The sequence below is a fragment of the Shewanella spartinae genome (genome assembly GCF_019457555.1).
Classification (GTDB): Bacteria; Pseudomonadota; Gammaproteobacteria; order Enterobacterales; family Shewanellaceae; genus Shewanella; species Shewanella loihica.
On sequence record NZ_CP080418.1, the window covers coordinates 4,146,947 to 4,377,632 of the forward strand.

The 230,686-nt window shown below is 55.2% G+C and carries 214 protein-coding genes and 2 pseudogenes (2 of these 216 cut by a window edge); 105 read left to right on the top strand and 111 right to left on the bottom strand.

Annotated elements, in window-relative coordinates; genetic code table 11:
- The 11 genes in view from murC to mraZ are tightly spaced (at most 37 nt apart) and all read right to left on the bottom strand, a layout consistent with a single transcriptional unit that may run on beyond the window.
- Positions 1–181, bottom strand: the 5' end (the start) of a protein-coding gene (gene murC / locus K0I31_RS17895; RefSeq protein WP_220079240.1) for a UDP-N-acetylmuramate--L-alanine ligase. Its footprint begins 1,274 nt before the window's first position; the window shows 181 of its 1,455 coding nt (coding positions 1–181); the start codon lies at positions 179–181; its stop codon lies off the left edge, out of view.
- Positions 174–1,268 carry an undecaprenyldiphospho-muramoylpentapeptide beta-N-acetylglucosaminyltransferase gene (gene murG / locus K0I31_RS17900; protein WP_220079241.1) on the bottom strand — a complete coding sequence of 365 codons (1,095 nt, stop codon included), beginning with the start codon at positions 1,266–1,268 and terminating at the stop codon, positions 174–176. Before murG ends, murC begins: the two co-directional genes overlap by 8 nt.
- Positions 1,269–2,483 carry a cell division protein FtsW gene (gene ftsW, locus K0I31_RS17905; RefSeq protein ID WP_011867250.1) on the bottom strand — a complete coding sequence of 405 codons (1,215 nt, stop codon included), beginning with the start codon at positions 2,481–2,483 and terminating at the stop codon, positions 1,269–1,271.
- Entirely contained in the window at positions 2,476–3,807 is a 1,332-nt protein-coding gene (gene murD / locus K0I31_RS17910; protein WP_220079242.1) for a UDP-N-acetylmuramoyl-L-alanine--D-glutamate ligase, read from the bottom strand. Before murD ends, ftsW begins: the two co-directional genes overlap by 8 nt.
- Before the next feature lie 6 nt (positions 3,808–3,813).
- On the bottom strand, positions 3,814–4,896 hold the full coding sequence (gene mraY / locus K0I31_RS17915; RefSeq protein ID WP_011867252.1) for a phospho-N-acetylmuramoyl-pentapeptide-transferase: 1,083 nt from the start codon (positions 4,894–4,896) through the stop codon (positions 3,814–3,816).
- Positions 4,896–6,266 carry a UDP-N-acetylmuramoyl-tripeptide--D-alanyl-D-alanine ligase gene (locus K0I31_RS17920; protein ID WP_220079243.1) on the bottom strand — a complete coding sequence of 457 codons (1,371 nt, stop codon included), beginning with the start codon at positions 6,264–6,266 and terminating at the stop codon, positions 4,896–4,898. Before K0I31_RS17920 ends, mraY begins: the two co-directional genes overlap by 1 nt.
- Positions 6,263–7,732: a UDP-N-acetylmuramoyl-L-alanyl-D-glutamate--2,6-diaminopimelate ligase gene (murE, locus tag K0I31_RS17925; protein WP_220080898.1), complete on the bottom strand. Its 1,470-nt coding sequence runs from the start codon at positions 7,730–7,732 to the stop codon at positions 6,263–6,265. Before murE ends, K0I31_RS17920 begins: the two co-directional genes overlap by 4 nt.
- Positions 7,729–9,465: a peptidoglycan D,D-transpeptidase FtsI family protein gene (locus K0I31_RS17930; RefSeq protein ID WP_144201733.1), complete on the bottom strand. Its 1,737-nt coding sequence runs from the start codon at positions 9,463–9,465 to the stop codon at positions 7,729–7,731. Before K0I31_RS17930 ends, murE begins: the two co-directional genes overlap by 4 nt.
- Complete coding sequence (gene ftsL / locus K0I31_RS17935; RefSeq protein WP_011867256.1) at positions 9,462–9,776, bottom strand: cell division protein FtsL; 315 nt, start codon at positions 9,774–9,776, stop codon at positions 9,462–9,464. Before ftsL ends, K0I31_RS17930 begins: the two co-directional genes overlap by 4 nt.
- Positions 9,777–9,813: 37 nt before the next feature.
- Positions 9,814–10,755, bottom strand: coding sequence for a 16S rRNA (cytosine(1402)-N(4))-methyltransferase RsmH (gene rsmH, locus K0I31_RS17940; protein WP_011867257.1), 942 nt, complete (start codon positions 10,753–10,755; stop codon positions 9,814–9,816).
- A gap of 33 nt (positions 10,756–10,788) precedes the next feature.
- The gene (gene mraZ, locus K0I31_RS17945) at positions 10,789–11,247 is read right to left on the bottom strand and encodes a division/cell wall cluster transcriptional repressor MraZ (RefSeq protein WP_011867258.1); all 459 of its coding nucleotides are present in this window, start codon (positions 11,245–11,247) and stop codon (positions 10,789–10,791) included.
- A 414-nt stretch (positions 11,248–11,661) separates the two neighbouring features.
- Here mraZ and K0I31_RS17950 point away from each other — a divergent pair, with 414 nt between their 5' ends.
- The 3 genes from K0I31_RS17950 to K0I31_RS17960 all read left to right on the top strand — a co-directional run bounded on the left by K0I31_RS17950 (position 11,662) and on the right by K0I31_RS17960 (position 13,937).
- On the top strand, positions 11,662–12,372 hold the full coding sequence (locus K0I31_RS17950; RefSeq protein ID WP_220079244.1) for a peptidase: 711 nt from the start codon (positions 11,662–11,664) through the stop codon (positions 12,370–12,372).
- Positions 12,369–13,481, top strand: coding sequence for a PepSY domain-containing protein (locus K0I31_RS17955; protein ID WP_220079245.1), 1,113 nt, complete (start codon positions 12,369–12,371; stop codon positions 13,479–13,481). Before K0I31_RS17950 ends, K0I31_RS17955 begins: the two co-directional genes overlap by 4 nt.
- Before the next feature lie 147 nt (positions 13,482–13,628).
- Complete coding sequence (locus K0I31_RS17960) at positions 13,629–13,937, top strand: hypothetical protein (protein ID WP_220079246.1); 309 nt, start codon at positions 13,629–13,631, stop codon at positions 13,935–13,937.
- Positions 13,938–13,979: 42 nt separating this feature from the next.
- Here the strand turns inward: K0I31_RS17960 and glpK are convergent, their stop codons facing one another.
- The 7 genes from glpK to leuA all read right to left on the bottom strand — a co-directional run bounded on the left by glpK (position 13,980) and on the right by leuA (position 22,892).
- A complete protein-coding gene (glpK, locus tag K0I31_RS17965) occupies positions 13,980–15,476 on the bottom strand; it encodes a glycerol kinase GlpK (protein WP_220079247.1) in 1,497 nt (498 codons plus the stop codon).
- An 11-nt stretch (positions 15,477–15,487) separates the two neighbouring features.
- Positions 15,488–15,979: a nuclear transport factor 2 family protein gene (locus tag K0I31_RS17970; RefSeq protein WP_220079248.1), complete on the bottom strand. Its 492-nt coding sequence runs from the start codon at positions 15,977–15,979 to the stop codon at positions 15,488–15,490.
- A 257-nt stretch (positions 15,980–16,236) separates the two neighbouring features.
- Positions 16,237–17,589 carry an outer membrane protein transport protein gene (locus tag K0I31_RS17975; RefSeq protein ID WP_041406760.1) on the bottom strand — a complete coding sequence of 451 codons (1,353 nt, stop codon included), beginning with the start codon at positions 17,587–17,589 and terminating at the stop codon, positions 16,237–16,239.
- Between the two features lie 566 nt (positions 17,590–18,155).
- Positions 18,156–18,761 carry a 3-isopropylmalate dehydratase small subunit gene (gene leuD, locus K0I31_RS17980; protein WP_220079249.1) on the bottom strand — a complete coding sequence of 202 codons (606 nt, stop codon included), beginning with the start codon at positions 18,759–18,761 and terminating at the stop codon, positions 18,156–18,158.
- A gap of 9 nt (positions 18,762–18,770) precedes the next feature.
- On the bottom strand, positions 18,771–20,171 hold the full coding sequence (leuC, locus tag K0I31_RS17985) for a 3-isopropylmalate dehydratase large subunit (RefSeq protein ID WP_220079250.1): 1,401 nt from the start codon (positions 20,169–20,171) through the stop codon (positions 18,771–18,773).
- A complete protein-coding gene (gene leuB / locus K0I31_RS17990; RefSeq protein ID WP_220079251.1) occupies positions 20,171–21,265 on the bottom strand; it encodes a 3-isopropylmalate dehydrogenase in 1,095 nt (364 codons plus the stop codon). Before leuB ends, leuC begins: the two co-directional genes overlap by 1 nt.
- Before the next feature lie 55 nt (positions 21,266–21,320).
- Complete coding sequence (gene leuA / locus K0I31_RS17995) at positions 21,321–22,892, bottom strand: 2-isopropylmalate synthase (protein ID WP_220079252.1); 1,572 nt, start codon at positions 22,890–22,892, stop codon at positions 21,321–21,323.
- 581 nt (positions 22,893–23,473) lie between these two features.
- On the opposite strand from leuA, the gene K0I31_RS18000 reads away from it, so the two are divergent.
- Positions 23,474–25,159 carry a tetratricopeptide repeat protein gene (locus K0I31_RS18000; protein ID WP_220079253.1) on the top strand — a complete coding sequence of 562 codons (1,686 nt, stop codon included), beginning with the start codon at positions 23,474–23,476 and terminating at the stop codon, positions 25,157–25,159.
- Between the two features lie 90 nt (positions 25,160–25,249).
- Here K0I31_RS18000 and recQ read toward each other — a convergent pair whose 3' ends face one another.
- Positions 25,250–27,082, bottom strand: a complete 1,833-nt coding sequence (gene recQ / locus K0I31_RS18005; protein ID WP_220079254.1) for a DNA helicase RecQ — start codon at positions 27,080–27,082, stop codon at positions 25,250–25,252.
- 238 nt (positions 27,083–27,320) lie between these two features.
- Between recQ and K0I31_RS18010 the strand changes: the two genes are divergently transcribed.
- Positions 27,321–27,785: a thioesterase family protein gene (locus K0I31_RS18010; protein ID WP_011867271.1), complete on the top strand. Its 465-nt coding sequence runs from the start codon at positions 27,321–27,323 to the stop codon at positions 27,783–27,785.
- Between the two features lie 156 nt (positions 27,786–27,941).
- Positions 27,942–28,829, top strand: coding sequence for an EamA family transporter RarD (gene rarD, locus K0I31_RS18015; protein ID WP_220079255.1), 888 nt, complete (start codon positions 27,942–27,944; stop codon positions 28,827–28,829).
- On the opposite strand, the gene K0I31_RS18020 is transcribed toward rarD, so the two are convergent.
- From K0I31_RS18020 to radC, 5 genes are all read right to left on the bottom strand, one after another.
- Positions 28,800–29,339 (bottom strand): hypothetical protein, encoded by a 540-nt coding sequence (locus tag K0I31_RS18020; protein WP_220079256.1) that lies wholly within the window; start codon positions 29,337–29,339, stop codon positions 28,800–28,802. The genes rarD and K0I31_RS18020 overlap by 30 nt on opposite strands.
- Positions 29,340–29,525: 186 nt before the next feature.
- The gene (gene argA, locus K0I31_RS18025; RefSeq protein ID WP_144201702.1) at positions 29,526–30,848 is read right to left on the bottom strand and encodes an amino-acid N-acetyltransferase; all 1,323 of its coding nucleotides are present in this window, start codon (positions 30,846–30,848) and stop codon (positions 29,526–29,528) included.
- 324 nt (positions 30,849–31,172) lie between these two features.
- Positions 31,173–31,346 (bottom strand): 50S ribosomal protein L33, encoded by a 174-nt coding sequence (gene rpmG, locus K0I31_RS18030; protein WP_007651290.1) that lies wholly within the window; start codon positions 31,344–31,346, stop codon positions 31,173–31,175.
- Positions 31,347–31,352: 6 nt separating this feature from the next.
- Positions 31,353–31,589 carry a 50S ribosomal protein L28 gene (rpmB, locus tag K0I31_RS18035; RefSeq protein WP_011867275.1) on the bottom strand — a complete coding sequence of 79 codons (237 nt, stop codon included), beginning with the start codon at positions 31,587–31,589 and terminating at the stop codon, positions 31,353–31,355.
- Between the two features lie 123 nt (positions 31,590–31,712).
- Entirely contained in the window at positions 31,713–32,390 is a 678-nt protein-coding gene (gene radC / locus K0I31_RS18040; protein WP_220043519.1) for a RadC family protein, read from the bottom strand.
- Positions 32,391–32,525: 135 nt separating this feature from the next.
- Here radC and coaBC point away from each other — a divergent pair, with 135 nt between their 5' ends.
- The 5 genes from coaBC to folE all read left to right on the top strand — a co-directional run bounded on the left by coaBC (position 32,526) and on the right by folE (position 37,884).
- Complete coding sequence (gene coaBC / locus K0I31_RS18045; RefSeq protein ID WP_220079257.1) at positions 32,526–33,722, top strand: bifunctional phosphopantothenoylcysteine decarboxylase/phosphopantothenate--cysteine ligase CoaBC; 1,197 nt, start codon at positions 32,526–32,528, stop codon at positions 33,720–33,722.
- Entirely contained in the window at positions 33,719–34,177 is a 459-nt protein-coding gene (dut, locus tag K0I31_RS18050) for a dUTP diphosphatase (protein ID WP_144201696.1), read from the top strand. Before coaBC ends, dut begins: the two co-directional genes overlap by 4 nt.
- Positions 34,178–34,306: 129 nt before the next feature.
- Entirely contained in the window at positions 34,307–34,900 is a 594-nt protein-coding gene (gene slmA, locus K0I31_RS18055; RefSeq protein ID WP_011867279.1) for a nucleoid occlusion factor SlmA, read from the top strand.
- 149 nt (positions 34,901–35,049) lie between these two features.
- Positions 35,050–37,014, top strand: a complete 1,965-nt coding sequence (locus K0I31_RS18060; protein WP_220079258.1) for an alpha/beta hydrolase family protein — start codon at positions 35,050–35,052, stop codon at positions 37,012–37,014.
- Positions 37,015–37,239: 225 nt separating this feature from the next.
- Positions 37,240–37,884, top strand: coding sequence for a GTP cyclohydrolase I FolE (gene folE / locus K0I31_RS18065; protein WP_041508989.1), 645 nt, complete (start codon positions 37,240–37,242; stop codon positions 37,882–37,884).
- 82 nt (positions 37,885–37,966) lie between these two features.
- Here folE and pyrE read toward each other — a convergent pair whose 3' ends face one another.
- Together pyrE and rph are read right to left on the bottom strand one after the other, a co-directional pair.
- Positions 37,967–38,608: an orotate phosphoribosyltransferase gene (pyrE, locus tag K0I31_RS18070; RefSeq protein WP_220079259.1), complete on the bottom strand. Its 642-nt coding sequence runs from the start codon at positions 38,606–38,608 to the stop codon at positions 37,967–37,969.
- Between the two features lie 84 nt (positions 38,609–38,692).
- Positions 38,693–39,406, bottom strand: a complete 714-nt coding sequence (gene rph / locus K0I31_RS18075) for a ribonuclease PH (RefSeq protein WP_011867283.1) — start codon at positions 39,404–39,406, stop codon at positions 38,693–38,695.
- A gap of 181 nt (positions 39,407–39,587) precedes the next feature.
- On the opposite strand from rph, the gene K0I31_RS18080 reads away from it, so the two are divergent.
- Both K0I31_RS18080 and K0I31_RS18085 read left to right on the top strand, forming a co-directional pair.
- Complete coding sequence (locus K0I31_RS18080; protein ID WP_220079260.1) at positions 39,588–40,451, top strand: YicC/YloC family endoribonuclease; 864 nt, start codon at positions 39,588–39,590, stop codon at positions 40,449–40,451.
- A gap of 313 nt (positions 40,452–40,764) precedes the next feature.
- Entirely contained in the window at positions 40,765–41,376 is a 612-nt protein-coding gene (locus tag K0I31_RS18085) for a paraquat-inducible protein A (RefSeq protein ID WP_220079261.1), read from the top strand.
- Between the two features lie 121 nt (positions 41,377–41,497).
- On the opposite strand, the gene K0I31_RS18090 is transcribed toward K0I31_RS18085, so the two are convergent.
- From K0I31_RS18090 to K0I31_RS18105, 4 genes are all read right to left on the bottom strand, one after another.
- On the bottom strand, positions 41,498–42,784 hold the full coding sequence (locus tag K0I31_RS18090) for an acetyl-CoA hydrolase/transferase family protein (protein WP_220079262.1): 1,287 nt from the start codon (positions 42,782–42,784) through the stop codon (positions 41,498–41,500).
- Positions 42,785–42,971: 187 nt separating this feature from the next.
- Positions 42,972–44,036, bottom strand: a complete 1,065-nt coding sequence (locus K0I31_RS18095; protein ID WP_220079263.1) for a phosphotransferase enzyme family protein — start codon at positions 44,034–44,036, stop codon at positions 42,972–42,974.
- Complete coding sequence (locus tag K0I31_RS18100; RefSeq protein ID WP_220079264.1) at positions 44,029–44,973, bottom strand: NTP transferase domain-containing protein; 945 nt, start codon at positions 44,971–44,973, stop codon at positions 44,029–44,031. Before K0I31_RS18100 ends, K0I31_RS18095 begins: the two co-directional genes overlap by 8 nt.
- A gap of 88 nt (positions 44,974–45,061) precedes the next feature.
- Complete coding sequence (locus K0I31_RS18105) at positions 45,062–46,255, bottom strand: hypothetical protein (RefSeq protein ID WP_220079265.1); 1,194 nt, start codon at positions 46,253–46,255, stop codon at positions 45,062–45,064.
- 239 nt (positions 46,256–46,494) lie between these two features.
- On the opposite strand from K0I31_RS18105, the gene gmk reads away from it, so the two are divergent.
- From gmk to K0I31_RS18270, 33 genes are all read left to right on the top strand, one after another.
- Positions 46,495–47,118, top strand: a complete 624-nt coding sequence (gmk, locus tag K0I31_RS18110) for a guanylate kinase (RefSeq protein WP_220079266.1) — start codon at positions 46,495–46,497, stop codon at positions 47,116–47,118.
- 59 nt (positions 47,119–47,177) lie between these two features.
- Complete coding sequence (gene rpoZ, locus K0I31_RS18115) at positions 47,178–47,459, top strand: DNA-directed RNA polymerase subunit omega (protein ID WP_011867293.1); 282 nt, start codon at positions 47,178–47,180, stop codon at positions 47,457–47,459.
- 13 nt (positions 47,460–47,472) lie between these two features.
- Positions 47,473–49,578, top strand: coding sequence for a bifunctional GTP diphosphokinase/guanosine-3',5'-bis pyrophosphate 3'-pyrophosphohydrolase (gene spoT / locus K0I31_RS18120; RefSeq protein WP_220079267.1), 2,106 nt, complete (start codon positions 47,473–47,475; stop codon positions 49,576–49,578).
- A gap of 34 nt (positions 49,579–49,612) precedes the next feature.
- Positions 49,613–49,996: a RidA family protein gene (locus K0I31_RS18125; RefSeq protein WP_011867295.1), complete on the top strand. Its 384-nt coding sequence runs from the start codon at positions 49,613–49,615 to the stop codon at positions 49,994–49,996.
- 68 nt (positions 49,997–50,064) lie between these two features.
- On the top strand, positions 50,065–50,769 hold the full coding sequence (trmH, locus tag K0I31_RS18130) for a tRNA (guanosine(18)-2'-O)-methyltransferase TrmH (RefSeq protein ID WP_220079268.1): 705 nt from the start codon (positions 50,065–50,067) through the stop codon (positions 50,767–50,769).
- Between the two features lie 343 nt (positions 50,770–51,112).
- Positions 51,113–52,768, top strand: coding sequence for an AMP-binding protein (locus tag K0I31_RS18135; protein ID WP_220079269.1), 1,656 nt, complete (start codon positions 51,113–51,115; stop codon positions 52,766–52,768).
- 176 nt (positions 52,769–52,944) lie between these two features.
- The gene (locus tag K0I31_RS18140) at positions 52,945–53,877 is read left to right on the top strand and encodes a calcium/sodium antiporter (RefSeq protein ID WP_220079270.1); all 933 of its coding nucleotides are present in this window, start codon (positions 52,945–52,947) and stop codon (positions 53,875–53,877) included.
- Between the two features lie 198 nt (positions 53,878–54,075).
- Entirely contained in the window at positions 54,076–54,741 is a 666-nt protein-coding gene (locus K0I31_RS18145; protein ID WP_220043536.1) for a tetratricopeptide repeat protein, read from the top strand.
- A 100-nt stretch (positions 54,742–54,841) separates the two neighbouring features.
- A complete protein-coding gene (locus K0I31_RS18150) occupies positions 54,842–55,933 on the top strand; it encodes a sensor histidine kinase (protein ID WP_220079271.1) in 1,092 nt (363 codons plus the stop codon).
- A 7-nt stretch (positions 55,934–55,940) separates the two neighbouring features.
- Positions 55,941–56,537: a response regulator transcription factor gene (locus K0I31_RS18155; RefSeq protein ID WP_220079272.1), complete on the top strand. Its 597-nt coding sequence runs from the start codon at positions 55,941–55,943 to the stop codon at positions 56,535–56,537.
- 158 nt (positions 56,538–56,695) lie between these two features.
- On the top strand, positions 56,696–58,771 hold the full coding sequence (recG, locus tag K0I31_RS18160; RefSeq protein WP_220079273.1) for an ATP-dependent DNA helicase RecG: 2,076 nt from the start codon (positions 56,696–56,698) through the stop codon (positions 58,769–58,771).
- A 126-nt stretch (positions 58,772–58,897) separates the two neighbouring features.
- Complete coding sequence (locus tag K0I31_RS18165) at positions 58,898–59,770, top strand: DUF3014 domain-containing protein (protein WP_220079274.1); 873 nt, start codon at positions 58,898–58,900, stop codon at positions 59,768–59,770.
- 192 nt (positions 59,771–59,962) lie between these two features.
- Entirely contained in the window at positions 59,963–60,697 is a 735-nt protein-coding gene (locus K0I31_RS18170; protein WP_220079275.1) for a beta-ketoacyl synthase chain length factor, read from the top strand.
- The gene (locus K0I31_RS18175) at positions 60,690–61,511 is read left to right on the top strand and encodes a lysophospholipid acyltransferase family protein (RefSeq protein ID WP_220079276.1); all 822 of its coding nucleotides are present in this window, start codon (positions 60,690–60,692) and stop codon (positions 61,509–61,511) included. Before K0I31_RS18170 ends, K0I31_RS18175 begins: the two co-directional genes overlap by 8 nt.
- Positions 61,489–61,743: a phosphopantetheine-binding protein gene (locus tag K0I31_RS18180; protein ID WP_011867306.1), complete on the top strand. Its 255-nt coding sequence runs from the start codon at positions 61,489–61,491 to the stop codon at positions 61,741–61,743. The genes K0I31_RS18175 and K0I31_RS18180 overlap by 23 nt, the downstream gene beginning before the upstream one ends.
- 8 nt (positions 61,744–61,751) lie before the next feature.
- Positions 61,752–62,000: an acyl carrier protein gene (locus tag K0I31_RS18185; RefSeq protein WP_011867307.1), complete on the top strand. Its 249-nt coding sequence runs from the start codon at positions 61,752–61,754 to the stop codon at positions 61,998–62,000.
- Complete coding sequence (locus tag K0I31_RS18190) at positions 62,000–62,548, top strand: COG4648 family protein (RefSeq protein ID WP_220079277.1); 549 nt, start codon at positions 62,000–62,002, stop codon at positions 62,546–62,548. Before K0I31_RS18185 ends, K0I31_RS18190 begins: the two co-directional genes overlap by 1 nt.
- On the top strand, positions 62,545–63,906 hold the full coding sequence (locus K0I31_RS18195; RefSeq protein ID WP_220079278.1) for an AMP-binding protein: 1,362 nt from the start codon (positions 62,545–62,547) through the stop codon (positions 63,904–63,906). Before K0I31_RS18190 ends, K0I31_RS18195 begins: the two co-directional genes overlap by 4 nt.
- Positions 63,899–64,270 (top strand): ApeI family dehydratase, encoded by a 372-nt coding sequence (locus K0I31_RS18200; RefSeq protein ID WP_220079279.1) that lies wholly within the window; start codon positions 63,899–63,901, stop codon positions 64,268–64,270. The genes K0I31_RS18195 and K0I31_RS18200 overlap by 8 nt, the downstream gene beginning before the upstream one ends.
- Positions 64,270–65,988, top strand: a complete 1,719-nt coding sequence (locus K0I31_RS18205; RefSeq protein ID WP_220079280.1) for a glycosyltransferase family 2 protein — start codon at positions 64,270–64,272, stop codon at positions 65,986–65,988. Before K0I31_RS18200 ends, K0I31_RS18205 begins: the two co-directional genes overlap by 1 nt.
- Entirely contained in the window at positions 65,989–67,551 is a 1,563-nt protein-coding gene (locus K0I31_RS18210; protein WP_220079281.1) for an HAL/PAL/TAL family ammonia-lyase, read from the top strand.
- Positions 67,552–67,561: 10 nt separating this feature from the next.
- Positions 67,562–67,996 (top strand): acyl-CoA thioesterase, encoded by a 435-nt coding sequence (locus tag K0I31_RS18215; RefSeq protein WP_220079282.1) that lies wholly within the window; start codon positions 67,562–67,564, stop codon positions 67,994–67,996.
- Positions 67,993–68,748, top strand: a complete 756-nt coding sequence (locus K0I31_RS18220; RefSeq protein WP_220079283.1) for an outer membrane lipoprotein carrier protein LolA — start codon at positions 67,993–67,995, stop codon at positions 68,746–68,748. The genes K0I31_RS18215 and K0I31_RS18220 overlap by 4 nt, the downstream gene beginning before the upstream one ends.
- Entirely contained in the window at positions 68,745–71,249 is a 2,505-nt protein-coding gene (locus K0I31_RS18225; RefSeq protein ID WP_220079284.1) for an MMPL family transporter, read from the top strand. Before K0I31_RS18220 ends, K0I31_RS18225 begins: the two co-directional genes overlap by 4 nt.
- Positions 71,246–72,505 (top strand): NAD(P)/FAD-dependent oxidoreductase, encoded by a 1,260-nt coding sequence (locus tag K0I31_RS18230; RefSeq protein WP_220079285.1) that lies wholly within the window; start codon positions 71,246–71,248, stop codon positions 72,503–72,505. Before K0I31_RS18225 ends, K0I31_RS18230 begins: the two co-directional genes overlap by 4 nt.
- Positions 72,496–73,068 carry a DUF3261 domain-containing protein gene (locus K0I31_RS18235; protein ID WP_220079286.1) on the top strand — a complete coding sequence of 191 codons (573 nt, stop codon included), beginning with the start codon at positions 72,496–72,498 and terminating at the stop codon, positions 73,066–73,068. Before K0I31_RS18230 ends, K0I31_RS18235 begins: the two co-directional genes overlap by 10 nt.
- A gap of 32 nt (positions 73,069–73,100) precedes the next feature.
- A complete protein-coding gene (locus tag K0I31_RS18240; RefSeq protein ID WP_220079287.1) occupies positions 73,101–74,306 on the top strand; it encodes a beta-ketoacyl-[acyl-carrier-protein] synthase family protein in 1,206 nt (401 codons plus the stop codon).
- A 71-nt stretch (positions 74,307–74,377) separates the two neighbouring features.
- Positions 74,378–74,881, top strand: a complete 504-nt coding sequence (locus K0I31_RS18245; protein WP_258406664.1) for a hotdog family protein — start codon at positions 74,378–74,380, stop codon at positions 74,879–74,881.
- Positions 74,878–75,603, top strand: coding sequence for a 3-ketoacyl-ACP reductase FabG2 (locus tag K0I31_RS18250; protein ID WP_220079288.1), 726 nt, complete (start codon positions 74,878–74,880; stop codon positions 75,601–75,603). The genes K0I31_RS18245 and K0I31_RS18250 overlap by 4 nt, the downstream gene beginning before the upstream one ends.
- Complete coding sequence (locus K0I31_RS18255; protein WP_220079289.1) at positions 75,603–76,844, top strand: beta-ketoacyl-ACP synthase; 1,242 nt, start codon at positions 75,603–75,605, stop codon at positions 76,842–76,844. Before K0I31_RS18250 ends, K0I31_RS18255 begins: the two co-directional genes overlap by 1 nt.
- Positions 76,845–76,961: 117 nt before the next feature.
- The gene (locus K0I31_RS18260; protein ID WP_011867322.1) at positions 76,962–77,417 is read left to right on the top strand and encodes a GNAT family N-acetyltransferase; all 456 of its coding nucleotides are present in this window, start codon (positions 76,962–76,964) and stop codon (positions 77,415–77,417) included.
- A gap of 187 nt (positions 77,418–77,604) precedes the next feature.
- Entirely contained in the window at positions 77,605–77,943 is a 339-nt protein-coding gene (locus K0I31_RS18265) for a rhodanese-like domain-containing protein (RefSeq protein WP_220072489.1), read from the top strand.
- Complete coding sequence (locus tag K0I31_RS18270) at positions 77,936–78,121, top strand: hypothetical protein (RefSeq protein ID WP_220079290.1); 186 nt, start codon at positions 77,936–77,938, stop codon at positions 78,119–78,121. The genes K0I31_RS18265 and K0I31_RS18270 overlap by 8 nt, the downstream gene beginning before the upstream one ends.
- Before the next feature lie 152 nt (positions 78,122–78,273).
- Here K0I31_RS18270 and K0I31_RS18275 read toward each other — a convergent pair whose 3' ends face one another.
- Positions 78,274–78,867, bottom strand: a complete 594-nt coding sequence (locus K0I31_RS18275; RefSeq protein WP_011867324.1) for an FMN-dependent NADH-azoreductase — start codon at positions 78,865–78,867, stop codon at positions 78,274–78,276.
- A gap of 323 nt (positions 78,868–79,190) precedes the next feature.
- Between K0I31_RS18275 and plsB the strand changes: the two genes are divergently transcribed.
- Positions 79,191–81,614 carry a glycerol-3-phosphate 1-O-acyltransferase PlsB gene (plsB, locus tag K0I31_RS18280; RefSeq protein WP_220079291.1) on the top strand — a complete coding sequence of 808 codons (2,424 nt, stop codon included), beginning with the start codon at positions 79,191–79,193 and terminating at the stop codon, positions 81,612–81,614.
- Positions 81,614–82,870 (top strand): tryptophan permease, encoded by a 1,257-nt coding sequence (gene mtr / locus K0I31_RS18285; protein ID WP_220079292.1) that lies wholly within the window; start codon positions 81,614–81,616, stop codon positions 82,868–82,870. Before plsB ends, mtr begins: the two co-directional genes overlap by 1 nt.
- Before the next feature lie 72 nt (positions 82,871–82,942).
- On the opposite strand, the gene K0I31_RS18290 is transcribed toward mtr, so the two are convergent.
- Entirely contained in the window at positions 82,943–83,356 is a 414-nt protein-coding gene (locus K0I31_RS18290; protein WP_220079293.1) for a globin family protein, read from the bottom strand.
- A gap of 122 nt (positions 83,357–83,478) precedes the next feature.
- Between K0I31_RS18290 and K0I31_RS18295 the strand changes: the two genes are divergently transcribed.
- Positions 83,479–84,258: a VOC family protein gene (locus K0I31_RS18295; RefSeq protein ID WP_220079294.1), complete on the top strand. Its 780-nt coding sequence runs from the start codon at positions 83,479–83,481 to the stop codon at positions 84,256–84,258.
- 159 nt (positions 84,259–84,417) lie between these two features.
- Positions 84,418–84,570, top strand: coding sequence for a hypothetical protein (locus tag K0I31_RS18300; RefSeq protein WP_186300602.1), 153 nt, complete (start codon positions 84,418–84,420; stop codon positions 84,568–84,570).
- Positions 84,571–84,640: 70 nt separating this feature from the next.
- Here K0I31_RS18300 and K0I31_RS18305 read toward each other — a convergent pair whose 3' ends face one another.
- From K0I31_RS18305 to K0I31_RS18330, 6 genes are all read right to left on the bottom strand, one after another.
- The gene (locus K0I31_RS18305; RefSeq protein WP_011867329.1) at positions 84,641–87,784 is read right to left on the bottom strand and encodes an efflux RND transporter permease subunit; all 3,144 of its coding nucleotides are present in this window, start codon (positions 87,782–87,784) and stop codon (positions 84,641–84,643) included.
- 8 nt (positions 87,785–87,792) lie between these two features.
- Positions 87,793–89,382 (bottom strand): efflux RND transporter periplasmic adaptor subunit, encoded by a 1,590-nt coding sequence (locus K0I31_RS18310; RefSeq protein WP_220079295.1) that lies wholly within the window; start codon positions 89,380–89,382, stop codon positions 87,793–87,795.
- Between the two features lie 23 nt (positions 89,383–89,405).
- Entirely contained in the window at positions 89,406–89,939 is a 534-nt protein-coding gene (locus K0I31_RS18315) for a heavy metal-binding domain-containing protein (RefSeq protein WP_220079296.1), read from the bottom strand.
- Positions 89,940–90,208: 269 nt separating this feature from the next.
- Positions 90,209–90,616 carry a hypothetical protein gene (locus K0I31_RS18320; RefSeq protein WP_220072497.1) on the bottom strand — a complete coding sequence of 136 codons (408 nt, stop codon included), beginning with the start codon at positions 90,614–90,616 and terminating at the stop codon, positions 90,209–90,211.
- Between the two features lie 106 nt (positions 90,617–90,722).
- Positions 90,723–91,160: a DUF2057 family protein gene (locus tag K0I31_RS18325; RefSeq protein ID WP_220079297.1), complete on the bottom strand. Its 438-nt coding sequence runs from the start codon at positions 91,158–91,160 to the stop codon at positions 90,723–90,725.
- A 118-nt stretch (positions 91,161–91,278) separates the two neighbouring features.
- Entirely contained in the window at positions 91,279–91,737 is a 459-nt protein-coding gene (locus K0I31_RS18330; RefSeq protein ID WP_220079298.1) for a hypothetical protein, read from the bottom strand.
- A 394-nt stretch (positions 91,738–92,131) separates the two neighbouring features.
- Here K0I31_RS18330 and K0I31_RS18335 point away from each other — a divergent pair, with 394 nt between their 5' ends.
- Positions 92,132–92,695, top strand: coding sequence for a NapC/NirT family cytochrome c (locus K0I31_RS18335; RefSeq protein WP_220043567.1), 564 nt, complete (start codon positions 92,132–92,134; stop codon positions 92,693–92,695).
- A gap of 134 nt (positions 92,696–92,829) precedes the next feature.
- Here K0I31_RS18335 and K0I31_RS18340 read toward each other — a convergent pair whose 3' ends face one another.
- The 5 genes from K0I31_RS18340 to K0I31_RS18360 all read right to left on the bottom strand — a co-directional run bounded on the left by K0I31_RS18340 (position 92,830) and on the right by K0I31_RS18360 (position 96,329).
- Entirely contained in the window at positions 92,830–93,315 is a 486-nt protein-coding gene (locus K0I31_RS18340) for a thioesterase domain-containing protein (RefSeq protein ID WP_220079299.1), read from the bottom strand.
- A 5-nt stretch (positions 93,316–93,320) separates the two neighbouring features.
- Positions 93,321–93,758 carry a D-aminoacyl-tRNA deacylase gene (dtd, locus tag K0I31_RS18345; RefSeq protein WP_220079300.1) on the bottom strand — a complete coding sequence of 146 codons (438 nt, stop codon included), beginning with the start codon at positions 93,756–93,758 and terminating at the stop codon, positions 93,321–93,323.
- Between the two features lie 33 nt (positions 93,759–93,791).
- A complete protein-coding gene (locus K0I31_RS18350; protein WP_220079301.1) occupies positions 93,792–94,355 on the bottom strand; it encodes a hypothetical protein in 564 nt (187 codons plus the stop codon).
- Between the two features lie 148 nt (positions 94,356–94,503).
- Positions 94,504–95,454 (bottom strand): alpha/beta fold hydrolase, encoded by a 951-nt coding sequence (locus K0I31_RS18355; protein WP_220079302.1) that lies wholly within the window; start codon positions 95,452–95,454, stop codon positions 94,504–94,506.
- On the bottom strand, positions 95,451–96,329 hold the full coding sequence (locus K0I31_RS18360) for a virulence factor BrkB family protein (protein WP_083764388.1): 879 nt from the start codon (positions 96,327–96,329) through the stop codon (positions 95,451–95,453). Before K0I31_RS18360 ends, K0I31_RS18355 begins: the two co-directional genes overlap by 4 nt.
- A 134-nt stretch (positions 96,330–96,463) precedes the next feature.
- Between K0I31_RS18360 and K0I31_RS18365 the strand changes: the two genes are divergently transcribed.
- The 4 genes from K0I31_RS18365 to K0I31_RS18380 all read left to right on the top strand — a co-directional run bounded on the left by K0I31_RS18365 (position 96,464) and on the right by K0I31_RS18380 (position 99,729).
- Positions 96,464–96,685, top strand: coding sequence for a hypothetical protein (locus K0I31_RS18365; protein WP_011867341.1), 222 nt, complete (start codon positions 96,464–96,466; stop codon positions 96,683–96,685).
- A gap of 24 nt (positions 96,686–96,709) precedes the next feature.
- Complete coding sequence (locus K0I31_RS18370) at positions 96,710–97,360, top strand: DUF2959 domain-containing protein (RefSeq protein ID WP_144201590.1); 651 nt, start codon at positions 96,710–96,712, stop codon at positions 97,358–97,360.
- Between the two features lie 314 nt (positions 97,361–97,674).
- Complete coding sequence (locus K0I31_RS18375) at positions 97,675–98,292, top strand: hypothetical protein (protein ID WP_220079303.1); 618 nt, start codon at positions 97,675–97,677, stop codon at positions 98,290–98,292.
- Between the two features lie 222 nt (positions 98,293–98,514).
- On the top strand, positions 98,515–99,729 hold the full coding sequence (locus tag K0I31_RS18380; protein ID WP_220079304.1) for a 4Fe-4S binding protein: 1,215 nt from the start codon (positions 98,515–98,517) through the stop codon (positions 99,727–99,729).
- 355 nt (positions 99,730–100,084) lie between these two features.
- On the opposite strand, the gene K0I31_RS18385 is transcribed toward K0I31_RS18380, so the two are convergent.
- Both K0I31_RS18385 and K0I31_RS18390 read right to left on the bottom strand, forming a co-directional pair.
- Positions 100,085–101,068: a DUF4238 domain-containing protein gene (locus K0I31_RS18385; protein ID WP_220079305.1), complete on the bottom strand. Its 984-nt coding sequence runs from the start codon at positions 101,066–101,068 to the stop codon at positions 100,085–100,087.
- Positions 101,069–101,772: 704 nt separating this feature from the next.
- Positions 101,773–102,549 (bottom strand): AraC family transcriptional regulator, encoded by a 777-nt coding sequence (locus tag K0I31_RS18390; protein ID WP_220079306.1) that lies wholly within the window; start codon positions 102,547–102,549, stop codon positions 101,773–101,775.
- Positions 102,550–102,648: 99 nt separating this feature from the next.
- On the opposite strand from K0I31_RS18390, the gene K0I31_RS18395 reads away from it, so the two are divergent.
- Positions 102,649–103,788 (top strand): multidrug effflux MFS transporter, encoded by a 1,140-nt coding sequence (locus K0I31_RS18395; RefSeq protein ID WP_220079307.1) that lies wholly within the window; start codon positions 102,649–102,651, stop codon positions 103,786–103,788.
- Between the two features lie 231 nt (positions 103,789–104,019).
- On the opposite strand, the gene map is transcribed toward K0I31_RS18395, so the two are convergent.
- The 3 genes from map to typA form a co-directional block, all read right to left on the bottom strand.
- Positions 104,020–104,808, bottom strand: coding sequence for a type I methionyl aminopeptidase (gene map / locus K0I31_RS18400; protein WP_220079308.1), 789 nt, complete (start codon positions 104,806–104,808; stop codon positions 104,020–104,022).
- Complete coding sequence (locus K0I31_RS18405; protein ID WP_220079309.1) at positions 104,798–105,025, bottom strand: ParD-like family protein; 228 nt, start codon at positions 105,023–105,025, stop codon at positions 104,798–104,800. Before K0I31_RS18405 ends, map begins: the two co-directional genes overlap by 11 nt.
- Positions 105,026–105,213: 188 nt before the next feature.
- A complete protein-coding gene (typA, locus tag K0I31_RS18410; RefSeq protein ID WP_220079310.1) occupies positions 105,214–107,037 on the bottom strand; it encodes a translational GTPase TypA in 1,824 nt (607 codons plus the stop codon).
- A gap of 368 nt (positions 107,038–107,405) precedes the next feature.
- On the opposite strand from typA, the gene glnA reads away from it, so the two are divergent.
- Positions 107,406–108,815: a glutamate--ammonia ligase gene (gene glnA / locus K0I31_RS18415; protein ID WP_011867348.1), complete on the top strand. Its 1,410-nt coding sequence runs from the start codon at positions 107,406–107,408 to the stop codon at positions 108,813–108,815.
- A gap of 180 nt (positions 108,816–108,995) precedes the next feature.
- On the top strand, positions 108,996–109,820 hold the full coding sequence (locus tag K0I31_RS18420; protein WP_144201556.1) for an N-acetyl-ornithine deacetylase: 825 nt from the start codon (positions 108,996–108,998) through the stop codon (positions 109,818–109,820).
- Positions 109,821–109,976: 156 nt separating this feature from the next.
- Here K0I31_RS18420 and K0I31_RS18425 read toward each other — a convergent pair whose 3' ends face one another.
- The gene (locus tag K0I31_RS18425) at positions 109,977–111,089 is read right to left on the bottom strand and encodes an aminotransferase class V-fold PLP-dependent enzyme (RefSeq protein WP_220079311.1); all 1,113 of its coding nucleotides are present in this window, start codon (positions 111,087–111,089) and stop codon (positions 109,977–109,979) included.
- Positions 111,090–111,092: 3 nt separating this feature from the next.
- Entirely contained in the window at positions 111,093–112,265 is a 1,173-nt protein-coding gene (locus K0I31_RS18430) for a PrnB family protein (protein WP_220079312.1), read from the bottom strand.
- A gap of 187 nt (positions 112,266–112,452) precedes the next feature.
- Here K0I31_RS18430 and K0I31_RS18435 point away from each other — a divergent pair, with 187 nt between their 5' ends.
- The 7 genes from K0I31_RS18435 (at position 112,453) to K0I31_RS18465 (ending at position 120,263) form a co-directional block, all read left to right on the top strand.
- Positions 112,453–112,914 (top strand): Lrp/AsnC family transcriptional regulator, encoded by a 462-nt coding sequence (locus tag K0I31_RS18435; protein ID WP_011867352.1) that lies wholly within the window; start codon positions 112,453–112,455, stop codon positions 112,912–112,914.
- A gap of 390 nt (positions 112,915–113,304) precedes the next feature.
- On the top strand, positions 113,305–113,847 hold the full coding sequence (locus tag K0I31_RS18440; RefSeq protein WP_258406132.1) for a DUF4124 domain-containing protein: 543 nt from the start codon (positions 113,305–113,307) through the stop codon (positions 113,845–113,847).
- A 126-nt stretch (positions 113,848–113,973) separates the two neighbouring features.
- Positions 113,974–115,029, top strand: coding sequence for a nitrogen regulation protein NR(II) (gene glnL, locus K0I31_RS18445; protein ID WP_220079313.1), 1,056 nt, complete (start codon positions 113,974–113,976; stop codon positions 115,027–115,029).
- A 41-nt stretch (positions 115,030–115,070) separates the two neighbouring features.
- The gene (glnG, locus tag K0I31_RS18450) at positions 115,071–116,480 is read left to right on the top strand and encodes a nitrogen regulation protein NR(I) (RefSeq protein WP_220059304.1); all 1,410 of its coding nucleotides are present in this window, start codon (positions 115,071–115,073) and stop codon (positions 116,478–116,480) included.
- Between the two features lie 256 nt (positions 116,481–116,736).
- Complete coding sequence (locus K0I31_RS18455) at positions 116,737–117,627, top strand: LysR family transcriptional regulator (protein ID WP_011867356.1); 891 nt, start codon at positions 116,737–116,739, stop codon at positions 117,625–117,627.
- A gap of 481 nt (positions 117,628–118,108) precedes the next feature.
- Positions 118,109–118,966: a hypothetical protein gene (locus tag K0I31_RS18460; RefSeq protein ID WP_220079314.1), complete on the top strand. Its 858-nt coding sequence runs from the start codon at positions 118,109–118,111 to the stop codon at positions 118,964–118,966.
- A gap of 10 nt (positions 118,967–118,976) precedes the next feature.
- A complete protein-coding gene (locus K0I31_RS18465) occupies positions 118,977–120,263 on the top strand; it encodes a DUF4785 family protein (protein WP_220079315.1) in 1,287 nt (428 codons plus the stop codon).
- A gap of 70 nt (positions 120,264–120,333) precedes the next feature.
- On the opposite strand, the gene K0I31_RS18470 is transcribed toward K0I31_RS18465, so the two are convergent.
- The 5 genes from K0I31_RS18470 to K0I31_RS18490 all read right to left on the bottom strand — a co-directional run bounded on the left by K0I31_RS18470 (position 120,334) and on the right by K0I31_RS18490 (position 126,945).
- Complete coding sequence (locus K0I31_RS18470) at positions 120,334–123,444, bottom strand: efflux RND transporter permease subunit (protein ID WP_220079316.1); 3,111 nt, start codon at positions 123,442–123,444, stop codon at positions 120,334–120,336.
- Entirely contained in the window at positions 123,441–124,748 is a 1,308-nt protein-coding gene (locus K0I31_RS18475; RefSeq protein ID WP_220079317.1) for an efflux RND transporter periplasmic adaptor subunit, read from the bottom strand. Before K0I31_RS18475 ends, K0I31_RS18470 begins: the two co-directional genes overlap by 4 nt.
- Entirely contained in the window at positions 124,741–125,394 is a 654-nt protein-coding gene (locus K0I31_RS18480) for a TetR/AcrR family transcriptional regulator (RefSeq protein WP_220079318.1), read from the bottom strand. The genes K0I31_RS18475 and K0I31_RS18480 overlap by 8 nt, the downstream gene beginning before the upstream one ends.
- A gap of 133 nt (positions 125,395–125,527) precedes the next feature.
- A complete protein-coding gene (gene fieF / locus K0I31_RS18485) occupies positions 125,528–126,397 on the bottom strand; it encodes a cation efflux pump FieF (protein ID WP_220043590.1) in 870 nt (289 codons plus the stop codon).
- 65 nt (positions 126,398–126,462) lie between these two features.
- Positions 126,463–126,945, bottom strand: a complete 483-nt coding sequence (locus K0I31_RS18490) for a Spy/CpxP family protein refolding chaperone (protein WP_258406530.1) — start codon at positions 126,943–126,945, stop codon at positions 126,463–126,465.
- A gap of 235 nt (positions 126,946–127,180) precedes the next feature.
- Between K0I31_RS18490 and K0I31_RS18495 the strand changes: the two genes are divergently transcribed.
- Together K0I31_RS18495 and K0I31_RS18500 are read left to right on the top strand one after the other, a co-directional pair.
- Positions 127,181–127,864, top strand: a complete 684-nt coding sequence (locus tag K0I31_RS18495; RefSeq protein WP_220043591.1) for a response regulator — start codon at positions 127,181–127,183, stop codon at positions 127,862–127,864.
- Positions 127,864–129,231, top strand: a complete 1,368-nt coding sequence (locus tag K0I31_RS18500; RefSeq protein WP_220079319.1) for an ATP-binding protein — start codon at positions 127,864–127,866, stop codon at positions 129,229–129,231. Before K0I31_RS18495 ends, K0I31_RS18500 begins: the two co-directional genes overlap by 1 nt.
- Here K0I31_RS18500 and K0I31_RS18505 read toward each other — a convergent pair.
- The gene (locus K0I31_RS18505) at positions 129,215–129,868 is read right to left on the bottom strand and encodes a TetR/AcrR family transcriptional regulator (RefSeq protein WP_220079320.1); all 654 of its coding nucleotides are present in this window, start codon (positions 129,866–129,868) and stop codon (positions 129,215–129,217) included. The genes K0I31_RS18500 and K0I31_RS18505 overlap by 17 nt on opposite strands.
- A 121-nt stretch (positions 129,869–129,989) precedes the next feature.
- Here K0I31_RS18505 and K0I31_RS18510 point away from each other — a divergent pair, with 121 nt between their 5' ends.
- Complete coding sequence (locus K0I31_RS18510) at positions 129,990–130,859, top strand: LysR family transcriptional regulator (RefSeq protein WP_220079321.1); 870 nt, start codon at positions 129,990–129,992, stop codon at positions 130,857–130,859.
- Between the two features lie 73 nt (positions 130,860–130,932).
- Here the strand turns inward: K0I31_RS18510 and K0I31_RS18515 are convergent, their stop codons facing one another.
- From K0I31_RS18515 to ardA, 4 genes are all read right to left on the bottom strand, one after another.
- Positions 130,933–132,060 (bottom strand): hypothetical protein, encoded by a 1,128-nt coding sequence (locus K0I31_RS18515; RefSeq protein WP_220079322.1) that lies wholly within the window; start codon positions 132,058–132,060, stop codon positions 130,933–130,935.
- Between the two features lie 86 nt (positions 132,061–132,146).
- Positions 132,147–133,391: a dimethylsulfoniopropionate lyase DddY gene (dddY, locus tag K0I31_RS18520; RefSeq protein ID WP_220079323.1), complete on the bottom strand. Its 1,245-nt coding sequence runs from the start codon at positions 133,389–133,391 to the stop codon at positions 132,147–132,149.
- Between the two features lie 396 nt (positions 133,392–133,787).
- Positions 133,788–134,141, bottom strand: coding sequence for an acrylate reductase cytochrome subunit ArdB (gene ardB, locus K0I31_RS18525; protein WP_220059318.1), 354 nt, complete (start codon positions 134,139–134,141; stop codon positions 133,788–133,790).
- A 26-nt stretch (positions 134,142–134,167) separates the two neighbouring features.
- A complete protein-coding gene (ardA, locus tag K0I31_RS18530) occupies positions 134,168–135,688 on the bottom strand; it encodes an acrylate reductase flavoprotein subunit ArdA (protein WP_220079324.1) in 1,521 nt (506 codons plus the stop codon).
- A 303-nt stretch (positions 135,689–135,991) separates the two neighbouring features.
- Here ardA and K0I31_RS18535 point away from each other — a divergent pair, with 303 nt between their 5' ends.
- Positions 135,992–136,921 carry a LysR family transcriptional regulator gene (locus K0I31_RS18535; RefSeq protein WP_220079325.1) on the top strand — a complete coding sequence of 310 codons (930 nt, stop codon included), beginning with the start codon at positions 135,992–135,994 and terminating at the stop codon, positions 136,919–136,921.
- Positions 136,922–137,017: 96 nt separating this feature from the next.
- Here K0I31_RS18535 and acuI read toward each other — a convergent pair whose 3' ends face one another.
- Together acuI and K0I31_RS18545 are read right to left on the bottom strand one after the other, a co-directional pair.
- Entirely contained in the window at positions 137,018–137,998 is a 981-nt protein-coding gene (gene acuI, locus K0I31_RS18540; protein WP_220079326.1) for an acrylyl-CoA reductase (NADPH), read from the bottom strand.
- Positions 137,999–138,101: 103 nt separating this feature from the next.
- Positions 138,102–139,877, bottom strand: coding sequence for a sigma-54-dependent Fis family transcriptional regulator (locus tag K0I31_RS18545; RefSeq protein ID WP_220079327.1), 1,776 nt, complete (start codon positions 139,875–139,877; stop codon positions 138,102–138,104).
- Positions 139,878–140,203: 326 nt separating this feature from the next.
- Between K0I31_RS18545 and exaC the strand changes: the two genes are divergently transcribed.
- A complete protein-coding gene (exaC, locus tag K0I31_RS18550) occupies positions 140,204–141,724 on the top strand; it encodes an acetaldehyde dehydrogenase ExaC (protein ID WP_011867368.1) in 1,521 nt (506 codons plus the stop codon).
- A gap of 720 nt (positions 141,725–142,444) precedes the next feature.
- Here the strand turns inward: exaC and K0I31_RS18555 are convergent.
- From K0I31_RS18555 to K0I31_RS18575, 5 genes are all read right to left on the bottom strand, one after another.
- Positions 142,445–142,834 (bottom strand): hypothetical protein, encoded by a 390-nt coding sequence (locus K0I31_RS18555; RefSeq protein ID WP_220079328.1) that lies wholly within the window; start codon positions 142,832–142,834, stop codon positions 142,445–142,447.
- 79 nt (positions 142,835–142,913) lie between these two features.
- The gene (locus tag K0I31_RS18560; protein ID WP_220079329.1) at positions 142,914–143,327 is read right to left on the bottom strand and encodes a hypothetical protein; all 414 of its coding nucleotides are present in this window, start codon (positions 143,325–143,327) and stop codon (positions 142,914–142,916) included.
- A 113-nt stretch (positions 143,328–143,440) separates the two neighbouring features.
- Positions 143,441–143,815: a hypothetical protein gene (locus K0I31_RS18565; protein WP_220079330.1), complete on the bottom strand. Its 375-nt coding sequence runs from the start codon at positions 143,813–143,815 to the stop codon at positions 143,441–143,443.
- Positions 143,816–143,948: 133 nt separating this feature from the next.
- Positions 143,949–144,368 carry a hypothetical protein gene (locus tag K0I31_RS18570; protein WP_220079331.1) on the bottom strand — a complete coding sequence of 140 codons (420 nt, stop codon included), beginning with the start codon at positions 144,366–144,368 and terminating at the stop codon, positions 143,949–143,951.
- 1,137 nt (positions 144,369–145,505) lie between these two features.
- Positions 145,506–146,096 (bottom strand): cysteine dioxygenase family protein, encoded by a 591-nt coding sequence (locus K0I31_RS18575; protein WP_220079332.1) that lies wholly within the window; start codon positions 146,094–146,096, stop codon positions 145,506–145,508.
- Between the two features lie 207 nt (positions 146,097–146,303).
- Here K0I31_RS18575 and trmL point away from each other — a divergent pair, with 207 nt between their 5' ends.
- Positions 146,304–146,768, top strand: a complete 465-nt coding sequence (gene trmL / locus K0I31_RS18580; protein ID WP_144201498.1) for a tRNA (uridine(34)/cytosine(34)/5-carboxymethylaminomethyluridine(34)-2'-O)-methyltransferase TrmL — start codon at positions 146,304–146,306, stop codon at positions 146,766–146,768.
- 15 nt (positions 146,769–146,783) lie between these two features.
- On the opposite strand, the gene K0I31_RS18585 is transcribed toward trmL, so the two are convergent.
- The 4 genes from K0I31_RS18585 to K0I31_RS18600 all read right to left on the bottom strand — a co-directional run bounded on the left by K0I31_RS18585 (position 146,784) and on the right by K0I31_RS18600 (position 150,817).
- The gene (locus K0I31_RS18585; protein WP_220079333.1) at positions 146,784–147,293 is read right to left on the bottom strand and encodes a hypothetical protein; all 510 of its coding nucleotides are present in this window, start codon (positions 147,291–147,293) and stop codon (positions 146,784–146,786) included.
- On the bottom strand, positions 147,277–147,828 hold the full coding sequence (locus K0I31_RS18590) for a hypothetical protein (protein ID WP_220079334.1): 552 nt from the start codon (positions 147,826–147,828) through the stop codon (positions 147,277–147,279). The genes K0I31_RS18585 and K0I31_RS18590 overlap by 17 nt, the downstream gene beginning before the upstream one ends.
- A 212-nt stretch (positions 147,829–148,040) precedes the next feature.
- Complete coding sequence (locus K0I31_RS18595) at positions 148,041–149,432, bottom strand: M16 family metallopeptidase (RefSeq protein WP_434086932.1); 1,392 nt, start codon at positions 149,430–149,432, stop codon at positions 148,041–148,043.
- 53 nt (positions 149,433–149,485) lie between these two features.
- Positions 149,486–150,817, bottom strand: a complete 1,332-nt coding sequence (locus K0I31_RS18600; protein WP_041406786.1) for a M16 family metallopeptidase — start codon at positions 150,815–150,817, stop codon at positions 149,486–149,488.
- A 213-nt stretch (positions 150,818–151,030) separates the two neighbouring features.
- Here K0I31_RS18600 and K0I31_RS18605 point away from each other — a divergent pair, with 213 nt between their 5' ends.
- A complete protein-coding gene (locus tag K0I31_RS18605; RefSeq protein ID WP_220079336.1) occupies positions 151,031–151,741 on the top strand; it encodes a flagellar brake domain-containing protein in 711 nt (236 codons plus the stop codon).
- A gap of 48 nt (positions 151,742–151,789) precedes the next feature.
- Here the strand turns inward: K0I31_RS18605 and K0I31_RS18610 are convergent, their stop codons facing one another.
- Genes K0I31_RS18610 through K0I31_RS18620 form a run of 3 tightly spaced genes read right to left on the bottom strand, consistent with a single transcriptional unit; the run spans position 151,790 to position 153,037 of the window.
- A complete protein-coding gene (locus K0I31_RS18610; protein WP_220079337.1) occupies positions 151,790–152,425 on the bottom strand; it encodes a class I SAM-dependent methyltransferase in 636 nt (211 codons plus the stop codon).
- Between the two features lie 11 nt (positions 152,426–152,436).
- Positions 152,437–152,784, bottom strand: coding sequence for a hypothetical protein (locus K0I31_RS18615; RefSeq protein WP_220079338.1), 348 nt, complete (start codon positions 152,782–152,784; stop codon positions 152,437–152,439).
- On the bottom strand, positions 152,738–153,037 hold the full coding sequence (locus K0I31_RS18620; RefSeq protein WP_220079339.1) for a hypothetical protein: 300 nt from the start codon (positions 153,035–153,037) through the stop codon (positions 152,738–152,740). The genes K0I31_RS18615 and K0I31_RS18620 overlap by 47 nt, the downstream gene beginning before the upstream one ends.
- A gap of 15 nt (positions 153,038–153,052) precedes the next feature.
- On the opposite strand from K0I31_RS18620, the gene K0I31_RS18625 reads away from it, so the two are divergent.
- Positions 153,053–155,158 carry a putative bifunctional diguanylate cyclase/phosphodiesterase gene (locus K0I31_RS18625; RefSeq protein WP_220079340.1) on the top strand — a complete coding sequence of 702 codons (2,106 nt, stop codon included), beginning with the start codon at positions 153,053–153,055 and terminating at the stop codon, positions 155,156–155,158.
- Between the two features lie 188 nt (positions 155,159–155,346).
- Here K0I31_RS18625 and K0I31_RS18630 read toward each other — a convergent pair whose 3' ends face one another.
- Positions 155,347–155,949: a tRNA-uridine aminocarboxypropyltransferase gene (locus K0I31_RS18630; RefSeq protein WP_220079341.1), complete on the bottom strand. Its 603-nt coding sequence runs from the start codon at positions 155,947–155,949 to the stop codon at positions 155,347–155,349.
- A 224-nt stretch (positions 155,950–156,173) separates the two neighbouring features.
- On the opposite strand from K0I31_RS18630, the gene K0I31_RS18635 reads away from it, so the two are divergent.
- Complete coding sequence (locus K0I31_RS18635; RefSeq protein ID WP_220079342.1) at positions 156,174–157,127, top strand: porin family protein; 954 nt, start codon at positions 156,174–156,176, stop codon at positions 157,125–157,127.
- Positions 157,128–157,206: 79 nt separating this feature from the next.
- Here K0I31_RS18635 and K0I31_RS18640 read toward each other — a convergent pair whose 3' ends face one another.
- Positions 157,207–158,409, bottom strand: coding sequence for a multidrug effflux MFS transporter (locus tag K0I31_RS18640; RefSeq protein WP_220079343.1), 1,203 nt, complete (start codon positions 158,407–158,409; stop codon positions 157,207–157,209).
- A gap of 111 nt (positions 158,410–158,520) precedes the next feature.
- On the opposite strand from K0I31_RS18640, the gene K0I31_RS18645 reads away from it, so the two are divergent.
- Both K0I31_RS18645 and K0I31_RS18650 read left to right on the top strand, forming a co-directional pair.
- Entirely contained in the window at positions 158,521–159,513 is a 993-nt protein-coding gene (locus tag K0I31_RS18645) for a LysR substrate-binding domain-containing protein (RefSeq protein ID WP_011867383.1), read from the top strand.
- A 141-nt stretch (positions 159,514–159,654) separates the two neighbouring features.
- The gene (locus K0I31_RS18650; RefSeq protein WP_220043608.1) at positions 159,655–160,005 is read left to right on the top strand and encodes a hypothetical protein; all 351 of its coding nucleotides are present in this window, start codon (positions 159,655–159,657) and stop codon (positions 160,003–160,005) included.
- Here K0I31_RS18650 and K0I31_RS18655 read toward each other — a convergent pair.
- The 3 genes from K0I31_RS18655 to K0I31_RS18665 form a co-directional block, all read right to left on the bottom strand.
- Positions 159,995–161,278: a hypothetical protein gene (locus K0I31_RS18655; protein WP_258406531.1), complete on the bottom strand. Its 1,284-nt coding sequence runs from the start codon at positions 161,276–161,278 to the stop codon at positions 159,995–159,997. The two genes, K0I31_RS18650 and K0I31_RS18655, sit on opposite strands and share 11 nt — an antisense overlap.
- Positions 161,279–161,354: 76 nt before the next feature.
- Positions 161,355–162,773, bottom strand: coding sequence for a tetratricopeptide repeat protein (locus tag K0I31_RS18660; protein WP_011867386.1), 1,419 nt, complete (start codon positions 162,771–162,773; stop codon positions 161,355–161,357).
- A 48-nt stretch (positions 162,774–162,821) separates the two neighbouring features.
- Positions 162,822–163,535, bottom strand: a complete 714-nt coding sequence (locus tag K0I31_RS18665; RefSeq protein WP_041406790.1) for a hypothetical protein — start codon at positions 163,533–163,535, stop codon at positions 162,822–162,824.
- 165 nt (positions 163,536–163,700) lie between these two features.
- On the opposite strand from K0I31_RS18665, the gene K0I31_RS18670 reads away from it, so the two are divergent.
- Both K0I31_RS18670 and K0I31_RS18675 read left to right on the top strand, forming a co-directional pair.
- Complete coding sequence (locus K0I31_RS18670) at positions 163,701–164,219, top strand: DUF2780 domain-containing protein (protein WP_011867388.1); 519 nt, start codon at positions 163,701–163,703, stop codon at positions 164,217–164,219.
- Between the two features lie 91 nt (positions 164,220–164,310).
- Entirely contained in the window at positions 164,311–164,763 is a 453-nt protein-coding gene (locus K0I31_RS18675) for a tellurite resistance TerB family protein (RefSeq protein ID WP_011867389.1), read from the top strand.
- An 85-nt stretch (positions 164,764–164,848) separates the two neighbouring features.
- Here K0I31_RS18675 and K0I31_RS18680 read toward each other — a convergent pair whose 3' ends face one another.
- Entirely contained in the window at positions 164,849–165,568 is a 720-nt protein-coding gene (locus K0I31_RS18680) for a class I SAM-dependent methyltransferase (RefSeq protein WP_258406532.1), read from the bottom strand.
- A gap of 264 nt (positions 165,569–165,832) precedes the next feature.
- On the opposite strand from K0I31_RS18680, the gene K0I31_RS18685 reads away from it, so the two are divergent.
- Complete coding sequence (locus K0I31_RS18685; RefSeq protein WP_220079345.1) at positions 165,833–166,453, top strand: energy transducer TonB; 621 nt, start codon at positions 165,833–165,835, stop codon at positions 166,451–166,453.
- Positions 166,454–166,519: 66 nt separating this feature from the next.
- Here K0I31_RS18685 and yjeH read toward each other — a convergent pair whose 3' ends face one another.
- On the bottom strand, positions 166,520–167,779 hold the full coding sequence (gene yjeH / locus K0I31_RS18690) for an L-methionine/branched-chain amino acid transporter (RefSeq protein ID WP_220079346.1): 1,260 nt from the start codon (positions 167,777–167,779) through the stop codon (positions 166,520–166,522).
- A 169-nt stretch (positions 167,780–167,948) separates the two neighbouring features.
- Between yjeH and K0I31_RS18695 the strand changes: the two genes are divergently transcribed.
- The 5 genes from K0I31_RS18695 to menE all read left to right on the top strand — a co-directional run bounded on the left by K0I31_RS18695 (position 167,949) and on the right by menE (position 173,546).
- Positions 167,949–168,377 (top strand): Lrp/AsnC family transcriptional regulator, encoded by a 429-nt coding sequence (locus tag K0I31_RS18695; protein ID WP_011867392.1) that lies wholly within the window; start codon positions 167,949–167,951, stop codon positions 168,375–168,377.
- Positions 168,378–168,476: 99 nt separating this feature from the next.
- Positions 168,477–170,180, top strand: a complete 1,704-nt coding sequence (gene menD / locus K0I31_RS18700; RefSeq protein WP_220079347.1) for a 2-succinyl-5-enolpyruvyl-6-hydroxy-3-cyclohexene-1-carboxylic-acid synthase — start codon at positions 168,477–168,479, stop codon at positions 170,178–170,180.
- On the top strand, positions 170,180–170,977 hold the full coding sequence (menH, locus tag K0I31_RS18705) for a 2-succinyl-6-hydroxy-2,4-cyclohexadiene-1-carboxylate synthase (RefSeq protein ID WP_220079348.1): 798 nt from the start codon (positions 170,180–170,182) through the stop codon (positions 170,975–170,977). The genes menD and menH overlap by 1 nt, the downstream gene beginning before the upstream one ends.
- Positions 170,974–172,032: an o-succinylbenzoate synthase gene (gene menC / locus K0I31_RS18710; protein ID WP_220079349.1), complete on the top strand. Its 1,059-nt coding sequence runs from the start codon at positions 170,974–170,976 to the stop codon at positions 172,030–172,032. Before menH ends, menC begins: the two co-directional genes overlap by 4 nt.
- A gap of 77 nt (positions 172,033–172,109) precedes the next feature.
- Positions 172,110–173,546 (top strand): o-succinylbenzoate--CoA ligase, encoded by a 1,437-nt coding sequence (menE, locus tag K0I31_RS18715; RefSeq protein WP_220080902.1) that lies wholly within the window; start codon positions 172,110–172,112, stop codon positions 173,544–173,546.
- Positions 173,547–173,585: 39 nt separating this feature from the next.
- On the opposite strand, the gene rpoH is transcribed toward menE, so the two are convergent.
- The 4 genes from rpoH to ftsY all read right to left on the bottom strand — a co-directional run bounded on the left by rpoH (position 173,586) and on the right by ftsY (position 178,122).
- The gene (gene rpoH / locus K0I31_RS18720) at positions 173,586–174,443 is read right to left on the bottom strand and encodes an RNA polymerase sigma factor RpoH (RefSeq protein WP_011867397.1); all 858 of its coding nucleotides are present in this window, start codon (positions 174,441–174,443) and stop codon (positions 173,586–173,588) included.
- A 294-nt stretch (positions 174,444–174,737) separates the two neighbouring features.
- Complete coding sequence (gene ftsX, locus K0I31_RS18725; RefSeq protein ID WP_220043619.1) at positions 174,738–175,703, bottom strand: permease-like cell division protein FtsX; 966 nt, start codon at positions 175,701–175,703, stop codon at positions 174,738–174,740.
- 14 nt (positions 175,704–175,717) lie between these two features.
- Complete coding sequence (ftsE, locus tag K0I31_RS18730; protein WP_220079350.1) at positions 175,718–176,419, bottom strand: cell division ATP-binding protein FtsE; 702 nt, start codon at positions 176,417–176,419, stop codon at positions 175,718–175,720.
- An 83-nt stretch (positions 176,420–176,502) separates the two neighbouring features.
- Positions 176,503–178,122 carry a signal recognition particle-docking protein FtsY gene (ftsY, locus tag K0I31_RS18735; RefSeq protein WP_220079351.1) on the bottom strand — a complete coding sequence of 540 codons (1,620 nt, stop codon included), beginning with the start codon at positions 178,120–178,122 and terminating at the stop codon, positions 176,503–176,505.
- A gap of 248 nt (positions 178,123–178,370) precedes the next feature.
- On the opposite strand from ftsY, the gene rsmD reads away from it, so the two are divergent.
- Positions 178,371–178,958 carry a 16S rRNA (guanine(966)-N(2))-methyltransferase RsmD gene (gene rsmD, locus K0I31_RS18740; RefSeq protein ID WP_220079352.1) on the top strand — a complete coding sequence of 196 codons (588 nt, stop codon included), beginning with the start codon at positions 178,371–178,373 and terminating at the stop codon, positions 178,956–178,958.
- On the top strand, positions 178,958–179,248 hold the full coding sequence (locus tag K0I31_RS18745) for a DUF1145 domain-containing protein (protein ID WP_220079353.1): 291 nt from the start codon (positions 178,958–178,960) through the stop codon (positions 179,246–179,248). The genes rsmD and K0I31_RS18745 overlap by 1 nt, the downstream gene beginning before the upstream one ends.
- Before the next feature lie 78 nt (positions 179,249–179,326).
- Here the strand turns inward: K0I31_RS18745 and K0I31_RS18750 are convergent, their stop codons facing one another.
- From K0I31_RS18750 to gspC, 12 genes are all read right to left on the bottom strand, one after another.
- On the bottom strand, positions 179,327–180,088 hold the full coding sequence (locus tag K0I31_RS18750) for a type II secretion system protein N (RefSeq protein WP_220079354.1): 762 nt from the start codon (positions 180,086–180,088) through the stop codon (positions 179,327–179,329).
- 20 nt (positions 180,089–180,108) lie between these two features.
- Positions 180,109–180,585 (bottom strand): type II secretion system protein M, encoded by a 477-nt coding sequence (locus tag K0I31_RS18755; protein WP_011867404.1) that lies wholly within the window; start codon positions 180,583–180,585, stop codon positions 180,109–180,111.
- A gap of 1 nt (position 180,586) precedes the next feature.
- Positions 180,587–181,777, bottom strand: a complete 1,191-nt coding sequence (gene gspL / locus K0I31_RS18760) for a type II secretion system protein GspL (RefSeq protein ID WP_011867405.1) — start codon at positions 181,775–181,777, stop codon at positions 180,587–180,589.
- A gap of 84 nt (positions 181,778–181,861) precedes the next feature.
- Positions 181,862–182,860, bottom strand: coding sequence for a type II secretion system minor pseudopilin GspK (gene gspK / locus K0I31_RS18765; protein WP_220079355.1), 999 nt, complete (start codon positions 182,858–182,860; stop codon positions 181,862–181,864).
- Positions 182,853–183,632 carry a type II secretion system minor pseudopilin GspJ gene (gspJ, locus tag K0I31_RS18770; RefSeq protein WP_011867407.1) on the bottom strand — a complete coding sequence of 260 codons (780 nt, stop codon included), beginning with the start codon at positions 183,630–183,632 and terminating at the stop codon, positions 182,853–182,855. The genes gspK and gspJ overlap by 8 nt, the downstream gene beginning before the upstream one ends.
- Complete coding sequence (gene gspI, locus K0I31_RS18775) at positions 183,613–184,017, bottom strand: type II secretion system minor pseudopilin GspI (RefSeq protein ID WP_220079356.1); 405 nt, start codon at positions 184,015–184,017, stop codon at positions 183,613–183,615. Before gspI ends, gspJ begins: the two co-directional genes overlap by 20 nt.
- The gene (gene gspH / locus K0I31_RS18780) at positions 184,010–184,591 is read right to left on the bottom strand and encodes a type II secretion system minor pseudopilin GspH (protein WP_220079357.1); all 582 of its coding nucleotides are present in this window, start codon (positions 184,589–184,591) and stop codon (positions 184,010–184,012) included. Before gspH ends, gspI begins: the two co-directional genes overlap by 8 nt.
- Positions 184,592–184,611: 20 nt before the next feature.
- Positions 184,612–185,046: a type II secretion system major pseudopilin GspG gene (gene gspG, locus K0I31_RS18785; protein ID WP_011867410.1), complete on the bottom strand. Its 435-nt coding sequence runs from the start codon at positions 185,044–185,046 to the stop codon at positions 184,612–184,614.
- 71 nt (positions 185,047–185,117) lie between these two features.
- Positions 185,118–186,338, bottom strand: a complete 1,221-nt coding sequence (gene gspF, locus K0I31_RS18790; protein WP_220079358.1) for a type II secretion system inner membrane protein GspF — start codon at positions 186,336–186,338, stop codon at positions 185,118–185,120.
- Between the two features lie 2 nt (positions 186,339–186,340).
- Positions 186,341–187,912 carry a type II secretion system ATPase GspE gene (gene gspE, locus K0I31_RS18795; RefSeq protein WP_258406533.1) on the bottom strand — a complete coding sequence of 524 codons (1,572 nt, stop codon included), beginning with the start codon at positions 187,910–187,912 and terminating at the stop codon, positions 186,341–186,343.
- Positions 187,905–190,028, bottom strand: a complete 2,124-nt coding sequence (gene gspD, locus K0I31_RS18800; RefSeq protein WP_220043630.1) for a type II secretion system secretin GspD — start codon at positions 190,026–190,028, stop codon at positions 187,905–187,907. Before gspD ends, gspE begins: the two co-directional genes overlap by 8 nt.
- Positions 190,029–190,050: 22 nt before the next feature.
- The gene (gene gspC / locus K0I31_RS18805; RefSeq protein ID WP_220043631.1) at positions 190,051–190,968 is read right to left on the bottom strand and encodes a type II secretion system protein GspC; all 918 of its coding nucleotides are present in this window, start codon (positions 190,966–190,968) and stop codon (positions 190,051–190,053) included.
- A gap of 262 nt (positions 190,969–191,230) precedes the next feature.
- Here gspC and hslR point away from each other — a divergent pair, with 262 nt between their 5' ends.
- The 8 genes from hslR to K0I31_RS18845 all read left to right on the top strand — a co-directional run bounded on the left by hslR (position 191,231) and on the right by K0I31_RS18845 (position 199,319).
- A complete protein-coding gene (gene hslR, locus K0I31_RS18810; RefSeq protein ID WP_011867415.1) occupies positions 191,231–191,623 on the top strand; it encodes a ribosome-associated heat shock protein Hsp15 in 393 nt (130 codons plus the stop codon).
- Positions 191,624–191,636: 13 nt separating this feature from the next.
- Positions 191,637–192,497 (top strand): Hsp33 family molecular chaperone HslO, encoded by an 861-nt coding sequence (gene hslO, locus K0I31_RS18815; RefSeq protein ID WP_144201420.1) that lies wholly within the window; start codon positions 191,637–191,639, stop codon positions 192,495–192,497.
- Positions 192,498–192,687: 190 nt separating this feature from the next.
- On the top strand, positions 192,688–194,229 hold the full coding sequence (locus tag K0I31_RS18820; RefSeq protein ID WP_220079359.1) for a phosphoenolpyruvate carboxykinase: 1,542 nt from the start codon (positions 192,688–192,690) through the stop codon (positions 194,227–194,229).
- Positions 194,230–194,437: 208 nt separating this feature from the next.
- Positions 194,438–196,243, top strand: a complete 1,806-nt coding sequence (locus K0I31_RS18825; RefSeq protein WP_220079360.1) for a hypothetical protein — start codon at positions 194,438–194,440, stop codon at positions 196,241–196,243.
- 343 nt (positions 196,244–196,586) lie between these two features.
- Positions 196,587–197,813 (top strand): dicarboxylate/amino acid:cation symporter, encoded by a 1,227-nt coding sequence (locus K0I31_RS18830; protein ID WP_220043635.1) that lies wholly within the window; start codon positions 196,587–196,589, stop codon positions 197,811–197,813.
- A gap of 254 nt (positions 197,814–198,067) precedes the next feature.
- On the top strand, positions 198,068–198,493 hold the full coding sequence (locus K0I31_RS18835) for a hypothetical protein (RefSeq protein ID WP_011867420.1): 426 nt from the start codon (positions 198,068–198,070) through the stop codon (positions 198,491–198,493).
- Positions 198,490–198,687: a helix-turn-helix transcriptional regulator gene (locus K0I31_RS18840; RefSeq protein WP_011867421.1), complete on the top strand. Its 198-nt coding sequence runs from the start codon at positions 198,490–198,492 to the stop codon at positions 198,685–198,687. Before K0I31_RS18835 ends, K0I31_RS18840 begins: the two co-directional genes overlap by 4 nt.
- A 149-nt stretch (positions 198,688–198,836) precedes the next feature.
- On the top strand, positions 198,837–199,319 hold the full coding sequence (locus K0I31_RS18845; protein ID WP_011867422.1) for an MgtC/SapB family protein: 483 nt from the start codon (positions 198,837–198,839) through the stop codon (positions 199,317–199,319).
- Here K0I31_RS18845 and K0I31_RS18850 read toward each other — a convergent pair.
- A complete protein-coding gene (locus K0I31_RS18850; protein ID WP_220079361.1) occupies positions 199,313–200,071 on the bottom strand; it encodes a ComFC family protein in 759 nt (252 codons plus the stop codon). The genes K0I31_RS18845 and K0I31_RS18850 overlap by 7 nt on opposite strands.
- 31 nt (positions 200,072–200,102) lie before the next feature.
- Between K0I31_RS18850 and bioH the strand changes: the two genes are divergently transcribed.
- Both bioH and K0I31_RS18860 read left to right on the top strand, forming a co-directional pair.
- Positions 200,103–200,882 (top strand): pimeloyl-ACP methyl ester esterase BioH, encoded by a 780-nt coding sequence (gene bioH, locus K0I31_RS18855; protein ID WP_220079362.1) that lies wholly within the window; start codon positions 200,103–200,105, stop codon positions 200,880–200,882.
- Between the two features lie 58 nt (positions 200,883–200,940).
- Positions 200,941–201,435 (top strand): hypothetical protein, encoded by a 495-nt coding sequence (locus K0I31_RS18860; RefSeq protein WP_220072563.1) that lies wholly within the window; start codon positions 200,941–200,943, stop codon positions 201,433–201,435.
- Here K0I31_RS18860 and K0I31_RS18865 read toward each other — a convergent pair.
- A complete protein-coding gene (locus tag K0I31_RS18865) occupies positions 201,428–203,416 on the bottom strand; it encodes an LTA synthase family protein (RefSeq protein ID WP_220079363.1) in 1,989 nt (662 codons plus the stop codon). The genes K0I31_RS18860 and K0I31_RS18865 overlap by 8 nt on opposite strands.
- 492 nt (positions 203,417–203,908) lie before the next feature.
- On the opposite strand from K0I31_RS18865, the gene K0I31_RS18870 reads away from it, so the two are divergent.
- The gene (locus K0I31_RS18870) at positions 203,909–204,127 is read left to right on the top strand and encodes a hypothetical protein (RefSeq protein WP_220072565.1); all 219 of its coding nucleotides are present in this window, start codon (positions 203,909–203,911) and stop codon (positions 204,125–204,127) included.
- Between the two features lie 94 nt (positions 204,128–204,221).
- Here the strand turns inward: K0I31_RS18870 and K0I31_RS18875 are convergent, their stop codons facing one another.
- From K0I31_RS18875 to greB, 3 genes are all read right to left on the bottom strand, one after another.
- Complete coding sequence (locus tag K0I31_RS18875; RefSeq protein ID WP_220079364.1) at positions 204,222–206,585, bottom strand: Tex family protein; 2,364 nt, start codon at positions 206,583–206,585, stop codon at positions 204,222–204,224.
- 127 nt (positions 206,586–206,712) lie between these two features.
- Positions 206,713–208,524, bottom strand: a complete 1,812-nt coding sequence (locus tag K0I31_RS18880) for a thiamine pyrophosphate-binding protein (protein ID WP_220079365.1) — start codon at positions 208,522–208,524, stop codon at positions 206,713–206,715.
- A gap of 234 nt (positions 208,525–208,758) precedes the next feature.
- Positions 208,759–209,241: a transcription elongation factor GreB gene (gene greB / locus K0I31_RS18885; protein WP_220079366.1), complete on the bottom strand. Its 483-nt coding sequence runs from the start codon at positions 209,239–209,241 to the stop codon at positions 208,759–208,761.
- Between the two features lie 406 nt (positions 209,242–209,647).
- Between greB and ompR the strand changes: the two genes are divergently transcribed.
- The 4 genes from ompR to K0I31_RS18905 all read left to right on the top strand — a co-directional run bounded on the left by ompR (position 209,648) and on the right by K0I31_RS18905 (position 214,746).
- Positions 209,648–210,373: an osmolarity response regulator transcription factor OmpR gene (ompR, locus tag K0I31_RS18890; protein ID WP_011867431.1), complete on the top strand. Its 726-nt coding sequence runs from the start codon at positions 209,648–209,650 to the stop codon at positions 210,371–210,373.
- 21 nt (positions 210,374–210,394) lie between these two features.
- Positions 210,395–211,705 carry a two-component system sensor histidine kinase EnvZ gene (gene envZ / locus K0I31_RS18895; protein WP_220043646.1) on the top strand — a complete coding sequence of 437 codons (1,311 nt, stop codon included), beginning with the start codon at positions 210,395–210,397 and terminating at the stop codon, positions 211,703–211,705.
- A 141-nt stretch (positions 211,706–211,846) separates the two neighbouring features.
- On the top strand, positions 211,847–213,805 hold the full coding sequence (locus K0I31_RS18900) for a methyl-accepting chemotaxis protein (RefSeq protein WP_220079367.1): 1,959 nt from the start codon (positions 211,847–211,849) through the stop codon (positions 213,803–213,805).
- A gap of 95 nt (positions 213,806–213,900) precedes the next feature.
- Complete coding sequence (locus tag K0I31_RS18905) at positions 213,901–214,746, top strand: hypothetical protein (RefSeq protein WP_220079368.1); 846 nt, start codon at positions 213,901–213,903, stop codon at positions 214,744–214,746.
- Positions 214,747–214,886: 140 nt separating this feature from the next.
- Here K0I31_RS18905 and K0I31_RS18910 read toward each other — a convergent pair whose 3' ends face one another.
- The 4 genes from K0I31_RS18910 to K0I31_RS18925 form a co-directional block, all read right to left on the bottom strand.
- Entirely contained in the window at positions 214,887–215,360 is a 474-nt protein-coding gene (locus K0I31_RS18910; RefSeq protein WP_220079369.1) for a peroxiredoxin, read from the bottom strand.
- A 130-nt stretch (positions 215,361–215,490) separates the two neighbouring features.
- Positions 215,491–216,036 (bottom strand): DUF2937 family protein, encoded by a 546-nt coding sequence (locus K0I31_RS18915; protein ID WP_220079370.1) that lies wholly within the window; start codon positions 216,034–216,036, stop codon positions 215,491–215,493.
- 26 nt (positions 216,037–216,062) lie between these two features.
- Positions 216,063–216,281: a DUF7661 family protein gene (locus K0I31_RS18920; RefSeq protein WP_220079371.1), complete on the bottom strand. Its 219-nt coding sequence runs from the start codon at positions 216,279–216,281 to the stop codon at positions 216,063–216,065.
- A gap of 139 nt (positions 216,282–216,420) precedes the next feature.
- On the bottom strand, positions 216,421–217,236 hold the full coding sequence (locus tag K0I31_RS18925; RefSeq protein ID WP_220079372.1) for a substrate-binding periplasmic protein: 816 nt from the start codon (positions 217,234–217,236) through the stop codon (positions 216,421–216,423).
- Positions 217,237–217,843: 607 nt separating this feature from the next.
- On the opposite strand from K0I31_RS18925, the gene K0I31_RS18930 reads away from it, so the two are divergent.
- On the top strand, positions 217,844–219,997 hold the full coding sequence (locus tag K0I31_RS18930) for a TonB-dependent receptor (RefSeq protein WP_220079373.1): 2,154 nt from the start codon (positions 217,844–217,846) through the stop codon (positions 219,995–219,997).
- A 735-nt stretch (positions 219,998–220,732) separates the two neighbouring features.
- Here K0I31_RS18930 and K0I31_RS18935 read toward each other — a convergent pair.
- From K0I31_RS18935 to K0I31_RS18945, 3 genes and pseudogenes are all read right to left on the bottom strand, one after another.
- Positions 220,733–221,119, bottom strand: a complete 387-nt coding sequence (locus tag K0I31_RS18935; RefSeq protein WP_220079374.1) for a hypothetical protein — start codon at positions 221,117–221,119, stop codon at positions 220,733–220,735.
- 218 nt (positions 221,120–221,337) lie between these two features.
- Positions 221,338–222,243: pseudogene (locus K0I31_RS18940) on the bottom strand (IS5 family transposase).
- A gap of 651 nt (positions 222,244–222,894) precedes the next feature.
- Positions 222,895–223,281, bottom strand: coding sequence for a hypothetical protein (locus K0I31_RS18945; protein ID WP_220079375.1), 387 nt, complete (start codon positions 223,279–223,281; stop codon positions 222,895–222,897).
- Between the two features lie 640 nt (positions 223,282–223,921).
- On the opposite strand from K0I31_RS18945, the pseudogene K0I31_RS18950 reads away from it, so the two are divergent.
- Positions 223,922–224,170 (top strand): annotated as a pseudogene (locus tag K0I31_RS18950) (integrase core domain-containing protein); the annotation flags it as partial.
- Between the two features lie 157 nt (positions 224,171–224,327).
- Here the strand turns inward: K0I31_RS18950 and K0I31_RS18955 are convergent.
- Together K0I31_RS18955 and K0I31_RS18960 are read right to left on the bottom strand one after the other, a co-directional pair.
- Positions 224,328–225,869, bottom strand: a complete 1,542-nt coding sequence (locus K0I31_RS18955) for a M20 family peptidase (RefSeq protein WP_220079376.1) — start codon at positions 225,867–225,869, stop codon at positions 224,328–224,330.
- A gap of 512 nt (positions 225,870–226,381) precedes the next feature.
- A complete protein-coding gene (locus tag K0I31_RS18960; RefSeq protein WP_220079377.1) occupies positions 226,382–227,254 on the bottom strand; it encodes a helix-turn-helix domain-containing protein in 873 nt (290 codons plus the stop codon).
- Between the two features lie 381 nt (positions 227,255–227,635).
- Here K0I31_RS18960 and K0I31_RS18965 point away from each other — a divergent pair, with 381 nt between their 5' ends.
- Positions 227,636–228,976 carry a metal-dependent hydrolase family protein gene (locus tag K0I31_RS18965; RefSeq protein WP_258406534.1) on the top strand — a complete coding sequence of 447 codons (1,341 nt, stop codon included), beginning with the start codon at positions 227,636–227,638 and terminating at the stop codon, positions 228,974–228,976.
- A gap of 98 nt (positions 228,977–229,074) precedes the next feature.
- Positions 229,075–230,686, top strand: the 5' portion of a protein-coding gene (locus K0I31_RS18970; protein WP_220079378.1) for an amidohydrolase family protein. Its footprint extends 41 nt past the window's final position; only the first 1,612 of its 1,653 coding nucleotides appear in the window; it begins with the start codon at positions 229,075–229,077; its stop codon lies off the right edge, out of view.

Below are 230,686 nucleotides of genomic sequence, written 5' to 3' on the forward strand. Positions count from 1 at the left end.
GCGCCGTCACGGCATTCTCGGCGATATCGGAACCGCTAAGACGATAACCTTCGTTTACCAAGACCTCGGCAATACCGCCCATACCCGCGCCGCCGATCCCCACAAAGTGGATCCGCTTGACGCGACGCATCTCTGGAATGATGGTTCTTAATTGGGCGTACTTCTCTTCGGTTTTAATCATCTTTTTCCTTACTTGCCAGCGCGATACACACGGCGGCGACCCGCTCTGTGGCATCTAATACGGCAACACTCTTGGCCAGCTGCCCCATCTCGATGAGGGCCTTACGGTCTGAAGCCAAGATCTGCAGCTTGCTGATCAACTTCTCACTATCTAATACTGTCTGCGGCAGCAAAAATGCACCGCCCGCTTCCACCAAGACCTGGGCGTTCTTGGTCTGGTGATCGTCTACCGCATGGGGGTAAGGCACCAGGAGACTCGGTAGGCCCACCGCCGCTACCTCCGACACAGTCAGGGCGCCCGCACGGCACAGAATCACATCGGCCCAGCGATAGGCCGCTTCCATATCATCGATAAACTCGGCCACCTTGACGCTGCCGGACTGTCCCAGCTGCAGATATTCCGCCTCCACCTGTGCCTGATTACCCTTACCCACCTGATGCCATACCGTCATCGAATGGTGCTGGGCCACCGCTGCCGTCACGCTCGGCATCAGGTCGTTAAACACCTTGGCACCCAAGCTGCCGCCGACCACCAACACCCTAAGGGCATCGTCCGGAACGATTGGCTGCTCGCTGCGCCCCAGAGCGATCAGCTCACTGCGGATCGGGTTGCCCACCACCTCGGCATCGCCCTCGAAGGTGTTTTCGAAGGCGCACAGCACGCGGGTAGCGATGCGCGACAACAACTTGTTGGTCATGCCTGGGATGGCGTTTTGCTCGTGCAGCACCAGAGGGATGCCGCTTAGCTTGGCGGCAACCCCACCCGGACCACTGGCGAATCCGCCCATGCCGAGCACCACATCGGGTTTAAACTCTTTGATCACCTCACGCGCCTGCATGATGGAACGTAAGATCTTAAAGGGCGCCGCGAGCTTACGGATCAAGCCGTTGCCGCGCACCCCCTTGATATCGATAAAATCGATATCGAAACCATGTTGAGGCACCAGACGAGCCTCCATACGATCGGCGGTGCCAAGCCAGCGCACCTGCCAGCCCTGTTTGGCTAACGCTTTGGCCACGGCAAGCGCCGGGAACACGTGTCCGCCCGTGCCGCCCGCCATGATCAAAATACGTTTCTCTGACGCCATCTATTTCACCTTGCCTTGTACTGCCTGGATCAGGCTTAATCTTCTCTCATGATCGATACGGATCAATATCATTGCCGCTGCCGTCATCACCCACAGGCTACTGCCGCCATAACTGATGAAGGGCAGTGTCAGCCCCTTGGTGGGTAGCATGCCTATGCTGGCGCCCACGTTGACCACAGTCTGGAAACAGATCCAGATGCCTATGCCATAGGCCAGATAGCCCTCGAAGGCCCGATCGCCAAGCAGGCACAGGTTACCCAGCTTTATCGCTCTCAGGGCGACAAACAGCAGTACCGACAACACGGCGATGATGCCGAGAAACCCTAACTCTTCGCCGATCACGGCAAAGATAAAATCTGTGTGGGCCTCGGGCAGGTATTCCAGCTTCTGAATGCTGTTCCCCAGGCCCTGTCCCAGCCAATCGCCGCGGCCGTAGGCCATCAAAGATTGGGTCAGCTGATAACCGCTACCGAAGGGATCCTGCCAAGGATCCAGAAACGAGGTCACCCGTCGCATACGGTAAGGCTCCAGCAATACCAGGCCGACGAAGGCCATGGCCCCGGTCAAGATCAGCGCGAAGAAATCGAGTAATCTTGCACCGGCTAAAAACAATAAACCGACAGTGCCGACAAACAGCACCACCACGGTACCGAGATCAGGCTGTAGCAAAATCAGAAAGGCATACACGGCAAACACGGCAATGGGCTTATAGAAACCCTTGGCGTTTTCCCGCACCTCCTGATGACGCCGCACCAGATAACCCGCCATATAGATGGCGAAGGCAAACTTGGCGATCTCGGCCACCTGAATACGGATAGGCCCCACCGACAACCAACGGGTCGCCCCGTTTACCGTGGTGCCTACTATCGGCACAGCCACCAACATGATGCCGACGACCAGCAGCAAAATAGGACTCAGCTGCTGCCAGCTGTGCATCTCTATCTGCAACACCACGGCGGCGATCAGGGCGCACCCCATCAGGTAAGCCACATGGCGCCACACGAAGTGATAGGGGTTGCCCGTCAAACTCGTGGCCTCAGGCATAGAGGCCGACATCACCATGATGAAGCCGAAACTTATCAGGGAGATGATCGCAAACAGCAAAGCTCTGTCATAGAGCTGCATGCCCGGCGCTTCACGTTGACTAAACAGGTTCGGCAGCGACCAGCTAAGGGAGCTGCCAAACAGGCTTAGTTGACGCTCGTCGCTACGCATGCATCACCTCTTGGGCCAAGGCATTCACCTGGGCACGAAAATCATCGCCCCTGGCCATGAAGTTGGCGTACATATCCAGGCTGGCACAGGCAGGCGACAGCAGGACCAGATCGCCCGGCTTAGCCAACTGGGCCGCCTTGGCGACCGCCTCTTGCATCGACTCGACGCGAATAGCACCGTCGAACTGCTCGGCAATTTTGTCGCCATCCTGCCCCAGGGTGATCACCTGACCGACGCCCAGCAGTGCGCCGCGTAGCGCCGAGAAATCGGCGCCCTTGCCGTCACCACCGGCGATTAAAATAATCTGACCCTCATGGTCGCTCAGCCCCTGCAGGGCCGCTATGGTAGCGCCCACATTGGTCGCCTTGGAATCGTTCACATAGCTCACGCCCTGATGCTTACCCACGAGTTCGCATCTATGGGCCAGCCCCTTGAACTGTTTCGCCACCTCGACCATGGCCGCCTTATCGACACCGGCGCTATCGGCCAGCGCCATGGCGACCAGCAAGTTGGCCTGGTTGTGACTACCCACCAGTGAAACCTGATCGCCGGCAACATATTCGGTCGTGCCATGCACCAGGACACCGTGGTTTACGCCCCACTCATCTCCCTCGGGCAGAGAGAGGCCAAAGCTGTTCTGGTTCATCGGCTCGTTCGGGCGAGTCAGCAGATCGTCGCGGTTGAAGATTGCCAGCTTGGTCTGGTCATACAGACGCAGCTTAGCCTGACGATAACTCTCGAGATCCGAATACCTGTCCATGTGATCTTCACTGATGTTGAGGCAGGTGGCGCTGATGCAGTTGAGGCTAGCCGTCGTCTCCAGCTGGAAGCTAGATAGCTCGAGCACAAACAACTCATGGTCACCATCCAGCAGGTCCAGCACGGGCACGCCGATATTGCCGCCCACTGCCACCTTGAGGCCCGCCTTGACGGCCATCTCACCCACCAGCGTGGTGACGGTCGACTTACCATTAGATCCCGTGATGCAGATGACGCAAGCGGGGCGATCTGCCAGCGCTCTGGCAAACAGCTCGACATCACCAACGATATCTATGCCCATATCCACCGCGGCTCGCACCTCGGCGGTATCCAGCGGGATCCCGGGGCTGACGACGATCTGGCTAGCCTGCACCAGGTAGCGGCAATCGAAACCGCCGGTGAGCAGTAGCACCTCGGGAAACTCCTGACTCAGGGTCTCGCGACCCGGTGGATTCTCGCGGCTGTCCATCACCAATGGCGTGATGCCCTGCTTAATGAGATAACGCACTACAGAGAGCCCTGTGGCCCCCAATCCTAATACTATGTGCGTGTACTGACTCGCCATGGCGTCTTACCTTAACTTTAAGGTTGCTAAGCCTAGCAACACCAGGAAGAGGGAGATGATCCAGAAACGCACGATCACCCTGGGCTCGGGCCAACCTTTCAGCTCGTAGTGGTGATGGATAGGTGCCATCCTGAAGATACGTTGACCGCGCAGCTTGTAGGAGCCGACCTGCAGGATCACAGAAACTGTCTCCATCACGAATACGCCGCCCATGATCACCAATAGGATCTCCTGACGCACCAACACGGCTATGGTGCCCAGTGCCGCGCCCAGAGAAAGGGATCCCACGTCACCCATGAAGACCTGGGCCGGATAGGTGTTGAACCACAAAAAGCCCAAGCCCGCACCGACGATGGCGGTGCAGACGATCACCAGCTCGCCCGAGCCAGGCAGATAAGGAATATGCAGGTAGTTGGCAAACTGCACGTGACCAGACAGATAGGCGATCAGCGCAAAAGCAGCAGCCACCATCACGGTCGGCATAATCGCCAGACCATCCAGACCATCGGTCAGGTTCACCGCGTTGCTCGAACCTACTATGGTGAAGTAAGCCAGCAGGATGAAGAAGGCGCCCAGCTGTGGCATCACATCCTTAAAGAAGGGCAAGACCAGTTGGGTTTCGCCTTCACTGCCCGCCGAGGCGTACAGATAGAAGGCGATGGCCAAGGCAGCCAGGGATTGCAAGATATACTTCCAGCGCGCGATAAGCCCCTTGGTGTCCTTGCGCACTACCTTGCGATAATCGTCGATGAAGCCGATAAGGCCGAAGGCGCCCAGCACGAAGAGCATGACCCACACGTAGCGGCTACCCAGATCGCCCCACAGCAATACGCTGATGAAGACGCCGGCCAAGATCAACAGGCCACCCATGGTGGGTGTGCCGCGCTTGGCAAAATGCGACTCGGGTCCTTCATTACGGACCACCTGACCTATCTGCAGCAGTTGCAGACGCTCGATCATCTTGGGTCCCCACCACAGGCTAAACACCATGGCGGTCAACAGCCCCAGGATCGCCCTGAAGGTCACATATGAGAAAACGTTAAACCCGGTATAAAACTGGGTTAGATACTCAGCCAGATAAACCAGCATTAAAACAACTCCTTGCGCTCAAAAGCGGCAATGAGGGCCTCGACAACCCGCTCCATTCTGGCGCTTCGAGACCCCTTAACTAACACAGTCACCTTGCCGGCTAACTGGTTAAAATAACTAACTAAATCAACAACCAATGCATCTAAGTCGGTAAAATGCTTGCCGGCGAAAGCCTCGCTACTCGCCCGACTCAACTCTCCCAGTGAATACAAGGCATCGATCCCCTGCTGCTTGGCCTTTTCGCCCAGCTGCCGATGTAAAAGGGACGCATTGTCACCTAATTCGCCCAAATCGCCCAGTACTAAACAGCGATTTCCTTCAATTTCTTGAAGCCAGTCGATTGCCGCTCCCACCGAGGCCGGATTGGCGTTATAGGTGTCGTCTATCAGCAAGAAACGTCCCAGACGCGTCGGCTGCATACGTCCCTTCACGGGTTGTAACCGCATAAGCCCTTGAACTATCTCATCCAGCGACAATCCCAGCGCCAGACAGATACTGGTCGCCGCCAGGGCGTTACTCACCTGATGACGGCCCGACAGCGGCAGGCTGACGGTACGCTGCTCATCCCGATACACGATTCGAAAGCGATAACAGCCCAAGGCGTCGGCGCTGAGCTCATCGGCGCTGACATCTGCTGGATTCCCCTGGGATGAAAAACTCAACTGGTTATGGTTAGCGGCCGCGCGGCGCATCACATCGGCAAATGCGTCGTCGGCATTGATCACGGCGACGCCATCCTTAGCCAGGTGGAGGAAGATCTCAGACTTGGCCTTAGCCACGCCTTCGAGCGAGCCAAAACCCTCTAAATGCGCCGAGGCGACATTATTAACCATCGCCACATCGGGTTGCACTAAAGATGAAGTGTAATTAATCTCACCGAGATGATTGGCACCCAGTTCGAACACGCCATATTCGTGTTGCGGCTCGAGGCGCAGCAGGGTCAGGGGTACGCCCACTTCGTTGTTGAAGTTGCCCGCGGTATAGAGCACCTGATGCAGGGTCGACAATATGGTCGCCACCATCTCCTTCACGCTGGTCTTGCCGTTCGAGCCGGTCAGGGCCACGCTCTTGGGCGCGACGCACCGCTTCACATGGGCACCTATCTGACCCATGGCCTTCTGGCTATTGGCCACAATAAGCTGGGGCGCGGCAATCGGTAGTTCACGCTCAACCAGCAGGGCACTAGCGCCATCCATCACCGCCTTGGCGGCAAAATCATGGGCATCGAAACGTTCACCTTTTAAGGCGACAAACAGAGTCTGTGCATCCACCACCCGGCTATCGCTCGATACCTTGCTGACGCTTAAATCGTCGCCGATATGCTTGGCATTCAGTACCTTGGCGAGCTCTGACAGTTTAAGTGGGATCATTTGCCGCCCCTCGCAATTGCCGCCGCCAGGGCTCGTTCATCATAATCCAGGCGCTTGCCGGCGATCTCCTGATAAGTCTCATGGCCCTTACCGGCCAGCAAAATGAGGTCGCCGCTGGAGGCCAAGGTCACCACCTCGCGGATCGCCTGTTGTCTATCGACCTGAGTCAGGGCTATCTGCGGCTTGTTGAGTCCGGCCAGTACATCTTGAATAATCGCCATGGGATCTTCGCTGCGAGCATTGTCGCTGGTCACCATGACGCAGTCGGCGTTCTCCTCGGCGGCGCGGGCCATCAGGGGACGCTTGCCCTTATCACGGTCGCCACCACAGCCAAAGACGCACCACAGCTTGCCGCGGCAGTGACCACGCAGCGCTCGCAGCGCCTGCTCTATGGCGTCCGGCGTATGGGCGTAATCCACTACCAGGGTGACGCCTTCTGGCGTGGTGAAACGCTCCATGCGTCCCGCCACAGGCTGGAGGCTGGACACCTGAGTCAACAGCTGCGCCATGGCGTAGCCGCTCAGATAGAGGGCGCCCAAGGCCGCCACCAGGTTAGACAGGTTAAAGATACCCAGCAGGGGCGAGTCAATCTTCGCCTCGCCTTCGGGCCAGACTAAGGTCGCGCTGACGCCCTGGTTATGCTGCTTCACCTCTTTGGTATAGATAGCAGCGCCTTCCTGGCCTTGAATGCTAAAGCCCACCAAGCCCTTGCAGCGCTTATCCTGGATCCACTGACGCCCAACAGGATCGTCGAGGTTGATCAGGCCATGACTCAACGAGCTGAATCTAAATAGGCGCTGCTTGGCCGCACCATAGGCATCCATAGAACCGTGGTAATCCAGGTGATCCCGACTCAGGTTGGTAAACACGGCCACATCGAAAGGCACAGCATCAACCCGTCCCTGTACCAAGCCATGACTGGAGACCTCCATGGCGCACACGGCCGTGCCCTGGCGGTCAAAATCTTCTAGCTGGCGCATCACGGTAATGGGATCCGCCGTGGTGTTACCGCTGTCGACCAGCTGGCCCCACAGGCCATTGCCTAGGGTGCCCATGACGGCGGCCGGCTTGCCCAGACCATCGCTTAGCTGAGCGATCAGCTGAGTCACGGATGTCTTACCATTGGTGCCGGTTACGCCGATCAGCTTGATCCTATCCCTTCCCAGCACATAGAGCTGAGAGGCGAGCGCCGATAGCTGACGCTGTAGCTGAAAGAAATAGATACGCAGGCCATTGTCCTGGCTCACCTTGCCATGCTCTGCCGGATCGTCGGTATGAATAAGCGCCGCTACGGCCCCTTGCGACAGGGCGGTATCGACATAGTCTCTGCCATCGACCCTGTGACCGGGCACGGCGACAAACACGCTGCCCTGGCCTATCTCGCGGCTATCCAGCGTAAGATGGCTGAGGGACTCACCACCGGCATAATGAAACCAGGGGGCTAGGAGATCGCATAGCTGCATTATTCGCCCCTCCTGACATTACCGGCCAATTGAACTTTTTCTCGAGCGCTGATCGGCTCAACATTTAACATCTGTAGTGCCCCTGACATCACTTTGGCAAACACGGGAGCGGCCACATCGCCGCCATAATAACGATCGCCCTTGGGCTCATTGACTACCACCACCATGGCGAGTCTCGGATTGTGTACGGGCGCGACCCCGGCAAACAGGGCGACATAATCTTCACCATAGCCACCGGCCACGGCCTTACGGGCGGTCCCCGTCTTACCCGCAACCGGGTAGCCATCGATATGGGCCTTCTTGGCGGTGCCACCTGGCTCGGTCACGCCGATCAGCATCTGCATCACGCTGCGGGCCACCTCGGGAGAGATCACCTGCTCGCCCTCGGGTTCCTTCTTCAGCTTGAGGATCGATGAAGGATAGAGCACGCCGCCGCTGCCCAACATGGCGTACATGCGGGCGATCTGCAGTGGTGTGACGGTCAGGGCATAACCGAAGGAGAGAGTTGCCCGCTCAAAATCGGACCAGCGACGACGGTCGTGGATAAGACCGGCGCTCTCGCCCGGCAGGTTGATGCCAGAATAGTTACCCAGCCCCATGGCCTGATAGTAACCCAGCAGCTCCTGTACCGGCATAGACAAGGCTATCTGTGTCATCCCCACGTTACTGGAATGCACCAAGACGTCGGCCAGTGACATGTCGCCATAGTTGCGACCGTCACGCACTATCTTGCCGCCGATACGCACTCGACCAGGATGTGTCTTGAAGATCTGATCTTCCTTGATGGTGCCGGCCTCGAGCGCCGCGGCGACCACGAAGGGCTTGATGGTGGAACCCGGCTCATAGGCGTCGGTCAGGGCTCGGTTACGCATGCGATAGCTTTGCAGGTTATCACGGGAGTTAGGGTTGTAGCTGGGGGTGTTCGCCATGGCCAACACCTCGCCGGTGTGCACGTCGAGCACCACGATAGAGGCCGAGGTAGCCTGGTTGATCTCGGTCGCGCGCTTGATCTCGCGGTAGGCCAGCTGCTGAATGCGCTGATCGATACTGAGCACCAGATCGTTTGAGCTCTCGCCAGTCTGCACCGTGTCCAGACGCTCCACCACGTGGCCGTCGCGGGACTTACGCACCTTGTGCTTGGTGGGCGTACCCGTGAGCCAGTCGTTATATGTACTCTCGATCCCTTCGATACCCACGTCATCGATATTAGTCAGGCCCACCAGCTGGGCGCTGATCTCACTGGTGGGATAGTAGCGGCGCGACTCTGCCTTAAGGTAGACGCCGGGTAGCTTGAGCTGCTTGATATACTCGGCCACCGCAGGTGTAACCTGCCGTTTGAGGTAGGTAAAACGTTTCTTGGGATTGGTCTGCACCCGCGCCAGGATCTCCTCCTTGGGCTCATGCAGCACGTCGGCCAGCGCCTGCCAGCGGCGCATATCGGCGAAGCCGTTTCGATCATGCACCACCTTAGGATCGGCGTAGACCGCCTTGACCGGTACGCTCACCGCCAGCATTTCACCGTTACGATCGGTGATCATGCCTCGGTGCACCTCGTTACTCGTGGTACGCAAGGTGCGCATGTCACTCTCGTGACGTAGTTTTTCCGGCTCGATGATCTGAATATAGGCGGCGCGGCCCACCAGGCTGGTAAACAGCAGACACACGAAACCGACCACGACGTAGAGACGCCAGTGGATCAGCTGTGGTTTCTGTTTACGTTTCGCCTGCTTGCTCATGGTACTCTCACCACCACTTCTTCGTTGGGTAACGGCCGCTTCATCTCCAGCTCTTTCGTGGCAATCCGTGTCACCCTGCTATGTTCCGACTGCGACTGCTCTTCCAGCAACAGGTTGCGCCATTCGATATCCAAGCGGTCGCGTTCCTGCAGCAACTGATCCCACTGGCTGGTGTACTTGCGACTGGAATGGCTGGTGTAAACCACCAAAATGGCATTCGCAATCACAATAAAAGCCATCAAAAGCACCCACTTGTGGTGCCAAAGATCGAGTAATACGATACGAGTCAGGTTAAGTTGTGACTTACTCACTAGCGTTCCCCTAGTCTCTTACGTCTGCTCGACAGGATTAGTAGTCTAATCGCTCGGCAACCCGCAACACTGAGCTACGCGCCCTGGCATTGCGGTCAATTTCCTCGGCCGACGGCTTAATCGCCTTACCCACGGCCTTGAGTAATCGTGTCTTATTTATTTCGGCCTCGGTCAGCGGTAACCCGTGGGGCACAGACTCACCTTGGCTATGGCGGCGAATAAAACGCTTCACCATACGGTCTTCCAGCGAATGGAAGCTGATCACCGACAGACGTCCCTGGGGCGCCAATACCGTAACCGCCCCTTCCAGCGCCTGATCGATCTGCTCCAGCTCGCTGTTGATATAGATACGGATCGCCTGGAATACACGGGTCGCCGGGTGCTTGTTGCGCTCCTTGCTCTTGCTCACACGGGCGATCAGATCCGCCAGCTCCTTGGTACGCAAGAAAGGCGTCTTGTCTCGATCGGCGGCGATACAACGGGCGATATGGCGGGCGTTCTTCTCCTCGCCATAGGTCTTAAATACCCAGGCCATATCTTCTATCTCGGCGCGGGCCAGCCACTCGGCGGCGGTCTCCCCCTGGGAGTTGTCCATGCGCATGTCCAGCGGACCGTCACGCAGGAAACTAAAGCCACGCTCGGCATCGTCTAGCTGCGGCGAAGAGACGCCAAAATCGAACAGAATGCCGTCGATCTTGCCTCTGAGGCCGAGATCGTCGACATATTGGGCCAGCTGGCCAAAACCACCGTGAACGATTGAGAAACGCGCATCATCGGCAAATTGCTCTGCGGCGGCGATCGCCTGGGGATCACGGTCGATGGCGATCAGGCGTCCATTAGGGCCCAATTGCTTGAGCACTTCGCGAGAGTGTCCGCCGCGGCCGAAGGTGCCATCGATATAGATGCCCTCTGGCTTGATGTTGAGTCCGGCTACCGTTTCCGTCAGCAGCACGGATAAATGCGCAAATTCTTGAGTCATCGCTCTCTTCTTTAACTTATGGTTATTCTCTTATCACAAAGAGAAGTCCGCCAAACGCTCACTATTGGCAAAGGCATCGCTTTGAATCGTTTCACGGCTAAGTTCAATCTGTTGCTGCCAGGCCGCCTCATCCCACAGCTCAAACTTGTTCAATTGCCCCACCAGCATGGCGTGCTTATCCAGGTTGGCATATTGGCGTAGCGGTGGGGGCAGTAGCAGGCGACCATTGCTGTCTAACTCGCACTCATGGGCATAACCGAGTAACAAGCGCTTCATGGCGCGTTCCGGGCCCTGGGTATCTGACAGCAGTAACAGCTTGGCTTCTATCGCTTTCCAAGCCTCGAGTGGATAGATGAGCAAACAGGCGGCATCGAAATCGACCGTGATCACCAGCTGGCTGTTAAAATCGACGTGCAGGCGCTCGCGGTATCGCTTTGGGATCGCGATCCGGCCTTTGGCGTCAAGATTAATAGCACTCGCTCCACGAAACACGTTAGCTCGTCCTTGTTTTTCTGGTTAATAGATCCACAAATATCCACAATTTCCCACAAATGCTAAGTTTAGAGATAGTGTGCAAGCATTGTCAAGGGATGCCACCATTTATAAAGCCAGTATTCAAGCGGGTTCGCAGCCAGTTTGTAAATTTGTAACTACAACCAAACCAGGGACAATTTGTGGGAATTTCAGGGTCAAATATGTTGAAAAAACAAACAGAAGTGGAGGGCCTACAGGCTTTGGTGGATCGATAAGTGGATCGCCGTCCCAAATTCAGGCCATGATCTGTGGGATCGACGCGAGCAGATGGAACCGACCCGTCTGTTCGACCCTAAACAGTTGGAGTCACGCCTATTATGCCTTGCCCAAAGGCAGCTTGATCCCTATGATGGCCAATAAAAACACAAAATCATGCTGACACCCAAACAGAGCCGCTGGCTTCGAAAATCACACAAATGGTTGACCCTGTTTCTGGGGGCACAACTCCTCATCTGGTTAATTTCCGGCCTTTATATGGTGATCATGGATATCGACTATATCCATGGCGATCATCTCGTCGAAGAGTCCAGACTCACGTTGGACGCTAGTCAGCTAACCATATCGCCCGAGACGATCTTCTCACGTTATCCCGATGCCACCAGACTAGAGTTGCTCCCGACGGCGCTCGGCCCTGTCTATAAACTCAGGCTCGACGGCAAAGCTCTCTATCTCTCGGGCCAAGATGGCAAGCCGCTCGAGTCACTAAGCCAGCAGGATGCGATGCAGGTTGCAGCTCTGCTCCATCCCGGCGACCTATCAAACGCCAGCAGTGAGTTGTTAACCGAGTCGGCACCGGCCGAGATAGGTAGGCGTCGCCTGCCCCTGTGGCAGATAAACCTTAACGATGCCTTCGACTCACGCCTCTATATCTCGGCCAGCAGCGGCGAGTTGGTGACCAAGCGCCATGACTTCTGGCGCCTGTTCGATTTCATGTGGATGCTGCACATCATGGACTATGACACTAGGGAAGATGTGCACAATCCGCTACTGACCGGCTTTAGTCTGCTGGCACTATTGACGGCGCTTTCCGGCGCCCTGCTACTGCTCATCGCCTTTAAACGGGGCGAGGAGGAGCCAGCATGAGACTTAGCATGATTAGCGCAAGAAGTTTACATCGCATCCTGGGACTCATAGTCGGCATACAGCTGATCATCTGGACCCTGACCGGCCTGGCATTTAACCTGATCGATGACCAGCTGTTAGATGCCAATACCATGCGCGCCAAGCCTGGTAACCAAGCGCAAAACAGCGTCAGGTTAATTCAACCGACGGTGACGCTAGCAGAAATTACTAATCAACTGACAAATAAGAACGCTGAGCAATTAAGCCTTAAGCGTGTCGAACTCGCCATATTGCTGGAGCGCCCTGTCTATCGCCTGAGGACGAGCGGCGGCACCCTCGCCTATTGGGGCGATATCGGCGAGGCGGTGAACCTGGATAACGAGCAGTTGATACGGCTCGCCCGGCAGAGTTATTTAGGGGAAGCTAGGCTCTCTTCGCCCATTGTCGATAAAGAAGCAGCGCAGCGCTATGGCGGCAACCCGGCCTTCTACCGCTTCGATGCCCAGGATGAGCATGGCACACAGATCTTCGTCGATGGCCAGAGCGGTCAAGTCAAGGCCCACGAAAACCAGGGCTCGCGATTCAAGCAGCTACTCTTCATGCTGCACTTTATCGACTATTTCCCGAATAATGGCGTGAACTTCAATCACCTGGCGACCCAGCTAATTGCCTTCGCCGCCCTGCTGCTCGGCCTCAGCGGCGCCTGGGTGCTTGTGCGCAAACTGGCTGCCGGTGACTATTTTAGCTGGCAGGTAAACAAGAACAACAAGGGAGAGCGGCAGCTAACCTTACTCTCCCCAGACGGCGAGCCGCTCGAAAGCCTCACTCTGGCACCTGGAAATCTGCTTGATAATCTTAACCACGACAGAATTCGCATCCCCAGCCAGTGCGGCGGTGGCGGTCAGTGCGGCATGTGCCGCGTCCGCTTCTTGGAGCAGGCGCCGCAGGCAACCGTCGAAGAGCAAGCCCGTCTCAAGCAGGAACATTTAGCCCAGGGCATCCGCCTCAGCTGTCAGCATAATTGCCACCAAGGCAAGATAGCGCTCACCAGCAGCGCGCAGCTCAGGTTTTGGCAGAAGGCACAGGGTGATGCCGAGCAGGCCGTGAGTCCGGCTCAGGCCTCCTCGTAAACGAAAGCGACCCTCTTGAGCGAAAGCCGCCCTCCTGAACGAAACGGCCACTTTGAACGAATATAGCGAACAAGGTGTCTAAATTTTAGGCAGAAGCGGCCGATAAATAGGTTAGAGGAGTTACACCTAACCTAAAGAGGAGGAGAGATGGTTGCCCTAGATAGCCTGTACGCCATGTTAGCCAGACCGGTACAACGTGTGGTAACACGTAAGCGCGTGGTGGATCAGACTGAGCACATAGATGCCATCCACGCCGACAGTCATGAGGCGCCCCAATCGCAGCTGCCGCCCCATCTGGAACGTCGTCGTCAGACTGACAGGCGCATCAACCCCAGACCCGGACGCGACGATCGCCGCGGCCAGGCGAGACGCCTACAGGCGCAGAAACAGGCCGAAGAAGAGGCCGAAAAGGAAGCGCTGGACTCACCACTGCCCCGTATCGATATCGACGTTTAGTATCGAATGCTAATATCAACGCCTAATATCAGTGTCTAGCAGTTAAGCCACAGATTCGCTGGTTACCTGAGCGACCGCGCGTTTCCATCCAAGATACAAGGCTTCACGTTCATCGTCGGCGATGGCTGGCTTAAAGCAGCGCTCCACGCCCGCCTTGTGTTTCAATTCGGCCGTCGATTGCCAGAAGCCTACCGCGAGTCCCGCCAGGAAAGCCGCACCCATCGCCGTGGTTTCCGTCACCTTAGGTCGCTGCACCTCGACATCGGTAATATCCGCCTGGAACTGCATCAGAAAATCGTTGGCGACCGCGCCACCATCCACCTTAAGCTGTTTCAGCTGCACGCCACTGTCTTTGGTCATGGCATCGAGCAGATCCCGGCTCTGATAAGCAATCGCCTCGAGGGCGGCGCGGATGATATGGTTGCGATTCGCGCCCCTGGAGAGGCCAACCAAGGCGCCGCGGGCGCTGGCATCCCAGTAAGGAGCCCCGAGTCCCACGAAGGCCGGTACCAGATACACGCCGTTGTTGTCATTGACCTTGAGGGCAAAATATTCCGTGTCTTGGGCGTCGCGGATCAGCCCCAGCTCATCGCGCAGCCACTGAATGGTGGCACCGCCCATGAATACCGAGCCCTCCAGGGCATAGTTAACCTCACCCTTTGGTCCCACGGCTATGGTGGTCAACAGGCCATGATTAGATTGCACCGCCTGCAGACCAGTGTTCATCAACAGGAAACAGCCTGTGCCATAGGTGTTCTTGGCCATCCCCTCGTCGATACACAGCTGACCGAAGAGGGCCGATTGCTGATCCCCCGCCATGCCGGCCACGGGGATCTCGCCCCCCTCCCCGGCAATTCGGGTCTTGCCATATACGGCACATGAAGGTTTCACCTCGGGCAGGATACTCGCAGGAATATCCAGCGCCTCGAGCAACACAGGATCCCAGGCCTGCTGGTGAATGTTGTACAGCATGGTACGTGAAGCATTGGTGGGATCTGTCACATGCACCTTACCCTCGGTGAGTTTCCACACCAGCCAGGTATCTATGGTGCCAAACAGCAGTTCGCCGGCCTCTGCCTTCTCTCTGGCGCCCTCGACATTGTCGAGGATCCAACGAATCTTGGTGGCCGAGAAATAGGGGTCTAACACCAGGCCGGTATTCTGCCTGATGTAATCCTCATAGCCCGCCTCCTTCAGGGATTCACATAGGGGTTGGCTGCGGCGACACTGCCAGACGATTGCGTTGTAGATGGGTTTTCCCATGGTCTTGTCCCACAGGACGGTGGTTTCGCGCTGATTGGTGATGCCGATGCTGGCAACCTCGTCGCTGTGGATCCCCGCCCTAGCAAGCGCCTCGATTAGGGTCGAGCTCTGAGAGGCCCAGATCTCCATGGGATCGTGCTCCACCCAACCCGCCTTAGGATAGATCTGGGAAAACTCTCGCTGAGAGATAGCGACGACATTGGCGTCGTGATCGAAGATGATGGTACGCGAACTGGTCGTGCCCTGATCGAGCGCGATGACATACTTCTGCTGCACGAACGCCTCCGCTACTGCTGGTTAGGCTGGTTCGGATCGAGCTCAGGGTCAGACTCGACTTGCTCGGCGGCCTCTAACTGCTCGTCACAGGCGTGGGCGGGCAGATACCAAAACTCGGCGATCTTACCGTCTTGCACGCGGAAATTACCTATGCTGCACTGGCTGAGTTGCTCACCATCGTTCTCCCAGGTCACACGCTCTACCGTGCTGACATAGTGAGAGGAGTCGATCAGCTCGAGTATGGTGGCCTGGGCGCCGGTGAGGGTCTCGAAATAGTCTGTCATGGCGGCGCCAAATTGCGCCTTATCCGAGGTTTCTACTTCTATCTTGCTGCCAGAGATATGCATCCAGCGCACATCGTCCGACACATGGGTCAGCATCTTCTCGACACTGTGCTGGTTATAGGCGTCGATAAACCCTTTCACCACTTGCGTCGCACTCGGGTCGGCGAAGGCCGATATCGGCAGTAATGCTATGCTTGCAGCCAGAAGATAGGGTTTCATGGGACACCTCTTATTGTTGGTTCATCGCGCCTATCGCCCCGCTCTGTTGGCTGTGGGGCAATAGTGGATCGATTAGCGCTAAAAATATGTTGATAATTAGACGAATATAATCCGATGAAGTTCAGATAGCCAACAAATATTCAGATAAAAAAATGCCCCACATAAGTGAGGCATTTTCGTTTAACTTAACTAGCCATTAGCCATTAGCCATTAGCCATTAGCCATTAGCCATTAGCCATTAGGCATTAGCCATTAAGTTACATCTTGTAGCTTAACTGAGCGCCTAGCAACCAGACATCGCCACCCGCTTCACCGTTAAAGCTCACCTGAGCCAGGTTCATCAGGTTCATGGTCTCGTTGATCGGCGCATCACCGTGGGCCTTGATGTAAGTCACGGCAAAGTCCAAAGTCAGGTTCTTAGAGGCTTGATAGCCAGCACCCGCACTGAACCACAGACGGTCTGAATCGGGGATAGTGATGGTGCGATACTCATCTTCTACCGCCGTCTTATCCAGCGCCACACCACCTCGTACCAGCCACTTATCGCTTAGCTGATAGCTGGTGCCTAGGGCGAAACGCCAGTTGTCTTTAAAGTTCTCAACCTTCACCAGGTCCGACTCCAGGCCGCCAACAGGCTTCTGCTCGCCTGGGAAGTAAGCCACCAGTTGATCGAACACGCTCCACTGGGTCCAGTTAATGCTGGCATGCATCGCCCAGTTGTCGGTGAGCTGATGGTAAGAGGCCAACTCGGCAAAGGCTGGTAGCTCGAGTGGCATATAACCCTCGATCTCCACATCCTGACCACCGTTGTAGATCAGGCCAGAGGCATGACCGTCGAGCTCCAGCTCGACGCCACTGTGATAGGCCAGACCGATACGGTGCGCCGGGTTGATCTGCCAGCTGGCACCCAGCTGCCAACCGTAGCCAATATCATCGCCTTCCATCGATTTCAGGCTAGTGCCACCTGGTGGTAGTGCGCCTGCGATCTCGGCAGGCAGAGTAGGGATCGCCTTGATGCCATCGACCCAAGCCGGCGTAGAGGCGCCAATCTTACCTTCGCCATAGACGATACGCAGGCCCGCACCGACAGAAACGGCCTCAGACACCTTGTAAGCCAGATTTGGATTAAACTCCACAGTGGTCACTGAGGTTTCTTTACCAAAGATAGCGGTAGGATGGGTGCTCGGCACCTCGGTCGCCAGACCATAGTTAGAGTTAACCGCTAAACCCCAGGTCCACTGGTCGTTAAGCTGGTTAGAGTAATAGAAGTTAGGCACCAGGGCGTCGTCAGCCACATCCAGGGCATCGGCGTTCATGGTCACGCCCTGAGGCCCTAACACAGGCGAAGCCAGCGTCACGTCACCCTCTACATCGACGTTTGGCATCACATAGATACCACCCAGCGACAGCTGACGTCCCTCGAGGTAGGTCAACATAGCAGGGTTGCGCGCCTGAGCAGCGGCGTTGTCGGCCATGGCCGCCTCACCCGCAAAGGCACGGCCTAGACCCGTGGCAGAATATTCGGCAAGTTGAAATCCAGCGGCCTGAACTTGAGATAGCGGTGTGGCGATGGCAGCAACTACAGCTAAAGATAAAATATGCTTCTTCATCATGGCTCTCTTGTTATTATGACAACCTAGAGCAAAGGCTCCAGATATTGAGTGAGCCGCAGTCTACTGATGCAGAATATCTTTACAAGCAAATAATGAATTTAAGCGAATAATGCTGGCTAAAACGCCTAAATAGCATACAAAAACCAGCTGAAACCGACTTTTAAACGCCAATCAAAGTACAAAAATGTGATCCACGTTCACTTAATGGGGTTTACAAAAATCAGCAATCCCAAACAAAAATTAGCAATATCAATCAATTAAAATAAAGACGTTTGATTAACACCTGTACGCCTGAAAACCACAAAACCACCAGCATAAATCACTAGCTCGTTGCACATCTGGCTAGCTAACGGCTAGAAACCACAATAAACAACTGAAAAATATAGACTTAACAAGATTCAGCGCCGCTAATGTAAACAAAAAGCCGACCACAGCAAACTGCAATCGGCTCTATTCGATAACCCTAAGGTACAGATGTACGCCTAATTTCTAGTGCGCAAAACACCTAAAGCGTCTAATCCCTAAAACATGTATCGGGCGCAATGAGTTAGGCCTTCTTAGCATTAGGTGCGCCAGCTGGGGATTTCGGTTTCATAAGCCGCTATCGCCTCGCCGTAACCCAGGCTGATGCCTATGGCATCCAGGCCGTTTAGCAGGTTATGGCGCGCCGATGGAGCAATATCGAAGCTAAAACTTGCTCCCGAAGGAGAAGTCACAGTCTGGGCCTGCAGATCCACGCTCACCTGAGCGCCCTCTTCGGCTTCAACCTCCCTCATCAACTGCACCACCTCCGCCTCGGCGAGACGAACCGGCAACAGCCCGTTGTTGATGGCATTGCCATAGAAGATATCGGCAAAACTTGGCGCGATGATCACCTTGAGGCCAAAATCGGCCAGGGCCCAGGGCGCATGTTCGCGGCTCGAGCCACAGCCAAAGTTCTCCTTAGCCAGCAAGATAGAGGCCCCCTGGTAACGGGGCTGGTTCAGGCTGAACTCAGGATTAGGCTGATCGCCGGCATCGTCCAGATAACGCCAGTCGTGAAACAGGTGAACCCCAAAGCCATCACGGGTGACCTTAGAGAGAAACTGCTTAGGGATGATCTGATCCGTATCGATATTGGCACTGTCGATGATCACCGCAAGCCCTGTGTGTGTGGTAAATGGTTGCATCGCTCCCTCCTAGTATGGCTTGCGAATATCGACGAAATGACCGGCAATCGCCGCAGCGGCAGCCATGGCAGGGCTCACCAGGTGAGTGCGGCTACCGCGTCCCTGACGACCCTCAAAGTTACGGTTACTGGTCGAGGCGCAGCGATCACCCGCCTCCAGTCTGTCATCGTTCATCGCCAAACACATGGAACAGCCCGGCAGACGCCATTCGAACCCAGCATCGATAAAGATCTTATCCAGGCCTTCCGCCTCCGCCTGCTCCTTCACCAAGCCTGAACCTGGCACCACGATAGCCGTAACACCGGCGGCCACCTTACGTCCCTTGGCCTGCTGGGCCGCCGAGCGCAGATCTTCGATGCGCGAGTTGGTACAAGAGCCGATAAACACCTTGTTGATGCTCACATCAGTCATCTGAGTGCCAGGGGTGAGCGCCACATAGTCCAGTGCCTTCTCGATACTCGCCTTCACTGTCGGGTTTGTCTCATCCTCTGGGTTAGGCACACACTGATCGATTGCCACCACCTGGCCTGGGTTAGTGCCCCAAGTCAGCTGAGGCGCGATATCGCTCGCCTCCAACACAACATGGGCATCGAACACGGCATCGTCGTCCGACTTCAGCGCCTTCCAGGCGGCGACCGCCTGCTGCCACGCTTCGCCCTTAGGCGCAAACTCACGACCTTCGAGATAATCTATGGTGGTCTGATCCGGCGCTATCATGCCCGCCTTGGCGCCCATCTCGATCGCCATGTTACAGACAGTCATGCGTCCTTCCATCGACAGGGCGGCAATCGCCTCGCCGCAGAACTCCACCACATAACCCGTGCCGCCATCCATGCCGATCTTGCCTATGATGGCCAGCACGATATCTTTGGCGGTGATCCCATCGGCCACCTGGCCTCGCACCTCGATCTTCATGGTCTTGGCTTTCAGCTGACGCAAGGTTTGGGTGGCCATCACATGCTCCACCTCAGAGGTGCCAATGCCGAAGGCCAGGGCGCCGAAGGCGCCATGGGTCGCCGTGTGCGAGTCGCCGCACACAATCACAGTGCCCGGCAAGGTGATGCCAAGCTCAGGGCCCATTACATGGACAATCCCCTGGTTCTTATGATGAATATCGTATAAACGCACGCCAAACTCTTTACAGTTTTGTGCCAGCGTCTCCACCTGAGTACGCGCCATGGGGCTGAGTGCATCCAGGCTGGCGCTCTTGGTCGAGGTGTTGTGGTCCATAGTGGCGAAGGTCTTCTCTGGCGCCCTTAATTTACGACCGGCGACTTTCAAGCCGCTGAAGGCCTGAGGCGAGGTCACCTCATGCACCAGATGGCGATCCACATAGATAAGCGGCGCCTCTCCTTCGGGGGCAGCTACGATATGGCTATCCCATACCTTTTCATACAGTGTCTTCGCCATTAGTTTGCCTCTCTGACTGCTTGGGCAATATAGTCGCCCATCTCACGGGTTGATTTTGCCTTGTCACGCTGATCCGCGGGCAAGAGTTCTCCAGTTAAATAGCCATCGCTCAATGCTTTGGCGACCGCATCTTCAATCGCCTTGGCCGCCGCTTCTTCCTTGAGGCTATGACGCAGCAGCAGCGCCGCAGACAGGATCTGTGCGATCGGGTTGGCGATGCCCTGACCGGCGATATCCGGCGCGCTGCCACCGGCAGGTTCATACAGACCGAAGCCATCGCTGTTGAGACTCACCGATGAAAGCAAGCCCATGGAGCCGGTCAGCATGGCGATCTCATCTGAGATTATGTCGCCAAACAGGTTTGAGCAGAGCATCACATCGAAATCGAAGGGACGACGCAGCAACTGCATGGTGGCGTTGTCGATATAGATATGCTCCAGCTCCACATCCGGGAACTCCTTGGCTACCTCTTCCACCACTTCGCGCCACAACACAGAGCAGGCCAGTACGTTGGCCTTATCCACTGAGGTCACCTTCTTGCGACGGCCCTGGGCCGCCTCGAAGGCGATCTTGGCGATACGGCGCACCTCGCGGCGGCTATAGCGCATGGTGTCGAAGGCCTCTTCCTGCTCGCCCTCACCCTGACGCCCTTTGGGCTTACCGAAGTAGATGCCACCGGTGAGCTCGCGCACGCAAAGTACGTCGAAGCCCTGGGCCGAGATATCGCTACGCAGCGGCGACATATGTTCCAACCCAACATGTAGCTTGGCCGGACGCATGTTACAAAACAGCTCGAAGTGTCCCCGTAGCGGCAGTAGGGCGCCACGCTCTGGCTGATCGTTGGGGGGTAGATGCTCCCACTTAGGGCCACCTACCGAGCCGAACAGGATAGCGTCGGCCGCCTCGCAGCCCTTCAGGGTCGACTCGGGTAGCGGACAACCATGATTGTCGATGGCCGCGCCGCCCACATCATATTCGCTATACTCGATATCCAACGAAAAACGCTCTTCCACCGCCTTTAGCACCTTGCGTGCCTCGACCATAACCTCGGGGCCGATCCCATCACCGGCCAATACCGCGACTTGATAACTCATACCTCAAGTGACTCCCTGCAATTAATTGTCTTTATGCTGTTTAATTCGAAATTGGTTATACGCCGCCTAACTCGGTGCGTGCCTGTTTCAACTTATGTTTATTCTCGGCCACCTTGTCGGCGCGCCAGGTCAGATTCATCACGTGGATCAGCGCCGCTGCCGAGGCCTCGACCACATCGGTCGCCAGGCCCACTCCATGGAAGCTCTGATCATGGTACTTGGCGGTGATATCCACCTGTCCCAGGCCATCTTGCCCTTGGCCCTTGGCGCTAAGTTGATAGCTGCTGATATTGATCTCACAGCCGCTGGCGCGGGCAATCGCCTTGTAGGCCGCATCGACCGGGCCGTTACCCGTTGCCGCCTCGGTCACCGCCTTGCCGTCTATGCTTAGGGTTACTGTGGCGGTGGCCTGTCCCTGAGTCGAATCTGAATGCACCACCAGCTGCTGCAAGCCATAGTGGTTCTCATCTTCCGCCTGTGCCTCCACGTACACCAAGGCCTCTAAGTCATAGTCGAACACCTGCCCCTTCTTGTCTGCCAGCTTCAGGAAGGCCTCATACAGGGTGTCCATGTCGTAGTCTTGCTCGCCATAGCCCATCTCTTCCATGCGATGCTTGATCACGTGGCGGCCGGAGCGTGAGGTCATGTTCAGGTTGTTGCGGTTAAGGCCGATACTCTCTGGCGTCATGATTTCATAGGTGTTTTGCGACTTCAGCACGCCATCCTGATGGATACCCGAGGAGTGGGTAAAGGCGTTGGCGCCGACGATCGCCTTGTTGGCCTGTACCGGCATGTTGCATAGCTGGCTCACCAGGTTAGAGGTGCGATGGATCTCTTTGGCGTTGATCCCCGTCTCCAGCCCCAGGCTGGCCTTGCGAGTGGCAATGATCATGGCGATCTCTTCCAGAGAGCAGTTACCGGCGCGCTCGCCAATACCATTGACGGTACACTCGATCTGACGCGCCCCATGCTGCACCGCGGTGATAGAGTTTGCCACCGACAAGCCCAAATCGTCGTGACAGTGCACTGAGATCACCGCCTGATCGATATTCGGCACCCTGTCGAACAGGTTTTGAATGATGCCGCCAAATTCGCTCGGCACCGTATAACCAACTGTGTCGGGAATGTTGATGGTCTTGGCGCCCGCCTTGATGGCGGCCTCGACCATGCGGCACAGGTTATCTATTGGGGTACGACCGGCGTCTTCACAGGAGAACTCCACATCATCGGTGAAGCGGCGGGCATATTTCACCGCACCGACCGCCATGTCCAGCACCTGATCGAAGGAGCGCTTAAGCTTGCTCTCAACGTGTATGGTCGAGGTCGAGATGAAGGTATGGATACGAAACTGCTCCGCTACCGACAAGGACTGGGCCGCGGCGTCGATATCTTTCTCAAGCGCCCTGGCAAGTGCACAGACCCGGCTATTCTTGATGGTGCGGGCAATGGTCTGCACCGACTCGAAGTCCCCCGGTGACGAGACGGGAAACCCCACCTCCATGACGTCCACTCCCAGACGCTCGAGTGACAGTGCTATCTGTAGCTTTTCCTTAACCGTTAAACTCGCCGCTAATGCTTGCTCACCATCTCGTAAGGTCGTATCAAATATTATCACTCGGTTAGACATCTGGTTTCTCCATGGTACGTCTAGGCTCTAATTTTGGGTGTTCGTCGAATCCATAAACAAAAAAACCCCGCGTTGTTGGGCGCGGGGTTTATGAATGCTGGGTGTGTTATTAAGCGTGCAACACTACATTCTCCGCGCAGGACCTGCGAGAATGAGAATAAGGAGGCTGAGGAGTGCACGGTTAATAGTCGTCATTGTATTCAGTAAAAGTAATTAATTATTCGTTTCGCTTCGAAAGATTGATTAATATTTAACGTGTGTCTGTTCAATAGTCAACCCCATATTTTTCATGTTTGCCACATTAGACCAGATAAAAATCTTGATTAACTGCGCAAATCTAACCATTTATTTGCTCACAAGAGTGACTAAGTGATTAAATTCAGCATACTAGGTCATTTGCCGAGCAATCCCTCTGATTCCAATCGCAGGCGCTATTTTTTATGCAATTGCTGATGAAAAATCAGTATAATGCCGCCAAAGGAAACAGAAACAGCACACTCGTTCCGGAGCTTTTAAAAATGGATTTTCGTCTCATAGTGTTAAGTCTCAGCCTCTGGCTGATCCCAGCTTATGGGGACACTATGACAGAGTTAGATGAGTTGGCCCAAACCGTCTACCAATATCCCAACAAGACACTGACCCAAATCTCGGCGCTGGAACAACGCCTGGATCAGGAAGCCACGTCTGAAGAAAACCGTCTGCGCCTCTCGCTGCTCAAATGTGAGGCCTTCGTGCAGCTGGGCGAAAACGAGGCCGCCATCAATCTGGGCCGCATGAGTGAGGCCAAGGCCAAGTCGCTCAAGCTTAATCATCTCAGCCCCTATTTTCTCAACTGTATGGCCGCGGCCTATATCGATTATGGCGACCTCAGACAGGCGCTGACCCTGCTCGACTCGGCCATCTACCTCTCTCGCGAACAGCAACAACCCCAGTCCTTAGTCAACGGCCTGATGCTGCGCGGCAAGATAGATACTCATATCGAGAGCCAGAGCAGCGCGCTGGAAGATCTACGCCTTGCTCAAGATATCTACCCGGATACCGAGAAACAGAGACCTCAATGGCTCACCCCGCCGAGGCCCTACGTGCAACTGGCCATGGCCGAGCTGCTTCGAACCAAGGGCCTCTACAACCAGGCGTTCAACAATGCCAAGGGCGCACTGGATAGCGAGCAGACCACGGGAAAGGTGAGGCTAACTGTGCTACTCACCCTAGCCAAAATCGCCCACTACAACCAAGAGGTGAAGTTCAGGGACGATATGGTGCTCGAGGCCAAGATCCTGCTGCCCGAACTTGCCACGGCGACCGAGCTGGCCGAGAGTTATACCCAACTGGCGGAAATCGAGTTTCTACGGGGAAATGATAAGAGCGCCATCCAGCTGCTCAATATCGCCCTCAACACTTTCGACAAACAGAAGAAGATCAACGACAGCCTGAGGGCCAATCGTCTACTGGCCAATATCCAATTGGCGAACGGCGAGCAGGCCCTGGGGACAGAGCTGATGCAGAAGGCAATCGCCATCGGCGAGCGCACCAATCAGTTTGACGAGCTCGTCTATTGTTACGGCATCCTGAGCCGCTACTTTGCCGACATAGGCCAATTCAAGGACGCCTATCAGTATCAGCTGAAACGCTTCGAGATGGCCCAGCGCAGCTATGAGTTTCTTAAAGATACCCGACTGCTGCAGATCAAGGCGCAGCTGGGACGCTACCAGCAGCTGGCCCAGGACAATCAGCCTAAACCCATCAAGCTCGATGCCCACATCAGCGACAGCTATGGTCTTATTGGCATACTGGTGCTCTTCCTGCTGCTGACGCTGTTTATTCTGCTCAACCGTATCAGAATGCCTAAGACGCCACTGCAGGTGAGCCAGAGAGATGAGCCGATGAGCACCCAGGAGAAAATGGAGGCCCTGCTGACTAGCGCCAAGCAGATAGGTTTTCCTATCACCATCTTGCTGATCAATCCCAGTCATCTGGCCAAGGCCGATGTCGACAGGCTACTGACCCGTTTGTCACAGAAGATCCGCCAGCAGGATATCTTGCTGAGCGCCAGCGCCGATCAGATATTGATCATGCTGCCCTTTACCTCGCTGGCAGGAGCCCAGCTTATCGCTCGTCAGCTGAGCGCCATCATAGAGCCGCTACAAAATGGTGCCCGAGTCAACATGGGAATGGCGGTGATGCAGCATCACGACACCCTCTCCTCCCTGGTTAAAAGGGCCAGTGTCGATCAGCTGAGTAAATACAGCGGTCAGCAGGCACACTAAGTCTGGTAGCAAGTACAATAAGCCTGATAGCAAGCAGCGCCTGAATTTACAGAATCTTGGTAAGCCGAGCCTTAGTTAGCGAAATATTGGCTAGCTGCGGGTGAGGTAGTCGTTGATCTCGTCGAGAAACTCGCCGCCGAAACGATTCAGCTTGGTCTCGCCCACGCCGTTCACCGCCAGCATCTCGCCGGGGCTGGTCGGCAGCATGGCCGCCATCTCCGCCAGCGTGGCGTCGTTAAACACCAGATAGGGCGGCACATCCAACTCTTCTGCCAGGCTGCGACGCAGCAGCTTCAGACGGGCAAATAACTTCCTGTCGTAGTTAATCGGTGCCCGGCTACTGCTGCGACGCTTCACATGTGTGGTGATGCTGATCCGCGGCTCGGCGAGCTGCAACGGCACCTCCCCCTTGAGCACGGCCCGCGCCTGGGGATTGAGCTTAATGGCCGAGCCTCTGGTGATATCCTGACTGGCGAAACCCAGATGAATGATCTGACGTATGATACTGAGCCAGAACTCATGGCTCTTCTCCTTGCCTATTCCCCATGTCGATAGCTTGTCGTGACCACGGTCGACCACAGAGGCCGCCTTGGAGCCGCGCAGCACCTCGATAAGATGATTCACACCAAACTTCTGCTGCAGGCGGAAGATACAGGAGAGCACCTTCTGGGCATCCTCGACGCCGTCGTACCGCTTGGGTGGGTCTAAACAGATATCACAGTTTCCGCAGGGCTCGGACGCACTCTCGTCGAAGTAGTGCAGCAGCACCTGACGGCGACAGGTTTGCGCCTCGGCAAAGGCTGCCATGGTATTGAGCTTGTGGTACTCCACCTGCTGCTGCGGGCCCGGCTCCTGCTGCTCGATGAGATGGCGCACCCGGCCGATATCGGCGGGGTCGAACAGCATGAAAGCCTCGGCATCCAGGCCATCACGGCCGGCACGGCCCGTCTCCTGGTAATAGGCCTCGACGCTCTTGGGAATATCGTAATGCACCACGAAGCGCACGTTGGACTTGTTGATCCCCATGCCAAAGGCCACGGTGGCCACCACGATATCCAATTGATCTTTGAGGAAACGCTCCTGAATATCGGCACGCTCCTCCTGGGTCTTGCCGGCGTGATAGGCGTCGGCATGATAGCCCTGCATACGCAGACGCTCGGCCACCTCATCCACCCGGCGACGACTGCTACAGTAGATGATGCCACTGTTGCCGTTCTGCGCCTGAATGAACTGTCTGAGCTGATTGGCGGCGTTGAGCTTCTCCGCCACGGTATATCGAATATTGGGGCGATCGAAGCTGGTGAGTAGCTCAAAGGGCGCTATGCCCAATCGCTGGCAGATATCCTCCCGCGTCGCCTTGTCGGCGGTGGCCGTCAACGCCATCATGGGCACCCGAGGAAACAGCTGCTTCAGCTGACCCAGGGCCGCATATTCGGGGCGGAAGTCGTGCCCCCACTGGGAGATACAGTGAGCCTCGTCGATGGCAAACAGGGAGAGCGGCAGGTTGTGCAGGCGCTCGATGAAGCTGTCGGTCAGTAGGCGCTCGGGTGATACATACAAGAGCTTGAGTTCGCCGTTATGCAGCTGACGATAGATGGTCATGGCCTCTTCCCGCGACTGCGACGAGTTGAGGTAGGCCGCAGCGACGCCCATCTGTTTCAGGCTATCGACCTGATCTTTCATCAGGGAGATCAGCGGCGACACCACCAGGGTCAGCCCGGGCAAGACGAGTGCCGGCAGCTGATAACACAGGCTCTTACCGCCGCCGGTAGGCATGATAACCAGAGCATCCTGGCCGCCGCAGACCTGCTCTATCACCTCACGCTGACCCGTCCTGAAGGTGCGATAGCCAAACACCGTCTGCAGGCAGGCGGCGAGCGGATCGCTATCGGTCACGTCGGGAGAGGTTAAGGCTAAGTCCATGGCACTCGGTAATCATTAATTTGGCCGCTTATTCTAATCAAGCCGGCTCGGCTTGTCTCATCTATCCGGGTATTAATTACCACCTCGCCCCCATCGACTGATGAAATTTTACCCGCAGGCTTGCCTCACCCCGTGCATTAGCGATAGATTAAATGCTCTAACCATTAGGCTAACGAATGCCCAAACTTTACCCGCTTGTCTCCAGCAAGCAGCGTAGGACAAAACAAGGAGTGCCCCTATGACGACGCCCATACAAGCGCAGACCCTGGCCAGCGTAGCCGATATCTTCGATACCAAGGTACCCTTTCATAACCTCTTGGGGATGGATATCAAGCGTTACGACCTGCAGGGCGTCGAGGTCGAGGTGAAGATGAAGAAGGACCTCATCGGCAACATTCATCAGCAGATCCTCCACGGCGGCGTAACCGCTACCGTGCTGGATGTAGTGGGCGGCCTAACGGCCTTCTCTGGCCTGGTAGCCAGCCGGGACGACTGGTGTTTAGAAGATCTGCAACAGCGCCTAAAAACCTTAGGCACCATAGATCTACGTATCGATTATCTCAGGCCGGGGCGCGGCGAGATCTTTACCGGTACAGGCACAGTGATCAGGGCCGGTAACCGGGTATCCGTCTGCCGCATGGAGCTGCACAACGAGAAGGGCTCGCATATCGCCTTCGGCACTGGCACTTATATGGTGGGCTAGCCAGCTAATCCCCCTATAAATTACCGTCAATTTAGTGAGACGCGCTGGCAAGGGACAGCTCCAGCGCGAGGCGCGAAAAGAATGCTCATGGCCGCTTGAGTCACGCGGCTTAGGCGCCTACAATGCCACTCCCGCACTTTTTCTAAATCCTAAGCTATGGCCGATATTGAGTATCGTAAAGGGGTAGCGCTCGCCATCTGCGCCTACTGCCTCTGGGGCTTCGCTCCCCTCTATTTTAAGCTGCTAAACCATGTGTCGGCGACCGAGATCCTGCTGCATCGCGTGATCTGGTCCTTCGTCTTCATGTTGATCTTGATGCAATTTATCGGTGGCTTCGCCAAGCTACGCGCCCTGTTTCGGCAGCCCAAACAGCTCGGGGTGTTAGCGCTCACCTCGGTTCTGATCGCCGGCAACTGGTTGTTGTTCATCTGGGCGATCAATAATGATCATATGCTCGACGCCAGCCTGGGCTACTTCATCAACCCCCTAATCAACGTTTTGCTGGGCATGGTGTTCCTGCAGGAGCGTCTGCGTAAGCTGCAGTGGGCGGCCGTATCACTGGCCTGCGCCGGCGTGTTGATCCAGTTGATCTCTTTCGGCTCGATTCCTGTGGTATCCCTGGGGCTTGCCGCCTCATTCGGCGTCTACGGCTTGCTGCGCAAGAAGGTCAATGTCGACGCCAAGACGGGGCTGCTGGTCGAAACGGCCATCTTAGTGCCTGTAGCCTTACTTTATCTGGCGATGAATCTCGATGGCACCAGCATCCTGGAAAACAGCTGGCAGATGAACCTGCTGCTGATGGCGGCAGGAATAGTCACCTCTATTCCCCTGCTCTGCTTTGCCGGCGCCGCCACACGTATCCCATTATCTATGCTAGGCTTCTTTCAATATATTGGCCCCAGCATCATGTTTATCATGGCCGTCAGCCTGTTTAACGAACCCTTCGATCTCGAGAAGGGGATCACCTTCGCCTTCATCTGGAGCGCCCTGGTGATCTTTACCCTGGACCTGGCGTTAAAGAGTCGGCGTAAGCAGGCTGGCTAACAAGGCCTCCGGCTGCTCCAGACTCAAGATCAACAGATAGCCCTCGGTCGTCGGCAAAACCAATACCTGACCGTCGCCGGTGACCGACAGTAGGGCCTTATCTGTCCTGTCGCTGGCATCTGCCAGCTTAAACCACCCCAGCGAATAACCCGGCATGCCCACACCGTTGCTGCGATAGCTCAGCTTAGGCGCATCATCTTCTCCTAAGCTGACGATTTTAGCCTCAGCCGGCACCAGGCTTTGACGCGGTAACTCGACCCGGTAGAGGGGAATATCCACCAGCATAGTGCTTGGTGTTAGGCGAACGCTGGTATCATGGGCCTTGTAGAACACCCAGGAGAGCAGGCCCAATACGGCGATCACCATCCCAGCAGAGGCATATTTTGCCTTCTTAGGTAAGGGCTTCACCATCAGCAAAACTAGCACCAAGGCGACACCCAGCAGCATAGACAGGAAGATCCCGCTGGTTGCCGAATCTAAGGTCGTAAGTTGAAAGACTTGAGTATCCACCTCTAAATATCCTCTTGAAACATTTGGGCATGCAAGCAGATCATCCCTGAGCCCAACCCTAACATGAACCGATAACTTGAGTGTGGCGCTCTCGACATATTATGTCAAGAGTCGTTGCTGTGAGTTAACTTGGACACACAAAAAGACCACCCCAAGGGTGGCCTCTTTCATCGGACGGGTTTAGCCTTATTGAAGATCTAAGGCGAGAATCTTCGACTTGCGCTGATAGTTATACAGCTGCTTCTTCTTGTTTGGCAAGGCATCGACCTCGACGATCTGAAAGCCATGCTCGAGGAACCAGTGAATGCTGCGGGTCGTCAGCGCAAACAGGCGAGCATAACCACGCACCTTGGCCTGACCTATGATGTTCTTCAGCAAGATGCTGCCGCGGTCGGCATCGCGATAATCGGGATGCACCACCAGGCAGGCAAACTCTCCGGCGTTGTCCTCCTCAAAGGGATATAGGGCCGCACAGCCGATCACCAAGCCATCACGCTCGATCAGCATAAACTGCTCTATCTCCATCTCCAGCTGCTCACGTGAGCGGCGCACCAAGACCCCTGCTTGTTCCAGCGGACGGATGAGATCCAAGACACCACCGATATCGGCAATGGTGGCTCTGCGCAGGCGCTCGGCACTCTCTGTCACTATCTGGGTACCGATACCGTCACGGGAGAACAGCTCCTGCAGCAGGGCGCCATCATCGAGATAGCTGACGAAGTGGCAGCGGGCCACGCCATTACGGCATGCATCTATGCTGGCCTGTAAGAAGGCCCGTGTGCCCACACACCAGTTGTCTTCATCGGTCAGCTCAGACAAGATGCGCTGGGCATCGGTCGGCATCAACTCGGCGATCACCTCGCCATTACTGTCGAGTATCCCCTCCTTGGCACTGAAACCGATCATCTTGTCGGCCTTGAGCTTCACCGCGATCTGGGTCGCAACCTCTTCGGCGGTCAGGTTAAAACACTCTCCGGTCACCGAGGCCGCCACAGGCCCCAGAAGCACTATGCCGTGGTTGTCCAGCTGACGTCTGAGGCCCGCCACATCTATGCGTCTCACCTTGCCACTCAGGCAGTAGTCGACGCCGTTGTCGACCCCTAAGGGCTGGGCTATCACGAAGTTACCGCTGACTACGTTGATCTGCGCCCCTTGCATCGGGGTATTGCTCAGGCTCATCGACAGGCGCGCGGTGATGTCCAGCTGCAGACCGCCCACCACCTGCTTGATCACCCGGAAGGACTCTTCATCGCTGATGCGCACCCCGTTGTAATACTCAGGGGAGAGATTATGCGCGGCCAAGGCCTCATCGATTTGCGGCCTGGCGCCATGCACCAGCACTATCTTGATGCCCAGGCTGTGAAGCAGGGCAATATCGTTGATGATGGAGCGAAACTGACTCTGCGCCAGCGCCTCACCGCCCAACATGACCACAAATGTCTTGCCCCTGTGTGCATTCACATAGGAAGCAGAATGACGAAACCCCTCGACTAACTCAGTAGTGCGCACCCGCGTAACCTCAACAATAAATATGTGACAATATCGCCACCTGACGAATAACAAGCCGATTTTATTGCATTTAAATTCACATTAAAAGCATTTGTTGTCATCGAAAGCGATATTTTTTCATTACAACGAGACAATCTGATTAAGCATAGCAGAACAGATTAAGATCAGAGGCTTAGGTAGAGGTCGGAATCCGTAGAAGCACAGGGCTAACGCCTGGGAATTTGTCTGAAGAATAGAAATGAGCTGGCCAACACCATGGGGAAATTTAGGGCAAAAAAAAGCCCCTGCAATGAGGGGCTTTTTCCAAAAAACGTGAATCAAGAATTACTTGATTTTCGCTTCTTTGTAGATAACGTGCTGACGGATAACGGGATCAAATTTCTTGATCTCCATTTTTTCAGGCATGTTACGCTTGTTTTTCTCAGTCGTGTAGAAGTGACCTGTTTTAGCGCTAGAAACTAGCTTGATCTTCTCACGGTTACCTTTAGCTTTAGCCATGGCTTATTACACCTTCTCGCCGCGGGCACGAAGTTCAGCAACAACAACTTCGATACCTTTCTTATCGATAATACGCATACCTTTAGTAGATACACGTAGCTGTACGAAACGCTTTTCGTCTTCTAACCAGAAACGGTGGTTCTGTAGGTTAGGTAAAAAACGACGACGAGTCGCGTTCTTAGCGTGCGAACGGTTGTTACCAACCATCGGCTTCTTGCCAGTAACTTGGCATACTCTTGACATGTCAATCTTCTCCAAAAACAATTTAACGCTCGAGCATTAATGTACCTCGAATATGGCCGTCGCCCGAGGCACACAAAGAGGGCGCATTTTATACAGGATCTAAAATCAAAGATCAAGGGATATTCAATCTATCCATCCCCTCTCTGCAAACGAAACTATCTCACGATCGCCTACAACCATATGGTCTAGCAGCGAAACATCTATAGTCGCCAACGCGTATTTCAATCGCTCAGTAATTCGCCGATCAGCATGACTGGGCTCAGCCACCCCCGAGGGATGGTTGTGGCACACAATTACCGCTGCGGCTTTTTTCTCAAGCACTAGGCTTACCACTTCTCGTGGATAAACCGAGGCTGAATCTATGGTGCCACGGAACAATTCGACGAACTGAATCACCCTATGCTGACTATCGAGCAATAAGATGGCAAACACTTCGTAGGCACGATCCGCTAATTGTCTCATTAAATAGTCCCGAGTTAAATCAGGATCTGACAAAATCTTTCCTCTTTGTAGATTTTCTTGCGCGATCCGCTTGCTTAACTCGATGGCTGCCTGCAGTTGGGCATACTTTACCGGACCGATCCCCTGAATATCACACAGCTCACTCAAGGAGGCGCTAAACAGCGCTCTGAGGCCACCGAAGTGGGTTAACATGACTCTGGCCAGGGACACGGCGCTTTGACCCTTGAGGCCATTTCTGAGCAGCACCGCCAGCAACTCGGCGTCAGAGAGCTGGGCGACACCACTGCGCAGCAGTTTTTCTCTGGGCCCCTCTCCCTGAGGCCAATCTTTGATTGCCATAAACACTCCTTGTCTCGGCGCCATCTGCACACCTAGGCTTTAGAGTATGGTCTAGTTTTTAAAAACTTGTATCCTCAACCTCAGCAGGATTGTGGTATGGTTAGCGGGCAAAATTAAACGCGATTAGTGATCAACATGAGTCTAACCAATAAAAAGATATTGCTGGGAATTGGCGGCGGCATTGCTGCCTATAAGTCTGCCGATCTGGTCCGCCGCCTGAAAGAGCGCGGCGCCGATGTGCGTGTCGTTATGAGCCAAAGCGCGCAGGAATTTATCACGCCGCTGACCCTGCAGGCGCTGTCGGGCCATCCCATTGCCACCGACCTGTTAGACCCGGCGGCCGAAGCCGCCATGGGGCATATCGAACTCGCCCGCTGGGCCGACTTAGTGTTGATCGCTCCGGCAACCGCCAACCTGATCGCCCGCATCAACGCCGGCATGGCCGATGAGTTGATCACCACCACCTGCCTGGCCACAGAAGCGCCTGTAGTGCTCTGCCCGGCGATGAATCAGCAGATGTATCGCAACGTCGCCACCCAGGACAATCTGGATAACCTGAGAAAGCGCGGCCTCACCATCTGGGGACCGGCATCTGGTAGCCAGGCCTGCGGCGAAGTCGGCCCTGGCCGCATGGAGGAGCCCCTGGTGATCGCCGAGCGCGTCGAACATTTCTTTGCGCCGAAGCTGCTTCAGGGAATATCGATACTGCTGACGGCGGGTCCGACCCGCGAGGCGATCGACCCCGTGCGTTACATCTCTAATCACAGCTCGGGCAAGATGGGCTTTGCCCTGGCACGCGCGGCGGCCGAGATGGGCGCCAAGGTGACGCTGGTCGCCGGCCCGGTCAATCTTGAGACGCCGATGAATGTCAATCGCCTCAACGTCGCCTCGACCCAAGAGATGCTCGACGCCGTGATGCAGCAGGTACACCACAGCGATATCTTCATCGGCTGCGCTGCGGTCTGCGACTATCGCACCGCGGATATTGCCGACGAGAAAATTAAGAAATCTGCCACAGAGATGTCACTTGCGCTTGTACGCAATCCTGATATCTTAGCCACGGTCGCGGCCCATGAGGCACGTCCATTCACGGTAGGATTTGCCGCCGAAACCCAGGATGTAGACCATTACGCCAAAGACAAGTTGACCCGCAAGAAACTGGATATGATCGCCGCCAATGACGTATCCGACCCGGCCATCGGCTTCAACAGCGATATCAATGCATTGAAGGTCTTCTGGCAAGGGGGCGAGCACGCCCTGCCCGCCACAGATAAATACACCCTGGCTAAACAACTACTCACCCTAATCGCACAGCAGATGAAGACAGCATGAAGACGCCCATAGAACTCAAGATCCTCGATTCTCGCATCGGCTCACAGTTTCCGCTTCCCGCCTACGCGACACCGGGCAGTGCAGGCATGGATCTGCGTGCCATGATAGAGACCACCATGGTAATTCAGCCGGGCGAAACCCAACTGATCCCAACCGGGATCGCCGTGCATGTTGCCGATCCCAGCCTGGCGGCCGTCATTCTGCCGCGCTCCGGCATGGGCCACAAACATGGCATAGTGCTGGGCAACCTGGTCGGTCTTATCGACTCTGACTATCAGGGCCCCCTGATGGTCTCTTGCTGGAACCGCAGCAGCGAGCCTTTCACCTTGGAGATTGGCGATCGCCTGGCGCAACTCGTGTTTGTGCCTGTGGTACAAGCCGAATTTAAATTGGTCGACGAATTCGACACCTCAGATCGAGGCGAAGGCGGTTTCGGCCACTCGGGTACTCGATAGTTAGGTACCTATTAGCCAAATTCTCGATAACACGGCACTCACACCTCGACACGCCGCATAGAATAATTAGAGAGTCATGGGCAGCGCCTGCCCATCGGCTCCTGTAGTAATTAAGTAAAGGATACTTAGATGGCTGCAAGCCCTAAAATCAACCGACGCGAACATATTCTTCAATGTCTGGCCACCATGCTAGAAACCAGTCCCGGTCAACGAATCACCACGGCAAAACTTGCCGCCGAGGTGGGCGTGTCTGAGGCGGCGCTCTATCGCCACTTTCCCAGCAAGGCGAGAATGTTCGAGGGGCTAATCGACTTTATCGAAGAATCGCTGCTGTCGCGCATCAACCTCATCATGGATGAAGAGAAAGACACCATGAGACGCTGTCAGTTGCTGCTGCAACTCTTGCTGGTATTTGCCGAGCGCAACCCAGGGATCTCCCGCGTCCTCAACGGCGACGCCCTATTGGGAGAGAATGAGCGACTGCGTAACCGTACCGGCCAGATCTTCTCCAAGGTTGAGACTCACCTGAAACAGATCCTAAGAGAGAAGACCCTGAGAGAAGGCAAAGGCTTTAACCTGGACGAGGCAATCCTGGCTAACCTGCTGCTGGCCGTGGCCGAAGGCCGCATCGCCCAATTCGTGCGTAGCGACTTCAAAAACAAGCCCACAGAACACTTCGCCGAGCAGTGGCAGTTTATTCAGCAGCAGCTACTTCAGAGTTAACTAATATCAATAAAAACAGCGACCTGTAATACACGGGTCGCCGTGTTTTTCTAGACAAAAGTATTGCACTCGTAAATCCATTGTTTTACCCTCCTTGGCGCAACAAACCCACAAAAACTCTATAACAATTGTGCGTACAAGGATGTTATATGAAACTAATTCAGTCGTTTAGTTTAGCCTGCCTCTGCCTCATCAGTAGCCAAGTCACGGCTTCAAACAAAGATATTACTGAGCTTTTTAGCCGCTCAGCCGAATTTTCTAACGTGCAGATCTCCCCCAACGGAGACTACCTCAGCGCCATCACCTCCCACGAAGGTAAGCATATGCTGATGATTCTGGACGCCAAAACCAAGAAACCGACCAATGTGGTTCGCTTTCCGGACAACGCCCAGGTAGGGCAATACGTTTGGGTTAACAATGAGCGTGTCGTGCTGGCTAAGGAATACCTAAAAGGCTGGAGCGACCATCCCATCTATTATGGTGAGCTGATGGCTGTCAATGCCGATGGTTCTAAACCAACCTATCTTTTCGGTTATAAAGGCGGTGAGCAACAAACGGGTTCTCGCATCAAGAAAAATACAGCGATACAAGCCACAGCCTATATTCTCGATCCTATGCCTGAAGATGATCGCTACATGCTCATCCAAGCGCTCCCTTGGGGCTCCGGCAGCGCAAACACTGTGGAGAATCTTCAGCAAGTTTATAGAGTCGATGTCTACAAGGGAACACGTAGAAAAATTGCGACCTCACCTATCTCCTACGCTCGATTTCTACCGGATCATGATGGCGAAGTTCGCTTTGTCAGTGGTACCCGCGACTACGTTAGTTCCCAGCTCTATTACCGCAAAGATGATGAATGGGTCGACACAGATAAGCTGAATTTAAATCTCGATGATATTACTCCTATCGCCTTCGGTGATGATGAGAACAGTGTCTATGTACTCGGCAGCGAAAACGGTAAACCTAAAGGGGTCTATTTAGTCGATATCAAGAGCGGTAAAAAGCAGCTTATTAGCCAGGACAAGGTAGTCGACCCGAGCAATGTGTGGATCAACCGCGTCAACAAACAACTCTACGCCGTAGAATATGAGAATGGCTACCCGACCTATGAGTTTGTCGATAATGATGAAAAACTGGCCACCACACTGAAACAGCTGCTCACCGCACTGCCTGGCCATCAGGTTCATCTCGTCAGCCAGACCAACGACATGAGCAAACTGATCATCAAGGCTTTCAACGATAGAAATCCTGGCGACTACTACATATTCGATGCCACCAGCAAGAAGCTTGAATATCTAGTCTCACAAAAGAAATGGTTAGATCCCGATAAGATGGCCGAGATGAAGCCAATCAGCTTTACTGCACGAGACGGTAGAGTGATCAGTGGATATCTCACATTGCCATATGGCAAAGAGGCTAAGAATCTGCCGCTCGTGGTCAATCCTCACGGCGGTCCACATGGTCCAAGAGACTGGTGGGGCTTTGACGACCAGAACCAGTTGATCGCTAGTCAAGGCGCTGCTGTGCTGCAAGTAAACTTCCGCGGCTCGGGAGGCTATGGTAAAGAATTTGAGCATGCTGGCCACCAGAAATGGGGCTCGGAGATCCAGTACGATATTATCGATGCCACCAAACACGTCATCGAACAAGGCTTTGTGGACAAAGAGCGAATCTGTATTGTCGGCGGCAGCTTTGGTGGATACTCGGCGCTACAAAGCCCAATCCTAGCACCGGATCTATTCAAGTGTGCCATAGGCTTCGCCGGTGTCTATGATCTCGAGTTGATGTTCAACGAAGGGGATGTACAAGGGCGCCGCGCGGGTGAACGTTACCTGAAGCAGGTACTAGGCGAGAACGAAGCCATGCTTGAGCAGATGTCACCTAGCAAGAACGTCGACAAACTCAAAGTAAACTTGCTACTGGTGCATGGCGGTGAAGATGAGCGAGCGCCAATCGAACAGCTCGAAGCGCTGGAAGAAGGGCTCAAGAAACACAACTACCCTTATGAGAAACTGGTCATGGACGATGAGGGCCACGGCTTCTATAACGATGAACATAGGGCGAAATACTACCGTCAGATGATGAGCTTCCTCAAAGACAACCTTAAGCTCTAAACCCCTTAAAAACCCCAAAAGCCGATTGCCACAATCGGCTTTTTTGTTAATCCCCTAGTATTTCTGGGTATAAATTACCCGCAAATCAGGGTATCCTCCCTGACCCGCCGCCCTATGTTTACTGGCGCCGGACAGGCTATAATGAATATCTTAAAGGTTAATTTGTTAAAAACATTAGTAAATTAACCTTACTGAATAGACCACTATCTGATGGTGGAGGACACGATGGCATTAAGTGAAGCAGCACAGCAGGTGCAAACTGCATTATTAGAGCGTGGTCTTGAGACGCCCATGGTCCCATGCGGACTGAGCAGCGAGGCGCGCAAAGAGAAGATTGAGCACCATATGCGCGAGATCTTAACCTTAATGTCACTGGATCTGCGCGACGACAGCCTGGTCGAGACCCCTAAGCGTATCGCCAAGATGTATGTGGATGAGATCTTCTCGGGCCTGGACTACGAGAACTTTCCCAAGATCACGGTTATCGAAAACAAGATGGGCTTCGATGAGATGGTCAAGGTCAACGACATCAGCCTAACCAGCACCTGTGAACACCACCTGGTGACCATAGATGGCGTCGCTACCGTCGCCTACCTGCCGCGCAAGAACATCATAGGCCTGTCTAAGATCAACCGTATCGTGCGCTTCTTTGCTCAGCGCCCTCAGGTGCAAGAGCGCCTGACACAACAGGTATTGGTGGCGCTACAGACACTGCTTGAGACAAAAGATGTGGCGGTTAAGATGGATGCGGTGCATTACTGCGTTAAATCCCGCGGCGTGATGGACTCTACCAGCACCACAACCACCACGGCCCTGGGCGGTATCTTCAAGTCAAACCCAGCCACCCGCGCCGAGTTCCTAAGCAATTAACTCCTATTGCTTGTAACCGACTTCTCGCAATAAAAAACGCTGCCTAGGCAGCGTTTTTTTGTTTCGCGACAATTGATATCGATTAGATACCGTATTGGTCGCGATAGGCGCTTACCGACGCCAACTGCGCTTCCATGCCAGATTTTTCCGACAGGTAGTTAATCAGATCTTCCAGCTTGATGATAGAGACGATATTGCAGCCAAAGTCGCGCTCGACTTCCTGGATCGCCGACAGCTCGCCCTTACCCTTCTCTTGACGGTCCAGCGCAATCAACACGCCCGCCAACTCGGCATTGTGAGCCTCGATAATCTCCATAGACTCGCGAATCGCAGTACCTGCGGTGATCACATCGTCCACCAGCATCACACGGCCCTTAAGCTCACTGCCCACCAGGCTGCCGCCCTCGCCGTGATCTTTCTTCTCCTTACGATTAAAGCAGTAAGGCATGTCGATATCATGGTGATCGCACAGGGCTACCGCCGTGGTGGTCGCGATAGGAATCCCTTTGTAGGCAGGGCCAAATAGCAGGTCATACTCGATACCCGAATCCACCAGCGCCGCCGCGTAGAAGCGACCCAGACGCGCCAGATCACGCCCGGTGTTAAACAGGCCGGCATTAAAGAAGTAAGGGCTAGTGCGGCCTGACTTTAACGTAAATTCGCCAAAACGTAATACCTGACGCTCAAGGGCAAACTCAATAAACTCACGTTGATAGGCTTTCACAATCTCTCCTTTTTAAAATGTAGGGGTACGCTCAATTCGATTTAAAAAAAGGACCCCGTAGGGTCCTGATCAACAAAATAATGATTAACTCAATGCGGCCTTCTGCACATCGACGATCTCCCGAATGCCGTGCTTGGCCAGATCCAGCAAGCTGAGTAGCTCTTCATGACTAAAGGGTTCACCCTCGGCAGTCCCCTGGATCTCGATGATCTTACCGGTTTCTGTCATCACCACGTTCATGTCGGTCTCGGCGGCGCTGTCTTCGACATACTCTAGGTCACAGATAGGCTCACCTTTGTAGATGCCTACGCTGACCGCAGCAATCAAAAACTTAAGTGGATTAGTCTTAATCAGTCCCTTACCACGGGCCCAGTTAAGCGCGTCAACCAGGGCTACACAGGCACCGGTAATGGCTGCGGTGCGGGTACCACCATCGGCCTGAATCACGTCACAGTCGATCACGATAGTGTTTTCACCCAGTGCCTTCATGTCTACCGCTGCGCGTAGGGCGCGGCCGATTAGACGCTGGATCTCCTGGGTACGGCCAGACTGCTTACCACGGGCAGCCTCACGATCCATACGGCTGTGGGTCGAGCGCGGCAGCATGCCATATTCGGCGGTAACCCAACCCTGGCCCTGACCTTTCAGGAAACGCGGCACCCCTTCGGTGAAGCTCGCGGTGCACAGCACCTTAGTTTCGCCAAATTCGATTAATACAGAACCTTCTGCATGGGCAGTGAACTGTCGCGTAATGGTTACCGGACGAGATTGAGCTGGGGTTCTGTCACTTGGGCGCATTGGCATTTCCTGTTTGAAATAGAGATAAGCAGATTTGGCTGCATATTATAGGGGCTTGCGCGCTTCGATGCCATGTTAATCATGACCCAAAGCGTAAAGGGAGGAGAGTTTGCTTTAACCCTGCATCTCATCGGACTATAATCCAAGGTCACTAAATCGATTTAAACTATTGGAATTACCCATGATCCAAAGCATGACAGCCTATGCTCGCATCGAGCACAAAGCACAATGGGGCACCGCCTCCTGGGAGATCCGCTCGGTCAATCAACGTTACCTGGAAACCTACCTGCGACTGCCAGAACAGCTGCGCAGCCTGGAGCCCGTCCTCAGAGACCGTCTGCGTAAACGTTTAAATCGCGGCAAGATCGAGGTCAACCTGCGCTACGATCTTGGCGAAGAAAAGAATAACGAACTGCAACTCAACCAGGCGTTGGCCAGCCAGATCATTCAGGCAGCCAACTGGGTCAAGCAGGAAGCCGGTCAAGGCGAGATCAACATAGTCGACGTGCTGCGCTGGCCGGGCGTAATGTCGGGCAGCGAGCAGGACATGGACGCCATCGGCAAGGAGCTACTGTCCGCCTTCGACAGCGCGGTCGATCAGTTTATCGAGGCCCGTGGCCGCGAAGGCGACGCCATCAAGACCATGTTGGAAACCCGCCTGCAGGCCATTGAGGAACAAGTAGCCATCGTTCGCCAGCACATGCCTTCCGTGATGCAGTGGCAGCGCGACAAGCTCACCAACCGTTTAGCCGAGATCCAGGGCGAACTGGATCCCGCCCGCTTGGAACAAGAGATGGTTCTGCTGGCGCAGAAGATGGACGTCGCCGAAGAGATGGACAGACTCGACGCCCACGTCGCCGAGACCCGCCGCATCCTCAAGAAAGGCGGCGCCCAGGGCCGACGCCTCGACTTCATGATGCAGGAGTTTAACCGCGAGTCCAACACCCTGGCCTCCAAGTCCATCAGCTCAGAAGTCACCGCCGCCGCGGTAGAACTGAAAGTGCTTATCGAGCAGATGCGAGAGCAGATCCAGAACGTGGAATAAGCGCTTCAGTCTTACTAAAAGCCTCATTATTGAGGCTTTTTTCATTTCGAAATCAGTCCAGTTAACAGCTCATACCCGAAATTTCGAGCCAAGCTAGTCTCTGAAATCAGAATGTAAGACACGACAGGGCTTACCGCTATGCTTATGCAAAGAGTATTGCTCACGCTTAGTGTCCGAACTTCAAAGCCGAGGCTAGGCATGGTAAAAGGTGTCTCTCGGGTGAGCGGCGACATTCCGCCTGTATTCACTTCAATCAATGTATAACCAAGTCCCAACGCCGAAACCTAGGCGACACAGCAATAATGGAGACCCCATGTCACAACGGAGTAAATGGCCACAGTTACTGGTGATTCTGATCGCCCTGGCGCTGCTGATCCCTGGACTCAGCCTACCTATGCTGAGCCTAGATGGCCAGGCGGACAAATCTAAATTTGCCCAGACAAGTATAGAGCTGATGACAGAAGACGGTGAGATGCGTGGACTGCTGGGGTCGGTATCCGCCTTTCTCGGCTTTAACGAGCTTGAGGGTCAGGTGGAGATCTATCGCAAGCACCGCAGCATACTGGGGACGGTGCAAGATCTGATGCAGAGCGGTAACCTGTTGGTCGGCATCATGATAGCTACCTTCTCGGTGATCATTCCCACCCTCAAGCTACTGGCGCAAGCGGTACTGGTTTTCGCACGTGGCAGCACGGCTACCCTGCTCACACGCCTTATCGATGCCATCGGCAAGTGGAGCATGGCCGATGTATTTGTGGTGGCCATCATAGTCAGCTACCTCGCAGGTAACGCCGAGGATCAGATGGGTGAGCTGATCATAATGCACGCGCAGCTCGAAATCGGCTTCTGGTTTTTCACCGGTTACTGCCTGTTTGCCATCGCTTCCAACATCATGATGGGCAAACCTAAAACCATTTCGACTTAACCCGGCAACTTGAAAGAGAAAAATTCAATCTGAGCCAAGCGATACTCAAGAGAGCTAACGACATAAAAAAGCCCCCTTATTGTTATAACGCAATAGGGGGGCTTTGTTCGATATAGGCAGGCTAAACCCTTAACCCCCACATGTCGAAGGTCTCCTTGCAGAGCTGCTCCCTAAAATCGGGGTGGGCGATATCGATAAGCGCTCTGGCACGCTCGCGTAGCGACTTGCCGCGCAGATTAGCCGCCCCATATTCGGTGACTATATAGTGTACATGGGCGCGGGTGGTGACCACACCAGCTCCGGGAGAGAGTACCGAGGCGATACGCGACACCTTGCCGCCCGCCGCCGTGCTTGGCAGGGCGATCACCGAGCGGCCCCCTTCCGACAGGCCTGCTCCGCGGATAAAGTCCATCTGGCCACCGACACCTGAATAGATGCGGGTGCCTAGAGAGTCGGCGCAGATCTGCCCCGAGATATCCACCTGCAGCGCCGAGTTAATCGCCATCACATTGGGGTTCTTACGAATGATCGAGGTGTCGTTGACCTGTTCGATATCCATGAAGACCACGGACGGGTTATCGTCCACATAATCATACAAGCGCTGACTACCCAATGCGAAACCTGTGACCAGCTTGCCTGGGTGCACCTTCTTGCGACTGTTGTTGATCACCCCCTGCTCGACCAGATTAAGTACGCCATCGGAAAACAGCTCGGTATGCACCCCAAGGTCTTTATGCTCCGTGAGGCAGGAGAGCACGGCATCGGGTATGGCGCCTATGCCCATCTGCAGGCAGTCGCCGTCGCGCACCAACTTGGCGACGTGCCTGCCTATGGCCAGGCTGGTCTCGTCGCTGGCCGCCAGCGGATGTTGTGGCAGCGGCATGCTCTGCTCGAACACGGCGGCAAACTTGTCGTAATGGATGAAGCCATCACCATGGGTACGTGGCATACAGGGGTTGATGTGGGCGATGATCTTGCCCGCCACCTGACAGGCCGCCAGCGTCGCCTCCACCGAGATCCCCAGCGAGCAGATACCATGCTTATCCGGCGGCGATACCTGAACGATCGCCGTGTCTATGGGCTGCTCGCCGGAGCGGAACAACTTAGGCACCTCGGAGAGAAAGATGGGCACATAATCGGCGTCTCCCTGCTGCAACAGCAGGCGGGTCGGCAAGCCGCCGAAGAAACAGCGATGACGCAGATGCCCTTTTAGCCTAGGATCGCTGAGGGACTCGGCGCACTCGGTATGCAGTTGCAACAGGGTCAGGTCTTTTCGGGTCAAGGCATGCTCGGCCAAGGCATCGAGTAAAAGCTTGGGGGTGGCGCCCATGGAGTGGGTCCAAAGGGTCTCGCCGCTCTGGATCAGGGCAACGGCCTCTCGCGCAGTATTACAGATAATGGGTGGCATCTATCTCACCTATAGTCGGAAAACTGAGTGCAGTGTACGAACTAACTTAACGCTTTGATAGCAAACTTATCAATGAGTTCACCTTAAGTTGATCTCGAGCAAGAGAGTATCGACTCGGCGCGAATATTTGGCGCGAGATAAATGCGTCGGCGGCACAAAAAAGGGGCCCATGGCCCCTTCTCTTGAGTTATTTAAGGTAAGCCTTGAGGCTATCCCCTTGGGTCAACAGACTCTTATAGAGGGTAAACTGGTTAGCCGCACGCTCGAGATTATGGTTCTCATGGTGAACATGAAAATAGACATCGCCATTGAGGTGATCCGTTAGGAAGCGCACCCCGATCATCAGGCAGATCACCCTGGCGCCCAGCCAGAGGCTTTGACACTCGACATCGCTCAGCACCTCACCCAGCTCACCCAGGTAACCACGGCAGATGGCGGCAAAGATAGGCTCGCGCACCTCGACCTTGGTGAGATTGGTGGAGTCCTCGGCCTCTGGCGAGGTAAAGGTTCGCACCATGTCGCCGAAGTCATACATCAGGTGTCCCTGCATGCAGGTATCGAGATCGATGATCGCCATGCTGCTCATGTCGCGCTTATCGAACAGCATGTTATTGATCTTAGTGTCGTTATGGCAGACACGTGGCGGCAGCTGCGCCTCGACTTCGCTAAGCTCGCTCAGAAGCTCATCTTGTGACAGGGCAAAGTCCACCCAGACCTGACAGTCTTTGAGACGCCCCAGGCTGTCTTTAGCGACCGCCGCTTGCAGCTGAGCGATGCGTCCGGGCAGATGATGAAACTTGGCAATCACATCCTCAAGCTGGCTGGCATCGAGATCGCTCAGGGCGCGGGAGAAGTGACCGAAGGCCTTGGCTGCAGATTCTGCCTGCGCCGCATCGGCGACCACTTCTATGCTGTGGCTGAAGGGCAGATAGGTGATGGCGCGCCAAAAACCTTGATCGCCTAAGTCCAGCGCCAGCTCGCCCTGTGAATCTGTCACCGGCTGCACTACACTCAGGCGATACTCGCCAGCCTCATGTTTGGCGAGCAGATGCTCTGCCACCTTCTGGGCGTTGCTCACCAGGGCGTGGGGTTGAGTAAAGACTTCCGTGTTGAGGCGCTGCAGCACAAACTCGCCCTCTGGCCAGCGCACGAGAAAAGTATCATTGATATGACCGTTCCCAAGGGGACTCACTTTGGCCGAAGCGGTTACACCAAAGTGCGGCAGCACCTGCTGCCTTATAAAATCAATCACCCAGTAACTCCATTAATTTTTGTTTTACCCAATCAATATCTTGCGGATAGGTCACCCCTAACCAGGTGTCTGGGGTTTGACTCACAAATACCTGTTTAGCCTTCGCCTCACCGGTTAGGGCGGCTTGCACCACGGCGGGAAGATAACATTCGCTGTCAGCCTTATGCCCCTGCTGGGTCACAAATTCCACCAAAGCCTCACCTAGAAGATCGAAGATGTCCGGGGTAAAGCCCCAACAGGTCATAGAGGCCATCGCCTCGGGTGCCAGATTGCCCTGTCGTCCCTGATGCGAGCCCACCAGATTATCACCTTGCCAGGCAATATTCAGCCACTCTTCGACAGAAATCAGCAGATTATCCTGGGTAACACAGATGCCGCGATTGACGCCGCCATGATCCGACAGCGTCTCCTTGAGGGGATAAGCCACCATCTGCCACCGAGTTGGCCGCCGCTTAAAGCCTTGAGCCAGCAGGGCGAAGGCCTGATCGCCATAGTAATCGTCGGCATTGATCACCGCCATGGGACCGGATACAAATTTACGAGCACTCCACAGGGCATGAGCCGTGCCCCAGGGCTTAGTTCTATTGCTTGCCAGCGCTTCAAGATTAGTTCCGTTGGCAGACTCGCCACTTGGTACTGGTAGGTCTGTCAGCTGCTGCACACAGAAATGCAGCGCAAAATGAGACTGCAAGCCAGCCAGGCGCGCCTGAATACTCGGGATCAGCTCGGCGCGGGTCACTATCACGGCCGCCGAAAAGCCCGCCTCGATGGCGCTGGCGATCGACAGCTGCAACATGGTCTCGCCCTTGGGCCCTAGCTCGGCGATCTGCTTGTCGCCGCCGAAACGGCTCCCCAGGCCCGCCGCCATGATCACTAGGGTCAGGGATGGATTATCATCATCCCCACAGGACACTGCATCAGTTAACTTCATCGACATCAAACCACACGAGACCTATGCTTGTCTTAAAAATGGAGATAAGGGCGGCTGTGTAACCGCCCATGTCATAACTCATAGATTAAGGGAATTATAGATAAGGCCTGAAGGCCGGCTCCTTGGCCAGCGCCGCCTGACTGCCCTTGAGGCTAAACTCGTAGCCGCACAGGGTCAGGCTGCCGCGCATGGCAATATCATTGATGATGGCGGGCGTATCCAGCGGCGAGAAACGCGCCTGGGTCGAGGTGTCGGCCAGCAGATTCACCATCATAGGCCGATAGCTCACGCCATTGTTAAAGGTCAGGTTCTTACAACTGTTGTCACCCTCGGCGCTGGCAAGGGACCAGATGGTGCCAGGTTCGCCCCGCTCACCCAGCCAGCTAAGCATCAATACCTTGCCCTCGAGTTGCACCTTAAAGCCGTCTGGCATCGCCACCTGCTTGATGTTTGTCGCGGGCGCTAGGGCAATAGGCGCAGCGGCTTCTGACTCCGCTGCGACCTGTTCGGCGGCATCATCGCCCCCAAGCCAGAACAGGCTGCCAAGCAACAGCGACAGGCAACCGAAGCCTAGCAGGGCGCCGCGAGGATGGCTCTTTATGGCGGTTAAGGTTATACCAAACAGCTTAGCCAGCTGCGCCCCGAGCGTATTAACTCCTTGCGCCAACCTGTCCTGGGGTTGGCTAGCTTGGGACTGGCTATCTTGGAAATAATTATCTTTTGGGCCATCACTTCGATAGACCTGCTGCGCATCGAGATCAGACGCCATGGCAGATGCCTGCTCAACCCCAGGCTCATTGTCCTGCGCCAGCTCTTGCGCCAACGAGTGTTCACCAGCATGAGCAAATACAGGCGAATCCGCCGCCAGGGTGGGCTCAACCCGGGTGCGGCGCTGGTTACTCGCCATCAAGGGGCCACTGTAGCCCAGGCTATCGAAGGGGGCAGATGTCTTAGGCTGAGGACGAGAAACGATAAAGCCCACCGCCAAAATACTCAAGATGAGGGCGGCCCAGTTCGGCCAGGCCTGCTCGGCAAATACCAGGCTCATGGCCAGCAGCAGTGGCCCGGGGACAGCCATCAATGCCAGCAGACGCTGAGTGGTTATCAGGCGCCGGCTAGCGCTAAGTAGCGAGACGGCAATTAATGGCAGGGCCAACAGCAACAAGATGCCATGACCGGCAAACAATAGGGAGAAGAGATAGATGAGGCAGAGTGAGGCACCACTAATGACAAGAAAACGCAGGCTGGAATCCACGCCCTGGCGACAGAAAAAGGTGTTTAACGACATAAAAAATCCCACTTCACGGCTATCTCAGCAGAGAGTCTACTGGATCTCGCCCCGGATGACGCTTAATTTTGGTTAATTTTCCCGGCCAGCCCAATGCCTACAAAACCATTACCCGTCCAAAGCAATCTCCATCCAGCCAGAAATCAGTAGGAAAGCTCAACAGACCCTAGCCTAAATTTACTACTAGGCTGTATAATGTCTGGCTACCTAAAACGATACAGCCTTTGGATAGCAATTACATGACCGCTCGCGGAAACCTCTTTATCATTTCAGCGCCCAGTGGCGCCGGCAAGTCTTCACTTCTTAGCGCTATTTTGCAGGATAAACCCGCCGATATGAAGGTCTCTGTGTCACACACGACACGCCAACCCAGAGTCGGCGAAGTCGACGGCGAGCACTATCATTTCGTCAACGTCGACGAGTTCAAGGCATTGATCGAAGCGAATGCCTTCTTCGAATGGGCCGAGGTATTCGGTAACTATTATGGCACCTCTAAGGCGGCCATCGAGGTGATGCTGGAAAAGGGCATAGACGTGTTTCTCGACATCGACTGGCAGGGCGCCCAGCAGGTCAAACAGATGATGCCAGAGGCGATTGGCGTCTTCATCCTGCCGCCCTCTAAGGCGGAGCTTGAGCGTCGCCTCACCGGCCGTGGTCAAGACAGCGCAGAGGTCATTGCCGGGCGTATGGCCCAGGCAACCTCGGAGATCTCCCACTATGGTGAATATGACTTCATCATAGTGAACGATGACTTCGAGCAGGCACAGGTGGATTTAAAGGCAATTATTCGCAGCCAACGCCTCACTCGTGCTAGTCAAATTCATGCTCAAAATGATATGCTTAATGATCTGTTGGCAGACTAACTGTCATCGTGTACAATTTTGCGTCATTTTTTCACCCATAAACACTGGAGTTTCAATACATGGCTCGCGTAACTGTAGAAGACGCCGTAAACCAAATCGGCAACCGTTTTGATATGATCCTGGTTGCAGCGCGTCGTGCTCGCCAAATCGCTGTGCAGGGCAAAGACCCTATGGTTGAAGAAGAGAACGACAAGCCAACGGTTATCGCTCTACGCGAAATCGAACTTGGCCTGGTTACCGCCGACACACTAGACGCCGATGAGCGTCAGACCGTCCGCGAACGTGAAGCAGCCGAAATCGCTGCCGTTGCCGCCATCGCCGAAGGCCGCAACACTATCTAAGGAGTGAAGCCACTTGTATCTGTTTGAAGGTCTCAAGGAGTCTGCGTCAAGTTACTTAGAAGCGACGCAGGTAGAATTACTCAAGCAGGCCTATCAGGTAGCGCGCGATGCTCATGAAGGGCAGATGCGCACGAGTGGCGAACCCTACATAACCCATCCGGTTGCGGTTGCCCGCATCCTGGCCGATATGCGTCTCGATCATGAGACGCTCATGGCCGCCCTGCTACACGATACCATTGAAGATACCCCTGTCACCAAAGAAGAGCTCTCGGAGCTGTTTGGTGAATCTGTGGGCGAGCTGGTCGAAGGCGTCTCCAAGCTGGACAAGCTTAAATTCAGAGACAAGAAAGAAGCCCAGGCGGAAAACTTCCGCAAGATGATGATGGCCATGACCCAGGATATCCGGGTGATCCTCATCAAGCTCGCCGACCGCACCCATAACATGCGCACCCTTGGCGCCCTGCGTCCCGACAAGCGTCGTCGCATCGCCCGCGAAACCCTGGAAATTTACGCCCCCATCGCCAACCGTCTGGGTATTCACAATATCAAGACTGAGCTGGAAGACCTGGGTTTTCAGGCCTATTACCCCATGCGCTATCGGGTGCTTAAAGAGGTGGTTAAGTCTGCCCGCGGCAACCGTAAAGAGCTTATTCAGAATATCGAAGGCGCCATCAAGACTCGCCTCGAAGACACAGGTCTCAAGGGTACGGTCAAGGGTCGCGAGAAAAACCTCTATTCCATCTACAACAAGATGTGTAACAAGGAACTCCAGTTCCAAGAGGTGATGGATATCTATGCGTTTCGGGTGATCGTCGACTCCATCGACACCTGTTATCGCGTCATGGGCGCCATGCACGGCCTGTATAAGCCGCGTCCAGGTCGCTTCAAAGATTATATTGCCATCCCCAAGGCCAACGGCTATCAATCGCTGCATACCTCACTTTTTGGTCCACACGGCGTGCCGGTGGAGATCCAGATACGTACCGAGGATATGGATCAGATGGCCGACAAGGGGGTTGCCGCCCACTGGCTCTACAAGGGCGCCGGTTCGGCCCAGCAAGGCACCACGACTCAGGTGCGTGCCCGCAAGTGGATGCAGAGCCTGCTTGAACTTCAGCAGAGCGCCAGCACCTCCTTCGAATTCGTCGAGAACTTTAAGACAGAACTGTTCCCGGAAGAGATCTATGTCTTCACCCCTGAGGGACGCATTCTCGAGCTGCCTGTAGGCGCCACCGCGGTGGATTTCGCCTATGAGGTGCATACCGACGTGGGCAACACCTGTGTCGGCGCGCGGGTCAACCGTCAGGCCTATCCGCTGAGTCAGCCGCTGATTTCCGGCCAGACTATCGAGATCATCACCGCCAAGGGCGCGCGGCCCAATGCCGCCTGGCTCAACTTCGTGGTGACGGGTAAGGCGCGCTCTAAGATCAGACAGCTGCTCAAGAGCCTCAAAGAAGACGATGCCGTACTGCTCGGCAAGCGTCTGCTCAACCACGCCCTGGGCGACATCAAGCTCAAGGATATTCCTCAGGAGCAGATCGATAAGGTGGTAAGCGAGACCAAACACGCCACCCTAGATTCCCTGCTGGCCGATATCGGCCTGGGCAATGCCATGAGCATAGTGATCGCCCAGCGTCTCAAGGGCGATCGCGTCGAGCAGCACGAACATAAAGAATCCAACATGATGCCGATCCGCGGCGCCGAAGGCATGCTGGTCTCCTTCGCCAACTGTTGTCGCCCCATCCCAGGTGATGCAGTGATCGCCCACGTGAGCCCGGGTAAGGGGCTGGTGGTGCATATGGAAAGCTGCGCCAACATCCGCGGTTATCAGGGCGAGCCAGACAAGTATATTCCTGTGCACTGGGATAACGCCGAGGGCGTCGAGTTCCAGGCCAACCTGCGTATCGAGATCGTCAATCACCAGGGCGCGCTGGCCAAGATCACCTCTATCGTGGCCGCCGAGGGCTCGAATATCCATAACCTGAGCACCGAAGAGCGTGACGGCCGGGTATTCTTGATTAACTTACGGATCTCGGTCACCGACCGGGTCCACTTAGCCAACGTGATGCGCCGTATCAGGGTACTGCCGGAAGTGCTGCGCACATCGCGTAATCGTTAGTTCCACCACTATTAACCTAAGTAGAGAGAGCGTTATGGCAGAGAAGATCATCATTGCAACCGACAAGGCCCCACAGGCGATCGGCACCTATTCTCAAGCTGTTAAAGTTGGCAGCACAGTCTATCTGTCTGGCCAGATCCCGCTGAATCCAGAAACCATGCAGATGGTCAGCGACGAGTTTGAAGCCCAGGTCGTGCAGGTGTTCGACAACCTGACCGCTGTGTGTGAAGCCGCCGGTGGCAGCCTGAAGGATATCGTTAAGCTGAACATCTTCATGACAGATCTGGCCAACTTCGCCACGGTAAACGAGATCATGGGGCGCTACTTCGAGCAGCCATATCCTGCCCGCGCCGCCATAGGCGTTAAGCAGCTGCCAAAAGACTCGCTGGTCGAGATGGATGGCGTGATGGAGCTGTAAGCTCTAAGTTGACACCAAAGGGCGCTGCGGCGCCCTTTGTTCTTGATAAACATTACAAACGAAACATCATGAGCCCAGAACGCTTCAAACGCATCAACCAGATGCTGGACAACCGCCAGACCGACCTCACTCTCTGCCTGGACAAGGTACACAAGACCAACAATATCGCCGCGGTGATCCGCACCGCCGATGCCGTGGGCATACATCAAATCCACGCCGTCTGGCCCGATATCGAGATGCGTGTCTCGGGCAATACCGCCTCGGGTAGCCAGCAGTGGGTCAAGACCATCAAGCACTACCACATGGATGAGGCCGCGGCCCAGTTCAAGGCGGCGGGCATGCAGATTTTGGCCACCAACTTCTCAGAAACCGCCGTGGATTTTCGCGACATCGACTATACCAAGCCGACAGTAGTGATCATGGGTAACGAACGCGACGGCGTCAGCGAGGAAGGCTTGGCCATCGCCGATCAGCAGATCATCATCCCCATGATCGGCATGGTGCAGTCCCTCAACGTGTCTGTGGCCTCCGCCCTGGTGATGTATGAAGCCCAGCGTCAACGCACCGAGGCCGGCATGTATGGCCAGCGCACTCTAGACGACGCCTACTGCCAGACCATGCTGTTCGAGCAGGGCCACCCTGTTTATGCTAAGGCCTGTCGACGCAAGAAGATCCCCTATCCCGCCATCGACGACCAAGGGCAAATTGTCGCCGACGAGACCTGGTGGCAACGGATGCGCGCGCCGGACCCGGACGCCGAGCCAGAAGCCTAAGTTCGTTTTGCGGGAAAGCGAAACGCCTCGCTTTCCCCACACCGCCCCGATGCTCGCCTAGCAAAGGATTCCATCCAGGGCATTCTTGCTAGGGCGTTCTCACCAGAGCATGCCTACCAGAGCCTTCGAGCTAAGACTATGACAATTGGCCTTTTATTCCGGCAAAACAATTGTCATAGATCACATTCTTCGCCATACTCAAAGACGCGCATAAAAAGTGGCCAGGCGCTCTCATCACAGAGAAGGGCCCGCTCAATAATGGGGGTTGTTGAGTCTCGCTCCGGCATTGGCCAAGCGAACCTAGTTGCGTCTCCTTTAACAAGAATAACGATGGAATGGCAAGATGGACTCACTATTCAAATCACCGGTCGACATGTTGCACCACTGGGTCGAGCAATATGGCGATAGCACCTACCTGAAACAACCCATAAACGGTCAATACGTTAACTACAGCTGGCGCGAAGTGCAGCAGAAGATGCAGCAGATCGCCGGCGCCCTGCGTCACCTCGGCCTAGAGCCGGGTGACAAGGTGGCTGTCTTATCGAAGAACTGCGCCGAATGGTTCATTACCGATCTGGCGCTGATGCACGGCGGCTATATCAGCGTGCCCATCTACCCTACCGCCAACGCCGACACCATTCGCTACGTGCTGGAGCACAGCGAGTCCAAGGCGATCTTTATCGGTAAGCTGGACTACTGGGCCGATCAGGAGGCCGGGGTCGGTGGCGACATACTGCGACTGGCCATGCCCTACGACACCATGCCGGCACAATACCAGTGGGACACACTGCTCAAGCTGGGCCACCCCTTAATCGAAGCCGAATCGCCGACACCCGAGCAGATCATGACCATCATCTACACCTCGGGCTCGACCGGTAAGCCTAAGGGAGCGATTCAGACCTTCGCCAGCTACGAGTGGACCTGCCGCGCCGTGGTGCGCGACCTCAAGACAGATGTGGAAGACAGGCTGCTCTCCTATCTGCCACTGGCCCATATTACCGAGCGTGTCGCCATTGAGGGCTCTTCCTACTATTCCGGCAGCAGCGTCGCCTTCGTCGAGAGTCTCGACAGCTTCGTTGCCGACGTGCAGCGAGCCAGACCGACCGTCTTCTTCTCTGTGCCTCGCCTGTGGAGCCTGTTCCAGAAGAATATCATCGACAAGATTGGCTATACCAAGCTCAACATACTGCTGAAGATCCCCTTCGTCAGCTCGCTGGTGAAGAAGAAGATCCATCAGGGACTGGGCCTTGAGCATTGTCACCTGCTAGGTTCGGGCTCGGCACCCATCCCGCCTTCGTTGATCGCCTGGTATCACAAGATTGGCCTGAACATCTGTGAAGCCTGGGGCATGACGGAAAACAGCGCCTACTCCATCATCAACCACCCCTTCGATGCCAGCAAGATAGGCACGGTCGGGCGCGCGGTCGAGGGCTGTAGCGTCAAGCAGGGCGACAACGGCGAGCTGCTGGTCAAGAGCCCAGGCCTGATGAGCGGTTACTACAAGCAGCCGGAAGTCACCCAGGCCAGCTTCGACGAAGATGGTTATTTCCGCACCGGCGATCTCTGCTCAATCGACGCCGATGGCTGCGTCACCATCACGGGCCGGGTCAAAGACAACTTCAAGACAGCCAAGGGCAAGTATGTCGCCCCTGTGCCTATCGAACGTAAGCTGGCCCAGGATCCTCACGTGGAGCTGATCTGCATCATAGGCTCTGGCCTGCCTCATCCGGTTGCCCTGGTACAGCTCTCCGAGGGCGCAGCCTTGCAACCCAAGGAAGAGGTGCGCGCCTCGCTCAAGGCAACCCTGGACAGCATTAACCCTAACCTGGAATCGCACGAAACCGTCGATGCCATCATAGTGGTGAGCGAGCCTTGGGACGTGGATAACGACGTGCTGACGCCGACCCTGAAGATCAAGCGCCATGTGCTGGAGCAGAGATTCAGTGCCAAGGTCGAAGGCCAGCGCGGCGGCGTGGTGCGCTGGGAAGACGAGCTCTAAGCTAGCTTGTAAACCCAGTCGCTAAGACAATGACCTAAAAACACGCCATCTGGCGTGTTTTTTATGGGGCAATCTGTGACGAGATAAACAAAGTTTAATAGCTCCCCCCTAAATTTTTGTTGCCTAAAATTGTGCAACCTCTATGCTTGGCGCCCCGCTACTGTAGAGAGTCAATCATGTTCACCCCGCTAGCCCTTATCGCTGGTCTGCTCATCCTTATTCTTGGCGCCGAATCCCTGGTGCGTGGCGCCAGCTCGCTGGCCCTAAAACTCGGCGTCACCCCGCTGATCATCGGCCTCACCATAGTCGCCTTCGGCACCAGCGCCCCCGAGCTGGCGGTGAGCCTCAAGTCGGCCCTGGCCGGCAACTCAGGCATCGCCCTGGGCAATGTCGTCGGCTCCAACATCGCCAACATAGGCCTGATCCTCGGCCTGACGGCTCTGGTGCGCCCCATCGGCGTGCAATCTATGATGGTCAAGCGCGACATACCGCTGATGCTGTTTGCCAGCCTGCTCTTCTGGGGGTTGATCAGCGACGGCAGCCTCAGCCAACTCGATGGCGCCCTGCTCTGCTCCATGCTGATCGCCTATCTGGGGATGAACTACCTGTTCGATAAGCAGCAGGCCGATACCGAGTCGATGGAGCTCAAGCCGCTCGCGCCTCTGCTGGCCGTGGTGCTACTCCTCGTTGGCATCGCCATGTTGGTCGGCGGCGGCATACTCTTTGTCGACGGCGCCGTGGCCCTCGCCAGACAGCTGGGAATGAGCGAGCTGCTCATCGGCCTGACCATCATCGCCATAGGTACCAGCATGCCAGAGCTTATCACCTCACTGGTGGCCGCCAGACGCGGCGAGAGCGACATCGCCATCGGCAACCTGGTGGGCTCTAACCTGTTTAATATATTGGGGATCTTGGGGATCACCGCCCTGATTCACCCCATCACCGCCAGTGTGCCCAAGCTGGACATGCTGGTGATGGTCTCGCTGGCACTGCTGCTTCTGCCTCTGGCCTGGAGCGGCCTGCGCGTGGGACGGCGTGAAGGCGCCTTGCTGCTGCTCTGTTACCTCGTCTACCTGGGCTATTTGATCCTCTCCGCCCAATCCCTATGAGTTAGCGCCGCTTTTCAGCGCTACCAATTTAGCTCTTCCAATTTAGCGCTACCAATTTAACGCTACTGCCGATAAGCGATGACAAATGTCATCCCTTATCGGTGACATCTGTGCCTGCACAAAAATTGCCATCAGGCAGATACTCTCCTTAACCCCGCGACGGGGCATTACGCAACACAGGTTCTTAAGGAGAAGCCAATGAAAACACTTATCATCGCCACCAGCCTGGCCCTACTCAGCCCACTGAGCCAGGCCAATGACATTACCGAGATAGACAGCGCCGCCAATCGGATGGATATCGATCGCCTGAGCCAATTGAGCGAACAAAGCCAAGGCTACGAGCAGGCCTACGCCCTCTATCGCATGGCCATCAGTGCCAACATTCTCAGCCAGAAGGGTCAGGCCCAGGCGGCATTGACCCGCGCCGAGAAGACCCTAACTCCCATTGCCGACCAAGGAGAAGCCGCCACCCTATTAGCCTCTGTCTACGGCATGCAGATAGGCTTAGACATGAGTCAGGCCGCCAAGTACAGCACTAAGATGGCCGGTGCCCTCAATGACGCCGAAACCTTGGTCCCCCAGAGCCCTCGACTGGCGCTGGTCAAGGCAATCGCCGCCTATTCCAGCCCTAAAGACCATGGCGGCAGCATGAAAGATGCCATCGCTTTTAGCTCAAAAGCCATTGATCTATATCGAGAACCTTGCGATAACATCTGTTGGGGAGAGGCAGAGGCCTACACCTGGCGCGGCTTAGCCAAGCAGAATCTCGGTGACAAGGCGGGAGCCATTGCCGATTGGCAGGCCGCCCTGCAGGTACAGGCCGATTATGCCTGGGCAAATTTCCTGCTAAAACAGAACCACTAAAGTAATCGGCTCAATATCGGTTGCCACTAAGCCAGACGGCTAAGCGTTAGAGCGCTCATAGCGCAACATCATGGACTTAGTGGCACCTAGGATAAAGAAGATGGACAAATACCCTATTCCACACACCCTAGATATCGAGCGGGCGACCGAAGATAAGCTCGCCTGGGTCTATCTGATCAACCTGGGCTTCTATTTCATCCCGCTGTTCTTACAAACTATGCCCACCTGGCACATAGTCGTCAGCCTGCTAGTGCTGGTGCCCTTTATCTACTGCTATTTTTGGGCCCACCGCAGCCCGAGTAAAACCGCCTACCAGCCTATCTTGCTGATCATCGCCCTGGCCTGTCTCATCACGCCTGTTAATATCGGCTCGCTGTCCCTGTTTACCTTTGCCGGTTTCTTTATCGGCTTTAACTACTCTCTGCCCAAGGCCTTCGCCAGCCTTATCGGCTTAGCCGTCATCCTGACGCTGCTAAGCCTAACCCTAGGTATTCACTACTACTTTGCGGTTTATGGCGTCGCCCTGATCACCGGCGTAGGCTTCTTTGGCGTGGCCGAGCGTAAGCGGGTCGAAGCCAAGCGCGCCCAACGGCAGAGTCAGCAGGAGATACGCCAGCTCGCCACCATGTTAGAGCGCGAACGTATCGCCCGGGATCTGCACGACATCATGGGGCACTCGCTCTCCTCGATCTCACTCAAGGCCGAGCTGGCGCGCAAACTATTGGCCAAGGGGCAAGCCGATCAGGCCAGCGCCGAGCTGGCAGAACTGGAAACCATCGCCCGCGACAGCCTCAGCCAGATCCGCCAAACGGTCTCAGGCTACAAACACAAAGGGTTAGACGCCACCCTGACGCACCTGTGCCAGATGCTGAGGGACAAGGGCATGGCCGTCACCCTCTCTGGTGAGCTGCCATCACAGCCACAGGAAGTAGAAACCCAGTTGATCCTCAGCCTGACTGAGCTGTGCAACAATGTTATGCGTCATAGCCAAGGCGATAGCTGTAACATCGACTTGTCGGCAACACCTCAGAGGCTGCGGATCTCGGTCACCGACAATGGTAAGCTGAGGCAGCTCTGCGAAGGCAATGGCCTCACCGGCATACGCGAGCGACTGCGCCCCTTAGGTGGTACACTCAGTATTGGGCTCGAACCAAACCCGAAATTTATCATCGAGTTACCAAATCAGGGATAGAAACAGGATGAAGATATTACTCGCCGAAGATCAAGCCATGGTGAGGGGCGCGCTGGCCGCGCTCCTCACCCTCGAAGGCGACTTTGAGGTGATACAGGCCTGTGACGGCGACCAGGCCCTGAGCCTGCTCAAGCAGCAGAAGTTCGACCTGCTGCTGACCGACATAGAGATGCCAGGCCTCAGTGGCCTGGAGCTGGCTCAATGGTGTCAAAATCAAGCGGCGCCGACTAAGGTCATTATCCTGACCACCTTTGGCCGTGCAGGCTATATCAAGCGTGCCATCGAGGCGGGCGTGGGCGGTTTCTTACTCAAGGACGCGCCCTCCGAGACACTGATCCAGGCAATAAACGCCGTCAGCCGTGGCAAGCGCATCATAGATCCCGAACTGGCCATCATGGCCATCGGCGAACAAGACCCGCTGAACGATAAGGAACGTCGGGCGCTCAGGCTCGCCAGCGAGGGACGCTCCAGCGCGGAGATCGCCGCCACCCTGTTCATCGCCGAAGGCACTGTGCGTAATTATCTCTCCGAGGCCATCGCCAAACTCAATGCCAACAATCGCATCGACGCCGCCCGCATTGCCAAGCAAAAGGGCTGGCTGTGACCTCATTCTATGACCTCAGGCTTTAACCCCAGGCTTCGCCGCCTTGATAGCTAACGCGAGATTGCGTTCATGCCGAACTCTGATAGTATATGTATATATTTACAGTAATAGACTCAGGTTCTGGTTAAATAGAACGCTAAATCAAATGGGTACAAAGCGTGGATAGACTCGATCTCATGGCTGTGACAGAGTTAAAGGGCGTTGCCGCCAAGATGGCGCAGCGGCTGGAGAAACTCGGCATCAATACAGTCCAGGATCTGCTGTTTCACTTGCCGCTACGCTACGAAGACCGCACCCAGATCTATCCCATCGCCGCCCTCTATCCCGGTAGCTATGGCACCATAGAGGGGATCGTACAGTCAACCCAGATCGTCCAGGGGCGCAAGCGTATGCTCACCTGCACGGTGCGTGACGACTCGGGCACCATAACGCTGCGCTTCTTCAACTTCTCCGCCGCCATGCGTAACGGCCTCGAAGAGGGCGAGCGCATTCGTGCCTATGGCGAGGTGCGCCGGGGCAAGCTTCACCGGGAGATCATCCACCCGGAATACAAGATGCTCCACGGCGAGAGCGACTTTAGCCTCAGCGATACCCTGACGCCTATCTACCCGACCACAGAGGGACTCAAGCAGGCCAGCTGGATCCGTTTGACGGATCAGGCCCTGACGCTGCTGGCCCATGGCGCGCTGACCGAACTATTGCCGCCTCAGCTGAGGCCAAATCAGCTCTCATTGGTCGACGCGCTGCAGCTGCTGCACAGACCCCCGAGCGAGGTCAGCCCCTTTGCCCTGGAGCAGGGCACGCATCCGGCGCAGCAGAGGCTGATCCAGGAGGAGCTGCTGGCCCACAACCTGAGCATGTTACAGCTCAGGGCCCGCAGCAATCATGATAAGGCCATCGCGATGCAACCCACCGGGCAGCTACTCAATCCCTTCCTGGCCTCTTTACCCTTTAAGCCCACTGGCGCCCAGCAGCGGGTGGTTGCCGATATCACCCAAGATCTCGACAAGGCGCATCCCATGATGCGTCTGGTGCAGGGCGATGTGGGCTCGGGCAAGACCCTAGTGGCGGCGCTGGCGGCGCTGCAGGCTATCGAGAGCGGCTATCAGGTCGCCATGATGGCACCGACGGAATTGCTCGCCGAGCAGCACGCCAACAACTTCGCCGCCTGGTTCGAACCCCTCGGCCTCACCGTTGGCTGGCTGGCGGGTAAGCTCAAGGGCAAGGCGCGGGCGCAGTCGCTGCAGCAGATTAAGAGCGGCGAGGCCCATATCGTCATCGGCACCCACGCCATCTTTCAGGAGCAGGTCGAGTTCAACCGTCTGGCGCTGATCATCATAGATGAGCAGCACAGGTTCGGGGTGCATCAACGCTTGGTGCTGAGAGAGAAAGGAATTAGCCAGGGCTTCCACCCACATCAGCTGATCATGACGGCAACCCCTATCCCCCGCACTCTGGCGATGACCGCCTATGCGGATCTCGATACCTCCATCATCGACGAGCTGCCGCCGGGGCGCACGCCGGTGACCACGGTTGCCATCTCAGACAATCGCCGCGGTGAGGTGATCGATCGCGTGCGCCAGGCCGCGCTGCAAGATGGGCGTCAGGCCTACTGGGTCTGTACCCTGATCGAAGAATCCGAGGTGCTGGAATGTCAGGCCGCCGAAGACACGGCCGAGGAGCTTAAGCAGCTGTTGCCCGAGCTGGCCATCGGCCTGGTGCATGGCCGCATGAAACCCGCCGAGAAACAGGCGATCATGGACGCCTTTAAGGCCGGCAGCATACAGCTACTGGTGGCCACCACAGTGATCGAGGTGGGGGTCGATGTGCCCAATGCCAGCCTGATGATCATCGAAAACCCCGAGCGTCTGGGGCTCGCCCAGCTGCATCAGCTGCGGGGGCGTGTCGGCCGTGGCGCCGTGGCCAGCCACTGTGTGCTGCTGTACAAGGCGCCGCTTTCCCACACCGCCACCCAGCGCCTGGGAGTGCTTAGAGACAGTAACGACGGCTTCGTGATCGCCCAGAAAGATCTGGAGATCCGCGGGCCGGGTGAGGTCTTAGGCACCAAGCAGACAGGTATCGCCGACATGAAGATAGCGGACTTGGTACGGGATCAGGCCCTCATCCCCCACATACAGAAACTGGCCCAACATGTGATGCAACAAGTGCCGGAAAATGTTGACGCCATAGTGCTGCGTTGGTTAGGCGAGCGCCAGCAATACGTGCAGGCCTAACTCAGCTAACAATTAAATATTTTTTATTTCACTGGCCGCCCCTAGACAAGCCCGGTGAATTTTGCAGAATGGAAAGAGGCCTCTGTGGTCACAGGGCTTATTCCAGCCACAATTCAAGGAAATCTCATGCAAGTCAGTCAAGAAGATAGAATTGCCCCACAGACAGCGCGCAGCGGGATCAATGCGCTCAGCATTGCCGTGGTGATCATACTAGTGTTGCTCGCCGGCGGCGCCTACTATTTCCTGGGCAGTGACGAGCCCGCGCCCGAGCCTGAATTGCCAGCCCCTATCACCCTGCCTGAGCCAGAGCCGGAGCAGCCCCTGCCAACCGATGCGGCCTTGCCTGAGCCAGAAAACCTGGCGCCGGAGCCTGAAGCCCAGGTAGAAGAAGCACCAGCCGAGGCCGTCGAGACCCTGCCGACACTGGCCGATAGCGATCAATATGTTCATGACAAGACGGTCGAAGTGGCCAATGGCATGAAGATAGATCCGCTACTGGTCGAGAAAGATATCGTCAGACACTTCGTGGTGTTCGTCGACAACCTGGCTCAGGGCGAGCTGGCCCGCAAGGTGAGCCCACTCAAGGCGCCCAACAGCAAGTTTACCGTCTCCGAGGTGACCAACAAGACCTACCTCAATCCCGACAGCTACCATAGGTATGATCTCTATGCGAACTTCGTCGATAACCTGGACGAGGAGCAGCTGCTTAGCACCTATAACAAGGTGAAGCCGCTGCTGGGTGAGGCCTTTGCCGAGCTGGGTTATCCCGACATGAATTTCGATGACCGTATGGTAGAGGCGATAGACGTCATGCTATCCGCCCCCGTCATCGACGCGCCGATTGAGCTGGACAGCGTCAGCGTAAACTATAAGTTTGTCGACCCTCAGCTCGAGAGCCTGCCCAACGCCCAGAAGCTGATGATCCGCATGGGGCCGGAAAACAGCAAAAAGGTCAAGGCCGCCCTGCGTAAGCTCAAGAAGCAGCTCAAACAGTCATAACCCCCAGCTCGCCCATCTCCCCGTGGGCGAGCGCCCTCCTACCTCCTCAGTTCACACTATCTAGCAACAGATCAATCACATATTTATGTCACCCGTCAAAGGGTGTACAATAGCCGCCCCACAAATACACCTTGTGGCTCAGTTTCTGGTTATGGAAAACATCAGCAAGACGCTGTATTTAGAGGCAAAGTAGTGCGGTTACACTTTCACATTCATTCTGCGGGCGCCTGGTCTCCCCTATACCAGTGCTTAAGCGATTGGCAGACATGGCCAACGCCGCCGGCAGATGCCGAGCAGCGCGCTCAGGCCGCCCCGGCGCTGAAACAAGTGCCCGCCATGCAAAGGCGACGCTTTAGCAAGCTCACCAAGATGCTGTTGGATGTCGCCTTTCAATGCGACGCGCCCGCCCAATGCCGTACCATCTTCGCCTCTCGCCACGGCGAGCTTAACCGCACGGTGGATCTGCTACAGGACATAGTGCGCCAGCAGCCCATTTCGCCCATAGGTTTTAGCCAGTCGGTGCATAACACCGCCAGCGGCATCTTCAGCATATTGACAGATAACCGCGCGCCTTCGACCTCGATTGCCGCCGGTGAGGCCACCCTCACCCAGGCCCTTGTCGAGGCCTATGGACAACTGGCGGAGGACAACTCGCCACTGCTGCTGGTGTTTGGCGACGAGCCCGTGTCAGATATCTACAAAGAATTTACCCAGGAACCCGAACTGCCGCTCGCCATCGCGCTGCAGTTGTCGCTATGCCAAGATCAGGTTTCAGGCACTCAGCTGATCATTGAAACCAAGCCAGATGCCACCGAATTAGCGGCGGCGCAGCCGCTGAGCTTTGGCCAAGTGATCCACGCCATCGCCGCCCAGCAACCGCTGGAAGGGCGTCTGAATCAATACCTGGTGCGGATCTGTCATGACTAGTCAGGTCGTCGCCAAACGCCTGACCGGCATCGCCTATATTCCTCGCTGGCTGGGCGGGGTGAGCTGCTATATCGCCTTCGGTTTAGGGGGCCTGCTCAGCTCACTCACCATATTGCCAGTACTCAGGTTCTGGCCCGGCAGCCAACAGGTACGTATCGCCCGGGTGCAGCGCGCTGTGCACCTGATGTTTCGCGGTTTCGTGCGTATGCTCACCTGGGCTGGGGTGATTCGGGTGACCACCCAAGATCTCCACCGGCTGGAAAATGCCAAGGGCAAGGTGATCATCGCCAACCATCCGACCCTGGTCGATGTGGTGGTATTGATCAGCCTAATGCCTAATGTCGGCTGTATCGTCAAACAAGGCTTGTGGCGCAACCCCTTCCTGCGGGGCGTAGTCTCCTGCGCCGGTTATATTCCCAACCGCGGCGCCGATCTCCTGCTCAAGGATTGCAGCGAGGTGCTGGCCCAAGGCACTAACATGATCATCTTTCCCGAGGGTACACGTACCGTTAAGGGCGAGATAGTTAACGAATTTGCAAGGGGCGCAGCCAATATCGCCCTGCGCACAAACACAGACCTGATCCCCGTGGTATTAAGAACCAATGCCATCGGCCTGACCAAGCAGGAACCCTGGTATGAGATACCTCGCCAAACCATAGGCATGAATGTCGAAGTAGGCGAAACTATCGAGCATATCAGGTATCATGCTGAAACGGGTGGAGACGCCAAGATGGCCCGTCAGTTGACGCGGGATCTCGAAGAATATTATAAACAACAACTTGATAAAAATTATGAGCTTACAAAACGAAATTAAACAACTCATCATAGATTGCCTGGATCTCGAAGATGTCAGCATCGACGATATCGACACAGATGCGCCGCTCTTTGGCGACGGTCTGGGACTGGACTCTATCGATGCACTTGAGCTGGGACTAGCCATCAAGAAGCAGTTCGATGTCAAAATCGAAGCCAACTCGGAAGCCACCAAGGCCCATTTCTACAGTGTTGCCAGCCTGGCAAGCTTTATCGAATCTCAACGCGGTTAGGAGGCAGCATGCAAAATCGTGAGCAAATTCTACAGATGCTGACTCAGATCCTGGTGGATGAGTTTGAAATCGATGCCGACGACATCACCCCAGAGGCATCTCTGTATCAAGAGCTGGATCTGGACAGCATAGACGCTGTGGATCTGGTGATTAAGCTACAACAACTCACGGGCAAGAAGATCCAGCCCGACGAGTTTAAGGCCGTGCGTACCGTCGACGACGTGGTAACGGCTATCGAAGGGCTAGTGAAGCAGTAATGCGCCTGTTCCTGCAACTAGTCACCGGCCTGGTGGTGCTGGGGTACCCCCTGGCCGTCTACTTCGGCCTGAACTATTTGCCGCCGGGCGTGATCGCCCTCCTGCTCTGCTCTCTGCTACTGCTCAGGCTCGCCTTGCAGAGGCAACAGGTCAGGGCTATGATGCTGCCAATCGTCGTGGGCATCTTCCTGACCGCGGGCAGCTATCTGGCGAAGCAGACTGCCTGGCTGCTCTACTATCCCGTGGTGATCAACCTGAGCATGTTGGCGCTGTTTGCCTACTCCCTCAAACATGGTCCCACCATGATCGAGCGTCTCGCCAGGCTGAAGGAGCCGGATCTGCCCGACGAGGCGATCCCCTACCTGCGCAAGGTCACCCAGATCTGGTGTGGTCTGTTTGTCTTCAACGGCGCCATAGCACTCTACACCGCCAGCGCCACTAGCCTGGCGACCTGGACCCTCTATAATGGATTTATCGCCTATCTGCTGATCGGTACGCTGCTCGGCGGAGAATGGTTATATCGCACCTTCTGGTTGAAAAAGTCATGACAGCCCTACTCAAACATTGGCTCAGGCATGGGCCGGCGAGCCAGCAGCTTATCAGCTTCAATCACCACGATATTCTGACGGGTGAGGCCTTTACCGCCCAGGTAGCCGCCATCTTCGAGGCCCTGAGCCAACACAAGGCGAGGCGCTGGCTGTTAGCCTGCGACAGCAGCGACCTGTTCGCGGTCGGCCTGTGCGCCGGTCTGCTGGCGGGTAAACAGCTTATTCTGCCCGCCAACACCCAAAGCGGCACCCTGAGCGAACTCACCCATGAGTTCGATGCAGTGCTGGCAGACAGCCCACTATGCGAGGCCAAAGACTATGTCGCCCTGCATAAGGATCTCAAACATCCTGGTCCCTGGCCAACCAGCGAAACATTTGGCGAGCTCATTCTCTACACCTCAGGCTCAAGCGGACAGCCCAAGGCGATCACTAAAACACTGGATCAACTCGATGCCGAGGTGACGGTGCTGGAGCAGACCTTTGCCAATCACCTGCCCCAATGCAGCGTGATCGCCACCGTCTCCCACCAGCATATCTATGGTCTGTTATTTAAAGTGCTCTGGCCCCTGGCCGCCAGCCGCCCCTTCCTGAGCGATCTGGTGGAATACCCAGAGACCCTGACCTATTACGCCAACCTGTTCCCGAATCTTTGCCTGATCAGCAGCCCGGCACAGCTCTCTCGCCTGCCCGATGCCCTGGAGCATCAGCCGCAGCTGCGCGCGCCCAGCCTGATCTTCAGTTCGGGCGGCCCGCTGAGCCTGGAGGCCGCCAATGCCATCGCCCACTGCTATGGCAAGCCGCCTATCGAGGTCTTCGGCAGCACGGAAACCGGCGGCATCGCCTATCGTCGTCAGCAGGACAACCAGCAGAGCTGGCGCGCCTTTGCCACCCACGAGATCAAGCAAGATCCAGACAACGGTGCCCTCTGGCTCAAGTCCCCTTACCTGGAGAGCAGCGACTGGCTCAGGTGTGACGACAAGATACAGCTTATCGCCCCCGGCGAGTTCGTGTTGCAGGGACGACTGGATCGCATCGTCAAGATAGAGGAGAAGCGCCTGTCACTGGTGCAGATGGAAGCCCTACTGGAGAGCCACCCCTTGGTGGATCAGGCCGCGCTCGTGGTGCTGGAGCAACCCAGGGTACAGCTGGGCGCCGCCATAAGGCTATCTGCCGAGGGCAATACTTTGCTGGAACATGAAGGTAAACTGGCAGTCAACAACGCCCTCAAGCAGCATCTGCTAAGTCAGTTTGAGCGCGTCACCCTGCCAAGACGCTGGCGTTACCCCGCCGAGCTACCGCTCAACACCCAGGGCAAGCGTATCCACAAGGAGCTGTTGGAGTTGTTTCTTCATGATTAAATCTAACCTGCCACCCATCATGGCCAAACGTTGCCTGGAAGATGGCGTCGAATGGCAGCTGCGCATCGATGCCGATCTGCCCTACTTCGAGGGCCACTTTCCCGAGCAGGCGGTGCTCCCCGGCGTAACTCAACTGGATTGGGCGGTACAGCTGGGCGCCAGCGAATTTGGCTATGCGCCCCAGGTGCAGAGCCTAGAGGTACTCAAGTTTCAACAGTTGATCCTGCCCGGCAGCGAGGTGCAACTGAAGATCAGCCTCAATCGCGCCAAACATAAGCTCACCTTCGCCTACTATCAGGGCGAGCAGCGCTTCGGCTCGGGCCGCATCTGCCTAACGCCAAACGACAACGAGGAGAGAGGCTGATGCAGCTGGCATTAGTCATTCCTAACTACAACCATCGCCAGGCGATCAAGGCTACCCTTGCACGCCTGGAGCCCTTGGGACTCACCTGTTATCTGGTTAACGACGGCAGCGACGACGAAACCCGTCACCTGCTCTGCCAGCTGGCGGCGCAGCACGACTGGGTGCGCCTGCTGCATCATCCCTTCAACCGGGGCAAGGGCGCGGCGGTGATGACGGGCCTCAGGGCCGCCTATGCCGATGGCTTTAGCCATGCGCTGCAGGTAGACGCCGACGGTCAACACGATCTTGACGATATTCCAAAGATGATAGAGACGGCTAAGGCTCAGCCCCAGGCGCTGATCTCAGGCCTGCCGCAATACGACGAGTCAGTACCCAAGGGGCGCCTCTATGGCCGCTACCTCACTCACTTCTGGGTCTGGGTCGAGACCCTGAGCCTGGATATTCGAGACTCCATGTGCGGTTTTCGCGTCTACCCTCTGGCCGCCACCGAGCAGCTGTTTCTCAACGAGGCACTGGGCGAGCGCATGGACTTCGATATCGAGGTGTTGGTCAAGCTCTACTGGCAGGGCGTCGAGGTAAAACACCTGCCGACCAGGGTGATCTACCCAGAAGATGGCACCAGCCACTTCCAGGGCTTCAAAGACAATGTGCGCATCTCCGCCATGCACAGCAAACTCTTCTTCGGCATGTTAAGACGCATGCCACAGCTGCTGCGCCACAAGCGCAGCCGCCCCAAGACGGTAAAACACTGGTCTCGCATGGGCGAGCGCGGCAGCTACTGGGGCATCAAGCTGTTGGCCACCAGTTATAAGCTGGGCGGCCACTGGCTATGCCGCGCCATCATGTATCCGGTGATCTGCTACTTCTTCGCCACGGGGAGCACGGCGCGGCGCGCCAGCCAGACTTTCCTGCGTCAGGTGCAGCGACTCGAACCCAAGCATCCGGATCTCCAGGGCGAGATAAACTGGCGCCACAGCCTCAAGCACTTCATCGCCTTTGGCAATGCGGCGCTGGATCGTATCGACGCCTGGTGCGACCGCATCAAACTCAGCCAGGTCGACTTTCCCGACCGTGAGGTACTCGCCAAGCCGCTGGCCCAGGGACAAGGTGCCGTGCTGCTGGTTTCCCACCTGGGTAACCTGGAGCTTTGCCGCGCCATATCGATTCACCAGCGCAAGGTAAAGGTCAACGTCATGGTGCTGACCCAGAACGCGGAGAACTTCAACCGGGTACTCAAACAGCTAAACCCCGACAGTGCCCTGAACCTGATCCAGGTGACCGAACTGGGCCCCAGCACCTCGATGCTGTTGCAGCAGAAGATAGAGCAGGGAGAACTCGTGGTGATCGCCGGCGATCGCACCTCCACCAGCAGTGAGGGCCGGGTATTTTACGCCCCCTTCATGGGTAAGGAGGCGCCCTTCCCACAAGGTCCGTTTATTCTGGCCAGCCTGCTGGACTGCCCCGTGTACCTGATGTTCTGCCTCAGGGAAAACGGTCGCTACCGGGTGCACGTAGAGCACTTTGCCGACACCCTCAAGGGGCCGCGTGCCGGCCGCATGGAACGACTACAAGCAGCGGTGAATCGTTACGCCGAGCGTCTTGAACACTACGCCCGCCGTGCACCGTTGCAATGGTTTAACTTTTTCGATTTTTGGCGCAAGGACGATGAACTCCTGCGCGAGGCCAAGCCTCAAACGCCTAACAGGACAGAGAAATAGATGACACAGACGACTCAATTCCCCGCCTCCGCCACCCTGGTCGAATTTGGCCAGCGTAATCTCAATCTCGAGGAGGTCGTTGCCATCGCCAAGGGCGCCAAGGCCCAGCTCAAGGAGAGCGCCGACTATCAGGAATATATCCAGAAAGGTGCCCGCTTTATCGACAGCCTGTTGGCCGAAGAGGGCGTGGTCTATGGCGTCACCACTGGCTACGGCGACTCCTGCACAGTCACAGTCGGCCTGGATCTGGTGCACGAACTGCCGCTGCATCTGTCGCGCTTCCACGGCTGTGGCATGGGTAACATTCTCTCCGTCATGCAGGCTAGGGCCGTGATGGCGTGCCGCCTAAGCTCGCTGGCCGTGGGTAAATCTGGCGTCAGCTACGAACTGCTGAAACGCATCGAGACTCTGCTGAACCTGGGCATCACCCCGGTTATCCCCGAAGAGGGCTCTGTGGGCGCCAGCGGCGATCTCACCCCTCTCTCCTACCTAGCCGCCGTGCTAGTGGGTGAGCGCGAGGTGATCTACCAAGGCGAGCGCCGCGATACCGCCGATGTGTACCGTGAACTAGACATTACGCCGTTGACTCTGCGTCCCAAGGAGGGTCTGGCCCTGATGAACGGCACCGCCGTGATGACGGCGCTGGCATGCCTGGCCTACGACAGGGCCCAATACCTGAACCGTCTGGCCAGCCGAATCACCGCCATGGCCTCGCTGACGCTCAAGGGTAACTCCAACCATTTCGACGACATACTATTTGCGGCCAAGCCCCATCCGGGCCAAAACCAGATCGCCGCCTGGATTCGTGAAGATCTCAACCACCATGAGCATCCACGCAACTCGGATCGCCTACAGGACAGATACTCGATCCGCTGCGCGCCGCACATCATAGGCGTGCTGCAAGACGCCCTGCCCTTCATGCGTCAGTTTATCGAGACCGAACTCAATAGCGCCAACGACAACCCTATCGTCGATGGCGAGGGTGAGCACGTGCTCCACGGCGGCCACTTCTACGGCGGCCATATCGGCTTCGTGATGGACTCGATGAAGAATGCCATCGCCAATATTGCCGACCTTATCGACCGTCAGATGGCCCTGGTGATGGACCCTAAATTTAACAATGGCCTGCCCGCCAACCTCTCTGGTGCCCAAGGCAGTCGCAAGGCGATCAACCACGGTTTCAAGGCGGTGCAGATAGGCGTATCGGCCTGGACGGCCGAGGCACTGAAAAACACTATGCCTGCCAGCGTCTTCTCACGCTCAACCGAATGTCACAACCAAGACAAGGTGAGCATGGGCACTATCGCCGCCCGCGACTGTATGCGCGTGTTGCAACTCACCGAACAAGTGGCCGCTGCTGCGCTGCTGGCCATGACCCAGGGCATTCACCTGCGTATCGCCCAGGGCGAGCTGTGTCATGCCTCGCTCACCGCCTCTGTGGCCAAGACCCTAGATCAGGTCAGCGCCGACTTTGAACTGCTCACCGAAGACAGACCCCTGGAAACCGTGCTTAGACAGACGGTAGACAAGATCCAACAGGGACTATGGGAAGTGTGTCACTAGGAGGCGCGAGATGAAGGCACTGCTCACCACAGAGATGGAGATGGTCATCCCCTTCCACGACGTCGACTCTATGGGGATCACCTGGCACGGTAACTATCTGAGGTATTTTGAGATCGCCCGTTGTCAGCTGCTGGACGAAATAGACTATGGCTACCGCAAGATGCAGGCCTCAGGTTATGCCTGGCCCATTATCGATCTGCAGATAAAATATGTGCAGGCCAGCACCTTCGAGCAGAGGGTCAAGGTGATCGCCAGCCTGGTGGAGTGGGAGAACCGTCTCAAGATCACCTATCAGGTACGCGACGCCGAGACCAACCAGCGCCTGACCAAGGGTTATACGGTACAGGCGGCGGTCGAGATGCAGAGCAAGGAGCTCTGCCTGGTCACCCCTGACTGCTTCAGAGACAAGATAGCCCACCTGCTGCCCAGCGAGGCGCAGGCATGATGACCTCTTTGCTTCACCGCATCACTTGCCTTCACCGCATCGCTAAGGCCGGCCTGTTTTGCCTGCTGTTTTGTCCAATGTTCTGCCTGGGCCTCGTTAGTTTCGTAACTCACGCAGAACAATCAACCGATTATGAGGCACTTTTTAAAGCTAGAGCAGACAATACTGCCCTATCCAAGCTGGTAACCCGCCTGGGCGGCGGTGAGTCAGCAAGGGGCGAGTTTACCCAGTCCCGCTACCTCAAGGTGCTGAAGAAGCCGCTGGTGAGCCGCGGCGAGTTCCTGTTTCAGGACAAACTGGGGATCGCCTGGCTACAGACAGTGCCCTTCCCCTCTGGCCTGGTGCTGACGCAAAACACCCTGGTGCAGATAGATGCCGACGGCAACCGTCAGATAAGCCACGCCGATGACAATCCACAAGCGGGCGTCATGGCGCAGATGATGCCCAATCTGATGAGTGCCCTGCTAAGCGGCGATCTCGCCCCCCTGCAGGCGCAATTTACCCTGCATCTGCAGCAGCAAGCAGAGTGCTGGCAGTTGGGCCTGGAGCCGATAGACCCCCTCATCAAGCAGGCGATGCCACGCATAGTGCTACAGGGAAGCGAGCAACTAGAGTCTCTCAGCCTGTTAGATAACCGCGGCGATCTCAGCGTGATCGAATTTAACGCCCTAGCGCAGCGTCCGCTGACGGCGGATGAGCAGGCCTATTTTAAACTCGACGCCGACCCTCGCCCCGCGACAGAGGCGAGATGATCCTCAGACTCAGCGACCGCCTGGGTCGCCTCTCTGCCAATACCCGCCTGGTTATCTGGCTGGTGCTGCTGGCCGCCATGGCGCTGCTAGCCGCACAGGCGCTGAGCCGCGGCGCCGGGGTGCAGAGTGACATCCTGGCCATGCTCCCCAAGATCCAGGAAGATCCCCTCACCCAGAGGGCGATAGACAGGGTCGAGCAGCAGCTGGCCAATCGCATCTACCTAGGGGTCGTCAGCCCGGACCAAGCCACCGCCGTCAAAGGCGCCAAGCAACTGCTGAGTGCACTCCAGGGGGCTCCCGAGGCCTTTACCCAGGTGCAGAGCGCCGATATGCAGGGCGCCCAGGCCCTCAATCGCTTCTATTTTCCCTATCGCTTTCACCTGCTCACCGCGCAGCAGAAAGATCTGCTCGCAAGTGGACAATTAGCCAAGTTAGAGGCTAATACGCTCGCCCAGCTCTACAATGCCTTCGGCTACGCCAATAGCCAACTACTGAGCCAAGACCCGCTTCTACTCTACCCCGAGCTACTGAAACAACTCTCGCCCCAAAGTCGCCTCAAGGTAGTCGACGGCATTCTGGTAGGCCAGGAATTAGCCCAGGAAGCCAGATCAAACAAAGACACGCAAGGAAGCAGCGTCGCCATCGTCATGGCCCAGGGAGTCGGCAGCGCCTTCAACCCTAATGCGCAGGAGCGACAGTTAAGCAAGCTCGAAGAGGCGATAAACCAGATGAGGCAGCACCTTGGGACCGAGCAAGAAGTGACCGTAATAAAAGGTGGCGCCCTGTTTCATGCCGCGGCGGCAACAACACAGGCGAAAAGAGAGGTCTCCAGCCTGGGGCTCGCCTCGCTGATCGGCGTTATCCTGCTGGTTTGGCTGGCGTTTCGCTCTATCATGCCACTGACCATAGCCGCGCTGACTATAGCCACCAGCCTGCTGTTCGCCCTAGGCGCGACCCTGTGGATCTTCACCCAGGTTCACCTGCTCACTCTGGTATTTGGTACCAGCCTGATCGGGATCGCCATCGACTACAGCTTCCACTTCTACTGCGAACGGCTGCAAAGCCAGAAAGCAGATTCAGGGATAACCGCGACTAATGCCGTCGCCCGCGTGTTTCCCGCCGCCAGTCTGGCACTGCTCACCACTGTCATCGCCTACCTAGCCATCGGCCTGACGCCATTCCCCGGCATGCAGCAGGTAGCCGTATTCTGCGCCGCGGGACTCCTCGGCGCCTATCTGACACTGATCTTCGCCTATCCCAAGCTGGCCAATAGCACCATGAGACCCGGCGATCGCGCGCTCGGCCTGGCGGCACGTTACCTCAATGACATGCAGACCATAGCGCGGCCCATTAATGGGGCCAAAGGAATAGCAATTGCCCTCGGCCTGCTACTCCTGACTATATTTGGCCTGAATAGACTCGGGGTAAACGATGATATTCGCGCTCTGCAACAGAGTCCTCTGAGCGTCACCCAAGGCGAGCAGCGACTGCGCCAGGTAATGAGCGGCGGCACAGATAACCAATTTATCCTGGTACGGGCAGAGACCGCTGAGAAACTGCTGACAAGGCTGGAGGCACTGTCGCCGACGCTCGGCTCACTGCAACACCAGGGCGTGCTAGGTAACTCGGTTAATCTGGCCCACTACCTGCCCAGTCAGGCAAGCCAGCAAGAGGCCTATCGCCTACAAGGGCAGATCTACCACAAGCTGCCTGAGGTGTTAGCGCATCTAGGATTAGATGGCGACTTGGCACCCTCCCTGATGGCGAGCTTCGAGGCCAGCGCCAATGAGACCATCACCCCAGATAAATTCTTCGCCTCCCGTGCCGGTGAACTGTTCGCGCCCCTATGGCTGGCGCCCGATGGGACTGATGCTCAAGCTCAAATGCAAGCACAAACTCAAGCTCAAGCTAAAACACAGCCGAACGATAATACCTCTGGCAGTGACGGCGCCACATACGGCGCAATTGTCCTGCTGGGCGGCATCACAGATCTTCACGCCTTAACCCAGGCAATCAGCCCATTAAGTGGCGTAACCTTGGTGGATAAGGTGCAGGATATCTCGGATGTGATGGCCAAGTATCGCAGCCTGACCCTGAGCCTGCTGGGCCTGGCGCTCGTCGTCGCAGGGCTTATCTTCTCGCTGCGCTTCGGCCTCAAGATGGCCCTGTGGATCACGGCCGTGCCCGCCCTGGCGGCGCTGCTCACCCTGGCGGGACTCGGCTTGGCTGGCTCACCACTCACCCTGTTTCATGCACTGGCGCTGATCTTGGTCTTTGGCATAGGCGTCGACTACAGCCTGTTTTTCGCCGAGAGCCATAGAGGCGAAGGCGTTATGATGGCAGTATTCATGTCCGCCTGTTCGACCCTGATGGCCTTCGGTCTGCTGGCCTTCAGCCAGACACCGGCCATCCACTATTTCGGCCTGACATTACTCTTGGGGATAGGCCTGACCTTCGTGCTCTCCCCCTTTATTCACACATTAACAAGGATTGATAAGTGACCCCTTTCGCGCAAACAGCCGCTCAGACGGACCATTATGATGTGATAGTGATAGGTGCGGGCCCCTCGGGCAGCGTTGCCGCCAGCCTGCTGCATCAACAGGGTAAGCGTGTCTTAGTCTTGGAGAAGCAGCACTTCCCCCGCTTCTCCATCGGCGAGAGCCTGCTGCCCTGCTGCATGCAGGTGATTGCCGAGGCCAATATGCTCGATGCCGTCAATCAGGCGGGGTATCAATTCAAGAACGGCGCGGCCTTCAACGCCAATGGCCGCTCGACCTATTTCGACTTTACCGACAAGTTCACCCCGGGGCCGGGCACCACCTTTCAGGTCGAGCGCGGCGACTTCGATAAGCTACTGGCCGACACTGCCGTCAGCCAAGGGGTCGAGATCCGCTATGGCCAGCGCGTCGATGCGGTAGATCTCAGCCATAAGCCTAGGCTCACCATCAGCGACGAGCAGGGAGCGAGCTATGAGCTGAGCGCCGATTACCTGCTGGATGCCAGTGGTTTCGGCCGCGTGCTGCCTAGGTTGCTGGACCTGGAGCGTCCCTCCAATCTACCAAGCCGCACGGCGATATTTACCCATATCCAAGACAATATCGACAGCGTCGACATGGGCGACTACCACTTCGATCGCAACAAGATACTGATCAGCGTCCACCCGGATAATCGCGACATCTGGTATTGGCTGATCCCCTTCAGCAATGGCCGCTGCTCGCTAGGTGTGGTGGGCGAGCCTCACCTGCTGGGCGAAGAGGCCGATCTAGAGGCCACACTGATGCGCCTGGTGCGGGAAGAGCCGCGCCTCAAGCAGCTACTCAGCCGCGCCGAGATAATACGTAAGCCCGCCAAGCTGGCTGGTTACTCGGCCAACGTCAGTACCCTGGCTAGCGATAAATTTGCCCTGCTGGGCAACGCCGGTGAGTTTCTCGATCCCGTGTTCTCCTCTGGCGTCACTATCGCGATGCAATCAGCCTCTATTGCGGCTAAATGTGTCGTGAAACAGCTCAATGGTGAATCGGTCGACTGGCAGACAGAATATGCCCAGCCACTAATGCGCGGCGTCGATACCTTCAGAACCTATGTGCAGGCCTGGTACGATGGCCGCTTTCAGGATGTGATCTTCTATCAGAACCCCAACCCTAAGATTAAGCAGATGATCTGCTCTATCCTGGCGGGCTACGCCTGGGACGAGAGTAATCCTTTTGTGGCCGAGTCTGAGCGTCGTCTCAACATGGTGGTCGAGCTATGCCGTTAAGGGCGAGTCTCCTCATCTGCATGGCGCTGCTACTGAGTGCCTGCGCCCACAAGCTAGACAGGCAAACCTGTATGGCCCTGGCTCAGGGGGTAGACTATTGCCTGGCGCCTCTGCCCGACTCGGCGCCCGTCAGTCAGAGCCAGCTGGTCAAACTCAAGGTGAAACAGGCCAGGCATCAGCTGCTGAGTCAGCTGGATCTGACCCCCGAGTCGCTCACCCTGGTAGGCCTGGCCCCTCTTGGACAGCCGCTGTTTACCCTCAGCTATGACGGCCAGCGGCTGATCAGCGAGCAGAGCGTCTTATTGGGAGATCAATTTAAGGCCGAGTATCTCCTTGGGCTGTTGCAATTGATATACTGGCAGCCAGAGGATGTAAATCACCATTTACAAGGCGCGACACTGGCCGACTACGCCTGTGATGCAGCCTATTGCAGAAGATTATATGCTAGCGATGGCGAGACAATCATGGATATCCGCTATAGCCGGAAGAGCCCCTGGACAGCCGAGGTGACGCTAGATTTTCACCAGGCTCAGCTGACGCTGAACATCCAGCCGCTAGAGTAAACCAGAGCCTAATAGCCAAAAGAACGGACACGATGACACAGATAGCTATCACCCACCTAGGATTATGCACCCCATTGGGCGACGATCCCCAGACCGTCTTACGCCGCCTGCTCGATGGCGATACCCAGGGCATGAGGTGGCGTGATGACCTGATCCCTGACAGCCAGGTATTGGTGGGAATGGTCACCACAGAGTTGCCGAGCATAGCGCCCGAATTACAAAGATTCGACTGTCGTAACAATCAGTTACTCCAGCGCGCCGCCGAGCAGATCGCCCCTGCGGTCGAGGCAGCCAAGACTCAATACGGCGCAGATCGCATAGGTATAGTGCTAGGCACCAGCACCTCGGGTATCGCCAGGGGCGAGAAGGCACTGGCCTACCGCGCCGAGCATGGGGTATTGCCCGCCGATTACCTCTACTCCAAGCAGGAGCTAGGTAACAGCTGTGACTTTCTGCAGCACTATTTCGACCTCACGGGCCCCTGCTATACGGTATCGACCGCCTGCTCATCCAGCGCCAAGGTATTCGCCAGCGCCAAGCGCCTGCTCCAGGCCGGCGTCTGCGACATGGTGATCGTCGGCGGCGCCGACAGCCTGTGTAAGCTGACCCTGAACGGCTTCCACTCGCTGGAATCTGTCTCCAAGGCCCATTGCCAACCCTTTAGCCGTAACCGCGACGGCATCAATATCGGTGAAGGCGCAGCCCTGTTTACCCTAACCTTAGGCGAGGCCGAGCTGATGCTCGCGGGTGTGGGGGAGTCCAGCGACGCCCACCATATCTCTTCACCCCATCCAGAGGGCGATGGCGCCGTGGTCGCCATCGAGATGGCACTCAAGGATGCAGCCATAGCTCCGTCACGGGTTGGCTACATCAACCTGCACGGCACGGCGACCATAAAGAATGATGCCATGGAGAGTCGGGCCCTGCTAAAGGTGTTCGGCGAGCAGCTGCCACCAGTGAGTTCTACTAAGCCGCTCACCGGCCATGCCTTGGGCGCCGCCGGTGCCTTGGAGGCGGCCTTCTGCCTGCTACTTCTCTCAGATCTTAATCGAGAGCATGGGCTGCCGCCTCAGGTGGGCGATCAAGAGTGGGATGGCGACAACCCGGCACTGCCCTTCGTATCACAGGGGCACAGCACTCGGCCTGAGAATGCCAGGCTCGAATATGTCATGAGCAACTCCTTTGCCTTTGGCGGCAGCAATGCCAGCGTCATCTTCTGCCGGGGAGCCAAGCGATAATGTCAACGCAAGATTTACCGCCAGATTCACTTACTATGTCTAATCCACAAGCTATGTCTGAGCCACAAGCTATGCCACAGCCAAACACAGCGCTTACCGAGATCCCGCTTGAACAGGTGTTGCCACACCGCGCCCCTATGATCTTGATCGACAAGCTGCTCGAGCAGGCGCCAGATACACTGCTTACCGAGGTGAGCATAAGCACAAACAGCGCCTATTTCGACGCTGCCAGCCAGTCTGTGCCTAACTATGTGGGCATAGAATATATGGCTCAGAGCATCGCCGCCCTCGCAGGCCTGGAGGCCAGCGCCCGAGGCGAGCCTATTCGTGTCGGCTTCCTGCTCGGCACACGCAAGTTAACATTCGCAATCCCCGCCTACCGACTCGGCGAGCGTTATCAGACCCGGGTCAGCCGCCTCTATCAGGAAGATAACGGTCTGGCGGTGTTTGATTGTAAAATATTCCACAACAATCAACTTGTGGCAGAGGCTAATGTCAATGTATTCCAGCCTCAAGACACCCAGGCCTATATTCTGGAGAGCCAGGCGGGTACAGAAGAAGAGAAAGCAAGATGAATAAACGTGTATTGATCACAGGTGCCAGTCGCGGCATCGGCAAAGCCATCGCCCTCAAGCTGGCCGAGACAGGCTATGATATCGCCCTGCATTTCCACAGCAATCAGGCGGCGGCCGATGCAACCCAGACAGAGCTCGAGGCATTGGGGGCCAAGGTGAGCCGCCTGCAGTTTGACGTGGCAGACCGCGCCGACGTCAAGGCTGCCATAGAGGCCGATATCGACCAGCACGGTGCCTACTATGGCGTGGTGCTCAACGCTGGGATCACCCGGGACACCGCCTTTCCTGCCATGAGTGACGAAGAGTGGGACGGGGTGATTCACACCAACCTGGACGGCTTCTACAACGTAATCCATCCCTGCACCATGCCGATGATCCAATCACGCCAAGGCGGGCGCATCATTACCATGGCGTCTGTCTCCGGCATCGCGGGTAACCGTGGCCAGGTCAACTACAGCGCCTCCAAGGCGGGCATCATAGGTGCCACTAAGGCGCTGAGCCTGGAGCTGGCCAAGCGTAAGATCACCGTTAACTGCATCGCCCCAGGCCTTATCGAAACCGATATGGTGAGCGAATTCCCCCAGGAGATGGTCAAGGAGCTGGTACCTATGCGCCGCATGGGCAAGGCCTCGGAGATCGCCGGACTGGCCAACTTCCTCATGTCTGATGACGCGGCCTACATCACCCGCCAGGTGATCTCGGTAAACGGTGGCATGATCTGATGAATAACAAGACTCGACGCGTAGTGATCACCGGCGCCGGCGGCGTCACCGCCCTAGGGCACGACTGGCCTAGCATCGCCCAGCGCCTGCAGGCCAAGCAAAATTGCGTGCAGCGCATAGACGAGTGGGACAGATTCGACGGACTCAACACACGTCTGGCCGCACCGGTCACAGACTTTGAGCGCCCGAGCCACTATTCGCGCAAGAAGATCCGCTCCATGGGGCGCGTCTCTGTCATGGCGGCCTGGGCCAGCGAAAAGGCGCTGATGGATGCCAACCTACTGGACGATCCCATAGTCACCTCGGGCGCCATGGGCATCGCCTATGGCTCCTCCACCGGCAGTACGGATCCCATCATCGCCTTCGGCGACATGCTCAAAGAGGGCGACATGTCTGGGGTCACGGCCACCAGCTATATCCGCATGATGGCCCATACCACTGCGGTCAACGTCGGTGTCTTCTTCGGCCTCAAGGGCCGGGTACACACCACCAGCAGCGCCTGCACCTCGGGCAGTCAGGGCATAGGCTACGCCTATGAGGCGATCAAATATGGTCAGCAGGATCTCATGTTGGCCGGCGGCGCCGAGGAGCTCTGCCCCACCGAGGCCGTGGTATTCGATACCCTGTTTGCCACTAGCACCAAGAATGATACGCCAAGTGAGACGCCGAGCCCCTTCGATCGCGACAGGGACGGCCTGGTGATCGGCGAAGGCGCCTGTACCCTGGTGCTGGAAGAGCTGGAACACGCCAAGGCCCGCGGCGCTAAGATCTACGCCGAGCTAGTGGGCTTCGGCACCAACTCTGATGGCCTGCATGTGACTCAGCCTAACGCCGAGACCATGGAGGTGGCGATTCGCCTGGCCCTGAAAGATGCCGACTTAGACGCCGACAAGATAGGCTATGTCAATGCCCATGGCACCGCCACGGATCGCGGCGACATCGCCGAGACCCAGGCCACTCAGGCGGTGTTTGGCGAACGCATGCCCATCTCCTCCCTCAAGAGCTACACGGGCCATACCTTAGGCGCATGCGGCGCTCTGGAGGCCTGGCTCAGTGTCGAGATGATGAATGCCGGCTGGTTTGCCCCCACCCTCAACCTCAAGCATATCGATCCCGCCTGTGGTCAACTGGACTACATCAAGGATGAGGTTCGTCAGCTCAACACCGACTATGTGATGAGCAACAACTTCGCCTTCGGCGGTATCAACACCTCGCTGATCTTCAAGCGCTGGCAAGACTAACATCGAAACAACCACCACGGATGATCGCGATCGAGTCATAAGACTCATCGCGGTCGTCGGCGGCTGGCACAGGCTTTGCTGAGGCTTAGGGTCCCTAATTACAAGATGGAGCTTAAGATGCAATTTGTGCTCGGAGTCGTCAGCCACGCCAGCGTCGTCAAGATGCTAGAACAACACCTGGAAGATATGTATGCCACCTCGCCGCCAGAGAGTGTGCACGCTTTAGATTTAAGCGAATTAAAACAAGACGATATTAGATTTTGGACCCTATGGGAGGCCGACCGACTCTGCGGTTGCGGCGCCATCAAACGCCTCTCGCCAGAGCATGGCGAGCTCAAGTCGATGCGGGTCGCCAACTACTATCGCCAACGTGGCATAGGCGAGCGGATCTTGCACCATCTTCAGGCAGATGCCGCCCAAAATGGGATGACGCGCCTCAGCCTGGAAACCGGCAGCATGGGCTTCTTCCTCCCGGCCCGGCGCCTGTACCAGAAATTTGGTTTCGTCGAGTGCGCCCCCTTCGGCCGCTACCAGGATGATCCCAACAGCGTCTTCATGACCAAGCGGCTCTGACATAACGCTGGTTTGCACATAGCTGTCCCTTGGCTTGCCCTTATCTGGCAATTGGCTTGCCCTTATCTGGCAATTGGCTTGCCCTTATCTGGCAATTGGCTTGCGCTTAACTTGCACTCGGCCATCAATTAGAATAATCTTATTGAAGTAAATCTTATAGACTCGATTCTAATTGTAGGGGCAAACCATGTTTCAATCTCTCTTAGCCAAGCTATCTGGCAGCCATCCCGCCGAGCAATGCTGGCAACTGATCGAACAAGGCGTACAGGTTATCGATGTACGCTCTCCCCAGGAATATGCCGGCGGCCACCTGCCAAATGCACTCAATGTGCCCCTGGATCAACTGGCCCAGTGGCTGACCCAACACAGCGATAAGCAGACCCCCTTCGTGCTCTACTGCGGTGCGGGGATCCGTGCCCAGAAGGGCTGCGACATCTTAAGGGCCAACGGCTTTAGCTGTGCCATCAATGGTGGCGCCCTCAAAGATCTGCTCTGCTATCAGCCACAAAGCCTCGCCAATGGCTAACAGCCAATTAGGGCCAGAAGCCGAGCAGGCTACGCCTCAGGCCAAACACTCAACCGCAGAAACGCCCAGGCCCAGATACCAATTTAGCACCAATCGCACCCATGGGCGCCATAGGGTGCGCTATGTGGAAACCAGCCAGCAGAGTGACGAGTGCACCCTGTGTGAGCTGGCACAATAGTCGTTAGCTCAATAGTCTTAAGCTAGGTAGGCGTTAACAGAATAGTCGTTAGCTAGATAAAAAAAGGCGCTCACCGATGTGAGCGCCCTAACCTAGAGATGGGTTAAATGTGGTTGACGATGAAAACCATGGGCTATTAGCGCCCGATAAACTTAAGCTACCAGCTGCTCTATGCTCTGCTTGGCCTGGCTGATCCCCTGCTCATTCGCTTCTGGACCCATGTTGAGGGCTTCGCCGTAAACGGTTTCCACCTCGTCGATACCGATAAAGCCAAGCACTGTCTTGAGGTAAGGCACCACGTGATCGCTCGCACCATTCTTGTGTACGCCGCCGCGAGTGGTTACCAAGACCGCACGCTTACCTTCTACCAGGCCTTTAGGGCCTGTTTCTGTGTAGGTGAAGGTCACGCCGGCACGGGCCACCAGATCGATCCAGTTTTTCAGCTGGGTCGGAATGCTGAAGTTATACATAGGGGCGGCGATAACCAGTGTGTCGTGTGCCTTCAACTCGGCCACCAACTCGTCTGACAGGGCCAACACCTCTTGTTGACGCGGGCTCAGCTCGTCACCGCCACGTAACCCCATGGCGATCTCGCCATCGAGTACAGGCAGTGGCTGCGCCGCCAGATCCCTGACTGTTACCTCGGCGCCCTGACCCTGCCAGTGTTGCTGCAGGTGGTCGATCAGCTTAGCCGATTGTGAATAGTCCCCTAAGATGCTTGATTTCAATACCAGTACTTTTGCCATAATCTGCTCCAATTTAAATCTCTGTTACAACCAATTGAGGCCAGTTTATCCACCATTTAACCGAAAGATAAGCGCATTAAATGCGAAAATAAGTTCGATTTAATTGAAAGGTTTAGCAATCAGAGAAATTCGAATGAATGACAGAGATACGGCCAAGCCTCTCAGCCACTGGGGTTGGCGCACACCTAAGGCCGATGGGAGATAAAACTCGAGTGTGAGCGGCTGTGATCTCGGCTAACGGACGGCGAGACAAATTAGGAACCCCTAACCATTTTCTGGTATTCTATGCCGTTATTAAACATGACTCCTATGCATAAAGAATAATGTCCAAACAAGACTCTCTTTGGTTTAAATCCTTACGTTGGATCCAGAAGAAACTCGTGCACACCATAGTAGTGCCTCAGGATCCCTTTGCCGATCTCAACCTGGATTCAGACAGACCCCTGGTCTATGTGATGAAGACAGAATCGATCAGTGACATCGCCGCACTGAGCGAGGTAACCGACCGACTCGGCCTGCCCAGCCCCTATCAGAGCCTGGATGTCGAGGGTGAACAGGCGCCGCGAGTCGTCTGTGTCGAAGGAGCCAAGCCGCTATTTGGCGAGCGCGAAGGCAACGAGTTTTACCTCGAAAGCTTCTCGCGTCTGCTGAGCGCCCACAAGAAACATCCTGAGCTGGATATTCAGCTGGTACCCGTCAGCCTCTACTGGGGTCGCACCCCAGGCAAGGAAGATGACAGCATGAAGGCCGCGGTGCTGGAGCGTGAGAGCCCCACCTGGCTGCGAAAGTGTCTGATGATCCTCTTCCTCGGCCGCCACAACTTTGTGCAATTTTCCAATGCCATGTCGCTGCGCTACATGGCCGACGAGCACGGCACCGACAAGCGCATCGCCCAGAAGCTGGCGCGCGTGGCCAGGGTGCACTTCAGCCGTCAACGTAAGGTGATGACAGGCCCAGTACTGCCTAACCGCCAGAACCTGTTCCACGCCCTGCTGAAATCTGAGTCGATGAAGAAGGCGATTCTGGAAGAGGCTCAGAGCAAGAAGATCTCCGAGGCCAAGGCCCGCGAGACCGCTATGGAATATCTCGATGAGATCGCCGCCGACTATTCAGACAGCCTGGTGCGTATCGCCGAGCGTTTCCTCACTTGGCTGTGGAACAAGCTCTACAAGGGGATCAACATCAAGGGCGCCGAGCAGATCCGTCAGCTGCACCACGACGGCCACGAGATCGTCTACGTGCCCTGTCATCGTAGCCACATGGACTACCTGCTGCTCTCTTATATCCTCTATTATCAGGGCATGGTACCGCCCCATATCGCCGCCGGTATCAACCTCAACTTCTGGCCCGCCGGCCCCATGTTCCGCCGCGGTGGCGCCTTCTTTATTCGTCGCAGTTTCCGCGGCAACAAGCTCTACACAGCAGTATTCCGTGAATACCTGGATCAGCTGTTTGCCAAGGGTTATTCGGTCGAGTACTTCACCGAGGGCGGCCGCTCACGTACCGGTCGCCTGCTGGCACCTAAGACGGGCATGATCGCCATGACACTCAACAGCGTGCTGCGCGGCGTCGAGCGCCCCGTCACCCTGGTCCCCGTCTATCTGGGCTATGACCATGTGATGGAGGTAGCGACCTATCACAAGGAGCTGAGCGGTAAGAAGAAGCAGAAAGAATCTGTATGGCAGGTGTTCGGTGCCATACGTAAGCTGGGCAACTTCGGCCAGGGCTATGTTAACTTCGGTGAGCCTATTACCCTGCATACCTACCTCAACGAGCAGGTACCCGAGTGGCGCGAAGAACTGGCCCAGGATCCCGAGCAGAAGCCAAGCTGGCTGACCCCAGTGGTCAACACCCTGGCTAACCGCGTCATGACCCGCATCAACGATGCCGCCGCCGTCAGCTCTATCACCCTGACCAGCCTGGTATTGTTGGCCTCTGAGCAGAATGCCCTGCAGCGCAGCCAGCTTGAGAAGCAACTGGATCTCTATCTGTCGCTGCTCAAGAGCGTGCCTTACACGGGCTACACCTCTGTGGTCGAAGGCGATGGCGCCAAGCTGATCGCCCAGGGCCTTGAGCTGAAGAAGCTCAAGCTGGACAGCGACCCCCTGGGTGACATCATCTCCATCGATGAGAGCCTGGCGATTGCCATGACCTACTATCGCAACAACATCATCCACCTGTTGGTGATCCCATCCTTGATCGCCAGCTGCCTGACCCGCCAGGATGAATGTAGCCGCGACGAGATCATCGCCACGGTGAAAGATTTCTACCCGCTGCTGCAGGCCGAGCTGTTTATGGGGATCGATAACCTCGAGACCTATGTGAACCAGCTGCTGGATCAGCTGCTGGCCGAAGGCTTAATCGACGAAGATAAGCATTTCAGCGTCAAGCCAGATGCCCTCAACCAGCTGTTACTGCTGGCCGGTACCATCAGCGAGACCATGCAGCGCTACGCCATCATCTTCAACCTGCTGGCGGCCTCGCCTAAGATTGAGCGCTCAGAGCTCGAGAGCGACAGCCACCAGCTGGCCCAGCGTCTGGGCGCGCTCCATGGCATCACGGCACCAGAGTTCTATGACAAGAAGCTCTATGGCACCCTGAGTGTCAAGCTCAAGGAGCTGGGTTACCTGGCCGATGACAGCCACAGCGAAGATGTTCAGCGTATCCGTACCCGGGCCAACAGCCTGCTAAGGAGCTCGGTTAGACAGACCATAGTCGACAGCGTCGCCGCGGAGCATCAAGCCTAATGGCCAATCATATGAATGCGGCCAAGCACAAGGCCTCGGGTAAGTCGCTACTGGGCGGTGCCATGATCATCGCAGGTACTGCCGTGGGCGCGGGAATGTTCTCCCTGCCAGTGGTCGGCGCCGGCATGTGGTTTAGCTACTCAGTGCTCATGATGCTGGGCGTCTGGTTCTGCATGCTGGTCTCTGGCCTGCTGCTACTGGAGACCAACCTGCACTATGAGCCGGGAGCCAGCTTCGATACCCTCACCCGGGATACCCTGGGTAACTTCTGGCGTATCGTCAACGGCCTCTCTATCGCCTTCGTGCTCTATATTCTGGCCTATGCCTATATCAGTGGCGGCGGCTCTATCGTCAACCACAGCCTGAGTAGCTTAGGGATAGAGCTGCCCCAGAGTTTCGCCGGCCTGGTGTTTGCGGTGGGCCTGGCGATTATCGTCTTTATCAGCACCAAAGCGGTGGATCGCATCACCACAATCATGCTGGGCGGGATGATCATCACCTTCTTCCTCGCCATAGGTAATCTGCTTATCGAGGTGGAGCCCGCCAAGCTGTTTGTGCCCGACGGTGAGGCCAGTTATCTGCCCTACATGCTGGCCGCCATCCCCTTCGGTCTGGTGAGTTTCGGCTATCACGGCAACGTCCCCAGCCTAGTGAAATACTATGGCAAAGACCCAGGCACTATCGTCAAGGCGATCACCCTGGGCACCCTCATCGCCTTCGTGATCTACCTGTGCTGGCTGGTTGCCACCATGGGGAACATCACTCGCAGCGGCTTTGTCGAGGTGATTGCCCAGGGCGGTAACATGGGCGTGCTGGTTGCGGCGCTCTCGGATGTGATGGCCAGCGACTGGCTGACCACTATGCTGACCCTGTTTGCCAATCTAGCGGTAGCCTCTTCCTTCCTGGGGGTGACCCTGGGGCTGTTCGACTATCTCGCCGACCTGTTTGGCTTCGATGAGTCGCGCACCGGACGCCTCAAGACGGCGGCAGTGACCTTCCTGCCACCGACTGTGTTAGGTCTGCTGTTCCCCAACGGCTTTTTGATCGCCATCGGCTTTGCCGCCCTGGCCGCCACAGTGTGGGCTGCCATAGTGCCGGCCCTTATGGCCTATCGCGCCAGACAGATGTTCCCAGACAGCCAGAGTTTCAGGGTGCCGGGCGGCACTGTGGTGATCGCCATAGTGATCTTCTACGGCCTGTTGACCGCGGCCTGTCACCTGCTTGCCATGGCAGACCTACTGCCCATGTACGGCTAGATCTAACGGGTTATCTCCTAAACAGAAAAAAGGCGCTCGATGAGCGCCTTTTTTCTTTATTTAAGTCACAAATTACCTGTCCAGCAGCGGCTTCATGGTATCGGCCACCAGATGGATCACCGCCACCCAGGCCTCGCGCACCTCGCGGGTATAGGCCTCCCCCAGACCTGTCTTCAGAGTATAGAGCAGGGCGTTGCCCACAGGGGTAAAGTGGGACTGTTTAACGCCATAGGCTTGGTGGCGACGTGCCAGCTCATGCAGCTGAGGTACCAAGGCATCGAGATCTGTCAGTCCCTCCACCGCCGCCTTCAACATGGCCATCAACTTACGTCCCTGAGACCGAATATCCTGCTTAAACAGGGGCCGCAGATTGGGGTCTATCTGAAACAGGGCATCGTAAAAAATTGCCGCCGCCTGCTCGCTGATCGGCTCGACCTGTTTAAATGAGGTTTGTACAAGATCTATCTGGGTGGACGTCAGGCTCATCGAAACTCCCTCTTCTTAGTAACTCTCTCTTCGCAATAACTCTCCCCACAGCATAGACATAAATGGCAAAACAGGCTTAACTAAATTGATATCACGACAGATTTTTCATTAGGGACTCAAAGATGAAGATTACTAGCTATCAACATGGCGACCCCTGTTGGATCGAACTGGCCAGTCACGAGGCCGCCTCGGGTAAACATTTCTACAGCGCGCTGTTTGACTGGCAGCTCAAGGATATGCCGATCCCCGACGGTGTCTACACCATGTTTGCCATAGAGGATGACGACATTGGGGCCATGTATCAGCTGCCGCAAAATATGATCGACGACAAGGTGCCGACCCACTGGAGCATCTACTTCGCCGTCGACGATCTCGAGGCCAGCCTGGAGGCAGTTATAGCTAACGGAGGCCAGGTGATCCTAGGCCCTCACAGCGTGGGCGATGCGGGCAAGATGGCCCAATGTCTGGATCCAGAAGGCGCCAGCTTCTCCCTCTGGCAGGCCGGCGCCCATATCGGCTCTATGCGCATGGGCGAGGCTAACACCCTCTGCTGGGCCGAACTCTGCTGTCGCGATACCGCCAAGGCCCAGGCCTTCTACACTAAGGTCATGGGCTGGCAGGTGCGTGAATCGCAGATGGAGGACTTCACCTACTATGAATGGCTCCAGGGCGAGCGCGCCGTCGGCGGCATGATGGCCATGACCGAGGAGTGGGGCGATATGCCACCACACTGGATGCCCTACATCATGGTAGATAACTGCGATGCCACGGTCGCTAAGGCTACAGAGATAGGCGGCCAGGTTTGTGTGCCGCCGACGGATATCCCCGAGGTGGGACGCTTCTCTGTGATCAACGACCCTCAAGGCGGCACTCTGTCAGTCATAAGACTCAACATGGCCTAAATCTCTAGTAGTAAAGCGCTAATCTTGAGTCGGGATGGGGATCAGGCATTGTTTTAACCCTTTGTTTTGGTTAGGTTCGTAACATTGCGAATTTATTTTGGCAATGTTGTTAACTACTAATCAGGGATGTAAACCATGCTAAAAAAATGGATGCCTATCATGGCGACGACTCTCGTTATCGGCCTTAGCGGTTGCGCGTCAACCCAAGAGTCAGATACAGAAACCACTGCCGACAACGGCAGCACCAAGGCTAGCCAGCAGTGTAAGAAAGTACGCTCAACCGGCTCCAACATCGGCCGTTGTCAGAAATAACGGTTACCATATAGAAAAAAAGCACTGCGATTGCAGTGCTTTTTTGTACCTAAACTAATCAATATCCGAATCAAGCCTCGGCAGAGTGCTTGAGGCGACGACCATAGATAAGCAAGTAGAGGGCCGGCAGCACGAACAGCGACAGCAGCGGCGCTGTGATCATGCCGCCCACCATAGGCGCGGCGATCTTCTGCATCACATCGTTGCCCGAGCCTGCGCCCCACATGATAGGCAGGAGGCCGAAGAAGATGGTCGCCACCGTCATCGCCTTGGGACGAATACGCATCACGGCGCCCTCGATAAGGGCCTCCTTAAGATCCGCCACATACTCGTAGCCGCCGGTGTCTTTACGATGCTTGATGGCATTGTTGAGATAAACCAGCATCACCACCCCAAATTCCGCCGCCACTCCGGCCAGCGCGATCATCCCTACCGCCACGGCCACCGACATGTTGAAGTCCAGCGCGAACAGCAACCAGGTGCTGCCTACCAAGGCGAAAGGCAGACTCAACATGATGATAGAGGCCTGAAGCGGCGAGCCGAAGGTCATCATCAGCAGGATGAAGATCACCCCAAGGGCCATAGGGATCACCTTCTTCAGCTTGGCATCGACCCGCTGCATGTACTCATACTGGCCGGCGAAGCTGTAGCTGTATCTCGGTGGCACCTTGAGCTGCTGATCCAGCGCCGACTTGGCCTCATCGATATACTCGCCGATCGAGGTGTTTTGAATATCTACAAACACCCAGGAGATCAGGCGGCCGTTCTCACTCTTGAGCATAGGCGCGCCGTCGGTGATCTCGATATCGGCTAGGTTGCGCAGCGGCAGATAGTGACCCGACTTAGTGATCACCGGCAGCTCCCTGAGCTTCTCGATATTGTCCCGCAGCGCACGCGGATAACGCAGGTTAATAGGGTAACGCTCAGCCCCCTGAATCGACTCGCCAATATCCATGCCGCCGATGGCGTAACGCACCACGTCCTGAATGTCGGTCAGAGTCATGCCGTAGCGTGAGGCCACATCCAACTTGGGCGTGATATCCACGTAACGGCCACCACCCACCCGCTCTGCGTAGGCCGACTTGGTATTGGGCAGCTGGCTGAGGATCGCCTCGATATCGGCCCCCACCTTCTGCAGCTCGTTGACGTCGGCGCCGGTGATCTTGATCCCCACAGGGGTCTTGATACCGGTAGAGAGCATGTCGATACGCGTCTTGATCGGCTGCACCCAGGCGTTCGTCAGACCAGGCACCTTGACCGTCTTCTGCAGCTGGTCGATCACCCCCTGCAAGTCGACGCCTTCACGCCACTCCTCTCTGGGCTTGAGCATGATGGTAGTCTCCAGCATGGTGAGCGGCGCGGGGTCGGTCGCCGTCTCGGCGCGTCCCACCTTACCGAACACCCGCTTCACCTCGGGCACCGTCTTGATCAGCCTGTCTGTCTGTTGCAGTACCTCGGCCGCCTTGCTGGCGCTGATGCCAGGCAGGGCCGTCGGCATATAGAGCAGATCCCCTTCCTCCAGCTCAGGCATGAACTCGCTGCCCATCTTGGTCACAGGGTACCAGGCGCTGCCCAGGGCGATCACCGCCAGCATCAGGGTGATCTTGGGGAAGCGCAGCACCATATTGAGCGCCGGCTTATAGAGGGCAATCAGCACACGGCTGATGGGATTGCTGGTCTCTTTGGGGATCTTGCCGCGAATAAAGTAACCCATAAGGATGGGCACTAAGGTGATCGACAAAATCGCCGCCGCGGCCATGGCAAAGGTCTTGGTATAGGCCAGCGGGCTAAACAAACGTCCCTCCTGGGCTTCAAGGGCAAACACGGGCACGAAGCTCAGGGTGATGATCAACAGCGAGAAGAACAGCGCCGGGCCCACCTCGATGGAGGCCTTGGCGACGATATGCCAGTGCTCCTTGTTGTCCGGATCTCTGCGGTACTCGTCCTTAAAGTGCTCCAGATGCTTGTGCATGTTCTCGATCATCACGATAGCGCCATCTACCACGGCGCCGATGGCGATAGCGATACCGCCCAGACTCATGATGTTGGCGTTCACCCCCATCTTATTCATCACGATGAAGGCGATCAGAATCGACAGCGGCAGGGTGATCACCGCAACCAGGGTCGAGCGGGCATGGAGTAGGAACAGCAGACACACCAGGCCTACCACCAGCATCTCTTCGATCACCTTGTGGAACAGGTTGTCCACCGACTTGTTGATCAGCTCAGATCTGTCATAGGTGGGAATGATCTCCACCCCTTGTGGCAGACCCGCCTTGAGCTGCTCCAGCTTAGCCTTGACCGCGTCTATGGTGGCCAGGGCGTTTTCGCCGTAGCGCATCACGATAATGCCGCCGACCACCTCGCCTTCACCATCTAGCTCGGCAATGCCGCGCCTTGAGGCAGGCCCCTTGCGCACGGTCGCCACATCTTTGAGTAGCAAAGCGGTGCCAGAGGGACTTGTGACCCCCAGAGGGATCTCCCTGAAGTCATCCAGCGTCTGACGATAGCCCTTGGCGCGCACCATATATTCGGCCTCGGCCATCTCGATCACTGAGCCGCCCGCCTCGGTATTGGACTTGTTGATGGCGTTCTTCACCGCGGCAATATCCAGCTTGTAGATAGCCAGCTTGTCGGGCTCGATCACTATCTGATAGGTCTGCTCCATGCCGCCGACGGTCGCCACCTCAGACACCCCGGCCACGCTCTGTAGCTCGAGCTTAAGATACCAGTCTTGCAGGCTCTTGAGCTGCGAAAGGTCCAGGTTGCCGGAGCGATCCACCAGGGCATACTCATAGATCCAGCCGACACCCGAGGCATCTGGCCCCAGCGATGGCTGAAGCCCTTGGGGTAAGCGGCTGCTCACCTGACTCAGGTATTCCAGCACCCGTGACCGCGCCCAGTAGATATCTGTGCCATCTTCGAAGATCACATAGACATAGGAGTCACCGAAGAAGGAGTAACCCCGCACCGTCTTGGCACCGGGTACCGCCAACATGGCGGTCGACAGAGGGTAGGTCACCTGCTCTTCCACCAGCTTAGGTGCCTGACCTGGGTAAGGCGTCTTGATGATCACCTGCACGTCCGACAGATCCGGCAGCGCATCCAAAGGCGTCTTTCTCAGCTCCTGCACACCCCAGACGGTGATCATCAGGGCGATGATCAACACCATCAAGCGCTGGGCGATGGAGGCCTCGATAATTTTCTTTAACATAGCGCCCCCTAGTGCTGATGACCGCTGCTAAGACGCATCAGGCTGCCCTTCAGACTTGCCTCGGAATCGAGCAGGAACTGACCCGAGGTCACCACCTGCTCTCCTTCCTCTATGCCGCTTAAGATTTCCGCCTTACCCTGAGACATCATGCCGACGGTGACCTTGCGGGCCAGGAAGCTGCCGTCACCCTGCTTGACGATGACACGGTTCTCTTTGCCTGTCTGGATCAGGGCTTCCTGCGGGATCACCAGCACATCCTCGTTCGGGCCGCCGTAGATCTCTATCTTGGCCAGGGTATTGGGGCGCAGCGCCACCTCACTGTTGGCCAGTACGATACGCACCCTCAGGCTGCGGGTCACGGGATCCAGTTCGGGATAGATGTAATCGATCTTGCCCTCGATCCCCTTAAGATCCATGGCGGGCACTGAGACTTCTGTGGGTTGGCCTATGGCCAGCCAGCTCTGTTCATTCTCGAACACGTCGGCGATCACCCACACCTTAGAGAGATCCACCACAGACATCACCTCTGTGGCGGGCTGAATATACATGCCGTCACGCACCGCCAGCGCCTTAACGATGCCGTCGGCCTTGGCATAGAAGGGCACCCGGTACTGGGTCTGTTTGCTCTTGGCCAGTTGTTTGATCTGCGCCTGGTTCATCCCTAGCAGTTCGAGGCGTAGTCCCGCCTTGCGCACCAGATCCTGGTAGTTGCGGCTATCCTTGGAACTCTGCAGGCTGCTCAGCGCCAGCAGGTAATCGTCCTGGGCATTGATCAGATCCGGCGAGTAGATCTCATACAGCAGCTGCCCCTTGGAGATCTTGTCACCCACTGAGGTGATGGCCAGCTTCTCTATCCAGCCGTTGACTCTGGCGTGCACGTGATTGATCTGGCTCTCGTCATAACCTATCTGGCCCACGGTCTGGACAAACTTCCATAGGGTATCTTTCTCCGCCTTGGCGACCTTAAGTGCCAGGGCCTGCTGCATGCTGCCGGAGACATCTATCTCTATCTGCTGAGCATCTGATGACATCTCCACCTTCTCCAGGTTCATGCCGCAGATAGGACAGGTGCCGGGCACATCGCTGACGATGTGGGCGTGCATGGGGCAGACATATTTGATCGACGGCTCACCGGTGAGCGGCGCGGGCTTGGCCTGGGCCAGGGGATCGTGTTGGCTGTGATCCATCTCGGGCTCAACCTTAGTGCTGGTCGACTCCTCTTCCTCCTCGGCCACCAGGAACATGTTGCACTTAGGGCAACGGCTGCCAGGCTCGTGGCTGGTCACCTCAGGGTGCATTGGGCAGACGTAGGTCACCTCATGGCCGGCCGTTAAACTAGTCTCGCTTGCATCGGTTTCCTGCTCGACCAGGAACATATTGCACTTGGGGCAACGACTACCCGGCTCGTGGCTGGTCTCTTCAGGGTGCATAGGGCAGACATAGGTCTTCTCTCCGGCCTGATGCACATGGGCCTCATGGCCTTGGCTAGCCTTGGCCTCAAGCGCCTGGCTATGACCCAACTGCGGGGTCGCCACCATAAATAGACTCAAAAGATAAGCGAGCTTTTGGCCTCTGTTTTTCGAATTTACCTGACTCATAATGCCTCATCTCCACTCATAAACTAGTGATGCTTGTGGCCGCTTTCGGCGCTCGCCACAGGCTCGAGGAACATGCCACACTTAGGACATGAATCCCCTTTCGCCCCCTTCACTTCGGGATGCATGGGGCAGTGATAGCCTTGCTTGGCCATCTGATGCTGATGTTTAGGACAGTTGTCGCACGACTTGCCTGCTTTAGCCGACTTGGCCTGCTTCAGGTTCATACCGCATTTAGGGCAGGTATCACCCTTGGCGCCTTTCACCTCTGGGTGCATAGGACACTCATAACCGCCTGCCTTATCGGCCTTGGCATGCTGATGGTGAGGACACTTGTCGCAGTCCTTGCCATCGTGTTTGGCCATGGCGTGGTGCGCCGCTGGCTCAAGGTTCATGCCGCACTTAGGACAGGTATCGCCCTTGGCGCCTTTCACTTCGGGATGCATGGGGCAGTCATAACCTTGTTCGGCCGCCGCAGCGTGATGCTGCTCGGCGAAGGCCATTGGGGCCGTACTCACAAAGATAAACGCAGTTAAAATCAGACTGATCAGGGTTTTCATCTATGGACTCCATCAAAGGATGACCGCATAACACGCGTAACGCTTGCGCGACTTAAGCCTAAAACAGTTAAATTAAGCTAATTAATATGCGGCTAATATAATTTATTTTTCGTTTAACATCAGTGAAGTAAATATTGAGGCGTACCCGGCAGATGGAAAGATTCCAAGGCTGAGGGCTTTATTACGCCAATACACCTAGTAAAACGTTTAATAAAACAAAAGGATTATCGATTTAAGCTCGGGCAGCCGTAACCGGGCGCCACAAGGGATCAGGCGATCGGCGGTCGGAAGGCTGAGCCTAAAGAGATAGAGTGGAAATGAGGCATTTGAGTGGCCAGGATAGACTCGGAACCGGCTACGCCAGGCCAGGGCGTAACGGTAAACAGCGTGCCTGTCACAGAGATCACCACGCAGTGGTTGCAATCTCCCTTGCAAAATCCTTTGCCTTCACAGCAATGCTGAGCAGCGGGAAGCACATTTTGCTCATCATCGCAGCAGTGAGATTGCATCATAGCGTCGTCATCATGACAGTCGTCGCCGTTATTCATCTGCATCATGGGCTGCTCATCCGCCTGCGCATAAGAGACCATAGCCATACCATTAGCCATTAACACCTGACCCAGCAGAGCGAGCAGTGTGATGACGACTAATGTGTGGTGTCTAAGCGTACGACGCATGGTGTAACCCTATAATGAGATGATCCAAGTCTATCACGATATCAAGATTGGGCCTTGATAAAACTCACATTTCCAGCAAGTCAAGGCCCCTAGTCTCAGGCTAGCCTTATTGTGCCAACCAGATCTTTTCCATCAGTTGTTGATGACTCATCAGGGTTAATTCCTGCTGCTGACCATTTTGTGACACCAGACGGGCCTTAGGCGCATTGACAAAGGCCTGGGCGTCCTGCTGAGTCACTATCTCGGGGAGCACCAGACGATAGGCATCGTCGCCTTTAACATCTAAGGCGAGATAGAGGGGCTCTGAGGTCACCCAGGCGCCTGAATCGTCGGCGTTATCGGCGAAGATGTCGCGATACACCAGTTCGACCAGTTGTTTACCCGCATCCAGGCTGAGCACGCTCTGCTCATGACCCACTTGCACTTCGCTGCCTTGTACCTGAAGTTCATCGGGTAGGGTGAGGCTGGCGGCGCTGGCGGTGTTAACTAAAGTTAGGGCTACGAAGGCGGCAAATAGGCTGCTAAAGAAATGACGTGTTTTCATAATCGACTCCCATCAGGCAAAGGCCTGACAAATTGGCTAATTCTTTGGCCACGCCTAATTAAGTCAACGGCGCGGCAGATTCATGTTCGTGTGCGTAACGCATGGTGAAGACGAACCATTAACCAATGGGAGGGGGTGATAGGGGAGTGAGATCGGCGGTCTGCAGCGACCAGCCAGAGATGACGATAGGACCAGACAAAGGCTGAATGGTCAGAGATGGTACGGCGGCGCTCAGATTACCTAAGGTCGAGGCGCAGTGGGTCATGCAATCGCCTGGGCCCATGGCGGCGCACAGGGCTTCGCAGTCCACCAGCGAGTTATCGCCGGACATCTTGCAGGGCTCACCCTGATGGGACATCTGCATCCCTGTCTCATGCTTAGCTGAGGCTTGGGTTGACGGCGCCATCTCAGGGTTCATGTTCTGAGCTAAGCGCATATCGCCCTGGTCGAGGGCCATCTCCATATGACCACCATGCATCAGTGACATGAGCGCGCTGGGCATGGCCATGGCTGGTGTCAGAATAAACTGACCCAGGAGGGCGATGATCAGTACAAACTTGCCAAAGATACGTGTCATATAGGGCGCAAAGATGTCGTTAATTGAACCGGGACTACCATGATAGACAGACATCTCTTGAAAAGGTTCAGCACCAATTAAATTATTTTCCGGCTTCGCGAACAATCGTCATATTAGCGATAGATAATTATCCTCGAAAATCCAACAAAATCATTACGAAATAGTAAAATTCCAGACAAACTTGTCATGTCATGGTCTTTGCTATAACTTTAGTAAATGCGCATATATTATGAGCAATTTCATAAAATCTTGCTTAGGTAAGATAGAGTTAGAGCTAGCTCTCATTTTACGGTTTTAAAGCCAGATCAAGCGGCGTCTTCTGGTTATACTCTCAGCTACAGAGATGCATTAAATATAATATTTATAATAAACATATTATTTTGGAGATAGAGTGATGAACTGGCGTGCACTATTCAAACCTAGCGCGAAATACTCAATATTTGCCCTACTCGTGGTGGGTATTGTAGTCGGTGTTGTGGGCTACTTTGCGACACAACAAACTTTACATGCAACCAGTACAGATGCCTTCTGTATGTCTTGCCACAGCAATCACTCTCTGAGAGATGAAGTGATGGCGTCGGCTCACGGCGGCGGACGTGCAGGTGTGACTGTACAATGTCAAGACTGTCACTTGCCACACGGCCCAGTTGACTACCTGATCAAGAAGATCATCGTTTCTAAAGATCTATACGGCTTCCTCACTATCGACGGATTCAACACTCAAGAGTGGTTGGATGAAAACCGTAAAGAGCAAGCTGACCTGGCGCTGAAATACTTCCGCGCTAACGACAGCGCTAACTGTCAGCACTGTCACACTCGTATCTACGAAGACCAGCCTGAAACCATGAAGAAGATGGCGAAGAGAATGCACGCCAACAACTTCAAGAAAGAAGCTGACAAGCGTAAGACCTGTGTAGACTGTCACAAAGGCGTTGCACACGTTTATCCTAAGGGATAAGACTCTGCGCACCCTAGGGTGATTCGCGAAATAAAAAGCCTCACACTGTGAGGCTTTTTTTGTATCCACTAATGCCTAACCCGCAAACCTCAGACGGCCTAAGAGCGGATTTATTTACCTCTGATGGCCGGGAGCTAATCTGCCTTAGGCTGGCTCACATAGGTCCCCTGGAACTTGGCGCAGCACTGCTCGCCGCAATATAACGCCACCTCCAGCTTCACCTTGGCACGCTTCCCCCGCCCCAGCACACTTAAGTCAGTCTCCGGCCAGCTTACTCGCGCCTGGGGCGACTCTCCCACGGGCGCCAGATAACGAATGTCCGCCTGCCCCAAGACGATATCCCCCTCGACACCGGCTAAGCGCTGTTGCAGCCACACCATGCCCCAGCCGGTAAGCGTCATCAGGGTATAGATGCTGCCGGCAAACATGGTGTGATGCAGGTTGATGTTGGGCGCCAGCGGCGCGCTCACCCTCAGCGTCTGCGCTTGATAGGCTTCGGGCGCTATCTGCATGAAGGCACTGACGGGGATCGTCTGATGCCAGGTGCGCTGCAGCTCCCCGAGTAACATCTGTATCTGCTCTAGCTCTGCTAGCTCTTTTAGTTCTTCTGCATTAGACATGATGATCACACCTGCAGATTAAAGGTGACCGGGCCGTCGTTAACTAGACTGACCTGCATGTCGGCGGCAAACTCACCGGTCTGCACAGGCACGCCCTGGGCGGCGCAGTAATCTACAAACGCCTGATAGAGCTGCTTCGCCTGCTCCGGGGTACCGGCGCCAGAAAAACTCGGGCGCAGGCCACGGCCGGTATCGGCGGCCAGGGTAAACTGAGACACCACCAAGAGGCTGCCGCCCACCTGCTTAAGGTTAAGGTTCATCTTGCCGTCTTCATCGCTAAATACGCGATAACTCATCACCTTAGTGGCGAGCTTCTCCATCTTGGCCTGGTCGTCTTCACGTTCGACCCCCAGCAAGACCAGCAGCCCCTTGTCGATGGCACCTATGGTTTGGCCATCCACATCCACCTTGGCCTGTTTGACTCTCTGTATTAAGGCTATCACTGGCCTCTCGACTCCTATGCTTTACGCTATCTATTAATTCATCGGCATCACGGGAATGGGCTTGATCAGCTGCTCGGCGGTGTTAGGCAGCGCCTGACCCACGCGCAGCAGGGCATCGTCGATCCAGAGCAGGAAGCGACGCAGCTCCTCCAGCTCCAGAGTATCGACGAAGGTCGCCGCCCCCTGTACCTGAATCACCTTGCCCTCCTCCCTCAGGGTGAACTTGGCGAAGTTGAGCTTATGGTTGAGGGTGCCTATTAGCACCATCAGCTCCTGAGTGCCCACCAGCTTAGGGCTCACCGCGTAGAAACGGCTGGCCAGGATGCGATCTATCCCCTCGGGATTCAGGCTCGGCTGCAACACAAACTGATGATCCCCAAGCTGCACGCCCACCTTATTAGGCCCCACCTTCTTGGCCAGATAATTCTTGTTGATCAGCGATACCAGCAGGGCATCGGCGGCCAGCTCGTCGCTCATGCCGCTAAAATAGACCCGCTCGGGCGCAGGCTGAGGCGTTCGCTCGGTGGCTAACACATTGGTCGCTAACACTTGGTTGCACACCAGTAGCGTCAACGCTGCGATTAATCTCTTCTTCATGATTCTGCTTCCTCTTAGCTATTAGCTTGGCTTACGCGACTGACTGCTAGCTCGCTATATAATTCTTACTGCGTATTGCTTACTGCCTATTGTTTACGGCTTATTGCTCATTACGGCTTGCCACGCTGCGCACAGCGACATCAATAGGTTAGGAACGTCCGGCGGCCAGATAACGCCCCATCTGGGTCACCGCCTCGGCGACCGCCCGGCACATCTTGTTGTCGGCGAGGGTATGATAGCCCCCCTTAACTAGACGTGACCTTAATAGCCTGGGGCCGTGGTTTTCGAGAAACTCATCCACCAGCCTTTGGGGGCAGACCCAGTCTAGCTCTCCCTGCAATATGATGGTCGGGCAGGTGAGATCGCCGCCTACCCGCTTCATCAGCTGATAGCCGCCGAAATAGTCGTTGCGGGCATAATGCAGCTCCACTCTCGCCAAGGCTCCGCCTTGCTCGGCCAGGGCCTCACTCAGCTCAAACCCGGGCACCGCCAGGGCCAGCTCCCAGCCGAGCCAACGCATCACGCAGTTGCGGCGCACCTCGGCGTCCCTATGATTAAAGCCGTCGGTGAAATGGCTAAACAGGCTATCGAGGGTATCGCCATGACCGGCGGCAAACTGGCGATACTGGCTGGAGAAGATCTGCGCCGCGCCGCCGCGACCATAGAGCCACTCCATCCCCTCGGCAGAGGGAATAAACATGCCCCAATAGATCTGCGACAACACCCGCTCGGGATAGATACAACTATAGAGATAGCCCAGGGTCGCGCCGAAGGAGCCCCCCAGCAGACACCAGGCCTCTATGCCCGCCCAGTGACGCACCCGCTCGATATCCTTCACTAGGCTGGGAAAGTCGTTGTTGGCCACCTCGCCGCAGGGCTTAGAGCGACCCGCCGCGCGCTGATCCAGCAGATAGATATGAAAGCCGCGGTCGATAAACAGCCTCAACTCCTGAGGGTTACAACCCGCCCCGGGCCCGCCATGAAGATAGAGCACAGGGATCCCCTGGGGATCACCATATTGCGCCAGAAACAGCTGGTGCCCCTCGCCGACATCGATCCAATCCTGACGGATCAGCGGATGCGACTTAGCGGGACTCACCTTTTATGCTCATCTAAGTGGATCTCCGACTCATCGTCTGCCAGCTCCTTATTCACCAGGTCCATCAGACGCTTGTCGAGGTACTCAGGCATGGCGGCGGTGATCTCGGCGCCGATCAGCACGATAATCCAGGAGAGATAGACCCACATAAACAGGATAGGAATAGTCGCCAGCGCACCATAGATAGCTTCATAGGCGGGGAACTCGGTGAGATAAAGGGCAAAGCCCTTCTTACCCAGCTCGAACAGCAGGGCAGCCACGATGGCGCCCAGCAGGGCGTGGAAAAACTTCACCTTGGTATTGGGCACCACCATGTAGATCAGCAGGAAGGTGGCCACAGAGAAGAACATGGGCAGACGCTCAACTAAGAGGGGCACCACGCCGCTAAGATCTGTGCCGCTAAACAGCTTGAGCGATACCACATAGGAGGTTGCCACCAGGCTGGCGCCCATCAGCACAGGGCCCAGGGTCAGTACCATCCAGTACATGGAGAAGGAGACCACCATGGGGCGTTTCTCCGTGGTGCGCCAGATGCCGTTGAGGGACTTGTCTATGTTGGAGATCAGCAGAATAGCCACCACCACCAGGGCGCCGATACCCACGGCCGTGCCCTTGGAGGCGTTGGCCACAAACTCGTTGATATACATCTGCACGCTGTCGCCGGCGGAGGGGATAAAATTCTCGTAGATGAAGGTCTCGATATGGCTGCGTATCCCTTTAAACACGGGGAAGGCAGATAGCATAGACATGGTCACTGCCACCATAGGCACCAGAGAGAGCAAGGTAACGTAAGCCAGGTGACCCGCCCGCATATTTATCTGGTCTTCCGTGATACGCTGTTTTAGATGTATCATGAATTGCCAGATACCCAGCATGATCGAACGAAGCAGGCTCACATCTATTTTATTTATCACGTTATTCTCTTGATTCAAGTAGGGTTAACTGCGTATCTTGGTACATTAAGATTACAAGTTTAAAGACACTAGATACAAGTGTAAGGAATAAATTGATGTCCCAACAAGGTTCGGCCGGCAACGTGATTGCCGCCATCGCAAGCTTCTTTTTCCCTGGCCTGGGCCAATTAGTACAAGGACGCATACTCGCGGCACTCCTCTTCTGTGTCGTCACCATAGTCGGCTACGCCCTGTGGTGGTTGATCGTCCCCGCCATCATAGGCGGTATTGCTCACCTGTGGAGCATCATAGACGCCGCTAAATTCAAGGCCGACTAACCGTCTAACAAGGAAATTGTCAGGATGAAAAAACTCATCACCGCAGCGGCCCTGGGCGCCGTCGTCATGCTCAGTGGCTGTCAGAGCGCCTACTATGGTGCCATGGAGAAGGTGGGCTACCATAAGCGCGACATCATGGTGGATAGGGTCAACGCCGCCAAGGAATCCCAGGAGGAGGCCCAGGCGCAATTTAGCTCGGCATTGGAAGAGATGCAGGCCCTGCTCAACCACGATGGTGGCGATCTGCAGAGCGCCTACGAGAAGGCCAGAGATGAATATGAGTCCTCACAGGAGGCCGCCGACGAAGTGAGCAGCCGTATCGACAAGGTAGAAGATGTGGCCGAGGCGCTGTTTGACGAATGGCAGGCGGAGATTGGCGAGATCAGCAAGGCCAGCCTGCGCCGCAACAGCGAGACCAAGCTACGCGAGACCCGTCGCTCCTACGAGCAGCTGGTGCGCACCATGCGCCGCGCCGAGAGCAAGATGCCGCCCATCCTGACCGCCATGAAAGACAACATGCTCTACCTCAAGCATAACCTCAACGCCCAGGCCATAGGCGCCATCAAGGGCGAATTTGCCAGCCTGCAGACTGATATCTCCAGCCTGATCAAAGAGATGAATAAGTCGATTGCCGAGTCCAACCGCTTCATCGAGTCGATGGAAGGCAACAAGTAACGCCCTAAAGCCCTAACCCTGGTTAGGGCTTTTTCTTTTACCGCATCGCGTCGGTTACACTGCTTCCCGTTTAGTCTTTCCCATGGCTCGCAGCGGCCATCCCCGAAACGTGTCACCTACTCCAGCCAGTTCTCTCTCTCAAAAGAAGCTGCCACAAGACGCAGCCAAGAGAAGCAACCGCCAAAGCTTATAGTTTAGGTTAAAGGTTCTTTAATCCCCATTTTTCGGTGCCGACATACAATGAGCTCATCGAAACAACAGGCCGCGATTAAACCGGTCAGTCAGCCTACAGTCAGCTAGATGAGGACAAACCAATGTCAGCCAAACTATTCAAGATGTTAACCGCCGCCGGTATCGGCATCGCCATGATGACGGGCTGCAGCAGCATGCCCCACGAGATCGCCTCCGAGCAACTGAGCGACCAGCTCAACAAGCAGTATCATAGCCTGACCGTGATGGCGGCCCAGACGGATCCAGCCTCACGCAAGATAGTAGAGAGGCAACTGGCCGACGACCTGGCTCAGCACCAAGTCAGCGCGACCCCAAGCTTCGAGAGCCTGCCAGATGCCGCCAAGATCACCGATGAGGCGGCGCTACAGGCCTACGCCGACGGCCAGGCCAACGAGGCGCTGCTGATCCTCAGCGTCACCGACGCGGGCTACGACTACGGCTACGACGACTATCTGGAGACCCGCGGCTGGGTCTACATGCTCGGCGGCGAGCCGGGAGCCGGCACTCAAATTGGCTCACTCGTCGATTGGGCGGGTTCAGGCCAGCAGCAGCTGCATATACAGGTCTACGACAAGCAGGCCAAGCAGGTCGTCTGGCAGGCCGATATCGACGCCAATGACAGCGGCTCAGAGGTGCAGAACATTCAGGCACTGACCCGCTTCGTCGTCGACCAGATGCAGGCCCGCGCCATCATCCAATAACCTCTCCCTTTGGCTGGCACACGAGTGTCAGCCTTTTTTATCCCCGCATGTCCATGCCCACTTTTTTATCCCCGCTTTTTTAACGCCATTAGGACCAAGATCACCTAAATGCACTGCCAATCAGGCTTTTTAGCGAGCCAGCGCACACAAGTGAAACCCTGTCAGAACTCCGCCCAAATCCCCGACTCTCAGCTATATCCGCCTCATAACTGGTTAATGGCAATGAGTTTTATCGAATCCCTGACCCTGACACTGGCCCTGCTCTACAGCTGCAGCCTACTCTACTGGAGCGGCAAACGCTGGGGCGCCGTGGTAAGCGCTGCCTCCCTGCTGGGCGCGGCACTGGTCACCCTCTACTGGCCGCTGTTTGTCGCCCTGCTGCTCGCCGCCGGCGTGCTGGCCCTCGCCCACAGATTCCAAGGCGATTTCGTCAAAGGCGATGTGCGCGCCAACACCCTCAGGGAGGGGATACAACACCTGCTGGCACTCTCCATGTTGCTGGTCGGCATTCAATATGCGGCCAACGCCGTCATGCTCAAGCTGGGCGTCACGCCCTACCTGATGCGGCCCGACGTGGGCGACGCCTTCCTGCCCATCGCCGGCGCCATAGAACTCAAGGCGATCCTCACCCTGGGCATCTGGGATCAAAACCATCCGGCCGCCGCCGTGATGCTCACCGTGGTGATCCTCACGGGTTTGCTGTGTAAGCGCGCCTTCTGCGGCTGGGCCTGCCCCCTGGGGCTCGCCGGCGAATACCTGTATAAGCTGAGAAAGCGTTTCATCAAGCGTGAACTACTGCCGCCCACCTGGCTCGACTGGCCGCTGCGCATGCTCAAATACCTGCTACTGGCGGGTCTGCTCTATATCGTGCTCGGCATGCCTTCGGCCAGTATTCCCCACTATCTCGAGGGCAACTACCATAAGATCGCCGACCTTAAGATGGCGCTCTTCTTCGTTACCCCGGGGCTAATTACCCTGGCCTGCTTCGCCGTCATACTGCTGCTGGCCGCCTGGCGCCGCCAGGGCTTCTGCCGTTACATCTGCCCCTATGGCGCCCTACTGGGCCTCACCAGCTTCTTGAGTCCGTTTAAGATCCGCCGCAGCACCCAGCACTGCCTCATCGAGACCAAGGGGATGAACTGCGACAAATGTACCCGCGCCTGCCCGGCCAATATCAAGGTGCATGAGCAAGGCACGGTACGCTCCGACGAATGCCAGGCCTGCATGCGCTGCGTCTCCGCCTGCCCTAATCAGGAGGCCCTGCACTTCAGCACCCGCAACGGCATCAAGCTCTCCGCCCGCGGCCTCACCATCATGCTGTTACTGCTGCTGTTTATGATCCCGCTGATCGCCTATGTCGGGGGATTCTGGGTCAGCCAGACGCCGACCGAGATTAGGATGTATTTGATACAACATTTGGGGGCAATTGGGCATTGATGCCCTTTGGGTTGGGGATACCCTTTTGGCTGGGGGCCCATGATAATTTTGCCCTCAGGGACATCGCTATCTAGGCGAGAATTGAAGGTCGCACCTTCATTGCAACCTATAGCCTGCGGTGGGGTTAAGGTATTTGGTGTTAATTGGGTCAGTTTGAAGGTCTAACCTTCGATGCAACCTATAGCCTGCGGCTCGCTTTTGTGCAGATACAGCTGCTACACGCCGCAAGCACTTCCCTGTGGGCTCGACGATGGCATCCCTGCCATCGACGTCCGCACCTGCATCTACACCGGGTCATCCCCTCTCTTCGATTTAGCCGCCTTTGGTAATCTTTAAACAATCAAAAGCATTGTTGCTAGGAAGCTCTACTATCACTAGTAATTCTTTGCTTAAATGCAATATTTGGATTTTTTTTCAGTATTTTCTCTAACAACTCAAAATTTCCTGAATTTGAATATACAAACCTTGAGCAACGCAGCACTTGCAGAGAATTGTGGTAATCCATGTTTGCACTAGTAAGTATGTGGGGATTCTTATGATCGATATCATCCAACATTTTTATCGTATCTGATAGATCACTTGGCGATATTAATCCCATATGCACTTCTCGCTGGTGCATTGCCACCGAATGTCTAACATCATCAATTAACTCGGAGCACAGATAGCTTAAACAGTATTTGGGCGAAATTGGAAAGTGTACTTCTATGCCTTTTAGCCTCAACCCTAGAAAGCTGTGATGCTTTCTAGGTAGATTGTTATATTTAATAATTGGATTATCAGATAGGTAAAATGACTCACCCTCTGGAGCCTCTTCCAATACTAATGATTTTTCTAGTAAGTATGGTAATAGTTCTTGAGGAGTTTCTTTCAGCATTTCAATTGATTGAGTTTTCGAATTCTGCTTAGAAAGATTTGCTAGAAACTCTTCAGCCTGAGAACCAGGAGCAATCGAATACTCTTTCACCTTTTCAAAAATGATTCCCGTCATTTCAGATAAGCTTTCGCGTAAAGAGTTTACCCGTATCATTTGCACAACTGTAAATAACCCAATCAACAGAATCTCTTGAGCACTCAAATGCTTGATTGAACCATTGGAGAGTATTCCATCAATGATAGGTGCGACTTGGGTTTCTAATTTTCCAAGTTCAAACTCCATTTGATTTCCATCTTCTGGATGATGGTAGAAGTTATTCTCATGTCCAGCATCTTTAACATGTGAGGTAAAGCGCTTCCCCGCTCTAATATCGAATATATGGATATGCTTCTTCTCGCCGAGAGCAAAATTCCTCAAAAGAAATTGAGGCACATAATGTTGCTTTTTGGGTTCTTTATTCACCATAACCTACCTCGTTTGCTAGCGCTTATTAGTGACAATACCGGAAATATAAATCATTACTTCCGAATGCATTCCACGGTAGAAAATTATAAGCATTTAAGTTTTACAACAATAGCGAGTTTTTATTATCAAACACAGTTACTTAGGGCAAAAATAATGAGACTTGTCTATTACAGCGAGATGCAAGACTTCCCTCACTTTCTTATACGAACATAACCACCCCACCAAATAACAACAAATATGGCTTAATCGAAGAGACGTTTAGATAGGGGTGTAAGCACGCTTTTGGCTCTCGGCGCCATGGACGCCGCCGTGAAGCCCACATGGATGTGCTTGTGGCGCGCCAAAAGAGTGCTTGCACATCCCCCGCCGGGCAGGCGATAGGTTGACCACCAAGCCATGGTGTCAAATAACTCAGCTAAACAACTGCATGAGCCAGAAGCTCAATAGCTAACATCCCACACATCCCCGCCGGGCAGGCGATAGGTTGACCATGAAGCATAGAAACAAACAATCCCACTGAACACCAGTTCAGGTCGACACTAAGAAACGAAACGCCTATGGCTCCCCAGCTACACCTGCCGCAGGCAATAGATTGACCACTAAGCCTTGGTGTCAAATAACTCAGCTAAACATCCATATCTGCCAGAAGCTTAATAGCTAAAATTCCCCCGATAATAATAACGGCCAGTCAAATCCGCCATTTATCAGTATTTTGGCTGCAAATACTGCAGCGGCGTGCTGCCGGTGTGTTGCTTGAAGAAAGCGATGAAGGCGCTATCGCTAGAGAAGGCCAGACGGTAGGCGACGTCGTTCACCTGATGGCCGGTGGCGAGCAGGGCGATCGCCTGTTGCAGCCGCCACTGCTGACGCCAGCTCTGATAGGGCATTCCCGTCTGTCGGGTAAAGATGCGGCTGATGGTCTTACTACTGGCGCCTAGCTGCTGCCCTAGCTGCTTGAGGGTCGGAACATCCCATGGCGCACGCTGAAGCTCGGCGAGCCAGGTTTGCAGGCGTCTGTCGCTTGGCATAGGCAACACCAGATGACTCTCCTTGGCCTGGGAAAGCTCCTCGAAGAACAGCTGATAGGTGTTCACCATAGCCATCGCCGGTTTGTCCCAGGGCCAGAAGGCCATACGCTCCACCAGCGCCTGCAACAGGGGGGTCACTTCGAGGATCTGAATGCGATTGGCAATGCTCCCCGTCAACTGCGGCGCAAAGTAGAGGGAGCGGTAATCCACCACCCGATTCATCACCACGCTGTGACGGCAAGCCGGCGGGATCCAGGCGGCACGGGTGGGCGGCAACACACAGTGCAATCCGTCCAGTGTGATGGTCATGCAACCCTGAGGGGCATAGAGCAGCTGCGCCTTGGCATGACTATGCATGCCCGAATCGTGTTGTCCCAGGCGGGCGGCGATCCCCACCACCTCAGTCTCTAAGGCATCGGGATCAAATTTACAGGACTCGTCGATAAACGCCATCTGTCCTCATTTCAATATTTATTGTCTTAATCATATTATTGGGACTATAACAGAGGCCGTTAGACTGCACATCCTTTCGATGACGATGAGTCTAGCACCATGAAAACTACTCCCTCGATCCCCTTGATGGTGATCCTGATGATGTTTCCCCAGATAGTGGAAACCCTCTACAGCCCGGCGCTGCCCCACATTGCCGCGGGCTTTGACGTGCCATTGGCCCTGGCGGGCCAGACGCTATCCATCTATTTCCTGGCCTTCGCCTTCGGCGTGGTGTGCTGGGGAATTCTATGCGACCACCTGGGTAGGCGCCGTACCATGTTGTTGGGGCTGGGGCTCTATGGCATCGCGGCCTTTGCCGCCCTATGGGTGCCCAGTTTCCAATGGCTGCTGGCGATGCGCGCCCTCAGTGCCTTCGGTGCCGCCGTGGGTTCTGTGGTCACCCAGACCATGTTGAGGGACAGCTTCGACGGCACAGCACTGGCCAAGGTGTTCGCTTATATTGGCATGGGGATCGCCATCAGTCCCGTCGTCGGCATGCTCTCTGGCGGATTGCTAACAAGCCTAGGCGGTTACCCGGCGGTATTCTTCACCCTGTCTCTGATGGCAGTGCTACTCTACGCCGTCTGTCTGCTGCGCCTGCCCGAGACACGCCCGGCCACCAGGCAAACTCTTCCTCTTTGGGCACTCATGAGGCGCCTGGCGACAGATGGCAATATTTGGCACAACGCCTTGCTGGTCGCGGGTTTCAACGTGTTGCTGTTTAGCTATTACCTACAGGGTCCCTTTGTATTTCAACGTCTGGGGCTGAGCACACAGGCCTTTGGCTATAGTGGCATCGCACTGGCAATAGGGACCCTGGTCGGCAGCGCGATCAACAAAACTTTACTGCAGCAGGGGGTTTCGCAGCCTCGATTGTTAAGACTAGCCAGCCTGCTGGCCTTAGTCGGCTCTTTTGGGGTGTATCTTAGCGAGACCCATCTTGGCTTTCTGCTACCCATGGCATTGATCGTCGCCGCCTTTGGCATCGCCATTCCCAACATTCTCAGCCAAGCCTTAGTGGAGTATCGCGATCAGGCCGGGGCGGCCGGCGCCCTGTTCGGCCTACTCTATTACTTGCTTATCGCCCTGGGGCTGGCCATGGTTAGCCTGGCCGAGCAGCTGGGCGGGCCACTACTCATCACCAGCTTGCTGCTCAGCCTGGCGATAGGAAGAAAACAGTTTGTAGAAATGGTGCGCTGAGCACTTAGCTAAGCTTCGCTCACCCTGCCAAATGAGTGCTTGCACATCCCCCGCCGGACAGGCGATAGGTTAACCATGCAGCCATGGAAGCAAACGCCCCCACTAAATACCTATTCTGGTAGACACTAAAAACCGACTGCAGGTAGATGCTAAAGAACGACCCGTTTTTAATGACTCAACTACAACAAGATTAGGTCGCGGCGACTCTCGACACATCAGGCTGCCACCTTTTCAGTCCGAAAAAGGCAGCTTCTCTTCTGGCCTAAGAGTCAACACCTCGTAACCTGTGGCGGTGACCAGGACTGTGTGTTCACTCTGGGCGGACAACTTCTTGTCACGGGTAACGACAGTCCAACCATCCTTCTTGGTCTTAATCTTCGCCGTGCCCTGGTTCACCATAGGCTCTATGGTGAAGACCATCCCCTCCTTGAGCAGTAGGCCTTTGTTCGGGCTGCCGTAATGTAACACCTCGGGGGCCTCGTGCATCTCACGGCCTATGCCGTGGCCGCAGTATTCCCTGACGATACTGTAGCCATGGGACTCGGCATGGCGCTGTATGGCGTGGCCGACGTCGCCCAGTCTGGCGCCGGGTCTTACCTGCTCGATACCGGCCCACATCGCCTCATAGGTTACCTGGCAGAGCTTGCGCGCCTGCGGCGAAGCCTCAGGCATCACAAACATCTTGCTGGAATCGGCGATGAAGCCGCCCTTCTCCAGGGTGATATCCAGGTTGATAATGTCTCTGGGGCCGATTAGCTGATTGCCCTTAGGCATGCCGTGACAGACCACCTCATTGATCGAGGAGTTGAGCACATACTGATAGCCATATTGCCCCTTGCTCGCGGGCCTGGCCTCGAGCTCCTCCACGATATAGTTCTCTACCAGATCGTTGAGGGCCATGGTTGAGAGGCCGGGTTTCACCTCTGCATCCAGCATCTGAAAGACTTTGGCCAGCAGCTGCCCGGCGGTGCGCATCAGTGCGATCTCTTCTGCCGTCTTGAGCTGCACCCTATTCTGCATCAGGAATGGTCTCACCGCTGGTGACATGCTGGGCCGACACGTCTGCTGACTTGAGCAGCTCGGCCATGATCTGATTGAAAGACAGCTGAGGATGGAGCTCGGCCATCATCCCCATCTTGATCCAGAACTCGGCCTGGGAGTTGATGGAACGCGCCATGACGCCACTGGCCTTTCTCAGCTCCTCATGGAGCTCGTCGGAAATTTTTACTATACCCATTACATACACTTAGCTATAAAATATATACGCATTATATATGGTTCGTATAAATTAGTGCAAGTTACCATTGACGCTCGCGTTGGCATTGCTGAATATCTGGCCAGCTAACGCCAGATACAAAAAACCCCGGCCATCTGCATGGTCGGGGCTTTGGGCTAATCGACTGCACCTAAAAGGTGCGGGTCAAATTAAGCGTCTTTCGAGGCGCGGCTGGCACGCTTACGATCGTTTTCGGTCAGGTGACGCTTACGCACGCGGATGCTCTGCGGAGTCACTTCTACCAATTCGTCGTCATCGATGAACTCGAGCGCCTGCTCTAGGGTCATCTGGATGTGCGGTGTCAGTACCTGAGCTTCGTCGGTACCAGAGGCACGCATGTTGGTCAGCTGCTTACCTTTCAGACAGTTAACTGTCAGGTCGTTGGCACGAGAGTGGATACCCACTACCTGGCCTTCGTAAACTTCGGCGGCGTGACCGATCATCAGACGACCACGGTCTTGCAGACCAAACAGGGCGAAGGTCAGTGCCTTACCGGTAGCGTTAGAGATCAACACTCCGTTCTGACGTTGACCGATATCGCCACCCTTCACTGGACCATAATGGTCGAATGAGTGGTAGATAAGACCTGTACCAGAAGTGGCTGTCATGAACTCGGTTTGGAAACCGATCAGGCCACGGCTAGGAATGATGAAGTCGATACGCACACGGCCTTTACCGTCTGGCTGCATGTCACGCATGTCGGCCTTACGGGTACCTAACTTCTCGATCACCGCACCTTGGTGCTCTTCTTCAACGTCAACGGTCAGCGTCTCGTATGGCTCGCACTTCTCGCCGTCGATCTCTTTAACGATAACTTCAGGACGTGATACGGCCAGCTCGTAGCCTTCACGACGCATGTTTTCGATAAGGATAGACAGGTGAAGTTCACCACGGCCCGATACGCGGAAACGGTCTGGGCTGTCTGTCTCTTCGACGCGCAGTGCCACGTTGTGTACCAGTTCCTGTTGCAGACGCTCAAGGATGTTACGTGAAGTCACGTACTTACCTTCTTTACCAGCGAATGGCGAGGTGTTTACCTGGAAGGTCATGGTCAGTGTCGGCTCGTCAACAGACAGAGGTGGCAAGGCTTCGGCGTTGCCCACGGCACAGACAGTGTCAGAGATCTTCAGCTCGCCAAGACCTGTGATCGCTACGATGTCGCCGGCATTAGCTTCAGCCACTTCGTGACGGTCCAGACCCATGTAACCAAGTACCTGGCCGATCTTACCGTTACGCGTGGTGCCATCGGCGCCCACTACGGTAACCTGCTGGTTAACCTTAACGCTACCGCGCTTGATACGGCCAACGCCGATAACGCCCACGTATGAGTTGTAGTCCAGCTGAGAGATCTGCATCTGGAAGGCACCTTCGGCATCGGCGTCAGGTGAAGACACTTTCTCGACGATAGTCTCGAACAGTGGCGTCATGTCTGTGCCAGTCTCTTCAGGATCCAGAGTCGCGAAACCGTTCAGTGCTGAGGCATAAACGATTGGGAAGTCCAGCTGCTCGTCGGTAGCACCCAGGTTGTCAAACAGGTCGAATACTTGATCGATAACCCAATCAGGGCGCGCACCCGGACGGTCGATCTTGTTGATCACTACGATAGGCTTAAGGCCTTGAGCGAAGGCTTTCTTAGTCACGAATCGTGTCTGTGGCATTGGACCATCGACCGCATCAACTAGCAGTAGCACACAGTCAACCATAGAAAGTACACGTTCTACCTCGCCGCCGAAGTCGGCGTGGCCAGGGGTATCAACGATGTTGATACGGTAATCGTTCCACTTGATGGCAGTATTCTTCGCCAGAATCGTGATTCCACGTTCCTTTTCAAGATCGTTGGAATCCATCACCCGCTCAGCGGCCTCTCCTCGAGTCTCAAGGGTTCCAGACTGTGCCAGCAGCTTATCAACCAGGGTCGTTTTACCATGGTCAACGTGTGCAATAATGGCGATGTTACGTAAATTCTCTAACACGGATAAACCTCTTACCATCGAAAAAATAGGGTATTGATAACAGCCCTAATAATAGCTGTTGCAATAAAAAACGTGCCATTCTACTCTAGCGAGGGGCTCTCGCACAGGATTATTTTTTAGTCAGCTATGAATAGTCATGTTTATATTGGTGCGCACCATATTGGTGAACGCACCATCAAGAGGCATCGGTTGCACCTTTATGGTGCAATATCGAGATTCCCGTCACCTACCTTCTTTATTGTTCCCATAAAAATCAATACGTTAAACTTTTGGCACGAGTCTAGCTTTACTCATGCCAGAACCGCGTTGGTCGCAACGCTGAATGATATAAGAAGGGCATCCCCTCTACTCTACTCGGAGACTTTAGAATGTCAGTTGAATCAGTTTTACAACAACTAGAAGAACTTGAAGTTAAGTTTGTTGATTTGCGTTTTACCGATACTAAAGGTAAAGAGCAGCACGTATCTATTCCTGCTCACCAGGTTGATGCCGATTTCTTTGAAGACGGTAAAATGTTCGACGGTTCATCTATTGCTGGTTGGAAAGGCATTAACGAGTCAGACATGGTACTGATGCCAGACCCAACGACCTTCGTTCTTGACCCGTTCACCGAAGAAACCACTGCCCTGATCCGCTGTGACATTCTCGAGCCAGGCACTATGACTGGTTACGACCGCGACCCACGCTCTATCGCTAAGAAAGCCGAAGAGTACATGGTTTCTACCGGCATCGCCGATACCGTACTCATTGGTCCTGAGCCAGAGTTCTTCCTGTTTGACGACGTTAAGTTCGGCACCGACATGTCTGGCTGTTTCGTTAAGCTAGACGCTAAAGAAGCGGCTTGGAACTCAGGCACTCACTACGAAGACGGCAACACAGGTCACCGTCCATTCGTGAAAGGCGGTTACTTCCCAGTAGCACCGGTTGACTCTTCACAAGATCTTCGTAGCGCCATGTGTCTGGTTCTGGAAGAGATGGGTCAAGTAGTTGAAGCGCACCACCACGAAGTGGCGACTGCCGGTCAGAACGAGATCGCGACTCGCTTCAACAAGCTGACTGAAAAGGCTGACGAAATCCAGATCCTTAAGTACGTGGTTCACAACATGGCCCACGCTTACGGCAAGACGGCGACCTTCATGCCTAAGCCAATCGTTGGCGACAACGGTAGCGGCATGCACGTTCACCAATCACTGGCTAAAGACGGTGTTAACCTCTTCTCAGGTGACAAGTATGCGGGTCTGAGTGAGACTGCTCTGTACTACATCGGCGGTATCATCAAGCACGCTCGCGCGCTGAACGCCTTCACTAACCCAAGCACTAACTCGTACAAGCGTCTTGTGCCTCACTTCGAAGCACCAGTCATGCTGGCCTACTCGGCACGTAACCGCTCTGCGTCTATCCGTATCCCAGTAGTACCAAGCCCTAAGGCACGTCGTATCGAGACTCGCTTCCCAGATCCAACGGCTAACCCATACCTGGCGTTCGCTGCACTGCTGATGGCTGGTCTTGACGGTATCCAGAACAAGATCCACCCAGGCGAAGCCATGGACAAAGATCTATACGATCTGCCAGCGGAAGAAGCGGCTGAGATCCCACAGGTTGCGACCTCTCTTGAGAACGCACTTGAGAACCTGGATGCAGACCGTGAGTTCCTTACCAAAGGCGGCGTATTCTCTGATGACTTCATCGATTCTTACATCGCGCTGAAGACAGCAGAAGCTGAGAAAGTGGCTCGCACCACTCACCCAGCAGAATTTGAGCTGTACTACAGCCTATAATCCTCGCCTCTAAGCTAGGATCATAGCTCGAAGAAGCCGCCCCATGAGGCGGCTTTTTTATACCCTTTTACCGGTAGATTAACTTGGCTTAAGCGCCTGACGTCCTGCATAAAATTGATTTAACTTTATGGCCAAACTGCTATCATGATCACGCCGAATCACTTACTTTAGAATCCCAATATGTCTAGCCGCGATCCCTTCCAGTCTTTCACCTGGCACAGCGATATTTTTAGCTGTCAGAGCAATGATATCAGCAGCTTCTATGCCCGCTTAGAAGAGCAGGCTAGTCGCCTCGGGCTACAGGCGCGCAAGCTGGGCGATGCCGGTCCGCATCCGCTGGAACTCTATCAGTCACCGGCGCAGAAGGCAGATCAGCCATCTATTTTGATCAGCGCCGGCTTTCATGGAGAAGAGGCCGCCGGCCCCTGGGGGCTGCTCTACTTCCTCAACGAACTGGAACCCGAGCTCTTCGGCCAGATCAACCTTAGCCTGCTGCCACTGGTGAACCCCACTGGTTTCAAGCGCGGCCATAGATTCAACAAATTGGGACAAAACCCGAATCGCGGCTTCGTGTTAGAAAACGGCCGTGGCCGTAGCAATCAGGACACCTCTAGCGAGGGCGAGATCCTGCTGGCTCACTCCCAGCTGCTGGCCGCCGCCAGTAAAGATGGCATCCTCACCTGCCATGAAGATGTATTGCTCACAGACACCTACATCTACTCCTTCGAGGCCAACCAGCACCCAGGCCAATTCAGCCGCGAGCTGCGCGACGCCCTGGGGCACTATTTCCCCATCGCCCAGGACGGACTGATCGACGACTGCCCAGTGAATGATGGCATCATCTTCAACCATTTCGACCTCTCCTTCGAGGCCTTCCTGGTGCGACTAGGCGCCAGCGTCGGCGTCTGTAGCGAAACTCCGGGCCAGCAAAGCTTCGATCAGCGTATCCTGGCTAACGCCGCCATCATCAAGCGTTTCGTCGAGCTCACATTAGCGAAGCGATAAGGGCATAAGCAAAGCGTTAGAGGAATGAGCAAAGCGCTAAAGGCATAAGCTAAGCGATAAGCTCCCCCTTAGATAAAAAGCCAGGCTCTCGGCCTGGCTTTTTGCTATCTGTATGATGGCAAATCACTCACTACTGCTGGACTAACGAAAACAGGGCTATCGACAGAAAGGCGCCAGGGCCTCCAGCAGTCGCTGCAAATCCTGCTCGCCGTTGTAGATGTGAGGCGAGATCCGCATCCCCTGCTTGCGCACATCCAGGCTGATATCGGCCTGGGTCAACGCTTCGACCACAGCTTGCTGGTCTTCGCCAAAGTCTAAGATGGCAGTGCCGCTACAGCGGGCCGGATCCGAGGGGGAGACCAGGGCATCACCCGCCTGACGCCAGATGCGTTCCAGCTGCATCAGGTTGTGCTGGCGCACCTTGTCGCTACCCAGCTCGGCAAAATACCCTATGCTGTGGGCCGCGAGGGCGAAAGGCGCCACAGACGGCGTACCGCCCCAGAACTTGAGCGCCGAGTCATGGTAGCGAAAATCGTGAATGTCGAACTCGAACGGGTTCTCATGGCTGAACCAACCCACATCCTGGGGTGAGCAATGCGCCAGCTGAGCGGCACTCACCCATAGGTAGGCCGCCCCCGGCCCGCCGCAGAGCCACTTGACGCTGGAGCCCAACATGAAATCTGGCTTGAGGACATTAAGATCCAGGGGCAATACCCCGGCGGCCTGGGCCACATCCACCAGAGAGAGCGCCCCCAACTCGCGCACCTTAGGTATGAGAGAATCCAACGGCGCCTGCTGACCCGTGTTGGAATAGGCGTGGCTGATAAACACCAGATCGATATCGTCGGTCAGGTGTGCCTGCCACACCTCCGGCAGACTCACATCCAGGTTAGCGGGGATGAAACGTATCTCAGCCTCAGGCAGCGCCTGACGTAAGGCAAAGCCCATGCTGGGAAAATCGTTCTCGCTCATCAAGATCACGGCGCCGGGGCGGCGCAGCCTTGAATGGGACTGCACCAATTTGGTGAGACCGCTGGAAAGGTTAACCTGAGGGCAAAACAGCCGGGTCTCGCTGTTGAACAGCCTAGCGAGCTGAACGCGAAAATCCTCCACCACAGACAGCCAGTCTCCCCAGGGTTCTCGCCCCGAGCCCTGCCAGGGCAGGAAGAAACGCTCGTCGAACGCCTGGCGCAGACTCTGCAGCGGCCTGCCCACCGAGTGGTTGAGCAGGTAGACCGACTTGGGCATCACAAAATCATTCTGGTACATGGCTTACCCCTCTAGGCTGGCGCGCAGCCTGGCGATGTCGTCGAAACGGGTGCGTATGTCATCGCGCTTGGCGGCGGCGCGTCTGTCTCTGAGTTTCTCCAGCGCCCCCAGCAGCACAGGCAACGGCGGGCCACTGGCGGTAACCTTGTCGATATGCTGGCTCTCCATCTGCTTGGCGGGCTGGGCGATATACTTCTCCACCAGTTGATCATGGTGTTGTATCGCCCCCTGGCCATGGGCCTCACACACCCGCAGGAACTGCGCCAGATTCTCCTGGTACCAAGGCTGGTCACGCATCTCCATGGCGGCGAGGAAATCGTCCATCAGGCTGGTTCGGCGCATACAGTCGCGCAAGATGCGCTGATCTTCCGGCATCATGTAGAGGAACTTATCCACCAGCAGTTGAGAGTAGGCCGACTCGTTGGCGAAGCAGAGCCCTAGCTGCAGGTCGATCACATTGATGCCCGCAAAGTCACCGGCATTGGCGCCGCGATACACCTGCTGACCGACGCGATAGGGCTTGTAATAGGGACGCACGCTGTTAAAAAACGCCTGGGTATCGAGACGATCGAATAGCGTCTGATTGGAGCCGATCACCTGTTGAAGCGCCACCAGGGCGACCTGTAACAACTCGGCGGTCATGGGATGAGAGATCCCCAGAGGCTGGATCTTCAGCAGGGCATCGGCCGCCCGCTTGTAGGCGAGGATCCCCTTGGTGTTGTAGTCGACGAACAGCTTCTCGTCGTCGAGATCGGTAAAGCGCTTATAGAGGCCGTTGACGGCGCGATTGTGGGTAGTCAGATGGGCGGTGGCAAAGCGCGGCGTCACCCCGATGGAGGCGCCTATATGCATGGCAAGCGCCGAGGCCTCCAACAGCGGTGAGCTGGTTTCGCGGCTCGGCTCGGTGATCTCGTGGCGACGACAGGCCGCCATGTAGAGGCCCACGTTACCCAGCAGATCGAAGGCCGCATCGAAACCCTCGTCGGTATTGCCCTCATCCAGCAGCGCCTTGATGAGCGTCCGGCCCTCGGCCTCCAGCCGGGCCTTCTGCTCGTCGCCTATGCCCACCACGTTGGCGGGGTCGCTCTGCTGCATGTAGAGGCGCTCCAGCGCCGAGTTAATCTCGACAAACTCCTGCCTGATCCAGTGATCGAAGGCCGCGACATCTTGACTCATAGGGTAGGTATCTCTTGGTTATTTTAATAATGACTCAATAAGCTACCACTAAGCCATTAGCGCAAACCTGCAATATCAATCAGGCAAACAGAGATTTTTTAGTGGATTCCGATAAAAATAATCACTTTAATAACCTTATCCAACAAACTCGCCCTAGAGCCCAATCGAGGGACAAGAGACCTAAGCAATGAAACTGGACAGCAAAGACAAGCAGATCTTAAGCATACTGCAGGAGGAGGGACGCCTGCCCGTGGCCGAGCTTGCCAACCGGCTCAACCTCTCCGACACCCCCTGCCTGCGGCGCATCAAGAAGCTGGAGCAGGCGGGCTTTATTCAGGGCTACAGCGCCAGGCTCGACCCTAAGTCGCTGGCACTCAATGTGATTGTCTACGCCTTCGTGCGCCTCACCGAGAACTCTGCCGCCTACGGCGAACAGTTCGAGCAGGAGATGAGCCGTCTGCCCCAGGTGCAGGAATGCTCGGTGATCACAGGTGCTCACGACTACCTACTCAAGATAGTCGCCCACGATCTGCTGGAGTATGAAGGCTTCGTCAAACACTCACTGGGCGGCCTCAAGTGTATCGCCAGCATAGAGTCGACCGTGGTGCTGAAACAGACCTTCTCCCGTCATCAACTGCCAATAACTTAGGGCCTGTTTATCTTTCAGGTTTAATTTTTGTTCAATCTCAACGCGTTGTGTTCAAGGCCTGTGCCATTACGCATAGTTGCACTATGGGAATGGCTAACAACCAAAAAATCGCTTGGAACGATTTCTAACAGCTTGTGGTGAAAGGCAGGAAGCCTTTCATAATGAGATAAACGCGGTGAGATGAACCCCTTGGGCTGCGCTTGTAGGCAATTTCTACTGCGTTACCGCCAGCTTGTGTAGCGTAACTACACGGCACAGGCTCTGCCTTGTACCAATCACCTACAAACGGCAGCAAAAACAAACAGGAAAGGTCAACAGACCCTAGCCCTGATGCTTTTTACCGCGAAAGCGACTAATCTGTAGCAAAGACAAGGTATAAAAGGAATGCTTATGCGCCCGATATTGCTGTTTACCCTGCTGTTAATGACCCTTGGGGCTCAGGCAGCCATCTATAAATGGGTCGACAAGGATGGCAAGGTTCACTACTCGGATACCCCGGTAGAAAACTCCACCCAGGTCGAGTTTAAGGAAAATACCGAAAATCAGATCAAGCTGCCGCCCCCTGTGGTACGCGAGCCGCTAACCCCCGCCAAGGAGGAGCCCAAGGAGCTCTACAAGCTGACCATCTCCAGCCCCAGCGAAGAGGAGACCCTAAGGGACAATAACGGCAATATCACAGTGATCGGCTCCATCACCCCAGATCTCGCCGCCGGTCATGTACTGGTGCTCCTGATGGATGGCAAAGTGGTCAGCACGCCTCAGGCAAGCCCGGTATTTACGCTAGAGAATGTGGATCGCGGCGAGCACAAGTTTGAAATCAAGGCCTTGGCACAAAACGGCAAACAACTTGCATCGACCCCCCCTAGAACCGTATTTCTTCACCGGGCGACCATAAATGCGATTCCTAGGGCGACCCCTCTCGGGGGCGGTTAAAAATTTATATCTTAATTTTTAGCAACTTAGAAAATCACATCTCAAAACAATCCCGGTGAAGATAGCTTGCAGCGTGCACCAAATTGGTGCACCATTATGGTGCAACCTACTTCCCGGGAGTCGTAAATGAACACAGACCCTCTGCTCAATCATCTGGTGACGGCCGTGCTCGTCATCTCAGATGATCTCAAGCTGTGCTATGCCAATAGCGCGGCGGAGCAACTGCTTGGGTTAGGCAGTCACCGCCTCACGGAACACAACCTGTTAGACTGCTGCCAGCTGCTGAGCATAGATCATCAGCTGCTGCGCACCGCCATTCGCGAACATCAAGGCCTGACGGTCAACACCGCCAATCTGGTGACCCTGGACGGTCAGGGTCATACGGTCGACATGACACTCACCCCGCTTGAAGTCCAGCCGGATCAGCCCGAGCAAGGAGTGTTAGAGCTGCGCCAGGTGGATCAGCAAAGACGGATACATCAGCAACTGACCCTGGATGCCCAGCAGCAGGCGGCCCAGTACCTAGTGCGTAACCTGGCCCATGAGATCAAAAACCCCCTGGGCGGCCTCAGAGGCGCGGCCCAGCTGCTGTCCCGCGAGCTGGAAGACGCCGATCAGCGCGAGTTTACCGACCTCATCATAGAGCAGGCCGACCGGCTGCGTAACCTGGTGGACCGGCTGCTTGGCCCGCAGAAACCCACGGAGCACAGCCTGCACAACATCCATGCGGTGATCCAGAAGGTGCTCAAGCTGGTGAGCGTCACACTGCCAGGCAATATCCACCTAATCCAAGACTATGACCCCTCGATCCCGGATATCGAGATGGATCAAGAGCAGCTGCAGCAGGCGGTACTCAACATAGTGCAGAACGCCATCCAGGCGCTGGAGACGGTGGAAGACGGCGGCGAGATCCGCATCAAGACCCGCACCCAGCACCAGGTCACCATAGGCACCACACGCCACAAGCTGGTGCTGGCGCTCTCCATCATAGACGATGGCCCGGGGATCCCACCCGAGCTGATGGATACCCTCTTCTACCCTATGGTCACGGGCAGGGAGCAGGGATCCGGACTAGGGCTCTCCATCGCCCATAACTTTGCCAGGCTCCACGGCGGACGCATCGACTGCGCCTCTGTGCCGGGCAAGACAGAATTTACCATACTGCTGCCGCTCAAGAGCTAGCGTAGGTGACCTTAGAGCATTCAACTTAAGAGAGTAGGTGTATGACAGAAAAAGTTTGGGTTCTCGATGATGATAGTTCGATACGTTGGGTGGTCGAACGGGCGCTAAAGGGCGCCAAGATTAGCTGTGCCAGCTTCGCCGCCGCCGAATCCCTGTGGCAGGCATTGGAACAGACCCAGCCCCAGGTGATCATCTCGGATATCCGCATGCCGGGTACCGATGGCCTGACCCTGCTGGATCGCCTACAGCTGCACTATCCCCACATTCCGGTGATCATCATGACGGCCCATTCCGACCTAGACAGCGCCGTCAGCGCCTATCAGGCGGGGGCCTTCGAGTATCTGCCCAAGCCATTCGACATCGACGAGGCGATCGGACTGGTGGAGCGCGCCCTGAGCCATGCCAAGGAGCAGTCACCCAAGGTCATTAGCCAGCCCGAGGTCAAGGCGCCGGAGATCATAGGCGAGGCACCGGCCATGCAGGAGGTATTTCGCGCCATCGGCCGCCTGTCACGCTCCTCCATCAGCGTGTTGATCAACGGTCAGTCGGGCACGGGTAAGGAGCTGGTCGCCGGCGCCCTGCATAAACATAGTCCGCGCAAGGACAAGCCCTTCATCGCCCTCAACATGGCGGCGATCCCCAAGGAGCTGATTGAATCTGAGCTGTTCGGCCACGAGAAGGGCGCCTTCACCGGCGCTGCCAACGTGCGTCAGGGCCGCTTTGAGCAAGCCGATGGCGGTACACTTTTTCTCGACGAGATTGGCGACATGCCGCTGGATGTGCAGACCCGTCTGCTGCGGGTACTGGCAGACGGTCAGTTCTATCGTATCGGTGGTCACTCGCCGGTGCAGGTGGATGTGCGCATCATAGCCGCCACCCACCAAAACCTGGAGTCTCTGGTGGCCAAGGGGGATTTTCGTGAGGATCTCTTCCACCGCCTCAACGTGATCCGGGTGCACCTGCCGCCGCTGTCACAGCGCCGGGAGGATATTCCTCAGCTAGCACGCCACTTCCTGGCTACCGCCGCCAAGGAGATCAGCGTCGAGCCCAAGATACTCACCAAGGCGACCGCCGACACTCTGGCCAGCCTGCCCTGGCCCGGTAACGTGCGTCAGCTGGAAAACACCTGTCGCTGGCTGATGGTGATGGCCTCGGGCCAGGAGATCTTGCCTCAGGATCTGCCGCCCGAGCTACTGACACCCAGCAACAGCCACGACAACTCGCCCCAGGCGGGCAGCGGTGGCTGGCAGGAGGCCCTGACCCAGTGGATAGATCAACGTCTGAGCGAAGGCGAGAGCGATCTGCTGACCCAGATACAGCCTGCGTTTGAAAAGATATTGCTAGAGACGGCGCTGAAACACACCAAGGGACACAAACAGGAAGCAGCTAAGCGCCTGGGCTGGGGTCGTAATACCCTGACGCGTAAGCTGAAAGAACTCGAGATGGATTGAGTGAAAGCACCCAGCCTAGGCTGGGTGCTTTGGCGCCTCTTCCGCAGGCGTATTGTTTGCGCTAACAACAACACTCTCAGACTGACACTCGGATTCGATGACTTCACGTGGCATTGCCGCCTGCCATAAAGCCCCTACCCATAAACTTTGATTCGCTTTCATTAACCTTGCCCTCATTTTGCCAACTGGATCAAAGTAATCTTAAGGCGACTATTAGTAAAATGAATAAATAGTATCCCGTGAATGCCAAATCAGAATGAACATACCAATCAAAACCTTACATTATTTTCTCACCCTGGTTGAAACGGGAAATTTTACCCGGGCGGCGGAAAAGTCTTTTATCACCCAACCAACCCTGAGCAAGATCATCCAGCGACTGGAGGAAAATCTCGGCCAGCAGCTGCTGCACAGGAATAATCAGAAGATAGAGCTGACCCAGGCGGGCATACTGCTGGAAAACAGCGCTCGGGAGATCTTGGGGCAGTGGCACAGGCTGCAGGAAGATCTTACTAACCTGAGCGGCCTCAAGTCTGGACACCTGCGCCTTGGGGTCTGCCCCATGATGAGCAGCCTGATCATCGACCTACTCACCGCCTTTCGCCAGCAATATCCAGGCATAGAGCTACAGATGTATGAGTATGGCGGCTTCGGCTGCGAGCAGGCGCTGCTCAATAACAGCCTGGATATCGCCTTCACCGCCCTGCCCACTACCCATGACATCGAGCTGGCCAACCGCGCCCTCACCCGCTATCCGCTGCTGGCCTGCCTGCCCAAGGACCATGCCCTCGCCCAGCAGGAAGCGGTGACCTGGCAGGACTTCGAGGCCTACCCCTTCATCCTCTACAACGAGGACTTCTCGTTGGCCAAGCTGATCACCCGCCTGAGCCACAAGGCGGGCGTGCAGCTCAACATCGCCTTTCGCAGCGGCCAGTGGGACTTTCTGGCAACCATGGTAGAGGCCCAGATGGGGGTCGCCATCCTGCCCGAACCTATCTGCCACAAGTTGCAGGGCAGCGAGCTGGTGTTCAAACCTATTCGTCCCAATCTCACCTGGGATCTGGCGCTGATCTGGCGCAAAGACCTGCCGCTGACACCGGCGGCCCAGGCGCTCTTGGATCTCAGCGAGCAGGCCCATCTGCACCCTTGATAGCGGTCAAAATCTACCGGATTTTCAGCCAGCAAAACTAGGTAAGCAGTTATCTAAAACTGAGAAGCCGGTCGCCGACAGATAAAATCACTGGCTATGAGTCAGACGGCGCCCGCTTGCACAACAAAGGTGCAATTTTTTTCGCGCGTTATTCAAACGCGGGCCATGGCCGCTGACACAACATAAATAGGTGCACGCCTTTTTGTTTAAAACAATCAACCACCTAAGCTTAGTTTAACTGGTACTAAAGTACCGTTAAAAAGCCTTGCCGCCTCACTTTCCTGCCGTTAGTTTCCCTTAAGAGGTCTGACGTCCGACGTCTGACCTCTGTGTCTGAATATTTAAAACCCTGAGTAACTAAACCCTGAGTAACTAAAGCCTGAGTAACTGACACCTGAGTAGCTAACACCTAGTTACTGAAACTGGTGATTGAAACCAGGTAACAAAACCTAAAACAACATCAATTAAGAGAAATAAGCCAATGAAGATCTATAAAAAGCTCATGATGCTGGGTCTGTTTGCTGTCAGCCCATTGACTTATGCCGCTTCCGGACTCGTGTTTATCCATGGTACCGGGCATCAAACAGATGCGCTGTCGGACTATTGGACACGGGAGTTTGTCGACTCCGTCCGCCAGGGGGCTGCCTCGCCCGATAACTACCTGGTGATCAACTGCGATTTCGACCAGTACATGTGGGATGACGCCGCCGCTGGCTGCCTAGCCGGGCAACTCACCCAGTTTATCGAGAGTAAAAACATTAACGATCTTACCCTGCTGACCCACTCCAACGGCGGCAACGTGGTGCGCTGGATCCTCTCCAATCCCACCTGGGACAGTCGCTATCCCAAGATCATCAACGCCACCTCCAAGGTGATCGCCCTGGCACCATCCAGCGGCGGCACACCGCTGGCCGATGCCGTCACCCAGGGCAATGTGTTTGAGACCTCCTTGGGTTGGCTGCTGGGCTATGGTAGCGATGCGGTGAAGCAGCAGCAGGTCAGCTGGATGAGCAGCTATAACAACAGCTGGCTCTATGGCACCTCGGGTCGCCCTGCGCTGCCCTCGCCCTTCGAGGTCGTAGTGGGCTCAGATGTCGACTCCGCCTTCTGGGACGGCGACAGCTACTGCGCCGGCTATCAGTATCAGGTGGCGCTCGAGACCACACAAAACTGGCTCGACGACTGCTCGGACGGCTTCTTGGAGTGTCAGTCGCAATCGGCGGCGGGCACAGTCTGGTTCAAAGACATTCAGCGCACCGCCGGTAAGGAACCTCTGAGCCATCAGCAGAGCCGCCGCGCCTGCTTCAACCTCGACACCCTGATCCGCGACCATATCTAGGAGCCATAAGATGAAACCATCAATTAAAATGGCGAGTGTGTTCGCCCTGTCCGCCCTGCTGAGCGCCTGTCAAAACGACGATTCTCAGACAGAAAATACCCCGCAGGCCAGCGCAATGACAGTCACTCAGGTGACCCTGCTGGCACCCACCTCTGAGGATCTCACCATAGATACCCTGGCCACCACAGAGCTGCCAGCGGTCAACGGCAATCGCGGCGGCGTCAGTTTTAGCGCGCCCATGGGTGCCACGGTCCAGATCCAGGCCCCAAGCCAGCTTGATCAGAGCAGTAGCGATCAGTATTGGCGCACCGTGTCGGGCGCCGAGCTGAACAAGGGGATCATGCTGGCGGTCAGCCAGAACGATAGCGTGATCCGGGTGGCGCCGCGCGGCGATGCCAGCTCGGGGGCCCTGCAACACAGCCCGGTTATCTCGCCGGATCAGCTGCGCCTCTACAAGGTCGACAAACAGAGCGTGGATAAGTCGGCATCTATGATCCAATCCATGAGCGACCCACAGGCGATGGCGACGGCTGGCATAGTCGATGATTCCAGTGCCTTGAGGCTCGCCAAGCAGGCGACGCCCGGCGTGTATCAGCTACAGGTGGTCCAGCCCCTTGGGGCCAACGACAGCTATCTGGTTAACGTTAAGGAGAAGGGCAGCCCCTATCAGCTGGCCCTGTCGGCGCCTAACCGTCTGAGCAGTCAGGCCCCTAAGCTGGCGTTCGATCTTAAGCTGAGCAACAGCGATATCGCTCTTAGCCCGACCGCGACGCTCAAGCAGAGCGATGGTCGCTACCACAGGCTGGCCGTGGTTAAGCAGGGCGATAACTGGCAGGCCCAGCTACCGGATGAGCTGGCGATGCCCAGCAGCAACCTGGGCCTGAGCGAGATCCAGGTCGACGTCGAGACCCGGGTCAACGGCCTGCCACTGATCCGCACCGTCAAGACCGCCTTCAAGCAATATGTGCCGGCGGCCAAGCTGGCGGATCAGGCCAGCATACATTGGCAGAACGCCAGGCCGACCCAGGCGGTGTTCGAGCTGCAAGTGGCCAGCCCTGGACGCTATCAAGTGTCAGCCGTGTTAGTGGGTACGGATGCTCAGGGTAAGCAGGCCAATATCCTGCGGGCCGAGACGGCCCAGTGGCTAGACGCCGATGGCCAGGTGAGCCTGAGCTTCGACGCCGAGCAGCTCAAGGCCTCGGGTCTGGGCGCCCCCTACGCCATCAAGGCGCTGGAGCTAAAAGATCAGAGCCAGATGGCACGCCTGAGTTACCTGGGCGAGGCCGCCTCACTCTAGCTACATTCTAAAAGCGAAAGCGCCCGCTATGGTCACATAGCGGGCGCTTTTTTATTTTCTATTTAACGCCTTACAGCTCGGTATGAGGCTTCACCTTGTCAAAGTCGGCCAGGATGGCGTAGGCACAGGGGATGATAAACAGCACTAGCAGGGTGGAGGCGAAGATACCGAAGACGATCGACACCACCAGAGGCTGCACCACCTGGGCCTGCAGGCTGGTTTCCAGCAGCAGAGGCAAGAGACCCGCCGCAGTGGTCAGCGAGGTGAGAAACACCGCCCTGAAACGCTCGCGACTGGCGCTCACCACCGCCTGATGCACGCTATCTCCCTCATCCACATGGTGGCGTATGTACTGCACCAGCAGGATAGAGTCGTTCACTACGATTCCCGCCAGCGAGATGAAGCCCATGATAGAAGGCATGGAGAGGTTATAGCCCAGCAGCAGATGGCCCCAGAGCACGCCGATCAACGCCAGCGGGATCGCCAGCATCACCACGGCGGGTTCCAGATAGCTCCTGAACTGAAAACTCAGGATGGCGAACAGGCCAAACAGGCCGATGAGGAAGCCTTTGCCCATGGAGCTACCGGTCTTGGCCGTCTCCTTGGCCGAGCCTTCGAAGTCGACCCTCAGCTGAGGATAGCTCTGCTGCACCTGAGCCAGCCACTCGCGCTTTATCGCGGCAATGGTCTCGTTGGCATTGGCGCGCTGATTGTCCACATCGGCCATCACGGTCACGCTGCGCAGACCATTGATGCGCTGGATGCGCACATAGGAGCGCTGATCCAGCAGCAGGGCGATGGAGGAGAGCGGCAGCTGACTGCCATCACTCAGCATGATGGGGAAGTTGGCTAGGGCCTGTAGATCCCCTGCCTGCAACTTGTTGAGCCGCACCTCGATCTCGATATTTTCCGGCCCTACCTGCACCTCGTCGGCCAGCTGACCAAAGTAGGCGCTGCGCAGCTGGGCCGCCACCAGTTGGCCATCAATGCCGAAGCTCTCGGCGCCGGGACGCAGGCTCACCTTGATCTCCTCCTTGCCCGGACGCATGTCATCGAGTATGCCGCTGATGCCATCAAACTGCCCCAGATAACTCTGCAGCGACACGGATGCCTGTTTCAGCATATCCAGATCGTCGCCCTGCAGGCGGATCTCGATATCCCGCCCCGCCGGCCCCATGGTGGGCTGCTTGAACACCAAGGACAGCGGCATCGCCAGCTCACCCGTCTCGATACGCCAATCGCGGATAAACGCCTCGATCAGGGTATTGCGGGTCTCTGCCGACAACAGATCCAGCCTGACGGTCGCCACATGGGGGCCGCTCTCACCGGCATCGGCGTTAAAGTTGTACTGGGCCGTAATATCCCGGATCAGCTCATGCTCATCCTCCACCTCATGGGTGTATCTATCGCCCACACGCTTAGCGCTGGCGATCAGCGTCTCGACCACCTTCTGGGTCTGACTCAGGGAGCTGCCCGGCGGCAATATGATACGCGCCTCGGCGATATCACCATCCAGATCGGGGAAAGGCACAAACTTAAGCGCGCCGCCCACCACCAAAGAGACAGAGATCAGCAGCAGGCCTATGGTGGCGCCGACGCTGACATAGCGCCAGCGCACCATGAAGGCTACCAGAGTCACCAAGCTGTTATTACGAAACGCCTCGAAGCGGGTGAGAAACTTAGCCTTGAGCTCGCCGATGGAGTTAGGCTTGGTCTCCGCCTTGGCGTGTGCCAAGGAGTGATTCAGGTGATTGGGCAAGATCAGGAAGGCCTCGAACAAACTGATGGTCAGCACCATGATCAGCACGGTCGGAATGGCCGACAGTACCGCCCCCATCTGGCCATCCAGCCCCAGCAGCGCGCTGAAGATCAATACAGTCGTCAGGAAGGAGGAGACCACACCCGGAGCGACCTTCTGCACCCCCTTCACCACGGCCTCATGGGGCGCCATGCCTCTGTCGATATGGGAGGCGATCGACTCGGCGATCACTATGGCGTCATCCATCATGATACCGATAGCCATCAAAAGCCCCACCAGACTCATGAGGTTGATGGACACGCCGAACAGGCTCATCAAGTAGAGTCCGCCGAGGAAGGCGACCGGCAAACCGGCCGACACCCAGAAGGAGTAGCGCAGGGAGAAAAACAGCCACATGCTGAGGAAGACCAGGATGATCCCCTGCCAGCCGTTGGTGATCATCATCTTCAGCCTGTCTTGCAGCACGGAGGAGAGATCGTTGGTCATGGTCAGGCGCACCCCGTCCGGCGCGCGGGCCTGCTCCAGTTCGATAAACTCACTCACCTTGGCCTTGATCCGCAACGCATCGTCGGCCTTGTTCTTCTGCACCTTGATCAGCGCCGCATTACTGCCGTTGAACTGAATATGTTCCTCATCCAGCTCGAACCTGTCGCTGATGCTGGCGATATTGCCAAGACGCACCACGCTACCATCGGGGTTGGAGGCGACGATGATCTCCGCCAGCGAGGCCGGGGTGACCTTACGCTCATCGAACCTCAGCAGGATATTCTTATCCTTGAGCTCGATATTCCCCGCCGGCATCTTCACGTTCTGACGGCCAACCTTGTCGGCGATCTCGGCGGCGGTCAGCCCCAGCCTGCGCATATCCGCCTGATTGAGCTCGATGCGCAGCTGATGGTCCGAGAAGCCCGCGATGGAAACCAGGCTCACCCCGGCGTCTATCTTGAGACGACGCTTCACATCCTCGGCATAGCTCTTCAGATGTGGCCAACTGGTGTCGGCGACGATGGCGATATCCACCACGGGCTCCGCCCAGTCCAGCTCCTTGACGATGGGCGGTTCGATCTGCGCCGGGAAGTTCTGAATCGCGTTGATCTGTGTCTGCACATCCACCAGCATGCGACCCAGATCTGCCTTGGGCTCTAGCTTGAGACGCATGGAGGCTATCCCCTCCTGGGCGTCACACTTGACCTCTTCGATATTGGCCAGGCCGTCGACCGCATCCTCCATCCGCAGGCAGATGCTCTCCTCCACCTCGACCGGCGAGGCGCCCGGGTAGACCACGGTCGCCATCACATAGGGCGGGGCAAACTCGGGAAAGGTCTCGCGCTTGATACTGCTCATGTTAAGCAGACCCAGCAGCAGGAAGGCCAACATCAAGAGGTTTGCCAGGGTAGGATGTCTAGTGATGTAGGCGATCACAGCGGCGCCCCTCCCTCATTGGTAACGGGCTTGAGCGACATGCCGGGGATCGCCGGGATCAGGTCGTTGAGCACCAGGGCGTCCCCCGCCTTCAGCTCACCCTCGACGGCCACCTGCTGCTCGTGGCGGAACAGCACTTCAACAGGCTTGATCACCAGCTTCTGCTGGGCATCCATCAGATAGATCTGATTGCCCCGCAGCGCCCGCTCGGGGATCACGAAATGTTCCCTGGGCTTACCGCTGATCACCGCGCTGACAAACATCCCCTTGGTCAGCGGCGGACGTAGCAGCAGATCCATCTGGCTGAAGTCCTGCTCCACCTCCAGATAGACGCCTATGGTGGCCTGGTTGGGGTTGACCGTCTCGGCGACTCTGGTTACCCGCGCCGGCCAGCTAAAGCTATGATTGCCCGCCTGAAAACTTACCTCCGCCTGCAAGCCAAACTCGTCGATTGAAGGCATGCTTCTGGGCTGTGACGCCTGTACCAGGCTGCTGACCAGGGCGCGCATATCCTGCAAGGACAACTCCGCCTTGATCTCGGCTGTGCCTAGCCTGTGGGCCACCAGCATCACGGCACCGGCAGCCACCACCTGATCTTGCTCGATATTGATATCCGACACCCGCGCATCGAAGGGCAGCACCACCTTGGTCTGATTGAGGCGGCGCTCGGCGTCCTGCAAGGAGGCCTTGTCGACGCTCAGCTGCGCCTCGCTCACCTTGCGATCGTCGGGAAGCAGCTTGAGGGAACTCTGTAGATCTTCCACCAGCTTGGTTTGGGCCAACAGCGACTGCTTCTGATTCTCCAGCTCCGAACTCGATACCAGGTTGCGCTTCTTCAGGGTCAGCTTACGTTGATACTCCTGCTCGGCCAGCACCAGCTTCTGCTCCTCGATCTTCAGGCTGGTATTGAGGTTTTTCTCCTGTTGATCAAGACGGGTCAGCTGCGCCTGGGTGGCATGCATGCTGGCCTGAGCCTGGGCGACCTTGAGCTGGTATTCCAGTGGATCTATCTCGAGCACCAGTGTGCCCTTGGGCAGCATGCGGCCGGTTTCCAGCTGGGGATGGCGGTACAACACCTTGCCGCCCACCTCGGCCACCGCCTGCCACACATGCTTGGGCTCGACCCGGCCGAAACCGATGACTCTGGGGGCGATAGGCTGCTGGGCCAGCGGCATCACCTCGACCGCCCTAGCCTTATCGTATCCGGCCACCAGTGAGGGCGAAGGTTTAAGCAGCGCCGCCAGCACTATGGCCAGCACGCCGACGCCCACACCGACTAATAGATAGCGTTTCTTGTTATTCATCTCTCTCATCCTTCACGTCCATCAGACCACGCTGCAGTAGACGGGTATTTTGCTCGGCAAGTAGTTGTAGAAAGCTCGGCGTAAGTTCTATGCCGACCTTTTCGAGTAAGTTTTCCGGCACGATAAAGGGAAACACCATCATGGCGAAGAAGCTCAGCTGAGCGCAGTGGGCATCCACATCGTCCTTCAGCAGACCCTTCTCCTTTAATCGTTGAAATATGGCGATATTCTCGAAGTTAACCACCTCGTAGAAGGCCTTGGTCACCTCGGCGTTTTCCGGCAGGCTCTGATCCAGTCCGGCGATGCGCAGCATGAGTCTGGGAAAGTGTGGATGCTTGCTCATGACGCTGTAGTAGGTCTGTAGCAAGGCCGCCGGGCTCTCCTGGCGCGTCTCTCTTCTCGCCTTATGCAGCTGGGCCAGCACGGGCATCGCCGTCTCATGGATCATGGTGGAGAACAACTTCTCCTTGGAGCCGAAGTAGTAACGGATCAGGCCGGGGTCTGTGCCCGCCAGGTTGGCGATCTCGCGGATCGACACCTGAGCATAGGGACGTTCGATAAACAGATTTCTCGCCGCCAGGATCAGCTTATCGCGATTTTGGGTGTCGCCACTGGGACGGCCGACACGACTTTTAGCTTCTGCCATAAAAATTCCTCAGTAGAGGAATTAATACTAGAAGAACTGGATTTGAATTGGCAGGGAAATAATTCCCCTAAAATCGGGATTGTGTAGAATTTTCGGCGGCGAAACCTGGCTTGGCCTCGCCGCCTGGGGCAGCTTAGACGGGATCTTGGTGGATCAGCACTTCCACGTGCTCGAACAGGCTTCTCACCCTTGCCTCGGCGGCATCGGCAATGGCATGGGCCTCCACCAGTGGCAGTCTGCCGTCGAGCTCCAGGTGGCACTGCACGAAGGTGGTCTTGCCCGAGGTGCGGGTACGCAGATCATGAAAACCATTGATGCGCGGGTCTTTCTCTATCGCCTGGACGATTTTAAGCTTGGTATCGGCATCCAGCTCCCGGTCCAGCAGCGACTGCGCCGAGCGGTAACCCAGATCCACCGCCTGCTGACCGATAAACAGGGCGATCAGAATGGCGAACAGGCCATCGGCCCACCACCAGCCAAACTGCGACAAGACCAGGGCCAGCAGCACGGCGCTGTTGAGGAACAGATCCGATTTATAGTGCAGGGCATCGGCCTCCACTATGGTGCTGGAGGTCTTGGCCAGGGCGCGGCGTTGCAGCAGCACCAAAGCCAGGGTCAGCACTATGGCGATCACCGACACCACCACGCCCACCATGGCATGATTGATAGGCGTCGGATTGATCAGCCTGTCGCTACCATGTAGCAAGAGCAGCAGCGCAGAGCCTAGGATGAAGGCCGACTGGGCCAGGGCCGCCAGGGGCTCTGCCTTACCGTGACCATACCTGTGATCTTGGTCTGCGGGCACAATGGCGTAACGAATGGCGATGAAGTTGACAATGGAAGCCAGGGCATCGGCGAAGGAGTCGGTGAGCGAAGCCAGCATGCTGGCGGAACCTGAATAGAGCCAGGCCGCCAGCTTGATGACTATCAGGGTGAGCGCGGTCGCCACGGCGGCGCGGCTAGCCAGTTTCACCCAAAAATCGTATTGGGAAGTGTCGGTCATAGGGTCATATTACAGCTAACAATTAGCAGGGGAAGAATATGACCCAATTGTAACTCAGTTATCCCCTATGGGCGATCTCCTTTACGTCCGCCACGCTTGGCAAAATTCTCTTTAAATTTAGCCTGCTGCTCAGGGGTAAGCATTTGATAGATTTCGCGTTGCATCTTCATGCGCTCCACCGCGGCCTGCGCTCTGAGCTCACTGCGCTGGGCCGTCATGGACTTAAGATCGGCCTCGTTGAAGCTGTCTGAGGTGATCATATCCAGCATCTGCTGTTTGTGAGCCGCACGCACCTCGTCCGATGGACGCTTAGCCTGCATCGCCTCGCGGTGCGACTGCATCAGCTCCTTCATCTGAGTGCGCTGGGCATCGGTGAGATCCAGGCCGCGAAACATCTTGTGCATCTCGCCGTGGTAGCCTTTGTGATCACCACGCATCTCATGGCGACAACCGCCGTCATCCGGGCCAGCCGCATACACAGCGGGTGCCAACAGGGCGGCGCTGGTCATTAACGCAAATAATCCTGATTTTAGGGTCATCTTATTCATAATCTGCCTCTTACGCTTATCGCGGATAGTTAGTTCGCTCTGGGAAGAGCTTCGACACTAACAGTTTACGCCACCCTATGTAATGCAGGGTTTTCCTTAGGTAAACCTCTGTAAAGTTTGCGCAAAGAGTGACAATCTGCTGCCCGTCACGCCTTTACCTAGACTTACATTCTTAGACTGCAATTGACATCTAAAAGGGTATACTCAAGCTGTTATAGGTGTAGAGAGACGTACCATGAGCCAAATTCTGTTAATCGATGACGATCTAGGGCTAGCGGAACTACTAGCACAACTGCTTGAACTTGAAGGGTTTAACCTCACACTTGCCCACGATGGCGAGGCAGGACTTGCCCTGGCACTGGAACAGCAGTTCGATCTCATCCTGCTCGATGTCATGCTGCCCAAGCTCAACGGCTTCGAGGTGCTCAAGGCATTGCGATCCAAGAAACAGACTCCGGTACTCATGCTCACCGCCCGCGGCGACGAGATAGACAGAGTCGTTGGCCTGGAGATAGGCGCCGATGACTACCTGCCCAAGCCCTTCAACGATCGCGAACTAGTGGCGCGCATCAAGGCGATCATCCGCCGCACCAGCCATCAGATGGACGAGCAGCAGCCCAGCATACTGGAGTTTGCCGACATCAAGCTCGACCCCAGCCGCCAAGAGGTGGTCTGTCAGGATCAGCTGCTGATCCTGACCGGCACCGAATTTAGCCTGCTGTATCATATGATCCAGCACAGTGGCGAAGTGCTGAGCAAGGATAATCTCAGCGAGAATGTCTTGGGCAAGAAGCTGATGCCCTTCGATCGCAGCCTGGATATGCACCTGTCTAATCTGCGTAAGAAACTGCCCGAACGCGCCGACGGCCGCCCCAGGGTCAAGACCCTCAGAGGCAAGGGCTACATCTGGCTAACCTGATGAAAATTAGTAGTCTCCCCAATCGCATCTTTATCAAGCTGCTGCTGAGCTTCTGGCTCTGTAGCAGCCTGATCATCGCCATCGTCGGCCTGTTGCCGCTGCTGCAGCAGAATCACGATCAGGCCCCTATTCCGCCCCATCTGCAGGGACTGCTGGAACGCGTGGTCGAGCGCATTCAGGAAAGTCCCGAGCTGCTGACCATGAAGCGCGACAAACACTGGCACAGACTCAAGGAGATGGGCAACAAGCCGGTGCGCTTCTATGTGGCCGACGAGCAGGGCCAGCTGATCAACAATCAACGTGTCTCCCGCGGCATCCGGCGCTTCATGCTGATGGCCGACGAGGCGGGCCACCCCATCAGCCACCAATTTAAGAGCGAGCTGCTGTTTGGCCCCATGCCCTTCGAGATAGAGGGCAAACGCTACACCCTCTATGGCCGCCTCGCCGAGATGCACCCGAGGCCCTGGTTCTTCTTCTTCGCCGAGAATATCGCCCTCACGCTGACCCTGGCGATCTTGCTCTCGGGCCTCTTGTGTGGCCTGCTGGCCTGGCACTTGGGTAAGCCCCTGCGCGCACTTAAACAGAGCGCCGAGGCGGTGGCCAGCGGCGATCTCGGCCACAGGGCCGATGCTAGTACCACGGCGCGCAAGGACGAGATAGGCCAGCTGGCGCAGTCCTTTAACGCCATGGCCGACGCCATCGAGTCCATGGTCAACAGTCAGCAGCGACTGATCAGCGATATCTCCCACGAACTCAGGACGCCATTGACCCGACTGCAACTGGCCCTCGCCCTCACCCGCAAGAAGGGACAGGCCTCGACCGAGATAGACCGCATCGGCTATGAGGCGGAGCAGCTGGAGGCGATGATCGCCGAACTGTTGGAGCTGTCGCGGGTGAAGCTGGATATCCATGAGCACAAACATCGGCTATCGCTGGCCGAGACCCTGGGCCAGGTGCTGGACGATGCCGAGTTCGAGGCGGAGCAGCAACAGAAATCCCTGGTGATCGACATAAACGATAGCCTGATGCTGATGCTCAAGCCGCGCCCCCTGGCCAGGGCGATTGAGAACCTACTGCGCAACGCCATCCGCTACGCCGAGCGGGAGATCAGCATCAGCGCCGTAGCCGAGCCGAATCAGGTGATCCTCACCATCAAGGATGACGGCCCGGGCATAGAGGATGAGGCGGATCTGCAGGCGATTTTCGAGCCCTTCTATCGCCCACAATCGGCGCGAGAGCGCGAATCCGGCGGCTGGGGCCTGGGACTGGCCATCGCCAAGGCAGCGATTCAGGCCCATCAGGGCCAGATAGTCGCCAGCAACGCCAAGCCCCAAGGGCTAGAGATCACCATCAGGCTGCCGCGTTAGTGTGCTGCTGCTCTATTTGCTGCAGCCAGAGTGAGAAAGTTTGCTTACTGGGAATACGTCTATCTGAATGGCCCATTAACTGGGCCATCGCATAGCTAAATTGATAATAGGTTTGCACGTCATCACACCGCTTAAGACCATCATCGCTGTTGATCATAGTACCGCGAATATAATTCTTAAGAAGTTCGTAGCGATCAAACCCAGGACGCTCGCCCACAGCTGAGATGATGTTTTGATTCCACTTACAATATTGTGCAAGTAACTCATTAAATCTATCGCGATACTCTTCAGAGGCTTGCTGCAACAACTCTTGATTAGGCATGAGACGCTCTATCACAAAGCGCTTTTGCGCTAAGACATCATAGAGGCGCAGACAGTGATGAAACAGATAACATTCAAAGGGGTCTGTATAGCGCTGCTGTTCACTCTCGGCAGCCCTGAGCCAACCTTGGTATTGCGCACAGGCTACGGCCACCACCAAATCGGCCTCTGTGGTGAAATGATTGTAGATGGTACCCTTGGAGATCTGGCTGGCCGCAACAAGATGAGAGCGGCACAGTTCAAAACTCTGATGCCCCCTCAGACAGCGCTGCGCCACCTCAACCAGATAGACTTCTCTTTGCTCCCAACTACTCATATCGACCCCATCACACTTTCCGAAACATCTTAGTTGCAACTTCACAATCAAACGATAACAGTGTTCTGCGCCAGCGGATATTGAGTAATACTGATACCACTATGAACAATCTCAATAGCACATGTTAAAAATCGAATTACTCGAGAGTTTTATAGCGGTAGCCGAGGCGGGCAACCTGTCGAGAGCCGCCGATAAGATTTGTCGCACGCAATCGACCCTCAGCCTGCAAATCAAGAAGCTCGAGGAGAGCGTGGGGCAGGAGCTGTTGATCAGAGACAACAAGGGCGTCACACTCACCGAGTCCGGTGAGACACTGTTGAACTATGCCTATAAGATGATGCAGCTCAATTCCCAGGCACTGGATGACCTCAAGGAGTGTCAGAACCGCGAGATCATCCGCCTGGGCGTGCCGACTGACTATATCAAGCGCTACCTCGGCAGCTGCCTGCTGGAGTTCATTCGCGAATTTACCTGTATCGAGCTGGTGATCGACACAGATGTCAGCGGCAACCTCTACAAGCGTTTGCAACAGGGGGAGTTCGACCTTATCGTCGCCACCCACTGGCAGCCGCCTGTCAATGGCGAGCTCCTATTCGAGCGCAAGTTCCACTGGGTTGCGGCCAAGGGTGGTAACGCCCACAAGCGTGAAACCATTCCCATGGCTCTCTATCCGGAAAACTGCCCGATACGGGCCCAGGTATTTGCCAATCACCAGCTGACGATGAGGCCGATCAACGTGCTATTGTCGAGCCCCTCGCCACAGGCGCTGTGTATGGCGGTCGAGAACGATCTCACCATAGCCCCCATCGCCGAGTTCAGGGTCAACGACAAGATGCAGATCCTGGATCCTCTGGAGCACCAGCTACCTGTACTGCCTGTGTTTAACGAGTCCCTCTACCTCAACCCAGATACCCAGACAGATGCCACACTGCAGCTGATCACCCTGATCAAGGCGAATGTGCACAATCTGGCTGAAGTAGCTGAAGACTAACTCCATCATAAATTGACAAGAGAAAGCCAACCCTAAGGTTGGCTTTATTCAATCAGCTTCAACTCGCTGCTGGCTAGAAGTAGTAGCCGAAGTTGATGTTAATCCGCTTATCCCAGCTGTCGCCAACTTCGGGCAGGCCCACATGGCCATTGTCACGGGTGGAGGCGTACATATTCTTGCCTACTATGAAGTCGACCATGGTATAGGTGGCACCTGCCGCGATGGCGCAGCCGGTGACGTTTTGATAGCTGGTATCGTAGCTGTCATCGGCCACATCCGGGGTGACCATGCCAAAGTCGTTATAGAACTTCAGGCTGCCCCAGTCGGTGGCTAACGTCTTGGCAAGGTTAACGCTATAGGCCTGGGCCTTAGCGGCGATCTCGTACTGCCAGTTGTAGGCCGCTACGGCGATCTTATTGCTATCTAGCGCGTCTGCCGCATCATATTCATACTGCATCGCCTGCAGTTGTAGGTTCCAGCCTTTGTAGCTGCTATCCATGTGCAGTGCAACGGCATAACGGTCGCCATTGTTGCCCGTCTTATTGTTGTAGATCTGGCCATATTCGACCGAGGCACCAAACAATGTCTTGCCGCCTTCATAGCTCATCTCATAGGTTTGACGAAGGTTTAACTGGTTGGTCTCCTCGTTGTGATATTCGGTGCCATTGACGACACCGCTATAGAGATCGGTAGAGTAGCGGTCGGCGCGGCTGGCACCATATTCGGCATTCTTGTAGAAGGCCATCTCAGTGCCCCAGGCACCCTGCTTATAAACGCCTTTGACACCCAAGTCATAGTCATCTTCGAAGCCCAGGTAATAAGGCACGCCAAACCAGAAGCTGTTAGAGATAAAGCCTGGATTACCGAAAGGCACCTGATTCACCCCGAACTGCAGTTGCCACTCGGAATTGAGGTCGTAAAATCCATAGCCATAACGCAGCGCCTGCCAACCATCATAGAAGCGATACTCACTCGCCAGCCCCCAGTCGCCGAGTTTGCCGTTAAATTTGACCGCCGCCATATCGAAGGCAAGGTCACCGCCTTTGTCTTTTGAGCTCTCGCTGTAATCCTTGTAGGCGTAGTTCACCCTAACGGTGCCCGACACATCGATGCCATCTTCTTGTTCTTGCGCCTGGGCCACTCCCGCCAAAGCTAGGGGCAACAGCGCCACAACGAAAGACACATTAAACTTCTTCATCATTTCACCCTTTATTGTTAATTGCCGTGCAACAAAGGCGCACGGCGAACTTTAAATTGGCCATATGCTTGGCCTTATTGTTTGTGCCGTTACCACTTCAGATGAGTCAGGTCGCACTGAATAACCTCATCCTTATTGGCCGGTGTGCCGGGATGCTTAGCCGATTCGCACAGGAGCGTGGTGCCATAATCGTTGCGCTTGTCGTGGGCATTACTTCTGGCCCAGACAGAGACTATGGCCCGCTCCTCAGGCTTGGCCTCACAGCTGCCGTCCACATCGAAGGCGTGTATGGTGTTTTGGTGGAAGTAGAGCAGTGAATCTTGCTGGGAGCTGCCTGCAAGCCACTGGGTATGGCCGTTGTGCTGGGCGGCATCGAATTGCACCCTGCGCATCTTGTCATCTTCTTTGACCGTGGTAAGCAGAGGCGAGTCTGCACGTACGGCAAAGCTCTTAAACTGATTGGTACACGCGGGGACGCGCATGTTGTAGTAGATCTCAGAGATGGCATGGTTATGGTAAGGGTAGAGGGTATCGACCGACTGCACCGTCATCCCCACCTCGGCGCCCACCTTCTCACCATTGATCTCATCGATGCGCAGCAATCCCCAATGACCGAAGATCTCGGCGTAGGCATAGCCACCACGAATATTGTTGAAGTTCTTGTCGTTACGCTTGCTCTCTTCGGCGTACATAGGGAACCAGCCCGCCGCCGCCCAGAGGTTTGGCAGGGCATTGGCGCTGATGTCATAGGGGAAGGCCGACGGCATCTTCACTTCATCACCGGTAACCATCTTGGCGAAGTTTTTAGTAAAGGTTTTCCCCAGTTTCTGCACCTCCTTGTTGGTCACCTTGGTCTTGAAGAACTCATCGAAGCTGGTGCGCTTAAAATGTTGTGCCACGGGAGAATGCTTGGTGAGCTCGCCACCCGGATTGTAGATCCAGTTGACCTCTTCACGGGCACCGAAACACTGTTTGGCCTTGTCAGGGTTATTGATCACCTGATAGATATTCTTCACCATCAGCTTCATATCGCGGCGATCCATGATGCAGATCTTCTGGCCACCTTGAGTCGTATCGAACAGGGCTTCATCTGAGTTCAGACAGTGGCTGTTCTCACCATTAGTTAAGGCAATGGCATAGGCCTTGAGGTAAGTCAGGGTCTCGTCCCACAGCATGTCGACATACTTCTGATCCGCCGCGCTGTACTCGACTGGCGCTCCCAGACATTTGAACTCGGCATTGTCGATATCCTGCTGATCAAGAAAGTCGGGAAGGCTCGCCGCCATCGCGCCATTGGCCGACAATAATGACAACGCAATAATGGTCTTTTTCATTCATCTCATCCTTATTTACATATTGTTTTTCACCACTTACTAAGCGGCATAATATGCTTGGAATCCGTTCCAAAAATGTAATCAGCACCTATTTGCAACAATCTGAACGGGGAAATAACAACCCAGCTCACACATTTAATAACTCAATGTTTATAAAGAAATTATTTAACTGATGAGGCATAAAAAAAGCCCCTAAGCCATGTCTAACAAAGGGGCATATAAAGCGAAACGGCTAACGGTAAATTGTCTTTGCAGGGATAATTAACTGTCTCTGTCGCTCGAAGATGTTGCACAAGCCTGAGGGGAAGCTGTCAGGGCTCGTGATGCCCGCTTTACAGCGGGGGAGATGCAAGATAAGAGAAGCCCATGAAGCTCATGGGCCTCTCTTAGAGGAAGTTACTCTTTATGCTTGTCAAACTTGAAGGTATGACAGTTACTGCATAAAGGTTTCTTCGACTTATGTTCGCCATGACATTCCTGACAAGGCAGGTCTTTACCATAGTGAAGATTGTTGTGTGGATTCTGCCACTTATCCTCTTCGCTACGGGCCGTCTGTGCGGCCAGGTCATCGACATCATGGCACTGCAGACACGCCTGATCCGATGGGAACTGCTTGATGCCATTGTCATGGCACACCTTACAATCTTTGCCGATCACCTCTTTGTGCCAGGCACGTTGCTCTACAGCCTGGGCCGACAGACTCACTAAGCCAGCTAAGACCAGCGCGAGTACAATATTTACCTTTTTCATTATTGATTCCTCTTAATAACCGGTCGTTAAGCTTTCATGACGCTGCGCGCAGCCGTCATACCCATTACCATACACTCAGGAATTGAGCAGCTACCCAGGCGGCTGACGCCGTGGATGCCACCACACACCTCGCCCGCGGCGTACAGACCAGGAATCGACTTGCCGGTGAAGCTGTCTTTCACCTCAGCCTTGGTATTCACCTGAACACCGCCCTGGCAGTAGTGCACTTTTGGCCATAGGCGAACCACAGTAAATGGCGCCTCGATATACTTATCTTTTGCCTTGGTCATGTTCTTGCCGAACTGCTTATCTTCACCACTCTTCACATAGCCGTTGTACTCTTCAATCTGCGCTTTCAGCGGCTTCAGAGGTACCTCGAAGTGTTTCGCCAGTTCTTCGATGGTGTCGAACTTCCAGCCTACGTTGTACTTGATCACCTTCTTGGTGTTTGGATGCTTCTTAGAATCCTTGTAGCTGGTGATCAAGATTGGCGGTAGCGCGTTACCCTGCTCGTCACGGCATGCCAGCTCGGCATCGGCACGTGTCTTGCGGTCGGCAATCTCATTCATAAAACGCTTACCCGTCAGGCGGTTGATCGCCATAGAGTGTGGGAAGTTGTAGATAGAGTAGTTAGATACATAGCCAAATCCACCTTCGTCAGGCGACGCCCATGGGCCAGATTGAATGTGTGCTAAGTGAACCGGAATCGCGCCCAGGCGGAACATCTCATACATGCCTTCACCGGTTGCGCCTGGGGCATTGGTGCACCCCACCTCAGAGGTCAGTGTCGGGTCCTGCGCCATACGCAGATCCACGTTTTGCGCGAATCCGCCGGTTGCCATGATCACCCCGCGCTTGGCACGGATCTTCAGCACTTTGCCGGGCTGGTCTTCGCCGAAGTGGTAGTTCTCACGCATTTTCACGCCGAGCACTTCGCCCTTGTCGCCCACCAAGAAGCCTTCAAACTTAGAACGGTTATGGGTGTGAACACCCAGCTTCTTACATTCTTTATAGAGGGGCTGAGTAATACCGGCGCCACAGCTAACGGTCGTCTGGTAAGTACGAGCCACAGAGTGACCACCAAGCTGTTGCAGGTAAGGATGGAACTCGGCGCCCGCATCTATCGTCATCTGCAATGCCTCGACGGCGTGCGAAGCCACATGACGTAGCAGGGCTTCATCGGCGATGCCGCGGCCGGACTTGAGCTGGTCCGCCACCATACGATCGACCGAGTCTTCTACCCCCTCCTTCTTCTGCATCGGCGTACCCGGTGCGGCAAATAGGCCACCATTAATGGCAGAGTTACCACCGAAGTAGGCCATCTTCTCGAAGATATGCACATCTTTCGCGCCCTTGCGCGTCGCTTCAATCGCCGCCGCTAAGCCGGCAAAACCTGAACCGATAATCAATACTTCAACTTCTTTGTCCCATTTCACACCGTCAGCTTTCTCGGAAACTGCCATCGCAGGCGCGGCCATTGCGACACCCGCAGCGGCTCCCATACCCTTGATGAAATTACGGCGTCCTAGCAGATCTACATTGCTCATCTGTTATCACCCTTTTGGTTTTATTCGACAGCGCCATCTTAGGGCTGGAATGGGTTCCAAAACGGGAGTGAATCAACACTTGTTTTTAAAACAACTTGCTAACATAACCAAACTTGTAGCCAGCTCAAAAATCATCCAGAAACACTACCTTGTGAGTATTTTGGAAACCATTCCAAAGCATGACGCCATAGCCCATAACCCCCGAGGGGAGTGAGACTTGACTCAGCGGCAAGATAAAAAGTCAGGCAAGAGCTGGCCCGCACTGGTAAGTTAGGCCCTATGTAGACCTACCTCAGCAGACCTATGGAACTCGAAGATATCTATCGACAGGACTTAAGCCTATTAATCGCCCTGCAAGTCTTGGTCGAGGAGTGCAGCGTCACCCGCGCCGCTAAACGGTTACACCTGAGCCAATCAGCCACCAGCCGTATCTTGGCACGGCTAAGGCAAATGCTGGATGACCCGCTGTTTTCTCGGGTGGGTCAGCAACTGGTACCCACCCAGTACGCCTTGGACTGCTACCGGCAGCTTCAGGGGCCGACCAGCGAACTGCTCACACTCTTGACGCCCAATGCTTTCGTGCCCAGCCAATGCAGGCAAACTTTTACCCTGGCGGCCACCGACTTTGCCATTCAGGGTCTCTTGCCTTTCATCCTGCCGGAGATCTATCAACAGGCGCCAAACATCAGGCTGAATATCCTACCGGTACAGCACCAGACGCTCGCCTCGCAGCTCAGCCTGCAAGGGGTCGATATGGCAATCTGCCGCGCCTTGGGTCAGGTGTCGCCACTTGCCAGCACGCCACTGGGTAGGGTTGGCGTCAGCTGCCTGGTCTCCAGCTATCACCCGGTGGCGGACCGCCCATTAACTCTCACGGATTACCTGCACTATCCCCACGCCACCATCGCCATCAGCGACGGGGTGAAGGCGATCGTCGATGCAGCCATCGCCCAGCATCCGCCCCGGCACGAGTGCTTGCGCACCGCGCATCTAGACAGCGCCCTGGCCCTACTGTCGATTCATCCCCTCATTATCACCCTGCCCGAGGGACTGGCCGAGATGGCCGCCGCCCGCCACCGACTCAGGGTCAAGCCCCTGCCCTTTGAGATCGCCGCACTCAACTACAGCCTGTTTTGGCATTCGCGCTGCGAGCTGGATAAGGCCCAGGCCTGGTTGCGGGGCAAGATCACCGAACTCATTCGGCCGCTACTTGGCCAGCAAGGGAAGTCCTAGGCGCGGCGAGCCACGCCTTAGCGGTAGAGATACCATTAGCCGATGAGCAGGCAAAAAAAAGTGGCCCAATGGCCACTTTTTTTCTGAGATTAAAGGCTACACCTTTACCAGCACCCGGCCGGTGACCTTGCCTTTAACTATCTTGGCGGCGTACTCGCCCAGCTGCTCCAGGCCTATGGTCTGACAGGCCTGCTTATAATAGCTCTCGGGTAAGAGTTCGAGCACCTGCTCCCAGGCCTTGATGCGCTTGTCGATGGGGCAGGCCACTGAGTCGATACCCAAGAGGTTCACGCCGCGCAGAATAAAGGGCATCACGGTCGTCGGCAGGGCAAAACCGCCCGCCAGACCGCAAATGGCGGCGCTGCCACCATATTGCATCTGTGCCAGTGCCGTGGCCAGCACCTTGTTGCCTACGGTATCGACCACACCCGCCCAGCGCTGTTTTTCCAGCGGACGGCTGTCCTGTTCAAGCTCGCTGCGATCGATCACCTCGCTGGCGCCCAATGCTTTTAACCAGTCGCCGTTAACCTCGACCCGGCCCGAGCTGGCCACCACGCGATAGCCAAGCTGAGCCAGAAGGGTCACGGCCACCGAGCCTACGCCGCCGCTGGCACCTGTCACTAAGATATCGCCCTGCTCTGGGGTGACGCCCGCCTGTTGCAGCACCTGCACACACAGCATGGCGGTCAGGCCTGCCGTGCCAATCATCATCGCCTTGGCGCCGTCACAGCCCTTAGGCATAGGCACCAGCCAGTCGGCCTTCACCCGCGCCTTCTCGGCCATGCCGCCCCAATGGTTCTCGCCCACGCCCCAGCCGGTCAGTATCACCTCGTCACCGGGCTGAAACCTAGGGTCGGCCGACTCGCTCACCACACCGGCGAAGTCTATGCCCGGCACCATGGGGAACTCGCGAATGATCTTACCAAGGCCGGTGATCGCCAGGCCATCCTTATAGTTGAGCGATGAGTAACTCACGTCCACCAGCACCTCACCCTCGGGCAGATCGCTCTCGGGCAGCAGTTTCACATCGGCTTGGGTCTGTCTATCTAGCTGGGTCAATACGAGTGCCTTGAACATGGGGCCTCCTTAACAACAAAATGGACTGACAGATTAGTGCATCTGCCATCATGAATACACTGCACATTTTGCATGAACTGCATGCAGCTTGCGCATAGCTAGATCAGGGTTTGAGCCCCAGGGCCTTGAGCTTTCGATACAAGGTATTGCGGCTGATCCCTAAGTGTTTGGCACAGCGACTGACGTTGCCCTCAAATCTGTGGAAGCTTGAGACGATATTGGCGTTGACCATCAGGCTAAGCTCACTCTCGCAGGCCGCCATCTGCTCGCCCGTCTGCTCAGGCCCCTGCAGCTGGGCCTGCAGGGTGTCGGGCAGATGCTGCCAGTTAAGTTCGGGATCACCATCGGCCATCAGGCAGGCCACCTGCATCAGGTTGTCCAGCTCCCTCAGGTTGCCCGGCCAGTCGTGGGCCAACAGTCGCCTCAGTAGCTGAGGGCAGAGCTGCTGCGGCGCCTGGCGATAGCGCCTATGCAGCTTGTGAATGATGCGTTCGATATCCGCGCGCTGACGCAGGGGCGGCAGCGACACCTGCAGGCCGTTGAGGCGATAGTAGAGATCCTCCCTAAATGCTCCCTCACTCACCAGCTGGCGCAGATCCGCGTGGGTCGCGGCCACCACCTGAATATCCACCTTGTAACTGCGATTACCGCCCACGGGCACCACCTCGCGCTCCTGCAGCACCCGAAGTAGACGGCTCTGGGTCGCCAGCGGCATCTCGCCTATCTCGTCGAGAAACAGAAAGCCGCCGTCGGCCTGACGTATCTTGCCCTCGAACCCCTGACGGGAGGCGCCGGTGAAGGCCCCGGCCTGATAGCCGAAGAGTTCAGACTCCACCAGATCGGCGGGCAGCGCGGCGCAGTTGACCGCCACCAGCGCCGCCTGGGCGCGGGCACTCTGACCATGGAGTTTCTTCACAAACTGCTCCTTGCCCACCCCTGTCTCGCCGCAGATAAGCAGAGGAATATTGCGCCCCACCACTTTGTTGGCCTGCTGCCAGGCGCGCTCTAGCTTAGGGTCGCGAAAACGCACGCCTATCTGCTGGCTCACCAGCTGGCTTGGCCGGGTTTCGACCAGCTGCTGGGTCTTGAGGTGCAGACGTTGGTCCTGACACACCTGCTCGCCGCTGTTCCAGCTTGCACCCAGGTGACGGTCGATATCGTCGCCGATGCGCGGCCTGTGTAGCAGACGCTTGGCCATGGCGTTGCAGCCTAAGATCTTGCCGTCGACATTGGCCACCACTATCCCCTGCCAGCCTGAGGTGATCAGCGACGCCTGCTCGGCGAGATCGATGCGGTAGTGACTCCCGGGCAGATGACACAAGAGCGCCGTCTCTATCTGTTGCACCAGGCTGGCGATGAGCACCAGGGTCTGCTGGGTGTGACGCTGCTGCTCGCTGGTGATGTCGATGGCGCCGAGCAGTTCTCCCTCGGGGGAGAAGATGGGGCTGGCGGTGCAGCTCATAAATCTGTGGTGACGGATGAAGTGCTGCTCGCCGATCACCGCCACCGTCTGCCTGGCGGTCAGGGCCGTGCCTATGGCGTTGGTGCCCTTGTGCTCCTCGCGCCAATTGACCCCCACATCCAGGGCGACGTTGGCCAGCTTGTCCGAGTAGCGGCTAACGCCCCAATGGCAGAGCACATAGCCGTCGCGATCCGAGAGGATCAGCCGGCTCTGACTGTGGGCCATCATCTGATTAAACAGGGGCAATGCATGCTGTTTGGTGAGATTGATGAGTTGCTTGTTGGCGTGATGCCGCTCGGCGAGTGCGTCGGCGTTGAGTCGTAATTCTTGCGGTAACTTGGCTTCGCTTAACCCTGCGCCCTGACTACGAGACCATGAGTCAGACAGCCAAGCCTGTGTCTGTGGAGCTATCGTCATAACAGTGTTCCATTTTGGCACACCCGAGGTGCGCACTTATGTCACAGTGCATGCCAACTGCCAGTGCTACACCATCCTGGACCACACACATTCGGACATCAAAAATTAGTTTTTCATCATACTGTTACTCCAGCCACATCACAACTCCTGCCAGTTTGGCCTAGGCTTTGCCTTAGCTAGTAGGAAGCTGCGCGCTATTGAACACAAGCGTGACACTCAAATGGGACACAGCTAAAAAATTTAAACCTGTTGTTTTTTAAACATAAAAATAGGACGCCCGGCAGAGGCGTCTTTCGACAAGACAAAACCATACAAGGAAGCTCAAGATGATCTACAGCAAGCCAGGCACGACAGATGCCATAGTTAACTTCAACAGCCGTTACGACAACTTCATTGGGGGACAGTGGGTCGCGCCTGTGGGCGGGGAATATTTCGATAACCGCTCACCCGTCGATGGCCAGGTGTTCTGTCAGGTGGCCCGCTCGGACGAACGCGATATCGAGCTGGCGCTGGACGCCGCCCACGCCGCCAAGGATGCCTGGGGCAAGACCTCGGTGACCGAACGCTCCAACTTACTGCTGAAGATAGCCGATCGCGTCGAGCAAAATCTGGAATTTCTGGCCGTAGCCGAGACCTGGGAAAATGGTAAAGCAGTACGCGAAACCCTGAACGCGGATCTGCCGCTGTTTGTGGATCACTTCCGCTACTTCGCCGGTTGTATCCGCGCCCAGGAAGGCAGCGCCGCCGATATCGACAACAACACCGTCAGCTACCACTTCCCCGAGCCGCTAGGCGTCGTCGGCCAGATCATCCCCTGGAACTTCCCGCTGCTGATGGCCGCCTGGAAGATCGCCCCTGCGCTGGCCGCCGGTAACTGCATAGTGCTCAAGCCCGCCGAGCAGACGCCCGTCTCCATCCTGGTGATGGTCGAACTGATTCAAGATCTGCTGCCAGCCGGCGTGCTCAATATCGTCAACGGTTTCGGCACCGAGGCGGGTCAAGCACTGGCGGTCAGCAAGCGCATCGCCAAGCTGGCCTTCACCGGCTCGACTCAGATAGGTCACCATATCCTCAAGTGCGCCGCCGAGTCGCTGATCCCCTCAACCGTAGAGCTGGGAGGTAAGTCACCCAACATCTACTTTGCCGATGTGATGGAACAGGAAGATGAGTATCTGGATAAGGCAGTTGAAGGCATGCTGCTGGCCTTTTTCAACCAGGGCGAGGTCTGTACCTGTCCGTCACGGGTGCTGATCGCCGAGTCCATCTACGACAAGTTTATCGACAAGGTGATAGCCCGCGCCAAGACGATCAAGCAGGGCAACCCACTGGATACCGACACCCAGGTAGGTGCCCAGGCCTCCCAGGAGCAATTCGATAAGATCCTGAGTTACCTGGAGATAGGCCGCAACGAGGGCGCCGAGGTGCTAATTGGTGGCACCAGCTGTCAGCTATCTGGCGATCAGAGCAGCGGCTTCTATATCGAACCCACCATACTCAAGGGCCACAACAAGATGCGCGTCTTCCAGGAGGAGATCTTCGGCCCGGTTATTTCGGTCACCACCTTCAAAGATGAGGCCGAGGCTTTGGCAATCGCCAACGACACCGAATATGGCCTGGGTGCCGGCGTCTGGACCCGCGACATGAACCGCGCCCAGCGCATGGGCCGCGGCATTCAGGCGGGACGCGTGTGGATCAACTGCTACCACGCCTACCCTGCCCACGCCGCCTTCGGTGGCTACAAGAAGTCAGGCATAGGTCGCGAGACCCACAAGATGATGCTCAGCCATTACCAGAACACCAAGAACCTGCTCGTCAGCTACGACGTCAACCCGCTAGGTTTCTTCTAACCTCACTCTCCGTTAAAAGCATAGAGCCTGCCGGGACACAATCCCGGCAGGCTCTATCTTTTCATAAAGATACCGCTAGCTTAGTAAGCTAGCATCAAACTGATTTTAGATTTGGAAGGCTAGCTTGAACTGGATATCTTTATAATTTTGTTACTTCTACCTTTTTTCACATAGTCGATGGATACACATTGCCCATCTTTTAGAAAATTATCCAAGTGATCTTTGCTATGAAAATATAATGGGTCATCATAGTTTGAAAACTCGAAATCAACATTCCCCACATTAAAAGACTCGACAATAGTACCTTGCTTTGGCTTTTTCACCTTGTAATTTGTTAGGCAACCTTTGACATTTGAGTACGTTTTATTTTCGACTATATTTTGCAACTCGACTTGCCTCATATAACTAAAAACAAAGGCTATTACCCAAAAAGCCATTAAACCTGTGAATGCACGAACCAAAGTAACTCTTTTTATTTTGGTTACTTTAGATGTGACCTCCGAGAACACTGGATACTTGAGAACAATCGTGATTAGTAAAAAAATAAAAATTGGTGTTATCAATAAGTCGACACTTGCGTTTGTCGTAACTTCGAAATATATAGTCAAACTATTTTTATCCAGTTAGCGCCCGTATAAGAGACCAAAAAAACCACTTAACCACATTTGCAACAAAAGAGCACATGGTAAGCATTTTCCATCCATTCCCCAATGGCACTTGTTAGGTACATTTTGCCATTTTATCCTTAACGACATAGAACAATAACAGCAAAAACATAGCGATAAAACCACCATAATAGAACTCTTGATATGGAGCGTAAACAAACACATCACTAAGACCGCTAAAGCGGATAGTTTCAGCACTACCAAAAAATATAAACAACACTAGTAAGATTGAGTTGTGAGCTTTTGTTCGAGGCCCCAATAAATAGCCGCAACTCACAAATAAGAAACCGGTAAGTAAATCAGGCCAATATCCGCAAATAAAAGCATTGTTTTCACCCGAGCAAGCATCAAAAGCAGGGCTAGGGAAAAGCAACAAGCAGAACAAAGCTACCGAAATAGCGCCAATACTCCTACCAATTTTTAGAATTCTTCCGTGACTTGCCATGTTTACCTAATGCCCACATTTGGGACAGCCGAAGCGCAGCATAAACCGTCCCAACTCGTTGGGAGACAATATACACTTGTTAAATATTTTGGCACCAAACATCCAGAGTACCTTTTGTATACAAGCCAGAGTTTTCGGAGTAGATGCCATTTACCACTTGGCTCAAGTCAGTTAAATTTAATTTGCAGGAAAAAGGCAACTTACCATGAGATTGACTAACCGCAGATATACGAATTTGACCTGCCTGCTCTTCAAACCATGCATAGAAAATCATATTTAGATCACGGCTCTTTCGTTGGTAAAGATCTGCACAACCGGTTAAAAACTCCTCTGCTGATTCTCTACCCAACTCTTTGAGCAGTTCTTGATTAAAGCCAAACGACACCATATTTGATTGTGCCTCTTCATTGATTTCATCTGAGACACAAATCTTAGCTTCTTCCTCAAGCTCCTCGAGCCATTTATTGCATGTGGTATGTATTTTCTCTGACATTTAACACCCGCCTATTGGGAAAATTGAGTTAGCTAAACTTGAGCGACTCGAAAAACCTGTGAAAATCAGATGCGACAAACTAACCAATTAAATCATGAACTTACACCTTTCACTTATACATCCACCAGTAAAGCACATATAAATACAATACTGCTAATAACGCCATAAGCAAAACATTTAGCATTACGAATTTGATGCTGTTTAGCTAATAAAAATAAATTCAAGTTATTATAGCGCTGATAGATGATTGCCATAACGACAAAAAACGCAATTACGACAGTAGCAATATAATGCTTCTCGCTAAATAAAACATTGTTTAGACTTGTAACTAAACCGCCAAAGAAATACTCGCTAAACAGTAACATTGACCACAAGTTTAGAAGTATAAAAAATGACAGAGTTGTCGACGCGGATATAACAGAATAAAAATGTGTACCGCCTTTATTTATTTCTCGAAGTGCTAAAGATAAGAATAGTGATTTCAACATCTAAACCCTCTGATACACCTAACTCTTAAATAAGGGGCGATAACGCGTAGGGCATAATAGCTAAGCGGCCCTGCATGTTAGCGTGCCAGCGAGCGATAGCGAGTGACTTAATTTTATTGTTATGTGCCATTGCTCAATAATACCTGCAGTTTGACTTTGGTAAGCTTTGCACTTCCGGTGATGACTTTACAAATGTCACAAACTCGGACTGCTCATTGTCTAACAGAGTAAAACAAGAGATCGACGTACGAGAGTTAATGTTAAAAATAGTCACCTCAAACGGGTAGCTACTAACACAGATTTGCTCTATTTCATCTGAGTCTATAGTTCCTTTTGTTATATCCTCTTTAGCTAGCTCCAACATTTCTACACCGTCACGTTGATCAAAATGAATTTTGACTTGAACGGTGTCTTGTTCACCATTGCATAAACTACGTTCAAAAACATTATCAAGTGTACTAAAACTATCTGAGCCGGCCCGAAATGTTGCATATGTTTGTGTTCCTGTGCACGCAACGAACAATGGTAATGTCAGAATAAACAGGAATTTCATAGTATTTACCTTGGCACATAACATTTTATTAGTGGGCATGTGCATTTACCTCGTTAGAGCAGTGAAAATGCGCATTATTAACTGATTGTATTACAAAGAAGTTATCACCTTTGCTTCAAATAAACCATCCAGAAAAACGCGCACGAATACAGGCTGAAAATCGTTCAAAATCCTTATGATTTTAATATGACAGTATGCTGATTCAGTTTTTAATGGGGGGTAGTGAATTACATCACAGGAGTGTAACGATGAATATCTTTAGATCAGAAAGTAGGTTCGTTGCTGAACCACCGACAACGAGCTAACTCATTTTAGGGCATAAATAAGTTAGCGCTTTAACTCCCTTCTCTCCCCAACACCGCCAAATCGAAGAAACGTTTGATACTGAGTGTAGATACGCCGGTGAGCTTCCGAAACATGGATGTTTCGGCAGAGCCTAAAGGGACTTATTCACGGCGTCTCACAGGCGTATCTGCACATCCCTCGCCGGGCAGGCGCTATGCAGCAGCGAAGGTTTGACCTTCAAATCCCTATCAAACATTAGCTCAGTCAGACGCTAAACCGTGACAACTAGAGCCCTAATGTAGTGAGGTTAGCTATGAATACCCTGGAGTGTCGACACCACCCCATCCAATACCGACAACCAACCTTCTACCGACTTATTCGTTTTCCAGACAGACGAGAACCCTGACTTGCAGGGCGTTAACATCAAAGCGTGGCTTATTCCCTCATCACTGTAGGTGATCTTTATATACTTCAGAGGAAAAGGTTTAGCCGTGCGTGGGTAAATCCCAGATTCAATATTAGAGATTGAATTCAAGGGGATAACAAATGCGTTTTTCTGACTCTTAAATGTTATCGATTCAGCTCGCCCCTATCGGTATAGATATAAAACCATCGGCCGACAAAGGTTTGCATATGCTCTAGAGTAGAGAGGTAACAGCCTTCTTGCTTTACAACATTTTCTTCCATGACTTCAATCCGTTACTTATTCCATTACTTAAGCTATTACTTAAGCTATTACTTAGCCAATGCATCATTCTAAGCTATTCTCGCCGATTAACTAACTCTGGATGCGCATGGCCACAGTAAAGGATATTCAGTCTAGGCGCTAGTAACCCAATTTTCTCAATCGGCCTACTCGCCGGAGCGATCCCATATATTCGGCATCACACTATTCGAATACCCAGATATAAATGGCTTCTTACTCCCGGTATCAGGATCATAAACATGGCGCTGCACCGCACCTATGTTGCCACCATAGACATGAATGCTGATAGATACCCCCTCCGATAGAGCATTAGAAACCCTATGGATATCGCCGATATCTGGCGAGACCAGATCGACACCGCCAACGGGCAACTCATGACTGCCACTGGCCCGCAAGCCCGCGGCCTCGTCCAGCTCATATTCCTCACAGCGCTCGGCGCCGCGCAGTACGCCCACCATGCCCCATACGGTATGGTCATGAACAGGCGTGGTCTGTCCCGGTGCCCAGACGAAGCTCACCACAGAGAAACGCTCCATTGGATCGCAGTAGAGCAGATACTGCCGATAGCTCTCAATACTCGGCTGAGCAAAAGCATGAGGTAGCCAGTCATCATGAGCAATAAGCTCCGCCAGCAGCGCCTTACCCTCGGAAAAGATACGCGCCTCATCGCAGCCGACCTGCTCAACCAGCCGAGTAAAGGACTGAATAAAATCCCGCAATCTGCCAATGTTTTCCATATACACTCCCTGGCCTTAATACCATCAATCAAGGCTAGGTGATCTGCCTTAGGCAATAAATAGGCAATAGGTCGATAGCAGATAAAAGCCACAACGACTAACCAGCCTCTCCTCATCAGTCAGGCCACTACCCTCTGCAAAAGGGCAGTTTTCCCCCATCCCCATTTCCCTTATAATCGCCGCTCATCCGTTCAAAGGTAAGCCAAGATGTTCCATATCGCCCTCTATGAGCCAGAGATTGCCCCCAATACCGGCAATATCATCCGCCTGTGCGCCAACAACGGCTGCCAGCTGCACCTTATCGAGCCTCTGGGTTTCGATCTTGAAGAGAAGAAACTGCGCCGCGCCGGGCTGGACTATAGCGATCTGACCCGGGTCACCCGCCACAAGGACTTCGAGAGCTTTCTAGTTGCCATGGCCGGCAAGCGCATCATGGCCTGTACCACCAAGGGCAGTCGCCCCCACAGCGAGATCGCCTTCGAGAAGGACGATGTATTGCTGTTTGGCCCCGAGACCCGCGGCCTGCCGATGGAAATCATAGAATCTATCCCCACAAGCCAGCGCCTGCGCATCCCCATGGCCGCCAGCAGCCGCAGCCTCAACCTGTCTAACTCGGTCGCCATCATCAGCTATGAGGCCTGGCGTCAGCTCGGCTACGAGGGCGCCTGCTAAACCCTTTCTGTGAATTTATGAGGCAGGGTTGAGGGCGATGCCGCGATAGACTTGATATTCGTCATCGTCCTGATCCAGATATTGCACCTTCTGTAGCCATAACCAGCCATCTCCCTGCGGCGCGAAGCTGAGGTGGATCATCGCCGGGCGCTGCTGCACCAGACCCTTGCCCAGCAGAGAGAAGCCGCTCTCCTCCCGGTACAGGGTAAAGAAGAGAGTCTTATCCGGGTCGACGCCGTTGAAATAGGTAAGCTTTATCTCGCCATCTCCCTCGCGAAACCACCAGGTCTCGCTCAGCGGGTGGCTGGCGTGTTCGCTCACCGAGAGTGTCAGCTGACGCCGATCGCCGCTACATAGCCCCTGCACCTGTACCGCTTTTACCTGGCCCTTGGGCCTGGAGGCTTCCCCCTGCCAGCGCCCCGCCAGGGCCTGACAGAAGTCGGGCAGGGCTATCTTCTCCGCCAAGGCCATCGATGAAAACAGTATGGCCGAGAGTAAAATGAGCGATTTAAAATAATTCAACATCTTGTTTTGTTTGCTGTAAATAAGTTTCTCGATAGGCGTTTAGCGCCTCGTATATCGGCACGCCCTCAAGCAGAGCCGCAAACATCTGCCGCTCGCAATCGAGAGAATAATGCGCCTGTATCTCCCCTTGCAAGTTTGCCCAGGCCGCCTGGGAGTGACGCCGCTGCTCATCTCCCAACATGGCCTCCATCAGGCTCAGCGCGGTGATCACATGATTCAGCCGCTGGGAGATGCGATCGTAGAACTGAAACGCCATCACCCCGCTGTCGATTGCCTGCATCAGGCTGTCGCTGTGGGCCAGAATCGCCGCTGGCGTATCGGCCGTACCATGGAGATGTCGATTGACCTCGGTGAGATGCCCGGCCATCTGGGTAAACAGCTGCCCAAGTCCGGTGACATTATGGTCGCCATCGGTGAGCGATAGCTCTATCTGCGCTGTCGCCAATAGCAGCAGCTTAGTGGTCTCCTGCAGGTGGCACCAGTCGGCGTCATCACAGGCGCATGTGTCGCAGCGGGGCGGTATAACCTGGGTCATGAGCATCTCCTGATAGGGCTGGGCTAGGACTTAGTTAAGGTGTTAGTTAAGGCGTTAGTTAAGGTGTTAGTTAACCCTAGATGAAAGCCCATCGAAATGCGAACCGCTCACCCGTTTACGCTAGCTCCAATAGCCGATAAAAAAGGCCCGCCAGCGTTAGCCGACGAGCCTTTATTGAGTTAGCCTAACTAGCTATCTCTTATCGAGAAGGCTTATTGCGAGAAACCGACCGCATTGATCTCCACCTGCTTCACCTCACCATACTGGGCGGCGATATCGGCGATCTTGCTGGCGTTGCCAATCAGCACGTATTGCAGCTTATCCTGTGGGAAGTAGCTGTTCACCAGACGCTGGGTCTCCGCCAGGGTCAGGCCATCGACATTCTTCTGGAAGTCGTTGATGAAGCTATCGTCGAAACCGTAGAGGTACATGCTCGACAGCAGGCCGGCCAGCTGTTCGCTGGTCTCGAACTTAGGCGGGAACTGCCCCTTCACATAGGCCTTGGCCGAGTCCAGGGTCGGCTGATCTATCCCCGTCTGCCACAGACGCGAATAGGTCTTCAGCGCCAGATCGATCGCCTCCTTGGTAGTATCGCTCTTGGTGAAGGTGCTGATCCTGAATACGCCCCCTTGAGAATAGGGGGTAAAGGCCGAGCGAGCACCATAGGTCAGACCGGCGTTCACCCTGAGCTCATCGTTGAGCCAGGAGGTGAAACGGCCACCCAGGATAGTGTTGACCACCTGTAGCCCCACGTAATCTGGATTGTTGCGGCTAATGCCCTTACCACCGATAAGGAAGGTGGTCTCGATGGCATCGCCCTTATTGACCAAGAGCACCTTGCTGGCATCCAGCGACGGCTGACCCTCGGCCAGGTCTTGCTTAGCGATCGCCTCGCCGTTGTGCCAATCGCCAAACAGCTTGTCGAGTCTTGCCTTCATCTTGCCTGGCTCGAAATCACCGACCACAGAGATGGCGATGTTCTGCGGCTGATAATAGCTCTTGTGGAAGGCGCGCAGCTGGTTAACCGTCAGTTCGGCCAGCGAGTCACGGGTACCCGATGCCGGATTGCCGTAAGGGTGATCGCCAAATACCAGCTTGTCGAAGTAGCGATGGATCACCACGCGTGGGCTCTCTTTCTCCTGAGCCAGGCCCGCCATCTCACGTTGACGCAGCTTGTCGAACTCGCCGCCATCGAAGTCGGGAGCGCGCAGCAGATCCCGCACCAGAGGCAGCATCTTGTCTGTGTCTTTCGCCATGAAGTCGGCATCGATAAAGCTGCCTTCCTTACCCGCATCGGCGGCAATTGAAGCGCCTAAGAAGTCGACCATCTGCTCGATATCTGACTTGCTCTTGCCGTTAGCGCCCAGCAACAAGGACTTGGCCGTCATGTTGGCCACCCCTGAGGTGGTGTCCTTGACCGCACCGGCGCGCACCACGGCGCTGACGGTGATCAGTGGCACCTCTGTCTGTGGCATCAGATAGACTGTCATGCCGTTACTCAGTTGATATTGCTCATAGGTGGGCATGCTGAAGCTGCCGGTGTCGACCGTCTGGCTCGTTGTCGTCGCGGCGCAGCCCGAGAGTGCCAGGGCGCCGGCCACCATGGCCGCCGTGCCCAGCTTGGCAAAGCCTTGGGGAATTTGAGTCAATAGGGTCTTCATTGGTCACTCTCCTCTGTGGCCGCCAGTACGGCAACGGTGCGGTTGGCGCGACGTAGATAGGTTTGCGCAACACGCTGAATATCTTCTGGGGTCACCTTGTTATAGGCCTCAGGCGCATTGAACAGCTTGTCGAAGCTGCCGAAATAGAGCTCGTAAGTTCCTAAGGTATTGGCCTTGCCGTTAATGGTTTCCATGGCGCGGTAGAAATTCATCAGCTTGATATTCTTCACCTTCTCAAGCTCATCCTGGGTCACGCCTTCGCGGGCGATACGGTTGATCTCACCGATCATGCCGCTCTCCAGCTCCTGGGCTGTGATGCCAGGGTTGGCAACGCCCATCACATAGAAGAGGTTAGGGTCGAAGCTCATCGGCATATAGGTTTCCACCTCGATGGCCACCTGCTTCTCCACCAGCCCTTGATACAGGCGCGAGCTGTTGCCCGTGGTCAGGATAGAAGAGAGCAGATCCAAAGCGTAATAATCCTGATTCGAGGTCGCCGGCACATGATAGGCCAGCATTACGTTCGGCGTGCTGACCGAGGCCTTCTGTACGAAGACGCGGCGCTCACCCTTCTGCAAAGGCTCGACCGTCTTCACCTCGCGAGGCGGAGTCTGAGCGGGGATCGGCGCAAAGTACTTGTTGGCCAAGGCTTTGACTTCGTTAAGCTTCACATCACCGGCAATCACCACCACGGCGTTGTTAGGCGCATAGTAGGTCTTGTGATACTGCACCAGATCGTCCTGGGTCCAGGCGGCGATATCCGACTCGTGACCTATGACAGACCAGCTATAGGGGTGTGCGCGAAATGCGGCGCCCTTAATCTCTTCCTGCAGAGTACGCCAGTTAGAGTTTTCCAGGCCTGTGGTGCGCTCGGAGGCGACCACGCCACGCTCACTCTCAACCATCTCAGGATTGATATCCAGATGGGCGATACGGTCGGCCTCAAGATCGAAGATGGTCTCCAGGGCATTGGCCGGGAACCAGTCGGTGTAGACGGTCAGATTTTCTGTGGTGTAGGCGTTGTTGGCGCCGCCCGCCGCCTCCATGGTGCGGTCGAACATCTTAGGACCAAATTTCTTCGAGCCGTTGAACATCATGTGTTCGAAGAAGTGGGAGATCCCTGTGATGCCCGGCACCTCGTTGCGGGATCCCACCTTCCAAAATAGATACATGTTGGCATTTGGGATCGAGGCGTCTTCTAGCACCATGATTTTCATGCCATTATCTAACGTGAAGCTTTTTATGTCTTCGGCTTGAGTTGCCTGCGCCCCCATGGAGGAGAGGATTCCCCCAATGGAGAGGCACAGTGCGATAATCTTTCGCATCATCTGTCGTTCCCTCATTCGTGAGCAGATAGAATTTTTCTCGGTATCTGGTGGCATCGTTTGTGAGCCCCCAATCATCGACAACTATAAGAGGCGAAATTATAAATAAGATCAAGTCTGTTGTAGCCCGTATCGCGCGAGAGAATTGTAACTTATTGCTTTTGTGCCATGCTAAGACACAAGTATGACGACACCTAACCCGAGGGAGAGTACGCCTTGCCACAAGCCACAGAGATCGATTTAGCCTACCTAAACCGCATCAACTGCAACACAGAGGCCCAGCTGCAGGTGCTTACACCGCTCAGGCCCATCAGGCTCAAGACCCGGCTGATCGGCATAGACCCGGACAACGCCATCATTCTCGCCCTGGGCCAGGACAAATACTGGCAGGCCGCCCAGGACTATATTACCCAGGGACAAGGTGTGGTGGTGCGCCTGATCAACAGCGACGATCCCGAGGCCAACATCCTCGCCTTTCGCAGCCAGATCAAGACCCTGCTCAACAACGCCGGGCGCTGGTTAGTGGTGAAATACCCCAAGGTGCTACAGAGCGTAGCCCTGAGACAACACTGCCGTATTCCGGTCAATCTGGCCGCCTCGATCCATGAGCGCACGGCTGAGAGCCACTCCACCCATGTCTGTTCCAGCGGCTTTCTGCAGGATATCTCGGTCAAGGGCGGCGCCTACATAGGTGATGAGATTGAGGGAGGCGCCCTGAATCAGGGCTATCGTTTACAGGTCAAGTTTGGGCAGTCGCTGGAGACCCTCAGCGTGCCTATCCTACTCAAGAACATCCAACCTCCAGGCGTGGGGCGCAGCCAGTATCAATATGGCTTCATCTTAGATGAGAGCCAGGATGAGGAGACGTTGGGCGACTTTGCCCAGAAGGTGATCATCAATCACCTGATGCAGCAGCCTAAGGCATAGCACTAAACATGAGTCTGTAAGGCCACGGCCAGAGGCTGAATCTGAGGCTTAGCATTTAGTAAAAAAGACCACATCCTTGTCTATCACCTCGAGCCGCCAGTTAAACGCTTTAGCGATCCACTCGAAGGTGGCCGTACTGTAGAAGCGGATATGGGTCTGATCCTGCTTGTAATGCCAGTTGGCGAAGGCGGCCTCATCCAGCACCCGCTTGGTCATGACTGCCAGACAGCTGCCCGGCTTCATCATGGCATCCAGCCTCTTCAGCAGGGCCGAGGCATCGGCCACATGCTCTATCACCTCTGTCATGGTAATAAAGTCATATTGCTGCTTTAGCAGCTGCTCGTCGGGAAAGTAGTAGAGATCATAGTTGTCCATGGCAATCCCCGCCTCGCCCGCCATCACGCTGATGGTCGGCCCCGGGCCACAGCCAAAATCCAGCCCGCTATGCTCGCTAGTCAATCGCTCACTCAGAGGTAACCAGGTGCGTCCCAGGAAGCGCCGATAGCCCTGATCCTTGCTGTCGTTTTGGTGATGGTCGTAAAACGCCTTCTCGTCTTCGGCGCTTAGGAGGTACTGGTCGGGGACGCTCACCAGCTGGCACTGATTACAGATCTCATATGCTCTGTGCTTATCGCGATGAAAGCACGCCAGGTTATCACTATGACAAAGGGGACAAAGACTCACAGGGTTTCCAATTAGCTTTGGGGTTTGGGGATTTTTCTTTCTTGAGCCGCGGCTTCGCGCGCCTCTTTTAAGTACTTAGACTCTCGACTCTCGCGCTCGTTAAACTGACGCTGCGCCTTCTCGCGCTGGTCTTCCTGCCATTCGCCCGATTGCTGACGTTCGAGCACGGCCTGCTCTCTCGCCTGGGTGGCGTTGGCCGCCTTTCTGGCCTTCTCAAGCTGCTCCGCCTCCGTCTGGCGGGCAATCTTACTGGCCTCCTCGGCCTTAGGGCTCATGCGCTTATGCTCCTTCGCCGCGAGACCGCAGCTCAGGCTAGCGAGCAACAGCAAGACGATACAAGAAATTGAGCGGGTCAACATGACAGTTATCCTTAACCAGATGAGGGTCTGTGGTGATTCTAGCACTATCGCGAGCGCAAAGCTGAAAAACCTCAGGCCCCGCTCCCTTTAGGGATTTGTTAACAAATGCCATAAAAATGACTGAAAAACCATACAAAAACTTATCCTTAGGTTTGAGTCTCTTATCGATTCGCGGTATTTTTAACCCAATTGGCACAGAGAAGAACAGCGCAGGCAAGATATAAAGCTGCTCTATGCCCCATTTGCGAGCCATCTCTTGGAGCACCCTATGGGCCCTTGGTTTACCTTATTGGCGCAGCTTCGCAGCGCACAGCCTGAGATTCAGCGGCAACTCGACAGTTGGCGCCAGGATGAGTGCGCTTACCTAGCCGTTCTCAAGGGACACGCCTTCATAGGGGCCAGTCAGGGCACGCTGGATTATTTCGACACCCAGCGCGACAGCTTCATCACGGCCACCCCCTACGACTTCTCCCCACGGATCCAGGCCAGCGGTATCAACAGCATAGAGGTGGCGCAGCAGCTAATCGAACGCGTCCATCAGGGCGAGGTGGTCAGCATCAACTGGCTGCACATGAGCCAGCTGGGGCGTGAGCTGCCCACCAAGGTCACCATGTTGCCGGCAGATCATGAGGGCAGCCAAGTGATCCTGGCGCGTTTCGACCCCGCCGATCGCAGGGCAAAACGGCGCGAGACGGTATCCAACGGATTCGATCGCCTGCCGGCACAGTTGGTCTCCAGCATATTGGAAGACAGCGCCGAAGCCGTCTACATCAGTAATCACCAGCATGAGATCATCGCGGTCAACAAGGCGATGTGCCGCATCTGCGGCTATAGCGCTGACCAACTGTTGAATAAGAGTCCGCTGGATCTACAGGGATTTTGCGAGGCCAGCCAAAGACAAACCGATTTCCTACAGAGCCTGGAAGATCGCGGCAGCTGGCAGGGCGAGACCCTGAAGACCCGCTCCGATGGCAGCCAGTTTCCCGCCTGGAAGAGCTGCCGCAAGCTACAGATAGACGGCGAGATCTTCTATGTCACCCTATTTAGCGACATCAGCGCCAAGAAGCGGCTGGAGTCGCGCCTGACCGAACAGGCCATGGTCGACACCCTGACCGGCCTGCCAAACCGCCACCAGCTCAAGCTGCATCTGGATCAGGTGCTGGCCGATGCCATGGAGGTAGGCGGTAAGCCGGGCGCCGTGATGTTTATGGACCTTAACGGCTTTAAGAATGTGAACGATTGCTTCGGCCACGCCACTGGCGACAAGGTACTGCAACTGGTCGCGGCGCGCCTCGAGGCCAGCTGCATCGATAATGCCCATATCGCCCGTCTCGGCGGCGACGAATTTACCTTGGTGCTGAGCGATTGCCAGGATAGCGAGGAGATAGAGGCCATCTCGCAGCAGCTGCTGGCGATATTCGACGCGCCCTTCGAGATCAACGGTCAGAAGTTCTTCCTGGGTACCAGCATAGGCATAGCCTGTTTCCCCGAACATAGCGACCAGGCCGCTCAGCTGCTCAGCTTTGCCGACACCGCCATGTATTGCGCCAAGAAGAGCCCTAACCATGTGCTCTTCTACGACAGCCAGATGCACAGGGATGCCCAATACAAGCTGAAGACCATCAACGACCTGCGCCATGCCTTTAGCCTGAACCAGTTCCAGCTGGCCTATCAGGTGATCGTCAACCTCGATGGCAGCCAGGTATTGGGAGTCGAGGCGCTGCTGCGCTGGCACAAGAGTGATACAGAGATAATCGAAGCCAGCGACTTCGTCCCCCTGCTGGAAGAAACCGGCCTGTTGATTAACATAGGCCAGTGGGTGCTCACCACTGCCTGTGAGCAGGTCGCCAAGTGGCGCAGCGAGATAGATAAACCACTTCAGGCCTGCGTGAATGTGTCGGCGACCCAACTGGAACATCCGGATTTTGTGAAGCAGGTAACCCATGCGCTCGAATCCAGCGGCCTGCCCGCCAACGGCCTGGTACTGGAGATCACCGAATCGGCCCTGCTGCGCCAGCCCAAGCGGGTAAAGGCCACCCTCAACCATCTCAAGGCACTAGGGGTGCGGATCGCCATCGACGACTTCGGCGCCGGGCTCTCTTCCCTCAGCAAGTTGGGCAGCCTACCCATAGACACGCTCAAGATAGATGCGGGCTTCGCCGAGCGACTCAACGATCCCCAGGGGCGCGAGCTCTGCCAGGCCATGATACAGCTGGCCCAAGCGCTTAAGATCCAATTTGTGGTGGAAGGGGTCGAGACGCTGGAGCAGAAACAGATACTGGCGGGGATGGGCCAAGGGTTCGCCCAGGGGTATTTTTATGGTTATCCGACGGCGGCGGAGCAGTTCACCAAGGCAAACTTCATCCTGCATTAAACCGATAACTGTGTCAGCGCCTCGAGGGCGATACTGCCTCCCTGCATGGACAGTAAACTGACACAGCTATCTGACCACTCTATCTTGAGTGACTCAGGCTATTAGACCTTAATTCGTTTCAGATTATCGTGATCTACCCCATAGGCTTTTCCGGCAACCTATAGCTGGTTCACAGTTTTATCACCAAGTTATTTGGGCCCGTATCTTTTCCTCACCGCCGCCGGCATGGCCGCCAGACGTTTCTCCACTAGGGCCGCCAAGGCGTCATGAAGTGGCGACACATCGCAGCCTGGCTCTAGCGTCTCTATGGCCAGCGCCGCCGCCTCCAGGGTCGACAGGCTATCATCCCGTTTAGCCTTACGTATGGTGTACTTGGAGGGGGCGTCGAGATCCAGGTGTACCCCAGTAAACTCAAGCAGCCAAGGATTTAGCTGCAACAACTTGTAGGCCTTACGCCAGGTGCCGTCGAGCAGCAATAAGATTGCATCATGGTGCTGCACCGACGCCTCCAATGGCTGGCTGGTTTCGCTGGGGTAGAGCAGACACACAGGCCTGCTTTGCGCTGCGAGATAGGCCCTCAGGTCGGCAAAATCCTCCGGCATCTCCCCCACCACCAGCCGCAACTGCTCCCCCATCACAGCCTGCATCAGCTTGACGCTGTTCTTGGCATGAGACACCTCGCTGGGGTGCTGCAACACGATCACCTCGACGCGGGTAGATAACGGACGAATGCTGTCGCACAGACAGGCATTAACCGGGTATTGGCATTGGGGGCAAACGGGACGGCTCACAAGATCCTCGATAGCGATGGCTGAGTGCTATATCTAACCGAGCTGACGCACTGCGCAACCCGGCCACTTAAAACTCACGCATAAAAATCAAACCTTTACACAACAATCAATTAACAAATATAATCCAGCGCTGGGCAATGGCTCGTCTTAAAGCAAGATTATAACGGGCAGCTGAGTGTTATCACAGCATGGACGCTGCCAATATAACTACAAGGAAGAAGAACATGAAAAAACAGCTACTCACACTCCCACTCCTCCTAGGGTTAACGACACAGGCGTATGCCGGTGAAGCCGTTAATACCTTTCAGCACGAAGCCAATGTGAGCTTCGGCACCGATACAGATCACTTCGAAGACGGTGTCTGGAACCTTGACTACCGCTTCTATTTTAAACCTGTAGAGAAGAACAATGCCCCCCATGCACTGGCGGGATTCCTTGCGCAATCCTCCTATCTAGGCGGTATGTATGCTCAGGAAAACGCCTATGACAATACGGTTCGCTACACAGTGGATGGTCGATATGTGATGGACTCCAAATGGTTTATCGGCGCCAATTATCTCTATCTCGATGTGGCTCAAGACGATTTGATTGCATCGGTTATAGATGAAGATCAAACCGGTTATGGCATCAACTTCGGCTACTATTTTAACGACAGCTCCGAAGTCGCCATCTATTACCAGTATCAAGGTAACTCAGATTCTTGGAGCCTGAGCACAGAGGAAGTCGTTAATTACGATCTAGACAATAGTCTCTATGGCGCTCATATCCGTACCTACTTCCCGCTGCAATCGACCACAGGCTTAGATCTAAAGGCCCAGATCGAATATGGCAAACTAGAAAGCAGCAGTGTCATACCTTCCCAATCGATAGAGAGCCGCTATGAAAATGACACTACTCACGTGAGCCTGAGCGCCGACTGGTATGTCACCCCGGCCTGGTCCGTTGGCGCCGGTTATAGCTGGTTCAATAGCGATGCAAAAGCCCAGTGGCCAACCCTAGAGAATTCCGTTGACACATACAGCTATGATGACAGCATCAATCTGTTTAGCCTGTCGACGAAATATTGGTGGCAAATCTCCAACAACTTCGCCGCTAACTTCGCCGGGATTAAGCGATTTTCCGATGAAGATTTAGCAGATGAGTTCCTTATCGGTATTGGGGTAAACGCCCGCTTCTAACGTCAGCCCCAAAAAAAGCCTGCATTGAGGTCACTAATGCAGGCTAAAAGGGTGTTGCTAATGGATTAGGTTGCGCCTATCAATGGGCGTGACGCTCCTGGTGCCAAGAGTCTAGTCGACTCATGTTCATGGCAACCAGCAGTAGGCTCGCCAGGCCACCCATGACGACGACTACGGCGTAGGGGGCGGTCAGCGAGGTCTGCTGTACCAGACCCGCCAGAATCGAGGCGCCGCTCATCTGAATGAAGCCAAGCATGGCGGTGGCCGTACCGGCACGCTCGCCAAAGCCCGCCAGGGCCATGCTGGTCGCCGGACCAAGCAGCAGGGCGAAACCGATACACAAGAGCATCATAGGCAGCATGAAGCCGAAGGCGGCCGCGAGTCCGGTCTGTGGGCCAGCCCACTGCACCGCAAGCTGCAGCAGCGCCGAGACCAACATGGCGCTCAGGGCAACGATAACGGTCGGGCGGTTCCCCAGCTTCTGAATCACCACAGGCGCGGCGAAACAGGCACCAATATTCACCAGGGCATTGAGACCGAACAGGCCGCTAAAGGTCAGCTCGGACACGCCTATGGTCTCGATAAGCCACACGGGCGAGTAGGAGACATAGGCAAGAATCGCCGCCATACCCGCCATACAGGCGAAGGCATAAAACATAAAGTGCGGGTCCATCAGCACAGGCTTATAACGTGACCAGCGATAGAGCGGCCCTTCGGTAACTGTGTTGGCCGGACGTGTCTCGGGCAGGCGATAGCCGACGAGAATCATGATGATGATGGCGTACAGCGTCATAAACACGAAGGTAGAACGCCAGCCAAACTGCAGCGCCAGCAGACCACCTAGGGTCGGTGCAAGTGCCGGGATCACACAGATCACACCGTTAAGATAGCTGTAGTAGCGGGCGCCCTCTTTAGGAGTGAAACAGTCTCTGACGGCACTAAATACCACGATAGAGGTCGAGCAGGCCGCTAAGCCCTGCAGCACGCGAGCCAGTTGCAGCCAATGAAAGTCCATCGCCACCGCGGCCAACAGACTGCTGGCGATATAGAGCAGCAGGCCTCCCAGCGCTATGGGGCGACGCCCGAAGCGATCCGCCAGCGGACCGATCAGCACCTGACCGACCCCCATGGCAAACAGAAACAGCACCAGCGTCGACTGCACCTGACTGGCCGACACGGAAAATTCGGCCGCCATCACGGGCATTGAGGGCAGATAGATATCTATGGCTAGGGGGCTCAAGACCACCATAGACATGAGTATGGGTAACAGGTTCCGACGCATATTTCTCTAATTTTATGTAGGGGTAAGGGTAATGAGGCTTATTTTAGACCAGCCAAGTTATGAACAGAAATGGTATAATTTCAAAAGCTAATTTCCTGTAAGGAATATCTAATGAATCTCGACAACCTAGCGCGTATCGATCTCAACCTCTTGGTCATGTTACAGGTGCTACTGGAGGAGCGCAGCGTGACCCGCGCCGCCAGCCGTCTGCATCTGAGTCAATCGGCCCTGAGCAAGAGCCTCAACCGGCTGCGCGATACCCTGGGAGATCCCCTGTTTATCCGCACCGCCCACGGCCTCAAGCCCACAGCCCACGCTGCCTTGCTGGGCCAGCAGCTGCCGGACATGTTGCAGGGACTCTACCAGCTGACTCAACCGCCTAGCTTCAATCCTGCCAGCAGCAGGCGTCAGTTCTCCTTCGCCATGGTAGAGAGTGCCTATGAAACGCTGATCCCCTACTTCATCGGCCCTTTGCTCAACAACGCCCCCAATCTCAGGCTGGACTCCTACCTGTGGACGGAGAAGTCTCTCTCCTCTTTGCAGAAGGGCCAGATAGATTTTGGCATCACGGGCAGAGACATCAACCCACAGTCGGATCTCATCATCGACAGGCTGCCGGAAGGGATCGCCCACCAGACACTGTTTACCGATCATCAGGTCTGCCTGGTGCGCCAAGGCCACCCCATGCTGCCGGCCATTCGTAATCATCAGTGGGATCTCGACATCTATCTGGAGATGTCCCATGTGCAGGTGCGCTGCGAGGGCAATGAGTGGTGGGCGCTGGACTATTTTCTGGCGAAATCGGGACAGAGACGTCACCTGAGCACCACGGTGCCCGACTTCTATGGCGCCGCCAGCGTCTGCGCCCATAGCGATCTTATCTTTACCCTACCCTCTAGCTTCGCCGCCCACGCCCGCAAGCTCTACGCACTGGAGGAGCTGCCACTGCCGTTCGACTTCCACTCCCTGGCCTATGTACTGCTGTGGCACGAACGCAACGATGACGAACCCGGGCATAAGTGGATCCGCGAGACCATCTGCAAGCGTGTCGCCCAGGCGGTCAACCAGCCCGAAGATGCGTTATCGGCATCCGGTTCAGCTTAGGTTAACCTTATGGCGGTTAAGATAAGTTTCTGCCACCACCGAGACATTTGGTAACAGTTTACGAAGAAGATTAAACGAATTTAACGTGATCTCGTGGGGCGAATATGGGCACAATCGAGCCATCGCCATGAAGGAGAAACTATGATTTATCATCAATTTCAACAGACGCCTTTCCAGCATAGGTTCTCGGGCACTAAAGGCTGGATGGCCTTCGCTATCGGTTTAGTTGTGATGACATTGGTCTTGCTAGCGCTTCCCTTTGTCATTCTTGTCGGCGCCTTAAGCTTCATCATCCTGAGCCTGTTTGGCCGGGTCTTTCTTAAGCGCCAGCTGGCCAAGTTCCGCCAGCAGGGGAATGCCGCCTTCGGCGGACAGACTCAAGGTTTTGACCAAAAGGGGTTTTCGTCGCGGCCGTTTGAGACCGCTTCGCCCTTTGGCAAAGCCCAATCCCCACGTCAGGGTCGCACCTTCGAGCACGACCCTAACGAATAATCCCACTCGCCGCCCTTGGCCTTGCTAGCAGGGTGGCAAACACTTCCCAGGCCTGTGCGTTATCACGGGCCTGATTTGTAACATACTCCCCGACGCTCGCCTCGCCATGGTGATAGTTGAGCACATAGCTCCGATTAGCCTGATAGAAGCGCACCCGCTGCGCCGCCTTCTCAGGCGTGTAGAGGGCAAATTCCACCAGTAACTGCGCCGCCTCCTCGCGAGTTATTTCGCCGTCGATCAATTGCCTGCACACCAGCGTATCCAGATTAGCCAGGGCTTTGTAGGCTTCCATCACCTCATGATAATGCTGCAGATTGCCCTCTATGCCCGCCATGGGCATCAATACCCGCTGCTCGAAATCGATTCTCTCTTCCTTAGTCATCAGCAGCGATAGGCCATAGTTGGCGCTGCCCTCGGAGAGAAACGAGATGGGACTATAGAGGGGGTAGATTGCATATTCCCACCAGCCAAGCCCCTTCACCAGTTCACGTTCCTGCAGCAGGTTAAACACGTGATGGCCCGGATAGCCCTCGTGACTGGCCAACTCCAGGGCGCGCTCAAGGTGCAGAGGATGGTCTTGATTGAGCTGGATCAGGCTGGCGTAATTCCCCTGATACCAGTTATAGGCGGTCCAGATCTGATCTTTGACGAACTCGACCCTGAACTGCTCCCCTTCTGGCAGGGCAAGATGACGCTTTGTCAGCAACCTCGCCTGCTCCACCGCGGCGGTAAACACCTGAGGCACTCTGTCGGCCGGCACGATAAACTGGCTTCGATAGGCGTCAAACCGCTTAGTCAGACTCCCCTCTCCGGGCAGCAGGCTATCGATTCGTGCGAGCACCTCACTGAAGTCACTCAGATTCAGTTTGGGCGCCTGGGTATCGTAGAGTAGCCGCGACTCGACATCGAAACTAAACTCCTGACCCATCAGGCGCTTCAGGTAAGCCGCCACAGCGCCGAGTTGCTTACTCAGGAAGCCATGACGATCCCTAAGGAACTGACAGGACAGGTCCTTACCGGCATTGGCCAGCTGATTCACCAGTGAAGCGCAGCGCGAAGCCAGCTCTGGAAGGGGCAGCATTGAGGCTTCGGCCTGCCACTGGGCGGGACCGTAATAGGCATCCACATAGAGGGGCTCATGATGGCCTATGGCCAACACCAGCTTAACGTATTCTGCGGCGTGTTGGTTGAGAGTGTCGTTGTGCTCGGCGCACTGCGTCAAACAAGGTGTCTGCTGGCAGAGATGGCAGCGAATAGGTTGGATTTGTGACAAGGCGACTCCACACCGGCTGAGAACAGAGGCGCACATTTAGCCACAAATGGATATTGTATGCAATGATTGTTAGCTATTAGGCGGGATCGCTCAGCAGCTCCCGTGCGCGCTGCAGGGCTCTCTGCTCCTCGGCGTCTTGGGTGACACTCAGGACCTTATCGATCTGCAGAGACAGCGACTCCCACAGTGGGGCTATCACCTCACGTTCGCGTTCATTGCCACGCTGGCGCGCCATCCTCAGCAGCGCCGCCGAGCCCACCACGTCGATGCGTCCCAATATGCCGTCGGCCAGGGCGATGCTCAGCTCTATCATGGCCGGCACGCTGTGGCCATATTTCACCGCCTCTCTCAGGTAGCGCTCCGCCAGAGAGAAGTCATTGCCCAGGGCATTCTCGTTGTTGAGCATCTGCTGGGCACAGTGCAGCATGGCATCGAGTTGTCCCTGCTCGGCGGCCTCGGCCATCCACTGCTCGCTGGCCAGGGGATCGGCCTCACAGCCCTCGCCCCGCGCCAACATGAGCGCCAGGTGATACTGGGCATGGGGGAATCCGGCCTGAGCGGCACTGGAGATATAGTGAAACGCCTGGGCATAGTTGGCCTGCTGATAGTAGAGCACGCCGAGGTTAGCCATGGCTTCCGACTGCTCGCGATCCGCCGCCGCCTGCAGGTAACGATAGGCTAGCTGAGTATCTATGCTGATCTGCTCACTACCGACCAAATAGAAATAGCCCAGCAGGGCCATGGCATTCACTACCCCGGCCTTGGCCGCGGCTATGATGGCACTCTCGCCCGCCGCCACGTCCGCCTTGCCAGCATAGCCGTGCAGCAGGCTGACGCCGTGTTCATATTTCGCCTCGGGCAGATGGGGCGCCGCTAGGGCAAACCAGTGGGCCGCCTGCTTGAAGTTGGCCTCGCTCTGAGGGTCAAGCTCTTGCTCCGCCTCGTCATGCAGGGCTTGCTCCTGCTCCTTCTGCATCAGGGCGCGGGTCTTGAGCGACATGCCCACCAGATACTGCGCCTGAGGATCGTTTTCCATCACGGCACGATAACAGAGATCCCGCCCGGCGAAGGCATCGAAAGGCTCGAAGCGATACTCGGGGGCAGGCTCATTGCAGAGCAGCGGATAGAGATCTTCCACCAGCTTGACCAGACGTTCGATAGCCTTCTCGGCCAGCTGCTCGAGCGCCTCGGCGGTGAGGTGATATTTCTCGGGATGGGCCCCACGGTTGCCGTCGCTGCGCAGCCTGTGCAAGGCGCGGGTCAGACGCACGTTGATCACCCGCTGACGGTTGAGCAGTTCGATTCGGTCGTAGAGGTTGGGGCTGTCGAAGACCAGCTGCTGGGAGGCCGCCAGCTTATCGGTCAATCTATGGGTGAAGCTACGCACGTGCAGCAGTGCCTGGGTCGGCACGTCACGCACATAGCTCTTGGCCACACGGTAGTCTTCACCCAGGTCGTGCGAAAATTGGCTAACCAGTTCGATATCGCTGAGCAAGGTGAGGACTCCGTCTGTGCTGTATTTAAAAGGCGCTGCTCTTTAGGATCACACCTGCTCGTCTATGCTGGGACGCGACACCATGTAGAGGCGGAACAGGGCTACGTTGACGAACAGGCCGAAGAAGGCCACCAACACCTCGACCACTAACACCAGCGGGAAGCCTACGGATTGTGCCAGGCTAGACAGGGTGCCGCCGATAAGCGACAGCGGAATATAGAGCATGAGTACCAGCAGGGTCTTAAAGGCGATAGGGCCACTAAACTTGAAGCTACCCTTGATCGCTTCCAGCGGCGTCAGACGCTCGACCACCACCATGAAGTTCACATAGGCCAGGCGAGCGAACACATAGATGCTGATCACCAGACCCACCAGCCAGATAGGACCAAAGGCGGCAAACAGCATCACAGGAGCCAGAATAGCCAGGCCAGAGAAGACACCGGCCAGCAGCAGCGGCGGCACGAAACTCAGGCTGGTCTTGAGCAGTATGCCGGTCGACGGCTCATGCCCATGGGATCTCACCTCCATAAACAGCGTCAGGGCGGCGATAAGCAGTGAAAAGACCAACAAGAGCACCATCATAGCGATCATGTGGGGCACGCCAAACTGGGGATTCTCCAGATCTGCGCTATTGATCTCCATGCCTAACCACATCTGAATCCCCACCTGTAGGAATAAGATAGGCACGGTAAGTGCGGCTAACTGGCGGATATGGTTACGAAAGAAGTTATAAGCTTCGGTCAAAATCGCTGATAATGACATGTGACTTTCCATTAGATAGATATAAACCAACTTGTGAGTGCGACAGGATACCGAAATTTCGCCGCCAATGCACAACACATGTCTAAAAATAGATACAAACTTGTTGCCAGGCTAGGCTAGAATAGGTCGCCTATCTAGCACTTAATCACCATGGGATGGCGATTCATGAAATTATCCACTATCAGCGCGGTTATCTTAGGCTCATTACTGCTCAGCAGCCCGGCATCGGCCGGCTGGTTTGACGACCTCACCAAGAAAGAAGAGGCGCCTCAGGTCGCCACCCAGACTCAAAACAACGATCTCGTTGGCACTGTGATGTCTCAGCTCGGTCTCAACCAGACCCAGGCGGAAGGTGGACTGGGTAGCCTGCTATCGCTGGCGAAGACGACCCTCGGCGGCGACAGCTTCGGCCCTATCGCCGAGGCGATTCCTGGCATAGATGGCCTGCTCTCGGCGGCGCCGCAGCTCGACAGCGACTCTGGCATGTCGGGCCTACTCTCTAAGGCGGGCGATCTCGGCAGCTCGCTACAGGGTGGCGCCCAGGTTTATGATTCTTTTGAGAAGCTTGGCATCTCCAAGGAACTGGCTAAGCCTATGGTCGATATCGTTAAGGGGTACCTCGACGCCAACGCCGGCGCCGGTACCACAGATCTGCTGATGCAGGGGCTGGGCGCTCTGCTCTAAAGCCTCGATGAAACAGAGTTCATCTATACAAGATGAACTCTGTCCTTTCCTGGGACTCTAACTTCTACCCAAGTCTTGAAAGGTATGCGCGATGATCGCCAAGCTAAAGCAATTTCTCACCGCCCAGACACATGCAGAATCTCCCGAGGAGAAGGCCAAACACTTGCAGTTGGCCGCCGCCTGTCTGCTGCTGGAAGTGGTCTACGCCGATCAGACCTTAGATGATCAGGAAGCCGCGCTGCTGCCTGAGCTGCTGACCTCGGCGCTATCGCTGAGCATGCAGGAGGCTCAGGCGCTAATTGCCGAGGCCAGGCAGGTGCAGGGCAACGCCACCTCACTGTTTGAATTTACCAAAGAGATCAACGACCAGTGCACGCTGGAGCAGAAACAGCAGCTGATCCTCGCCATGTGGACCCTAGCCTACGCCGATGGCAACCTGTGCCGCTATGAAGATCAGATCATCCGCCGCACCGCCGAACTCCTCTACCTCAAGCACAGCGAACTGATTCAACTGAGAAACGCAGCCATCAACAAGACGCGCTAGGAGTGCCGACTCGCAATCTCAGCACCCAGCTTTCAAACTCGCTCTCAAACTCGCTCTCAAAAGCTAAGGCTTCACAACTAAGGCTTCACAACTTAGGCTTCACAAACTTAAGCACGTATCTGCTGGTCTTGCCGCGCACCGCCTCATCGAAGGCCGACAGCGTCAGCTTATCCTCAGGGTTTTCTAGCACAGCCAGGCTCCCTTGCAGCTTAAATCCGGCCGCCTCCATGGCGTCCACCACATGACGCTTGGCCAGGCGGTGCAGCTCATGAGCCGTGTCGGTGTCACTTTCCGGTGCCGCGTCGTGATCGATTATCGCCACGATACCGCCGGGTTTCAGGCTGGTAAACATCTGCTGCAATAGCCTTTCCCTGTCGATGGCCGGCCAACCTGGTTCGTGATAATAGGTGTCGTGGAAGCCCAGAATGAAGAAGATGCGGTCAAAGCTCGCCGCGGGTAGTTGCAGCTCGTCGGCTTCGCTGATAATCACTTCGGCATTGGGCAGACGTTCTTGATAGTGACGCTCGGCCAGATCTTCCTTGGCAAAGGGCAGATAGGCCTGATTATTGTGTACCAATACACTGCCCTGCTCCCCCACCACACGGGCCAGCAGCTCGCTGTAATAGCCACCACCGGAGAAGAGATCGAGCACTCTCTGCCCAGGCGCCACCTCGAAGAAGTTCAAGATGGCTTCTGGATGGCGGCTGCCATCGCGCGCCTTGTCGCGGGGCAATCTGTCTTGACTGTCGACGGCCGCCCGTATCGCCGACGCGTCCTCTGCATAACTAAAATTGATGCCGCTCAAGATCAAGCCTCCCAATAGCGATAACACAACAAAATTAAAAGCCTTCACACCTAACCCCCAGTTCATCTGTTTCGCCCTAGGATAAATGCCAAATGTAAATTATTGGTTATGCAAATGTAATTAAAAATATCTTAATTAGACCCGGAATTGATTTTTTATTAGCCAAGTCTAAAAAAGGGTGATAACCCTATAAGTTCGTTATTTACATTTGCTTACAAATAGGCGGCATAACTTGTAGCAAAGATAATAAGGTAAGGATGCTTTATGAAAGAAACTGCACTGTTCAAACGTACCTTTATCGCCATCTTAGGTGGCGTGATCACCCTGTCTCTGTTCGCTTTCATGGCCAAACTCATCGATAACGAACGGCCCACTCAAACATACGCCATTGCAACTCCCGACCTAAACCTCTCCTTCGAGCCCAAACCGCCTGAAGAGAAGCAGCGCGATACCATCATAGAACCTCAACAAGAGCCGCTTCAGCCCCCCAGACGGGTCGAAAGCTTCGAAGAGAGTGAAACCAGCGAAACTGGAGTACTCCCGGGTGTCATCGAGATGCCTAAGGTCGTCAATACCACCCAAGACTCACGTGTGGTAAACGACACGAGCGATGCCCTGCCTATCATTCAGGTATCGCCTCAGTATCCCGTATCGGCTGCTCAGGAAGGAAAGGAGGGCTATGTGCTGCTGGAGTTTGATATCTCAGCCAGTGGAGCGGTCGAGAACATCAAGGTAATTCAGGCCAGACCTAAGCGCATCTTCGACCGCGCGGCCATCAATGCGTTAAAGAAGTGGAAATACAAACCTAAGATGGAAGAGGGCCGGGTCACCCCACAAACTAAGCAGCAGGTACGACTCGACTTCAAGTTAGATCAACAGATCTGATGGGGTTCACTATCGACAAGGAGGCGGCTTAGGCTGCCTCCTTGCTCATTAAACCTTCCGCTTGGCCTAACCCGCCCGACAGGTCTGCTTACGCACCAGGTGAGTCTTCTGCCACCAGAGTAGCGGGGCAAGCACAGACACCAGCATCAGGGCATAGAGCATGTTAGCGCCCAGCGCCACTGCCATGGCGAGACAGAAGGCCACACCCATGATCACCAGAGGCAGATAGCGCTTACTCAGCAGCCTGGCCGCCGCCAGCATGGAAACCAGATAGATGAGCACAAACACCCCATTGGTCCAGGCGATCAGATGTTCCAGCTCCTGGCCTAGCAGATAGGTCAGGCAGATAACCGTGGCCATGGTGATCAGCACGGCCACCAGCGCCCGCACCGGCACCCTGTGTTGATTGAGCTTGTCGAAATAACGGGGTAGCACGCCTTCGCGGCTGAAACTCCAGATCAGCCTGGCCACACTGGCGGTATAAACGTTAACCGTGGAGAGCCCGCCGGCGATCCCCAGAATTCCTATCACCTGAGCACCATAACCACCAAGCAGATGATCGAAGGCGGTCACCATGGCGAGCCCTTCCCCCTTAGGCACAAACAGCAAGAGTAAGGTGCAGGTAACATAGACCAGGCCCACCAAGATGGTGCCTATGATCATCGCCGGCAGCATATCTTTATCCGGTCGCTTGAAGTCGTTGGCCAAATGAGTCATCGCCTCGATACCGAGAAAACTCCAGAAGGCGATACCGGCCGCCGCCATCACCAGTCCCATATCGCTTCCCGCCTTGGGCGCTGCCAGCTCGAGATCGCCAAGCTTAGCACCACCGGCGCCGAACAGGATCACCACCACGGAGACGATGGCCAGGGTCAGGGCAAACTGCAACTTGGCCGATACCTGTATTCCCTTGAGGTTAAGCGCGAGCAGGAGCAGCAACAGCGCCAGCTCGGTCATCAACTGCTGCCAACCCACCAAGGGCACCAGGGCATTGATAAACTGGAAGGTCATCAAGATAGCGGCGGGTGTGCCTATGGGCACCACTAGGAGGAAGATGAGTCCGGTCGTGCGCCCGGCGGTGCGGCCGAAGGCCTTCTCGACAAAGTAGGCTGGGCCGGCGGCATGGGGAAATACCCCCGCCAGACGAGCAAATACCAGAGTCACAGGGATGATCGCCAGGGTGAGTAATATCCAGGCTAGCAGGGCACCACTGCCCGCGGTAGCAATCGTCATCTCCGGCAGGATAAATACGCCTGTACCAAGCAAAGTGGTGGCCATCAGACCGGCACCTTGCCAGCGACCAATAGTACCGTGATTATGTTCCATCTTAGGTTCTGTTAGGGTTATCTATGGGGATAGTATAGACTTAGCGGGTCAAACAATCTGTCAAAGATTTCCGCCGAAACTCAAATTAGGGCCGACACTTTGACGGAATTTTATCAATTTGCCGACACTTTGTCGGTTATATGCTTGGTCAGATACCAGAGAGGACAGTTTGGACAAGTTTGATAAGGCCATCATCAACGCCCTGAGACAAGACGCCAGACAGAGTGTGTCCAGCATAGCCGAGACCGTCAGCCTGTCGCGCAGCGCGGTTTCCGAACGGATCAAGAAGCTGGAACAGACGGGGATTATCCGCGGTTATCAGGTGCTGCTCAGCGAATCTCAGAAAGAGGGCGTCTCCGCCTACTTCGAGATCCAACACCGCTGTCCCCGCTGCGCCGATGTGGTGCATGTGTTCCAGTCTATCCCCGAGGTGATCACCTGTCGCGGCATCACGGGCGACATGGATCTCCTGGTCTATGTACAGGCCGACTCCATGCGCAGGCTTCACGAGATCCGCGAATATATCGACGCTCAGACCGACATCATCAAGCTCAAGACCCATGTGGTGATGAGCGAATGGATCGACAATCGCGGTTAGTCACAGGACGGAACATGGGTAACAGTTTAGGCCTGTGGTTTCCTTTACTATATGCTTAACGATAGACTATCGTTTAACTCTTTCATTGGTTAAACCATTATGCAGATTGAAAAAACCGCCGAATTGAACCTTCTTTGGGGCTCGCTAATCCTCGAAGAGCTGGCACGCCTTGGAGTGCAACATGTCTGCATGGCGCCCGGCTCTCGCTCGACCCCACTCACCCTGGCGGCGGCCAAACAGACCAAGCTCAAGCAACATCTTCATTTCGATGAGCGTGGCCTGGGCTTTCTCGCCCTGGGACTGGCCAAGGCCAGCCGCGCCCCGGTCGCCATCATCACAACTTCGGGCACGGCAGTTGCCAACCTCTATCCGGCCATAGTCGAGGCCTGGCTGACCCAGGTACCGCTAATCGTCTTGTCCGGCGATCGCCCGCCAGAGCTGCTGGGCTGCGGCGCAAATCAGGCGATAGTGCAGCCGGCGATTTTTGCCGACTATGCCAAACAGGTCAATCTGCCGACACCGGATATGGCGATACCGCCCCAGGCGCTGCTCACCCTGCTGGATGAGTCGGTCGCCAACGCCAAGGGGCCGATACACGTCAACTGCATGTACCGAGAGCCCCTCTATCCGGGCTCCATGAGCGCCGATTTCACCCACTACCTGAGCCCGTTAGGCAATTGGCAACATAGTGCCCAGCCCTATAACCAGTTTGCCGACGCCCAGCTTCTCAGCACACCGACGCCAGACGCCCTGGCGCGCTTCGTTCATGGCAAGGGCGTGATCATCGCGGGCACCCTGGCGCCCGAGCAGCAACCCGAGCAGCTTATCGAACTGGCGCAGAAGCTCGGCTGGCCGCTGCTGACCGACGCCCAGTCTCAGATGAGACAACATGGCGCGGCAATCGGCAACATAGATCAACTCCTGCTGCAACCTAAGGCCAAGGCGCTGCTGCAGGAAGCCGATACAGTACTGGTGTTCGGCGGACGCCTGCTGTCGAAACGTCTGATTAGCTATCTTAGCGAGCAGAAATGGAAGCGTTACTGGCAGGTGCTGCCCCAGCAGACCCGGCTCGATCCTAGCCATAGCGCCAAGCAGGTGTGGATAAGCCCACTTGCCGCCTTTGCTCAGCTGCCCTGGCCAAGATCCTCCGAGGCCAACTGGGCACTGCAACTGATAGAGGTCAACGAGCAGCTGGCCACCCTGTTCCAGCAACAGATTGACGACGCCGAATTTGGCGAGGCCCAGGTAGTGCGCACCATCGCCGGGCGCGGTGAGCAGCAGCTGTTTATCGGTAATAGCCTGCCGGTACGCCTCTACGACATGTACGCCCCCATCACACCCATCGCGCCTCGCGTCTTTACCAACCGCGGTGCCTCGGGCATCGACGGCCTGCTGGCCACCGCCTGCGGGATAGCGGCCCACAAGGCCAGTCCGACCACGCTTGTCATCGGCGATCTGTCACAGCTGCACGATCTCAACTCCCTGGCGCTGGCGGCGAAACAACAGGGCACCCTAGTAATCGTCATACTCAACAACGACGGCGGCAACATCTTCAACCTGCTGCCCGTGCCCGACGAGAAGCTGCGCAGCGGATATTATCGTCTGGCCCACGGTCTGGAGTTTGGCTATGGCGCGGCCATGTTCGGCCTGCCCTATAATCGCGTCGAGGATATCGTGAGTTTCAACGAGGCCTACGACGACGCCCTAGCCTACCCGGGTGCCTCTGTCATCGAGGTCTGTGTGGCGCAAGATCAAGCCAGCGAACAGATCGCTCGCCTCGCCGCCTGGATCAAGCAAAGCTGATGCTGGCCTACCGATGCGATGGCGACAGCCAAAGACCCATCTTAGTCTTATTGCATGGGCTGCTGGGGGATAAAGATGACTGGCAGGCCATACTGCCTCGGCTCAGTCGCCATTTTTGCTGTATCGCCCTGGATCTGCCCGGTCATGGCGCCAGCCAGGCGCTAGAAGGCAATCCAGACTCGTCAGGCTTTCAGCGGGTCGTGACCCATATTCTCTCGACCCTGGACGAGCTAAAGATAAACCGCTTTCATCTGCTGGGTTACTCACTCGGTGGCCGCATCGCCCTGCATTTGGCCCAGCATCTTGCAAAACGGTCCCCCGAGCGTCTGCTCAGTCTACATCTGGAATCTTGTCACCCTGGGCTTAGCAATGACGAAGAAAGAGCCCAGAGGCTGGAGCAGGACAGGCGCTGGCAGCAGAAGTTACTGTCGCTACCCATCACAGATTTTCTCGCCCTCTGGTACCAACAAGGTGTGTTTGCCTCCCTAAGCGACGCGCAGCGACAGAGACTCACCCAGAAGCGGGCCCATAATAGTCCCGAGGCGCTGGCCAGCATCTACCTGCCCACCTCTCTGGGGCAGCAGGCGGAACTGGCGCACTTGCCCAGTGAGCTGACGATCCCCTGGCACTACTATGTCGGCCTGCAGGACGATAAGTTTCTCGCCCTGGCGAGCGCCTGGCAGGCGAGACAGGGAATATCCCTCACCAAGCTGCCGGGAGCCGGACACAACGTGCATCTGGCGCAGCCAGAGGCCTTCTGCGATGCCCTCATCGCTAATCTCAGGATACAAGCATGATACTCAGCCAACTCAGCCTCTATCGCTATCAGATCCCCTTGGACAAGCTGCTGCCTGTCGGCAAACAGCGTATCGATAACCGTCAGGGGCTGGTCCTCAGGGCCAGCGCGGTAAACGAGCAGGGCGAATCTGTCACCAATGAGGTAGAGATTGCCCCCCTGAGCGGCCAGGATGTGGACGAACAGCCCCTCAAAGGCTTTAGCCAAGAGTCGCTGAGCCAAGTGATCGACCAGCTCATGCCCCTGCTGGATGAGCTGATAAACCAACAGGTCGACGAGCTGGCAAGACTCGCCCAGGAGACACAACTTCCCTCCCTGGCATTTGGTCTGTCGCTGCTTCACGCCAGACTCTCGGGCCGATTGCCTGCCGCCCGGCGAGGCGCGCAAACCATCCCTCTCATCTATCAAGCCCAGGATGAATCGCCCCAGGCGCTGGATGTCCGCATAGATGCCTTAGAAAGCTCGACTCCTGCGGTAAAGGTCAAGGTGGGACAGACCTCCATGGAGCAAGAGGTCGCCATGATCCACCGTATCCTGGCCCGTCGCCCAGACCTCAAGCTGAGGCTGGACGCCAACCGCTGCTTCAGCCTGGAAGCGGCGATCGACTTTCTCGCCTGTCTGCCATTGGAGGCGATCGAATATATCGAGGAGCCTTGTGAAAACCCGGGCGATAACACTGCCCTGTATCAGGCCTTAGGCGTGGGATTTGCCTTGGATGAGAGCCTGAGTAGCCCAGACTACCGATTTACCATGGCGCCGGGGCTCAGCGCCCTCATCGTCAAGCCGATGATCTTAGGCTCGCTGGCGGATCTTCAGGCCCTGACCCAGGAGGCCCACGAGGCAGGCGTACGGGTCATCCTCAGCGCCAGCCTGGAAGCCAGCCTGGGCATCAATGCACTAAGGGATCTCAGCGAGGCCCTGACCCCGGATGAGGTGCCAGGATTGGATACCCTAAGAGCCTTTAGCGCCGATCTGCTGGTATCTACGGGTAAGAATCGCTGCCTGACGCTGGAAAACCTGATCTGCCTGAAAAAAATCTCGCGGGAGGCGGTGTGAAACACGGCAAGGAAATTGGCCACGAAACTAGCCAGGACATTGGTCAAGAAAGCATAGACACCTCGCCGCTGCACCTGATGGCGGCCAAGGCGCCCGAGCAAGTCGCCCTGCATCATTGGCATGATGGTGGCTATCGCGCCATCGACTATGCTCAACTCTCCCAAAGGGTGCGGCAGTGCGCGCGCCAGCTGCATGATCTGGGCGTAACGTCAGGCGACAAGCTGGCCTGCGTCGACCAAAACTCTCTGGCGCTGGTGATCCTCTACTGGGCCTGCATCGATCTCGGCGCCATCTTCTGCCCGTTAAACCCAAGGTTTCCCAAGGCGCAGATCACTGCGATAGCCGAGCGCTACGGTTTTAACCATTTCTGGGCTGGCGAGACTTATCGAGAAATACTGCCGGAGCCAGGCCTGACGCTCAGCTTAGACGCTAATACCTTTAAACCTGAATCACTATATGAGAGCAGCAGGGAAAGTCAGCAAGACTCACAGCCCCAAATAGACACGGCGCGGCCCTGCAACATCATACTCACCTCGGGCAGCAGCGGCATGCCCAAGGCTGCCGTGCACTGCCTCAATAATCATATCGCCAGCGCCCTGGGCTCGACCCAGAAAATCCCCCTTAATCGCGGGGACAACTGGCTGCTCTCCCTGCCACTGTTTCACATCGGTGGCCTGGCCATAGTCAATCGCTGCGCCTTGGCCGGCGCGGCCCTGACCCTGCCAGCCCTTGGTCTGTCGTTGGCAAAGCAGCTCAACGCCATTCCCCTGACTCACCTCTCTCTGGTGGCCACTCAGCTGGTGAGATTGCTTAACGACGCCCCCGAGAGTCTTAAGGGCCTCAAGGCACTGCTGCTCGGTGGCGGCGCCATAGATGAGCAGCTGATTAAACGCCTGACGCCGCTGGGCATTCCCGCCTTTACCAGTTACGGCATGACAGAGATGAGCTCGCAGATCACCACTGCAAGAGCCAATGTCCAGGGCAGTTGCGGGTTTGCCTTGCCCGGACGCGAGCTGAAAATTGTCGATGAGGTGATCTTTGTGCGCGGCGAGACACTGCTTCTCGGTTATCTGGCCGATAAGCCGCCCCATGAGATAAGCAGACCGCTGGATGACGATGGCTGGTTCTGCACCCAAGATCGCGGCAGGTTAACGCCTGAAGGCGAGCTGCTCATTCTGGGACGCACGGACAACATGTTTATCTGCGGTGGTGAGAACATCCAACCCGAGGAGATAGAGGCGCTGCTAAGAAGCTATCCCGGCATCGAAGAGGCATTGGTGTTTGGCGTAGCCGATGAGGAGTTTGGCCTGCTGCCGGCGGCCATCATCAAGGGGAAAGTCGCGTCGCCTGAAATGCTCGAAGCGTTCCTCTGCCAGTATATCGCCCGCTTTAAACGCCCAAGGCGCTATTTCCCCTGGCCCGAGGTTGAACAGACGGGGCTCAAGTTGCCCCGCAAGCTCGTGATACAGGCGGTGGCAGAGCACCATGGATTAGTTACAAAAAAACCTGCTTGATAGCAGGTTTTTTCATTCTTTGTTATTCACCTTAGGGCGTTACATTTCCATGCGGCCCTTGAGCTTGTTCATGGCGTTCTTCTCAAGCTGCCTGATACGCTCGGCAGAAACTTGATAAGTGGCCGCCAGCTCTTGCAGCGTGGTCTTCTCTTCGTCTAACCAACGCGCCTGTAGAATATGCTGGCTACGCTCATCAAGAGTCTTGATGGCCGCCAGAAGACGGGTTTGGTTATCAGCTTCGAAGTTGTCATTCTCGACCTGAGAGGCGATATCAGACGAATGATCCTCAAGGTAATGCACTGGGGCATAGTCCTGATCGTCATCGTTGTCGCTGGCCAGATCGAAGGCTGGATCCTGCGCCGCCATGCGTGATTCCATCTCGGTCACGTCGCTCTTCGAGACGCCCAGGTTTTCGGCAACCATGGTCACTTCTTCATCACTGAACCAGCCAAGACGTTTCTTAGCCTTACGCAGATTGAAGAACAGCTTACGCTGCGCCTTGGTGGTCGCGACCTTAACGATACGCCAGTTTTTCAGCACGTATTCGTGGATCTCGGCTTTAATCCAATGCACGGCAAACGAGACAAGACGTACACCCACATCGGGATCAAAGCGTTTTACCGCCTTCATCAGACCAATGTTACCTTCCTGGATCAGATCCGCCTGTGGCAGACCATAACCCGCGTAACCTTTGGCGACATGAATAACGAAACGAAGATGAGACATAATCAACTGCTTCGCAGCCTGAATGTCACCGGTCTCCTGCAGACGTTTCGCCAGCTCATACTCCTCATTCGCCTCCAACATAGGAATGTTGTGCGCAGAATGGATATAAGCCTCTAAGCTACTGCTGCTTTGAGGTACCATTAGTGCCATTGATTGCGTTTGATTTGTCATTAACGCTCCTAACTTCTTATCTAGCTTAAATTTAACGCTTTGTGTGCTCAGCACCGCCTGAAAGCGGCATTCCGTGGGAGTATAAAGAAAGGGGATTACGCCCAGGGACAAGCTGATGAACTATTAACTATCTGACAGTCTATGTCAACACTCGAAGCTGAACAGGGTTTAATTTCACCCGATTCTATAGACATTGCAAGTGAAAATTAGTTCATAAATTCCCGGGAGTCCAACGTCCAGGCCAGCCTATTTCTGCGGCGATAGATGCCAGGCTGACCCCGTGTGGCACAGCTCCTAGGAAGGCTCGATCGCCCTCAGGTGTTGACGCACCGACAGGTAGGAACCTAACCAGCCGAGGAAGGAGGCCAAGAGTATCAACTCGCCCAGCTCGATCAGGGTCAGCGACTGCATCTCCAGCGTGCTGCCATAGAGGCCAAGCAGGCTCGCCAGGGCGCCGTCCAGATACCAGACCAACAGATTGATGATCACCCAGGCCAGTACGCCGCCGATCACCCCAAACCAGATCCCGGTATAGAGGAAGGGACGTTGAATAAAGGCCTCTGTGGCGCCCACCAGCTTCATCACCTCTATCTCGGTGCGGCGATTCATGATGGCCAGACGTATGGTGTTACCTATCACCAGCACCACGGCCAACACCAGCAGGGCGGCGATGGCCATCACCGTGCGCTCCAGCAGCCTCACCACGGCCTGCAGACGCTCCAGCCACTCGATATCCAGGCGACCAAAGCTTACCTCAGGTTCGAGCTCCAGCTTCTTTAGCAGCTCGCGGGCGCCATTAGGGCTGGCGTGCTTGATGCTCGGGGTTACCGTGATCACCGCAGGTAACGGATTCTCATCCAGATAAGCCAAGGCCTCGCCGAAGCCCGACAGGCGCTGAAACTCCTCCAGGGCCTTGTCGCGGTCGATATAGCTAACGGCGCTCACCTCAGGGTAGGCACTGATACGGCTGATGAGGCTCTGTATGCTGCGCTCGCTGCGCCCCTCGTCGATAAACAAGGAGATCTCGGCGGCGCTGTTCCAGGACTGAGTAATGGTCTCGGCATTCTTCACCAACACCTGCAGGGCCGCTGGCAGGCTAAGGCTTACCCCCAGTACGGCCATGGTCATCAGCGAGGAGACGGGATTGCGCCACAACTCCCCCATGCTGCCCATGGCATGTTGAATGTGACGGATGAAAAACATCACGATACGACCGCTGATAGGCAGCTTACTGCGCACCAATTGAGGTTGCTGACTCATCTGACTCTCCTCAATTATTGGCCGAAGGCGCTGGCAGTTGTGTGAGTGCTCGCCAGCTCGTCACCGCCCAGGATACGCCCCTGCTTCAGGGTCAGGGTGCGATAACGCATTCTGGCGATCAGGCCCAGATCGTGAGTGGCAATCAGCACTGTCGTGCCGGCATCGTTAAAGGTTTCAAACAGGCGCAGGATATCCATGGACAACTTAGGGTCCAGGTTACCCGTGGGTTCATCGGCCAGCAGCAGAGGCGGCTTGTTGACGATGGCGCGGGCGATCCCCACGCGCTGCTGCTCACCGCCGGATAACATGATGGGATAGTGACGCTCCTTGCCATACAGACCCACCATATCCAGGGCTGCCAGCACCCGCTTCTTGATCTCATGCAGGGCGAAGCCCTCGATCACCAGAGGCAAGGCTATATTGTCAAAGACGCTGCGGTCCATCAACAGATGATGGTTTTGGAAGATCATGCCGATATCACGGCGCAGGAAGGGGACATCCTTGGGTCTGATGTTGGCGATGTCGTGGCCATTGATGGCGACACGACCGGCATTGGCCCGTTCGATCACTGTGATCAACTTAAGCAGGGTACTCTTGCCCGCCCCGGAGTGGCCGGTTAAAAACGCCATCTCACCGCGTTTCAGATGAAAACTCACATCGGTGAGGGCCTTCTGACCACCGGGATAAACCTTGCTAACCTGCTCAAATCGAATCATAAGTACCCAATCTTAGATGCTGCAATAGTGTTTTGATGGACCAGCCGAATTCGACTGGCCCTGGCTTTACGCCTGGCCGTTTGCTACTTGGCCTCATCCTCATGGCTGAACAGGGCATCGATAAAGTCTTTCGCATCGAAAGTTCTTAGATCATCGATCTGCTCACCGACACCTATGTGTCTAATTGGTATGCCAAATTTATCTGCAATGGCGAAGATCACACCGCCCTTGGCCGTGCCATCGAGCTTGCTCATGGTGATACCCGTGACGCCAACGGCTTCTTTGAACAGCTGCGCCTGGCTAATGGCATTCTGACCCGTACTCGCATCCAGGGTCAACATCACCTCGTGCGGGGCGCTCTCATCTTGTTTCTTCATCACACGCACCACTTTCTTCAGCTCATCCATCAGATGGGCCTTGTTCTGCAGGCGTCCCGCCGTATCGGCGATCAAGATGTCTATCTTACGGGCACGCGCCGCCTGCAGCGCATCAAACAGAACCGAGGCACTGTCTGCACCTGTGTGCTGAGCGATCACAGGAATATCGTTGCGTTGACCCCAGACCTGCAGCTGCTCGACGGCAGCGGCGCGGAAGGTATCACCCGCCGCCAACATCACCGACTTGCCCTGCTGTTGATACTGTTTGGCCAGCTTACCGATAGTGGTGGTCTTACCCACACCGTTAACGCCGACCATAAGAATAACGAAAGGTCCTTCGCTGTTTTCCGGCACCAGAGGAATGCTCACCGGCTCCAGGGTCTTCTGCATCTCTTCACGCATCAGCTCATAGAGGGCCTCGCCATCTTTCAGCTGCTTACGGCTTGCCTGCTCGGTCAGGCTGGCGATCAGGCGACTGGTGGTTTCTACCCCCACATCGGCGATCAACAGCTGCTCTTCCAGCTCTTCGAACAGCTCATCATCAATCTTCTTGCCCTTGAACAGGCCGATGAAGCCACTACCGATATTCTCGCTGGTGCGCTTCAGTCCGCGTTTTAGGCGAGCAAAGAAACCCTCTTTGGTCGGCTTCTGCTGCGGCTCGGGCTGTTGTTCAACCTGATCCTCTTGCCCTGCCTGTTCTGCTTGCTCGGCGACTAGACGCTCCTGCTCTGCCTGTTCGGCAGCCAGACGTTCTTGCTCAGCTTGTTCGGCTGCTAGGAGCTCACTCTCTGCTTCGAGACGGGCCTGCTCGGCAGCTTGACGAGCATTCTCCGCTTCGACGCGGGCCTGTTCGGCGGCCAGGCGTTCTTGCTCTGCCTCCTCTGCTGCCAGACGGGCATTCTCAGCCTCGATGCGAGCCTGCTCCTCGGCGATGCGCTGCTGCTCTGCTTTCTCAGCGGCTAGACGCTCCTGATCAACCTGTTCGGCAGCTAGACGCTCATTCTCTGCTTTTTCGGCAGCCAAACGGGCATTCTCCGCTTCGATGCGAGCCTGCTCCTCGGCAAGGCGTTCCTGCTCAGCCTGCTCGGCAGCTAGACGTTCTTGCTCAGCCTTTTCCGCTGCCAGACGGGCATTCTCTGCCTCGACGCGGGCCTGCTCCTCGGCGATGCGCTCCCGCTCAGCTTGTTCGGCAGCCAAGCGTGCATTATCTTCTTCGACGCTAGCCTGTTCGGCTTCTGCCTGGGTCGAAACTTCTACTTCTGGTGCCGCCGCTTCCTGCTTAGATTTATCTTTACGGAACCAAGAAAAAAAACCTTTTTTTGCCATGTGTAATACCAGTACTCAACTAACTGATTCAAAATTCGCTATAAAGTCGTTTTGCGCCCGTTATTATAACCAGATAGCTAGGCTATTGACGCAGAAAAACACGGCATTTTTTTCGCTAATGCCCCGGGCTTTACACCTTTTTATTATGCTTTACGTTAAAATAGCGACCTCAATTTAGCGCAACAGTCTACCACTTAATCTGGTCAGGCCAAATTCCGCTAAATGAATCCACAAAATACAGGTAGAAAATGGCAAGAAATCGACCCGCAAGCGGACAGGTGAGGATCATCGCCGGACAATGGCGTTCCAGAAAACTCCCGATCCAAGATCTCGAGGGGCTAAGGCCCACCACAGACAGAGTCAGGGAAACCCTGTTTAACTGGATCGCGGGGGATCTTCCCGGTGCCCGCGTGCTCGACTGCTTCGGAGGCAGCGGCGCCCTCTGCTTCGAGGCGCTCTCTCGCTACGCCAAGTACGCCAAGGTATTCGAGCTACAGGCCGGCGCGGCCAAACAGCTCAAGCAGAACCTTGCCACCCTCAAATGCGACTGCGCCGAGGTGGTACAGGGCGACACCTTAGTGCAGCTCAAGACGCCGCCCGCCGAGGGCTTCGATGTAGTCTTCATCGATCCCCCCTTTCGTAAGGGGTTGGCCCAGGCCTGTATCGACGGCCTGAATGAGCAGGCATGGCTCAATGAGGATGCGCTCGTCTATGTGGAGACAGAGCTTGAGCATCCGCCGCTAAACTTGCCTGGCTACTGGCTTCCTCTCAAGGAGAAACAGGCCGGTCAGGTGACCTATCGTCTCTATCGAGTCGAACGCCCGGAGGCTGAATAATGAAAATGGTCATTCTCATCGGCAAGGGGATCACCCTATTTGCCTGGGCCGTGATGCTCTACAACCTGTTTGTCCCTGCCGAAGGCAACATAGGCATGCTGCTGACGCTGCTACTTGGGATCACCCTGGTGATGCACGGCCTGCAGACACTGATCTTCCGCACCCTGTTTAAGCCACTGATGACCATAGGTTACGGCGATTACCTGAGTGTCATGCTGTTTGGCGTCTTCAGCCTGCTGGAATATCGTCAGCGCGTGATGCAGCAAGGCATGACCGACAATCAGGCCTAAACGCTAGTCTTTTGCTAAAGATAAGCAGGCATTAAAAAAGCCCCGTAGAGGGGCTTTTTTGTATCTTAATCTCAACCACTAGAGGCCGGGGAGCCGTCCCTGATAATTGATCGGGTAGTAGCCCTGGCTGTCTCGTTTACCGAGGAAGCTTAGCGCCTGCTTGAGATCGTCGGGCTGGGCCTCTGTCTCTTTGATCTTAGCGGTGACCTGCACCAGCTTGTCGGCCTTAAGCAGCGCATGGCCACTGAGGCCTAAGGCATTCATGCTGTCATCCGTCTGCACCTTGATGTTGCCATCGACACAGCTCAGCGCCACGGCGACATCACCCAGTGGATACTTACCGAATTGATTATTTACCTGCAGCTGCTGGGCAAAGAGTTTACCCGTAAGCTGCTGACACCAGGGCACACCCTGCTCCAGGTCTTGCAGCATCAGGCTGAAGTTGCCCCCCACCTGGGTACGAAACGGCAGACGCGCGTTACCCACCAGGAACTCGCTCGGCGCGTCGAAACGCACGCCGCTGGCATCGATACCAGACATAGACAGGCTCACGAAACCCTTACCGTTTACGGCGGTAGCGCGGCTGCCCACCACGAAGTCTATGTTAGCCCTGCCCGTCAGCAGGCCCCAAGGGCTCAGCTGCCAACTCACCTGCTCCAGGCGGCGCTTCTGCAGCATTAAGCTATCAATCTCACCGGACCAGATGGTGCCAGAGATCCCTGAGGCGCTTACCTGTTTAGGCAGGGGCGCCAACTTAACCGCCAGACTCGCCGGAAACAGGGCGATCAGAAACACCAGATAGACGAAAACGCCGATAACAATTTTTTTCACTAGACTCACAAAAAACCCTTACTACTTTGTTACTGCGAGAACTGGATGCGACGCACCTTAACGAAGCCTTCGGTCTCACCATCGGCCAGATCGATATTCTCCAGAGAGAGACCCTTCTGTTGCACCAGATCGCTCAGGTAATCCAAGAGCGAATCGAAGGGCACCTCATCCATCCACACCTGGATCTTGTTACCCTGGGGCTGCATGCGGGTGATCTCCAGACCATAGCTTTTAGCGCTTTGGGTCACCACGGCACTGAGGCTACCGGAGAAGCCCTTCTTACCACCAGACTGCTTGAGGCCGGCTATCTTGTTGGCCGTCTGCTTCACATAGTTGAGCGTGCTCTCCTGAGCCGTCAGGTTGCGCTGGGCATCCTCTTCGGCCTGGCTGATCGGCGTCCAGATCCCCCAGTAGAAGATGCCGAGCACCAACACTATGGCACAAGCCGCCACGAGCTGCTGCTCGCGCAACACTAAGCCATTCCACCACGTCTTAATGTTGTCCATCTTACTTGCTCCTCAGGGTTAAGGTACTGGTCACTTCATCTTCGCCGCTGTTCATGGCGCCAGAATCCACCTGGAAGTGAGGCGAGATCAGCTCCTTAAACTGTTCGATCTGGGCGTAGCTCTTGGCGGTGATCTGCATACGCAGCTCGTTACGGCCGCCGTCGAAACGCAGACTGGTCGGCTTGAGCTCAGGCACCTTATCGAAACCAACGGCAAGATCGTCGAGCATGGTGAAGAAGGCCATGCCGCCGCCAGCGCCTTGCAAGGTGCGTAGCTGACTCTCCATCTGCGAGCGCACGTTCACCATGCGCGAGCTACCCATCACCTGTTTGAAAATCTCGCCCGTCTGCTGCTGCAGGCCTTCACGCTCGACGTTCAGCTGATGAATATTGAGTCCCTTGTTGACCAGGGCCAACACCAGGGCCACCAGGATGACGATGGCGGCGTTACGCCATAGCAGCAGATGCTTGCTGTATTCGCGCTTAGGGGTATAGATACCGCTGAGCAGGTTTAGTGGCGCATTGAGGATCCCCTTGGCCAACACCAACATGGGCAGATCCAGCGGCTGAGGCTTGACCTCGACCCCTTGAATATCCAGATCGCTGTAGCTGGCCAAAGTGATTGGCGTCTCTTCCTGGGCCTCGGCGAGTCTTGGCAGAGCGGCCTGGAACCAGCTGGCATCCAGGCTGACGCCGCTACCCGTGCTGGTACGCAGCAGGTAATCCGGGCCAAATTTCATTGCCGCCCACTGGCATTCCTGTAGCGGCAGCGCCAGACAGTCGGGCACCAGTTGACGCGCCTTGATACCGGCTTCGCTTAACCAGGAGAGCCAAGTCTGCATCTGCTCGTGGGCCACCACGGCAACACTCAGAGACTCGCCATTGCGGGGGCCGGGGACAAAATGCAGTTCATCGACATTCTCGGCCAGAGTCTCTTCAAGCATGAAAGGCAGGGCCTTAAGCGCCTGACGCTGGCCCTTCTCCGGTAGCTGCACCGAGGTGAGGGTAATGGCTGAGGCGGGCACCAGAATATCCACCGGACGGTTGCCGGCACGCTCGGTCAGGGTCGACAGCCCCTGGGCGTCGCTCAGCTCTCCCGAGGCGATGATCTCCTGCTCTTGCTCCGACCATACCAGCCAAGAGCAGCTCTGCTCCGCGCTTCTTCCTAATCGGATAAATAATCTTTCACTCAATGTCTTTCTCCACAAGTCTCATTAAGTTGCTCTCGATGAGCTTGTCCTTTTATTAGCCTAGACGAGCGCTGCTCACCTAAGTGATTATTTTTGGCCGCCATATTGACGGGTCAAGACGTCCAGCTGGTTGTTACCGCCCACACGTAATACACTTTGCATCCTAAAGGTGGCGCTATCAACCTTAGCGCCCGCCTCCAGCAGAAAATACTGACTCTTAAGGCTAAAGCTCGATTCCAGATTTTTGTCCTGGCGCAGCCCTGAGATAGAACCATTAGACCAGAAGTCATCCAGGCTGTCATAGCCGTCACCCGGGCGCTGATTGATGATGCTTTCGGCCTCGCCCACGCTGATCTTATTATCAAACATGCCCGCCAGCAGCGCCGCCTGCTCCACCTCTATGGTGTTGACGTTCAGCACCTGGCGGTCATAGCCGGGGATGACGCAGATATAAGGCGCCAACTTGAGGTAGACCTCCTGGCTGAAGCCGATCACCGCCCGCAGCTCGCTGCGATGGCTCATCAGGGTGTTAGCCGCCCGGTAAGGCACGGTGCGCGACTCATAGTCGGCATCTTCGGCGCCGAACGGGCTGGCGACCGTATCCTCATCGATATAATCTTTCAGCGTATGGGTCAGGCGCTCGGCGGAGAAGTCATCCATCCCCAGCGCCACCAACAGCCCCTTAAATTGTACCGCTGCCAGCGGCAGCTTGGGCTGGCCGTTTTCCACCTCTGTGGTCTCGATCGCCAGGGCGTTTAGGTTAAAACAGGCCTGCAGATCGCTGATACGACCGCCTATCTCACCTTGCTCGGCGGGAAACACCACATCGGCCTGGGCCCAATATTGCTGACGATGCACCTTGCCCTCATCGGCATCGTCCAAATCTTGTTTCAACACCTTCTTGGCCAACTCTTCGGCCGAGATCGCATACCAATAGGCCTGATCGTACTGCGCCAGGTTGATGGTGCGGCGCACAGAGATCTGGTTACGGCTGTTGATGTTGGTGGCTATGATGGCGATCATGGCCACGATCAACAAGACGACGATCAGCGCGACCCCACGCTGCTTTCCTGGCAAGCTATTCATCGTCATCTTCCTTGCCACCGGAACCGCCATCTTTACCTCCGTCGCTGTTGCCGCCGGAGTTGTTGCCACCGTTATTACCGTTATTGCTGCCGTTGTTATTGCCGTTATTGTTGCCGTTGTTATTACCGTTATTGTTGCCCGAGCCATTTTCACTCAGCATAGCGCCCAAAGGTAACAGGAACTTGCGCTGTACCTTACCCAGGCCTTCCACCTCAATTTCCATAGCGATCGCCTTGGGCAGGCTAGTGGCATCAAACTTACGCTGCCATTTGTCCTCGACATAGAAGGAATACTCCACCGACAGGACGTTTTTAATCACCACAGTCTTAATCGGCTCGGCGCCAAACTCCGGCTCGGGATAGGGAAAATACCAACGCTCCAGGTTGTTTTCCTGTACCACATAGGCCACCGACTGCAGGCTGCCTCTGGGCAAGAGCCCGTCAGGATTCAACCAGCCGATACGGTAGAAGACGATGGCCTCAGACTCTGAATCGAACAGATCTTTGCCGGTCTGAATCACGGTCGAGCCACGCCCGCCTTCTAACAGACGCGGAGTACGGGCCACCATCTGGCCAAAATCCCGCTCCAGGGCACCGAAGCCCTGTTGCAACGACTTGAGTCGCTGGGCAAACTCGGCGGTGACCTCATCGTTTTTCATTACTGTGCTGAGCACGGCATTCGCCGCCAGCCCCAGCATGGCAAAGATGGCGATGGCGATCAGCATCTCCAGCAGGGTAAAGCCCTGTGCCCGCTTAGTCTTGCTTAAGCACATAACTGCTCACTTGGGCGATGATACGTTTATAGCGCTCATCGTCACTGACACTGATGCGTATCATTCGAAAATTATCATCTGTGGTTTTCACCACCTCTTTGCGCCAATACCACTCTTTTCCCGCCAGTTCGACGCTGCCGTCTTTACGGCCGAGATCCGGGAATTTCTTCTCCAGCCGGGCATCCACCATCTGGTTGCTCGCCACCCACTGAGCCAGGGTGCGCTCCTCGAGGATCGGCATGTTGGCCATCTGCTCACCCAGACTCTTGGTGATGGAGACGGCGGCGATGGCAAATACCATGAGGGCCACGATCACCTCGAGCAGGGTCATGCCGGCGCTGCGGCGTCTGCCCTTGAGATTCAAGCTAAGCCTGCGCTTACTCATCGAATCCATCCTTTCTGCCCAGGGTCAGGCGGCCTAAGGCATCGCCAACCACCAGGGCCTCGATCTCCTGGCCACGCTCATCTTTACCGACGAAGGTCAGCTCGAAGACGCTCATCTCGCCGCTGGGAAACAGCAGCACCTGAGGTTCGGGAAATTTTTTCTTCTCATCTTCGCTACGCTCGATGAGCGGCTCATCGAACCAGGATTCATCATCTTCTTCATCTTCCTGGGTCAGAGGCAGACCGTCGAGCACCAGATGCATCTCGACACCGGGATCCATCTCTTTGGCCGCCAGCAGACGATCTTGCTGCAGTGGCTTCCATTTGCCCTCATCGTAGACGACAAACTCGTAGCGCTGCTTATCGATAACTATGCCGATAAAGTGGCCGCTAAGTATGGTCTCATCCAACACCAGCTCGGTAGCCGCCATAAACTGGCGCGCCGTACGCTCCAGCGCCTTGTGTTGGTCGGAGCCGCTCGTGGTATAAGTCACCGCGGCGGCAGCCAATCCCATCAGCAAGACGACCAGCAGGACCTCTAGCAGGGTGAAACCGAATTGGCGGACGCCACGCATAAACAGACTCGTCTTAAGGCTTATTGGAAATCTTGCAGATTCCAGTTACCGATATCGTCTTCGGTACCCGGCTGACCGTCAGGACCGGCACTGAAGATATCGATCTTACCCTGCTCGCCTGGGCTCAGTAGCAGGTAATCGTTACGCCATGGGTCCTGTGGCAGACGCTTCACATAGCCGTCGGCGCGGTAGTTACGGGGCTCGGGTGAGATAGTCGGCTTCTGTACTAGGGCTTCGAGGCCCTGCTCTGTTGTCGGATAGACGCTGTTGTCCAGACGATACATGTCCAAGGCATTTTCCAGTGCAACAATGTCAGATACCGCCTTTTGGATGTCGGCTTTATCTTTGTTGCCCATAAGGTTAGGCACAACCATAGAAGCAAGGATCCCTAAGATAACGATAACCACCATAACTTCCAGTAGGGTAAAACCTTTTTGCTTGTTTCTTGCTTGCATTAATACTTCCTCTATAAAAAATGCCCTAACATCTGCGGCTAGGACGGCAGTTGGTGATAAACGCTTGGGCGTTAACCACTAATCATGTTGTTGAGTTCTAAGATCGGCTGCAGAATCGCCAGGACGATAAACAGCACCACGGCCGCCATGCTGACCACCAGCATGGGCTCGAACACCCCAAGGGCGATGTTGACGTTAGACTCAAATTCTCTGTCTTGGTTGTCGGCGGCGCGCTCAAGCATCTGCTCCAGCTGACCACTCTTTTCACCCGAGGTGATCATATAGAGCATCATTGGGGGAAAAAGTTTAGTATTGGCGAGCGCCGCGCCTAAGCTAGTACCTTCACGTACCCTGGCGGTGGCCTCCTCGACCGCCGCCCGTACCCGGACATTCATCAAGACCTCACTGGCGATACGCATGGCATCGAGCAGAGGAACCGAACTGGCAGTAAGGATACTCAGGGTGCGCGCAAAACGCGCCGTATTCAAGCCCTTACTCACCCGGCCGACAACCGGCATCTTTAATATTGCGCTATCGTATTTCATCCGGTTGGCCGCGCTGCGCAGCAGCTGCTTGGCGCCCACCACCAGGGCGATGATGACGCCTATGACGATCAGGCCATAGTCGCGAACAAAATCCGATGAGGCGATCAAAAACTGTGTTGTCCAGGGCAGTTTCTGGCCCATATGTTCGAACTGCCCCACCACCTGAGGCACCACGGCGGCCAGCAGGATGGCGATCACGCTGATGGCGACCAGGGTCAAAACGATAGGATAGATCATCGCCTGGGTCATCTTGCCCTTGAGCTGCTGACGACGCTCGGTATAGTCGGCGAGGCGGTTAAGCACCACCTCGAGATGACCCGATTTCTCGCCCGAGGCAACCATGGCCCGGTAGAGATCGTCGAAGATATGGGGGAATTCGGCCATGGAGTCGGCCAGACTGTAACCCTCGACCACGCGAGAGCGCACCGCCATCACCATGCTGGCGAGACGATCCTTTTCACACTGCTGCCCCACGGCCTTGAGGGCCTCTTCCACCGGCAGGCCGGCGGCCACCAGGGTGGCGATCTGACGGGTGATCAGCGCCAGCTCGGCGACCGAGATGCCACGCTTGAAGCTGAAACCGCCGCTCTTTGCCTTGGCTTCCTTCTCGACCACTGGGGTGATCTCCAGCGGCATCAGACGCAGCTCGCGCAGTTGCCCCCTGGCATGACGAGCCGTGTCGGCCTCGACAACCCCTTTCTGCTGTTTGCCCTGGGCGTTTAACGCCTTGTACTCAAATGCTGGCATGGCTACTCCTCGCGAGTGACGCGCAGCACTTCTTCCAGCGTAGTCACCCCGGCGAGGACTTTGATCATGCCGTCATGGCGAATGCTAGGTACCGTCTTACGAATATGCTTCTCGATGGCCAGCTCGCCGCGACCCGTGTGGATCAACTCGCGTACATAGTCGTCCACCAGCAGCAGCTCGTGGATACCGGTACGGCCACGGTAGCCATTGTGGCCACAGGCCGAACAGCCAGTTGCCCGGTAGATGGTGCGTGGATCGTCTTCGCTGATCCCGAGCAGCTCGCGCTCACGCAGGTCCGGCGTGTGCTCTGTCTTACAACTAGGGCACAGAGTACGGATCAGACGCTGCGCCAGCACCCCGAGCAGACTCGAGGAAACCAGGAAGGGCTCGACGCCCATGTCCTGCAGACGCGTGATAGCGCCCGAGGCGGTATTGGTGTGCAGGGTGGAGATAACCAGGTGGCCCGTTAGCGACGCCTGCACCGCGATCTGCGCGGTTTCCAGGTCACGGATCTCACCTATCATCACCACATCCGGGTCTTGACGCAGTATGGCCCTCAGACCACGGGCGAAGGTCATGTCGACCTTGGTATTGACCTGAGTCTGGCCTATGCCAGGCAGTTCATATTCAATCGGGTCTTCGACGGTCAGAATGTTGGTGTCGATGGCATTGATCTCGGTCAGACCCGCATACAGGGTGGTACTCTTACCCGAACCCGTAGGACCTGTAACCAGGATGATGCCATGGGGCTTACGGATCAGTTCGTCGAACTGATGACGTATCTCATCTGTCATCCCCAGCTGTTTCAGATCCAGGTTGCCGGCATTCTTATCCAGCAGACGCAGCACCACGCGCTCGCCGTGGCTGGAAGGCATGGTCGAGACACGCACGTCCACCGCTCGACCTGCGATACGCAGCGAGATGCGGCCATCTTGCGGCACCCGCTTCTCGGCGATATCCAGACGCGCCATTACCTTGATACGCGAAACCAATAGCGAGGAGAGCTTACGATTGGGCTTGAGCACCTCTTTGAGCACGCCGTCGACGCGGAAACGCACCACCAGCTGCTTCTCGTAGGTCTCGATATGGATATCCGAGGCTTCCTCTTTGATCGCCTCGGACAGGAGCGCGTTGATCAGCTTGATGATAGGTGCATCGTCGTCACCCTCAAGCAGATCCTCTGTCTGTGGCAGCTCCTCGGCCAGGGTAAACAGATCCATCTCGTTGCCGATATCTTCCATCAGCTGCTGCGCCTCGGAAGAGTTGGCCTGATAGACCTGAGTCAGCTTGGCCTCGAACACAGAGGGCTCCAGCTGCGCCAGTGCCAGCTCTTTTCCTGTGTAACGGCGCACCTCCAACATAGCGTCGATAGGCGTGTTGACTGTGTGGTACAGGGTTAATCCGGCTTCGTCGTCCTTCTCCAGCACCAACTCGAATCTGTGGGCGAAGGCGAAGGGCAGACGATCCCGGCTGCTTGAGTGAAATACCTCATCGGATTCGGCCTCCGAGGCTAGCCCGAGTTCACTCGTTACCTGGGCCAGTTCCTCGTTTTGCGCGGCTTGGATATCACTCATCTTGCTTATCTTGCTGCTTGTTTTCGTTAATCTGTTTCAGCGCTGGATCGGTTTCACGCATCTTGGTATCTAACCCCTTGCGATCCTTATAACGCTGCAGTACTTCGTTAACTTCGGGCGGTAGGTACTCTGCCTGATTCCACTCTTCCAGGATAGGCACGCTGGTATTTGGCATCAGGTTCACGCCACGTTCCTGCTGCTCGAGCTGCAGGGCACGGAAGTAGTTGTACTTACGACCGGCAATGCCTTCCATGGTCACGCCATCGCGTATGATGGTCGGCTTGATGAAGACCATGAGGTTTTTCTTCTTCTTACCGCTAGAAGAGGACTTAAACAGGTGACCTAAAATAGGGATGTCACCGAGGAAAGGCACCTTCTGCACGCTCTCCTGCACCTCTTCGTTGATCAGACCACCCAGCACCACGATCTGGCCTGAATCGGCCATCACGGTAGTGGTCAGACGACGAGTGGCAAAGGTCACGTCGACCCCAGTCTTACCATTGATGCCTGAGACTTCCTGCTCGATGGTGAGCTTAACCGTAGTGCCTTCGTTGATCTGTGGCACAACCTTTAACTTCACGCCCACTTCCTTACGCTCAACCGTCTGGAAGGGGTTGCTGTTACCATTGCTGGAGTTTTGGCTACCTGTCAGCACAGGCACCTCATCACCCACGATGAAGGAGGCTTCCTGGTTATCCAGAGTAGTGATAGAAGGGGTTGCCAGCACGTTCGACTTGGTATCGCTCGATACCGCCTGGATCAGGGCGCCGAAGTCACCCATGGCCACGCCCCAGGCCATACCGTTGACCTTGCCCAGCGCCTGGGCCAGCAGGGTGATGTCACCTTTGGTATCCGGATTCTTGGTACAGGTCTGATTGTCACCTGACCCCGAACATGTTTGCGATGCTTTCTGATCTTGTGCCTGCCAGATACCGGCACCGATCTCACCGATGGTGGGGCCTAGGTTATTAAACTGAGTACCGCCACCGGCCTCTGTGGCCCACTGCACGCCAAAGCCGACATCGTCACCCTCGGCGACCTCGACGATAATGGCTTCCACCAATACTTGCGCGCGGCGTATATCTAACTGGTTGATGACACTCTCAAGGGTGCGCATCTGATCTGGCTCGGCGCTGATCACCAGTGCATTGGTGTCTGGGTGAGCCATGATGTTAATTTCATTGCGGCGCTTGCTGCGACCGCCCTGGGCCTGACCGCCCTCCTGATCTTTGGCCAGCTTCTCGGCAAAGCCGGTCAGCACTTCCACTAAGTCTTCGGCCTTGGCATAACGCAGGTAACGCACCTTGGTATTGCCCGTGGTCGCCTGCTCGGCATCCAATTTCTTAATCAGGGCCACTACGCGCTGACGGCTCTTCTCGTCACCGCTGACGATCACGGCGTTGGTACGTTCGTCGGCAACCACCTTAGGCGCCTGACCCGGTAGCTGTGATTGGTTGGCGCTGGCGCGATACAGGGTGTCGATAATGCGCACCATCTCGCCGGCAGAGGCATATTCCAGCGGCACGACCTGTACCTCGGTATCGCCCTGCTTATCGACGCGGCGGACAATTTCCACCAGCTTATTCACCACGGCCGCACGGCCGGAGATCATCAATACGTTAGACGGGTCATAGTTGACCACGTTACCGCCACCAGCATTGTCGTTTAGCTGACGCAGCAAGGGGGCAAGCTGTTTCGCCTCTGTGTTATAGAGCGCGACGATGCGGGTCACCATCTCATCGCCAAGGCCTGGGGTGCTGTCGTCGGCGACGCGGATCGCCGAGGTCTTGGCGTCTTTGTCCTTGATCACCTTGATGATGTTGTTGTCCATCTCGACCACGGCGTAGCCATAGACCTGCAACACATTAAGGAAGAACTGATAATACTGCTCGTCGTTGAGCAGATCGTAACTGCGTACGTTGATCTTGCCGCGTACGGTAGGGTCGACGATGATAGTCCGGTTCAGGTTCTTACCAACTATGTTGATAAATTCCTGAATGTCAGTGCCCTTGAAATTAGCCGCGTATTGTTCCGACCACGCCACTTGTGGCGCTAACAGCGAGGCGCCCATCACGACGCTCGCGATAAGATTGCGGCGTATTTTCTTGTTGTTCATTAATGACTTCCCCTAACCCTTTTTATTGCGGCAAACTAAACATGATCTCAACCAGCTGACCCTCTCTTTCAACCATCAGAGAAATTTCGGTCAATTCTGGCAACTGCGCCATCACTTCCAATGCTTGGCTCATATCAGTCAGATCATAGCCGTTCATTGATTTTGCTAAATCGTTGGCCTTAAAGCCAGCCTGTTCAAATAATTGTCTGTCCTTGCCCGGATTCAGGCGATATCCCTGCAGCTCGCCGCCGACATTGACCGGTGAGATGGCAAGGTAATCGGTGATCTTGCTGGGGTCTTCCAGCAGGGCGTCGCGCGACTCTTCCAGCTCTTTAGAGACGGCGCTGTTGCTACGCTTGTCTATGGTGCGCACGTCGCGAGAGGAACGTGCCTCCTGCAACTGGCTATTGGCGGCGCCCTGGGTCTCATACTTGAGGCCGTCGAGCATCAGGGTCTCGTAGCGACCACTGTTGGAGATGATGATGCGATCGGCATACACCTCTTTAAGCGAGGCCGAGGTACCCTTGATCTTGTCGCCCAGGCTATAGGTGTTCTGACTGCCGCTGGATTCGATCACCGCCAGCCCATGCTGCTCTGCAGTCGAGGCCACCACGCCGGTCAACTGAATCGACAGCGAGGTCTTAGGGGCATCGGTGATCTTCTCTTCCACCACGGGCTTAGGCTTATCCGAATTAGGATCCGCCTTACCGAAGAGGGCTAATTCCTGCAGCGTAGAGACATTCACCTGAGACGATGACTGGCTGCTGGAGACAGGGGTCGCCTGCCATTTTTGTGGGGTTTCTGCGACGGGCACCAACTTCCATGTGATCTGCGCCAAAAGATAGATAGCGGTAATCAAACCGAGCCAGAATACGGCCGAACTCAGAGGCTTCTGCGGCACGGCAGAGGCCTTAGATATTACTTTGTCTAATAAATCCATATTATTGTGGACCCTCTTTGCAGGCCTCTAATCTGATTATGATAATTTCCTAGCTGTGGCTCATGCTAACCTACACAGCTAATCGCAACAAGCCCATAACAGTCTCTTTATTGGCCTATAGAGCCGATTTATGCTAACTTTACGCGCCTAAAAAGGGTGTGAGGTCTGTCGCTATCTCATCTGTTGGCTAACGACAAGTATGGACTATTTTTTCAGCCTGTGAGCTTGCACATCTTTATACACCTAAGGAGACCTGATCACCATGACCTCAGAGAAAGAGCTTGGCGTTCGGCTCGACAAGTGGCTGTGGGCCGCCCGCTTCTATAAGACGCGTGCAATCGCCAAAGAGATGATCAACGGCGGTAAGGTGCACTACAATGGCCAGCGCACTAAGTCGAGCAAGCTGGCCGAAGTCGACGCCGTGATTAGATTACGACAAGGATATGACGAAAAAGAGATCGTCATAAAAAAATTATCCGAGCAACGCCAGAAGGCGGTGGTCGCCCAAACCTTATATGAAGAGACGCCAGAAAGCATAGCTAAACGCGAGACCTATGCCGAGGCAAGACGCTTGAATGTGCTCAACAATCCCGCGCCGGATACCAAGCCAGACAAGAAACAGCGTCGCCAACTAATACGCTTTAAAGAAAGCTAACTGTGAGACACAAATGAGTAAAGATATCTTAAACCGTTACCTATTCGACAACGCCGATGTGCGCGGACAAATCGTACAGCTAGAGAAGAGCTATCAGGAGATCTTGTCGGCCCACACCTACCCTGAGGCCATTGCCCGTCTGCTGGGCGAGCTGATGGCGGCCACCTCTTTACTCACCGCCACACTGAAATTTGATGGCGACATCAGCGTACAGGTACAGGGCAACGGCCCGGTATCCCTGGCGGTGATCAATGGCAACAACCTGCAGCAGCTGCGTGGCGTCGCGCGCTGGGAAGGCGAAGTCGCCAAAGAGGCCAGTCTGCAACAACTGATGGGCCAGGGCCACATGGTGATCACCCTGACCCCGAACAACGGCGAGCGTTATCAAGGCGTAGTGGCGCTGGAGAAGGAAACTCTGGCCGAGTGCCTGGAGCAATACTTCCTGCAATCTGAGCAGCTGCCTACCGCCATCCGCTTGTTTGCCAACGGCAAGCAGGCCGCCGGCATGTTGCTACAGGTTCTACCGGGCGAGGACGAGCACAACGAAGAGTTCGAACATCTCGAGCAACTGACCAGCACCATCAAGGCCGAAGAGCTATTCGAGCTCGAGGCAACAGAAGTATTGCACCGTCTGTATCACCAGGAAGAGGTTCGCCTGTTCGATCCTATCGAAGTCACCTTCTCCTGTACCTGCTCTCGTGAGCGTAGCGGTCAGGCACTGAAGACGGTAGCCAAAGAGGAGCTAGATGCCATCCTAGCCGAACAGGGCAAGATCGAGATGGGCTGCGAATACTGCAACAGCAGCTACAGCTTCGATTCTATCGATATCGAGGCGCTATTCAAAAACGCCCCTAAGGCCGATACCCAGCAGTAAATCATCGGCTTAAATTCATGATTAATAGAGGATGCCTGTGCGCATCCTCTTTTTTTCACGATTTTCGCGATCTTCCTCACACATTCAATTCCGCTTAAGTTACAATCGGGCCTCTGCCTATCATGCAGATAAAACAAAAACAAGCTGGCATAGACCGGCCAACCCTACTCGAATGATGGAGACCTTACAGATGGCGGATGGATCTAAGCAAACTCATAAAAATCCCTCTACGGCACAACTAGTTGAGTTTGCACTCGCACGCGGCGAAGGAGAGCTAACGGCGAATGGTGCATTAGTGGCAAAAACCGGCGAGCGTACTGGGCGTTCACCGAACGACCGCTTTATCGTGAAAGAAGCGAGCAGCGAAAATGATATCGATTGGGGTTCGGTCAACAAGCCGTTCGCCATGGATGCCTTTAACGCCCTTTGGGATCGCGTCGCAACTTACCTGGCCGACAAAGAAACTTTCGTTTCTGAGCTGGAAGTGGGTGCCGACCCAGAGCACTACCAACCCATTGAAGTTAAAACTGAAACCGCCTGGCATCAGCTCTTTGCCCGTAACCTGTTTATCGTGCCTGAGCAGTTTAACGTCGCCAACAAGCCTGTATGGCAGATCATGAATGCACCGGGTTTCGAGTGCGATCCTGCTCGCGATGGCACCAACTCAGACGCCACCGTCATCATCAACTTTGCCGATCGCAAGGTACTACTGGCTGGCCTGAAGTACGCCGGCGAGATGAAGAAGTCTATGTTCTCTGTGCAGAATTTCCTGCTGCCTGCCAAAGGCGTACTGCCAATGCACTGCTCGGCCAACGTCGGCAGCGAAGGCGACACCACCCTATTCTTCGGCCTGTCTGGCACGGGCAAGACCACACTGTCAGCAGATCCTAAGCGTTTCCTTATCGGCGACGACGAGCATGGCTGGGCACCGGGCGGCGTATTCAATATCGAAGGCGGCTGCTACGCCAAGTGTATCGATCTGAGTCAGAAGAACGAGCCAGTTATCTGGGACGCGATCCGTTTCGGTACCGTACTGGAAAACGTCACTCTAGACGAGCAACGTATCCCTGACTACAGCAACACAGAGCTGACCGAGAACAGCCGCGCGGCCTACCCACTGGAGCACATCGCTCAGCGTAAGGAAGAGAACCGTGGCGCCGAGCCAAATGCCGTCGTCTTCCTGACCTGTGACGTGTCTGGCGTGCTGCCACCTGTGTCTAAGCTCAGCAAAGAGCAGGCGGCCTACCACTTCCTCTCTGGTTACACGGCAAAGGTGGGTTCGACCGAGATGGGCTCGACCTCTGCGATTCAGTCGACCTTCTCGACCTGTTTCGGCGCACCATTCTTCCCACGTCCTGCTGGCGTTTACGCCGAGTTGCTGATGAAGCGTATCGAGTCATTCGGTAGCCAGGTTTACCTGGTCAACACAGGCTGGACCGGTGGTCCACACGGCGTAGGTAAGCGATTCGATATCCCAACGACCCGCGCCATCGTCGATGCCATCGTCAGCGGCGAGCTGAAGGATGTGGAAACGGTTCACATCGACAAGCTGAACCTTGACGTACCAGTGGCTGTGTCTGGCGTGGATGCCAAGCTGCTTAACCCGGTCAACACCTGGGCCGATAAGGCAGAGTATGACAAGTATGCTCAGCAGCTGGCCGAAGAGTTTGCCGCGAACTTCACTAAGTACGACGTGTCTGACGCCATCAAACAGGCTGGCCCTAAGGCTTAAGCCCTGGGTCTGATGACAATATTTAAAATGGCCCTTCGGGGCCATTTTTTATTGCCTAACGCTCAGCAAGTCCCGCCTTCCAACCTACCCGATCGGGTAATGGTAATTTAATCAAAGCCATAGATAATGTCCTTTCAGCCGTATTGGACCTCGGCTAAGTTGTCGTTGTCGGGTCCTTTTCATTGTTAATATTTGTAAGGACACAAATATGCGTTTAACTCACCTTAGCTCTCTGCTGCTCGGTACCTGCCTACTCAGTGCCTGCGGCGGCTCCAATAATGATTCAGATACCCCAACCGACGGCGGCACGCCGCCTCCCACGAGTTTCGACCATAGTGTTGTCGGCACTGTGGTGTACCAGGGCGCAGTAGCCGGCGCCGAGGTCTGTGTGGATCTCAACCAAAATGCCAGCTGTGATAGCGATGAGCCAAGTGCCATTGCAGATGCCGAGGGTAAATACCAAATAGACTGGAGCAGCGATGTCGAGATGCCCGTCTATGATCTGATCGCCAACTGGCAACAGGCAGCAGAGGCCAGCAGCAAGCCAGCCCTGCTCAAAGCAGCTTTTCGCCCGGACTCTCTAAATGCCAATACCTCAAATACGGCAGCCGGATCCGCTAGTAGCCAGGCCGTGATCTCCATGGAGGGAGTCGGCAAGTTGGTTGCCCTGCAGGAACACGGCGGTGAGATCAACCCTATGACTCATCTGGAGTATCAGCGCGTCGCCCGCATGCGCGCCGCCGGTACCACCTCCCTTGATATCGCGACCCAGCGTACTCTGTTAGCCGCTCTATTGCTGACTATCTACGAGCGCGACGGAAATCCCTATAAACTGAGCACCGAGCAATCCCTCACTCCTGAATTTATCGACACCTACCGACTGCACCGTCACCTCGAAGCCCTGATCGGCGAGCAGCTCAGCGATGTACTGGCCGTGGATGACATCATGTCAACCATCCGAGACCAGCTAAAGACCCTGGTAGAAGAGAGTGGCATGAGCACCGAGGATTATTTAGCCAGCGACCCCATGGCGGTGCGCTTCCTGGTCAACAATGCGCTGATCGCCGAAGAGTATATCGAGGCCCCCATAGATGCGAAGATCATGTCGGACGCCGACTGGCAGGTGATCAACAGCCACTTCCTTGAGGACGACCAGCTGCATAGCAACTTCACCCTGGCCCCCGCCACACTACGGAGCCTCTTTACCCTCACCTATGGCACGCCCGATCTCACCTTCGTAGGTTCTATCGTCGAGGGCAAAGTCAATGGTCGGATATTCGATGATCGCGACGGAACTGATACACCTGAGGAATGTTGGAACAAAGAGCTAAAACATTGGGTTATCGAAGGCGACAAAGACTATCAGCCGCCCGAAATTAAGTACGAAAACAACACACTCCAGACTGTGTACAGTGGCACCTCGGTACCCATCACAATCGAATTCACTAAATACTCAGGCACTGGTGAGGAGTGGCAGGCCATTCTCAGCACCACGCCACCGGCACTCAAGCTGGCCGAACTCAACTGGCCAAGCCAGGTGTACCGCTACCGTGGAAAACAGGCAGATGACGTGATGTGCCGTGTACGGGGTGAGTTCGCCACCTGGCCCATGCCGAGCCATCAAGATCCAGAGCTCTTGACCACGGCGGATGTCGCTCGCCTCTTCTGGCCAGCCTTCTACCCAGACGATGTAGTGGTCGATGAAGAGAACAAAACCATCAAGCTCAACATCACAGGAGAGGTCACGACTTATCAATGGTCGCTGAGCACCAGCCCAAGCGATGAGCCTGTTCTGCGTCTGAAGCAGATAGACCTGCCAGCCGCCTATGCCGAATTTGTCTCTGTCGATAACTATCTGATCCAAGGCGATAAGCTCATCGAAGTCAGTATCTACGAGGCCACCGACTACAGCGGCAAGCTCGGCGATTACCTCAGCATCAGCTTCGACGGCAATGAAGACAACTTCAACCAACGCTTCTACAAACACCTGGAGACGATCGTCAAGGGGCAATAACCTTAAGAGTTAGGGCTTATTGGCAAAGCGAGAGCAAGCCAAGTCAGCTACATAAAAAGAGGATGGTGAATGCCATCCTCTTTCTTTTCCCCAACAGTCCAGCCAAGACACGCCGTTTTACCAAAAAAGCGGCTTAACTCTCCACAAAGCCCGCCGCTCGCACCCAATACTTAGGCCCGATACTTATACTCAGTGCTTATGTTAAGCACTTATGTTCAGCACTTGGGCTTTATCCTCAGGGCAAGCCTTAATTCACAGACTCTTCTCCTCGCCCGTGCTACGCTGCGCGCCTGCAAGACTATACTCATTTCAAAAGCATAACTGACGACAAGACGAGGCAAAGGTGAAAACCAAGACAAGTAGGCTATTAGGCAATATCGGGGTGCAGGTGGTGATCGCCATGATTATCGGCGCCGCCGTCGGTTTTATCATGGGTGAGCAGGCCAGCATGTTTGCACCGCTGGGCACCATATTCATCCACCTGATCAAGATGCTGGTTATCCCTTTGGTGCTGGTCTCCATCATCTCGGGCGCCGCCAGCCTGGGTGACAGCCCCTCTGCTGGAAAAATAGGCATAGGCACCTTCGGCTTCTTCATCATCACCTCGGGCGTAGCCGTCGCCTTGGCACTCCTGCTGGGATCGCTGTTCCAGCCCGGTAACGGAGTCGATTTCACCGCCCACAGCGCCAGTGGCCTGATGAAGGTGACCGAAGAGCATGGCGCCCTTCCCGGCGTGATGGATACCTTTATCGGTATGATCCCCACCAATGTGTTCGAGTCACTGACCGGCGGCAACATCCTGCAGATCTTGGTCTTTAGCATCTTCTTCGGCATCGCCCTCACCAAGGTGAAAGGAGAAGGCAGCAAGCCAATCCTGGCGGCCCTCAACACCATAGTCGATGCCTTCGTCTGGATGATCAACTGTGTCATGGTGATCGCGCCTATCGGCGTATTTGGCCTGATGGCAGATTCTGTGGGCACCTTCGGCTTCGACGCGCTAGAGGTGGTCTTTAAACTGTTCGCCGTGTTTGTCCTCGGCATCTTGCTGTTTGGCTTCCTCTTCTTCCCGCTGCTGGTGCAGTTGTTCTCCAACGTCAGCGCCAAGAAGTTCATCAGCGTCATGAAGAAGCCTCAGGTGATGGCACTTTCTACCGCCTCCTCAATGGCCACCCTGCCTGTGAACATGGAAACCTGTGAGGAGGAGCTGGGCGTCTCTAAACCCACCGCCTCCTTCGTGCTGCCCCTAGGCGCCACCATCAACATGAGCGGTAACGCCATCTACTACGGCCTGGTGGCCATCTTCTTTGCCCAGATGTACGGCATAGATCTCAGCCTGGGCGCCTACATGGCAATCATCTTCACCTCGACCCTGGGCGCCATAGGTCAGGCCGGCGTACCAGGCCCCTCCTTCCTTGTGGTGGCCGTGCTGCTGGCCGCGGGCATCCCTATCGATGGCCTGCCGCTACTGTTCGCCCTGGACAGAGTGTTTGACATGATCCGCACCTCGCTCAACATCACTGGCGATGCGGCCTGCGCGGTGATCTTGGATAAATACACCAAGGCCGAATAACGGGCTGATAGTCTCTTGGCCGGGTGCCGTTGGCACCTGGCTAACTGCTGTTAAATACCTGCCATCGTCCATTTGGATGCCCCCCCGAACAATACTATCCTCTCCAAGCTCGTCCAGTCTCAGCGCCATTTCCTACCATTTAAAAGTCAAATAAACCAAACTTTATGTAAAGCATACTTGACCTTGGTTCTTTTTTAGCCTAACTTGTTATGTAAAGGGTGTTTGACATTTTTAGCAAACCAGAGGAACTGCACATGAAACAGATCATCGACGCCATCTGCTCCAGAGGGCTACCGTCAAGGGATATTCAAAATGCTAACCGGGTGAACCTGCTCGCCCTGCTGTGGGCGCTCAGCCTGGGCGGCACCTCCTTCCTTGCCCACCAAGGCTATCTGGCCAGCACCTGGGTCGTGGTAAGCTGCTTCATCCTCCATGGCGCCATCGGCATCTGGATGCTGTTAGCCTTCAAACGCTTCCTGCGCCAGCTCGATGAGATGGAGCGCAAGATACAGCTAGATGCCCTGGCCTTGGCCGTCGGTGTCAGTATCATTGGCTTCTCCCTCTACTCGATTCTGGATCTGGCAGACTTGCTGCCGGATCTCAAGGCGGCCTATCTGGTGGTGTTGCTGGCGCTCACCTATATGCTGGGGATCATCTTCGGGAGACTGAGCTACAGATGAAGAACCGTCTAAAACCCCTGCGCGCCGAGCGCAACTGGACCCAGGCCGACCTGGCAGGACTGCTGGATGTATCACGCCAGACCATCAATGCCATCGAGAAGGGCAAGTATGATCCCAGCCTGCCACTGGCCTTTAAGATCGCCAGGCTGTTTCAACTGCCCATAGAGGCGATCTTCGAGGAAGACGAGGCCTAGGCCTCAGGCCTACTAATATATCCCATGGCCCCTATTGACTCAGGGGCCTTTTAGATCGACACTCGCCGAAAATTGACCCGCAGAATAGCCCAAGACGTTATCCCGCCCGTAAGCCCTCTGCACCAGACATAGAAAATTAGGACCACACCATGAATCTTGATGCTTGGGTAGCTATCGATCCCTTTCGCTGGCGCGAACTCGGCTGCGCCGTTCTCTGCGGCCTCATCATAGGCCTGGAACGCCAACTCAGGGGCAAACCCGTAGGGATCCGCACCTCATCGCTGATCGTGCTGGGCACCTATATCTTCATCACCGCCTCCATGGCCGTTGCCACCTCGGTATCGGATCCCTCGCGCATCATAGGCCAGGTAGTGACCGGCATTGGCTTTCTGGGGGCAGGCGTCATGCTAGCCAAGGAAGGAGTAGTTGTGGGCGTCACCTCAGCTGCAGCCATCTGGGCGCTGGCGGCGATTGGCGTCTGCATCGCCGTGGTCGACCCCTTTGTGGGGATCAAGCTCTCCCTGCTGGTGGTCGCCATCCTTTATGGCGTCGATCTGCTGGAGGAATACTCCTCGCTGTTTACCCGCGGCGTACATACCAAGTATCGCAACTGGCGCCGTAACGGCTATTGATCCATAAGGTGGGGCTCCTCGGCGCGTGCCAAACACCACACCTGCACCTGGATATAACGCGCCTCGAACAGCTTGGCGATCTCCTTGGCCGTGGTGCCGGTGGTCACCACATCGTCGATCAGCGCGACACGCTGGTAGTCAAACTCGTCAATCAAACGAAAGGCGCCGGCGAAATTACGCCGTCGCTGCTTACCCGTCAGCCCCGCCTGAGGCGGCGTATCGCTTAGCCGCTCAAGGACATAGGGCAACACTGGCAACTCAAGGGCCCGGCCAAGCTCATGGGCGATAACAAAGGCCTGATTAAAGCCGCGCTCACGCAGGCGGCGTGGATGTAAGGGCACGGGCAATAAGGCCTGAGGCAGGCTGATAACCTTCGCCTCAGCCAGCAGCCGAATGCGCCTCACCAGGGCCTGCACCAAGGGAGTCAGACCGGCGAGTTGTCCCTGATACTTGATTGCCGCTACCGTCTCCCCCAGCCCCTGATGATAACTGGCAGGCGCCACCACTTTGAGGGGCTGGCTCGTCATGCAGCTGCCGCAATAGGCGGTCTGCTGAGGCATAGCTCGGCCACAGCCCAAACAAGTCGGCGACGCATAGAGCCCGGCATCGAGGCAGGTGAGGCAGATGCCTCGCTGTGGCAAGACCACCCTTTGATGGCAGATCATACAGCGATTGGGTAGACTAGCCGCCAGCAGTCGCCGCAGTTGCACAAGCCACTGCCAGCGCGATAAATGCAGATGAGTTCGATCCATTTAACTAACCTTACGATCCAGAGGCATCTTAGTGAGTCAGCAATCCTTGCATATTGAAACTATAGGCCAAGGCCGCCCCATCGTCCTGCTGCACGGCTGGGGGGTGAACAGCGCCGTCTTTACTCCCTTGCATCACACGCTCAAAGATCATCAACTCCTGTTAGTCGACCTGCCCGGCTTCGGCGATAGCCCGGCCATAGAGGGAGACCTGGATGCCTGGGTCGATCATCTCATGGCACAGTTGCCAGAGCGGGCTATCTGGGCCGGTTGGTCACTGGGGGGACTGGTCGCCACCCGCGCCGCCCTGCGTTATCCAGAGCGCATAAATGCCCTGCTGACCATAGCCTCTTCCCCCTGCTTCATGGCACGGGATGACGAGGGCTGGCCGGGGATTCCACCACAAATTCTGGGGCAGTTTGGCGATCAGCTGGAGAAAGATCTCGGCAAGATGATAGAGCGTTTCCTGGCCATCCAGGCCATGGGAAGCGAAACCGCCAAGCAGGATATCAAGCAGCTCAGGGACTTGGTGATGGCCAAGCCGCTGCCGGATGCAGACGCGCTACGCGCCGGCTTGCAGATGCTTAAGGAGGTGGACCTCAGAGACCAGCTCAATGAGATACGCGTGCCCTGGCTCAGGGTGTGGGGAAGGTTGGACGGTCTGGTGTCACGCCGGGTGCAGCCACTGATGCCGGTTTGCGAGTCACGCTTTGAGGATTTCGTGCTGCCTAAGGCCTCCCATGCGCCCTTCTTCTCCCACAGAGACGCCTTTGTCGAAGGTGTCGAAGCCTGGCTGCAGACGCTTAAAGAATAATCACTTTAATTTATAACACTTTTTGGTTATTATTTAGGCAATACGCTAGGAGTTTTCTATGTTAGTGGTGACCAACTACCCGCAAGTGCCTATCGCGACGACCAACGCCGCGACCGATAGCGCGCGGGTAGAGAGTCAGCAACGCCCACCAATCATACCTGCGCCTCAGCTCGCCAAGAGCAACGAAGAGCGCCCCTTCAATCCTCAGAATGAGCGCGCGGCGGATCAGGCCAACATTCAGGCAAAACTCAATGAGAAGGTGCAGGCCAAGCAGCAAGGGCAAGGCCAGCATCAGCAGGAAGGTCAGCAACAACAGCAACAGGCGAAACAAGGCGCCGCCGCCATCATACGCCCACTGATGATGAAGCCTGCGCTGGCACGCCGCGACATACGTAGCGCGCAGACTGAGACGCCAAGAGAGCCCCAAAAACCTAAGACCCGCTTCGAGAACCAGGCCAACAGCTTCTATCAGAGCGTGTCAGCCCACATCGCCAGCTTCTACCAGACTCAGACCCTCCCCAAGGGAGAGCCCGAGTTATCCACCTTTATCTGATCGACGCTTCATCCGACGACGTGTTCGATGCCGTGCTCTGCTGCGGCGTCTGATACAGCTGTTGTTGGTAAGCCATGCTACCCCACAGCGCCCACGACAAGGCGGTCTGCTTCATCTCATCGCTCTGCGCCTTATGGGTCAGAGTATTGCTGGCAAAGTCATAAGCGTAGCCGGTCGGCTCACGCTCTGGCTGCAGGATCACCACATCGTCACCGCGCAGATAGGCCATGTTCTTGTCGTACTGCATCAGGGCGCGGCCCGGCCAGTCGTCATCCATCTTGGTCAGATCCCGACCCAGCATAGGGTAGCTACCCGAGACGCCCATCAAGGACAACAGGGTCGGCGCCAGGTCTATCTGGCTGGCGACACGTTGGTCCATCTTAGGGGTGATGCCATCGCCTATGATGATCGCTGGGATGCGGAACTGCTCCACAGGTACCAGAGAGGCACCGCCTACGCGGCTCTCATGGTCGGCCACCACCACAAATAGTGTGTCTTTCCAGTAGCTGGACGCTTTGGCCAGCTTAAAGAACTCACCCACGGCGTAATCGGCATACTTAGCCGTGTTGTTACGGGTCTGCTTAGGCTGATCGTAGAGCTCGATACGGTCATCGGGGAACTCGAACGGCTCATGGTTAGAGGAGCTGAACACTAGGCTAAAGAAAGGCTTACCCTCTTTATGGAACTGCTCAAACTCGTTATTGGCTCGCTTGAGCAGGTCTTCATCCGACACGCCCCAAGAACCGACAAACACAGGATCTTTATAGTCGTTCTGATCCACGATATCGCTAAAGCCGTTGCCCAGGAAGAAGCTGCGCATGTTGTCAAAATGGCTCTCGCCGCCATAGATAAACTGGGTCTCATAGCCATTCATCTTAAGCAGATCGGCGATGGTAAAGAAATCGGTCTGGCTCTTACCTAGCTTGACCACAGAACGTGCCGGGGTCGGCGTAAAGCCGGTAGTGACCGCCTCGATGCCGCGCACCGAACGGGTACCCGTGGCGTACAGACGATTGAAGGCCCAGCCCTCTTGTGCCAAGGCATCGATATTAGGCGTCAGCGGCAGGCCGCCAAGGTAACCGGTAAATCTCGCCCCCAGGCTCTCCTGCAGTATGATCACCAGGTTCTTGGGCTTGCCCTGGAAACTCGCCTGGTTATAGGTCACGCTCGGCAGAGACTCAGAGGTGAAGGCGCTTAGCGGGCGACCACTGTCTTTACGTATGTTGTCTATAATCTGGCTCTTCTCCAGCTTGCCATACACCTTAGAGGCATTGGCTTCCGCCGCCATCTGATCTATGGCAAACACCAGCGAATAGGAGGAGTTCACCACCAGAGAGTTCACCAGCGGATCGTCGGCGAAGGCCACCATGGCGGGGTTAAGCGGTCTGTGCCCCAGGCTAGAGCGCGCGCCCATCAGAGTCACGGCGATAACCAGTAGGGCGATGGCCGGACGCCAGAACCAGCGCGGATAGACCACCTCTTTCAGTAAGCGCCCACTCAGGCGCCAGCCGCCCCACAGACTCAGGGTGCTGACGATCAGCCCGAGGAAGATCTCTCCCTTACGGCTGGTCCAGAGCATGGAGAGCACCTCTTTGGGGTAGATGAGGTATTCGATATAGAGACGATTCGGTCTCAGGCCATATTCATCGATAAACGAGGGTGTCGATAGCTCGAGGAAGATCATCAACCAGAGACCCAGTGTCAGCCAGACTCTCAGTACCGACTTCCAGCCACGGCCGACTATATGGTCGCCACCAAAGATAGTGGTGCCCAGGGCGGCGATGCCCCATAACCAACACAGGGTGGCAAAGTCGACCCTCAGTCCCTGAAGCAGCAGGTGTGGCCAGCCATCCACGGCGGCGACCCTATCGGCCTGCCAGATGCCCAAGCCGATACGGCTCAGCATCGTGATGGCCAGGGCTATCAGGCCAAAGTAGACAATGGCCCGCATTGGCCCATGTTTCTTGTGGGACGTCGTCATGGTTTCCTCAATCAAAATCGCTATCGCTTAATGGATACGAGCATGTTCGCTCGGCAATGTGCCATTTTGACATAAAAGTCAGTAAAAAGTTCGAAAAGTGTAACAGTTAAATAAGACGTGAATTATCAGCTAAATAGTGGATTCCCGCGCTTTTTACCCGCCAGAAGCCCCAATAATCTATTAACAAATCGAATAGTAACTATCTTTCGATCTCCACACGGCATGGTTAGGATAGCGTCAGAAGAGCCAACAACATCAGTTAAAACAATCAGATAATAGATGGCTCTCGGCTCTACGCCGTATAAAGAGAATATGCCCAGGGCTCGATTTTGAATCGCTCATGGCCACCTGCCGAGGACAGTGTCTGCCAACAAGCCTTAGGGCCTCGCAAATACATAAAAATAACAACTGGTTATTTTCTAACAGCTTACACACGACAATTCATACGGTTACCCATGCATTCATATCAGAGATTCACGCCGGAGGTGCCCCATGGCTGACTACCTCATTAGCTATAGCTTCGAGTCACCCACGCCGCTAAGCGGCCGTCCCGGCACCAAGGCAAACAAGACACGACTGGAAAACACCCTCAGTGCCAGCGTGATAGTCAATGCCCACGGCCTGACGCTCGCCAAGCAGAAGGTGATCGCCAGGGGTAAACAAAATGGCGTCAGGCGGCTCAAGATACTCTCGGCCGAACTCCTGCTCTAGACGCCGGAAGTCGGGCCAGCGACCAAGCGAATCTGTGTGGAATCTAGGCATAAAAAAGGCCGCAAGTGCGGCCTTTAAAAACGGTAAAGCGAGATTACTTCTTCAGCTTGGCGAAGGCATCGGCAAAGGCATTACCCATGGCCGCGTTAGCCGGTGCCTTGGGCTGCTTATACTGACCCTTAGCCTGGCTCTTGCCCTGTGAGCCTTTACCTTGATGTCCTTTGCCTTGACCCGCTTTCGCCTGGCCCTTGCCACCTTGGTGAGACATTTGCTTCTCGCCCGGCTTCTCGTCCAGACGCATGGTCAGGCTGATACGCTTACGCTCGGCATCGACCTCCATCACCTTGACCTTGACCACGTCACCGGCCTTCACCACTGTGTGGGGATCGCTGACAAACTTGTCGGTGAGCGACGAGATATGCACCAGTCCATCCTGATGCACGCCAATATCGACGAAGGCGCCGAAGTTGGTCACATTGGTCACCACGCCCTCTAAGATCATCTCGACCTTAAGATCTTTGATCTCCTCGACCCCTTCCTTAAACACGGCAGTCTTAAACTCGCCGCGGGGATCACGACCCGGCTTATCCAGCTCGCTGAGAATATCTTCTATGGTCGGCAGACCAAACTCCTCGGTCACAAACGCCTTGGCATCGATCTGCTTGAGCAGATCTGTGTTGCCTATCAGGGCATCCACCGCCTGCTGCTGCGCCTTGGCGATAGACTCAACCAAGGCATAGGTCTCTGGATGCACTGCGCTGGCATCCAGCGGGTTGTCACCCTCACGAATACGCAGGAAACCGGCCGCCTGCTCGAACGCCTTAGGGCCGAGACGTGGCACCTTAAGCAGCTGTTTACGCGAGGTAAACTGACCATTCTGGTCGCGGTACTCGACGATATTGCGCGCCAGCGTCTTGTTCAGGCCGGCCACCTGAGTCAGCAGCGGCATAGAGGCCATGTTGAGATCAACACCCACGCCGTTTACACAATCTTCCACCACGGCCTCGAGGGATTGTGACAGCTGACTCTGACTCACGTCATGTTGATACTGGCCCACGCCGATAGACTTAGGCTCGATCTTCACCAGCTCCGCCAGCGGATCCTGCAGGCGACGGGCGATAGAGACGGCGCCGCGAATCGACACGTCCAGCTCGGGGAACTCCTCCGCCGCCAGCTCAGAGGCAGAGTAGACTGAGGCGCCCGCCTCGCTCACCATGATCTTGGTGAGTGTCGGCAGCTCGCTCTTCAGCTCGGCAATCAGCTCGCCCGCCAGCTTGTCTGTCTCACGTGAGGCGGTGCCGTTGCCTATGGCGATCAGCTCCACCTTATGCATCTTCACCAGGTTCGCCAGGGTACGGATCGACTTATCCCACTGGTTCTGCGGTGCATGGGGGAAGATGGTGGTGTGGGCCATCAGCTTGCCCGTGTTGTTAACTATGGCCACCTTGACGCCGGTTCGCAATCCTGGGTCCAGGCCCAGTGTGGCCTTGGCACCGGCAGGCGCCGCCATCAGCAGATCGCCCAGGTTGCGGGCGAAGACATTGATCGCCTCTGTCTCGGCACGCTCGCGCAGCTTGGCGATAAACTCTGTCTCCATCTGCAGCGCGATCTTGATGCGCCAGGTAGAGGTGACCACCAGCTTAAGCCACTGATCCACGGCGGAATCACTCAGCTTGAGGTTAAAGTGATCGGCAATAATCACCTCGCAGTAACTGCCTGACTTGGCCTCGCTGTCTGGGTCGGCATTCATGCTCAGGCTCAACACGCCCTCGTTGCGACCACGCAACATGGCCAGGGCACGATGAGAAGGCACATTCATCAGCTTCTCGCTGTGCTCGAAATAGTCTCTGAACTTGGCGCCCTCTTTCTCCTTGCCCTTCACCACATGGCTCTCGAGCACGGCGCTCTGGGTCAGGTGTTGGCGCACCTTCTGCAGCAGTTCGGCGTCTTCGGCGAAACGTTCCATCAGGATAAAGCGCGCACCATCGAGCACCGCCTTCACCTCATCGAAACCCGCATCGGCATTGAGGTACTCGCTCGCCAGGGCCTCGATATCTGCCTGACGATCACTCAGCAAACGATCCACCAGGGGCTCGATACCGGCCTCGATGGCGATCTGCCCCTTGGTACGACGCTTAGGCTTGTAGGGCAGATAGAGATCTTCCAGGCGTGTCTTGCTGTCGGCCTGATCTATGGCGGCCTGCAGCTCGGCGGTCAGCTTACCCTGGGCCTGAATGCTGGAGAGGATCACCTGACGGCGATCGTTGAGTTCGCGCAGATAGCCCAGGCGGCTATACAGAGTGCGCAGTTGGGTATCGTCTAAACCACCTGTGACCTCTTTACGATAACGCGCCACGAAGGGAACCGTCGCGCCGTCATCCAATAGAGTGATAGTTGCCGTCACTTGCTGCTCACGAACATTAAGTTCCTGAGCGATGATTTGTGCAATATTTTGCATAGATTACGTCGTGCCCAAATAGAGAGTTAAGTGCCGCCAAAGATAACACAGCCCAAGGCCAAGTTGTACGCCCTATCTGTCGCAACCCTAGATAAAGCAGGGTAAATTAGGCGACACGTCTCTCAGTTTAGCCGCGTTTTTCGCATAGCTCCTGCCAGCGGCGAGTCGCCTCTGCCTGACCGTTACGATAGCCGATGTAACAGTTGAGCTTCTGGGTGGTATCGCTCTGGAATGACTCCTCGATAGGCGCCGGCACCTCAATAAGATGCAGGCCGCCGCTGGCGATACAGCCACACAGGGTATCGACAAACTCGCCATCGTACCGGCACAGATGTCCCCTGCCACCATAGGCCTGAATCAACAACTTAGGATCGAATCCCTCATGGTTACAGGCGTAGATGGGCGCATCGCCGGCTTTACCCAGATGGAAGATGTTGTTGCGCATGTAGACGATAACCAAGTTGGCGCCTTGCTTCTGCAGGTTGATCAACTCGTTCGCCTGGAAGTTGAAGCCACCGTCGCCGGTGATCACCACCACGGGCTGGGCGCTGCCCTGTTCGGCGAGCTGATCTACCACGGCCCTGGCGTATGGCAGGCTGGTGCCCATGGCCGCATACCAAGGATTAGCCAGATAGCTGCGGCCGATATCGCTACCAAGGGTGGTCAGCTCGAAGCTGGCAAACAGTGAATTACCCACCTCGGGCACGAAGATGAAGGGGCGTTCGCTAGCCTGCTGCGCCGCATTGATGCAGGCCGCCAGATGGTGATAACCCAGCTCGGCATCGCTGGTTATAGGGGTCTCAGATGCCGAGTTAGATTCGACATCAAGGCTCAGATTCACGGGCGCCTCCTTGATAATAGGCTGCTCGCTCAGTAGCTCCATTACGGCGGCGATATCCGCCTCCCACTGGGCCGTGCCCTTAAGCATAGTCTTGTTGCCATGATTGTCGATGGCGTGGGTCTGGCTGCTAAAGGCGTTGTTGGTGTCTGAAGGGAAAATCGCCGTGCCCAGCTCGAGCACATAGTCGGCCGTAGACTCGATATACTCCTGATTCGACAAGCGGCTGAACACACCGTTGTAGCTGCCAAGGCAGAGTGGCTTCGACTCATCCAGCATCCCCTTACCAAACCAGGTGGTGGCATAGGGCAGCTTGTTGTGTTCGCAGAAACTCAGAATCTTCGCCAGCAGCGGCGCATTCAACCTGAGCTTCTCGCCGAGGAATACCAGCGGCGCCTCGGCGCACTGCAGCTGGGTGCGGATCTGGCTGGCGATCAGCTCGGCGCCGCTCAGGTTAAGCGCCTGGGGCCTTAACTCAGTCGGGCAAGTTGGCAGGCTCAGCGCCTGGGTCGGCTGATAGATAAGATCCCGTGGCACCTCGATATACACAGGCTGACGATTGACATAGGCATGGGTGAGCAGCTGCAGAAACTGCTCCGCCGCCACGTTAGGCTGACCGCTATGACGCTGGCCCTGCAAACGCGCGGCGCGCAGACCCAGCGCCTTAAAGGCGTTGAGCGCCGCATCCAGATCTGTGTGCCAGGCCGTATGGGGATGCACGCTGTGATGCAGCGCCTGACTGTTAATCTCCGCCTCGCCGGGGGCACCCGAAATGAACACCACGGGCAGGCCTTCGGTGCGCGCCAAGGCCGCGGCCGAGGTGCAGGGCAGGCTACCGACAGTATAAGTGGTCATGCAGACCCCGAGAGGGTTCAGCTCGGCCTGGGCGCAGGCACTGAAACCTGCGTGCATCTCGTTGCTCGAGGGCAATACCGCCACCCGTTTATCCAGGGTGTTGATCAGGTTAGCAACGAAGTCGCCGCCGACACCATAAACACGTTTCACACCGAAGAAGGCCAGCAGCTCGGCAATGCTATCGCCAAGCAGCGGTAGATGGGCGGCGTAGTCGGCGCCAAAGTTAGATTCGATCGATACAGACACGTTAGACTCTCGGGTTGTCCAAAAATGTCTGTAGCCTAGGGGCTGTGGCGCATCTGCGCCTTGATCGAGATCATCAAGGCTTAGCGCGCAGTGCTATGCCAAGGGCGAACCATAGTGACAAGATTTCGTTACAGGGCTCATGTTAGGCAGATATTAATTTGTTTATCAGAGCATTAACTGAGGCTGGAGGCGTTAGCCCAGGCTTACACCCGGGCTGAAATCGCGAAGGCAGGCTTAGTCCTCGAACGCCTTATATTGGATCTTGTTGACGTACCACTCCTTCTTACCGGCGGGGGTGTTGACCACCACTTCGTCGTCCACCTGCTTACCGATCAGCGCCCTCGCCATGGGCGAATCTATGGTGATATAGCCGAGTTTGGTATCCAGCTCATCCTTGCCGACGATACGATAGCGTACTATCTTGCCCGACTCGTCCTCCAGCTCGACCCAGGCGCCGAAGAACACCTTGCCCTCCTGCTGGGGCGAGTAATCGACGATCTGCAGATCTTCCACCCGCTTCACCAGATAGCGCACCCTGCTGTCTATCTGACGCAGCAGGCGCTTGTTATAGGTGTAGTCGGCGTTTTCGCTACGATCGCCCTGGGCCGCCGCCTCCTGCACCTTCTTGGTGATCTCGGGGCGGTACTCTTTCCATAAATACTTAAGCTCTCTGTCGAGCGCTTGCCACCCTTCACGGGTGATCAACATGGCTTTCATCTTTCTCTCGTCACGACTCAACAAGATGCCAGGCAGTTGCCCGCACATCGAATGATTTTCGGCTGATAATAACCAGCGCAGCCGCTGAAAAACAATAGTCCAGTGGCACGACCTTAGCGAGGCGATAAGCCAAACCGTTCCCTAACCGCCCGCCAACTGGCGGTTTCAATTTGGTTACAATTTCCCAGTGGAAAGTTAAAATTCATATAATTTCAATTGGTATCAGTATGTTACAAGGGTTTTATTTCTAGCGCTGTGTAAAATCGCCGCAACTCTGGATGAAATCTCGCTAGGCTTTTAAATAGCAAAGCGGCTATATTAAGCAGGCACATAAGATTAATATTGAAATTCAGCCAGTTGAGCGGTAAACCTCGAGCCGATCGCACTGAAATAAGGGATAGAGAGCATGGGACAAGAAACCTCTAAAATTCTCGTTGTCGACGATGATATGCGCCTAAGAGCCCTGCTAGAGCGTTACCTGATGGAACAGGGTTACCAGGTCAGGAGCGCCGCCAATGCCGAGCAGATGGACAGGCTGCTGGAGCGGGAAAACTTCCACCTGCTAGTGCTGGATCTTATGTTGCCGGGCGAGGATGGCCTCTCTATCTGCCGTCGCCTGCGCCAAAATGGCAATACAATTCCTATCGTGATGCTGACCGCCAAGGGTGACGAGGTGGACCGCATCATAGGCCTGGAGCTGGGCGCCGACGACTACCTGCCTAAGCCTTTCAATCCCAGAGAACTCCTTGCTCGTATCAAGGCGGTCATGCGCCGTCAGGCCCCAGAGGTCCCAGGCGCACCGACACAGCAGGAAGAGGAGATCACCTTCGGTGAATTTACCCTTAACCTGGCCACCCGCGAGATGTACCACGGCGAAGAGGCGATCTCCCTCACCAGCGGCGAATTTGCCGTGCTCAAAGTGCTGGTAAGTCATCCCAGAGAACCGCTGTCACGGGACAAGTTGATGAACCTGGCCCGCGGCCGCGACTATTCGGCGCTTGAGCGCTCCATCGACGTGCAGGTATCGCGCCTGCGTCGCCTGATCGAGAAAGATGCCGCCAACCCAAGATATATCCAGACCGTTTGGGGCCTGGGCTATGTGTTTGTGCCCGACGGTGCCGCGCGGCGTTAGCCCTGGCCATCGTCCCCAATAATGAGCTGGTTTAAACGCTTTCTTCCCCGCAGCGCCTTTAGTCAGACAGTACTACTGATAGGCTCGCTGCTGCTGGTCAATCAGCTGGTCTCCTATCTCTCGGTGGCTGTGTACTTTATTCAGCCCACCTACCAGCAGATCAACCAGCTGATCGCCCGCCAGGTAAACCTGCTGTTCGTCGACGGCGTAGATGTCGGCCGCGAACACCTCTCCATGGTCGATGCCCTCAACGCCAAGGTGCGCGACGACAGCATGGAGATCTACAACCTTAAGGATGCCCGCGAGGCCGGGGTCGATCGCGCCGCCTACTACAGTCTGCTATCGGCGCAGATGTCAGAACATCTGGGCGGCAAGGCCGAGGTGCGCATTGCCCAGGGCAAGGAGTTCGAGATCTGGATCCGCCCGCCCCAGGCACCGTCGGTATGGATCAAGGTGCCTCTGACCGGCTTCAACGAATTTGGGCTCTCGCCCCTAACGCTCTATCTCATGGTGATCGGTGCCCTGAGTGTCGCCGGCGGTTGGTGGTTTGCCCGTAAGCAGAACAAACCGCTCAAGCGCCTGCAGAAGGCGGCTATTTCCGTCTCCCGCGGCGACTATCCCGCGCCCCTGCCCCCGAGTGGCTCCACAGAGATCATAGAGGTGACCAACGCCTTTAACCAGATGTCCCGCAGCATGCAGCAACTAGAGCAGGACAGGGCTTTGTTGATGGCAGGGATCTCCCACGATCTGCGCACGCCGCTCACCCGCATCCGTCTCGCCTCCGAGATGATGGTGGAGGAAGATGAGTACCTCAAAGAGGGCATAGTGCATGACATCGAGGATATGGACGCCATCATCAACCAGTTTATCGCCTATATACGTCAGGATCAGGAGGCCAACCGCGAACTGGTGCAGATAAACGATCTGCTGCAGGATATCGCCCAGGCCGAGACCAACCGCGACGGCGAGATAGTGTTAGCGCTAAACGAGTGCCCCGAGATCCCCATGCAGGCGGTGGCGGTCAAACGCATCATCAGCAACCTGGTGGAGAACGCCTTCCGCTATGGCAACGGCTGGGTGCAGCTGAGTTCCAATTTCGACGGTCGCCGGGTCGGCTTCGGGGTGGAAGACAACGGCCCAGGCATCCCAAGCGATCAGATCCCCAAGCTGTTCCAGCCCTTTACCCAGGGCGATAGCGCCCGCGGCAGCGTCGGCTCAGGACTGGGACTGGCGATCATCAAGCGAATCGTCGACCGTCATCAGGGCCAGGTAGTACTCACCAACCGCCCCGAGGGCGGCCTGCATGCCCAGGTATGGCTGCCGCTGGAATAAGAAACCACGGCCAACTGCCACCTCTTTTACTTCATACCTAAGTGCCATACCCCATACCTATGCACCATACCTAAGTGCCAATGTCATCAATTTGCAACAATTACGTCATATTCTGGCGCAAACTGTCACTGGCGCGCGATCATGAAAATTTCCACCCTCTCCCTCTGGGCCTCTGCCACCCTGTTACTGCTGGCCGCACTCTTGGCCGGTGTCGTCGTATGGAGCAACCAGGAGCGCGCCCAGATAGAACAGAAAAATCAGATGCTGGCCGATCTGCAGCAACAGTTTTTAGTCGAGGTACGCCGCCAGCTGGAGAGCTACCTGAGTACGGGCAACAGCCAGCAGCTGAGCAGCGCCAAGCAACAGCTTCAGACCATAGCCGCCAGCCTGGACCAGCTTTCTCATGAGGAAGCCAACCGACTACAGGGGTCTATCTCAAACTTTATCAAAGACTTGGATACCCAATACCGCGCCGCGGGTAAGCTGGCCGGCAATCCCCGTCAGCTGCTGGCCCACGCCGAGAGCGAGATGATCTCCTATAACCAGCACCTGGCCGAGTATGCCGACAAGGGCCTGGCGGAAAACCCGAAACTCGCCAAGCAATACCTGCAGCTGACTCAGAGCCTGCCGCCTCTGGTGTATCAGCTGTCACAGCTGACCCAGGACTATCTGATCGGCAAAGATCAGCGCCTTAAATCCCTGCTGGCGACTCAGATCCAGGCCCTGACCGACTGGCACGACCAACTGGCCAAGCTGCCGCTACTCGGCCTGTATGAGGCCCAGGAGGCCGACGAGTTTGCCCTGGGCGATGACGAGCCGGAACAGATAGAGATAGGCGAGAGCTATTACAGCGAGCTGCTCTCCCTCAGCCAGCGCTATGGCAAAGAGGTGAGCAACACTCACCAGATGCTGACCGCCAACCAGGCCGCCCAGGAAGCCATGATGGCCGCCATCGTTCGCATCGAAGATGAGCTGCTACAGCTCGGCCAGGCACAGCAGGCGCAAAACCTGCACCTCAAGCAACAGCTACAGACCCTGCTCTACGGCGTGGTCTCAGTGCTGGCGGTGTTCGCCCTGGTCTACCTCCTGTTACAACAACGCAGGGTGGTAAAGCCCCTCAGACACCTGAATCAGGCCTTCATGCGCCTGAGCGAGTCCAACAACCGCGAGCGCCTGACCATAGAGCGACGCTGTGAAACCGGCCAGATCGCCTGTCACTTCAATCAGCTACTCGATCGCTTCGAGGCGGAAGATGCCGCCCAACGCGTCAAGATAGGCCAGATCTCCACCTCGCTGTCGCAGCTGGTACACCGCATTACCGAGCTGACCCAGGGCACAGAGACCACGCTCGGCATAGTCGACACGGCGCAGAATCAGACCGAGCAGGTACGCGCCATCGCCCGAGAGGTGAGCGAACTCTCCAGCCAGGTCGAGCAACATGCCCAGCAGACCCACAGCCAGATGCTCGCCAGTCAGGAAGAGGTGCAGGCCTTCATGAGCGCCGCCGACGAGACCCAACAGGCGGTGAGCCACTGTCACCTCTCTTTAGGCAGCCTGACCACCTCGGTCAACGACGTCTCCACCATACTGGATGTGATCGGCAACATCGCCGAACAGACCAACCTGCTGGCCCTCAACGCCGCCATCGAGGCCGCCCGCGCCGGTGAACAGGGACGCGGCTTCGCCGTGGTCGCCGACGAGGTGCGCAACCTGTCTCAGCGCACCCAGGAATCCTTGCAGCAGGTGGTGACCATATTGAGTCAGCTCACCGAGGCCAATCAGCAACTGACCCTGAGCGTAGAGGGGATAGCGAGCACCAGCCAGAAGCAGGCCCAGGGGGCGCAGAATCTCTGGCAGGTAACCCAAACGGTGCAGCAACAGTCTCAGGAGATGACAGAGACCGCCAAGCAGGGCAGCCGCTTCAGCGTCGATCAGGCCAGCCACCTGGACAGCCTGTCACAGGCGATGGAGTCGCTGAAACAACACGCCATGGCCGCCGCCAGCCAGAGCGAAGTGATCGCCGATGAGGTGGCTCAAGGGGTCGCCGACATCGAGGCCAGCCTGGGCATCGATGGACAATCGCTGGAAAACGCCGCCTAACCCAGCTCAAACTGGAATCTGGCCAGCAGAAAAGCTGGCCATTTTATGCTAATGTGCGCCGCACCATAACGGATGATGAACCACAGAGGCGCCTCATGAAGACCACGCTCGCACTCGGCCTAGCCGGCCTACTCAGCTTTCCTGCGCTAGCAGACTCAGACAACTCCCCCTTCGCCATGTCACTCATTGCTGGCCTGGAGTCCTACCCGGATTCCGAGTTCAGCTCCATGTCACGTGGTGGTGGCCTGTCGTTTATCTGGGACGACCTGCGTTACGACAATGTCTACCAGCTGGATAACAACTACTTCCGGGTGCGTGGAACCTACTACTACGAGCGCGACTCGGAAAAATATGATGAAGACAGGTTTCGTAACTCTATGGATCTGCGCTTCAACTATCAGCGTCCCTTCGCCCGCTTCGGCAAACAGCAAGACTACCTGCTGAGTTTCCATGGTCGCTACGAAGGCCACTACAACAGCCAACAGCTAGAAGAATTCGAACAGCTGGCGGTAGCCGGGCTGTCACTCAACCGCCGCTTCGGCAACGTCAACCACTATGATCTCGGCCTGACACTCGGCCTGGGTTACAGCGAAGAAGAGAAAGATGACGACTGGCCGCGTGAGGAGATGGGCCGCACCGAAGAGGAGCTCAACCGCGCCGGTTTTGGCTATTTCTTCGAATGGAGCAACAAATACACCTTCGCCCACACTGGGGTGCAGCTCGGCGCCAAGTGGAGCCGCTTCGACGGTCAATGGGGCTATGACGCCGACAAGTTCTACACCATGGACAGACTCACCCTGGAGGTGATCATGCCGCTGGCCAATCAGAATAACCTGCTGCACTTCACCACCCAATATATCAGCCGCGACTATGAGGTGGATCTACTGGGCTTCGAAGACACCCTCTATCGTGTCGCCGTGGAATATGTGCACTACTTCTAGGGGCTTGTTTTAAGGTGTTGTTTTAGACCCTTGTTTTAAAGCTTTGTTTTATAGCCTTGTTTTAAAAAAGCTGTTTAGTGCCTTTTAACATCTAGCCACAAAAAAGGGAGCCAAAGGCTCCCTTTTCTATTTGCAGCGGCTTATAACGCCGCCAGTACCACCTCGGCCTTGCTGACCTCGAAGCTCTTGGGCGCCTCGACATTCAGCAGGCTCACCACGCCATTGTCGATTACCATGGCGTAACGCTGAGAGCGGATGCCACCAAAGCCTGCGGTGTCCATCTCCAGCCCCAATGCCTTGGTAAAGCTGGCATCGCCATCGGCCAACATCAACAGCTCGCTGGCATTTTGCGCCTCGCCCCAGGCCTTCATCACGAAGGCATCATTAACCGATACGCAGGCAATAATATCGACCCCTTTGGCCTTAAACTGATCTGCCAGTACTACATAGCCGGGCAGATGCGCCTCTGAGCAGGTTGGGGTAAAGGCGCCGGGTACGGCAAACAGCACCACCTTCTTGTTGGCAAACAGTTCGTTCACATCATGGTTGACCATGCCGTTCTCGGTGAGCTGACCTAAGGTGGCGGCGGGTAATGTTTGTCCTTGGGCTATCATGGAAAAATCCTTATGGTTAACAGTAAACTTAGGCAGCCAAATTGGCCTTATCATATCACTCACCTAAGCAGATACCTGAAGCATAGCCGTTATTAGGCGAGACAAACACGGATGAAAGTTAGGGTTTCTCTTATCTGTTCTCTGGCTGCGGCTCAGCTTTAGGCCTGAGGCGACGATAGGCGCCGCGGCAACAATGACCGCAGCCGTGTAGCGTCAACTCGCAAAACATGGCAAACAGCAGGCCAAACACCAGACCGAAGGCGATGGCGCGACCATCCAGCAGTATGCTGTGGCTGAAATGCTGCCACACCTGATCTCGGATCTCAGGCAGAGGCGCCAGCACAAGCCTGTCGAATCCGCCGTAGGTTGATTGATTGAACTCAGTCAGCGCCGCAGACAACAACTGATACCTCTGATACAGCGCCTCAATGCTCTCGCCACCGGCGTTGAACACGGCATCGGGATTCTGCTTGTAGTGGGCGATCAGCTTGTCGATATCGCCGCCGAAGAAACGGTCGGCATCGCGGTGAAACTCCGCCAGACTCTGTTTGGCCTCCTGGGTATGAGCCGCAAGCGCCTTACCATACTGATCCACAAAGGCCGGCACCTGCACCCCAAGCAGCACGCCGCTAACAAACAACAAAAGCCTGAGGTAATCCATCAAACGTCTTATCATCTTTTCTGGCCCTCCGACGAAACTCGTTATCTGCCCTCTAACCTGACCTCAGGGTGCTGGGCACTAGCTTGCTCGTGATAGATATCATCCAGATAACTAAGCAGCTGATCTTCAGCAAGCTCGGGTGGGATCACCACCTCATAGACACGGCTGCGCATTCCGGTTTGCGACTCATTAAACAGCTGCCACTCACCATCCACGCGCCGCACCGACATGGACCTGCCAAACACATTCACTCTGATCATCGCTCGCTCCCAAGACGCCACTAGACTAGCAAGCTAACACTCGCTGCCGGGCATCACAATAGCCGCCTCATTAAAGGTCATTCACACAAAAAATCATCAGATTAGCAATGGCGCACATGCACTTGGAGATGAGAGGTAATTAGGGATTAGTCTTGCCACCTTGTCCCGAGGTGAAACGCGTCCAGAGTCTGGCCAGGTCGCCGCTCTGCTCCAGGTTATCGACGCCGCGATTGAACTCGCTCAGCAGCGCCTGAGCATGGGGACTACGACGGGACACCAGCATGTAGAAAGGTACCTTAATGCCCCCCGCCATTGGCAAAATGGCGAGCCTATCCGCCAGGCTCTCCTGCCCCTCCAGTCGTAATATGGCACTGTAGACCTCCCTATTTATCAGGAAGAACTCGCAGCGACGCTTGAGCAGTAGGTCGCTAAACTGCAATATCTCGTTGCTGCGGGCAATGTCGAGATCGGCCGGCTGGCCATAGTAGGCGTAGTTAAAACCTCGTATGCCACATACCCGTCCGAGTGTGTCGAGTCGTCTGGGTAACCCCGTAACCTCGAGTCCACGAAAGCGCTCTTGAAGGAAGGCCACGGACGGGCTCAGATGGAAATAAGGCCGTGACAACAGGAAAGTTGCCCGGCGCTCATCGTTAGCCGATGCGGCCATGGCCGCATCGAGACGCCCCTGCTCGACCTCCAGCAAACAGCGGGGCCAGGGGGCGGCCACCAGATTAACTTGCCAACTAGTAGGCAGCACAAGACGCAGCAGTTCGATATCGAAACCCGCATTCACACTAGTTTTATGGCCATCGAGGCGAATGAAATAATTAAGAGGTGGATACTCTGTCTCATCGACGCAGATGTTGATCGTCTTAGCCTCCAGCTTGGACTGGGGCGCGGCGTAGGTGGACCAGACAAACAGCAGCATTATCAGCAAGGTGTGTTTTGCGTTCATAGAGCAGCCAAGACAAGATATTCCTATTGAGTATAGGCAAGTTATTGGAATCAACCTAAGGCGCACAAGGCCTGTTCAAACACAGGCTAAGCTAAGGACTAAGCTAAGGACTAAGCCAAATTTAAAAGGCCGAATTTACAAAGCCAAGCATAAAATAACCTTAGGTCAATGAATGGCCATGCCATAGCGAGCGGCGACATGATTTGTTGCCAAACATTATAAATATCCCGCCTTTTTACTAGCGTTACTCCTCCGTTGACCGAGGAAACACAGGCCGTCACCCTGCCCTTATTCCACCTAACTTTGACACCTATTGATGGCCGACGCCCCCCTCTGCAAGGCCAAAAAATCCAATCGAAAAAAGACAAAAAAGCCTGCCGAAACTGATCTTTGTCAGTTAAGCACATTTCGTGAGCTGTTTTACTCGGCAGGCTATCACGACAAACGTGACCTAAATCACAGTTTGTTCTGGTGGTAATAACCAGACGCAGAACAGGGACGATCTCGCTACTCATCAAATTCATGGTCGAAAACACGTGGCAATTTTGGTGTCTTGATAAAAATGCCGCACGGAATTAACACCACTAACCTGAAGAAGTGATCTCCTATGAAGTCCCCTTTTTTCGCTCCCGGAGCCGCCTTTCGTTTTTCTCGCTTAACCTTAGCCATGCTGGCCTACTTCGGCACTACCTTGCCAATAACCAGTTACGCCGATACCTCAGACAGGGCTAACGAGGATACAGAAGTCATGGTCGTCGTCGGCAAAATGCCCGAGGCTCCGTTAAGCAGCGCCACGCAATCTATCTCTGTCGTCGACGCCGAGGTACTAAAAGCCCGCGGAGCGAAAGATTTAGCCTCGGCCCTGTCCATGGTGGCGGGCGTAGATATTGCCAGTGGCGGCGATGGCGGCCCGGCCTCATCAGTCCCCGCCTTATGGGGATTGCGTGAGTTTGATACCTTTCTTCTGGTGGTCGATGATGTGCCCGCTGGCGGCGCATTTACACCGGCACTGGTTTCATTGAGCCTACAAAACGTTGAGCGCATCGAAGTGATCAAGGGCGCCGCACCAGTCAGTTACGGCGCCACCAGTTTCGTCGGCGTGATCCATATGAAACACTACGCGGCGGGTGAAGGCCCGACTAAAATCAGCGCCGCCGTAGGAACAGATAGCAGTGCCCGGGTGGCATTTACCACACCACTATCCGCTAGCGGCGATGCCTGGCAACATTCGGTATCCTTCGATGCCGAGAAACAGCACCTCGCTGGCACCCGTCATGGTTTCGAGCGCCTGCATGGCCTATATCGTGGCGGCGCCGAGTTCGGTGGCGGTCAGTTCAATCTGGATCTCGATATCAGCTCGGTAGATCAAGCGCCGGGCAGCCCACACCCAAGGGAGGGGAAAACGCTCACACCACGAGTGCCGTTAGACGCCAACCATAATCCGCGCAATGCCAAATTGGATGAAGACCGTCAGCAGCTGAGTCTGGCCTATGAGCGCGACACGGCCCTAGGTAGATCCGTTTCACGTCTGGCCTACACCCGCACCCAAAACGATAACGCCCGCGGCTTCCTGCGAGAAGGTTTTGCCGACGATGGCGTCACGGTCAATGCCGACGGTTATAGTCAGGAGATCAAACGTACCGAGATCTATTTCGACAGCCATTTTGTCAGCAAGCTCAACCCGCAGATGACACTGGTGTGGGGCGTCGACGTCAACCATGGTGACGGCTCGCAGCACAGCAATAATTTTGAGTATGCGGTCGCAGTCGACGGTCATAATGCTCCGGCCTGGCAGAGCCTGCCGATAGACGAGCAAACCTATCTGGACGACAAGCGAACCTTTAGCGGCGTATACGGCAATCTCGTCTGGGATATCACCGATAGATGGCGTATCGACGCCGGATTGCGCTTCAATCACACCAAGGAAACCCGCGCTGGCCATGAAACCGATTTTACCGGCCAGTCACCAGAAACGATCGTCAATGAAACCGTTAGTGAGACAGATACGCGTTTCTCCGGCGCCCTGTCGAGTAGCTACCGTCTGTGGCAATCGCAACAGGACTATGTGACCCTATACGGTGGGTATCGCAATAGCTTCAAACCTGCCGCCATCGACTTCGGCCCCGAAGCGGAAACTGAATTGCTCATGCCAGAAGACGCCACCAGCCTAGAGATAGGCCTACGGGGACAAAACTACGGTGGTGCACTGCGTTGGGATCTTGCCGCCTTCGACATGAAGTTTAATAACCTAGTGGTCAGCCAAGCCGTCAACGGCTTACCCACCCTGATCAATGCCGGTGATGAGCACTTCAAGGGTATAGAGGCAGAGGCGCAGTGGCGTCTAAACGATGCCTTCACCCTACTGGGTAGCTATGCATGGCACGAAACCAAGTTTGCCGATTACGAGCGGTTATTCGACGGCGTGCCGTTTCAATTGAGCGGTAACTATCTGGAGATGTCGCCAAAACATCTTGCCGCACTGGGCCTACGCTATGGCAAGTCGCAGGGGCTACACGCACACCTGGATGTTAACTATGTCGGCGAGGTGTATCTGAATAAACGCAACACGGCATCGGCCACAGGCTACACGGTATTCGATGCAGGCGTGGGTTATACCATGAACAACTGGGACGTTAATTTGGATCTGTATAACTCCTCCAACGAGCGTAACCCCAGCGCCGAGAGTGAGCTTGGCGACGCCCAATACTACCTGCAGCCTAAACGTTCGGTGTGGTTAACCGTCAACTATCTGTTTGATTAATAACTGCAGGCTCGGTGGCCAGGGCACTATAACCTAGTGCCCTGGCTATCTTAGTAGAGCACTACTCGCTCTTCTGTCGCTAGAAGCATAAGCTGACATAGGCTGCCTCCAGTTTTCAATCACTTAGTCAAAAGATGCAACCATAACCTGACATAAAATATAACCATAAGCTGACAAATAAGAGCAGCCTTTTTCAGACCATGGTTATGACATGTACTTTTACAACACCCGGATATTTTAAGATCCACTGACAACGCTACATAACGATTGGCAAAAAATAGCAGCGATCAAGTACACCAGTAGCAGCTCAGCCCCAAATCACTCCAACGGCGGGCAAGCACCATACGCTTCGGTCAAACTGCACAAGTCAGGTTACAAGAAGGTGCACCAATAGTATGGGGCCCATGCGCTATTGAGCTTAGTAAAGACGCTGCCCCGGATTGCCACATCTGCTGGCAGACACTGATCGCTTCTACTGGCAACGACTGCTCAGACGGCTGGTCACAGTGCCCTGTTTTAGACAAGAAAAAGCCCCTATTAACAAAAAGCAAGGAATCTGCCAGTTCTGGTCGGAACTAATTCAGCTTATTCTGGCTTCTACTAAGGCGCGACATCATAACCTCCTTGTTTAAGCCTAATAGTAGGTGGGCATCGTTACCATTAACGATGGGTGGCTTCCTTTTTTCTTTTTCTCTCAGGTAGGACAGCGCCTAAGGATATATGACTTGCAAAATATCAAAACTGCCTGATAACGGGCCACAGAAAATAGGTTGAAATTGGCATGTAAAAGAATAAAAAGATGAAAAAATATGTACATTTTTTTATCTTCCGCCTTACCTCAACAATATTTAAATCTATGTTTGTAAACATATTCCTATTGCCAGTGTAAATATTAAACAATATACCTAAAGCGATAGAAAAACCAACAATGAAGTACATAATATTCGCGTTATCAAATGTTAAATATTTTAATAGCGCCACTAGCCAAGGGGTGAAGGTAAACAAAATGAACAATTGAACTTGAGCAATAGCAAGACCGCAAGCACGTTCGTGTGACACTCCCTTCCGCCTTGCATAGGCCCATCCTCCAATTAAAAAGTCATCAAAAATTGCTATCTTCATAAACTAACCACCGGTATTCCAAAAACCTGCCTCATTGTATTCATTGAGCCTTCTCTCCAACCTTCTTGAATATGATGAGTATCGATTTCTCTTGAAAAATTAGATATGTCACTATTTACATCTCTGTTCAATTGTATCCATCCTCCTGGATACTTAAAATCGACCTTGTTGATCAATTCAGTACTAGAAACGTAGTCCCCCCCCCGCTCTTCTGTGATTTATCCAGTTACCTGACGAACAGGCATACCTAGCCTGCTTATTTTTTTCAACGCAGCAACTCCAGCCAAGATTTCACCGACTTGAGCGTTGTAATCACGAAGGCTCAGTTTGCCGCTGATGAGTTGCTTATAACGGTACATAGCTGTTTCTGATAGCGAACGCTCATGATAGCCACAGTCATGCTTCCACGATGTTAACTGACCCGTTTTAAGCGCATCTACGGCCTCGTTTCGTGGATGCTCACCACGCCAATATCCGGCATTCTTTCTTGGTGGTATGGTGACAGCAATGCCTTTTCGCTGAATCACAGCGTAGCAATGCTTTGTATCATAGGCTCCATCGGCAGAAACTTGCGTTATCATGCGACGAAGTGGGTTAATGAGCGTAGGGAGTGCTTCGCTGTCATGCACGTTATCCAGCGATGCGACCGCGCTCACTATCTCGTGAGTATCGGCATCAACGGCCAAGTGCACCTTGCGCCATATACGCCGTTTCTCCTTGCCATGCTTACGGATTTTCCATTCTCCTTCACCGAAGACCTTCAGCCCTGTCGCGTCAATCGCAGGTCCCATACAGCGTAGGCGATAGTTGACCTCAACCGTCTTAGCTCGCTTGCTGATACAGCTATAGTCGGGAGACTTAAGGTCAACATCCATCAACCGAAATATCGAGTTGATAAAACCTTACAACGCACTTAGAGGTAACTTAACCCCCCCCTTAATCATAAGCGCAGTACTGATGGCTGAGTCACTGTAAGTGTTGCTTCAGCCTCTGCGCCCAGAAGGGTGTTGATTGTACCAGTACTTGATAGCAGCATCGTCCATCCAAAAGGTTAACGAACCTCTTTGAGTTAAGGCTTGATTGTATTGCTTCCAGTTGGTGATTTTGCCCTTGGCTTTGCCCATCGATGCGACCTGATTGTTAGGTTTCACGATCAGATCGCAGATGAGCAAAATGGTTCAATTAGATTTAGGCAACAACGCCCTTCTATGGTACTACACGGGAAGACTTCATAAATGAGAACGCTCATTGAGATCGCTGCGAGCAGAGCGTCAGATAGGGTGGATTTGATAGAAATAAGACAAAAAGGCAGAATTTAAGGCATCACAAATTGACCTAAGTAACAGGCCGAGTGCAAAAGGGGGAAACGACTAAATACTAGCTAAATTGCAGATGCTGACAACTGCTTGCAAAGTGCCTTCGTCGTTTTTCTAGGTGGGTAGAATAATCATTAAGCTCTTGCACTGAGCCAACAGGCCCTCTAAAGAGCTTGCCAAAATCAGTCGTTAATTTGAGCCAGGTTGCTGCAGCATCATTAACTCGCTGCAAGATATTCTCCGCACTTCTTAAAATAGCACCTCGCTTATATTCGCGGATGAGCCGTCCGGTTTCATCTACTAGCTTCAGGTAATTTTTAAAGCTGAACACTATGCCTTTGGGTTGTTGCGCTCGCGTTACCCACTTTGCTTAACCGAATAGCATTACCAAGTATATGGGGCTTGCTGGCGATCAAAGCTGCCTATTTTTCTGTCCTGTAACGCTTGTTCATTTTGGTATCAGTAGACAGTGAAATACCCTATTTCTTTGAGGAATATAACAATCCCCCCTGCGGTCATTACGCCCATAAACGCCAGAAAAATCACAAGCCAATAAGTATCAAATCCATCATTATTGCCATAGAGAGCAATATTTTTATAAATCTGATATTTAAGAGATAAAAAATACTCCATCACCCCGCCAAAAAACGGTGCTGTAAAAACCACCCAACGCCAATCACCTAATATATACACAGCCGTTATCAAAGCCAGTGGTAAAAACATTTGCGTAAGAGTAATGACAAAGTCAAACTTCACAAAAAACATTGCCCCCTTCTTGTTCCAACTCTTAACCTTTCTATTATAACTACTAGACAAGTAGCGTTTAATAAAATCCACTAAACTCACACTAATCACCTTAGTTTCGAGGAGTATTGTCGCTAGAAGCATAAGCTGACATAGACTGCTTCCAGCTTTCAATCACTTAGCACAAAGATGTAACCATAACCTGACATAAAATATAACCATAAGCTGACAAATAAGTGTAACCCTTTTCAGACCATGGTTATGGCATGTACTTTTACAACATCCGGATATTTTAAGAGTTACTGACAACGCTACATAACAATTGGCAAGAAATAACACCGATCACTTACACCAGTAGCAGCTCAGGCTCAAATCGCCCCACCTGCTGGCAGCCACTGACCACTTCTAATGGCAACGACTGCTCAGACGGCTGTTCACATTGACAGTACCATGCAAGAAAAAGCCCCAATAAATTGGGCTAACACCGAAAGCAGGGGAGCAGTCAGATCTGGTCGGAACTAATTCAGCTTATCTGGCTTCTAGGATAGCGTGACATCATAACCTCCTTGTTTAAGGCTAAATCAAAGCCAAGTAGAAGGTGGGCATCATTGCCATTAACGATGGGTGACTGCTTTTTTACTTTCTGAACTCGTTTTCGCTCGGCTTCTTCTATACTTTTCTTTAACGAATTTGAGTATTCATTATCCATTTCAGCAGCAAGATTTAAATACTTACGGAACAGTTCTTCTGGAGTCAGAAAACGGGCGTCACACTGGACTTTATCCAGCTAGGGAAGCCAACCCCAAATGCCTTTGTGGAAAGCCTTAATGGCAAATTCCGGAGCGAATGTTTGAACTAGCACTGGTTCATCAGAACCTTGGACGAAGCCAGATACCAAATCGAGCTATGGCGTGAACACTACAACCATGTTCGCCCACATAGTTCACTGAATTACATGCCGCCTGTTGAATATGCTAAACAAGCGGAATAAGCTGAAAAACCTCATTAAGGGATTGGTACTAAATTTGGGAAAAGGTCATTCGCGCATCAGAGAGTAGGGGGATTATGTAAAATAGGCCCGGTCATGATGCCATGCCGGGCCTGTTGATGCACCGCATAAAGCCATGCAATGTCGTTACTGCAATGCTCTAATTGATATTGAGGTTGTCAAATATCCTGTAGAAAAAGCCGATGGATTTGCCGTATTCCTCAACCAGAATGCGTTCATTCACGCCATGAAAGCCCGCAAACTCCGCCTGCGACTCAAGTTGGAGGGCGGTAATGGCAAAGGTATCCGGTGCAAAGGGGCGGGCTTGGAAATGCTTGGTATCTGAACCGCCGATACTCAAAAGCGGCGCAACGATCAGATCGTTGCCCCAGATCTGCCGGATGGTTTTATCGAGTGTCCGGTAAGCATCACTGTCGGGGTTTGCCACGGCGGTTGCAGGCGTTGATGCGGAAATATCCTTTACGGTAATGCGATCGTCCTGGATAGCTTTCTTCACATGCGCGATGATCACCTCGGGGGTGTCTCCCGGCATGGGCCTGAAATTGACCACCGCCGTTGCCGAAGGTGGCAGGACGTTGTCTTTGATGCCCGCATTGAAAATCGTTGGCGCAATGGTGGTGTGGAGCATGGCCCGCGTAGTATCCGTGGTCTCCATTTCCTTGATGAACTCTTTCTCCAGCTTGGTCATTTCACCGTCTTTGCCGAAAGCAACAGCGGCATACATAGGCTGCTTGGCCTTATCCATCTCTGGACCGAGATACCTGAACTGCTGGCGAATGGCGGGATGAATGCGATAGGGAAACTGCGCCGCGTTCAGCTTGGTGATCGCTTCTGCCAGAATGACGATGTTGGGTTCCAGCGGTGGCCGCATGGAGTGCCCGCCAACGCCGTTGATGGCCAGTTCCAGGCTGATAAAGCCCTTTTGCGCGATGGTGATGAGCGCGGTGTTGGCCGAGACGCCGGGAAATACGCCGGGCATTAGCGGGGCCGATTCGTCCATCACATAGTGGAATCGTTTGATGCCGCGCTTCTCAAGTGTTTCAGCCACGAACCGGGCACCTTCGGCACCGCCGACTTCTTCATCCTGACCGAAGACAAAATACATTGTCCGTCTTGGTTGCCAGCCTTCTTTGATCTTCATTTCTGCCGCTTCAAGAATGGCCTGCACCTGATTTTTATCATCGAGTACACCGCGCCCCCAGATGTAGCCATCGGCGATCACGCCAGCAAAGGGATCCTGCTTCCACTGGCCACGCGATTCTTCCGGCACCGGAACTACGTCCATATGCGCATAGAATAATACCGGTTCCGCCTCGGGGTCGATGCCTTTCCAGGTGTACAGCAGGCTGAATGGACGAGGGTCGCCCAACACTTCACGTTTCAGCTTTTTGGTGACATTAGGATAAGTCTTGGCCAGATAGGCATGATAGCCGGAAAACGCTTTAGTATCGAAATCGTCTCGATCCTGATTGGAAATAGTCCGGAAGGTCACGCCTTTTGCCAGCCGCTTCGCTGCACCATCCACATCCACCTTGACCAGAGCAAGTTCAACTCCTTTCATCTGCATGGACGTGAATTTCTCTCCGAATGCAGCTCCAGGTACGATTCCGCTGATCAATGTTAAGACCAATGCCAGTGCCCGAGGAGGAGTCACTGACTTACTAAATTTTTTGATAGACATTTGCACACTCCCTTTCAATGCAATATTAAACACTTGTATTTGATATCAACAAACAGTTTAACCTCAAGAAACTCAAACTGGCCTCCCCAACTATACCTGCTTTTTGAATGTCTCGGCGGTCGGCTATCTCTTAACCAAATAGACTACTGCTCAAGAAGTATGATCGGTTTCTTTTTCCATATTCTAGTCGAATTCGCCATCCTAATCGGAATCAAACGCAACATCCTCGAGTTAATCGCCCCCTTGGATGATAATCCCCCCTTGACTAGCGTTACTTGTACATGACGACAAATTGCGAAACCAGCAGAAAAGGTGACTTAGTTTCGCATCCAATTTACCGGAATGAATCAACACTAATTGAGGGCGAATTTATCAAAACTCACAATACCTTAGCCCACATCTATTCTGACTATAGCATCCAAGTGAATCGCCATTCAACTCACTTAGATCAGTGTCCTAATTTAATAGTGTGGACCAAGCTTTCAGGAATTATGAGATCATAAGCTCTACTTCTACTTACTTAGTGTTGTTTTAGGGTATTCACCAAACAAGCTAAAGTACTCTTCTGCAAATCGTCCGAAATGAGAAAATCCATGAGAAAGCGCGGCCACTTTTACGGCGCCTCTGCGGTTGTCAGAGCTGAGGAGAGATAATCTGGCTTCAGTCAAGCGACGCTTTTTGAAATGCATCATAGGAGTCTCACCACTGACTACACCAAAAGCATGGTACAAAGTGCCTTGACTGACACTAGCTGCTGAACAAAGGTCTGCAAGTGATATGGGGCCAGCTCCAACAGCCTCAAAGTACTCTTCAGCATCACGGACTATCTTGCCTAATTTGGTATTTCTTCTACGCTCTCTGTGAGGTAAAGGTGTTGCTTGTTGATAGAGATCTGTAAGATTGGCTAGAATTTTTTTTACCACAAATTCTTCCATGTTTTTTTGTGATGGATAGCAATGTCTTACGCATTTCATTGAGGCTATTAAATTCACAATTGAACGACGGGAAAAAGCTGCTGCTTCACTCGGAATTTGAATGGCCCCAGAATACAACTCCTTTTCGTTTGGATCGATGGCATTTAACGCGGAGATGGTTTCGAGAAACGTATTTCTACTAATAGCAATAGCTACGGTCTCACGTTCCCAACCGTGAGCCAAAAACAGAGAACCATCGACCGGAGTGTAGATCGATGTAGAATCTACAAGTGTACCATTTAATCGAAAGTCTCTGCGCCACGATAACGGAAACACGATACCAGTGAAACTCCTATCTAATTCAGCAACAGTGCTTGATTTAGTACCGACGTGAGCATGATAAATAGCTGCTTCAGCGTTCGATATTACAGTTGCTGTTGCTTGAAGTGCTCCTGTTCCTTGTTGAATCAAGGACTCCTTCCTAATTGGTAGACAACGCCTAGCTTCACGAAACGAAGCCTGGTTATCATCTTGCTCATATACGCCCACTTTCTAGCTCCACTCTCTTTTCACTTTTAAACAATCACCCGAATCTCAATTTAGTGAACAAGATTATTTGGCATTTTTGTAAGATATGGATACATATACACAAAGAGATTCATACAAAAAAGCAACATCATTAGCCTAGAATAACACGGCGGGCATGTAGTTTAACAGCAGGATAATCTGACAATTAACTGCCCCACGAGTATCTATATCTGTTACTGATTAGCCCTAGAAGCGATAGACAGAGCTTATATCTTTTTCTTCAAAGCTGACTTTTCAGCAACTCACAATGAATATGGTGAATAAATGAAAATGATTTCAATATGTTGCGCCACTTTGATGTCTGTGATGAGTATTGCAACACCCACATATGCACAACAAACAGTCAATTCTGTACTCATTACCAATGCTAATGTTTTCAATGGTGAAAACGAAAAACTAGCTGTAGGTATGAGTGTCCTAATCGAAGGAAACAAGATTTCCAAAATTGCAAAATCCATTTCTGCTCCTACAAATACCACCGTGATTAACGCCAACGGCAAAGTACTTATGCCAGGCCTGATTGATGCTCATTGGCACACCATGTTCAACTTTTCGCCCGTGAGCAACACCCTAGGTTCCAATTTTGGTTACCTGAACGTCGCCGCTAGTAAGGCATCAGGAGACACTCTAATGCGCGGCTTCACGACCGTACGAGATGTTGGGGGCAACAGCTTTGGAGTAAAACGCGCAATTGATGAAGGTCTTGTACATGGGCCGCGTATCTATCCCTCTGGTGCTTATATAAGTCAAACAGCGGGACACGGTGACTTTCGAGGCCCTAACGATGTTCCAGCTAATCTAGGAGATAGTCTAGACTATCAACAACGAGTCGGCGAGACGCTGATCGCCGATGGAGTTCCTGAGGTAATTAAACGTACGCGCGAAGTACTTCGTATGGGCGCCAGCCAGATTAAGGCTATGGGAGGTGGCGGTGTAACCTCGCTGTATGACCCGCTGGATGTAACCGAATATACTTTTGAGGAAGCAAAGGCGATCGTAGACGTTGCAAAGTCGTTTAACACCTACGTTGCGGTGCACATCAATACTAAAGATGCTATTAAAATGTGGATCAAGGCTGGCGCCAAGTCCATGGAGCATGGCTTCTTCATCGATGATGAAACCGCCAAGCTGATGGCTAAAAATGGTGTGTGGTGGAGCATGCAACCTATGGCGACCGAGGGACCAACTGCACTTAAGTTTGAAAATCCAATCAGCACTGCCAAGTACAATGCCCTCGTCAAGGAGCTCGATAAAGCCATCGCTAGCACTAAGAAATATAAGGTCAAGACAGCATTCGGCACAGACATTCTATTTGACCCTGAGCTTGGCAAGAAACATGGAACATTCCTCGCTAGCTTACAAAAGTGGTACACGCCTTTCGAAGCATTGAAAATGGCAACACATGATAATGGTGAATTACTCAAATTAAGTGGTGCGCGTGATCCATATCCTGGTGAGTTAGGAGTTATTAAGGAAGGGGCGCTTGCAGACATGCTACTTGTTGATGGCAACCCTTTAGAGAATCTAAATCTTGTGGCTGATCCGGAGAAAAATTTCGTGATGATTATGAAGGACGGAAAAATCGTTAAAAACGTCATTAAATAAGTAATAAGGATTATACATTGTTTTGGCGGATAACGTATTAATTATCCGCCAAATTTAAGATTTTGAATTAGATTGCAATCCAGATAAGGATATGACTAATGAAATTTCAGTCACTATTTCTCGCGTTCACTATTTGCACTCCAGCTATATGCACAGCGGACTATGATTTGGTCATCAATAATGGCCGTGTAATGGATCCAGAGACCCTGTATGACAACATAGCGAACGTCGGCATCAAAGATGGTCGTATTGCTGCCATCACCAAAGACACAATCAAAGGAAAGGAAACCATTAATGCCAAGGGGTTGGTAGTTGCGCCCGGATTCATTGATACCCATTTCCATGCCACCGATCCCTTCGGGCAACAGATTGGTGTTGCCGATGGTATTACCACAGGCATGGATCTGGAGCACGGCGCTATCCATGTAAACCAGTGGTATGACAAAAAAGCAGAGGAAGGCCAGCTCATGAATTATGGCACCACTGCAATCATGATTGGTGCACGTATGGCGGTACATGACCCGGAAGTACAACTGGATGGCCCCTACGATATCTCCACCATCCTTGGCAAGGTGAATGAATCGGCCAAAGACGGCACCATGGGATGGGCTGTCACCCCGAGCAATGTTGACCAGATGAACCAAGTCATGAAAATTCTGGATGAAGATCTGAGGGCAGGTGCGCTGGGTATTGGGGTAGGCGCGGCTTATATGGCGAAGGGGCTCACAACCTACGAGCAGTTTGAGGCACAGCGTACCGCGGCACGCTACGGTCGATTCACCTCTGCTCATACCCGCTTTCATATGAATGGAGTAACCCCCACCGAGGCACCGATAGGTGTAAGTGAAATCCTCGCCAATGCGATGACGTTGCGAGCACCATTGCTGGTCTGTCATGACAACGATTACGGTTGGTGGGAAAACCAAGAAAAACTTCAGTTGGCTCGAGCCCAAGGCTTTAACGTATGGGGCGAATATTACCCCTTCACCGCTGGTTCAACCGCCATCGCCGCCGACTTTTTGAAACCGGAACTCTGGGAGAAGGCCAATGGCAACAAATATGAAGAGACCATGTACGATCCCGCTATGGATAAGTTCTACACCAAACAGGAATATCTGGACATGGTTACCAAAGAACCCGGCCGTTTGGTCATAGCCTTTGCTCCCAAACGCAAAGCCTGGTTGCCTATGTGGTTAAGAACTCCCGGTATGACTGTGGCTTCGGACGGTATGCCAGGATTCGACAGTAAAGGGAACTTGTTGCCGGCCGGCACCGACGTGCGTAAATATCAAGGCCACCCACGCGTCGCAGCAACCTACTCCACTACCTTGGAATTAGCGCGCCAAGAAGGCGTTCCCTTGATGTTTACACTCGCTCAATTGAGCTACACATCCGCTAAACACCTCGGTGATACAGGTTTGCAGGCCATGAAAGAGCGCGGCCGTGTTCAAGTAGGCAAAATTGCCGACCTAACTATCTTTGATCCAGACAAAATTGCTCCAAGAGCAACCTACAAAAAGGGCGAGAATGCACTACCACCTATCGGCCTGCCCTATGTCGTCATCGGAGGCAAGATTGTAGTCAAAAATTCTGTGGTACAGAAAGTCAAGGCTGGCCAGTCAATTCGATTCCCTGTTGAGGAAAAAGGCCGCTTTGAACCGGTCACTGTAAATGGATGGTATGGCGAACACACTATCAACGTGCCCAAAG

Coding starts and splice junctions, on each gene's coding strand:
- K0I31_RS18460 (WP_220079314.1), top strand. CDS start 118,109: ATGAAGATCTATAAAAAGCTCATGATGCTGGGTCTGTTTGCTGTCAGC.
- K0I31_RS18320 (WP_220072497.1), bottom strand. CDS start 90,616: ATGCGTCGTACGCTTAGACACCACACATTAGTCGTCATCACACTGCTC.
- K0I31_RS18555 (WP_220079328.1), bottom strand. CDS start 142,834: ATGGCAAGTCACGGAAGAATTCTAAAAATTGGTAGGAGTATTGGCGCT.
- K0I31_RS18385 (WP_220079305.1), bottom strand. CDS start 101,068: ATGGTGAATAAAGAACCCAAAAAGCAACATTATGTGCCTCAATTTCTT.
- mraY (WP_011867252.1), bottom strand. CDS start 4,896: ATGCTGGTTTATCTGGCTGAGTATCTAACCCAGTTTTATACCGGGTTT.
- K0I31_RS18150 (WP_220079271.1), top strand. CDS start 54,842: ATGGACAAATACCCTATTCCACACACCCTAGATATCGAGCGGGCGACC.
- envZ (WP_220043646.1), top strand. CDS start 210,395: ATGAGCTGGTTTAAACGCTTTCTTCCCCGCAGCGCCTTTAGTCAGACA.
- K0I31_RS18575 (WP_220079332.1), bottom strand. CDS start 146,096: ATGGAAAACATTGGCAGATTGCGGGATTTTATTCAGTCCTTTACTCGG.
- plsB (WP_220079291.1), top strand. CDS start 79,191: ATGTCCAAACAAGACTCTCTTTGGTTTAAATCCTTACGTTGGATCCAG.
- K0I31_RS18240 (WP_220079287.1), top strand. CDS start 73,101: ATGACACAGATAGCTATCACCCACCTAGGATTATGCACCCCATTGGGC.
- K0I31_RS18360 (WP_083764388.1), bottom strand. CDS start 96,329: ATGCTGGGTATCTGGCAATTCATGATACATCTAAAACAGCGTATCACG.
- K0I31_RS17920 (WP_220079243.1), bottom strand. CDS start 6,266: ATGATCCCACTTAAACTGTCAGAGCTCGCCAAGGTACTGAATGCCAAG.
- greB (WP_220079366.1), bottom strand. CDS start 209,241: ATGAAAGCCATGTTGATCACCCGTGAAGGGTGGCAAGCGCTCGACAGA.
- K0I31_RS18535 (WP_220079325.1), top strand. CDS start 135,992: ATGGAACTCGAAGATATCTATCGACAGGACTTAAGCCTATTAATCGCC.
- K0I31_RS18755 (WP_011867404.1), bottom strand. CDS start 180,585: ATGGACAACATTAAGACGTGGTGGAATGGCTTAGTGTTGCGCGAGCAG.
- K0I31_RS18325 (WP_220079297.1), bottom strand. CDS start 91,160: ATGAAAACACGTCATTTCTTTAGCAGCCTATTTGCCGCCTTCGTAGCC.
- K0I31_RS18620 (WP_220079339.1), bottom strand. CDS start 153,037: ATGGCTCGCAAATGGGGCATAGAGCAGCTTTATATCTTGCCTGCGCTG.
- K0I31_RS18585 (WP_220079333.1), bottom strand. CDS start 147,293: ATGTTGAATTATTTTAAATCGCTCATTTTACTCTCGGCCATACTGTTT.
- hslO (WP_144201420.1), top strand. CDS start 191,637: ATGAGTAAAGATATCTTAAACCGTTACCTATTCGACAACGCCGATGTG.
- K0I31_RS18675 (WP_011867389.1), top strand. CDS start 164,311: ATGATCGCCAAGCTAAAGCAATTTCTCACCGCCCAGACACATGCAGAA.
- K0I31_RS18205 (WP_220079280.1), top strand. CDS start 64,270: ATGCAGCTGGCATTAGTCATTCCTAACTACAACCATCGCCAGGCGATC.
- K0I31_RS18370 (WP_144201590.1), top strand. CDS start 96,710: ATGAAAAAACTCATCACCGCAGCGGCCCTGGGCGCCGTCGTCATGCTC.
- K0I31_RS18870 (WP_220072565.1), top strand. CDS start 203,909: ATGGCTGACTACCTCATTAGCTATAGCTTCGAGTCACCCACGCCGCTA.
- K0I31_RS18500 (WP_220079319.1), top strand. CDS start 127,864: ATGAAAATTAGTAGTCTCCCCAATCGCATCTTTATCAAGCTGCTGCTG.
- ftsW (WP_011867250.1), bottom strand. CDS start 2,483: ATGCGTAGCGACGAGCGTCAACTAAGCCTGTTTGGCAGCTCCCTTAGC.
- K0I31_RS18105 (WP_220079265.1), bottom strand. CDS start 46,255: ATGTCGTTAAACACCTTTTTCTGTCGCCAGGGCGTGGATTCCAGCCTG.
- K0I31_RS18330 (WP_220079298.1), bottom strand. CDS start 91,737: ATGACACGTATCTTTGGCAAGTTTGTACTGATCATCGCCCTCCTGGGT.
- K0I31_RS18825 (WP_220079360.1), top strand. CDS start 194,438: ATGCGTTTAACTCACCTTAGCTCTCTGCTGCTCGGTACCTGCCTACTC.
- K0I31_RS18900 (WP_220079367.1), top strand. CDS start 211,847: ATGAAAATTTCCACCCTCTCCCTCTGGGCCTCTGCCACCCTGTTACTG.
- rpoZ (WP_011867293.1), top strand. CDS start 47,178: ATGGCTCGCGTAACTGTAGAAGACGCCGTAAACCAAATCGGCAACCGT.
- ardB (WP_220059318.1), bottom strand. CDS start 134,141: ATGAAAAAGGTAAATATTGTACTCGCGCTGGTCTTAGCTGGCTTAGTG.
- K0I31_RS18140 (WP_220079270.1), top strand. CDS start 52,945: ATGTTCACCCCGCTAGCCCTTATCGCTGGTCTGCTCATCCTTATTCTT.
- K0I31_RS18265 (WP_220072489.1), top strand. CDS start 77,605: ATGTTTCAATCTCTCTTAGCCAAGCTATCTGGCAGCCATCCCGCCGAG.
- gspD (WP_220043630.1), bottom strand. CDS start 190,028: ATGAACAACAAGAAAATACGCCGCAATCTTATCGCGAGCGTCGTGATG.
- K0I31_RS17930 (WP_144201733.1), bottom strand. CDS start 9,465: ATGAGCAAGCAGGCGAAACGTAAACAGAAACCACAGCTGATCCACTGG.
- K0I31_RS18215 (WP_220079282.1), top strand. CDS start 67,562: ATGAAGGCACTGCTCACCACAGAGATGGAGATGGTCATCCCCTTCCAC.
- K0I31_RS18295 (WP_220079294.1), top strand. CDS start 83,479: ATGAAGATTACTAGCTATCAACATGGCGACCCCTGTTGGATCGAACTG.
- K0I31_RS18905 (WP_220079368.1), top strand. CDS start 213,901: ATGAAGACCACGCTCGCACTCGGCCTAGCCGGCCTACTCAGCTTTCCT.
- K0I31_RS18865 (WP_220079363.1), bottom strand. CDS start 203,416: ATGACGACGTCCCACAAGAAACATGGGCCAATGCGGGCCATTGTCTAC.
- K0I31_RS18625 (WP_220079340.1), top strand. CDS start 153,053: ATGGGCCCTTGGTTTACCTTATTGGCGCAGCTTCGCAGCGCACAGCCT.
- mtr (WP_220079292.1), top strand. CDS start 81,614: ATGGCCAATCATATGAATGCGGCCAAGCACAAGGCCTCGGGTAAGTCG.
- gspF (WP_220079358.1), bottom strand. CDS start 186,338: ATGCCAGCATTTGAGTACAAGGCGTTAAACGCCCAGGGCAAACAGCAG.
- gspJ (WP_011867407.1), bottom strand. CDS start 183,632: ATGTGCTTAAGCAAGACTAAGCGGGCACAGGGCTTTACCCTGCTGGAG.
- K0I31_RS18335 (WP_220043567.1), top strand. CDS start 92,132: ATGAACTGGCGTGCACTATTCAAACCTAGCGCGAAATACTCAATATTT.
- menC (WP_220079349.1), top strand. CDS start 170,974: ATGATACTCAGCCAACTCAGCCTCTATCGCTATCAGATCCCCTTGGAC.
- gspE (WP_258406533.1), bottom strand. CDS start 187,912: ATGAGTGATATCCAAGCCGCGCAAAACGAGGAACTGGCCCAGGTAACG.
- K0I31_RS18920 (WP_220079371.1), bottom strand. CDS start 216,281: ATGATCAGAGTGAATGTGTTTGGCAGGTCCATGTCGGTGCGGCGCGTG.
- glnA (WP_011867348.1), top strand. CDS start 107,406: ATGTCAGTTGAATCAGTTTTACAACAACTAGAAGAACTTGAAGTTAAG.
- K0I31_RS18245 (WP_258406664.1), top strand. CDS start 74,378: ATGCCACAGCCAAACACAGCGCTTACCGAGATCCCGCTTGAACAGGTG.
- K0I31_RS18085 (WP_220079261.1), top strand. CDS start 40,765: ATGTCACAACGGAGTAAATGGCCACAGTTACTGGTGATTCTGATCGCC.
- K0I31_RS18315 (WP_220079296.1), bottom strand. CDS start 89,939: ATGAAAACCCTGATCAGTCTGATTTTAACTGCGTTTATCTTTGTGAGT.
- menD (WP_220079347.1), top strand. CDS start 168,477: ATGCAGATTGAAAAAACCGCCGAATTGAACCTTCTTTGGGGCTCGCTA.
- K0I31_RS18060 (WP_220079258.1), top strand. CDS start 35,050: ATGAAACTAATTCAGTCGTTTAGTTTAGCCTGCCTCTGCCTCATCAGT.
- K0I31_RS18340 (WP_220079299.1), bottom strand. CDS start 93,315: ATGTCTAATGCAGAAGAACTAAAAGAGCTAGCAGAGCTAGAGCAGATA.
- K0I31_RS18165 (WP_220079274.1), top strand. CDS start 58,898: ATGCAAGTCAGTCAAGAAGATAGAATTGCCCCACAGACAGCGCGCAGC.
- K0I31_RS18260 (WP_011867322.1), top strand. CDS start 76,962: ATGCAATTTGTGCTCGGAGTCGTCAGCCACGCCAGCGTCGTCAAGATG.
- trmH (WP_220079268.1), top strand. CDS start 50,065: ATGAGCCCAGAACGCTTCAAACGCATCAACCAGATGCTGGACAACCGC.
- K0I31_RS18515 (WP_220079322.1), bottom strand. CDS start 132,060: ATGATGAAGAAGTTTAATGTGTCTTTCGTTGTGGCGCTGTTGCCCCTA.
- K0I31_RS18270 (WP_220079290.1), top strand. CDS start 77,936: ATGGCTAACAGCCAATTAGGGCCAGAAGCCGAGCAGGCTACGCCTCAG.
- K0I31_RS18935 (WP_220079374.1), bottom strand. CDS start 221,119: ATGAAGATAGCAATTTTTGATGACTTTTTAATTGGAGGATGGGCCTAT.
- K0I31_RS18435 (WP_011867352.1), top strand. CDS start 112,453: ATGAAACTGGACAGCAAAGACAAGCAGATCTTAAGCATACTGCAGGAG.
- K0I31_RS18290 (WP_220079293.1), bottom strand. CDS start 83,356: ATGAGCCTGACGTCCACCCAGATAGATCTTGTACAAACCTCATTTAAA.
- K0I31_RS18915 (WP_220079370.1), bottom strand. CDS start 216,036: ATGATAAGACGTTTGATGGATTACCTCAGGCTTTTGTTGTTTGTTAGC.
- K0I31_RS18635 (WP_220079342.1), top strand. CDS start 156,174: ATGAAAAAACAGCTACTCACACTCCCACTCCTCCTAGGGTTAACGACA.
- K0I31_RS17975 (WP_041406760.1), bottom strand. CDS start 17,589: ATGAAGAAGCATATTTTATCTTTAGCTGTAGTTGCTGCCATCGCCACA.
- gspI (WP_220079356.1), bottom strand. CDS start 184,017: ATGAGTAAGCGCAGGCTTAGCTTGAATCTCAAGGGCAGACGCCGCAGC.
- K0I31_RS18185 (WP_011867307.1), top strand. CDS start 61,752: ATGCAAAATCGTGAGCAAATTCTACAGATGCTGACTCAGATCCTGGTG.
- K0I31_RS18645 (WP_011867383.1), top strand. CDS start 158,521: ATGAATCTCGACAACCTAGCGCGTATCGATCTCAACCTCTTGGTCATG.
- K0I31_RS18350 (WP_220079301.1), bottom strand. CDS start 94,355: ATGAAGAAGAGATTAATCGCAGCGTTGACGCTACTGGTGTGCAACCAA.
- trmL (WP_144201498.1), top strand. CDS start 146,304: ATGTTCCATATCGCCCTCTATGAGCCAGAGATTGCCCCCAATACCGGC.
- K0I31_RS18420 (WP_144201556.1), top strand. CDS start 108,996: ATGTCTAGCCGCGATCCCTTCCAGTCTTTCACCTGGCACAGCGATATT.
- dddY (WP_220079323.1), bottom strand. CDS start 133,391: ATGAAAAAGACCATTATTGCGTTGTCATTATTGTCGGCCAATGGCGCG.
- K0I31_RS18845 (WP_011867422.1), top strand. CDS start 198,837: ATGAATCTTGATGCTTGGGTAGCTATCGATCCCTTTCGCTGGCGCGAA.
- K0I31_RS18955 (WP_220079376.1), bottom strand. CDS start 225,869: ATGTCTATCAAAAAATTTAGTAAGTCAGTGACTCCTCCTCGGGCACTG.
- menH (WP_220079348.1), top strand. CDS start 170,180: ATGCTGGCCTACCGATGCGATGGCGACAGCCAAAGACCCATCTTAGTC.
- K0I31_RS18305 (WP_011867329.1), bottom strand. CDS start 87,784: ATGTTAAAGAAAATTATCGAGGCCTCCATCGCCCAGCGCTTGATGGTG.
- K0I31_RS18570 (WP_220079331.1), bottom strand. CDS start 144,368: ATGAAATTCCTGTTTATTCTGACATTACCATTGTTCGTTGCGTGCACA.
- K0I31_RS18310 (WP_220079295.1), bottom strand. CDS start 89,382: ATGAGTCAGGTAAATTCGAAAAACAGAGGCCAAAAGCTCGCTTATCTT.
- K0I31_RS18395 (WP_220079307.1), top strand. CDS start 102,649: ATGAAAACTACTCCCTCGATCCCCTTGATGGTGATCCTGATGATGTTT.
- K0I31_RS18250 (WP_220079288.1), top strand. CDS start 74,878: ATGAATAAACGTGTATTGATCACAGGTGCCAGTCGCGGCATCGGCAAA.
- K0I31_RS18820 (WP_220079359.1), top strand. CDS start 192,688: ATGGCGGATGGATCTAAGCAAACTCATAAAAATCCCTCTACGGCACAA.
- K0I31_RS18490 (WP_258406530.1), bottom strand. CDS start 126,945: ATGAATAAGATGACCCTAAAATCAGGATTATTTGCGTTAATGACCAGC.
- murD (WP_220079242.1), bottom strand. CDS start 3,807: ATGGCGAGTCAGTACACGCACATAGTATTAGGATTGGGGGCCACAGGG.
- ftsY (WP_220079351.1), bottom strand. CDS start 178,122: ATGGCAAAAAAAGGTTTTTTTTCTTGGTTCCGTAAAGATAAATCTAAG.
- K0I31_RS18495 (WP_220043591.1), top strand. CDS start 127,181: ATGAGCCAAATTCTGTTAATCGATGACGATCTAGGGCTAGCGGAACTA.
- K0I31_RS18365 (WP_011867341.1), top strand. CDS start 96,464: ATGTCCCAACAAGGTTCGGCCGGCAACGTGATTGCCGCCATCGCAAGC.
- K0I31_RS18440 (WP_258406132.1), top strand. CDS start 113,305: ATGCGCCCGATATTGCTGTTTACCCTGCTGTTAATGACCCTTGGGGCT.
- K0I31_RS18595 (WP_434086932.1), bottom strand. CDS start 149,432: ATGGTGGCCGGCGCCCTGGCACTCTCGGGCTGCGCCGCGACGACAACG.
- gmk (WP_220079266.1), top strand. CDS start 46,495: ATGACCGCTCGCGGAAACCTCTTTATCATTTCAGCGCCCAGTGGCGCC.
- K0I31_RS18155 (WP_220079272.1), top strand. CDS start 55,941: ATGAAGATATTACTCGCCGAAGATCAAGCCATGGTGAGGGGCGCGCTG.
- K0I31_RS18670 (WP_011867388.1), top strand. CDS start 163,701: ATGAAATTATCCACTATCAGCGCGGTTATCTTAGGCTCATTACTGCTC.
- K0I31_RS18875 (WP_220079364.1), bottom strand. CDS start 206,585: ATGCAAAATATTGCACAAATCATCGCTCAGGAACTTAATGTTCGTGAG.
- K0I31_RS18480 (WP_220079318.1), bottom strand. CDS start 125,394: ATGGCAGAAGCTAAAAGTCGTGTCGGCCGTCCCAGTGGCGACACCCAA.
- K0I31_RS18195 (WP_220079278.1), top strand. CDS start 62,545: ATGACAGCCCTACTCAAACATTGGCTCAGGCATGGGCCGGCGAGCCAG.
- ompR (WP_011867431.1), top strand. CDS start 209,648: ATGGGACAAGAAACCTCTAAAATTCTCGTTGTCGACGATGATATGCGC.
- rsmD (WP_220079352.1), top strand. CDS start 178,371: ATGGCAAGAAATCGACCCGCAAGCGGACAGGTGAGGATCATCGCCGGA.
- exaC (WP_011867368.1), top strand. CDS start 140,204: ATGATCTACAGCAAGCCAGGCACGACAGATGCCATAGTTAACTTCAAC.
- K0I31_RS18300 (WP_186300602.1), top strand. CDS start 84,418: ATGGCGACGACTCTCGTTATCGGCCTTAGCGGTTGCGCGTCAACCCAA.
- glnG (WP_220059304.1), top strand. CDS start 115,071: ATGACAGAAAAAGTTTGGGTTCTCGATGATGATAGTTCGATACGTTGG.
- K0I31_RS18640 (WP_220079343.1), bottom strand. CDS start 158,409: ATGCGTCGGAACCTGTTACCCATACTCATGTCTATGGTGGTCTTGAGC.
- K0I31_RS18135 (WP_220079269.1), top strand. CDS start 51,113: ATGGACTCACTATTCAAATCACCGGTCGACATGTTGCACCACTGGGTC.
- K0I31_RS18615 (WP_220079338.1), bottom strand. CDS start 152,784: ATGTTGACCCGCTCAATTTCTTGTATCGTCTTGCTGTTGCTCGCTAGC.
- rpmB (WP_011867275.1), bottom strand. CDS start 31,589: ATGTCAAGAGTATGCCAAGTTACTGGCAAGAAGCCGATGGTTGGTAAC.
- K0I31_RS18100 (WP_220079264.1), bottom strand. CDS start 44,973: ATGTCGATGAAGTTAACTGATGCAGTGTCCTGTGGGGATGATGATAAT.
- coaBC (WP_220079257.1), top strand. CDS start 32,526: ATGAGTCTAACCAATAAAAAGATATTGCTGGGAATTGGCGGCGGCATT.
- K0I31_RS18545 (WP_220079327.1), bottom strand. CDS start 139,877: ATGACGATAGCTCCACAGACACAGGCTTGGCTGTCTGACTCATGGTCT.
- gspG (WP_011867410.1), bottom strand. CDS start 185,046: ATGCAAGCAAGAAACAAGCAAAAAGGTTTTACCCTACTGGAAGTTATG.
- rph (WP_011867283.1), bottom strand. CDS start 39,406: ATGCGCCCAAGTGACAGAACCCCAGCTCAATCTCGTCCGGTAACCATT.
- acuI (WP_220079326.1), bottom strand. CDS start 137,998: ATGTTCAAGGCACTCGTATTGACCCAGCTAGATAGACAGACCCAAGCC.
- K0I31_RS18430 (WP_220079312.1), bottom strand. CDS start 112,265: ATGAGTCAAGATGTCGCGGCCTTCGATCACTGGATCAGGCAGGAGTTT.
- K0I31_RS18125 (WP_011867295.1), top strand. CDS start 49,613: ATGGCAGAGAAGATCATCATTGCAACCGACAAGGCCCCACAGGCGATC.
- K0I31_RS18840 (WP_011867421.1), top strand. CDS start 198,490: ATGAAGAACCGTCTAAAACCCCTGCGCGCCGAGCGCAACTGGACCCAG.
- glnL (WP_220079313.1), top strand. CDS start 113,974: ATGAACACAGACCCTCTGCTCAATCATCTGGTGACGGCCGTGCTCGTC.
- K0I31_RS18425 (WP_220079311.1), bottom strand. CDS start 111,089: ATGTACCAGAATGATTTTGTGATGCCCAAGTCGGTCTACCTGCTCAAC.
- K0I31_RS18375 (WP_220079303.1), top strand. CDS start 97,675: ATGTCAGCCAAACTATTCAAGATGTTAACCGCCGCCGGTATCGGCATC.
- K0I31_RS18965 (WP_258406534.1), top strand. CDS start 227,636: ATGAAAATGATTTCAATATGTTGCGCCACTTTGATGTCTGTGATGAGT.
- recQ (WP_220079254.1), bottom strand. CDS start 27,082: ATGGACTTAGCCTTAACCTCTCCCGACGTGACCGATAGCGATCCGCTC.
- K0I31_RS18380 (WP_220079304.1), top strand. CDS start 98,515: ATGAGTTTTATCGAATCCCTGACCCTGACACTGGCCCTGCTCTACAGC.
- K0I31_RS18275 (WP_011867324.1), bottom strand. CDS start 78,867: ATGGCAAAAGTACTGGTATTGAAATCAAGCATCTTAGGGGACTATTCA.
- leuC (WP_220079250.1), bottom strand. CDS start 20,171: ATGGCGAAGACACTGTATGAAAAGGTATGGGATAGCCATATCGTAGCT.
- K0I31_RS18590 (WP_220079334.1), bottom strand. CDS start 147,828: ATGACCCAGGTTATACCGCCCCGCTGCGACACATGCGCCTGTGATGAC.
- ftsE (WP_220079350.1), bottom strand. CDS start 176,419: ATGATTCGATTTGAGCAGGTTAGCAAGGTTTATCCCGGTGGTCAGAAG.
- K0I31_RS18145 (WP_220043536.1), top strand. CDS start 54,076: ATGAAAACACTTATCATCGCCACCAGCCTGGCCCTACTCAGCCCACTG.
- K0I31_RS18685 (WP_220079345.1), top strand. CDS start 165,833: ATGAAAGAAACTGCACTGTTCAAACGTACCTTTATCGCCATCTTAGGT.
- radC (WP_220043519.1), bottom strand. CDS start 32,390: ATGGCAATCAAAGATTGGCCTCAGGGAGAGGGGCCCAGAGAAAAACTG.
- K0I31_RS17970 (WP_220079248.1), bottom strand. CDS start 15,979: ATGAAACCCTATCTTCTGGCTGCAAGCATAGCATTACTGCCGATATCG.
- K0I31_RS18930 (WP_220079373.1), top strand. CDS start 217,844: ATGAAGTCCCCTTTTTTCGCTCCCGGAGCCGCCTTTCGTTTTTCTCGC.
- dut (WP_144201696.1), top strand. CDS start 33,719: ATGAAGACGCCCATAGAACTCAAGATCCTCGATTCTCGCATCGGCTCA.
- K0I31_RS17955 (WP_220079245.1), top strand. CDS start 12,369: ATGAGACTTAGCATGATTAGCGCAAGAAGTTTACATCGCATCCTGGGA.
- leuA (WP_220079252.1), bottom strand. CDS start 22,892: ATGTCTAACCGAGTGATAATATTTGATACGACCTTACGAGATGGTGAG.
- K0I31_RS18650 (WP_220043608.1), top strand. CDS start 159,655: ATGATTTATCATCAATTTCAACAGACGCCTTTCCAGCATAGGTTCTCG.
- fieF (WP_220043590.1), bottom strand. CDS start 126,397: ATGACCGACACTTCCCAATACGATTTTTGGGTGAAACTGGCTAGCCGC.
- map (WP_220079308.1), bottom strand. CDS start 104,808: ATGCAGAATAGGGTGCAGCTCAAGACGGCAGAAGAGATCGCACTGATG.
- gspH (WP_220079357.1), bottom strand. CDS start 184,591: ATGCGTGGCGTCCGCCAATTCGGTTTCACCCTGCTAGAGGTCCTGCTG.
- K0I31_RS18220 (WP_220079283.1), top strand. CDS start 67,993: ATGATGACCTCTTTGCTTCACCGCATCACTTGCCTTCACCGCATCGCT.
- ardA (WP_220079324.1), bottom strand. CDS start 135,688: ATGAGCAATGTAGATCTGCTAGGACGCCGTAATTTCATCAAGGGTATG.
- rsmH (WP_011867257.1), bottom strand. CDS start 10,755: ATGACTCAAGAATTTGCGCATTTATCCGTGCTGCTGACGGAAACGGTA.
- folE (WP_041508989.1), top strand. CDS start 37,240: ATGGCATTAAGTGAAGCAGCACAGCAGGTGCAAACTGCATTATTAGAG.
- K0I31_RS18835 (WP_011867420.1), top strand. CDS start 198,068: ATGAAACAGATCATCGACGCCATCTGCTCCAGAGGGCTACCGTCAAGG.
- K0I31_RS18200 (WP_220079279.1), top strand. CDS start 63,899: ATGATTAAATCTAACCTGCCACCCATCATGGCCAAACGTTGCCTGGAA.
- rpmG (WP_007651290.1), bottom strand. CDS start 31,346: ATGGCTAAAGCTAAAGGTAACCGTGAGAAGATCAAGCTAGTTTCTAGC.
- K0I31_RS18175 (WP_220079276.1), top strand. CDS start 60,690: ATGACTAGTCAGGTCGTCGCCAAACGCCTGACCGGCATCGCCTATATT.
- K0I31_RS18465 (WP_220079315.1), top strand. CDS start 118,977: ATGAAACCATCAATTAAAATGGCGAGTGTGTTCGCCCTGTCCGCCCTG.
- K0I31_RS18925 (WP_220079372.1), bottom strand. CDS start 217,236: ATGAACGCAAAACACACCTTGCTGATAATGCTGCTGTTTGTCTGGTCC.
- K0I31_RS18010 (WP_011867271.1), top strand. CDS start 27,321: ATGACGACGCCCATACAAGCGCAGACCCTGGCCAGCGTAGCCGATATC.
- leuB (WP_220079251.1), bottom strand. CDS start 21,265: ATGAGTTATCAAGTCGCGGTATTGGCCGGTGATGGGATCGGCCCCGAG.
- K0I31_RS18455 (WP_011867356.1), top strand. CDS start 116,737: ATGAACATACCAATCAAAACCTTACATTATTTTCTCACCCTGGTTGAA.
- K0I31_RS18080 (WP_220079260.1), top strand. CDS start 39,588: ATGATCCAAAGCATGACAGCCTATGCTCGCATCGAGCACAAAGCACAA.
- rarD (WP_220079255.1), top strand. CDS start 27,942: ATGGCCGATATTGAGTATCGTAAAGGGGTAGCGCTCGCCATCTGCGCC.
- K0I31_RS18235 (WP_220079286.1), top strand. CDS start 72,496: ATGCCGTTAAGGGCGAGTCTCCTCATCTGCATGGCGCTGCTACTGAGT.
- K0I31_RS18510 (WP_220079321.1), top strand. CDS start 129,990: ATGTTAAAAATCGAATTACTCGAGAGTTTTATAGCGGTAGCCGAGGCG.
- K0I31_RS18475 (WP_220079317.1), bottom strand. CDS start 124,748: ATGAATAACAAGAAACGCTATCTATTAGTCGGTGTGGGCGTCGGCGTG.
- K0I31_RS18600 (WP_041406786.1), bottom strand. CDS start 150,817: ATGATGCGAAAGATTATCGCACTGTGCCTCTCCATTGGGGGAATCCTC.
- K0I31_RS18225 (WP_220079284.1), top strand. CDS start 68,745: ATGATCCTCAGACTCAGCGACCGCCTGGGTCGCCTCTCTGCCAATACC.
- K0I31_RS18745 (WP_220079353.1), top strand. CDS start 178,958: ATGAAAATGGTCATTCTCATCGGCAAGGGGATCACCCTATTTGCCTGG.
- K0I31_RS18560 (WP_220079329.1), bottom strand. CDS start 143,327: ATGTCAGAGAAAATACATACCACATGCAATAAATGGCTCGAGGAGCTT.
- K0I31_RS18505 (WP_220079320.1), bottom strand. CDS start 129,868: ATGAGTAGTTGGGAGCAAAGAGAAGTCTATCTGGTTGAGGTGGCGCAG.
- K0I31_RS18405 (WP_220079309.1), bottom strand. CDS start 105,025: ATGGGTATAGTAAAAATTTCCGACGAGCTCCATGAGGAGCTGAGAAAG.
- slmA (WP_011867279.1), top strand. CDS start 34,307: ATGGCTGCAAGCCCTAAAATCAACCGACGCGAACATATTCTTCAATGT.
- K0I31_RS18255 (WP_220079289.1), top strand. CDS start 75,603: ATGAATAACAAGACTCGACGCGTAGTGATCACCGGCGCCGGCGGCGTC.
- murG (WP_220079241.1), bottom strand. CDS start 1,268: ATGGCGTCAGAGAAACGTATTTTGATCATGGCGGGCGGCACGGGCGGA.
- ftsX (WP_220043619.1), bottom strand. CDS start 175,703: ATGAGTCAGCAACCTCAATTGGTGCGCAGTAAGCTGCCTATCAGCGGT.
- K0I31_RS18210 (WP_220079281.1), top strand. CDS start 65,989: ATGACACAGACGACTCAATTCCCCGCCTCCGCCACCCTGGTCGAATTT.
- K0I31_RS18850 (WP_220079361.1), bottom strand. CDS start 200,071: ATGGATCGAACTCATCTGCATTTATCGCGCTGGCAGTGGCTTGTGCAA.
- hslR (WP_011867415.1), top strand. CDS start 191,231: ATGACCTCAGAGAAAGAGCTTGGCGTTCGGCTCGACAAGTGGCTGTGG.
- K0I31_RS18565 (WP_220079330.1), bottom strand. CDS start 143,815: ATGTTGAAATCACTATTCTTATCTTTAGCACTTCGAGAAATAAATAAA.
- menE (WP_220080902.1), top strand. CDS start 172,110: ATGGCGGCCAAGGCGCCCGAGCAAGTCGCCCTGCATCATTGGCATGAT.
- K0I31_RS18390 (WP_220079306.1), bottom strand. CDS start 102,549: ATGGCGTTTATCGACGAGTCCTGTAAATTTGATCCCGATGCCTTAGAG.
- K0I31_RS18860 (WP_220072563.1), top strand. CDS start 200,941: ATGTTAGTGGTGACCAACTACCCGCAAGTGCCTATCGCGACGACCAAC.
- yjeH (WP_220079346.1), bottom strand. CDS start 167,779: ATGGAACATAATCACGGTACTATTGGTCGCTGGCAAGGTGCCGGTCTG.
- K0I31_RS18180 (WP_011867306.1), top strand. CDS start 61,489: ATGAGCTTACAAAACGAAATTAAACAACTCATCATAGATTGCCTGGAT.
- K0I31_RS18910 (WP_220079369.1), bottom strand. CDS start 215,360: ATGATAGCCCAAGGACAAACATTACCCGCCGCCACCTTAGGTCAGCTC.
- K0I31_RS17950 (WP_220079244.1), top strand. CDS start 11,662: ATGCTGACACCCAAACAGAGCCGCTGGCTTCGAAAATCACACAAATGG.
- K0I31_RS17960 (WP_220079246.1), top strand. CDS start 13,629: ATGGTTGCCCTAGATAGCCTGTACGCCATGTTAGCCAGACCGGTACAA.
- leuD (WP_220079249.1), bottom strand. CDS start 18,761: ATGCAACCATTTACCACACACACAGGGCTTGCGGTGATCATCGACAGT.
- K0I31_RS18190 (WP_220079277.1), top strand. CDS start 62,000: ATGCGCCTGTTCCTGCAACTAGTCACCGGCCTGGTGGTGCTGGGGTAC.
- K0I31_RS18665 (WP_041406790.1), bottom strand. CDS start 163,535: ATGTCATTATCAGCGATTTTGACCGAAGCTTATAACTTCTTTCGTAAC.
- rpoH (WP_011867397.1), bottom strand. CDS start 174,443: ATGACAAATCAAACGCAATCAATGGCACTAATGGTACCTCAAAGCAGC.
- gspC (WP_220043631.1), bottom strand. CDS start 190,968: ATGGATTTATTAGACAAAGTAATATCTAAGGCCTCTGCCGTGCCGCAG.
- K0I31_RS18000 (WP_220079253.1), top strand. CDS start 23,474: ATGACAGAGTTAGATGAGTTGGCCCAAACCGTCTACCAATATCCCAAC.
- gspK (WP_220079355.1), bottom strand. CDS start 182,860: ATGAATAGCTTGCCAGGAAAGCAGCGTGGGGTCGCGCTGATCGTCGTC.
- K0I31_RS18090 (WP_220079262.1), bottom strand. CDS start 42,784: ATGCCACCCATTATCTGTAATACTGCGCGAGAGGCCGTTGCCCTGATC.